The sequence below is a fragment of the Methylobacterium sp. D48H genome (assembly GCF_053345715.1).
Map to the genome: position 1 here is coordinate 56,366 of NZ_JBKFAP010000006.1, position 202,371 is coordinate 258,736.

General features: G+C 72.3%; 180 protein-coding genes, 1 tRNA gene and 1 pseudogene (1 of these 182 running past the window's edge). 96 read left to right on the forward strand and 86 right to left on the reverse strand.

The annotated features are described in order from the left end of the window. From pyrF to ACLBX8_RS13270, 4 genes are all read right to left on the reverse strand, one after another. A protein-coding gene (gene pyrF / locus ACLBX8_RS13255; protein ID WP_056523322.1) for an orotidine-5'-phosphate decarboxylase crosses the window boundary here: on the reverse strand, nt 1–415 show its 5' portion. 278 nt of this gene lie to the left of the window's left edge; only the first 415 of its 693 coding nucleotides appear in the window; the start codon lies at nt 413–415; its stop codon lies beyond the left edge, outside the window. A gap of 287 nt (nt 416–702) precedes the next feature. After that, nucleotides 703–1,320, reverse strand: coding sequence for a uracil-DNA glycosylase family protein (locus tag ACLBX8_RS13260; protein WP_056523320.1), 618 nt, complete (start codon nt 1,318–1,320; stop codon nt 703–705). Between the two features lie 137 nt (nt 1,321–1,457). Then, complete coding sequence (locus tag ACLBX8_RS13265) at nt 1,458–3,653, reverse strand: molybdopterin cofactor-binding domain-containing protein (protein ID WP_447715287.1); 2,196 nt, start codon at nt 3,651–3,653, stop codon at nt 1,458–1,460. Between the two features lie 59 nt (nt 3,654–3,712). Beyond that, nucleotides 3,713–4,168, reverse strand: a complete 456-nt coding sequence (locus tag ACLBX8_RS13270) for a (2Fe-2S)-binding protein (RefSeq protein ID WP_020093218.1) — start codon at nt 4,166–4,168, stop codon at nt 3,713–3,715. Nucleotides 4,169–4,452: 284 nt separating this feature from the next. Here ACLBX8_RS13270 and ACLBX8_RS13275 point away from each other — a divergent pair, with 284 nt between their 5' ends. Then, complete coding sequence (locus tag ACLBX8_RS13275; RefSeq protein WP_447699547.1) at nt 4,453–5,988, forward strand: sensor histidine kinase; 1,536 nt, start codon at nt 4,453–4,455, stop codon at nt 5,986–5,988. A gap of 27 nt (nt 5,989–6,015) precedes the next feature. Here ACLBX8_RS13275 and ACLBX8_RS13280 read toward each other — a convergent pair whose 3' ends face one another. Next, nucleotides 6,016–6,432 carry an EVE domain-containing protein gene (locus ACLBX8_RS13280; RefSeq protein WP_447699548.1) on the reverse strand — a complete coding sequence of 139 codons (417 nt, stop codon included), beginning with the start codon at nt 6,430–6,432 and terminating at the stop codon, nt 6,016–6,018. 224 nt (nt 6,433–6,656) lie between these two features. On the opposite strand from ACLBX8_RS13280, the gene ACLBX8_RS13285 reads away from it, so the two are divergent. Next, entirely contained in the window at nt 6,657–9,044 is a 2,388-nt protein-coding gene (locus ACLBX8_RS13285; RefSeq protein WP_447699549.1) for a bifunctional diguanylate cyclase/phosphodiesterase, read from the forward strand. A gap of 25 nt (nt 9,045–9,069) precedes the next feature. Here the strand turns inward: ACLBX8_RS13285 and ACLBX8_RS13290 are convergent, their stop codons facing one another. The 5 genes from ACLBX8_RS13290 to ACLBX8_RS13310 all read right to left on the reverse strand — a co-directional run bounded on the left by ACLBX8_RS13290 (nt 9,070) and on the right by ACLBX8_RS13310 (nt 12,759). After that, entirely contained in the window at nt 9,070–10,068 is a 999-nt protein-coding gene (locus tag ACLBX8_RS13290) for an NAD(P)H-dependent glycerol-3-phosphate dehydrogenase (RefSeq protein WP_091926355.1), read from the reverse strand. After that, a complete protein-coding gene (locus ACLBX8_RS13295) occupies nt 10,065–10,922 on the reverse strand; it encodes a GNAT family N-acetyltransferase (protein ID WP_447699550.1) in 858 nt (285 codons plus the stop codon). The genes ACLBX8_RS13290 and ACLBX8_RS13295 overlap by 4 nt, the downstream gene beginning before the upstream one ends. Then, nucleotides 10,919–11,983, reverse strand: a complete 1,065-nt coding sequence (gene tsaD, locus ACLBX8_RS13300; RefSeq protein ID WP_091978264.1) for a tRNA (adenosine(37)-N6)-threonylcarbamoyltransferase complex transferase subunit TsaD — start codon at nt 11,981–11,983, stop codon at nt 10,919–10,921. Before tsaD ends, ACLBX8_RS13295 begins: the two co-directional genes overlap by 4 nt. A 132-nt stretch (nt 11,984–12,115) precedes the next feature. Continuing rightward, nucleotides 12,116–12,325 (reverse strand): TOBE domain-containing protein, encoded by a 210-nt coding sequence (locus tag ACLBX8_RS13305; protein WP_020093225.1) that lies wholly within the window; start codon nt 12,323–12,325, stop codon nt 12,116–12,118. A gap of 95 nt (nt 12,326–12,420) precedes the next feature. Then, the gene (locus ACLBX8_RS13310; protein WP_042670839.1) at nt 12,421–12,759 is read right to left on the reverse strand and encodes a DUF2293 domain-containing protein; all 339 of its coding nucleotides are present in this window, start codon (nt 12,757–12,759) and stop codon (nt 12,421–12,423) included. A 102-nt stretch (nt 12,760–12,861) separates the two neighbouring features. Here ACLBX8_RS13310 and ACLBX8_RS13315 point away from each other — a divergent pair, with 102 nt between their 5' ends. Continuing rightward, the gene (locus ACLBX8_RS13315; protein WP_447699551.1) at nt 12,862–13,164 is read left to right on the forward strand and encodes a hypothetical protein; all 303 of its coding nucleotides are present in this window, start codon (nt 12,862–12,864) and stop codon (nt 13,162–13,164) included. 111 nt (nt 13,165–13,275) lie between these two features. Here ACLBX8_RS13315 and rpsD read toward each other — a convergent pair whose 3' ends face one another. Beyond that, nucleotides 13,276–13,893 (reverse strand): 30S ribosomal protein S4, encoded by a 618-nt coding sequence (gene rpsD, locus ACLBX8_RS13320; RefSeq protein ID WP_010686187.1) that lies wholly within the window; start codon nt 13,891–13,893, stop codon nt 13,276–13,278. Nucleotides 13,894–14,086: 193 nt separating this feature from the next. Between rpsD and ACLBX8_RS13325 the strand changes: the two genes are divergently transcribed. Then, on the forward strand, nt 14,087–14,566 hold the full coding sequence (locus ACLBX8_RS13325) for a GNAT family N-acetyltransferase (RefSeq protein ID WP_020093228.1): 480 nt from the start codon (nt 14,087–14,089) through the stop codon (nt 14,564–14,566). Nucleotides 14,567–14,692: 126 nt separating this feature from the next. Here the strand turns inward: ACLBX8_RS13325 and ACLBX8_RS13330 are convergent, their stop codons facing one another. Then, nucleotides 14,693–16,327 carry an alpha-D-glucose phosphate-specific phosphoglucomutase gene (locus tag ACLBX8_RS13330; RefSeq protein ID WP_447715288.1) on the reverse strand — a complete coding sequence of 545 codons (1,635 nt, stop codon included), beginning with the start codon at nt 16,325–16,327 and terminating at the stop codon, nt 14,693–14,695. Between the two features lie 217 nt (nt 16,328–16,544). Between ACLBX8_RS13330 and ACLBX8_RS13335 the strand changes: the two genes are divergently transcribed. Then, a complete protein-coding gene (locus tag ACLBX8_RS13335; RefSeq protein ID WP_447715289.1) occupies nt 16,545–17,657 on the forward strand; it encodes an alpha/beta hydrolase in 1,113 nt (370 codons plus the stop codon). Nucleotides 17,658–17,712: 55 nt separating this feature from the next. Here ACLBX8_RS13335 and scpA read toward each other — a convergent pair whose 3' ends face one another. The 9 genes from scpA to ACLBX8_RS13380 form a co-directional block, all read right to left on the reverse strand. Next, nucleotides 17,713–19,878, reverse strand: a complete 2,166-nt coding sequence (scpA, locus tag ACLBX8_RS13340) for a methylmalonyl-CoA mutase (RefSeq protein ID WP_447715290.1) — start codon at nt 19,876–19,878, stop codon at nt 17,713–17,715. A 117-nt stretch (nt 19,879–19,995) separates the two neighbouring features. After that, nucleotides 19,996–20,715, reverse strand: a complete 720-nt coding sequence (locus ACLBX8_RS13345) for an SURF1 family protein (RefSeq protein WP_091978267.1) — start codon at nt 20,713–20,715, stop codon at nt 19,996–19,998. Between the two features lie 74 nt (nt 20,716–20,789). Continuing rightward, nucleotides 20,790–21,185, reverse strand: a complete 396-nt coding sequence (gene cyoD / locus ACLBX8_RS13350) for a cytochrome o ubiquinol oxidase subunit IV (RefSeq protein ID WP_020093233.1) — start codon at nt 21,183–21,185, stop codon at nt 20,790–20,792. Further along, a complete protein-coding gene (gene cyoC / locus ACLBX8_RS13355; RefSeq protein WP_020093234.1) occupies nt 21,182–21,814 on the reverse strand; it encodes a cytochrome o ubiquinol oxidase subunit III in 633 nt (210 codons plus the stop codon). Before cyoC ends, cyoD begins: the two co-directional genes overlap by 4 nt. Before the next feature lie 4 nt (nt 21,815–21,818). Beyond that, nucleotides 21,819–23,819 carry a cytochrome o ubiquinol oxidase subunit I gene (cyoB, locus tag ACLBX8_RS13360; protein ID WP_020093235.1) on the reverse strand — a complete coding sequence of 667 codons (2,001 nt, stop codon included), beginning with the start codon at nt 23,817–23,819 and terminating at the stop codon, nt 21,819–21,821. A 75-nt stretch (nt 23,820–23,894) separates the two neighbouring features. Then, nucleotides 23,895–25,127: a ubiquinol oxidase subunit II gene (cyoA, locus tag ACLBX8_RS13365; protein WP_447715291.1), complete on the reverse strand. Its 1,233-nt coding sequence runs from the start codon at nt 25,125–25,127 to the stop codon at nt 23,895–23,897. A gap of 139 nt (nt 25,128–25,266) precedes the next feature. Beyond that, the gene (locus tag ACLBX8_RS13370; protein WP_020093237.1) at nt 25,267–26,598 is read right to left on the reverse strand and encodes an MFS transporter; all 1,332 of its coding nucleotides are present in this window, start codon (nt 26,596–26,598) and stop codon (nt 25,267–25,269) included. A 168-nt stretch (nt 26,599–26,766) separates the two neighbouring features. Next, nucleotides 26,767–28,953 carry a glycosyltransferase family 2 protein gene (locus ACLBX8_RS13375; protein ID WP_091978268.1) on the reverse strand — a complete coding sequence of 729 codons (2,187 nt, stop codon included), beginning with the start codon at nt 28,951–28,953 and terminating at the stop codon, nt 26,767–26,769. Next, entirely contained in the window at nt 28,953–29,996 is a 1,044-nt protein-coding gene (locus ACLBX8_RS13380) for a hypothetical protein (RefSeq protein WP_091926348.1), read from the reverse strand. The genes ACLBX8_RS13375 and ACLBX8_RS13380 overlap by 1 nt, the downstream gene beginning before the upstream one ends. Before the next feature lie 476 nt (nt 29,997–30,472). Here ACLBX8_RS13380 and ACLBX8_RS13385 point away from each other — a divergent pair. Continuing rightward, nucleotides 30,473–30,547: transfer RNA gene (locus ACLBX8_RS13385), tRNA-Val, on the forward strand. A 215-nt stretch (nt 30,548–30,762) separates the two neighbouring features. On the opposite strand, the gene ACLBX8_RS13390 is transcribed toward ACLBX8_RS13385, so the two are convergent. Both ACLBX8_RS13390 and ACLBX8_RS13395 read right to left on the reverse strand, forming a co-directional pair. Next, the gene (locus tag ACLBX8_RS13390; RefSeq protein WP_447699556.1) at nt 30,763–30,981 is read right to left on the reverse strand and encodes a hypothetical protein; all 219 of its coding nucleotides are present in this window, start codon (nt 30,979–30,981) and stop codon (nt 30,763–30,765) included. Between the two features lie 39 nt (nt 30,982–31,020). After that, nucleotides 31,021–31,350 (reverse strand): hypothetical protein, encoded by a 330-nt coding sequence (locus ACLBX8_RS13395; RefSeq protein ID WP_020093241.1) that lies wholly within the window; start codon nt 31,348–31,350, stop codon nt 31,021–31,023. A 297-nt stretch (nt 31,351–31,647) separates the two neighbouring features. On the opposite strand from ACLBX8_RS13395, the gene ACLBX8_RS13400 reads away from it, so the two are divergent. The 5 genes from ACLBX8_RS13400 (at nt 31,648) to ACLBX8_RS13420 (ending at nt 35,328) form a co-directional block, all read left to right on the forward strand. Continuing rightward, entirely contained in the window at nt 31,648–32,151 is a 504-nt protein-coding gene (locus ACLBX8_RS13400; RefSeq protein WP_020093242.1) for a hypothetical protein, read from the forward strand. Further along, nucleotides 32,148–32,645 (forward strand): hypothetical protein, encoded by a 498-nt coding sequence (locus ACLBX8_RS13405; protein ID WP_056523291.1) that lies wholly within the window; start codon nt 32,148–32,150, stop codon nt 32,643–32,645. The genes ACLBX8_RS13400 and ACLBX8_RS13405 overlap by 4 nt, the downstream gene beginning before the upstream one ends. A 247-nt stretch (nt 32,646–32,892) precedes the next feature. Beyond that, entirely contained in the window at nt 32,893–33,030 is a 138-nt protein-coding gene (locus ACLBX8_RS13410) for a hypothetical protein (RefSeq protein ID WP_020093244.1), read from the forward strand. A gap of 173 nt (nt 33,031–33,203) precedes the next feature. Continuing rightward, nucleotides 33,204–33,983, forward strand: coding sequence for an SDR family oxidoreductase (locus ACLBX8_RS13415; protein ID WP_020093245.1), 780 nt, complete (start codon nt 33,204–33,206; stop codon nt 33,981–33,983). Nucleotides 33,984–34,044: 61 nt separating this feature from the next. After that, complete coding sequence (locus ACLBX8_RS13420) at nt 34,045–35,328, forward strand: amidase (protein WP_447715292.1); 1,284 nt, start codon at nt 34,045–34,047, stop codon at nt 35,326–35,328. A gap of 24 nt (nt 35,329–35,352) precedes the next feature. On the opposite strand, the gene ACLBX8_RS13425 is transcribed toward ACLBX8_RS13420, so the two are convergent. Next, nucleotides 35,353–36,558 carry a serine hydrolase domain-containing protein gene (locus tag ACLBX8_RS13425; RefSeq protein WP_447715293.1) on the reverse strand — a complete coding sequence of 402 codons (1,206 nt, stop codon included), beginning with the start codon at nt 36,556–36,558 and terminating at the stop codon, nt 35,353–35,355. Between the two features lie 233 nt (nt 36,559–36,791). Here ACLBX8_RS13425 and ACLBX8_RS13430 point away from each other — a divergent pair, with 233 nt between their 5' ends. From ACLBX8_RS13430 to ACLBX8_RS13445, 4 genes are all read left to right on the forward strand, one after another. Next, nucleotides 36,792–37,142 carry a GCG_CRPN prefix-to-repeats domain-containing protein gene (locus ACLBX8_RS13430; RefSeq protein WP_447715343.1) on the forward strand — a complete coding sequence of 117 codons (351 nt, stop codon included), beginning with the start codon at nt 36,792–36,794 and terminating at the stop codon, nt 37,140–37,142. A gap of 124 nt (nt 37,143–37,266) precedes the next feature. Continuing rightward, nucleotides 37,267–37,521, forward strand: coding sequence for a hypothetical protein (locus tag ACLBX8_RS13435; protein ID WP_020093249.1), 255 nt, complete (start codon nt 37,267–37,269; stop codon nt 37,519–37,521). 91 nt (nt 37,522–37,612) lie between these two features. Then, complete coding sequence (locus tag ACLBX8_RS13440; RefSeq protein ID WP_447715294.1) at nt 37,613–38,215, forward strand: nucleoside deaminase; 603 nt, start codon at nt 37,613–37,615, stop codon at nt 38,213–38,215. Between the two features lie 236 nt (nt 38,216–38,451). Beyond that, nucleotides 38,452–39,255, forward strand: a complete 804-nt coding sequence (locus tag ACLBX8_RS13445) for a class II aldolase/adducin family protein (protein WP_091677564.1) — start codon at nt 38,452–38,454, stop codon at nt 39,253–39,255. A gap of 219 nt (nt 39,256–39,474) precedes the next feature. Here the strand turns inward: ACLBX8_RS13445 and ACLBX8_RS13450 are convergent, their stop codons facing one another. Continuing rightward, nucleotides 39,475–40,374, reverse strand: coding sequence for a LysR family transcriptional regulator (locus tag ACLBX8_RS13450; RefSeq protein WP_020093252.1), 900 nt, complete (start codon nt 40,372–40,374; stop codon nt 39,475–39,477). A gap of 144 nt (nt 40,375–40,518) precedes the next feature. On the opposite strand from ACLBX8_RS13450, the gene ACLBX8_RS13455 reads away from it, so the two are divergent. Continuing rightward, nucleotides 40,519–42,681, forward strand: coding sequence for a malate synthase G (locus ACLBX8_RS13455; protein WP_447715295.1), 2,163 nt, complete (start codon nt 40,519–40,521; stop codon nt 42,679–42,681). 192 nt (nt 42,682–42,873) lie between these two features. Here ACLBX8_RS13455 and flhB read toward each other — a convergent pair whose 3' ends face one another. The 6 genes from flhB to motA all read right to left on the reverse strand — a co-directional run bounded on the left by flhB (nt 42,874) and on the right by motA (nt 47,710). After that, nucleotides 42,874–43,935, reverse strand: coding sequence for a flagellar biosynthesis protein FlhB (flhB, locus tag ACLBX8_RS13460; RefSeq protein WP_447715296.1), 1,062 nt, complete (start codon nt 43,933–43,935; stop codon nt 42,874–42,876). A 104-nt stretch (nt 43,936–44,039) separates the two neighbouring features. Then, nucleotides 44,040–45,068, reverse strand: a complete 1,029-nt coding sequence (locus ACLBX8_RS13465; protein WP_082557757.1) for a flagellar motor switch protein FliG — start codon at nt 45,066–45,068, stop codon at nt 44,040–44,042. A gap of 14 nt (nt 45,069–45,082) precedes the next feature. After that, nucleotides 45,083–45,475, reverse strand: a complete 393-nt coding sequence (fliN, locus tag ACLBX8_RS13470) for a flagellar motor switch protein FliN (RefSeq protein WP_427509502.1) — start codon at nt 45,473–45,475, stop codon at nt 45,083–45,085. A 96-nt stretch (nt 45,476–45,571) separates the two neighbouring features. Beyond that, nucleotides 45,572–45,910 carry a hypothetical protein gene (locus tag ACLBX8_RS13475; protein WP_244491819.1) on the reverse strand — a complete coding sequence of 113 codons (339 nt, stop codon included), beginning with the start codon at nt 45,908–45,910 and terminating at the stop codon, nt 45,572–45,574. Continuing rightward, nucleotides 45,891–46,820, reverse strand: coding sequence for a flagellar motor switch protein FliM (locus ACLBX8_RS13480; RefSeq protein ID WP_056523274.1), 930 nt, complete (start codon nt 46,818–46,820; stop codon nt 45,891–45,893). The genes ACLBX8_RS13475 and ACLBX8_RS13480 overlap by 20 nt, the downstream gene beginning before the upstream one ends. 2 nt (nt 46,821–46,822) lie before the next feature. Then, a complete protein-coding gene (gene motA, locus ACLBX8_RS13485; RefSeq protein WP_427509501.1) occupies nt 46,823–47,710 on the reverse strand; it encodes a flagellar motor stator protein MotA in 888 nt (295 codons plus the stop codon). Nucleotides 47,711–47,964: 254 nt separating this feature from the next. On the opposite strand from motA, the gene ACLBX8_RS13490 reads away from it, so the two are divergent. The 16 genes from ACLBX8_RS13490 (at nt 47,965) to ACLBX8_RS13565 (ending at nt 61,471) form a co-directional block, all read left to right on the forward strand. Next, nucleotides 47,965–48,744 (forward strand): DUF1217 domain-containing protein, encoded by a 780-nt coding sequence (locus tag ACLBX8_RS13490; RefSeq protein WP_447715297.1) that lies wholly within the window; start codon nt 47,965–47,967, stop codon nt 48,742–48,744. A gap of 1 nt (nt 48,745) precedes the next feature. Then, the gene (gene flgF / locus ACLBX8_RS13495; protein ID WP_447715298.1) at nt 48,746–49,486 is read left to right on the forward strand and encodes a flagellar basal-body rod protein FlgF; all 741 of its coding nucleotides are present in this window, start codon (nt 48,746–48,748) and stop codon (nt 49,484–49,486) included. Between the two features lie 31 nt (nt 49,487–49,517). Further along, nucleotides 49,518–50,837: a flagellar protein export ATPase FliI gene (gene fliI / locus ACLBX8_RS13500; RefSeq protein ID WP_447715299.1), complete on the forward strand. Its 1,320-nt coding sequence runs from the start codon at nt 49,518–49,520 to the stop codon at nt 50,835–50,837. Nucleotides 50,838–50,950: 113 nt separating this feature from the next. Beyond that, nucleotides 50,951–52,174, forward strand: coding sequence for a flagellar hook protein FlgE (locus tag ACLBX8_RS13505; protein WP_447715300.1), 1,224 nt, complete (start codon nt 50,951–50,953; stop codon nt 52,172–52,174). Between the two features lie 23 nt (nt 52,175–52,197). After that, the gene (flgK, locus tag ACLBX8_RS13510) at nt 52,198–53,655 is read left to right on the forward strand and encodes a flagellar hook-associated protein FlgK (RefSeq protein WP_447715301.1); all 1,458 of its coding nucleotides are present in this window, start codon (nt 52,198–52,200) and stop codon (nt 53,653–53,655) included. A gap of 3 nt (nt 53,656–53,658) precedes the next feature. Continuing rightward, entirely contained in the window at nt 53,659–54,714 is a 1,056-nt protein-coding gene (locus ACLBX8_RS13515; protein ID WP_447715302.1) for a flagellar hook-associated family protein, read from the forward strand. Between the two features lie 88 nt (nt 54,715–54,802). Next, complete coding sequence (gene flaF / locus ACLBX8_RS13520; protein ID WP_427509495.1) at nt 54,803–55,162, forward strand: flagellar biosynthesis regulator FlaF; 360 nt, start codon at nt 54,803–54,805, stop codon at nt 55,160–55,162. Further along, on the forward strand, nt 55,159–55,581 hold the full coding sequence (gene flbT / locus ACLBX8_RS13525) for a flagellar biosynthesis repressor FlbT (protein ID WP_427509494.1): 423 nt from the start codon (nt 55,159–55,161) through the stop codon (nt 55,579–55,581). The genes flaF and flbT overlap by 4 nt, the downstream gene beginning before the upstream one ends. Nucleotides 55,582–55,617: 36 nt before the next feature. Further along, the gene (gene flgD / locus ACLBX8_RS13530) at nt 55,618–56,037 is read left to right on the forward strand and encodes a flagellar hook assembly protein FlgD (protein ID WP_427509493.1); all 420 of its coding nucleotides are present in this window, start codon (nt 55,618–55,620) and stop codon (nt 56,035–56,037) included. Between the two features lie 380 nt (nt 56,038–56,417). Continuing rightward, complete coding sequence (gene fliQ, locus ACLBX8_RS13535) at nt 56,418–56,684, forward strand: flagellar biosynthesis protein FliQ (RefSeq protein WP_427509492.1); 267 nt, start codon at nt 56,418–56,420, stop codon at nt 56,682–56,684. 131 nt (nt 56,685–56,815) lie between these two features. Next, nucleotides 56,816–58,906 carry a flagellar biosynthesis protein FlhA gene (gene flhA, locus ACLBX8_RS13540; protein ID WP_447715303.1) on the forward strand — a complete coding sequence of 697 codons (2,091 nt, stop codon included), beginning with the start codon at nt 56,816–56,818 and terminating at the stop codon, nt 58,904–58,906. Between the two features lie 6 nt (nt 58,907–58,912). Beyond that, nucleotides 58,913–59,659: a flagellar biosynthesis protein FliR gene (gene fliR, locus ACLBX8_RS13545; protein WP_447715304.1), complete on the forward strand. Its 747-nt coding sequence runs from the start codon at nt 58,913–58,915 to the stop codon at nt 59,657–59,659. 52 nt (nt 59,660–59,711) lie between these two features. Continuing rightward, nucleotides 59,712–60,173 (forward strand): hypothetical protein, encoded by a 462-nt coding sequence (locus ACLBX8_RS13550; protein ID WP_447715305.1) that lies wholly within the window; start codon nt 59,712–59,714, stop codon nt 60,171–60,173. Beyond that, nucleotides 60,170–60,646, forward strand: coding sequence for a rod-binding protein (locus ACLBX8_RS13555; protein ID WP_447715306.1), 477 nt, complete (start codon nt 60,170–60,172; stop codon nt 60,644–60,646). Before ACLBX8_RS13550 ends, ACLBX8_RS13555 begins: the two co-directional genes overlap by 4 nt. A gap of 33 nt (nt 60,647–60,679) precedes the next feature. Further along, nucleotides 60,680–61,015 carry a flagellar protein FlgN gene (locus ACLBX8_RS13560; RefSeq protein ID WP_447715307.1) on the forward strand — a complete coding sequence of 112 codons (336 nt, stop codon included), beginning with the start codon at nt 60,680–60,682 and terminating at the stop codon, nt 61,013–61,015. 6 nt (nt 61,016–61,021) lie between these two features. Then, entirely contained in the window at nt 61,022–61,471 is a 450-nt protein-coding gene (locus ACLBX8_RS13565) for a hypothetical protein (protein WP_427509486.1), read from the forward strand. A 390-nt stretch (nt 61,472–61,861) separates the two neighbouring features. On the opposite strand, the gene ACLBX8_RS13570 is transcribed toward ACLBX8_RS13565, so the two are convergent. Further along, the gene (locus ACLBX8_RS13570) at nt 61,862–64,531 is read right to left on the reverse strand and encodes a heparinase II/III domain-containing protein (RefSeq protein WP_447715308.1); all 2,670 of its coding nucleotides are present in this window, start codon (nt 64,529–64,531) and stop codon (nt 61,862–61,864) included. Nucleotides 64,532–64,846: 315 nt separating this feature from the next. Between ACLBX8_RS13570 and ACLBX8_RS13575 the strand changes: the two genes are divergently transcribed. The 18 genes from ACLBX8_RS13575 (at nt 64,847) to ACLBX8_RS13660 (ending at nt 80,520) form a co-directional block, all read left to right on the forward strand. Beyond that, nucleotides 64,847–65,530 (forward strand): response regulator transcription factor, encoded by a 684-nt coding sequence (locus ACLBX8_RS13575; protein WP_427509484.1) that lies wholly within the window; start codon nt 64,847–64,849, stop codon nt 65,528–65,530. A gap of 319 nt (nt 65,531–65,849) precedes the next feature. Continuing rightward, nucleotides 65,850–66,236 (forward strand): flagellar basal body rod protein FlgB, encoded by a 387-nt coding sequence (gene flgB, locus ACLBX8_RS13580; RefSeq protein ID WP_447715309.1) that lies wholly within the window; start codon nt 65,850–65,852, stop codon nt 66,234–66,236. Next, nucleotides 66,233–66,649, forward strand: a complete 417-nt coding sequence (gene flgC / locus ACLBX8_RS13585) for a flagellar basal body rod protein FlgC (protein ID WP_427509482.1) — start codon at nt 66,233–66,235, stop codon at nt 66,647–66,649. Before flgB ends, flgC begins: the two co-directional genes overlap by 4 nt. Then, complete coding sequence (locus ACLBX8_RS13590) at nt 66,649–66,981, forward strand: flagellar hook-basal body complex protein FliE (protein ID WP_447715310.1); 333 nt, start codon at nt 66,649–66,651, stop codon at nt 66,979–66,981. Before flgC ends, ACLBX8_RS13590 begins: the two co-directional genes overlap by 1 nt. Nucleotides 66,982–67,077: 96 nt before the next feature. Next, the gene (gene flgG, locus ACLBX8_RS13595; RefSeq protein WP_427509480.1) at nt 67,078–67,866 is read left to right on the forward strand and encodes a flagellar basal-body rod protein FlgG; all 789 of its coding nucleotides are present in this window, start codon (nt 67,078–67,080) and stop codon (nt 67,864–67,866) included. Between the two features lie 4 nt (nt 67,867–67,870). Beyond that, entirely contained in the window at nt 67,871–68,413 is a 543-nt protein-coding gene (gene flgA / locus ACLBX8_RS13600) for a flagellar basal body P-ring formation chaperone FlgA (RefSeq protein ID WP_447715311.1), read from the forward strand. Beyond that, the gene (gene flgI / locus ACLBX8_RS13605; protein ID WP_447715312.1) at nt 68,413–69,513 is read left to right on the forward strand and encodes a flagellar basal body P-ring protein FlgI; all 1,101 of its coding nucleotides are present in this window, start codon (nt 68,413–68,415) and stop codon (nt 69,511–69,513) included. Before flgA ends, flgI begins: the two co-directional genes overlap by 1 nt. After that, nucleotides 69,510–70,133, forward strand: coding sequence for a MotE family protein (locus tag ACLBX8_RS13610; RefSeq protein ID WP_447715313.1), 624 nt, complete (start codon nt 69,510–69,512; stop codon nt 70,131–70,133). The genes flgI and ACLBX8_RS13610 overlap by 4 nt, the downstream gene beginning before the upstream one ends. Continuing rightward, on the forward strand, nt 70,130–70,828 hold the full coding sequence (flgH, locus tag ACLBX8_RS13615; protein WP_447715314.1) for a flagellar basal body L-ring protein FlgH: 699 nt from the start codon (nt 70,130–70,132) through the stop codon (nt 70,826–70,828). Before ACLBX8_RS13610 ends, flgH begins: the two co-directional genes overlap by 4 nt. Before the next feature lie 14 nt (nt 70,829–70,842). Next, entirely contained in the window at nt 70,843–71,325 is a 483-nt protein-coding gene (locus ACLBX8_RS13620; protein ID WP_447715315.1) for a flagellar basal body-associated FliL family protein, read from the forward strand. A 58-nt stretch (nt 71,326–71,383) separates the two neighbouring features. Next, complete coding sequence (gene fliP / locus ACLBX8_RS13625; protein ID WP_447715316.1) at nt 71,384–72,121, forward strand: flagellar type III secretion system pore protein FliP; 738 nt, start codon at nt 71,384–71,386, stop codon at nt 72,119–72,121. Between the two features lie 267 nt (nt 72,122–72,388). Beyond that, the gene (locus tag ACLBX8_RS13630; protein ID WP_427509473.1) at nt 72,389–73,558 is read left to right on the forward strand and encodes a flagellin N-terminal helical domain-containing protein; all 1,170 of its coding nucleotides are present in this window, start codon (nt 72,389–72,391) and stop codon (nt 73,556–73,558) included. Between the two features lie 167 nt (nt 73,559–73,725). Then, on the forward strand, nt 73,726–75,366 hold the full coding sequence (gene fliF, locus ACLBX8_RS13635; RefSeq protein ID WP_447715317.1) for a flagellar basal-body MS-ring/collar protein FliF: 1,641 nt from the start codon (nt 73,726–73,728) through the stop codon (nt 75,364–75,366). Further along, nucleotides 75,363–75,998, forward strand: a complete 636-nt coding sequence (locus tag ACLBX8_RS13640) for a hypothetical protein (protein ID WP_447715318.1) — start codon at nt 75,363–75,365, stop codon at nt 75,996–75,998. The genes fliF and ACLBX8_RS13640 overlap by 4 nt, the downstream gene beginning before the upstream one ends. Nucleotides 75,999–76,000: 2 nt before the next feature. After that, entirely contained in the window at nt 76,001–77,206 is a 1,206-nt protein-coding gene (locus ACLBX8_RS13645) for a MotB family protein (protein WP_447715319.1), read from the forward strand. Beyond that, nucleotides 77,203–78,450: a chemotaxis protein gene (locus tag ACLBX8_RS13650; RefSeq protein WP_447699563.1), complete on the forward strand. Its 1,248-nt coding sequence runs from the start codon at nt 77,203–77,205 to the stop codon at nt 78,448–78,450. Before ACLBX8_RS13645 ends, ACLBX8_RS13650 begins: the two co-directional genes overlap by 4 nt. Beyond that, nucleotides 78,447–80,015 (forward strand): flagellar hook-length control protein FliK, encoded by a 1,569-nt coding sequence (locus tag ACLBX8_RS13655; RefSeq protein ID WP_447699564.1) that lies wholly within the window; start codon nt 78,447–78,449, stop codon nt 80,013–80,015. The genes ACLBX8_RS13650 and ACLBX8_RS13655 overlap by 4 nt, the downstream gene beginning before the upstream one ends. Then, nucleotides 79,975–80,520: a transglycosylase SLT domain-containing protein gene (locus ACLBX8_RS13660; protein WP_042670687.1), complete on the forward strand. Its 546-nt coding sequence runs from the start codon at nt 79,975–79,977 to the stop codon at nt 80,518–80,520. The genes ACLBX8_RS13655 and ACLBX8_RS13660 overlap by 41 nt, the downstream gene beginning before the upstream one ends. 236 nt (nt 80,521–80,756) lie before the next feature. On the opposite strand, the gene ACLBX8_RS13665 is transcribed toward ACLBX8_RS13660, so the two are convergent. Both ACLBX8_RS13665 and ACLBX8_RS13670 read right to left on the reverse strand, forming a co-directional pair. Then, nucleotides 80,757–81,164, reverse strand: coding sequence for a hypothetical protein (locus ACLBX8_RS13665; protein WP_447699565.1), 408 nt, complete (start codon nt 81,162–81,164; stop codon nt 80,757–80,759). A 198-nt stretch (nt 81,165–81,362) separates the two neighbouring features. Further along, complete coding sequence (locus ACLBX8_RS13670) at nt 81,363–81,554, reverse strand: hypothetical protein (protein ID WP_091677546.1); 192 nt, start codon at nt 81,552–81,554, stop codon at nt 81,363–81,365. Nucleotides 81,555–81,641: 87 nt separating this feature from the next. Between ACLBX8_RS13670 and ACLBX8_RS13675 the strand changes: the two genes are divergently transcribed. Further along, nucleotides 81,642–81,914 (forward strand): hypothetical protein, encoded by a 273-nt coding sequence (locus ACLBX8_RS13675; protein ID WP_447699566.1) that lies wholly within the window; start codon nt 81,642–81,644, stop codon nt 81,912–81,914. Nucleotides 81,915–81,967: 53 nt separating this feature from the next. On the opposite strand, the gene ACLBX8_RS13680 is transcribed toward ACLBX8_RS13675, so the two are convergent. Next, the gene (locus ACLBX8_RS13680; RefSeq protein ID WP_447699567.1) at nt 81,968–82,594 is read right to left on the reverse strand and encodes a cell wall hydrolase; all 627 of its coding nucleotides are present in this window, start codon (nt 82,592–82,594) and stop codon (nt 81,968–81,970) included. A 136-nt stretch (nt 82,595–82,730) separates the two neighbouring features. Then, nucleotides 82,731–83,057 carry a DMT family transporter gene (locus ACLBX8_RS13685; RefSeq protein WP_020093265.1) on the reverse strand — a complete coding sequence of 109 codons (327 nt, stop codon included), beginning with the start codon at nt 83,055–83,057 and terminating at the stop codon, nt 82,731–82,733. Nucleotides 83,058–83,393: 336 nt separating this feature from the next. Here ACLBX8_RS13685 and ACLBX8_RS13690 point away from each other — a divergent pair, with 336 nt between their 5' ends. Continuing rightward, entirely contained in the window at nt 83,394–84,623 is a 1,230-nt protein-coding gene (locus ACLBX8_RS13690) for a serine hydrolase domain-containing protein (RefSeq protein WP_020093266.1), read from the forward strand. Nucleotides 84,624–84,661: 38 nt separating this feature from the next. Here ACLBX8_RS13690 and ACLBX8_RS13695 read toward each other — a convergent pair whose 3' ends face one another. After that, nucleotides 84,662–86,083, reverse strand: a complete 1,422-nt coding sequence (locus ACLBX8_RS13695) for an HdeD family acid-resistance protein (RefSeq protein ID WP_427509466.1) — start codon at nt 86,081–86,083, stop codon at nt 84,662–84,664. 634 nt (nt 86,084–86,717) lie between these two features. Here ACLBX8_RS13695 and ACLBX8_RS13700 point away from each other — a divergent pair. After that, nucleotides 86,718–87,146 (forward strand): MucR family transcriptional regulator, encoded by a 429-nt coding sequence (locus ACLBX8_RS13700; protein WP_020093268.1) that lies wholly within the window; start codon nt 86,718–86,720, stop codon nt 87,144–87,146. A gap of 217 nt (nt 87,147–87,363) precedes the next feature. Here the strand turns inward: ACLBX8_RS13700 and ACLBX8_RS13705 are convergent, their stop codons facing one another. Next, complete coding sequence (locus ACLBX8_RS13705; RefSeq protein ID WP_244491817.1) at nt 87,364–88,317, reverse strand: PAS domain-containing protein; 954 nt, start codon at nt 88,315–88,317, stop codon at nt 87,364–87,366. A gap of 63 nt (nt 88,318–88,380) precedes the next feature. Between ACLBX8_RS13705 and ACLBX8_RS13710 the strand changes: the two genes are divergently transcribed. The 3 genes from ACLBX8_RS13710 to ACLBX8_RS13720 all read left to right on the forward strand — a co-directional run bounded on the left by ACLBX8_RS13710 (nt 88,381) and on the right by ACLBX8_RS13720 (nt 90,935). Further along, nucleotides 88,381–88,599, forward strand: coding sequence for a hypothetical protein (locus tag ACLBX8_RS13710; protein WP_139215641.1), 219 nt, complete (start codon nt 88,381–88,383; stop codon nt 88,597–88,599). Between the two features lie 496 nt (nt 88,600–89,095). Beyond that, the gene (locus tag ACLBX8_RS13715) at nt 89,096–90,031 is read left to right on the forward strand and encodes a sugar kinase (RefSeq protein WP_042672778.1); all 936 of its coding nucleotides are present in this window, start codon (nt 89,096–89,098) and stop codon (nt 90,029–90,031) included. Between the two features lie 109 nt (nt 90,032–90,140). Further along, complete coding sequence (locus ACLBX8_RS13720) at nt 90,141–90,935, forward strand: DUF502 domain-containing protein (protein WP_042672775.1); 795 nt, start codon at nt 90,141–90,143, stop codon at nt 90,933–90,935. Between the two features lie 322 nt (nt 90,936–91,257). Here the strand turns inward: ACLBX8_RS13720 and ACLBX8_RS13725 are convergent, their stop codons facing one another. Further along, complete coding sequence (locus ACLBX8_RS13725) at nt 91,258–91,581, reverse strand: hypothetical protein (protein WP_012318646.1); 324 nt, start codon at nt 91,579–91,581, stop codon at nt 91,258–91,260. Nucleotides 91,582–91,878: 297 nt separating this feature from the next. Further along, nucleotides 91,879–94,098, reverse strand: a complete 2,220-nt coding sequence (recG, locus tag ACLBX8_RS13730) for an ATP-dependent DNA helicase RecG (protein WP_447699568.1) — start codon at nt 94,096–94,098, stop codon at nt 91,879–91,881. A 98-nt stretch (nt 94,099–94,196) separates the two neighbouring features. On the opposite strand from recG, the gene ACLBX8_RS13735 reads away from it, so the two are divergent. Both ACLBX8_RS13735 and ACLBX8_RS13740 read left to right on the forward strand, forming a co-directional pair. Then, a complete protein-coding gene (locus tag ACLBX8_RS13735) occupies nt 94,197–95,081 on the forward strand; it encodes an alpha/beta fold hydrolase (protein ID WP_447699569.1) in 885 nt (294 codons plus the stop codon). Nucleotides 95,082–95,362: 281 nt separating this feature from the next. Further along, nucleotides 95,363–96,577: a UbiH/UbiF family hydroxylase gene (locus ACLBX8_RS13740; RefSeq protein ID WP_447699621.1), complete on the forward strand. Its 1,215-nt coding sequence runs from the start codon at nt 95,363–95,365 to the stop codon at nt 96,575–96,577. 177 nt (nt 96,578–96,754) lie between these two features. On the opposite strand, the gene ACLBX8_RS13745 is transcribed toward ACLBX8_RS13740, so the two are convergent. Then, the gene (locus tag ACLBX8_RS13745; RefSeq protein WP_020093275.1) at nt 96,755–97,099 is read right to left on the reverse strand and encodes a hypothetical protein; all 345 of its coding nucleotides are present in this window, start codon (nt 97,097–97,099) and stop codon (nt 96,755–96,757) included. 161 nt (nt 97,100–97,260) lie between these two features. Further along, a complete protein-coding gene (locus ACLBX8_RS13750) occupies nt 97,261–98,604 on the reverse strand; it encodes an AMP-binding protein (protein ID WP_447699570.1) in 1,344 nt (447 codons plus the stop codon). A 477-nt stretch (nt 98,605–99,081) separates the two neighbouring features. Between ACLBX8_RS13750 and ACLBX8_RS13755 the strand changes: the two genes are divergently transcribed. Further along, nucleotides 99,082–99,855 (forward strand): invasion associated locus B family protein, encoded by a 774-nt coding sequence (locus ACLBX8_RS13755; RefSeq protein WP_447699571.1) that lies wholly within the window; start codon nt 99,082–99,084, stop codon nt 99,853–99,855. Between the two features lie 89 nt (nt 99,856–99,944). Here ACLBX8_RS13755 and ACLBX8_RS13760 read toward each other — a convergent pair whose 3' ends face one another. The 4 genes from ACLBX8_RS13760 to ACLBX8_RS13775 form a co-directional block, all read right to left on the reverse strand. After that, nucleotides 99,945–100,970 (reverse strand): DUF4424 domain-containing protein, encoded by a 1,026-nt coding sequence (locus tag ACLBX8_RS13760; protein WP_447699572.1) that lies wholly within the window; start codon nt 100,968–100,970, stop codon nt 99,945–99,947. Between the two features lie 81 nt (nt 100,971–101,051). Further along, nucleotides 101,052–101,390, reverse strand: coding sequence for a heat shock protein HspQ (gene hspQ / locus ACLBX8_RS13765; RefSeq protein WP_012318638.1), 339 nt, complete (start codon nt 101,388–101,390; stop codon nt 101,052–101,054). 47 nt (nt 101,391–101,437) lie between these two features. Continuing rightward, nucleotides 101,438–101,815 carry a nuclear transport factor 2 family protein gene (locus ACLBX8_RS13770; protein WP_447699573.1) on the reverse strand — a complete coding sequence of 126 codons (378 nt, stop codon included), beginning with the start codon at nt 101,813–101,815 and terminating at the stop codon, nt 101,438–101,440. Nucleotides 101,816–101,825: 10 nt separating this feature from the next. Further along, entirely contained in the window at nt 101,826–102,548 is a 723-nt protein-coding gene (locus tag ACLBX8_RS13775) for a DJ-1/PfpI family protein (RefSeq protein ID WP_020093280.1), read from the reverse strand. A 53-nt stretch (nt 102,549–102,601) separates the two neighbouring features. Between ACLBX8_RS13775 and ACLBX8_RS13780 the strand changes: the two genes are divergently transcribed. Continuing rightward, nucleotides 102,602–103,585: a GlxA family transcriptional regulator gene (locus tag ACLBX8_RS13780; RefSeq protein ID WP_447699574.1), complete on the forward strand. Its 984-nt coding sequence runs from the start codon at nt 102,602–102,604 to the stop codon at nt 103,583–103,585. A gap of 174 nt (nt 103,586–103,759) precedes the next feature. On the opposite strand, the gene ACLBX8_RS13785 is transcribed toward ACLBX8_RS13780, so the two are convergent. From ACLBX8_RS13785 to ACLBX8_RS13810, 6 genes are all read right to left on the reverse strand, one after another. Continuing rightward, nucleotides 103,760–104,809 carry an HpcH/HpaI aldolase/citrate lyase family protein gene (locus tag ACLBX8_RS13785; protein WP_091978291.1) on the reverse strand — a complete coding sequence of 350 codons (1,050 nt, stop codon included), beginning with the start codon at nt 104,807–104,809 and terminating at the stop codon, nt 103,760–103,762. A gap of 142 nt (nt 104,810–104,951) precedes the next feature. Further along, entirely contained in the window at nt 104,952–106,331 is a 1,380-nt protein-coding gene (locus tag ACLBX8_RS13790) for a DUF2778 domain-containing protein (protein ID WP_056523015.1), read from the reverse strand. A 187-nt stretch (nt 106,332–106,518) separates the two neighbouring features. Continuing rightward, complete coding sequence (locus ACLBX8_RS13795; protein ID WP_447699575.1) at nt 106,519–107,871, reverse strand: AmpG family muropeptide MFS transporter; 1,353 nt, start codon at nt 107,869–107,871, stop codon at nt 106,519–106,521. A gap of 65 nt (nt 107,872–107,936) precedes the next feature. Further along, nucleotides 107,937–111,533 carry a transcription-repair coupling factor gene (gene mfd, locus ACLBX8_RS13800; protein WP_447699576.1) on the reverse strand — a complete coding sequence of 1,199 codons (3,597 nt, stop codon included), beginning with the start codon at nt 111,531–111,533 and terminating at the stop codon, nt 107,937–107,939. A gap of 381 nt (nt 111,534–111,914) precedes the next feature. Beyond that, nucleotides 111,915–112,145, reverse strand: a complete 231-nt coding sequence (locus ACLBX8_RS13805; protein WP_020093287.1) for a hypothetical protein — start codon at nt 112,143–112,145, stop codon at nt 111,915–111,917. A 25-nt stretch (nt 112,146–112,170) separates the two neighbouring features. Further along, nucleotides 112,171–112,467, reverse strand: coding sequence for an FAD assembly factor SdhE (locus tag ACLBX8_RS13810; RefSeq protein WP_020093288.1), 297 nt, complete (start codon nt 112,465–112,467; stop codon nt 112,171–112,173). Between the two features lie 190 nt (nt 112,468–112,657). On the opposite strand from ACLBX8_RS13810, the gene ACLBX8_RS13815 reads away from it, so the two are divergent. The 3 genes from ACLBX8_RS13815 (at nt 112,658) to ACLBX8_RS13825 (ending at nt 114,571) form a co-directional block, all read left to right on the forward strand. Next, nucleotides 112,658–113,635: a quinone oxidoreductase family protein gene (locus ACLBX8_RS13815; protein ID WP_447715320.1), complete on the forward strand. Its 978-nt coding sequence runs from the start codon at nt 112,658–112,660 to the stop codon at nt 113,633–113,635. 9 nt (nt 113,636–113,644) lie between these two features. Beyond that, a complete protein-coding gene (pncA, locus tag ACLBX8_RS13820) occupies nt 113,645–114,271 on the forward strand; it encodes a bifunctional nicotinamidase/pyrazinamidase (protein ID WP_042672749.1) in 627 nt (208 codons plus the stop codon). Nucleotides 114,272–114,370: 99 nt separating this feature from the next. Continuing rightward, the gene (locus ACLBX8_RS13825; RefSeq protein ID WP_020093291.1) at nt 114,371–114,571 is read left to right on the forward strand and encodes a hypothetical protein; all 201 of its coding nucleotides are present in this window, start codon (nt 114,371–114,373) and stop codon (nt 114,569–114,571) included. 48 nt (nt 114,572–114,619) lie between these two features. On the opposite strand, the gene ACLBX8_RS13830 is transcribed toward ACLBX8_RS13825, so the two are convergent. The 3 genes from ACLBX8_RS13830 to rimO form a co-directional block, all read right to left on the reverse strand. Next, nucleotides 114,620–114,844 (reverse strand): hypothetical protein, encoded by a 225-nt coding sequence (locus tag ACLBX8_RS13830; RefSeq protein WP_132367652.1) that lies wholly within the window; start codon nt 114,842–114,844, stop codon nt 114,620–114,622. A 284-nt stretch (nt 114,845–115,128) separates the two neighbouring features. Next, complete coding sequence (gene dinB, locus ACLBX8_RS13835) at nt 115,129–116,211, reverse strand: DNA polymerase IV (RefSeq protein ID WP_447699577.1); 1,083 nt, start codon at nt 116,209–116,211, stop codon at nt 115,129–115,131. Between the two features lie 204 nt (nt 116,212–116,415). Then, entirely contained in the window at nt 116,416–117,762 is a 1,347-nt protein-coding gene (rimO, locus tag ACLBX8_RS13840) for a 30S ribosomal protein S12 methylthiotransferase RimO (RefSeq protein WP_447699578.1), read from the reverse strand. A gap of 357 nt (nt 117,763–118,119) precedes the next feature. Here rimO and pabB point away from each other — a divergent pair, with 357 nt between their 5' ends. From pabB to ACLBX8_RS13870, 6 genes are all read left to right on the forward strand, one after another. Beyond that, nucleotides 118,120–119,493 (forward strand): aminodeoxychorismate synthase component I, encoded by a 1,374-nt coding sequence (gene pabB, locus ACLBX8_RS13845; protein WP_447699579.1) that lies wholly within the window; start codon nt 118,120–118,122, stop codon nt 119,491–119,493. Next, entirely contained in the window at nt 119,490–120,104 is a 615-nt protein-coding gene (locus ACLBX8_RS13850) for an anthranilate synthase component II (RefSeq protein WP_042672743.1), read from the forward strand. The genes pabB and ACLBX8_RS13850 overlap by 4 nt, the downstream gene beginning before the upstream one ends. Beyond that, nucleotides 120,091–120,954: an aminotransferase class IV gene (locus tag ACLBX8_RS13855; RefSeq protein WP_447715321.1), complete on the forward strand. Its 864-nt coding sequence runs from the start codon at nt 120,091–120,093 to the stop codon at nt 120,952–120,954. The genes ACLBX8_RS13850 and ACLBX8_RS13855 overlap by 14 nt, the downstream gene beginning before the upstream one ends. Then, entirely contained in the window at nt 120,951–121,481 is a 531-nt protein-coding gene (locus tag ACLBX8_RS13860; protein ID WP_447715322.1) for a DoxX family protein, read from the forward strand. The genes ACLBX8_RS13855 and ACLBX8_RS13860 overlap by 4 nt, the downstream gene beginning before the upstream one ends. Before the next feature lie 126 nt (nt 121,482–121,607). Continuing rightward, on the forward strand, nt 121,608–121,790 hold the full coding sequence (locus ACLBX8_RS13865; RefSeq protein ID WP_026604943.1) for a hypothetical protein: 183 nt from the start codon (nt 121,608–121,610) through the stop codon (nt 121,788–121,790). Nucleotides 121,791–121,906: 116 nt separating this feature from the next. After that, nucleotides 121,907–122,452, forward strand: a complete 546-nt coding sequence (locus ACLBX8_RS13870) for a YciE/YciF ferroxidase family protein (protein WP_447681766.1) — start codon at nt 121,907–121,909, stop codon at nt 122,450–122,452. Between the two features lie 69 nt (nt 122,453–122,521). Here the strand turns inward: ACLBX8_RS13870 and ACLBX8_RS13875 are convergent, their stop codons facing one another. The 6 genes from ACLBX8_RS13875 to ACLBX8_RS13900 all read right to left on the reverse strand — a co-directional run bounded on the left by ACLBX8_RS13875 (nt 122,522) and on the right by ACLBX8_RS13900 (nt 127,081). After that, nucleotides 122,522–122,851 carry a hypothetical protein gene (locus ACLBX8_RS13875; RefSeq protein WP_447681767.1) on the reverse strand — a complete coding sequence of 110 codons (330 nt, stop codon included), beginning with the start codon at nt 122,849–122,851 and terminating at the stop codon, nt 122,522–122,524. A gap of 122 nt (nt 122,852–122,973) precedes the next feature. Next, a complete protein-coding gene (locus tag ACLBX8_RS13880) occupies nt 122,974–123,351 on the reverse strand; it encodes a hypothetical protein (protein ID WP_091677477.1) in 378 nt (125 codons plus the stop codon). A 140-nt stretch (nt 123,352–123,491) separates the two neighbouring features. Beyond that, on the reverse strand, nt 123,492–124,409 hold the full coding sequence (mazG, locus tag ACLBX8_RS13885; protein WP_447715323.1) for a nucleoside triphosphate pyrophosphohydrolase: 918 nt from the start codon (nt 124,407–124,409) through the stop codon (nt 123,492–123,494). Between the two features lie 72 nt (nt 124,410–124,481). Then, nucleotides 124,482–124,718, reverse strand: a complete 237-nt coding sequence (locus tag ACLBX8_RS13890; RefSeq protein WP_056523116.1) for a hypothetical protein — start codon at nt 124,716–124,718, stop codon at nt 124,482–124,484. 103 nt (nt 124,719–124,821) lie between these two features. Continuing rightward, the gene (locus ACLBX8_RS13895) at nt 124,822–125,067 is read right to left on the reverse strand and encodes a hypothetical protein (RefSeq protein ID WP_042672728.1); all 246 of its coding nucleotides are present in this window, start codon (nt 125,065–125,067) and stop codon (nt 124,822–124,824) included. 130 nt (nt 125,068–125,197) lie between these two features. Beyond that, nucleotides 125,198–127,081 (reverse strand): glycosyltransferase family 2 protein, encoded by a 1,884-nt coding sequence (locus tag ACLBX8_RS13900; RefSeq protein WP_447715324.1) that lies wholly within the window; start codon nt 127,079–127,081, stop codon nt 125,198–125,200. 45 nt (nt 127,082–127,126) lie between these two features. On the opposite strand from ACLBX8_RS13900, the gene ACLBX8_RS13905 reads away from it, so the two are divergent. The 3 genes from ACLBX8_RS13905 to ACLBX8_RS13915 all read left to right on the forward strand — a co-directional run bounded on the left by ACLBX8_RS13905 (nt 127,127) and on the right by ACLBX8_RS13915 (nt 131,080). Beyond that, a complete protein-coding gene (locus ACLBX8_RS13905) occupies nt 127,127–128,074 on the forward strand; it encodes a transporter substrate-binding domain-containing protein (protein WP_447715325.1) in 948 nt (315 codons plus the stop codon). A gap of 683 nt (nt 128,075–128,757) precedes the next feature. Beyond that, nucleotides 128,758–130,461: a lysine--tRNA ligase gene (locus ACLBX8_RS13910; RefSeq protein ID WP_447715326.1), complete on the forward strand. Its 1,704-nt coding sequence runs from the start codon at nt 128,758–128,760 to the stop codon at nt 130,459–130,461. A gap of 7 nt (nt 130,462–130,468) precedes the next feature. Next, nucleotides 130,469–131,080, forward strand: a complete 612-nt coding sequence (locus ACLBX8_RS13915; RefSeq protein ID WP_447715327.1) for a pyridoxamine 5'-phosphate oxidase family protein — start codon at nt 130,469–130,471, stop codon at nt 131,078–131,080. A 123-nt stretch (nt 131,081–131,203) separates the two neighbouring features. Here the strand turns inward: ACLBX8_RS13915 and ACLBX8_RS13920 are convergent, their stop codons facing one another. The 3 genes from ACLBX8_RS13920 to ACLBX8_RS13930 form a co-directional block, all read right to left on the reverse strand. Continuing rightward, complete coding sequence (locus ACLBX8_RS13920) at nt 131,204–132,103, reverse strand: transglutaminase family protein (protein ID WP_447693350.1); 900 nt, start codon at nt 132,101–132,103, stop codon at nt 131,204–131,206. 115 nt (nt 132,104–132,218) lie between these two features. After that, on the reverse strand, nt 132,219–134,756 hold the full coding sequence (locus tag ACLBX8_RS13925) for a circularly permuted type 2 ATP-grasp protein (RefSeq protein ID WP_447699588.1): 2,538 nt from the start codon (nt 134,754–134,756) through the stop codon (nt 132,219–132,221). Between the two features lie 157 nt (nt 134,757–134,913). Beyond that, the gene (locus ACLBX8_RS13930) at nt 134,914–138,204 is read right to left on the reverse strand and encodes a transglutaminase family protein (protein WP_447699589.1); all 3,291 of its coding nucleotides are present in this window, start codon (nt 138,202–138,204) and stop codon (nt 134,914–134,916) included. Nucleotides 138,205–138,401: 197 nt separating this feature from the next. Between ACLBX8_RS13930 and ACLBX8_RS13935 the strand changes: the two genes are divergently transcribed. Beyond that, nucleotides 138,402–139,598: a zinc-binding metallopeptidase family protein gene (locus ACLBX8_RS13935; RefSeq protein ID WP_026604947.1), complete on the forward strand. Its 1,197-nt coding sequence runs from the start codon at nt 138,402–138,404 to the stop codon at nt 139,596–139,598. A gap of 56 nt (nt 139,599–139,654) precedes the next feature. Here the strand turns inward: ACLBX8_RS13935 and mntR are convergent, their stop codons facing one another. After that, complete coding sequence (gene mntR / locus ACLBX8_RS13940) at nt 139,655–140,116, reverse strand: manganese-binding transcriptional regulator MntR (protein WP_020093314.1); 462 nt, start codon at nt 140,114–140,116, stop codon at nt 139,655–139,657. A 187-nt stretch (nt 140,117–140,303) separates the two neighbouring features. On the opposite strand from mntR, the gene ACLBX8_RS13945 reads away from it, so the two are divergent. After that, nucleotides 140,304–141,632, forward strand: coding sequence for an Nramp family divalent metal transporter (locus ACLBX8_RS13945; protein ID WP_447699590.1), 1,329 nt, complete (start codon nt 140,304–140,306; stop codon nt 141,630–141,632). Nucleotides 141,633–141,665: 33 nt separating this feature from the next. Here the strand turns inward: ACLBX8_RS13945 and ACLBX8_RS13950 are convergent, their stop codons facing one another. After that, nucleotides 141,666–143,354: a thiamine pyrophosphate-binding protein gene (locus ACLBX8_RS13950; protein WP_447699591.1), complete on the reverse strand. Its 1,689-nt coding sequence runs from the start codon at nt 143,352–143,354 to the stop codon at nt 141,666–141,668. Nucleotides 143,355–143,559: 205 nt separating this feature from the next. Here ACLBX8_RS13950 and ACLBX8_RS13955 point away from each other — a divergent pair, with 205 nt between their 5' ends. Both ACLBX8_RS13955 and ACLBX8_RS13960 read left to right on the forward strand, forming a co-directional pair. Then, nucleotides 143,560–143,994, forward strand: coding sequence for a DUF1236 domain-containing protein (locus ACLBX8_RS13955; protein ID WP_447699592.1), 435 nt, complete (start codon nt 143,560–143,562; stop codon nt 143,992–143,994). Nucleotides 143,995–144,095: 101 nt separating this feature from the next. Next, nucleotides 144,096–144,383, forward strand: coding sequence for a hypothetical protein (locus ACLBX8_RS13960; RefSeq protein ID WP_020093318.1), 288 nt, complete (start codon nt 144,096–144,098; stop codon nt 144,381–144,383). 42 nt (nt 144,384–144,425) lie between these two features. Here ACLBX8_RS13960 and ACLBX8_RS13965 read toward each other — a convergent pair whose 3' ends face one another. Beyond that, the gene (locus tag ACLBX8_RS13965; protein WP_091677452.1) at nt 144,426–145,310 is read right to left on the reverse strand and encodes a LysR family transcriptional regulator; all 885 of its coding nucleotides are present in this window, start codon (nt 145,308–145,310) and stop codon (nt 144,426–144,428) included. A gap of 436 nt (nt 145,311–145,746) precedes the next feature. On the opposite strand from ACLBX8_RS13965, the gene ACLBX8_RS13970 reads away from it, so the two are divergent. From ACLBX8_RS13970 to ACLBX8_RS13980, 3 genes are all read left to right on the forward strand, one after another. Then, on the forward strand, nt 145,747–147,183 hold the full coding sequence (locus ACLBX8_RS13970; protein WP_447699593.1) for an HD domain-containing phosphohydrolase: 1,437 nt from the start codon (nt 145,747–145,749) through the stop codon (nt 147,181–147,183). Between the two features lie 31 nt (nt 147,184–147,214). Beyond that, nucleotides 147,215–148,240, forward strand: coding sequence for a histone deacetylase family protein (locus ACLBX8_RS13975; RefSeq protein ID WP_447699594.1), 1,026 nt, complete (start codon nt 147,215–147,217; stop codon nt 148,238–148,240). Between the two features lie 191 nt (nt 148,241–148,431). Next, nucleotides 148,432–149,790: an MFS transporter gene (locus tag ACLBX8_RS13980; RefSeq protein ID WP_447699595.1), complete on the forward strand. Its 1,359-nt coding sequence runs from the start codon at nt 148,432–148,434 to the stop codon at nt 149,788–149,790. Nucleotides 149,791–149,835: 45 nt separating this feature from the next. Here ACLBX8_RS13980 and ACLBX8_RS13985 read toward each other — a convergent pair whose 3' ends face one another. Both ACLBX8_RS13985 and ACLBX8_RS13990 read right to left on the reverse strand, forming a co-directional pair. Next, nucleotides 149,836–150,546 (reverse strand): DUF1013 domain-containing protein, encoded by a 711-nt coding sequence (locus tag ACLBX8_RS13985; protein WP_020093323.1) that lies wholly within the window; start codon nt 150,544–150,546, stop codon nt 149,836–149,838. Nucleotides 150,547–150,756: 210 nt separating this feature from the next. Continuing rightward, on the reverse strand, nt 150,757–151,431 hold the full coding sequence (locus tag ACLBX8_RS13990) for a TetR/AcrR family transcriptional regulator (RefSeq protein ID WP_091926397.1): 675 nt from the start codon (nt 151,429–151,431) through the stop codon (nt 150,757–150,759). Nucleotides 151,432–151,509: 78 nt separating this feature from the next. Here ACLBX8_RS13990 and ACLBX8_RS13995 point away from each other — a divergent pair, with 78 nt between their 5' ends. After that, a complete protein-coding gene (locus ACLBX8_RS13995) occupies nt 151,510–152,760 on the forward strand; it encodes an HlyD family secretion protein (RefSeq protein WP_447699596.1) in 1,251 nt (416 codons plus the stop codon). Further along, on the forward strand, nt 152,757–154,349 hold the full coding sequence (locus ACLBX8_RS14000) for a DHA2 family efflux MFS transporter permease subunit (protein WP_447715328.1): 1,593 nt from the start codon (nt 152,757–152,759) through the stop codon (nt 154,347–154,349). The genes ACLBX8_RS13995 and ACLBX8_RS14000 overlap by 4 nt, the downstream gene beginning before the upstream one ends. A 12-nt stretch (nt 154,350–154,361) precedes the next feature. Here ACLBX8_RS14000 and ACLBX8_RS14005 read toward each other — a convergent pair whose 3' ends face one another. After that, a complete protein-coding gene (locus ACLBX8_RS14005) occupies nt 154,362–155,402 on the reverse strand; it encodes an ABC transporter substrate-binding protein (protein ID WP_447715329.1) in 1,041 nt (346 codons plus the stop codon). Between the two features lie 176 nt (nt 155,403–155,578). On the opposite strand from ACLBX8_RS14005, the gene ACLBX8_RS14010 reads away from it, so the two are divergent. Then, the gene (locus ACLBX8_RS14010) at nt 155,579–157,255 is read left to right on the forward strand and encodes a cache domain-containing protein (protein ID WP_447715330.1); all 1,677 of its coding nucleotides are present in this window, start codon (nt 155,579–155,581) and stop codon (nt 157,253–157,255) included. Between the two features lie 43 nt (nt 157,256–157,298). Here ACLBX8_RS14010 and ACLBX8_RS14015 read toward each other — a convergent pair whose 3' ends face one another. Then, on the reverse strand, nt 157,299–157,925 hold the full coding sequence (locus ACLBX8_RS14015; RefSeq protein ID WP_026604950.1) for a TetR/AcrR family transcriptional regulator: 627 nt from the start codon (nt 157,923–157,925) through the stop codon (nt 157,299–157,301). 105 nt (nt 157,926–158,030) lie between these two features. Between ACLBX8_RS14015 and ACLBX8_RS14020 the strand changes: the two genes are divergently transcribed. Both ACLBX8_RS14020 and ACLBX8_RS14025 read left to right on the forward strand, forming a co-directional pair. Beyond that, a complete protein-coding gene (locus ACLBX8_RS14020) occupies nt 158,031–158,705 on the forward strand; it encodes a PspA/IM30 family protein (protein ID WP_447715331.1) in 675 nt (224 codons plus the stop codon). 48 nt (nt 158,706–158,753) lie between these two features. Then, nucleotides 158,754–159,029, forward strand: coding sequence for a YiaA/YiaB family inner membrane protein (locus ACLBX8_RS14025; RefSeq protein WP_020093331.1), 276 nt, complete (start codon nt 158,754–158,756; stop codon nt 159,027–159,029). Between the two features lie 90 nt (nt 159,030–159,119). Here ACLBX8_RS14025 and ACLBX8_RS14030 read toward each other — a convergent pair whose 3' ends face one another. After that, the gene (locus ACLBX8_RS14030) at nt 159,120–159,650 is read right to left on the reverse strand and encodes a hypothetical protein (protein WP_419545403.1); all 531 of its coding nucleotides are present in this window, start codon (nt 159,648–159,650) and stop codon (nt 159,120–159,122) included. A 624-nt stretch (nt 159,651–160,274) separates the two neighbouring features. Here ACLBX8_RS14030 and treZ point away from each other — a divergent pair. From treZ to glgB, 5 genes are all read left to right on the forward strand, one after another. After that, the gene (gene treZ, locus ACLBX8_RS14035) at nt 160,275–162,080 is read left to right on the forward strand and encodes a malto-oligosyltrehalose trehalohydrolase (protein WP_447699600.1); all 1,806 of its coding nucleotides are present in this window, start codon (nt 160,275–160,277) and stop codon (nt 162,078–162,080) included. Continuing rightward, nucleotides 162,077–166,978: a malto-oligosyltrehalose synthase gene (locus ACLBX8_RS14040; RefSeq protein WP_447715332.1), complete on the forward strand. Its 4,902-nt coding sequence runs from the start codon at nt 162,077–162,079 to the stop codon at nt 166,976–166,978. The genes treZ and ACLBX8_RS14040 overlap by 4 nt, the downstream gene beginning before the upstream one ends. Nucleotides 166,979–167,195: 217 nt before the next feature. Then, complete coding sequence (locus tag ACLBX8_RS14045; protein WP_447715333.1) at nt 167,196–170,591, forward strand: maltotransferase domain-containing protein; 3,396 nt, start codon at nt 167,196–167,198, stop codon at nt 170,589–170,591. 149 nt (nt 170,592–170,740) lie between these two features. Further along, the gene (gene treS, locus ACLBX8_RS14050) at nt 170,741–174,019 is read left to right on the forward strand and encodes a maltose alpha-D-glucosyltransferase (RefSeq protein ID WP_020093336.1); all 3,279 of its coding nucleotides are present in this window, start codon (nt 170,741–170,743) and stop codon (nt 174,017–174,019) included. Beyond that, a complete protein-coding gene (gene glgB / locus ACLBX8_RS14055; RefSeq protein ID WP_447715334.1) occupies nt 174,016–176,298 on the forward strand; it encodes a 1,4-alpha-glucan branching protein GlgB in 2,283 nt (760 codons plus the stop codon). The genes treS and glgB overlap by 4 nt, the downstream gene beginning before the upstream one ends. Nucleotides 176,299–176,561: 263 nt before the next feature. Here the strand turns inward: glgB and glgA are convergent, their stop codons facing one another. Then, nucleotides 176,562–178,100: a glycogen synthase GlgA gene (glgA, locus tag ACLBX8_RS14060; RefSeq protein WP_447715335.1), complete on the reverse strand. Its 1,539-nt coding sequence runs from the start codon at nt 178,098–178,100 to the stop codon at nt 176,562–176,564. 350 nt (nt 178,101–178,450) lie between these two features. Further along, nucleotides 178,451–180,037: an alpha-amylase family glycosyl hydrolase gene (locus tag ACLBX8_RS14065; protein WP_020093339.1), complete on the reverse strand. Its 1,587-nt coding sequence runs from the start codon at nt 180,035–180,037 to the stop codon at nt 178,451–178,453. A gap of 404 nt (nt 180,038–180,441) precedes the next feature. On the opposite strand from ACLBX8_RS14065, the gene ACLBX8_RS14070 reads away from it, so the two are divergent. Further along, on the forward strand, nt 180,442–182,979 hold the full coding sequence (locus tag ACLBX8_RS14070; protein WP_447699605.1) for a glycogen/starch/alpha-glucan phosphorylase: 2,538 nt from the start codon (nt 180,442–180,444) through the stop codon (nt 182,977–182,979). Between the two features lie 45 nt (nt 182,980–183,024). Here ACLBX8_RS14070 and ACLBX8_RS14075 read toward each other — a convergent pair whose 3' ends face one another. The 7 genes from ACLBX8_RS14075 to thrC form a co-directional block, all read right to left on the reverse strand. Continuing rightward, nucleotides 183,025–184,587, reverse strand: coding sequence for a methyl-accepting chemotaxis protein (locus ACLBX8_RS14075; protein WP_447715336.1), 1,563 nt, complete (start codon nt 184,585–184,587; stop codon nt 183,025–183,027). 345 nt (nt 184,588–184,932) lie between these two features. Continuing rightward, nucleotides 184,933–185,997, reverse strand: coding sequence for an SGNH/GDSL hydrolase family protein (locus ACLBX8_RS14080; RefSeq protein WP_447715337.1), 1,065 nt, complete (start codon nt 185,995–185,997; stop codon nt 184,933–184,935). Nucleotides 185,998–186,085: 88 nt separating this feature from the next. Continuing rightward, entirely contained in the window at nt 186,086–187,045 is a 960-nt protein-coding gene (locus tag ACLBX8_RS14085) for a ferredoxin--NAD(+) reductase (RefSeq protein ID WP_447715338.1), read from the reverse strand. 29 nt (nt 187,046–187,074) lie between these two features. Continuing rightward, the gene (locus ACLBX8_RS14090; protein WP_447699609.1) at nt 187,075–187,455 is read right to left on the reverse strand and encodes a hypothetical protein; all 381 of its coding nucleotides are present in this window, start codon (nt 187,453–187,455) and stop codon (nt 187,075–187,077) included. Between the two features lie 122 nt (nt 187,456–187,577). Continuing rightward, nucleotides 187,578–190,508, reverse strand: coding sequence for an EAL domain-containing protein (locus ACLBX8_RS14095; RefSeq protein WP_447699610.1), 2,931 nt, complete (start codon nt 190,506–190,508; stop codon nt 187,578–187,580). 186 nt (nt 190,509–190,694) lie between these two features. After that, nucleotides 190,695–191,990 (reverse strand): M16 family metallopeptidase, encoded by a 1,296-nt coding sequence (locus ACLBX8_RS14100; protein ID WP_447681801.1) that lies wholly within the window; start codon nt 191,988–191,990, stop codon nt 190,695–190,697. Nucleotides 191,991–192,078: 88 nt separating this feature from the next. After that, nucleotides 192,079–193,491 (reverse strand): threonine synthase, encoded by a 1,413-nt coding sequence (gene thrC, locus ACLBX8_RS14105; protein WP_020093347.1) that lies wholly within the window; start codon nt 193,489–193,491, stop codon nt 192,079–192,081. A gap of 221 nt (nt 193,492–193,712) precedes the next feature. On the opposite strand from thrC, the gene ACLBX8_RS14110 reads away from it, so the two are divergent. Next, the gene (locus tag ACLBX8_RS14110; RefSeq protein ID WP_447715339.1) at nt 193,713–194,045 is read left to right on the forward strand and encodes a hypothetical protein; all 333 of its coding nucleotides are present in this window, start codon (nt 193,713–193,715) and stop codon (nt 194,043–194,045) included. Between the two features lie 68 nt (nt 194,046–194,113). On the opposite strand, the gene ACLBX8_RS14115 is transcribed toward ACLBX8_RS14110, so the two are convergent. Further along, nucleotides 194,114–194,527, reverse strand: coding sequence for a DUF4864 domain-containing protein (locus ACLBX8_RS14115; RefSeq protein WP_447715340.1), 414 nt, complete (start codon nt 194,525–194,527; stop codon nt 194,114–194,116). Nucleotides 194,528–194,987: 460 nt separating this feature from the next. On the opposite strand from ACLBX8_RS14115, the gene rutA reads away from it, so the two are divergent. The 4 genes from rutA (at nt 194,988) to rutD (ending at nt 198,147) form a co-directional block, all read left to right on the forward strand. Continuing rightward, a complete protein-coding gene (rutA, locus tag ACLBX8_RS14120) occupies nt 194,988–196,082 on the forward strand; it encodes a pyrimidine utilization protein A (protein ID WP_026604959.1) in 1,095 nt (364 codons plus the stop codon). An 11-nt stretch (nt 196,083–196,093) separates the two neighbouring features. Continuing rightward, on the forward strand, nt 196,094–196,867 hold the full coding sequence (gene rutB, locus ACLBX8_RS14125; RefSeq protein WP_447699614.1) for a pyrimidine utilization protein B: 774 nt from the start codon (nt 196,094–196,096) through the stop codon (nt 196,865–196,867). Between the two features lie 114 nt (nt 196,868–196,981). Then, nucleotides 196,982–197,368, forward strand: a complete 387-nt coding sequence (gene rutC, locus ACLBX8_RS14130) for a pyrimidine utilization protein C (protein ID WP_056523171.1) — start codon at nt 196,982–196,984, stop codon at nt 197,366–197,368. After that, nucleotides 197,368–198,147, forward strand: coding sequence for a pyrimidine utilization protein D (rutD, locus tag ACLBX8_RS14135; protein WP_447715341.1), 780 nt, complete (start codon nt 197,368–197,370; stop codon nt 198,145–198,147). The genes rutC and rutD overlap by 1 nt, the downstream gene beginning before the upstream one ends. Before the next feature lie 7 nt (nt 198,148–198,154). Here the strand turns inward: rutD and ACLBX8_RS14140 are convergent, their stop codons facing one another. From ACLBX8_RS14140 to ACLBX8_RS14155, 4 genes are all read right to left on the reverse strand, one after another. Beyond that, nucleotides 198,155–199,081, reverse strand: coding sequence for a hypothetical protein (locus tag ACLBX8_RS14140; protein ID WP_447699616.1), 927 nt, complete (start codon nt 199,079–199,081; stop codon nt 198,155–198,157). A 76-nt stretch (nt 199,082–199,157) separates the two neighbouring features. After that, entirely contained in the window at nt 199,158–200,114 is a 957-nt protein-coding gene (locus tag ACLBX8_RS14145) for a glycosyltransferase family 2 protein (protein WP_447715342.1), read from the reverse strand. Further along, nucleotides 200,111–201,073 carry a rhamnosyltransferase gene (locus ACLBX8_RS14150; protein WP_447699618.1) on the reverse strand — a complete coding sequence of 321 codons (963 nt, stop codon included), beginning with the start codon at nt 201,071–201,073 and terminating at the stop codon, nt 200,111–200,113. Before ACLBX8_RS14150 ends, ACLBX8_RS14145 begins: the two co-directional genes overlap by 4 nt. Continuing rightward, nucleotides 201,070–201,702, reverse strand: a complete 633-nt coding sequence (locus ACLBX8_RS14155; protein ID WP_020093357.1) for a PadR family transcriptional regulator — start codon at nt 201,700–201,702, stop codon at nt 201,070–201,072. The genes ACLBX8_RS14150 and ACLBX8_RS14155 overlap by 4 nt, the downstream gene beginning before the upstream one ends. Before the next feature lie 350 nt (nt 201,703–202,052). Between ACLBX8_RS14155 and ACLBX8_RS14160 the strand changes: the two are divergent. Continuing rightward, a pseudogene (locus ACLBX8_RS14160) lies at nt 202,053–202,371 on the forward strand (hypothetical protein); the annotation flags it as partial.

A 202,371-nucleotide genomic window follows, 5' to 3' on the forward strand; every position in this document is an offset into this window, starting at 1 on the left:
CGAGCTCCGCCACCGGCAGGCCGTAGCCGGCCTCCGCGGCGTCGGCGTCGTCGTAGGAGGTGAGCACCGTCACGGCGAGGATCCTGAGTCCCGCGCCCCGGCCGCGGACCGCCGCCCGCATGGTCTGCGGGTAGGCGTGGACGGTGAGGAAGGTGGCGCCGGAGCCCGAGGCCGAGCGCACGCCCTCCTCGACGGTGTTGCCGATGTCGTGGAGCTTCAGGTCGAGGAAGACCTTGAGCCCGCGGGCCGCCAGCCGCTCGGCCAGGGCGAGGCCGCCCGCGTAGCCGAGCTGGTAGCCGATCTTGTAGAAGGTCGCGGCGTCGCCGATCCGGTCGATCAGCGCCTCGGCGGCCTGCACGCTCGGCAGGTCGAGGGCCACGATCAGGCGGTCGCGGGGGTCGGCAATCTCGGTCATCGGCGCGTCCTTCGGGGGTCGCGGCACGGATCACGCGCCGGCGATGCCTGTCAATGCGGGCGGGTCCGGGCGACGCCGTCCCCGACCCGCCGTGCGCGCCCCGACCCGCGCCGTCCTTGCGAGCGCAGCGAAGCAATCCAGGGCGGCGCGCCGGTCTCGGATTTGATGTGTCGCTGGATTGCTTCGCTGCGCTCGCAAGGACGGGCGCGCCCCTTCAGTCCCGAGCGATTTGGCACGCGCATGTCGTCGCTGTCGGGACGAGGCCCCGATGGCCCCTCACCCCGCCATCACCCCGCCATCACCCGCGCCACCTCGGCGCGCAGCACCGGCAGCAGCTCCGCCTCGAACCAGGGCTCGCGCTTCAGCCAGCCGTTGTTGCGCCAGGACGGGTGGGGCAGGGGCAGGACCCGGGGGCGGCGCGGCTCGGCCAGGATCTCCCGCCAGCGCCGCACCGTCCCGGTGAGGCCGCCCTCCATCCGCCCGAGGTGCCAGCCCTGCGCGTACTGGCCGATCACCAGGATCAGCTCCAGGTCCGGCAGGCCGGAGAAGAGTTCCGCCCGCCAGCGCTCGGCGCATTCCCGGCGGGGCGGCCGGTCGCCGCCCTTGGCGTCGAGGCCGGGGAAGCACGACCCCATCGGCACGATGGCCACCCGGGCGGGATCGTAGAACCGCGCCGCGTCGAGGCCGAGCCAGGCGCGCAGCCGCACGCCCGACGGGTCGGTGAAGGGCTGCCCGGTGCGGTGGGCGCGGGTGCCGGGGGCCTGGCTGGCGATGCAGAGGCGGGCCGTGGCCGAGCCCTGGACGATCGGCCGGGGCTCCTGGGGCAGGGGCGGCCCGTAGCGCGGCGTGTCGCGGCAGAGGCGGCAGGCGCGTAGGCGCGCGGCGGTGTCGTCGAAGGCGGGCATGGCCCGGAGATGGCGTCGCGGCGCGCGAAAAAGAAACGGCGCGGTGTCGCGCCGCGCCGTCGTCAGTCGGGTCTCTTGCCTTGGGGGGAAGGCCCACCCTTCCTACGCCGATCCGGGCCGGCGGAACGTGCGTTTCCTCACGCGCCCTTCACGCCGGAGAGGTCGAGCGGCAGCGAGCGCAGGCGCCGGCCGGTCGCGGCGAAGACCGCGTTGGCGATCGACGGCCCGAGCACGGGCACGCCCGGCTCACCGATCCCGGTGGGCGCCGCCTGGCTCGGCACGATGTGCACTTCCACCTTCGGCATCTCGCTCATCCGGGTCGGCTCGTAGGCGTCGAAATTGTGCTCCTGCACCTGCCCGTCCTTGAGGGTGATGCGGTTGCGCAGCACCGCCGACAGGGCGAAGCCCACCGCGCCCTCGACCTGCGCGCGGATCACGTCCGGGTTGACCGGAACGCCGACATCCACCGCCGCCACGATCCGGTTGACGCGGATCGCGGCGTCGTGCGCCGTGACGTCGGCCACCATGGCGACGTAGGAGCCGAAGGATTCGTGGACCGCCACCCCGAGGCCGCGGCCCTGGTCCTGCGGCTTGGCGCTCCAGCCAGCCTTCTCGGCGGCGAGCTTGAGCACGCCGGCCAGCCGCGGCGCCTGGGTCAGGAGGGAGAGCCGGTAGGCGACCGGATCGACGTTGGCGGCGTGGGCCAGCTCGTCGATCATCACCTCCATCACGTGGGCCGTGTGGGTGTGGCCGACCGAGCGCCACCACAGGACCGGCACGCCCTCGCGGCCGTTATGGACGCCGAACCGGTAGGCCGGCAGCGCGTAGGCGGTGTCGGAGGCGCCCTCCACGGTGGTGGCGTCGATGCCGTTCTTGACGATCATCGCCTCGAAGGGCGAGCCGATCATGATCGACTTGCCGACCATCACGTGGTCCCAGCCGACCACCGCGCCCTTGCCGTCGATGCCGGCCCGGACCCTGTGCAGCACGGTCGGGCGGTAATAGCCGCCGGCCATGTCGTCCTCGCGGGTCCAGACGAGGTGGAGGGGGGCCTTCTCGCCGGACGCCTTGAAGACGGTGGCGGCTTCCGCGAGGTAGTCGGCGGTGGGCGTCGCCCGGCGCCCGAACGAGCCGCCGGCCCAGTTGCTGTGCAGCCGGACCCGGTCGGCCGTCACGCCGAGGATCGCCGCCATGGTGGCCTGCTCGACGGTCTGGAACTGGAAGCCCGCGTAGACGTCGTAGCCGCCGTCGGCCCCCTTCTCGATCGTGGCGTTCAGGGGCTCCATCGCCGCGTGGGCGAGGTAGGGGAAGGTGAACTCGGCCTCGACGACCTTGGCGGCGCCCTTGAGCGCCGCCTGCGGGTCGCCGCGCTCGGAGGCCGTCAGGCCGGGACCCTTGGCGCGCTCGCGGTACTCGGCCAGGATCGCGTCGGACGAGCGGGTCTCGGCGGTGCTGTCGTCCCAGGCGACGGTCAGCGCCTCGCGGCCCTTCATGGCCGACCACGTGTCGCGGGCGATCACCGCCACGCCGGTCGGTACCTGCACCACGTCGAGGACGCCCGCGACCTTCCGGGCGGCCGCGGCGTCGAAGCTCTTCACGGTGGCGCCGAAGCGCGGGGCCCGGGCGACGAGGGCCGTGACCTGGTTCGGGCGGCGGATGTCGAGGGAGTAGACCGCCGTGCCGTTCGTCTTGGCGACGGAATCGAGGCGCGGCACCGTCTGGCCGATCAGCGTCCACTCGCTCGGGTCCTTGAGCCGCGGCTCGGACGGCACCGGCAGCGAGGCGGCCGAGGCCGCGAGCTCCCCGAACCGGGCCTGCCGGCCGGACGGGGCGTGGCGCACGAGACTGTCGGCGACCGTGATCTGGGAGACCGGCACCTTCCAGCGGAAGGCGGCCTCGGCCATCAGCATCTCGCGGGCGGCCGCGCCGGCCTTGCGCAGCTGGAACCAGGAATTGGCCACCGCGGTCGAGCCGCCGGTGCCCTGGATCGGGCCCATCAGGGTGTTGTTGTAGAGCGCCGCGTCGGCGGGCGCGAACTCGGTGCGGACGTGTCGCCAGTCGGCGCCGAGCTCGTCGGCCAGGATCGTGGCGAGCCCGGTCGTGTTCCCCTGGCCCATGTCGAGGTGCTTGATCACCACCGTGACGGTGTCGTCCGCGCCGATCCGCACGAAGGCGTTGGGCTGCGCCTTCACGTCGGCGAGGTTCGGGCCGGGCGCGGCGCGGGCGGGTTTCGGGTCGAGCCGGAACGCGACCACGAGGGCGCCGGCGCCCGCCAGCAGGCCGCGGCGGCTCGGACGGACGGGGAGGGGGTTCGGTCGACGGGCGTTCAGCATGGCGGCGAGGCTCCGGTCGGGACCGCGGGGGAGGGCGGGAAGGTGGGCGCCGGGACGGATCAGGCGAGGCTGCGCGCGGCCTCGTGAATCGCCGCGCGGATGCGCTGATAGGTGCCGCAGCGGCAGATGTTGCCGTCCATGGCACCGTCGATGTCGGCGTCGGTGGGCTTGGCGTTGCCCGAGAGCAGGCCGATCGCCGACATGATCTGGCCGGACTGGCAGTAGCCGCACTGGACCACGTCGAGCTTGCGCCAAGCCGCCTGGACGGCCTCGGCCACCCGGCCCGACACGCCCTCGATGGTCGTCACCTGCGCGGCGCCGACATCGCCCAGGCGCGTCTGGCAGGCCCGGACCGGCTGGCCGTCGAGGTGGACCGTGCAGGCGCCGCACTGCGCGATGCCGCAGCCGTACTTGGTGCCGGTGGCGTCGAGCCGGTCGCGCAGCACCCAGAGCAGGGGCATGTCGGGATCGGCGTCGATCGCGTGCGCGACGCCGTTGACGGTGAGATTCGGCATGGTCGGCGACCCTCTCTCGACGCGCGTGTCCGGGCGCCCCGGATCGCGGCGTGCGACCGCGCTCGGGCCGGCGGGCCTCCACCCGAGACTAGCGGGCGCGGACCCCGACACGATGTGCGGCACCGCACGTCGATCCGGCGGCACGACAGTCTCGATACAGCCCGCGATGCTTAAGATTGCAGGGATGTCGGCAGCCGCTTCTTAACATATCCGCCCCATCCTCACGGAGTGCTTCCCCGCCACCGCCGCCCGTCCGCGCATTCGAGCCGAGTTTGAAGACGCGCATGTCCGATCTCACCGTCGAGATGGTCCAGCGCGGTCGCGGCCCCTCGACGGAGGAGGCGGCGCGCCGCCGCGGGGTCGCCCGGGAAATCCGCTCGGCCCGGGAGAAGCTGACCTCGCGGACCGGCCTCGAACGGGCCTTCGACTACGAGCTGCTGCGCCACTACGCCCAGTACCGGGTCGGCGCGGGCATCCCGCTGGTGGGGTTCGCGGCGGTGCTGGCCACGGCGTCGACCTTCTGGATCGCGCCGCCGGTGGCGGCGATCTGGGCGCTCGGCGTGGTCCTGATGATCTCGCTCAACACGACGTTGAGCCGGCGCTTCCTCCGCGCCGACCCGGCGACGATCCCGCTCGCCCGCTGGCGCCGCCGCTTCCTGGTCGGCGAGGTGCTGCAGAGCCTGTCGTGGGCCGCGATGATCGGGCTCGGAACCACCGGCGGCTGGACCTTCGCGCTGTTCGGCCTCGTCATCGCCTCCGCGGTCACCACCATGCTGGCCGCGACGGTGCCGCTCGCCGCCGTCGCCGCCCTGGTGCCGCTGGCCCTCGCCACCGCCTCGCTCGCGGCCTTCTCCCGCGGGATGGACCTGCTGATGCTGGTGGTCATGGCCGGCGGGGCGCAGGTCTTCTTCCTCGGCCTGTCCCGCCGCCTCTACACCTCGACGGTGGGCGCCCTGCGCTCCCGCGCCGAGAAGGACGCGGTGTTCGGCGAGCTGGAGCAGGCCAAGGCCAATTCGGACGAGGCCCGCCGCCGGGCCGAGGAGGCCAACCTCGCCAAGTCGCGCTTCCTCGCCACGATGAGCCACGAGCTGCGCACGCCGCTCAACGCCATCCTGGGCTTCTCGGAGGTGATGAAGAACGAGGTGTTCGGCACCCATACGGCGCCGTCCTACCGCGAGTACTCGCACGACATCCACGACAGCGGGATGCACCTCCTGAACCTGATCAACGAGATCCTCGACCTGTCGCGGATCGAGGCGGGGCGCTACGAGCTGAACGAGGAACCTGTGCAGCTCGCCCACGTGGTCGAGGAGTGCCGCCACATGATGGGCCTGCGGGCCAAGGCGAAGAACCAGACCTTCCACGATCTCGTCGACGGCTCGCTGCCGCGGCTCTGGGCCGACGAGCGGGCTCTGCGCCAGATCGTCCTGAACCTGCTGTCGAACGCCGTGAAGTTCACGCCCCCGGGCGGCGAGATCTGGCTGAAGGTCGGCTGGACCGCCTCGGGCGGGCAGTACGTCTCGGTGAAGGACAGCGGCCCGGGCATCCCCGAGGACGAGCTCGGCACGGTCCTGTCCTCGTTCGGGCGCGGCTCGCTCGCGATCAAGACCGCCGAGCAGGGCTCCGGCCTCGGCCTTCCGATCGTGAAGGGCCTCGTGGAGCTGCACGGCGGGCAGTTCCAGCTGTCCTCCAAGCCCCGCGAGGGCACCGAGGTGGTGGTGACCCTGCCGGCCGCCCGGGTCATGGACACGCTGCCGCCGGTCGAGGTCGAGCCGGACTTCGTGGGCCCCGTGCGCGGCCCCCTCAACCGCGCCGCCTGAGCGGCCCGTCGGGCCGCGCGCCCCGGCTCAGCCGAGACCGCCGAGGGCGCAGACCCGCGCCCACTCGGCCTCGGTCACCGGCTGCACCGACAGCCGGGAATTGTTGACCAGCACCATGTCGGCGAGCGCCGCGTCGGCCTTGATCGCCTCGAGCGTGACCGGGCTCGGCAGCGCCCGCACGGCCCTGACGTCGACCATGCCGAAGCGGCCGGTCTCGTCGGTGTGGTCGGGATAGTAGGCGCGGATCACCGCCACGATGCCCACCACCGCCTTGCCCTCGTTCGAGTGGTAGAAGAAGCCCTCCTCGCCGATCTGCATGGCCATCAGCTGCTTCTTGGCGAGGTGGTTGCGCACGCCGTTCCAGTGCGTGCCGGCCTCCCCGGCCGCGACCTGCTGATCCCACGACCAGGTCGCGGGCTCGGATTTGAACAGCCAGTACGCCATCGCTGAAGTCCCAGTAGACCGCCCGGCCGGGCGGCGCGCCCCGCCATAGCCCAGCTTCGCCTCCCGGGAACAGGCCGGTCCGGCCCCGGCCGCGCGCGGGACCGGCGGTCAAGCAGAACCCGCGTAGAACGCCGCAGCTCTGCTATCGCAAGCCTTGGGCAAATATTAAATTCTGCATGCAAATAGCCGTATAGCGCGTCACGCACCAATCTTCGGTTGCATACATGATCTCAGTCATCGGTTGCTTTATCGGCGAACACAACCTGTGGCTGGTAGGCCTCGCGGCCCTGGTCTGCGCGCTGGCGAGCGGCACCGCGATCGAGCTCCTCACCCATGCCGGCCGGACCGGCGGCCGCGGCCGCTACGTCTGGGTCGCGGTGGCCGCCGCCGCCGGGGGATCGGGGATCTGGGCGACGCATTTCCTGGCGATGCTCGCCTTCGAGCCCGGGCTGCCGTCGGGCTACGGCGTCGGGCTGACGCTCCTCTCCTACGTGGACGCCGTCGCGATCACCGGGCTCGGCTTCGCCCTGGCCGTCTCCGGCCGGGCGGTCCAGGCGGGCCTCGGCGGCGCCGTGGTCGGCGGCGGCATCGCGACGATGCACTACACCGGCATGGCCGCCTATCAGGTGGCGGGGCACCTCGCCTGGACCCCCGCGCTGGTCGTGGTCTCGGTCGGCCTCGGGGCGGGGCTCGGCGCCGCCGCCCTGGTGGTCGGCCTGTCGGCCACCACGTTCCGGGGTCGGTACGGCGGCGCCGCGCTGCTGATCCTGGCGATCTGCGGCCACCACTTCGCCGGCATGGGCGCGGTGACCCTCCATCCCGACCCCACCGTGGCGATCCCCTCGGGCGCGATCCGGAGCGGGTGGCTCGCCGCGGCCGTGGCGGTGGCGAGCTGCCTGATTCTGCTGCTCGCCGGCGCCGCCCTCGTGGTCGACCTGCGCGAGCGCCGCCGCGCCGATCTCGAGCGCGAGCGCCTGCGCAGCCTCGCCAACGCGGCCGTGGAGGGCCTCGTCGTCTGCCGCGGCGGCGAGATCGTCAGCGCCAACGAGGCCTTCGCCCGGCTCGCCGGCCTGGAGGCGGCCCTCCTGACGGGCCGGAGCCTCAGCGCCTACCTGCCGGACCTCGTGCCCGGCTCAGGGACGGCCGACCAGCCCCTGGAGACCGAACTCGTCCCGGCGGCGGGCGCCCCCATTCCCGTCGAGGTGATCATGCGCCCGGTCGCCGAGTACGGGCGCCTGCCGCACCACGCCGTGGCGGTGCGCGACCTGCGCGCGCGGCGCCGGGCCGAGAGCGAGATCCACTACCTCGCCCACCACGACGCGCTCACCGGCCTCGCCAACCGCACGAGCTTCCACGCCCGGCTCGAGCGCGCGATGCGCGCCGCGGACGCCCAGGGCGGCCGGCTCGCGGTGCTGTGCCTGGACCTCGACCGCTTCAAGGAGGTCAACGACCTGTTCGGGCACGCCGCCGGCGACGCGATGCTGCGCGACCTCGCGCTGCGGGTCGGCGGTCTCCTCGATACCGAGCAGCTGATGGCGCGGCTCGGCGGCGACGAGTTCGCCATCCTGACGCCGCAGGCGGAGGGACAGGGGGAGCGGCTGGCCGAGCGGATCCTCGCCACCCTGGCGGCGGTGCCGGCCGCCTCCGGCCCGGTGATCGCCACCAGCATCGGCATCGCGGTCTATCCCGACGACGCCGCGGACCTGCGCGCGCTCCTGAGCCACGCCGACGCCGCCCTCTACCGGGCCAAGAGCGAGGGGCGCGGCACCTGCCGGCGCTACGACGCCAGCATGGGCGCCGAGATCCGCGACAGGCGCCAGCTCGAGCACGACCTCCGCCACGCGGTGGCGCGGGGCGAGCTGGAGCTCGTCTACCAGCCGCAGAGCCAGATCGAGTCCGGCACGGTCACGGGCTTCGAGGCGCTGCTGCGCTGGCACCATCCGGCCAGGGGCGGCATCTCACCGGCCGTGTTCGTCCCGATCGCCGAGGAGACCGGGGCGATCCTCGAGATCGGCGCCTGGGTTCTGCGGGAGGCCTGCCGGGCGGCGGCCGGCTGGCCGAACCCGCTGGCGATCGCCGTCAACGTCTCGGCGGTGCAGCTCCACAACCCGCACTTCGTCCCGTTCGTCCACGGGACCCTGTACGAATCCGGATTGCGGGCGGAGCGCCTGGAGATCGAGATCACCGAGACCGCGCTGATCCGGGATCCGGCCCGGGCGCTCCTCACCCTGCGCCAGCTCAAGGCCCTCGGCGTGCGGATCGCCATGGACGATTTCGGCACCGGCTACTCGTCGCTGTCGAACCTGCGCGCCTTCCCGTTCGACCGGATCAAGATCGACGGCTCGTTCATCAGGGCGGTCCACAGCAACCCGCAGGGGGCCGCGATCGTGCGCTCCGTCCTGGGGCTGGGGCGCGGCCTCGGGCTCGCCGTGGTGGCGGAGGGCGTGGAGACCGCCGAGGAGCTGTCCTTCCTGGCCGGCGAGCAGTGCCACCTCGCCCAGGGCTACCTGCTGGGTCGGCCGGCGCCGATCGCGCGCTTCGCGGCCCACACCCACGGCCACGGCCACGGCCAAGGACAAGGCCACGCTGTGCCGGCGGCCTCGGTGGCGTGACGCGGGTTGCGGGCCGGGGCCGGCGTCAGTCGGTCTCCCCGCGCAGCGGACGGGCCAGCAGGCCGGCGATCACGTCGTCGACGCTGGCGGTGCCCGCCACGATGGCGGCGACGGCCGCCGCCACCGGCATCTCGATGCCCCTGGCGGCGGCCAGCCCGGCCAGCGCCGCGGCCGTGAACGCCCCCTCGGCGAGCTTGCCGCCCGCGGCCTCGGCCGGGCTCGCCCCGGCGCCGAGGCGCTGGCCGAAGGCGAAGTTGCGCGATTGCGGCGAGGAGGCGGTGAGCACGAGGTCGCCGAGGCCGGAGAGCCCCATCAGCGTCTCGGGCCGCCCGCCGAAGGTGCGGGCGAAGCGCATCAGCTCGGCGAAGGCCCGGGCGATCAGCGCCGCCCGGGCGCTCTCGCCGAGCCCGCGCCCGGCCACGATCCCGCAGGCGATGGCGAGCACGTTCTTGCCGGCGCCGCCGATCTCGACGCCGCGCACGTCGTCGGTGTGGTAGAGGCGGAAGCTCGGTCCCGACAGCAGCGCGCTCAGGGCGGCGGCGCGGCCGGCATCGGCCGCCGCCAGGGTCACGGCCGTGGGCAGGCCGCGGGCGACGTCGATCGCGAAGCTCGGGCCGGACAGGACCGCCACGGGCGTTCCCGGCGGCAGGACCTGCTCGGCCACCGCGCTGAGGAAGCTGTCGCTGCCGCGCTCGATCCCCTTGGCGCAGAGGATGACCGGCCCGGCCGTCGCCAGGGGTCCGCGCAGGGATTCCAGCACGCCGCGCACGGTCTGGGCGGGCACGACCAGGAGCGTCGCCCGGGCACGGGCGAGGTCGGCGGCCTCGCCCGTCGCCCGGATCGCCGGGTGGAGCGGCACGCCCGGCAGGTAGCGCGGGTTCTCCCGCTGGGCCTGCAGGGCGGCGGCGGCCCCCGGGTCGCGCAGCCAGAGGGTGACGGGATGGCCGGCCCCGGCGGCGGCGTTGGCCAGCGCCGTGCCCCAGGCCCCGCCGCCGACGACGTTGATCGGGGTCTCGGCGCTCATGCCGCTTCCTCCCTGTCGGCGCAGTCCAGCCGGTAGAGCACGTGGTCGCGCAGCGGCCCCTCCGGCACCGCCGGATGCGGGAATGTCCCGGCCGCGCGCATGCCGAGGCGCTCCATCACGGCGCGGGAGCGGCCGTTGCCGGCCGCCGTGAAGGCCACGACGCTGCGGATCCCGCAGCGCCCGGCGAGATCGGCGCGGGCGAGCCGCGCGGCGCGCGTGGCGAAGCCGCGGCCCCAGGAGTCGCGCGCGAGGCGCCAGGCCAGCTCGACCGTCGAGCCGGGCCGGTCGCCGCCCGGGAAGGGCAGGGGCCGCAGGATCCGCATCGCGCCGGCGAAGCCGACGAACCGGCCCGCGTGTTCCAGGGCCCAGGGGCCGAACCCGTCCGCCACGAAGCGGCGGTCGAGGAGGCCGGCCTCGGCCTCGCTCTCCGTCGCGGTCCGGGTCCGGGGACAGTGGGCCATCACCGCCGGATCGGCGTTGAGCGCCGCGAACGGCGCCGCGTCCTCCGGGCGCCAGCGGCGCAGGGTCAGGTCGCCGTCGCGGAGAGCCGCGGGCACCGGCGCGAGGGCGATCTTGCCGCGCCACGCGAGCGAGCGGCGGTTGAGGAGGGCGAGATCCGCGCGCCCCGCGAGCACCGCCTCGCCGAGCGCGATCGCCAGCTCCAGCTGCGCGAGGGGCATGGTGGCGTGGGCGGGCGGGCGGACATGGTCGCGCCAGGCACCGCCGCAGGCGTGGTCCAGGAGGATGCGGGCGAAGCAATGGTCGAGCCGCACCGGCCAGCCCGGCCGGGCGGCCCCGGGCAGGCGGCGCTCCACCAGGTCCCGCCAGTGGGCACGCCGGTCCGCCGCGCTCATCCGGCCGGGACCGCCGCGCGGGCCGGGGCGGCCGCCAGCGGCCAGCGGGGCCGCGCCGGGGCGGTGAGGTCGTCCACCAGCCCGAGGCGCAGGCGCTCCAGCCCGGCCCAGGCGATCATCGCGCCGTTGTCGCCGCAGAGGGGCAGGGGCGGGGCCACGAAGCTCAGGCCCGCCTCGCCCGCGAGGGACGCGAGCGCCCGCCGGACGGCGCCGTTGGCCGCCACGCCCCCCGCCGCCACCAGGGCGGTCGGGCGTCCGGCGACGTCCGAGAAGGCGCGCAGGGCGACCCGGGCGCGGTCCACCACCACGTCGACCACGGCGGCCTGGAAGCTCGCGCAGAGATCGGCGACGTCGCGCTCGGCCAGCGGGGCGATCCGCTCGGCCTCGATCCGCACGGCGGTCTTGAGGCCCGAGAGGGAGAAGTCGGCCTCGCGGCGGCCGAGCATCGGCCGGGGCAGGGCGAAGCGCTCGGGATCGCCGGCCTCGGCCACGCGCTCGACCTCGGGGCCGCCGGGATAGCCGAGGCCCAGGAGCTTGGCGACCTTGTCGAAGGCCTCGCCGATGGCGTCGTCGACGGTGGAGCCGAGGCGCACGTAGTCGCCGACGCCGCGCACGGCGACGAGCTGGGTGTGGCCCCCCGAGACCAGGAGCAGCAGGTAGGGGAAGGCGATGCCGTCGGTGAGCCGCGCCGTGAGGGCGTGGGCCTCCAGGTGGTTGACGGCGAGCAGGGGCTTGCGGGTCACGAGCGCCAGGGTCTTGGCGGTGACGAGGCCGACCAGCACGCCGCCGATCAGCCCGGGCCCGGCCGCCACCGCGATGCCGTCGAGGTCCCGGAAGCCGGTCCCGGCCCGGTCGAGGGCGCGGGCGATCAGCCGGTCGAGCACCTCGACATGGGCGCGGGCGGCGATCTCCGGCACGACGCCGCCGTAGGCCGCGTGCTCGGCGATCTGACTGAGCACCTCGTTGGCGCGGATCTGAGCGCCCCCCTCCTCGTCGACCGACACCACCGCGGCGGCGGTCTCATCGCAAGTGGTCTCGATGCCGAGCACGGTCTTCTGCACGCGCGGAACTCCTTGGTCCGGGCTCATCCTATCCGGCGGCGGCGGCGGCGCGAAGGCGGCCGGCCCCCGCCCGGGCCCGGAGCGTGGTGGATGCGCGGCGCCCCTCCCCGGAGGACGCCGCGCAAGCCGTCGTCAGTCGACGGCGACCATGACGTCGGAGGCCTTGATCACCGCGTAGGCGGGACCGCCGGCGACGAGCTTGAGGGCCTCGACGGCCTCGTTGGTGATCGAGGCGGTGACCACCTGGCCGGGGCTGATCTCGATCCTCACGTGGGAGGTGGTCGCCCCCTTCTCCACCGAGACGACCGTACCCTTGAGAACGTTGCGCGCGCTAATCTTCATGGTCTTCTGCCAATCTCCACGAGCGGCACCGGAACGGGCCGCGGGTCGGCCCCGGGCCGGTCTCCTACAGCATGGCGGAGCCCGGCGCGACCGCCTCAGCGCGGATCGGCCCCGGGCGCGCCGGGCTCGTCCTCGGGGACCGGCGCGGCGCCCCAGGCGGCGAGCGCGGCGTTGAGGTCTTCGAGGACGAAGTGCCGGGCGCTGTCCCGGTCGTAGCCTTCCGCGAGGAGTTCGTCGTAATCCGTGAAGACGTGGCGCGCGTAGGCCACGAGGGCGAGGCGGGCCGCCGTCTCGGGGGCGGCCCGGCGGAGGCCGGGGCTCGCCAGCGCCCGGTCGAGGGCGGCCTCGGCCTCGAAATCCGGCAGGCGCGGGGCGAGGCGGGCCAGGGCCGCGGCGACGGCCTCCCGGCGGTTCAGGGGCGGACCGGCGCTCACCGGGGATCTGCCGTCGGCATGATTTTAAAGGTGTGATCGGGTAGGATCACCGCCAGATGAGGCGGGGCCGGCACAGGATCCTCCGCCGGGGAGATCACGTCCATGGCAATTCTTCGTCCCGCGCTGCTTCTCGGCCTCCTGCTCGGGGCGACGCCGGCGCTGGCCCAGAGCCCGGCTCCGGGCGCGGGCCCAGGCCCCGCCACCCCGGCCGGCCCCATCGTGGGCGGCCGCCGGGTCACCCCCATGAGCCAGACCAAGCCGCCGGGCAACGCCGCGGCCACCGGACTGCCGCAGCCCGTGAGCCAGGCCGAGATGATCAAGGCTCAGAAGGCCGCCGAGGCCCGCTCGAAGGCCTGGGATAGCAAGATGCGGCACACGATGGGCTCGATCTGCCACGGCTGCTGAGGCCCGCGCCCCGTCCCGGGTGCCGGAGGCCGGCCTTCGGGACGAGGGTATCGAAACGCGAAGGGGCCGCCCGAACGGGCAGCCCCTCCATCGGTCGCCGGGGCGACAGGATCAGCGGGAGTAGAACTCGATGACGAGGTTCGGCTCCATCTGCACCGGGTAGGGCACCTCGGACAAGCTGGGGATGCGGGTGACGCGGGCGGTCATCTTGGCGTGGTCGGCCTCGATGTAGTCCGGCACGTCGCGCTCGGAGAGCTGGGTCGCCACGATGACGATCTCCAGCTGGCGGGACGACTCCTTGACCTCGATGAGGTCGCCGGCCTTCACCTGGTAGCTCGGGATGTTGACGCGGACGCCGTTCACCTTGACGTGGCCGTGGTTGACGAACTGACGCGCGGCGAACGGGGTCGCGACGAACTTCGCCCGGTAGACCACGGCGTCGAGGCGGCGCTCGAGCAGGCCGACGAGGTTCTCGCCGGAATCGCCGCGCAGGCGGATCGCCTCGGCGTAGTAGCGGCGGAACTGCTTCTCGGTGATGTTGCCGTAGTAGCCCTTGAGCTTCTGCTTGGCGCGCAGCTGCGTGCCGAAGTCGCTCATCTTGCCCTTGCGGCGCTGGCCGTGCTGGCCGGGGCCGTACTCGCGGCGGTTGACGGGGCTCTTCGGGCGGCCCCAGATGTTCTGGCCCATGCGGCGGTCGAGCTTGTGCTTCGCCTGAATCCGCTTCGACATATCTTCCGCGTCCTCTCGTGACGAGAATGAGGAACGCGCCCTCCTTTTCCCGGCCCTTCTCGGTCCGGGACGACAGGGCGGGAGGATCCCGCCCACGGGTGCGCGTGAAAACGCGACGGGGCCCCGTGCGGAGCCCCATCGACGGGCGGGTCTTTAGGGGACGGACGCGCCGCGGTCAACCGTGAGAGGTCAGATGAACGAGTCAGTCGCGCTCCGGCGCGGTGCGCCCGCGGACGCGGACGCGATCCGGGCGCTGGTGGAGGCGGCCTACACGAAGTGGATCCCGGTGATCGGCCGCCTGCCGATCCCCATGCGGGCGGACTACGCGCAGGCTCTGCGGGACCACCGCTTCGACCTGCTGGTGGCCGGCCCGGATCTCGCCGGCCTGATCGAGACGCGGACCGAGGCCGATCACCTTCTGGTCGTCAACGTCGCGGTGCATCCGGCCTTCCAGGGCCGGGGCTTCGGCAGCCGGCTGATGGGACGCGCCGACGCGGTCGCGGGCGAGGCCGGGCTGACGCGACTGCGCCTCTACACCAACAAGAAGTACACGGCGAACCTGCGCCTCTACGGGGCACTCGGCTACCGGGTGGAGCGGGAGGAGCTCTACGACGGACCGGGCCGGACCCGCGACGACGACGTCACCGTGCACATGGTGAAGGACCTGGTTTGAGGAATCGGCGCCGGCCCTGCCGCCATCGCGCGCAGCGAAGCGACCCAGGGTGGCGCGCCGCCGCAGAGTCTGGCGCCGCTGGATTGCTTCGCTGCGCTCGCAAAGACGGGGCGTCGCCCCGCTTCCTCAGGTCACCACGCTCGGCTCAGGCCTTCCGGTGCGCGGCGCGATCTCGGCGATCGCGCGGGCTGCGGCGGCCACCGGGGCCAGCACCTCGGCCACGGCCAAGTCGAGCCGGTCCGGCGCGTTCTCGTAGCGCTCCAGGTAAACCCGCAGCGTCGCCCCGGCGGTGCCGGTGCCCGAGAGCCGGAACACCGCCCGCGCGTCCTCGGCGAAGCCGATCCGGATGCCCTGGCGCTCGGTGAGCGAGCCGTCGACCGGGTCGCGGTAGGCGAACTCGTCGGCCGTCGACACCGTGAGGTCGCCGATCCGCGTGCCCGGCAGCCCGGCGAGCTTCTCGCGGAGCGCGTCCATCAAGCCGTTGGCGGCGTCGGAATCGACCTCCTCGTAATCGTGGCGGGCGTAGTAGTCGCGCCCGTAAGCGCGCCAATGCGCCCGCACCAGCGCGTCGGCGCGCTCGCCGGTGGCGGCCAGGATGTTGAGCCAGAGCAGCACCGCCCAGAGCCCGTCCTTCTCGCGCACGTGGTTCGAGCCGGTGCCGGCGCTCTCCTCGCCGCACAGGGTGATGAGGCCCGCATCCAGCAGGTTTCCGAAGAACTTCCAGCCGGTGGGTGTCTCGTAGGCCTCGATGCCGAGGGCGGCGGCGACCCGGTCGGCGGCGCGGCTCGTGGGCATGGACCGCGCGACACCGGCGAGCCCGCCGGCGTAGCCCGGCGCCCGGTGGGCGTGGGCGGCGAGCAGCGCGAGGCTGTCGCTCGGCGTCACGAACAGGCCCGGGGCCACGATCATGTTGCGGTCGCCGTCGCCGTCCGAGGCGGCGCCGAAATCCGGCGCGTCCGGGCCCTGCATCAGGTCGAACAGGTCGTGGCAGTGGACCGGGTTCGGGTCCGGGTGGTGGCCGCCGAAATCCTCCTTCGGCACGGCGTTGACCACCGTGCCGGCGGGGGCGCCGAGCATCCCTTCGAGGATCGCCGTCGCGTACGGCCCCGTCACCGCGCTCATGGCGTCGAAGCGCATGCGGAAGCCGGAGGCGAACAGCCGCGACACCGCGTCGAAGTCGATCAGCGTGCGCATCAGCTCGGCGTAATCGGCCACCGGGTCGATCACCGTGACCGTCATGGCGCCGAGGCGGGTGTCGCCGAGCGTGTCGAGGTCGAGGTCCGGGGCCTCGACGACGCGGTACTCCGTCAGCGCCTTGGCCCGCGCGAAGATCGCGTCGGTGACGGTTTCCGGTGCCGGGCCGCCGTTGGCGGCGTTGAACTTGATGCCGAAATCGCCCTCCGGGCCGCCCGGGTTGTGGCTCGCCGAGAGGACGATGCCGCCGAGCGCCTTGGCCTTCCGGATCACGCAGGAGGCGGCCGGCGTCGAGAGCAGGCCGCCCTGCCCGACCAGAACCCGGCCGAAGCCGTTTCCGGCGGCCAGCCGCAGCGTCTTCTGCACCACCTCGCGGTTGAGGAACCGGCCGTCGCCGCCCAGCACCAGGGTGGCGCCCGCCCTGTCGGGCAGGGTGTCGAAGATCGCCTGGACGAAGTTCTCGACGTAGTTCGGCTGCCGGAACACCGGCACCTTCTTGCGCAGGCCGGAGGTGCCCGGCTTCTGGTCGGGGAAGGGCTTGGTCGCGACGGTCGTCGGGGTCGTCATAAGCGGGCGTCTCCCGGGCTCTCCCGCCTCAATGCCCGCGCGGAGGCGCGGCGTCACCAGCCCCGGCGACAGGGGCGGGCTTTTATCACGCGGTTTCGCCGGATCGGGCGACGGAACCCGCCGCCTGTCCGCCGCCGGCCGCCCCGGAGCGTTGCGCCCGCCGGCACCCGCCGGTTCAATCGCCCGAGCCGCCAGACAAGGCGGACCGGAGGAAACCATGGCGGACAGACCGATGCGGACAGATCCGAACGGAGCACGACCGGGCCGGGGTCTGGCCCGGCGCGAGCTGGTCGGGGCGCTCGCCGCCGGGGCGGCGGTCGCGGCCGCGGCGGCCCCTGCCGTCGCGGCTCCCGCGGCCCGGCTGGCCACGGAAGAGTTCCGCCTGCCCTGGAGCGAGCCGGGCGTCGACATCTACGTGTGCAACAAGCGCCCGGCCGGCACCGACACGTTCCCGGGCGACCGGATCCTGCTCTACGTGCACGGCTCGACCTACCCGTCCTCCACGGCCTTCGACCTGCCGCTCGGCGGGATGTCGGCCATGGACTACCTCGCGGGCCTCGGCTTCGACGTCTACTGCGTGGACCTGCCGGGCTACGGCCTGTCGGGGCGCCCGGCCGCCATGGACGCGCCGCCGGACGACAACCCGCCGCTGATGCGCACGCCCGACGCCGCCAAGGTGGTGGGGCAGGTCGTCGACTTCATCAAGAAGCGGCGCGGCGTCGAGAAGATCGACCTGATGGGCTGGTCCTGGGGGACCTCCACCATGGGGCTCTACACCAGCACCCACAACGACAGCGTCAACCGCCTCGTCCTCTACGCGCCGCAATGGCTCGCGCGCACGCCGGGCCTGATCGGCGGCGGTGGCAAGGTCGGGGCCTACCGCACCGTCAGCCGGGACAGCGCCCGGGCCCGCTGGCTGACCGGGGTGCCCGAGGACAAGAAGGCCGACCTGATCCCGGCGGGCTGGTTCGACCAGTGGGCCGACGCGACCTTCGCGACCGACGCGGCCGGCGCGAAGCGGTCGCCGCCGGTCCTGCGCGCGCCGAACGGCACGGTCGCCGACAAGGACGCCTACTGGGCGGCCGGCAAGCCGCTCTACGACCCGGGCGAGATCCGCGTGCCGGTGCTGATCATCCACGCCGAGTGGGACGCCGACCTGCCGAGCTACCAGGCCCAGGAATACTTCGCCAAGCTCACCCACGCCCCGTACAAGCGCTTCGTCGAGCTGGGGGAGGGCACCCACACGGTGATGATGGAGAAGAACCGCATGCAGTTCCTCCACGCCGTCGGGGCGTTCCTCACGGAGGCGGACCCGCAGGCGCTGAACTGAGGCGCCTCGGCACAAGGTCCGCGGCGGCCAGCCCGGCCGCCGCGGGAGGCTCGCCCTACTCCGCCGCCTGCCGGGCCGCGTAGCCCAGCCGCTCGTTCAGCGCGCGGATCAGCTTGGCGGCCGCCTCGGCGATCACCGTGCCGGGCGGGAAGATCGCCGCCGCGCCCGCCGCCGTCAGCGCCTCGTAGTCGCCCGGCGGGATGACGCCGCCGATGGCGATCATCACGTCGTCGCGGCCCTGCTCGGTGAGCGCCGCCTTCAGCTCCGGCACCAGCGTCAGGTGGCCGGCCGCCAGCGACGAGACGCCGACGACGTGGACGTCGTTCTCCACCGCCTGCCGGGCGGCCTCGGCCGGCGTGGCGAAGAGCGGCCCGATATCCACGTCGAAGCCGAGATCCGCGAAGGCCGAGGCGATCACCTTCTGGCCGCGGTCGTGACCGTCCTGGCCCATCTTGGCGACCAGGATGCGCGGCCGGCGGCCGTCGTTCTCCTCGAACGCCTCGACCAGCGCCCGGACTTCCTCGACCACTGGCGACATGCCCCCCACCTCGCGCTTGTAGACGCCGGAGATCGAGCGGATCTCGGCGCGGTGCCGGCCCCAGGCCTTCTCCAGGGCCTCGGAAATCTCGCCCACCGTCGCCTTGGCGCGGGCCGCGTCGACGGCGAGTTCGAGCAGGTTGCCGGTGCCGTCGGCGGCCTTCGTGAGCGCGTCGAGCCGGTCCGCGACCGTCGCCTCGTCGCGCTCGGCGCGCAGGCGCTTGAGCTTGTCGATCTGGAGCCGGCGGACGTTGCCGTTGTCCACCCGCAGCAGCTCGATCGCCATCTCGTCGTCGGCCCGGAACTTGTTCACGCCCACGATGGTCTGGCGGCCGGAATCGATCCGCGCCTGGGCGCGGGCGGCGGCCTCCTCGATCCGCAGCTTCGGGATGCCGGCCTCGATCGCCTTGGCCATGCCGCCGAGCCCGTCGACCTCGCGGATATGCTCCCAGGCCCGGGCGACCATGTCGGCGGTGAGCTTCTCGACGTAGTAGGAGCCGCCCCACGGATCGACGATCCGGGTGGTGCCGCTCTCCTGCTGCAGGAACAGCTGGGTGTTGCGGGCGATCCGGGCCGAGAAGTCGGTGGGCAGCGCCAGCGCCTCGTCCAGCGCGTTGGTGTGGAGCGACTGCGTGCCCCCCTGCGTCGCCGCCATCGCCTCGATGTTGGTGCGGGTGACGTTGTTGAACACGTCCTGGGCGGTGAGCGACCAGCCCGAGGTCTGCGAGTGGGTGCGCAGGGCCAGCGACTTCTCCGACTTCGGATCGAACCCCTTCACGAGCTTCGCCCAGATCAGGCGCGCGGCCCGCATCTTGGCGACCTCCATGAAGAAGTTGGTCGAGATCGCCCAGAAGAACGACAGGCGCGGGGCGAACTGGTCGATGGTCAGCCCGGCGGCGAGGCCCGCCTTGATGTACTCGACGCCGTCGGCGAGCGTGTAGGCGAGCTCCAGGTCGTTCGTGGCGCCTGCCTCCTGCATGTGGTAGCCGGAGATCGAGATCGAGTTGAACTTCGGCATATTTTTGGAAGTATACGCGAAGATATCGGAAATAATCCGCATCGATCCCTTGGGGGGATAGATGTAGGTGTTGCGGACCATGAATTCCTTGAGGATGTCGTTCTGAATCGTGCCCGCGAGCTTCTGCGGCGGCACGCCCTGCTCCTCGGCGGCCACGATGTAGAGGGCGAGGATCGGCAGCACGGCGCCGTTCATCGTCATCGACACGGTCATCTCGTCCAGCGGGATGCCGGAGAACAGCGTGCGCATGTCGTAGATCGAGTCGATCGCCACGCCCGCCATGCCGACATCGCCCGAGACGCGGGGATGGTCGGAATCGTAGCCGCGGTGGGTGGCGAGGTCGAAGGCGACCGACAGGCCCTTCTGCCCGGCCGCGAGGTTGCGGCGGTAGAAGGCGTTCGAATCCTCGGCCGTGGAGAAGCCGGCATATTGCCGGATCGTCCAGGGCTGGGTGACGTACATGGTCGGGTAGGGGCCGCGCAGGAACGGTGCGATCCCCGGATAGGTGTCGAGGAACTCGATGCCCTCCCGGTCCTCCGGCCCGTAGCGGCCCTTCACCGGGATGCCCTCCGGCGTCATCCAGGGCTCGCCGAGCGCCGGGGCCGACACCGCGAGCGATTCGCCTGAGAACGGGACTTCGGCGAAGTTCGGGATGCGGGAGGTCATGGCGTTGACTCGTTGTGGCGTTTGTCACGCCATTATAGGGACCCGCTCGGAGCGGGCTACTCCCCTATCGGTCAAGCCTCGCGCGGAGGCCGCGCGGCGCCGGCGCCCCAGCAGGCCTCAGCGCGCCTCGGCGTCCCGGTCCCCCGGGCCGCGCCGCAGCAGGTAGATCACGGCGCCGGCGAGCATCAGCGCCATCCCGTACCACGTGATCGCGTAGACGAGGTGGTTGTTGGGGAAGGCGATCACCGTCAGGCCGCCCACCGGCAGGCCGCCCGGATTGGGTGTCGCGTCCGCGTCCACGAAGTAGGGGGCGACGTCGGTCAGGTCCCGGGCGGCGGCGATCGCCGCCACGTCGCGGGAATACCAGCGGCCGTCCTTCGGATCGTTGGCGCGCAGGAACGCCCCCCCGGGCTCGGTCAGCCGCAGGAGGCCGGTCACCGCGGTCTCGCCCGCGACCTGCCCGGCCGCCCGGGTCGCCGGGTCCCGCCGGTCGCCGGGCACGAAGCCGCGATTGACCAGCACGACGGTCCCGTCCGGCCGCCGCAGGGGCGTCAGCACCCAGAAGCCGCCGCCCAGCTCGGTGACGGCCTGAACCAGGGTCTCGCGATCGTGCAGGAAAGTGCCGGAGAGCCGGACGTGCCGGTAGGCGTCGTCGGGGCCGACGCGCGGCCACGCGGCGGCGCCGGGCGCCGGCACGGGCGGCGCATGGACCCGGGCATCGACCCGGGCGATCAGGTCGAGCTTCCAGGCCCGCCGCTCCACCTGCCAGGTCCCGAGCCCCAGCAGCACCAGGAAGACGAGGCCCGCGCCGGCGCCGAACACGGCGCGCCGCAGCAACGAGAGCGGGGCCGGGGAGGGGCCCGGATCGGACCCCCCTCCCGACCCCGCGGGTCTCGAAACCGAACGCGCGCTCAGCGGGCGTTCTTCATGACGTCGTGGGCATCCATCGGCATCATGTTGTGGTTGAGGTGGTACATGACCCACACCGAGCCGGCGAGCATGATCACCACCAGCGTGATGGTGAAGATCAGCGCCATGAAGGTCCAGCCGCCCTCCGACTTCGTGCTCATGTGCAGGAAGTAGATGACGTGCACGACCATCTGGACGCCGCCGAGCGCCAGGATCACCAGGGTGGTGACGAGGCTGTTGTCGAGCACGTTGCCCATCACCAGCCAGAACGGGATCACCGTCAGGATCACCGACAGGACGAAGCCCGTCATGTAGCTCTGGAAGGTGCCGTGCCCGCCCTCGCTGTGGGCGTCGTGGTGGCCGTGCCCGGCGGCGGCGTTGTGAACGTCGGCGCTCATTCGAGCACTCCCATCAGGTAGACGACGGTGAAGACGCCGATCCAGATCAGGTCGAGGAAGTGCCAGAACATCGACAGGCACATCAGCCGGCGCTTGTTCTCGACGATCAGGCCGCGCTTGCTGACCTGCACCATCAGCACGACGAGCCACAGGATGCCCATCGAGACGTGCAGGCCGTGCGTCCCGACCAGGGTGTAGAACGAGGACAGGAACGCGCTGCGCCAGGGCGGCGCGCCCTCGTGGAACAGGTGGACGAACTCCCGGATCTCCAGGGCCACGAAGGCGACGCCGAACAGGCCGGTGATGGCGAGCCAGATCTGCGTCTGCTTCACCCGGTCCCGGTCCATCTCCAGCATGGCGAAGCCGTAGGTGATGGACGAGAACAGCAGCATGGCGGTGTTCACCGCGATGCCCGGCAGGTCGAACAGCTCCTTCGGGGTGGGGCCGGCCGCGTAGCTGCGCCCGAGCACCCCGTAGGTCGCGAACAGGGTCGCGAAGATGAGGCAGTCGCTCATCAGGTAGAGCCAGAACCCGAGCATGGTCGAGCCCTCGGAATGATGGCCCTCCTCGTCGGTCTGGTAGAAGACCGGCGCCGCGGCGCCGGGGGGTGCAGTCTCCGCGTGCATCATCGGATCACGCCATCTCCAGTTCGCGCGTCCGCTGACCTTCCGTCCGACTGACGACGTCGGCGGGAATGTAGTAGTCGCGATTGTAATTAAAGGTGTGGGCGATCGCCACGACGAAGATCGCCACGAAGCTGAGGATCGCCAGCCACCAGACGTACCAGACCATGGCGATGCCGAAGGTGAAGTTCAGCGCCGCCAGGATCGCGCCGGCCGCGGTGTTCTTGGGCATGTGGATCGGCCGGTAGCCCTTGAGCGGGCGGTCGAAGCCGCGGTTCTTCATGTCCCACCACGCGTCGGAATCGTGGACCACCGGCGTGAAGGCGAAGTTGTAGTCCGGCGGCGGCGAGGAGGTGGACCATTCCAGCGTCCGGCCGCCCCACGGGTCGCCGCTGAGGTCGCGCAGCTTGTCGCGGTTCCGGATCGAGACCACGAACATGATGATCTGCGAGGCGATGCCGCAGGCGATCAGCGCCGCGCCGAAGGCCGCGATCACGAACCAGATCTGCAGCGACGGGTCGTCGAAGTGCTGCATGCGCCGGGTCACGCCCATCAGGCCGAGCACGTAGAGCGGCATGAAGGCGACGTAGAACCCGGTCACCCAGAACACGAGGGCCATCTTCCCCCAGAACTCGTCGAGCTTGAAGCCGAAGGCCTTGGGGAACCAGAAGGTCACGCCGGCGAACATGCCGAACAGCACGCCGCCGATGATCACGTTGTGGAAGTGCGCGATCAGGAACAGCGAGTTGTGCAGGACGAAGTCCGCCGGGGGCACAGCGAGCAGGACGCCGGTCATGCCGCCGATCACGAAGGTGACGATGAACGCCACCACCCACAGCATCGGCACCTCGAACCGGATCCGGCCGCGGTACATCGTGAACATCCAGTTGAAGATCTTCGCGCCCGTCGGGATCGAGATGATCATGGTCGTGATCCCGAAGAACGAGTTCACGTCCGCGCCCGAGCCCATCGTGAAGAAGTGGTGCAGCCACACGAGGTAGGCGAGGATGGTGATCACCACCAGCGCGTAGACCATCGAGGTGTAGCCGAACAGGCGCTTGCCGCAGAAGGTCGAGGTGATCTCCGAGAACACGCCGAAGGCCGGCAGGATCAGGATGTAGACCTCCGGGTGACCCCAGATCCAGATCAGGTTGAAGTACAGCATGGCGTTGCCGCCGAGGTCGTTCGTGAAGAAGTGCGTGCCGACGTAGCGGTCGAGCGACAGCATCGCGAGAACGGCCGTGAGGATCGGGAAGGCGGCCACGATCAGGATGTTGGTGCACAGCGACGACCAGACGAAGATCGGCAGCTTCATCATGGTCATGCCGGGCGCCCGCATCTTCACGATGGTGGCGATCAGGTTGATCCCTGAGAGCAGCGTCCCGATGCCGGCGATCTGCAGGGCCCAGATGTAGTAGTCGACGCCCACGCCGGGGCTCATCGCCGCCCCCGAGAGGGGCGGGTAGGCCAGCCAGGTGGCGCGGGAGAACTCGCCGACGAAGAGCGAGACCATCACCAGCATGCCGCCGGCGACCGTCATCCAGAAACTGAAATTGTTCAGGAACGGGAAGGCGACGTCGCGGGCGCCGATCTGCAGCGGCACGGCGAAGTTCATGAGCCCCGTGACGAACGGCATCGCCACGAAGAAGATCATGATCATGCCGTGGGCGGTGAAGATCTGGTCGTAGTGGTGCGGCGGCAGGAAGCCCTGCTGGTCGCCGAACGCGACCGCCTGCTGCGAGCGCATCAGGATCGCGTCGGCGAAGCCGCGCAGCAGCATGATGCCCGCGAAGATGCAGTACATGATGCCGATCTTCTTGTGGTCGATCGACGTGATCCAGTCACGCCACATCGGCCCCCAGAAGCGGTAGTAGGTGATGACGCCGAGCACGGTGAGGCCGACGACGGCCACGCCGGCGAACGTCCCCTGCAGGATCGGCTCGTGATAGGGGATCTGCTCGATCGTGAATCGCCCGACGAGCAGCTGCTGTAGGTCCAGGTTTGCGAACATGGGATCGGCCCGTTCAGTGGGTTCGACGGCGACCGCCGGTTGTGTGTGTGGAGTCCGCTGTCAGCACGCGCGGCCTCACTGGTTCAGCTGCTTCGGGGCGATCTGGATGCCCCCGCTCCGACCCCCGCCGGAGCCCTGGCCCGTGGCGTCGGGCGGCGTCGTCTGGCCCCGGACGTCCGGGTTGCCCATGTCGGGTCGCGGCTGCATGCCCTGCGGCTGCGTCTGGCCGTGCGGCGCCGTTCCGGAGGCCGGCGCCGTCGCGCCCGGCCCCTCGACGCCGCGCTCGGCGAGCCGGTTATCGTACCGGAGACGCGCGTAGTTCTCCGCGGCCTCCGCGCCGGTGGCGCCGCCCTGCGCGTCGATCTTCGCCATCTCGCCGACGCACATCTGGTCGGGCCGGGGGCACATGCCGATGATCCGGTCGTACAGGCCCTTCATGTAGGACTTGTAGAACCGCGCCGGCTCGGCCTCGCTCGGCTCCTCCAGCTTCAGGTAGACCTCCTGGGTCAGCTCGCCGCCCTCGGCCTTGGCCTTGGCGATCCACTGGTCGAACTTGTCGGTGGTCAGGCCGTGGAACTTGAAGAACATGTTGGAGAAGCCGGCGCCGCTGTAATGCGCCGAGCGGCCCTCGTAGGCACCCTCGCGGTTGATCACCGCGTGGAGCTGGGTCTGCATGCCCGGCATCGCGTAGACCATGCCGGCGAGCGTAGGCACGTAGAACGTGTTCATCACGTCGGTGGCGGTGATCTTGAAGCGGATCGGCCGGTCCACCGGCGCGGCCAGCTCGTTGACCGTGGCGATCCCGTATTGCGGGTAGAGGAAGAGCCACTTCCAATCCATGGCCACGGCCTCGACCTCGAGCGGCACCGTCCCGGCCGGGACGTCGCGCTTCGGGTCGATCTTGCTGAGCGGCCGGAACGGATCGAGGGTGTGGGTCCCGATCCAGGTGAGGGCACCCAGGGCGATGATGATCATCAGCGGCGCCGTCCAGATCAGCACCTCGAGCTGCGTCGAGTGGTGCCATTCGGGATCGTAGACCGCGTCCTGGTTGCTGGCGCGGTAGCGCCACGCGAAGATCAGCGTGAAGGCGATCACCGGGACGATGATCAGGAGCATCAGCCCGGTCGCCGCCAGCACGAGGTTGCGCTGCTGCTCGGCGACGTAGCCGGCCGGGTGCAGGACCACGAAGTTGCAGCCGCCGAGCAGGGTCAGGAGCGGCAGGGCGAGGAGCGGCAGGAGGCGCCGAGCGCGACCGCCTCGGCGGGTCGCGGTGTCGGTCCTGTCCGGTCGATGGATCGTGGATGTCACAGCACGCGTCTCGTCATCCCAGGCCGCTGCCGCGGCACTTCTGCCATGCCGCTGCCGCGGCGCTTCTGCCGTACCGCGCGAGGCGGCGTTCCAGTCAGCTCACGGGCGGGCCGGGCGGCCTGCGCCGCCGGCCGCCGACTCACATCTGGCGCAGTTCCGACCGGTCGGTGAACAGGGCCACGAGGCTGCAGACCGCGCCGGAGAGGAGGTAGACGCCGATCATCGCCAGGCCGTAGCGCTGCGACAGGAACAGGGCCACCAGGGGCGCGAAACCGGCCCCGATCAGCCACGCGAAGTCGGAGGTCAGCGCCGCGCCGGTGTAGCGGTAGCGGTTGCCGAGGCGGGCGCTCACCGCTCCCGCGGTCTGGCCGTAGGCGAGGCCGAGCAGCATGAAGCCGATCGTGACGTAGATGGTCTGGCCGATGGCGCTCTCGCCGAACAGGAGCGGCGCGATGATGCTGCCGACGGCGAAGAAGCCGATCAGCGAGCTGCTCATGATCAGGCAGTTGCGGCGGCCGATCTGGTCGGCGATCAGCCCCGAGGCCGCCACCGCGCCGGCGCACACGATCGCGCCGGAGAACTGCACGATCAGGAACTCGCCCGGCGAGCGGGTCGTGCTGTTCAGCGCGAGCCACGCGATCGGGAAGATCGTTACGAGGTGGAACAGCGCGAAGGCGGCGAGCGGCACGAAGGCGCCGCGGACCACGTCGCCGGCGTGGTGGCGGAACAGCTCCAGGGCCGGGACCGGGCGCAGCCGGTCGAGGTCCATCATCCGGGCGAACTCGTCGGTGGCGACGAGGCGCAGCCGGGCGAACAGCGCGACCACGTTGATGGTGAAGGCGCAGTAGAACGGGAAGCGCCAGCCCCAGTCGATGAAATCGGCCTCGTCGAGATTGACGATGAAGAACGCGAACAGGGCGCTCGCCACCATGAAGCCCAAAGGCGCGCCGAGCTGCGGGATCATCGCGTACCAGCCGCGGCGCTCCCGCGGGGCGTTCATGGCGAGCAGCGAGGCGAGGCCGTCCCAGGCGCCGCCGAGGGCGAGGCCCTGCAGGATCCGCAGGCCGGCCAGGATGTAGACCGCCGAGATGCCGATGCTGTCGTAGCGCGGCAGGAAGCTCACCGCCGCCGTCGACCCGCCGAGCAGGAACAGGGCCGTGGTCAGCTTGACGCTGCGGCCGTGGCGCCGGTCGATCGCCATGAACAGCACGGTGCCGAGCGGCCGGGCGATGAAGGCGAGGGCGAAAATCGAGAAGGCGTAGAGGGTGCCCTTCAGCGGGTCGACGAAGGGGAAATACACCTTCGGGAAGACCAGCACGCAGGCGATGCCGAACACGAAGAAGTCGAAGTATTCGGACGCGCGTCCGATCACCACGCCGATGGCGATCTCGTTGGGGTGGACCTTGTGGTCTCCCATCGCCTGCTGGGCGTCGCGCTCCAGGCCCGCGACCGTAGGGGTGTTCGCACTCATCTCTGATTGTCGCCCTCGCCGCGCGCCCGTGGGGACGCCTTGGCCGGAACTGCCTCTTGCGGCATGTCCAGAGGTACCGCAACCGGCTCCGGACGCAAGTTTACCCACTGACGCATGCATAGCACCGCGCGGTCGCGACCACCGGTGTCGCCACCGGGTGAGGACCGCTCACACGCGGTAATGGGCGGAATTCCGTGACAGGTTGATGTTGTAATAGGGGTCGGCACGCAGCTCCGGGCCCCAGCGGTCGAGCATGGTCAGCACCTCGCCCTCGAAGCGCTTCTGCTTCTCCGGCGTGTCCTCGGCCCCGCGGCTCTTCGACTCGTGATGAATCAATTTCGCGAAGGGGGTCCAGACGATCCGGTAGCCGGACCGGCGGATCTTCAGGCAGAGGTCGACGTCGTTGAAGGCGACCTTCAGGGCCTGCGCGTCGAAGCCGCCGACCTCCGCGAACACGTCCGCCCGCATGGCCAGGCACGCGCCGGTGACCGCCGAGACCTCGTGGGCGATGACCATGCGGCAGAAATAGCCCGGATCCGCGTCCGCGACGCCGAGATGGCTGTGGCCGGCCACGCCCCCGATCCCGAGGACGATGCCGCCGTGCTGGATCGTGTGGTCCGGGTAGAGGAGCTTGGCCCCGACGGCCCCGATCTCCGGCCGCACGGCGTGGCGGACCAGCTCGGCCAGCCAGCCGGGCTCGAGCACCTCGATGTCGTTGTTGAGGAACAGGAGCACCGCGCCGGTGGCCGCGGCGGCGCCGCGATTCGACAGATCCGAGAAATTGAACGCCCCCGGCACCGGCACGACGCGCACCCGCGGATCGTCCCGGTAGCGGGCGAACAGGGCGGCGGTCTCCGGCTCGCGGCTGTCGTTGTCGACGATGATCACCTCGATGTCGGGGTAGTCGGTCGCGCCGAGCAGCCCGTCGAGGGTCACCGACAGGATCTCGGCCCGGTCGCGGGTCGGGATGATCGCGGAGACCCGCGGCGGCGACGCCGGCAGCGGCCGGACCAGGCGGTTGAAGCCGCCGGGACCGCGCTCCGCGCGGCCGCCCCAGGGCGCCACGACCTCCTCCAGGGCGCGCAGGCGCGCGGCCTCCGCCCGGGCGAGCGCCCGGTCCGAGAAGGTGCCGGACCCTTGGGCGGCGCGCCAGTGATAGAGCACCCGCGGGATGTGGCGGATGCGGGCGGGGTCGAGCCCGTCGGTCAGCCGCAGCAGCAGGTCGTGGTCCTGACTGCCCTCGAAGCCGGGGCGCAGGCCGCCGACGGCGCGCAGCGCCTCGGTGCGCACGACCGTGAGGTGGTTGATGTAGTTCTGGGCATAGAGCAGCTCGCGGTCGAAGCAGGACTTGAAGTGCGGGTCGAACCGCCGGCCGCGCCCGTCGATCTTGTCCTCGTCGCTGTAGATCAGCACGAGGCCCGGGTCGCGGCGCAGCGCCCGGGCGACCTCGTAGAGGGCGTCCTCGGTGAGCGCGTCGTCGTGGTCCATGAAGGCGCAGACCGCCCCCCGGGCCATGCCCAGCGCGTCGTTGGTCGCCCGGGCGATGTGGCCGTTCTCCGTCCGGGCGAGGACGCGGATGCGCGGGTCGGCCTCGGCCGCCCGGCTCAGGATCCGCGGGATCTCGGGGCGCGTGGAGGCGTCGTCGACGGCGCACAGTTCCCAGTGGGGGTAGAGCTGCGCCCGCAGCGAGGCCAGGGCCGCGCGCAGCACCTTCGGGTCCGGATCGTGGACCGGCATCAGCACGGAGATCAGGGGCGGATCGGTCCAGGCGGCGATCTCGGCGGCGATCCCGTCCCGCTCCGCGCGGCGCAGGGTGTGGGTCCCGAGCCAGGCCTCGTAGCCGCTCACGCGCCGGTGGCGCAGCGCCCGGCCGAGGAAGCCCCGCGCGCGCACCTTCTTGCCGAGGATCCGCCAGGTGAAGGCCTGCACGGTCAGGCCGGGATCGCGCAGGAGCCCGCGGGCGGCCAGGACCGGCCGGGCGAGGCGGCGCACGGCGATCCGGCGCAGCCGGACCGGGACGCGCCCGGCCGGGTCGGCGACGCGCAGCTCGACGACGTCCTCGGGCAGGCAGCCGATCCACGCGAAGGCGCCGCCGCCCCGGGCCTCCTGCGGCAGCAGCGTGCCCGCCCGTCCGTCGGGACCGACGAAGCTGATGTCGGGGAGGGTGTCGCGGGCCTCGGCCGGGTCGTTGGACAGGATGATCTCGACCCAGCGGCCCGCGAGATCCGGCAGCGCGACGCGCAACCCGTCGGAGCCCGCCCGCGCCGGGAGGGCGCGCCGCTTGCCCCAGAGCCCCGCGACCTGCGCCGTCGGGAGGCGGAGTTCGGGCACCGCCGGCCCGGTCGAACGCACCATCAACTCCAGCTCTTGTCGACCGAGGCCTTCACGGCATCCGACATGGCCACGTCGAACACGATCATGTCCTCGACCGCCTTGACGCTCTTCAGGCGCTCGGCCAGCGCCAGCGTCTCGGCCGGCACCGGCGGCAGCGCCGGGATCGGCGCGCCGATCCCGAGGCGGTCGAACAGCGTCGACGCGAAGGCGGGGAACCGGGTCTTGTGGCCGACGATCCCGACCCGGGCGAGAATCTCGATCGCCGCGATCGAGTTGCCCGGATGCAGCCGGTCGTCCGGCATGCGGGTCCCGAGCTGGCGGGTCAGGGGGTTGTAGAGCAGCCGGTAGGCGGGCTCGGGCAGCATCCGGAAGAAGCGTTTGAGGCTCTTCACGTCGGAGAAGTCGTACCCGTCCGCGAAGGCGGCGGCCTCGGCCAGCGGCCCCAGGCGCCAGCTGCGCGCCGGATCGGCCGCATCCGCGGCCCGGGCCTTCAGCCAGCGCATCCGGGCCGCCATCTCGATCTGCGGCTCCTGGAGCAGGATGGCCGTGACCATCAGGTCCGGCGTCATGAAGTTCTCGTAGCGCGGGATGGTCACGGCGCCCGACAGGAAGGCCGACGGGGCGGCCGGGCCGGCCAGGACGCAGCTCAGGATCTCGTCCGGCAGCTTGTGGATGCCGAAGTAGCAGTGCTGGAAATACGGGAAGAGCGCCGTCTGGAGGACGGTCTCGGGCTCGATGCCGGTGTTGATCAGCATGGTCCGCAGCCGGATCTGACCCTCGACCGGCATGCGGCGGTAGACCAGCACGTTGGTGTCGGCATCGTAGAGTTCGAGCCGCGGGATCTCGGACAGGCCCGGCACCTCGGCCTCGCTGACCACGAAGGTGCATTGCCCGGTGGCGTGCCAGCCGTTGCGCTTGAACGCCTCGTCGATGACGCTGGCCGGGACCTCGGCCACGCGTCGGCCGTCGACCGCGACCACGACCCGGCTGATGGCGAGGGGATTGTCCGGCACGATCCAGCCGCGGATCGAGTCGCCCTGATCGTGGTCGATGAAGTAGCGCATGTCCTGAAGCGTGAGGCGGCGGCATGCCGGCGCCGAGTGTCCGCCATGTGTCGCGGCGCGGCCGGATGCCGAGCGGCAGGGCCATAGCGCATTTTCCCGTCGGCGTGCACCATGGCGCGTTCGGCCCGGAGACGGATCCCGGCGGGTTGCCCCCGCCGGCTCGTTCTCCCCGTCTCTAAGCCATTGACGCAGAATGCGCTATCCGCGCGCGGCGCGGGGCGATCGGGTCGGCGCGCGCCGCGGCCGGACCATTGAGGGACGCGATCGATCGGCCTGGTCACGCAGGTTCCGCTTGCGCCCTCGCCGGGCAGCCGCTATAGGCCCCGCCCACCGGAGCCCGAACGGCGCCGGCCCGGACGCGCAGCTCGGCGGGAGAGCACTACCTTGACACGGTAGTCGGCACTCTCATAAGTTACTGAGCAGTCTGGACTATTTCGATGGCTTGCAGGTTCGTCGAACCTGATCGCGGTCGATATGGAGACGTAGCACAGCGGTAGTGCATTCCCTTGACATGGGAAAGGTCACAGGTTCGATCCCTGTCGTCTCCACCATTCGGCGCCGTGACTCCCGGCCCGTCTCCAGATTGAACGCCCCAGACTGACGTCACGGCAGGATCGCCCACCGAGGGGTTCTCCGAACCCGTCGCGGCCTACGGCATCGCGCCTGCCCGTTCCTCCCTCACGGCGTCGCTCGTGCCTCCTCTCGCGTGGCGAGACGACGAGGCTCGAGCAGAACCGATGCCCGACCCGGCGGCGGGACCGGGATCCTACGGGATCGCGGTGCGGGCGAGGGCCGCGCGGCGCAGCCGACAGGCGGCCTCCGTGACACGGCGCGAGCGGTCCCGTCCCGCGTCCGGCCGCGCGCGGTCGCAGGTCTTCGCGACCGCGTCCAGCACGGCCGAGGCCGCCGCCATGAGGGCCAGCGTCGTCGCCGAACCGACCGAGACCAGGAAGAAGATCGTTGCGATGACTTGCGGAGCGGTCATGACGCACCTCCTCGGGTGCTTCGCGGTGATGCGGGAGACTTATGGCCGGTGCGGCGGGAACAGCGTGCGGCCGAGCACGGGCCGCGTCGCGTCGGGCGCACCGCCCGCGGGCTCCGGACGGGGGGAGAACCTCAGCTCGATCGTCCGGCCCTCGCGCGCGACGACCTCGCAGGCCTGGTTCAGCAGCAGGGCGATCGAGACGAGCCGGACGGCCTGCGGTGGCACCGCCTCCGGCTGGACCTCGATCCGCGCCCCGGATGTCCTGAGCTCCCAGATCAGGCAGTCACAGCATTCCTGCGGGTGCCCGAAGAAGATCTGTCCGGTCTTGAAGGCCGGCCTCCAGGCCTCTTCCATGCGGTTCCCGGCCATCGCGATCTCCTGCAGAACAACCATTTCAGCCCGTACCGATGAGCTGAATACGCGGTCATTCCGGGCGCGAATTCCGTATCAAACAGCACATCCGGCGAGCGCACCGGCAATCCTGCCGCCGGCTTCGATCCGGCGATCCGGGGCCCGGCGCGAGGCCCGCCCGGCCGTGGCCGCCGCGCGGGGATCGGCCGCCGTCATTAATTGTCCAATACCCGATCGCCCGTCGTTTAATCCTTCGTTAACCATTCTAAACAGCTTAGTCGGATCAGAATCGCGTACACAGGGAGCAGGGGATCCGTGAGCGAGCTGCAGAGGCTTCTGAGCGATCCTCGGTTCCGGCCCGCAGACAAGGCCAAGCGCGGCGCCGCGTCCGAACCCGACCTCGGCAACGTCCTGCGCGCCGTCGCGTCGCTGCACGCGCGGGCCGAGTCCCCGACACCGCCGGCCGCGCCGCGGGACTGGGACGCGCTGATCCACCGGGTGCAGACCGCCGCCCGCCAAGCGCGCGTGATCGAGGCCCAGGCGCGCGAGCGGGAGGCGCGGATCGAGCAGGTGCTGGATCAGGTCCGCGAGGAGGTCCACGCCTCCAACGAGCGCGCCCGGATGGCCGAGATGCAGGCGCGCGAGGCCCAGCTGCGCGCCGAGGCGCAGGTCGTCGCCGCCGAGGAGCGCGCCAAGGCGGCGGAGGCCCGCGCCCGCGCCGCCGAGGATCGGGCCCGGCAGGCCGAGGACTGGCTGGACCGTGTCCAACAGGCGATCCTGTCCGAGTTCTCGGACCTCACCGAGCAGGCTGCGGCATGAGCGCCGCCCGCGCGTGGGCCGAGCCGACGGCGCCCCATCCCCTGTCCGACCCGGCCCTGCCGCGCGACGGCCACGCCGACCCGATCGACCGGGTCGTGGCGCTGTTCTCCGGCGCCGCGGCCGCATCCCCCGCGCCCGCCTCCCCGGCGGCCGAGGATGACTGGTCGACCTCCCTGACCGCCGTGCGCGGCGCCGCGGCGCGGGTCCGCGCCCTGCAGGCGAGCGCCCGCGACTCCGTCCGGGAGGCTCAGAGTTCCGTGCGGGCGGCCGAGACGGCGCTCCGCGCGGCCGAGGAGCGGGCCCGCCACGCCGAGGCGCTCCTGCAGGCGGCGCTCGCCCGGGCCGAGCGGGCCGAGGCGCAGGCCCGTGCGTCGGACGAGCGGGCCGAACGGGCGGAGGCCCAGCGGGCCGAGGCGCGGGCGTGGCTGCGCCGGATGCACGAGTGCATGGTCAACGAGTTCGGCGCCCTGTCCGGAGCGGCGGATCAGCCCTGAGCCGGCGCGCGCCGGCCCCGGTCGCCCGGACATCCGGCCGGGATCGCGCGGACCCGCGATGCGTCGGCCTCGGCCGAGCGTCCGACGCCACCATGACGCGCGATGGCCGCCGCGACGCGGGCCGGCCGCGCAGATCTCCTCCGGGGTCCCGCAATTACGAGCACTCGCCTTAAGTCGTCGAAAACAATTCTCAGGATATGGAATTCTGATCTCGTCGCCTCGACACCGTCCGCCTGGCAGGATCGCCGTGACCCTCAGCCTCGTCCTCAGCACGTCCCTTCCGCTCCTCACCGGGGCGGTGGCCCTGCTGTGGGCGGGCTTCGTCGCTCCGGAGCGGGAGGAGCGTCCGGACGTGCCCGGCGCCCGCGACCTGCGCACGTGGTGAGCGCCGGATCCCGGTTCCGGCCGTGAGGCGCCCGCCGCCGAACCGGCCCTCCGGAGGCGGAGAGACCCCGAGAGGCCCCGCGCCCCGTCCCGGGCCGCTTCCGGGGACGGCACCCGGCGCGCTATGACGCGCCGGACGCCCTCGCGGCGAGGGCCGGCTCACGGAGGCTTCCCATGGATCTCGGCTTGAGCGGACGCCGGGCGCTCGTCTGCGCGGCGAGCAAGGGACTGGGCAAGGGCTGCGCCCTGGCGCTCGCCCGGGAGGGCGTCGCGGTGACGATCACGGCCCGCACCGCGGAGACGCTGGAGCGGACCGCGGACGAGATCCGCGCCGCGACGGGCGTCACCGTCACCGCCGTCGCGGGCGACATCGCCACCGAGGCCGGCCGGGCGGCCGCGCTCGCCGCCTGCCCCGAGCCCGACATCCTGGTCAACAATGCCGGCGGCCCGCCCCCCGGCGATTTCCGCGAGTGGGACCGCGACGCCTGGATCCGGGCGCTCGACGCCAACATGCTGGCGCCGATCGCGCTCATCAAGGCGACGGTCGACGGGATGATCGACCGCGGGTTCGGCCGGATCGTCAACATCACCTCCGGCGCCGTGAAGGCGCCGATCGAGCATCTCGGCCTGTCGAACGGCGCCCGCTCGGGGCTGACGGGCTTCGTGGCCGGCCTGGCGCGCAAGACCGTGCGGCACGGCGTGACGATCAACAACCTGCTGCCTGGCCCCTTCGACACCGACCGGATCCGCGGCAACGCCGCCGCGGGGGCCGCCAAGGCCGGCACCTCCGTGGAGGCGTTCCTGGAGGCGCGGGCCCGCGACAACCCCGCCGGCCGCTTCGGCCACCCCGACGAGTTCGGCGCCGCCTGCGCGTTCCTGTGCAGCCAGCAGGCGGGCTTCATCACCGGGCAGAACCTGCTGATGGATGGCGGCGCCTATCCCGGCACGTTCTGACGCGGACCGGCCCGACCGGCCCTCCGCTTGCAGGGCCGGATCAGATCATGCGGTGAGGACCATGAGCGTACGCGAGACCCTCGAGGCCCGGCTGGCCCGGATCGCCGCGGGGGACCCGGCGGTCTTCACCCGCCTCTACCCGGAGCAGGCCCGCGCGGCGGCGGACGCCGCCGATGCGCGCCGCCAGGACGGGATCTCCCTCGGCCCCCTCGACGGCGCGATGGTCTCGATCAAGGACCTGTTCGACGTGGCGGGCGAGACGACGCGCGCCGGCTCGGTCCTCTTGGCCGACGCGGCGCCGGCGCGGTCCGACGCCCCGGTGGTCGCCCGCCTGCGCCGCGCCGGCGCGGTGATCCTGGGCAAGACCAACATGTCCGAGTTCGCCTTCTCGGGGCTCGGCCTCAACCCGCATTACGGCACCCCCGGCAACGCCGCCGATCCGGCGCGCATCCCGGGGGGCTCGTCCTCCGGCGCCGGGGTCTCGGTGGGGCAGGGGACGAGCGACATCGCGATCGGGTCCGACACGGGCGGCTCCGTCCGGATCCCGGCCTCGCTGAACGGCGTCGTCGGCTTCAAGCCGACCGCAAGCCGCGTGCCGCTGGAGGGGGCGTTCCCGCTGTCCTACGCCCTCGATTCCCTGGGGCCGCTCGCCCGGACGGTCGCGGATTGCGCGGCCGCCGACGCCGTGATGGCGGGCGAGGAGCCCGCGCCGCTGGAGGCGCTCGCCGTCGCCGGCCTGCGCATCGGCGTGCCGCGGGGCCTGCTGTTCACCGAGACGGAGGCGCCGGTCGCCGAGGCCTTCGAGCGGGTGCTGTCCCGCCTGTCCCGGGCCGGCGCCCGGATCGCCGATCACCCGATCGACGACCACCTCGCCGCCATGGACGCGGCGCTCCCGGACGGCTCCCTCGCGGCGATCGAGGCCGCGGCGATCCACGCTGACTGGCTGGACAGCGCGGCCGGCCGCTACGACCCGCGGGTGCATCGCCGCATCGTGGCCGGCCGGAATGCGACGGCCGCAGGCTACATCCGGACGATGCGCCGGCGGGCCGCGCTGATCGCCGCCTTCGACCGGCACCTCGCCCCGCTCGACGTGCTGGCGCTCCCGGCGACCGCCGCGACGGCGCCGCTCACCGCCCCGCTGGCGGCGGACGACGCGGCCTTCCTGGCGGCCAATCGCCTGATGCTGCGCAACACCGCCTTCGGCAACTTCTTCGATCTCACCGGCCTGTCCCTGCCGATGCCGGGCCTGCCCCGGCCGGCGGGCCTGATGCTGCTGGCCCGGCACGGACAGGACCGCCGGCTCCTGGCGATCGGGGCCGGGATCGAGGCCGCGCTGGCGGGGTGAGCGCCCCGCGCGGCCCGGGCCCGCTCAGCGGATCTGGCGGGACAGCGCCACGCCGAGGCGCTCCGCGCCGATCTTCGGCTGGCCGCCGGCCACGAAGACGACGAGATCCTTGCCCGGATTGACGACGACCACGCTGTTGAAGCCGTCGGTCCCCCCGACCTTCAGGAAGACCGGCCGCTGGCCCGCGTCCGGGTCGCCGATCTCCTCGATCCAGGCCATGCCCTGCCGGAAGGTCTGTCCCTCCGGCTGGTAGAGCGGCGTCATCGCCTCGCGCAGCGCCCGGGTGAGCGCTGGCGGCACGGGCGCGCCGTTCACCGCCTCGTGCCCGAGCGCCGCCTCGCCGAAGGCGAGCATGTCGGTGGCGGTCGAGCGGAGCGCTCCCGCGGCGTACCACGCGAAGACCGGCCAGGGCATGACCGGCTGGCCCTCCATCCCGTAGCCCTGCGCGAGACGCGCGCGGTCGGCCGGCTTCACGGTGACCGCCGTGCTGGTCATCCCGAGCGGCCCGGTGATCCGCTCGTGCACGAGGCTCTCCCACGGCGCGCCGAGACGTTCGGAGAGAACGTAGCCGAGCAGGCCGATGCCGGCATTCGAGTACCGGTAGGGGGCGGGCAGGGCGCAGCCGCCCGCCTCGGATCCCTCCGGGCTCCAGCGCGACACCCAGGCCAGGAACGCCTCCGGCGGGTAGGTCCGGACGCTGCGCTCCGCCAGGGCACGCGGCAGGTCGCCCGGCAGCGTCGGCATCCCCGAGGTGAAGTCGGCGAGCTGCAGCGGCGTGATCTGGGCCGTGCAGGGCCGGAGCCGCAGGTTCGGCAACAGCTCCTGCAGCGGCGTGTCGGGACGCAGGCGGCCCGCATCGACGGCCTCGGCGAACAGTGCGGTCGTGAACACCTTGGTGATCGAGCCGATCTCCACGATCGTGTCGGACCGGTAGGGCGCGCCGCCGGCCCCGTTGAACCCGAAATAGCTGCGCCGCCCCCGGTGGCTCACGCCCACGATCAGGCCCGGGATCGCCCCGCGCGCGACCCAGGCGCCGGCCAAGCGCTCGACGACCGGCCGCAGCGCGTCCACCTCCGCGCCGGCCGCGAGGTCAGCCGGGCGCCCGGCCCCCTCACCGAAGCCGTCCTGCGCGCCGCCGGGACCGGCGGCGAGCGCGAGGACGAGGGCGGCGAGGCCGGCCGTCACGATGGGTCGAGACCGTCCGCCGGCCCGACGATCCGCGCTGTTCATGGTCCTCCTCCCGATCCGTCACCGGCGCGCCGGGTGCGTCAGATTGGAACGGATGCATTGACAAACACTGAATACAGAACGGAAATCGCGCGGCTCATAAATGATGATGCGTAGTTGATACAGGTATTGACTGAATGCGGGCCATTGACATTAATCTTGGCTCGCAAGCAGCATGATGCACGATCCGGACGCGGACAGCGCGCCGGTCGCGGGAGGATCACGCCGTGCATTTCATGCGGATGATGGGGCTCGTGGCCCTTGTGTTGAGCGGCCTGGGCCTGACGGGCCCGGCGTCGGCGGCCCCGCTCTCACCGGCTCCGCTGGCCGGCGACGCGAGCGGGCTGACCCGGGTCGGCTACTGGTGCGGGCCCGGATTCCACCTCAACCCGTGGGGCCGGTGCGTCCCGAACGCCCGCCGGTTCTACGGCCCGGGCCCGGCCTTCTACGGAGCCCGCTACTACGGAGGCCGGCGCTTCTACCGGACCTACAACTATCGCTGGCACCGCAATTACCGCTGGCATCGCAACTATCGCTGGCACCGCAACTATCATTGGCATCGCAGCTACCACTGGCGTCGCCGCTGACGAACGCGCCGGCGGCGCTCCGGACGGTCTCGCCCGGAGCGCCGCCGGCCCCACATACCGCTTCCCAGATCCGCGGCCGGCCGGACAGCGGCCACCGCGGCGCCGTATTCGGAGACCTGTGACGATGCGCCTCCCGCTGATTGCCTTCGCGACCGCGATTGCCCTGACCACGGGGGCGGCGGCGCAATCCGTGCCGGAGCCACCCATCCAGAGCCCGCAGGACGCCGCCTGCCGCGAGCAGGCGCGGGCCCAGATCTTCAGCTACCCCAACCCGAACAACCTCAGCCTCTACGACCTCGGTTCGCAGATCTGGCACCTGTGCATGGCGTCCTATCACGGCCGCGGCCCCAACCCCGGCCGCACGGAGCAGCGCTTCTAGGCAGCGCTTCCAGGCAGCGCTTCCAGGACGGCCCCGGGCCGCGGTCGCGGCCGCCGGGACGGCCCCTCGAGACAGCTCAGCGGAACCGATCATGACGAGCAAGCTCCGCGGCACCGGGCCGCACGGCCACGCACCGCCCGTCGCGCCCGATGCGGGCCGGCGCGCGTTCCTCGGGGCCGCGGCGCTCGGCGTGGCGCTGTCGACGGGCGCGCGCCCCGCGTCGGCGACCACCGCCGCGCCGGCCACGGCCGCGGACGAGACCTTCATGCGGGCGGCCATCGCCGAGGCGCGCCGCGCCGACTTCCCGTTCGGCGCCGTCATCGTCGCGGAGGGCGAGATCCGCGCCCGGGGCCTGAATCTCGGGAAGCAGCAGCGCGATCCCACGGCGCACGGCGAGATGGTGGCGATCCGCCGCTTCCTCGCGGAGCACGGGCCGGAGGCGCTGCGGGGGACGACCCTCTACACGTCCGGCGAACCCTGCGCGATGTGCATGGGCGCGATCGTCTGGTGCGGGATCTCGCGCGTCGTCTTCGCCGCCTCGCTGCAGCAGCTCGCCACGAAGATCGACCAGATCATGATCAGCTGCACGGAGGTCGCGGACCGGTCGGCGTTCCGCCCGATCGCGATCACGGGCGGTGTCCTGGCGGAGGAGGCGCTCGCGCTCTTTCCGCCCGGCGACCGCCCGTCCAAGTAAGGGACTGGAAGACGGCTCGGGCGACCGCCCGCGCGGCCCGGCAATCCGGTGGGACGCGGCCGTCGCTCCCCCGGAGGTCCCGCCGCATTGCCGGGCCGCCCGCCCTGGTGCACCCTGCCGACGATTCCCGGACCTCGCCCCGAGCCCCCGCCTCGGGCGCCCGGGGATCGCGGGACCGCCTGCGCCGGGCGGCGATCCCGGAGGGCCGACAGGGCCGACCGGCAGGGAGCCGTCGCATGAGCGCAGCCACACCGTCGACCGTCGCGGACCGGGATACGGACCCCGCCGATCGCGCCGCGATCCGCGCGATGCGCGTCGACCTCGCGGCCGCCTACCGGCTGATCCATCGGCTGGGCCTCGACGACAGCATCTACACCCACATCTCGGCGCGGCTGCCGGGCGCCGGGCACCGGTTCCTGATCAACCCCTACGGGATGCGCTTCGAGGAGGTGTCGCCGGAGAACCTCGTCACCGTCGACATCGACGGGAAAGTGCTCGAGGATCCGATGGGGCTCGGCATCAACCCGGCCGGGTTCACGATCCACAGCGCCATCCACGCCGCGCGCCACGACGCGATCTGCGTGCTGCACACCCACACGGTCGCGGGCGTGGCGGTCTCCTGCCAGGAGGAGGGGCTCCTGCCCCTGAACCAGTGGTCGATGCAGTTCACGGGGCGCGTCGCCTACCACGCCTACGAGGGCATCGCCCTCGACCTCGACGAGCGGGAGCGGCTGGTGGCCGATCTCGGCGACAAGCCCGTGATGGTGCTGCGCAATCACGGCCTGCTGACCTGCGGCCGCACGGTCGGCGAGGCGTTCCGGCTGATGCACAACATGGAGCGCTCGTGCCGGGCGCAGCTGGCGATCCAGGCGGCGGGCGCGCCGGTGATCCGGCCCTCCTCCGCCATCGCCACCAAGACCGCCGGGCAGTACGCCGCCGGCTACGACCGCGTCGTGGTCCAGGGGGCGCCCGACAACGAGTGGGCGGCGTTCAAGCGGATGCTGGCGCGGACGGATCCGGATTTCTTCGCGAACGGCTGAGGGCGGCACGGCCGCCGGCTGAGCCGTTCGGTCGATGCGCCGCTCTCCGTCATCGCGAACGCGGCGAAGCGACCCAGGGCAGCGCGACGTCCGACCTCGTCACGCCGACCGGACTGCTTCGCTCCACCCGCAACGACGGCGGTGCCGCGATCGGCGACGGCGTGAGACGTCGAGCGGGCGCCTCCCGCTCAGCAGGAGCGAGACGCCGCAGCACGCACCTCACCCGTCTGCCCAGGCCCCGCTCGACCGGTAGGTCTGCTTGAGGAACGCGATGAAGGCCCGGGTCTTGGCCGGCACGAAGGCCCGGCTCGGGTAGACCGCGAAGATGCCGGCCGAGGCCGCCGCCGCGTAGGCCGGCAGCACCACCTCCAGCAGGCCGTCGCGCAGCTCCGCGTGCACGTCCCAGGTGGAGCGCAGCGCGATCCCGAGGCCGCCGATCACGGCCTCGCGCACCACCTCGTTGGAATGGGTGCGCAGCGGCCCCGAGGCGCCGACCGTGCAGGGGCCCTCCGGCCCGACCAGCCGCCAGGGATTCTGGTTCTCGGTGGCGAGGCAGACATGGCCGCGCAGGTCGTCGAGGCTCTGCGGCCGCCCGGCCGCGTCGAGGTAGCTCGGCCGCGCGCAGAGGACCCGCTGCACTGGCGCGAGGCGCACCGCCGTCAGCCCGGAACTCTCCAGCGCGCCGACCCGGATCGCGAGGTCGTAGCCGCGCTCGACGATCGACTCGAAATCGTCGCTCAGCTCCAAGTTGAGCACGATGCCGGGATGGAGGGCGAAGAAGGCCCGCAGGTGCGGGACGATGTGCAGGCGCCCGAAGGAGCTCGGCGCCGTGACCCGGAGCGTCCCCCGCGCCCGCGTCGCCGTCTGCGACACGAGGCTCTCGGCCTCCGCGATGGCGTCGACGATCGGCGCGATCCGCTCGAAGAAGGCCGCGCCGACATCCGTGGGCGCCACCCGCCGCGTGGTGCGATGCAGCAGGCGCACGGCGAGCCGTTCCTCCAGCCTTTTCAGCCGCTTCGACACCACCGCGACCGACAGGCCGAGCTCCGACCCGGCCTGGGTGAGGCTGCCGGTGCGGACCACCCGGGCGAAGATCTCCAAGTCGCTCTGGTCGTGCATTGTCAACGCTGCGGAAAAAATCAAATCCCTTTTGCCGCCTTTCTCGCGGATGCCAAGCGATCTATCGAGGAGACGTCAAAAATTTTTCACGGCGCGTTCGATTTTTTTTCTGACGCGCGTCGCCACGCATCCCCGAGGATCGCCATGTCGAAGCTCGTCGTCGCCGAGGATCTCCGCACCTTCGTCTCCGAGGAAGCGCTGCCCGGGACCGGTCTCTCGGCCGACCGGTTCTGGTCGGGCTTCGCCGCGATCGTCCGCGATCTCGCACCGCACAACCGGACGCTGCTCGACCGGCGCGACGGCCTCCAGGCCGACATCGATTCCTGGCACCGCGACCATCGCGGAGCGCCGCACGACCCGGCGGCCTACGCGGCCTACCTGACGCGGATCGGCTACCTGCAGCCGGAGCCCGAGACCGTGCGGGTGACCACCGAGAACGTGGACGCGGAGATCGCCGCCATCGCCGGGCCGCAGCTCGTGGTGCCGATCTCCAACGCCCGCTACGCGCTGAACGCCGCCAATGCCCGCTGGGGCAGCCTCTACGACGCCCTCTACGGCACCGACGCGATCCCGCAGGACGGCGAGCTCGCGCCCGGCGCCGGGTTCAACCCGGCCCGCGGCGCCGCGGTGGTGGCCAGGACCAAGGCGTTCCTCGACGCGACCGCGCCGCTCAGCGTCGGCTCCTGGGCGGATGCCGTGGGCTTCTCGGTGACGGACGGCCGCCTCGCCGCCGATCTCGGCGCCGGCCGCAGCGCCGGCCTGACCGGATCGTCCGCCTTCGCGGGCTACACCGGCGACGCCGCGGCGCCGACCGCGCTCCTGCTGCGCCACAACGGCCTGCACATCGAGGTCGTCATCGACCGCGCGAGCCCGATCGGCCGCACCGACCCGGCCGGCATCGCCGACGTGGTGCTGGAGGCCGCCCTCTCGACCATCATGGACATGGAGGATTCGGTGGCGGCCGTGGACTCGGCCGACAAGGTCGCGGTCTACCGGAGCTGGCTCGGCCTGATGCGCGGTGATCTGACCGCCACCCTGTCCAAGGGCGGCCGCACGGTCGAGCGGCGGCTCGCCGAGGACCGGACCTTCACGGCCCCCGACGGCGGGCGCCTGACCCTGCCGGGCCGGTCGCTGATGCTGGTCCGGCATGTCGGCCACCACATGTACACCGACGCCGTGACCCTCGACGGCGCCGAGATCCCGGAGACGTTCCTCGACGCGGCCGTCACCGCGCTGATCGCCCTGCACGACCTGAAGGGCACCGGTCCGCTCCGCAACAGCCGGACCGGCTCGGTCTACATGGTCAAGCCCAAGCTGCACGGTCCCGACGAGGTCGCCTTCGCGGTGGCGCTGTTCGGGCGGGTCGAGGCGCTGGTCGGCCTCGCGCCGCGGACGCTCAAGATCGGCGTCATGGACGAGGAGCGGCGCACGACGCTCAACCTCAAGGCGGCGATCGCCGCGGCGTCGGACCGGCTGTTCTTCATCAACACCGGCTTCCTCGACCGGACCGGCGACGAGATCCACACCTCGCTGGAGGCCGGCCCCGTGGTCCGCAAGGATGCCATGAAGGCGACCGCCTGGATCCAGGCCTACGAGGACGGCAACGTCGATGCCGGCCTCGCCTGCGGTCTGCCCGGCCACGCGCAGATCGGCAAGGGCATGTGGGCCGCCCCCGACCGGATGGCGGCGATGCTCGACGCCAAGGGCGCCCACCCGGAGGCGGGCGCCAACACCGCCTGGGTGCCGTCGCCGACCGCCGCGACGCTCCACGCGCTCCACTACCATCAGGTGGATGTCCGCGCCCGCCAGGCGGCGCTCGCCGGCCGGGCGCCCGCGACCCGCGCCGCCATGCTGACCCTGCCCCTCGCCGAGGGCGCGTTCGCGCCGGAGGCGGTGCGGGAGGAGCTCGACAACAATTGCCAGGGGATCCTGGGCTACGTGGTCCGCTGGGTCGACCAGGGCGTCGGCTGCTCCAAGGTGCCGGACATCCACGAGGTCGGGCTGATGGAGGACCGCGCCACCCTGCGGATCTCCAGCCAGCACATCGCCAACTGGCTGCGCCACGGGATCGTGGATCGCGACGAGGTCGCCGCGGCCCTGCGGCGCATGGCCGAGGTCGTCGATCGCCAGAACGCCGGCGACCCGGCCTACCGGCCGATGGCCCCGGGCTTCGACGGGCCGGCCTTCCGCGCCGCCGCGGCCCTGGTCTTCGAGGGCGCCGGCCAGCCGAACGGCTACACCGAGTTCGTGCTGCACCGGTTCCGCCGGGAGGCGAAGCGGCTGGACGCCCGCGTTCGGGCGGCCTGAGGCCGCTCCCGGATCCCGGACGCGCAGCGCCCCGAGACTGCCCCAAGACTGCCCCAAGACCGCCCCGGGCCCGCCGACGGCCTGCGCGGCCTGAAACGCCGCGCCGCGGATCTGCCAGGGTCCGCGGCCTCTGCCGGTCGGGACGGGCCGACCGGTCAACGCCGCTGCCACGCCGCGGCCACGCCGCGCCGGTCAGCGGCGCTTGCGCGTCATCACGTAGACCAGCAGGTTCGCCACCGCCCGGTAGAATTCCGCCGGGATCGCCTGGTTGACCTCGACATGGTCGTACATCGCCCGGGTGAGCGCCTTGTCGACGACGACCTCGATCCGGTGCTTCTCGGCGATCTCGCGGATGCGGAGGGCGATCAGGTCCGCGCCCTTGGCCAGAACCGTCGGGGCGTCGTTCTCGCTCTGGTCGTAGCGCAGCGCGATCGCGTAGTGCGTCGGGTTCGCCAGGATCATGGTGGCGCGGGGCACCGCCGCCATCATCTGCTTGCGCAGCCGGTCCTGCGCCAGCGAGCGCATCTTCGCCTTCACGAGCGGGTCGCCCTCGAGCTGCTTGAACTCGTCCTTCACCTCCTGCCGCGACATCCGCAGGTCGCGCTGCCAGCGCACGCGGGTCCAGACCAGGTCGCCGGCGACCAGCGCGATCGTCGCGACGCTCACGGCCGAGACGAGGCGCACCGAGAGGGTCAGCAGGAATTCTGGCAACCCGACTGGATCCACGAACATGACATTGACGATCTCGTGGCGATCCGCGTGCAGGACCATGTAGGACATGCCGCCGATCGCGAAGAACTTGAACAGATTTTTCCCGAACTCGACGAACCCCTGCAGACTGAAGAGCCGATTCCAGCCGGCGACGGGGGAGATGCGGGACCATTTCGGCTGGATCCGATCGAACACCACGCGCGGCGCGTTCTGGAAGATCGAGGCGGCGATGCCGGCCACGAGCAGGATGACCAGGACCGGCAGCAGGAAGCGGCCCATCTCCAGGGCGAGGGCGTGGATGAGGCGCATCGCGTCGTGGCTCGTCTCCACGCTGAAGTTGCGCGGCTGCTCCAAGACCAGCGCGAGCCTCTGCACCAGCGGCAGCCCCTGATCCCGCGCCACGAAGACCAGGAAGATCAGCAGTCCCAGGATGGAGGCGAAGACGGGCGCTTCCCGCGAGAACGGCGTGTTTCCTTCCGCGATCGCGTCGCTGATCTTCTTCTCGCTCGCCGCCTCGGTCTTGCTCTCCCTGTCCTCAGACATCGCGGTGCCCCGAACTCGGGCCGCCGACGGCACCGCGCCGGTCGGCCCGGCGGGACGCGTCCGCCGGAGCGGCGCCCCGGAGCCGTCCCCGACCGGGGACGGTGCTAGCGGAAGTAGGTCTCATCCGAGTCGGCCGGAGTGAGTTCGATCTCGCCGCGCGACGCCATCTCGAGCGCCTGGTCGGTGATCGCGCGGCGCGCGTCGAGCACGTCCCGCTGGGCGGCGGGCTCGCCTCCCTCCAGCTCGTGCTCGACGAGGCGCCGGGCGCGGGCGGTCAGCGCGCTGAGCACGACGTTCCGCAACGGCCCGTTCGTGCCCTTCAGGGCGAGGATGACCTTCTCGTGCGGGACTTGATCGAAGAGCGTCGTCCGCGCCCGCGGCGTCATGTGGATGATGTCGTCGAAGGTGAAGAGCAGGCTCTTCAGGATCTCGGCCGATTTCGGGCGCGTCTGCGTGAGGTTGTCCAGGACCTCCTCCATGCTCTGGCGCTCCATCTTGTTGACGATGTCGGCCATGCGCGAGTGGGTATCCGCCGCGGCATTGCGCGCCAGGTTGATCATGAAATCCTCGTGGATGGTCTGCTCGATCATCTTCATGGTCGCGTCGACGATCGGCTTGAACGTCAGCATCCGCCGCATGACGCCGTTGCGCAGCGGCGCCGGCAATTGCGCCATCACCTTGGCGGCGCAGGCCGGCTTGACCTTAGACAGCACGAGCGCCGCGGTCTGAGGGTGCTCCTTGATCAGGTAGCCCGCCAGGGCGGTCTCGGACCCGTTGGAGATGCGGTCCCAGATCGAGCGCTCCCCCCCGCCGAGCACGTCGGCCATGATGTCGGCGATCTGCTCGGGGGGAAGCACGCCCTCGAGCAGCTTCTCCATCTCGCGGGCGGTGCCGATCAGGTTCGCGCCGTCGGCGAAGAACGCCGCCAGTTGCTCGACGATGACCTCGAGCTGCGGCCTCGGCACGGGCCCGAGCTGCGAGACCGCGCGGGTGATCTGCTTCAGCTCACCGGTGTCGAAGTACTTGACCAGTCGGCTCGCCGAGCCCTTGTTCATCGCGATGAGGACGGCCGCGACTTCCTCGGCGGGCGTGAGAACCTTCCGACCAACCTTGGTCATGGAGCCTGCGGCCATGGTGATCCGCCCCGTCAGCCGTTGGCGTCGGCCGCGGCGGGGCCGACGATCTCGGTCAGGGAGACGCCGAAGCGCGAGTTGTCGTCCTCGACGACGACGACCTCGCCGCGGGCGATGACGCGGCCGTTGACCACGACGTCGACCGGCTCGCCGACGCGGTGATCCAGGGGTACGATCGCGCCGCGCCCCAGCTTCATCAGGTTGGAGACCGGCATCGTCGCGGAGCCGAGGACCACCTGCATCAGGACCGGGATCCGCAGGATCGAGTCGAGGTTCCGGCCGCTGCCCAGCCGCTCGTCATGCACCCGCTGGCCTTCGGCCTGCGCCTCGATCCGCGTGAACAGGCTCTCGCTGTGACCGCCTCCCTGGCCGGACTCGCTATTCGGTTGTTCTGAGGGGGATGACATCAGGCGCTCCTCGGGGAAGGGAAAGGCCCACCGCGCGGGATCGCCGGGTCCGGCGATCGCGGGGGGCAACGGGTGTCGCGCCGCCGACGGAAGGCGTCAGGCGCTCGTGAGGCGGCTTCCGACCGCGGCCTCCGACGGGGCGGCCGCGTGCGCGGGGGCCGTCAGCCGGTCCCGCTCCGCCCGCAACTCGGCCAGGGCCGCCTTGGCGAGCTCGATCTCGCGGCCGAGGTCCTCGAGGACGACGCGGCCGTCCTGGGCGAAGGACTGGACGGCGTTGCTCGCGCCGACCAGGGCCGAGGCGCTCCAGTCGACCATGTCCCGGTACTGCGCGTGATAGCGGTCCAGCCGCTTCAGCCGCATGTACATCGGAACGAGGCAGGCGGTCGTCGCGACGAGAGCGGCGAACAACAGGGCCTCAGCGAGCGAGAACATCATCGATAAACTCCTGGTCCTGATCGATGAAGTGGTCCACGCGCAGGACGATGGCGCCATCCTCCTGCCCGACATCGCACCAGAACAGCTCGCGGTCGTTCCCGACGAGCTTGACGCGGCTCCGCGGCGTGGCCCGCAGTTCCAGCACCTGCCCGACCGCGAGACCGGCGATCTCGCTCAGCGTGAGAGGCTTCTCCTCCAGGATCGCCTTCAGGGTGACAGGGGTCTTCTGCACCTCGCCGGCGATCTGCCGGGTCCACCGGGAATCCCTGGCCGAGGTCTCGCCCACCAGGATCCGGGCCAGGCTCTGGCGCATCGGGTTGAGGACGGATTGCGGGATGACGATGAACATCTCGCCGCCGCGATTGAGCGCCTGGAGCAGGAATTTCGCCGCGACCGCCTGGTTGTTGCGGCGGCCGATCACCGCGAAGTCCATCCGCAGCTCGGTCCGCTCGAGCTTGAACGGCGTGTCCGCCACCAGCGCGAAGGCGGACTGCATCGCCCGGCCGATCTGGTCGAACAGGCGCTGGGCGATCCGCATCTCGATGTTGGAGAAGGATCGCTCCTCGTCGAGGGGTGGCTCGGACCCGTCGGATCCGAGCAGGACCTCGACCATCGTGAAGATGAAGTCGCGGTCGAACCCGACCAGGATGTGACTGTCCCATTCCGGCGCCTGGAAGATGCCGGCGATCGCGTTCGACTCGTAGGGTTCGAGAATGTCGCCGAAGCGCTGGCTCTCGACGTTGCTCAGCGAGAAGTAGACCGGGGAGGCGGCGAAATGCCGGAGCTGATCCGCGCAGAAGGTCGCGACCCTGTCGAGGATCACGTGCAGCATCGGCAGCCGCTCGAGGGACAGGCCCGCCGCATCCAGCAGCCGGTCCCGGATGTCGTTGACGACTTGTTGCCGGTCCATCGTCACGCCGCCTCGCGCAGGACGGTCTCGCCGCGGGGCGAGGCCGTCATCGTCGCGTCCTCGACCTCGTCGATGGTCGGCCGGTTGGCGGAGGTGATCGCCTTGCGCCCGTACTCGACCGCGATCTGCGGCAGGGCCCCGTTCATGTAGGCCAGCAGGGTCTGCTTCACGATGATGTAGAGCCGCGCCTGCGACTCGCGGGTCGCCTTGATCTTGTTGGCGATCGGCGCGACCACCGTGTACGAGACGAAGATGCCCGTGAACGTGCCGACCAGCGCCGCGCCGATCAGGCTTCCCAGGAGCGCGGGCGACTGATCGAGCGCGCCCATCGCCTTCACGATCCCCAGGATCGCCGCGACGATGCCGAGGGCGGGCAGGCCGTCCGCCATGATCATCAGCGCGTTGTACACCTTCAGCTTGTCGCGCCGGTGCGTGGCGATCTCCTCCTCCATCAGCGCCTCGACGTCGTAGGGGCGCGCGTTGCCGATGATGATGAGGCGGACGTAGTCGCAGATGAACAGGGTCAGCGCCGGGTCCCGTGCGGCCCGCGGATAGGCCTTGAAGATCTCGGACTCGCCGGGACGCTCCAGGTGGTTCTCGACCTCGTTGCGGGGCTTCGAGCGCACCTCCCGCGTCAGCGCGAAGAGCAGGCCGAGAAGCTCCAGGTAATCCTCCCGCTTGGGAACCCGCGCGAGAACCGCGTCCTTCAGCGCGCTGCCGGTGTCCAGCACCACGCCGGCCGGGTTGGCGACGACGAAGGCGCCGATCGCGGCCCCGCCGACGATGATGAACTCGAAGGGCTGCCACACCACGGTCAGGTGGCCGCCGATGGCCCAGAAGCCGCCGCCCACGCTGGCCGCGGCGATCAGTAAGCCGATGATTACACCCACGCGGCGCCTCGACGTCGTAACGATTGATCCGTCAGGCCGTAGACCGCCATGCTTGCGCAGGGCTGGAGCCGCGGGGACGTCCCGCCGGGTCGCGGGCCCGATGCCGGCCCGGCAAGGCTCGGACAAGCTCCGAGAGCCATAACCGGACGCGCGGATTTCCAAGATCCCGACCCGCTTCGCCCCGCCTCGTCGGGGACGGCCGGGAGCCCCGCCGAAGGGTTCGCGCAGGGTCGGGCGCGCTGAGGGTCGCCGACATGACATCGACCTACACGGATTACCAGATCATTGCCCGGGATGTCCCGAAAGCACTGAGCAGAAAAGCCGCGGAAGCGCAGGTCGCGCGGGACTTGAAATACTTCACTGACCATATCGGCGGGATCAAGACGGTCGACGACTTCCTCGGCAACACCCGCCTCTTCGACTTCGCCATGCAGGCCTTCGGGCTGGCCGACATGGCCTACGCGAAGGGATTCATGAGGAAGATCCTCGCCGGCGAGCCCGATGCGAACGGGCAGCTCTTGGTCGACCGCATCCAGGACGAGCGGTTCCGCGCCTTCGCCAAGGCGTTCGATTTCCGCACCCTCGGCGCGGAGACCACGCAGCGCTCCGAAGCCAGCACGGCCGTCGTGGACGCGTACGTCCGGCAGAAGCTCGAGAGCGACGCCGGCGATCAGGACGAGGGCGTCCGGCTCGCCCTCTACTTCAAGCGGCAGGCGGGAACCATCACGTCGGCCTACGGGATCCTGGCCGACAAGGCGCTGGGGGAGGTCGTCCGCACGACCCTCGGCTTGGCGGACGAGACGGCCAGGGGCAGCCTCGACGCGCAGGCCGCTCTCATCACCAGCAAGGTCGATCTCGCGAGCTTTCGGGATCCCGACAAGCTCGATCGCTTCATCAAGCGCTTCACGCTCAGGTGGGACATGAAGAACAACGCGACGTCGGCGCCGCTCCTGTCCCTGTTCGGCGGAGCCGACGGCGGCTTCGACACCGGTGTCCTGCTCAAGCTGCAATCCATCCGGCTCGGGGGCCACTGACATGCAGTCGTCGCTCTACGTCACGCTGTCCGCCCAGATGGCGCTCGAGCAGCGCCTGAACACGGTGGCCGCCAACGTCGCCAATCTCGGGACGGCCGGCTACCGGGCGGAAGAGGTGAAGTTCGAGACGATCCTGTCCCAGGCGGGCCAGCGCGACGTCGCCTTCGCGACCCCGGGCGAGACGTTCCTGTCGCGCAAGGCCGGCCCGCTGATCAAGACGGATTCCCCGCTCGATGTCGGCCTTCAGGGCGACGGCTGGCTGGCCGTGCGGGGGCCGCGGGGGACGGTCTACACACGGGACGGCCGCATGCAGGTCACGGCGGCCGGCGACCTTCAGGATCTCAACGGGCGCGCGATCCTGGATCCCGGCGGGTCGCCGCTGACCGTCGACCCGGAAGGGCCGCCGCTCACGATCGGCCAGGACGGGATCGTCTCCCAGGGCGCCAACCAGATCGGGGCGCTCGGCGTGTTCCGGCTGGACCCCGCCGCGAAGCTGACGCGCGTCGCCGGCGGCGCGGTGGCGTCCGACAGTCCGGGCCGACCGATCCTCGACTTCAACCAGCGCGACGAGACGACGGTCCGGGTCCAGCAGGGCTTCCAGGAGGGCGCCAACGTCAATCCGGTCATGGAGATGTCGCGGCTCATCGAGATCACGCGCACCTTCCAGAGCGCGGCGGCCGCGGTGGCGGAATCGGAATCGTCGCTGCAGGACGCCATCCGTGGCCTCGGCCCGACCACGTGAGCCGCTCCCGCTCCGGCCCCCGGGAAACAGCATGAACGCCCTCGACCGCGTCGCCGACATGCTGGGGCGTCGGGACGATCACCCCCTCATCCGGATCGGCGGGTCGGTCAGGGAGATCGGCGCGGGCCATTGCCGGATCCGCGTCGCCGTACCGCTCCTGAGACTCGGCGACCGCATGCGGATCGAGGCCGAGGGTCGGCAGATCGAGGGCGAGGTTGTTCGGATCGACGAGGACGGCGTGATCCTCAAGCCGTTCGAGGGCCGGATCGAGGCCGGCCTGGGATCGCCGGCCTACCGGGTGCCGACCTCCGGACCTCGGCCCTGCGAGGCGTGGAAGGACCGGGTCGTCAACGCCCTCGGGAGGCCGATCGACGGGAAGGGCGACCTGCCGACGGGCCCGCGGGCGATGCCGCTGGACGCGGACCCGCCGCCCGCGATGGCGCGGTCGCGGGTGGACAGCCCCCTCCGGACCGGCGTGCGGGCGATGGACCTGTTCACGCCGCTCTGCGCGGCCCAGCGGATCGGCATCTTCGCCGGCTCGGGGGTCGGGAAGACGACGCTGCTCTCCATGCTCGCCCGCTGCTCCGGGTTCGACGCCGTCGTGGTCGCCCTGGTGGGCGAGCGCGGACGCGAGGTGCGGGAATTCCTCGAGGGCCCGATGCGGGAGAGCCGGTCGCGCGCGGTCGTCGTCGTCGCCACGGGCGACGAGAGCCCGATGATGCGGCGGCAGGCCCCGAAGCTCGCCTTCGCGGTCGCGGAGTCCTTCCGGGACCAGGGCCAGTCCGTGCTGCTCGTGCTCGATTCGGTGACGCGCTTCGCCCATGCCGCCCGCGAGGTGGCGCTGGCCGCCGGCGAGCCGCCCGTGGCGCGGGGCTACCCGCCGAGCGTGTTCGGCGATCTGCCGCGCCTGCTGGAGCGGGCCGGCCCCGGCCTGGACGGGGGCGGGGCGATCACCGGGCTCTTCTCGGTGCTGGTCGACGGGGACGACCACAACGATCCCGTGGCGGACAGCATCCGCGGAACCCTCGACGGCCACATCGTCCTCGACCGGGCCATCGCCGACCAGGGCCGCTACCCGGCGATCGACGTGCTCGGCTCGATCTCGCGGCTCGCCGACCGCGTGTGGACCGAGCAGCAGCGCCAACTCGTGCGCATGCTCAAGAACCTGATCGCGCGCTACGAGGATTCTCGGGATCTGCGCCTGATGGGCGGCTACCATGTCGGGGCCGACCCCGAGCTGGATCAGGCGGTCGCCCTGGTCCCGAAGATCTACGGCGCCCTGCGGCAGGAGCCGACCGATCCGGAGAGCCTCGACGCCTTCCTGGATCTCGCGACCGCGCTGCGGAGCTGATCGGGAGCCGGGCTCCGGATGACCGCGGCGGGCCGGAATCCGGTGCCGAAAGCTTCGGGCAAGCGAGCCCTGCTCTGAGTAACGCGACGGTTTCGGATGAGAGGATCCTCGCCATGGGCCTGTATGGTGTGCTGCACGCCGGCGTCTCCGGCATGAACGCGCAGTCCAACAGACTGGGAACAGTTGCCGACAACATCCAGAATCAGAACACGACCGGGTACAAGCGCGCGTCGACGGAATTCTCATCGCTCCTGATCGATCCCAGCCCCGGATCGTACGATGCGGGATCCGTCGACACGGTGGTCCGGCACAGGATCAGCGAAGAGGGTACCGGGACCGCGACGAACTCGCCGACGGATCTCACCATCAAGGGCAACGGGTTCTTCGTGGTGAAGGACGGCTCCGGACGATCCTATCTGACCCGGGCCGGGAACTTCGTAGTGGACGGGCAGACGGGCGACCTCGTGAACGCCGCCGGCATGCGCCTCCAGGGCTACAGCCTGGCGAATGGCCAGCCGAGCGTGTCGCTGAACAGCTTCGACGGGATGACGAACGTCAACGTGGCGAAGCTGGCGATGAAGACGAGCCCGTCCACGGCCGGTACGCTCGAAGGCAACCTCTACAGCGACACCCCGAACGCGACCACCCCGCCGGGCTACTCGCTGAAGAGTTCGATCACGACCTATGACAATCTCGGCCATCCCTTCAAAGCCGATCTCTACTTTGCCAAGACGGCCAACAATACGTGGCAGGTCTCCGCCTACGATGCCAGCCTGCCGGGGAACTACCCCGGTACGCCGCTCGGGGGGCCGACGACGCTGACCTTCGACGCGTTCGGCCAGATCGTGGGCGCGCCGAAGCTGAACTTCACCGTCCCGAACGGCCAGCCCTTCACCCTCGACCTGTCGCCGCTGTCGCAGGTGGCGGACGTCGCGAAAGTCAGCGACATCAAAGCCCGGTCCGTCAACGGAAACGCGGCCAGCGCGGTCGAGGGCGCCGACATCGACACGGACGGCACGGTCTACGCGATCTACAGGGACGGGTCGCGGCGCGCGGCCTTCCGGATCCCGGTGGCGAGCGTCGGAAGTCCGGACAATCTGACGCCCCGCGCCGGCAACGTCTTCGATCCCAACCCCGAATCGGGGCCGGCGCAGATCGGCTTCGCCAATGTCGGCGGCCGCGGCTACATCCAGTCGAAGATGCTCGAGAACTCGACCGTCGATCTCGGCAACGAGCTGGCGACGATGATCGAGGCGCAGACGACCTACGGCGCCAACTCGAAAGTCTTCCAGACCGGCTCCGAGATGCTCGAGCTCCTCGTCAACCTGAAGCGCTGAAGCCGGACTAGGGAACGATCGAGATGGGCCTCTCCGTTGCACTCAACGCCGCGCGCGGCGCCCTACAGGCGAACGCGACCCAGACGGACGTGGTCTCGCGCAACGTCGCGGGCGCCTACGATCCATCCTACTCGCGAAAGGTCACGTCGCTGGTCACGACGGACGGCCCGATCCGGGTCGTCATCAATCGCGCCAGCAGCACGGCCCTGTTCGACCGGATGATGGGCAGCACCGCGGAACTCGCCGGCTATCAGGCGGTTCTGGACGGCCTCACGAGCCTGGAGGACACGGTCGGCGACACGGATGCGGGCCGGTCCATCGCCGCGAAGGTGGGCGCCCTGAACATCGCCCTGGGCGATGCCGCCGGCGAGCCCAACGATATCAATCTGGCGAAGGCCGCCGTGGCGGCCGCCAGAGACCTGGCGCGCTCCCTGAACCAGGCGAGCGGCAAGATCCAGGCGGTGCGCCTGAATGCCGATCACGAGATTCAGAATTCCGTCACGACCATCAACGACCTGCTCCGGAAGTTCGACGCCGCCAACAGTGCCGTCGTCCTCGGGACCGTGCGGGGCGAGGATATCAGCGACGCCCTGGACAATCGCGACAAGATCCTCGCGCAGCTCTCGCAGGAGATCGGCATCAGCACGATCGTCCGCGAGAACAACGACATGGCGATCTATGCCGATAACGGGTCGCCCCTCTTCGAGCGCGGCCCCCGGACCGTCGCGTTCGAGCCGACGCCGGCCTTCGTCCCGGGAACGGCCGGCAAGGCGGTCTTCATCGACGGCGTGAGGGTGACCGGTCCCGGCTCCGTCATGCCCCTGCAGACCGGGCGCGTCGTGGGCCAGATGACCGTCCGCGACGACCTCACGGTCACGTACCAGAAGCAGCTGGACGCGATCGCCGGCGGATTGATCGCCGCCTTGGCGGAGATCGACAGGACGTCGGCGAGCGGCACCCCGCTGGCGGGGCTGCTCACCTATCCCGGGGGGCCCGCCCTTCCCGCCGCGGGGACGGTGGGACTGGCCGGCACGATCCGCGTCAACCCGGCCGCCGATCCCGAGCAGGGCGGCAACCCGTTCACCCTGCGCGACGGCGGCATGAACGCGGGCCCGCAATACGCCTACAACACCACGAGCGCGGCGGCCTTCGCCGAGCACCTGAAGGCTCTCCGCGGCGCCCTGGGCGCGGAGCGGACGTTCCTGCCGGATTCGGAACTGCCGCAGGCGGCCACGCTGCAGGTGGCCGCGGAGAGTTCCGCGAGCTGGCTCGAGGCCACGCGGCAGCGCGCGTCGAAGCAGGTGGACCGGGAATCCGCGCTCCTGGACAGCGCGTCGACGGCGCTCTCGAACGCCACCGGCGTGAATCGCGACGACGAGGTGGCGATGATGCTCCAGCTCGAGAAGTCGTACGCGGCGTCCGCGAAGCTGATCGCGACGGTCAACGCGATGCTCCAATCCCTTCTCGATGCCGTGAGATAAGCCATGAAGACCAGCTACATCTCAACTGCGACGCTCTGGAACTCGCCCCGCTCGCATTCTGCGCGATTGCAGGCCGAGATCGCGAAGGCCAACGTCGAGATGGACAGCGGTGGCCGGTTCGCCGATGTCGGCCTGGAACTCGGCCACAAGACCGGCATCGATCTCGACCTCCGCCAGGCGGTCGACGACCTGAAGGCCCAGCAGCACCGCAACAAGCTGACCACCCTGCGGCTCACGGCGACGCAGGAAGCGCTCAATCAGATCCGCGCGGACGGCGAGTCCTTCCTGGCGCTGGTCGCACCCGGGAAGCCATTCGCCAGCAGCGGCGCCGAACTCGCGCAGGGCGCCGCGGCGCGGCTCTCCGCCCTGACCGGGCATCTCAACACGTCGGTGGCGGGGCAGGCCCTGTTCGCCGGGATCAACACCGATCACCGTCCGATCGCGGACTCGCAGACCGGCCTGCCTCCGGCCGCGAAGCTGGCGTTCGACACCGCGTTCCAGACCGCCTTCGGCTTCTTGCCGGGGACGTCGCCGGACGCCCTCACCATCACCGCCGCGCAGATGCAGGCCTTCCTCGGCGGTCCCGCCGCCGCCCTGTTCGCCGACCCACAGTGGGGCGCAACGTGGTCGTCCGCCTCCAACGTCAACATCCGCAGCGAGCTCGGCGGCACCGAGACGGCGGAGACTTCCGTGAACGCCAATGCCCAAGCCGTCCGGCAGCTCGCTCAGCTGTACACGATCGGGTCCCAGATCGGCCTCTCCAGCCTCGCACCCGAGACCCAGTCCGCCGTCATCGACAACCTTCGCAACCTGGCCGGCGTCGCGACCTTCGGCCTGACGCAGATCCAGGCCGATCTCGGCACCGTCCAGGCGAGGATGAAAGGCATCGACTCCCAGCTCGATGCCAAGATCAAGGGCCTGACGCTGGGCTACCAGTCGTTCGAGGAAATCGATCCCGTCGAACTGAAGACACGACAGACAAATCTGCAGACCCAGCTCCAGATATCCTACAGCCTCACCAACGAGCTCCGGAAGATGAACCTGATCGATTACGTCTGATACGCGGATAAGGCGCGCACGTACCCGTCATTCCCGGGTGCGTCGGCGCATCTCGGTTCATGGCAGGAAACAGAGGGCTAGGTCGGCAATGTACGGGGCGTCTTACGCGGAAGCCTACCGCGAAACCATGGGTGATTCCCCGACCATCGGCCGCGAGCGCGAGCGCGAGGCGTTCGATCGCGCGATCGACCTGATGAAGCGGGCAGACGCTGCAGAGGCCTCGGCGGAACTGCGCTGGGAGGCCACGAGCTTCCTGCAGCGCCTCTGGAGCATGCTCATCGACGATCTCGCCAACCCCGCGAACAGCCTCCCTCCGCAGTTGCGCGCGGACCTGATCTCCATCGGTCTCTGGAACATGAGCCGGAGCGACCAGATCCTCCGCGGCGACGCGTCGGGCTTCGAGCCCCTGATCTACGTCAACACCCTGATCCGCGATGGTCTCCGATGAGCCGCTCCATCAATCTCAGCCTGCGGGGCCGCGAGCGCATCTTCATCAACGGCGCCGTCCTGAGGGTCGACCGCAAGGTCACGATCGAGTTGCTCAACGACGCCACGTTCCTGCTCGAGGCCCACGTCTTGCAGGCGGAGCAGGCGACGACACCGATCCGCCAGCTCTACTTCATCGCGCAGGCCATGCTGATCGATCCGCGCAACGCGGACCGCGTCCGTCAGGCCTACGACAGGGTCGACAGCGCGATTCTCGATCAGGCCCGCGACGACGATGTCGTGACCGGACTGGCAGCGGCGCGAACCTTCCTCGACACGGGCCGACCCTTCGAGGTGCTGCGGATCCTGCGCGGCCTGTTCGAGCCCGACCCTTCGCGAGTCCCTGATCGGGCGGCCGCCCTCGCGCATCGCGTCGCGTGAGGGCGGCCCGGAACGTATCCCGCACGGAGAGCAACCATGTCCCTGCCCATTGCCAGCACCACGAATCCGGACGCGTCGACGAAGGCAGCGGCCCGCACGACAGCCGCGCCGGCCGCCAAGACGGCGACGCTCAACTACGACAATTTCCTGAAGCTTCTGCTCGCGCAGATGAAGAACCAGAATCCGACCGACCCGATGAAATCGACGGATTACATGGCTCAGCTGGCGACGTTCTCGCAGGTCGAGCAGAGCGTCAACATGAACAGCAAGCTCGACGCGCTGCTCACCTCCTCGACCCTGTCGCAGGCAAGCGGCCTCGTGGGCCACACCGTCGTCTCGGCCGACCGGACACTGGCCGGCACCGTCGTGTCGGTGGAGGTGGCCAGCGACGGCCTGCTGGCGCATCTCGATAATGGCAAAGACGTCCGCTATGAGCCGGGTATGACGGTTTACTAGCCGGCTCTCCCCACCGCGGCGGCCCGGTCGAGCGGGCCGCCCGCCGGAACGCGGCGCGCGGCCCGACGCGCGGCTGGCGTCGACGACGGTCGCACATCGTCGACACGGCTCCGGGACGGATCGGCGCACGGCCCGCCTCGGAGAGACGAGGTTCGCTTCCCGTCCGCGCCGTCGCGTCGTGCATCGGTCCCCACAACGGGCGGACACGAATGACAGTGTCCGCGGTCGCCGCGCGACGAGCGCCACCGCCGCTGCGGCCTTCCCTCCGGTGAGGGCGGGATCGCTCGCGCGCCGCCGGCAGCCCCGCTCCGACGGGCGTGCGGCCTCCTTGTGACCGCCGATCCCGGCACACGAATCATCGCCCTCCTTCGATCGGCCCCATGAACGAGATCGACGCCCTCGAGCTGGTCCGCTCCGCGATCTGGACCATCATCGTCGCCTCCGGGCCGGCCGTCGGGGCGGCCATGGTGGTGGGCATCCTGATCGCCCTGTTCCAGGCACTCACCCAGATCCAGGAAGTCACCCTGACCTTCGTCCCGAAGATCGTGGTGGTCCTGATCGTGATGATCGTGACCGGCTCCTTCGTGGGCGGCCAGATCTACGCCTTCACCGAGACGGTCTACGGCCGGATCGTCTCAGGGTTCTGAGCGGCCACCCGGTCGCGCGGCGGTCCACGAACCGAGCCGCTGGAGCCCGACGGCCGGCGCCCGTCGCGGGCGCAATCCAGGCGCAAGCTTGGTGATCCAGAAGCACGGACGATACGGAGAGGGGTGAGAGCGTGGCAGCGGCCGTACAAGCGCTCGCGCCGGAGGGCAGAGTCCGGCGGGATGTCTGGTTCGCGGTCGGGATCATCGCGATCCTCGCGGTCCTGTTCCTGCCTGTCCCGGCGGTGCTGATCGACATCGGACTGGCGCTGTCCATCGCGCTGTCCGTGCTGATCCTGATGGTGGCGCTCTGGATCCAGAAGCCGCTCGAGTTCTCGTCGTTCCCGACGATCCTGCTGATCGCGACCCTGCTGCGCCTGGCGCTGGGGATCGCGACGACCCGGCTGATCCTGTCGAACGGGGACGCGGGCATCGACGCCGCCGGCCACGTCATCCAGGGCTTCTCGCAGTTCGTCATGAGCGGCGACTTCGTGATCGGCCTGGTGGTCTTCGCCATCCTGATCACCGTGAACTTCCTGGTGATCACCAAGGGCGCGACCCGCATCGCCGAGGTCGGGGCCCGCTTCACCCTGGACGCGATCCCGGGCAAGCAGATGGCGATCGACGCGGATCTCTCGGCCGGCCTCGTCGACGACAAGGAGGCGCAGCGGCGACGGCGCGAGCTCGAGGAGGAGAGCGCGTTCTTCGGCTCCATGGACGGCGCCTCGAAGTTCGTGCGCGGCGAGGCGATCGCGAGCCTGATCGTCATCGCGGTCAACATCTTCGGCGGCATCATCATCGGCGTCACCCGCCACGGCCTGCCGCTGGCCAAGGCGGCCGACGTCTTCACCAAGCTCTCGGTGGGCGACGGCCTCGTCTCGCAGATCCCCGCGCTGATCGTGTCGCTCGCCGCGGGCCTGCTGGTCTCGAAGGGTGGGACCCGCGGCACGGCCGAGCAGGCGGTCCTGGGGCAGCTCGGCGCCTATCCGCGGGCGCTGTTCGTGGCCGCCGGGCTGATGCTGGTCTTCGCGATCCTGCCCGGGATGCCGTTCGTGCCCTTCGCGGTCCTGAGCGTCCTGATGGGCACGATCGCCTACCTGATCCCCCGACGCCTCGCCGAGGTGCAGTCGAAGGCCGATGCCGAGACGCGGGCGAAGGAGCGGCAGCTCCTCCTGGAGCGCCAGGACAGCGAGGCCGTGAAGGAATCGCTGAAGACCGCCGAGATCGAGCTTCGCCTCGGCAAGCATCTGGCGGTGCAGATGCAGCCCGCGCAGCAGGAACTCGCCCACCGGGTCGGCCGGATGCGGCGGAAATTCGCCCAGCAATACGGATTCGTGGTTCCGGAGATCAGGCTCGTCGAGTCGGCCACCGTCCCGAGCAAGAGCTACGAGATCGCGATCCACGGGACCGTCATCGCCGCGCAGCAGGTCCGCCCCGGCGAGATGATGATCGTCGTGGGCGACGGGCCGCTCCCCACCGTGACCGGCGAGGAGGTCCGCGAGCCGGCCTTCGGCATGCGCGCCGTGTGGGTGCCGGACGCCTACGCCCCGGAGGCCCGGCGCGAGGGTTTCAGCCCGATCGACTGGCACGCCGTCATGCTGACCCATGTCAGCGAGGTCATCCGCAACAACCTGCCGCAGCTCCTCTCCTACAAGGATATGCGGATGCTCATCGACCGCCTGGATGCCGAGTACAAGCGTCTGGTCGACGAGATCTGCCCGTCACAGATCTCGTATTCGGGCCTGCAGGCCGTGCTCAAGCTGCTGCTCGCCGAGCGGGTCTCGATCCGGAACCTGCACCTGATCATCGAGGCCGTCGCCGAGATCGTCCCCCACGCGCGGCGGGCGGAGCAGATCGCCGAGCATGTCCGCCTGCGGATCGCGCAGCAGATCTGCGGCGATCTCGCCGAGAACGGGGTCCTCCACGTCCTGCGGCTCGGCAGCCGCTGGGATCTGACCTTCCATCAGGGCCTCAAGCGGGATGCCAAGGGCGACGTGGTCGAGGTGGATATCGACCCGCGCCTGATCGAGCAGTTCGGCGTCGAGGCCTCGGAGGCGATCCGCGCCCACATGAAGACGGCGCACCGATTCGCCCTGGTCACCGCGCCGGAGGTCCGCAGCTACGTGCGGATGATCATCGAGCGGCTGTTCCCGACGGTCGCGGTGCTCTCGCACGTGGAGATCGCGCGCGGGGTCGAGATCAAGTCGCTCGGCACGATCTCCTGACAGCCGATGAGCCCCGACACGATCCTGGGCGTCTTCGTCATCTTCTGCCGTGTCGGCGGCTGCCTTCTGGTCGCCCCGGGACTCTCCAGCGCGCGGGTGGCACCGCGCATCCGCCTGTTCATCGCCCTGACCGTGACCCTCGCGGTGGCGCCGCTGCTGCTGCCGAAGTTCGGCGCCGGGCTGCGCGACGCCGCGCCGGCCGACACCCTGTGGTGGATCGGATGCGAGACGCTCACGGGCCTCGCGATCGGCTTCTTCGGCCGGTCCTTCTATTTCGCCCTCGAGACGATGGCGAGCGGCGTGGCGACGATGATCGGCCTCGGGGGCATTCCGGGGAATCCGGTGGCCGATACCGAGGCCGCCTCCCTCGCCGGGTCGCTGATCATGATGGCCGCGACGATCCTGGTCTTCACCCTGGATCTGCACTGGGAACTCTTCCGCGGGCTGATCGCCTCGTACGACCGGATCCCGCCCGGAAATCCCTTCGGATCGCGGCTCATGCTGGCCGGCTTGGTCGATCGGACCGGGGCGGCCTTCGCCATGGCGCTGCGCGTGACGAGCCCGTTCATCATCTATTCCGTGATCGTGAATCTCGCCCTCGGCCTCGCCAACAAGCTCACGCCGCAGATCCCGGTCTTCTTCATCGCCACACCCTTCATCCTCTTCGGCGGCCTGCTGCTGCTGCTGTTCCTCTCGGGCGACCTGCTCGGGCAGTTCATCCTCGACTACGAACACTGGCTCAGACGAGGCTGACATGCAGGCACGGCTCCGCCGGGCGAGGCGCCTCGTCCGCCTGCAGGATCGGATGCACAGGCTCGCCGAGCGGGAACTGGCCGTCGCGGAGCACCGGGTTCGCGCGGCCGACACGGCCCAGGAAGACCTGATCCGCGCGTTGAACGAGGCCTCGAACTTTCACGAGCCGATCCGGGCCACCGCGGTGGGTCGCCTGAAGGCCCTGGCGGTGGCGGCCCAGGATCTGCGCGCGGAGCGGGACGCGTCCGCGCAGCAGCTTCGCGAACGCGCCACCCAGCACAGGCGCACGGCGCTGTGGGTCGAGCGCCTCGAGTCCGCGCACCGGCTCCACGCGGAGCGGCGGGACTGGGCCGAGCGGCTCGACCGGCTCACCGCGCCGGAGGCAAGCTTCCGACCAGCCACGCCGGTTAGCTTGGCGGACGAACCCAGTCCCCGCGCAACCGCGACGAGTTCGGCCGCGTCCGAACATCGGGTCCGTCGCGGTGCCGCCACACCGGATACGAGCGCGCCGTGAGCGTCCAGCCCCCCTCGGATATCGTCCTCGACGTCGCGCGCGCCGCCGATCCGACCCGCTACCAGTCCGCCATCACCAAGCTGACGCAGGCTACGCCCGGAACCTTCGCGGATGCCCTAGGGGCTGCCCGGGGCCCCGGTGTGGGGATCCCGATCGCGCCGCAGCCGAGCGCCGACACCGTGCTGACACGCTTCCGGACGGCCGCGACGCTTCCCGCTCCGCGGGCGAAGGGCAGTCCCGCCGAGCAATTCGAGGCCTTCGTCCTGCAGAGCTTCGTCGAATCCATGCTGCCTCAAGGTGCTTCTGCCGTCTTCGGCAAAGGCAATGCCGGGTCGATCTGGAAGTCGATGCTGGCCGAGCAGCTCGGCGCTCAGCTCGCGAGGGCCGGCGGGATCGGCATCGCCCGGATGATCGATGCCGCGCATCCCCAGGCGGCCGGAGCGCCCGCCGCCACGCGGAAACCGGTTGCCTAGGCCGGTCCCTCCGGCCCGTTCAAGGACAGGATCATGCTGCTGTCGTCTCTCAACCGCCTCGAGGCCACGATCGACGCCGAGACCACCGCGCTCACGGTGCACGATCTGCGGGACCAGGATGAGTTCAACCGCCGCAAGAGCCAGAGCCTGGTGGAGTTCGCGCGCCTCGGTCGGGCCGTCGACGCGGCGAACCTCAGTGCCGCGGAGATCGACGGCCTGGAACGCATCCGCGCCAAGCTCCGGCGCAATCACGAGCTCCTGGGCATCCACCTGCGCGCCATGCAGGAAGTGTCGGAAATCGTGGCGACGATGATCCGGAGCGCCGAATCCGACGGCACCTACTCCGCCGCCCTGCGCTACCAGGAGTGACCGCGGGTGACCCGTATCGTCTTCACCGGTCTCTGGATCTGCGCGATCACGGTCCTGTCCAGCTTCGCGGTCATTGCCTGGATGCCGGACCTGCCGAAGCCGAAGGCCGAGGAGTACCTTGAGGGCTTGACCTATCAGAAGCTGCGTCCCCTCAATATCCCGATCATCGCCGACGGCTCGGTCCAGGGCTACATCCTCGCCACGATCATCTTCACGGCCGAGGCACAGCTGATCAAAGGTGCGGGCGTGACGCCGGCACCGTTCGTGATGGACGAGTCCTTTCGTCAGATCTACGAGGACAAGGATCTCGATTTTCGCAACCTCAAGAAATACAATATCAACAGACGCCTGGACGAGATCAAGCGCCGGGTCAACGAGCGCCTGGGCTCCGAGGTCGTGAAGGACGTGATGGTCGAGAACTTCAATTTCGTGACCAAGAAGGATATCCGCAGCTAGACCGCCTTCCGTCGGCACGGACACTCCGCCGGCAGCCCCGCGCGCGCGGCCCTGCCGACACGGAGCGCGGCGCGACGCGCACGTCTCACCGGCCTTCGGCCGCGCGCGGAAGTGCCGTCCGGGCCGCGGACGGCGCGCCCAGGCATTCGAGGGTCGACGCGGGGCTTCGGCAGCGCTGGGTTTCGGATCGCCGTGACCGGTCGAGCGCGCACTGGCCCCCGAGGCGCGCCGGATCTTCGTCGAACGACCGCGCTCAGGAGCCTCGGCACGAGCCCCGCTCCGGGAGCATCCAGGCGCGGCAGGACTCCCGGAGGGCTCGCAAGTCCGGGATTTCCCCAGCGACGGCCCGCGAACCCGGACATCGGGACAGACACGCGCCGCGCACCCGACTCACGACGCGCGAGCGCGCCGGAACGCCGGACCCTCGACCGTCGCCGTGAGCCGGTCGATGCTGCCCGCGGAGGCGGCGATCAGCAGGCCACCTTCGACGGTCCCCGTGCCCGACAGGCCGTAGCGGAGGACGGCGCCGCCCCGCGCCCCGTGTACCGATCGCGAAGCGCGGTTGTGGCGGCTCACGGCGAGATCATCGAAGCGGCCGATGAGCGGGCAGGGCAGGATGTGCAGCCGCCGCCCGCCGGACAGGCCGAACACCCGGCACGACGCGTCGAGGGCGACCGTCACCGCGGGATCGAGATGCAGGAAGCCTTCGACCGCGAGGGGGCGCTCCTCCGTCAGGAACCGGTCGAACACCGCGATGCCGGAGAGGTCCTCCAGCAGCACGAAGGTCCGGACGTGCCGATAGTCGGGCCCGTGCACGCTGGTCTCGACACGGTAGGCGGTGGCGTCACCCAGGCGGAGGGCCTCGTGAGCGCGGCCCGCGCCGGCCCCCGGCTCTCGACCGTCCGGGAGGGCGACGTTGTGCGCCCGTGCCGTCGCCGCGTGCAGGCCCTCGCCCTCGGTAATCCAGCGCAGGCCGCCGGTGGCGAAGGTGAAGGCGGTGCAGTCCCGGTGATCCTGCGGGTCGACCTGGGCGGAGAAATCCGCCGTGAAGGCGGCCCAGCCCGCGCCGTCGTCCGGCCGGCGCACGATGAGGGTCCCGGGACGGCTCGCACCGGCGGCGGCGCCCCCTCCGCCGGCGGCCTGTCCCGGCACGGGGAGGGCCATCCCGGGCCGCGCATGCGCGGCTGCCAGCCGCTCCAGCCAGCGGTATCGGTCCGCGTGGTCGGGCCTGGCGTCGAACGGGGGCAGGCCCCCGTCCGGCTCGAACAGGGCGATCATCCCGGCCCAGGCCGCCGGCAGACGCTGGTCGAGGCGTTCGGCGAGCGGCGCCAGCTCCGGCCGGTCACCCAGGACGGGTACGAGAATCAGGGCCAGCGTGAGGAGCTCGAGGCTGCGGTGATAGGACGGCTCCGCGACGCCGCCGCCGGGATCGATCATCGTCTCGAAGCCGCTCCGCAGGGCGAGCGCCGCGAGATGCGTCCAGTGCCGCGACATCGGGAAGGTGGGGAGCGCGAGCCCGGCCGCCAGCAGGGCGGCCGCGACCTGGAGTTCCAGAAGAGACCCCGCCACCGTGCCCTGCGCGAGGATCTCGGCCAGGGCCGCGGCGTGCCGCACGACCTCGCCGCCCAGGATCTCGACGGCGACCTCGCGCGCCTCGCCCGGGTCCCGCGCCGCGGCCTCGAGCAGGCCCAGCATCGCCTCCAGACGCAGCGCCGCGCAGGCGGGGTGCAGGCTCAGCATATCGGCCGGCTGACCCCAGGGATTCGCCCGGGACCAAGAGAGGGCGGCCGCGACCGCGCGGTCCCGGATACCGCGCTCCGGACTCTCCGCGGCAGCCCAGGTCCATGCCAGGGACTGGAACGCCAGGCGCCAGGCCTGCGACCGGAACGGGTCGGCCGCCCAGTCCGGCGCCTCCGGCAGCCTCCAGGCGGGCCGGGTCGCGAGACGGATCGCGCCCTCTGCCCAGACATAGGCGTCGGGCCCGTCCCGCAGGCGCGCGAAGCTGCGCAGCGGCGACGGCCGCTCGGCCAGGCGGTCGAGATCCAGGAAAGGCCGGATCGATCCCGCACGAGCGCCGTCGCCCGGGAGAGCGAGGCGATCGAGCAGTCGCGCCAGGACTGCCTCGACCCCCGGATCGGCGTCGTCCGTCAGATTCGCGAGGCGCAGGTCGTCGTCGAGGAGCACGTCCGGCGCGGCGGCCAGCGCGAGGTCCGCGCCGCCCTCCCAGGTCGCGAAGCCGATATCGAGCGTCGCGGCCTCCGGAGGCGGGCAGACCTTCACGGTGAACCGGTAGGCTTGCCGATGGACCGGGATGTCGAGGAAGGCCGGGACCGACAGCGTGGCCAAGGTGTCGGGGTAGGGGGGCGGTATCGGATCGCCGCCGGCGTCGCGGAAGCGGATCTGGGCCAGCGCCCCCTCGGACGGGCCCTGCGCGACGACCTGCCCCCTGAACACCAGCGCGCGTCCCGGAACGAGGCCGTGCCGGAACCAGACAGGTTCAGGGCCGAGGCCGATCCGACCGTCCCGGAAGAGGCGGCCCTGCGGCGGCCCCGCGGCCGTGTCACGCGCGGCGGGCGCGCGGCGGCCGGCCGGCCGGATCTCGGGATCGACGACCCGGAACGGCCGGGTGTTGCGCCAGCTCCTGATGAGGATCGCCACCTCAACCGCGGGAGCCGGCAGGTAGAATCGCAGCCGCACGGGGAGGCTGCGCGCATCCGCGCCGCCTCCCGCCGAGCGCGGGCCGGCCAGCCAAGCGCCGTGCGCGTCCATCGATGTCCGAATCAGCCCCGGCACGCGCGCGAAATCGATCTCGGACCGGTCCCCTGTCAGGAACGCGACGCCGATCGCCGCGAAATCCCGGGCCTCGAGCGCGCCCTCGACGCTGTCGCAGACGACGTATGCGTTGAACTCATACCACTCGCCCGATGACAGGCCGTCGAACGCGTAGACGGCCCGCGACCAGCGATTCTTGTGGCCGACGATCTGATCCGCGTCGCGCAGGTTCGCGGAGGCCGCGACGTGCCGCACCGCGGCCGGTTTGAACACAGAACGATCGCTCATCTGACCTGAGGAGATCTCGCAACATCCGAGCGAAACACGATCGTGTCGCTCATCCCGGGTGATCCTGATTTCGCACGAGCATCGACGCTGACCGTCCGAAATTTGAGAACAATGTCCGTAAAATCGAACATAATTCCGCGTCAGTCTCGAAAATTTGCGCCATCACATCAAATTTAATGCGACAGGCTGCGTGCAATCCGGACTGTTGACCTGATCTCATGCTTGCGCCATGGGATGGAAGCCAGGCAAAACAACTTCGATCCAGAGCTTATAGCATATCTGGAGCACCACTAATCCCAACGGAGTCTTGTGGCAATGTACGTCATTGTCGATGAGCGGCCGATTGTAACCGATGGATACGTGGCCAACTTCAATAGAGAAGGCATAACATCGGTCGGATTGCTGGCGGACGATTTCGAGGACTGGCTGCAGACGGCTCCCACGACCGATCTCGAGGCTGTCCAGGGCTTCCTGCTCGGCGATTGCGCGCAGCGATCGGACCTGCCGGAGCTGATCCAGAAGCGGTCGCGCGCGCCGATCATCGCGATGATCGAGACGCGCTGCCTGAGCGAGACCCTGAACCTGTTCGGGGCCGGTATCGACGACGTCGTCCGCAAGCCCGTCCACGTCCGGGAGATCCTCGCGCGAACCGAGGCGGTGTGGCGCCGCTCGCAGCGCGAGACCGCGAAGGATCTGACGGTGGTCGACCGGTCCGCACGGCTGAAAGTGTACTTCGACGGGCGCGACCCCGACATCGACGGGGAGAAGATGACGCTGCCCCGCCGCGAACGTCAGATCCTCGAGTTCCTGGTCCGCAACCGCGGGCGACGGATGACGAAGGAGCAGGTGTTCAACGCAGTCTACGGTGCGTTCACGAGCGACGTGGACGAGAGCGTGATCGAGGGGCACATCAGCAAGCTGCGCAAGAAGCTCCGCCAGAAGCTGAGCTTCGATCCGATCGAGGTCCGGCGCTACCTCGGCTACGCCTTCGTGAACTGAGCGGCCGCGCAGGCCGGTGCCGATACGGACGCGGCGCCCGGCAGCGCGGCCGCGTCCGGGCCGGAAGCCGCGTCACCGGCGGCGCTCCCGGGCCGCGCTCTCGGGCCGCGCTCTCGGGCGGCACGACGGGCCCGCGAGCCCTCCTTCGACCGGGATCACCCACCGCAAGCTTCGGACAAGACAGGACGCGCAAAGATCCGCCGGCAGGAAATTGTCCCGCCGGAAACGGCGACGAGATCGACGCGCGGCGCGGCGAGATGCTCCCGAGGCCCGGATCGTTCCTGCCGACGACTTTGCCTAGCCGGGAAACCGACGGATCATGAATCCAATCTTCCTGTTCAATCTCGCGTCCCGGCAGTTGCAGCACCTGACTGCGCGGCAGGCGGTCATCTCGGGCAACATCGCGAACGCCAACACACCGGGGTACCGCGCGCGCGACCTGGCGCCGTTCCGGGACGTGCTGAACAAGACCGCGCTGACGATGGCGGCCACGCGGGCCGGGCACCTGGAGCTCGACGGGCCCGGCGCGCGGCCGGCGCGGGCGAGCGCCTCGGGCGGATGGGATGTCGTCCATTCCGGCAACTCGGTCAGCCTCGAGGAACAGCTGATGAAGTCCGGCGAGGTGAGCCGCGATCAGGCGCTCAACGGCAGCGTGGTCAAGGCGTTCAACCGCATGCTGGCCCTGAGCACGAAGGCCGGCCAGTGATCGATCCCCTGGCCGCCTCCTCGCGGATCGCGGGCTCCGGCATGGAGGCGCAATCCGAGCGTCTGCGGGTCATCGCGGAGAACATCGCGAACGCGCAGTCGACGGGACAGACCGCCGGCTCGGATCCCTATACCCGCAAGACCATCACGTTCCGCACGGCCCTCGACCGCGCCTCCGGGACCGCGGCCGTCGCGGTCCGCCAGATCGGCGCGGACACGGCGCCGTTCCGGGTCGCGTACGATCCCGGGAACCCGGCCGCGGACGCCGACGGCAACGTCAAGCTGCCAAACGTGAACATGCTGATCGAGATGGCCGACATGCGGGAGGCCAACCGGTCGTACGAGGCCAACCTGCAGATGATCAAGCAGACCCGCGCGATGGTCGCCAGCATCATCGAACTCCTGAGGCCGTGATGATCCAGTCCCTCGCCGCCCTCGCAAGCACGTCCGACACGAACACCGTGTTCGGCGCGTCGGAATTCGGCCTAACCATGCCGGGGATCCGGCAGACGTCGCCCGCGGCCGCGGCTTCCAATTTCGGCGACCTCCTGACGCAGATCGCCGGACAGATGCGCGACACGGTGAAGACCGGCGAGGCGGCGGCGATCTCCGGGATCCAGGGCAAGGCGTCGACCCAGGCCGTGGTCGAGGCGGTGATGTCGGCCGAGCAGAGCCTCCAGACCGCGGTCGCCATCCGCGACAAGGTCGTCGCCGCCTACCTGGAAATCGTCCGCATGGCGATCTGAGGCGCCCCCCACGTCACCGGCGAAGCCCCGGCCTCCGGGGCGACGCGCCGGCACGTCCCGATCCGATCCCATCCCCTCCGGCGCAAGGACCCGATCATGAGAGCGCTCGCCATCGCGGCCACGGGCATGAATGCCCAGCAACTGAACGTCGAAGTCATCGCCAACAACATCTCGAACCTGAACACGACGGCGTTCAAGGCGGCCCGCGCGGAATTCAAGGACCTGATCTACCAGGCCGAGCGCCCCGCGGGCGTGCCGATCCAGGCCGGCGAGTCGGCCATTCCGGAGGGCGCGATGCTCGGGCTCGGCGTGCGCAACACGGCGATCCGGAACCTGCACCGGCAGGGCCCGCTGAACAACACGACGAATCCGCTGGACCTCGCGATCAACGGCCGCGGCTGGTTCCAGGTGACGATGCCCAACGGCGAGATCAACTACACGCGCGCCGGCTCCTTCAACAAGAACGCCGACGGACGCCTCGTCACGGCCGAAGGCTACAGCGTCGATCCGGCGATCATCATTCCGCAGAACGCGATCGACGTGGTGATCAACGAGACCGGCCAGGTGATGGTCAAGGTCGACGGGCAGCAGCTGCCGCAGACGATCGGCCAGCTGCAGCTCGCCAACTTCACCAACGATGCCGGTCTCGAGCCGCTGGGCAACGGCCTCTACCGGGAGACCGCGGCCTCGGGCCTCCCGGTGACCGGCTTCGCCGCCGACCCGGGCTTCGGCAAGATCCACCAGGGCTATCTCGAGACGTCGAACGTCGACCCGGTCCGGGAGATCACGAACCTGATCTCGGCCCAGCGGGCCTTCGAGATGAACTCGAAGGTGATCCAGGCCGCGGACGAGATGGCCGGCACGATCTCGAAGGGCATCCGATAAGATCATGACCCGAGTTGATCGCCCCGGGAGGATCGCGGCGCGGAGGGTGCGGGCGCTCGGCGCGGCCGGCCTGGCGGCGCGCGCGGCGGCCGCCCTCGCGACCGTCACGGCAACCGCCACGGCAGCCGCCCTGACGGCCGGGCCCGCCGTCGCGGGGGAGCAGATGCTGCCGGTGCCGGTCGCGACGATCTACGCGGGCGACGTCATCAAGCCGACGATGCTGCGCGAGCAGGCGTTTCCGGAGAGCTACCGGCCGCGCCTGCCCGTGGCCGACACGGCGGCCCGCGCGGTCGGCCGCATCGCGCGGCGGACGCTCCTGCCGGGCGAGACGATCCCGTCGATCGCCCTGGAGGAAGCGAAGCTCGTGACCCGCGGCGCGCCGGCCGTGATCGTCTTCGAGGAGCACGGCGTCACGATCTCGACCGTGGGCACGGCCCTGGCGAACGCGGCCGTGAACGAGGCGGTGAACGTGCGGAACGCCGCCACCGGGCGGGTCGTCCAGGGCATCGTCCAGCCGGACGGCCGCGTGCGGACGGGACAGCCGTGATGCGCCCGCTGATCCTCCTGCTCCTCGCCGGCCTCGCGCTCTGGCCGGCGGCCGCGTCGGCGACGCGCATCAAGGACATCGCCACGCTGCAGGGCGTGCGCGACAACCAGATCGTCGGCTACGGGCTCGTCACGGGCCTGCAGAGCACCGGCGACACCCTGCGCAACGCGCAGTTCACGGAACAGTCGCTGCAATCGATGCTCGATCGCCTCGGCATCAACGTGCGCGACCAGCGGCTGCGGACCCGCAACGTGGCGGCCGTGATGGTGACGGCCAACCTGCCGGCCTATGTCGAGCCGGGGTCGCGCGTCGACGTCTCCGTGAACTCCATGGGCGACGCGACTTCCCTGCGCGGCGGCACGCTGCTGATGACGCCGCTCTCGGGCGGCGACGGGCAGGTCTACGCGGTCGCCCAGGGGGCGCTCGTCGTCTCCGGCTTCAGCGTCACCGGGCAGGCGGAATCGCTGGTCTCGGGCGTGGCGACGGCCGCCCGGATCCCCAACGGGGCCCTGGTGGAGCGCGCGGTCGCCGGCACGTTCAGCGAATTGCCCGGCATGGCGCTCGAGCTGAAGAACCCGGACTTCCACACCGCCGTCCTGATCTCGGACGCGATCAACGCCTACACGCTCCAGAAATACGGGCGGCGCGCGGCGAGCCCGCGCGACTACCGCACGGTGGTCCTGTCCCGCCCCGGCCACGTGGGCCGGACCCGGTTCATGGCCGAGATCGGCGAGTTACAGGTCCAGCCCGACATCCCCGCGAAGGTGGTGATCGATCAGCGGACCGGGACCGTGGTCATCGGCCGGAACGTCCAAGTCTCCACCGTGGCGGTCAGCCACGGCGACCTGACGGTGCGCATCACCGAGACGCCGCAGGTCTCCCAGCCCGCCCCGTTCTCCGACGGGCAGACCACCGTCGTGCCCCGGACCGACATCGAGGCCGGCGAGCGGGCGGCGCGCCTCGCCATCGTGGCGGGCCCCGATCTGCAGACCCTGATCCGCGGCCTGAACAATGTCGGGATGAAGCCGACGGACGTCATCGCCATCCTCCAGGCGGTGAAGACGGCCGGCGCCCTCCAGGCAGAGCTGGTGATCCAATGATCCGTCCGGTCCGCAAGCAACGCCCCGCTGCCGGCGGCTGGCGCGGCCCGCGTGGCCTCGCCCTCGCGGCGGCGGCCGTCCTGGTCGCGTCCCCGGTCTCGGCGCAGCCGAAGCCGGCGGAGCCGGCCAGGGCGGAGGATGGCCGCCCGGCCTCGTACTGCGCCGGCATCGCCGATGCCGCGGCCGACGCCCGCTTCACGTGGCAGAAGGAGACGCTGACCGCGCTCGCCAAGGACGTCGAGGTGCGGATCGGTCAGCTGGAGGCCAAGCGCGCGGAGTACGAGGCGTGGCTGAAGCGCCGGCAGGCCTTCCTCGCCAAGGCGGACGAGAGTGTCACGGCCATCTACGCGAGGATGCGGCCCGAGGCCGCCTCGCAGCAGCTGACCGCCATGGACAGCGAGGCCGCCGCCGCGATCCTGACGCGCCTCGACGCCCGCATCGCCAGCGCCATCCTGAACGAGATGGAGCCCGGCCGGGCCGCGCGCCTCGCCAACGTCATCACCAACACGCCCCCGAAGACGCTGGTCCTTCCCCGGCCCGACGACGCCTCCCGGGCGCCGCCCGAGCCGTCCTCGGACGACGGCGGGCGCCGCGCGCAGGACAACGGGAAATCAGGATGAAGCGGCTGGCTGCCATCGCGGCGCTCACGACCCTCGGGGCCTGCGCGACCCCCGTACAGGAGATCGGCCGGGCGCCGGCCCTGAGCCCCGTCGGCCTCGGCATCGATCCGAACCACGACGCCGTGCCGCCGCTCGCCGTCGCGTCGCAGGCGCAGGGTTACCACTCGACCTGGGCCCAGCAGAGCGCGGACCTGTTCCAGGACCCGCGCGCCAAGAACGTCGGCGACGTGCTGACCGTGCTCATCGCGATGAACGACAAGGCCCAGTTCGACAACGCCACCGACCGGTCGCGCGACTCGCGGGCCAAGACGAGCGTCGACCTCCAGTTCGACCTGTTCGGCCTCACCCCGGAATCGAAGAACCACTACGAGGTCAACGGCAACTCGTCGACCAAGGGCCAGGGCACCATCGACCGCAAGGAGCAGCTGCGGCTCTCCGTGGCCGCCGTCGTCACCCACGTCTTCCCGAACGGCAACATGCTGATCAGCGGCTCGCAGGAGGTGCGGGTCAACTTCGAGGTCCGCGTCCTCAACATCGCCGGCATCGTCCGGCCGCGCGACATCTCGCGCCGGAACACGATCGACTATGACAAGATCGCCGAGGCGCGGGTCTCCTACGGTGGTCGCGGGCGGCTCATGGAGGTGCAGCAGCCCGCCGTCGCTCAGCAGGTCTACGACCTGGTCACGCCGTTCTGATCCGGACACGCACCATGGCCTCCGACACCGTCACGCGCCGCGCGCGGCTCCGCTGGCTGCTGCTCCTCACGCTGCTCACGGTCCTGGCGGTCGGCGTCGGGGGGGCGAGCGGTCTCCACATGATCGCACGGGTCGAGAAGGCCCTGGACGAGCGGAGAAAGGCCCAGGACGAGCAGGTGCGGCCGGTGACGGCCTACGCCGAGAACGAGACCCTGACGAGTCTCGGCACGGTGGTGACCAACCTCGCGGGCCCCGGCGACGTCTGGGTCCGGCTCGAATCCTCCGTGATCGTCAGGAAAGGGACCTTCGCCAATCCCCAGGCCGTGGTCGCGGAGATCCGGCAGGACATCATGGGCTATCTGCGCACGCTCTCGGTCGCGCAGATCGAGGGCCCGAGCGGCCTGAGCCATCTGCGGGAGGATCTCACGGAGCGCGTGCAGATCCGGAGCAACGGCCAGATCCGCGCCCTCTTCATCGAAACGCTCGTCGTCCAGTAGGGCGCCCGGTCGGCTGCCCGCGCGCGTGGCCGACGCATATCAGGATCGGTCACACGCCATGCTGCGTCGCGTCTCTCTGGCGAGCCCGCTGCTCCTCGTCGCCACGGCCGCAACCGCCCAGGGCTTCAGCCTCGACCAGGTGCTGCCCCCGGGCAACGGCTCGGTCAGCGGGCGCATGATCCAGATCATCGCGCTGATGACGGTGCTGTCGATCGCGCCGGGCCTGCTCGTCATGGTGACGAGCTTCACCCGATTCGTCGTCGCGCTCTCGTTCCTGCGCTCGGGCCTCGGTCTCCAGAGCGCGCCGGCGAATCTCGTGCTCATCAGCCTGTCGCTGTTCATGACATTCTACGTCATGGGGCCGACCTTCGACCGCGCGTGGCAGGACGGCGTCCGCCCGCTCACCGAGAACCGGATCACCGAGGAGGAGGCCTTCGCCAAGGTGACCGCGCCGTTCCGCGACTTCATGCTGGCCCATGTCCGCCCCAAGGATCTCGACACCTTCGCGGAGATCGCCGCCGCCAACCTGTCCAAGGCGCCGGATGGCGGCCGGACGGACCTCAGGATCCTGATCCCGGCCTTCATGATCTCGGAACTGCGCCGGGGCTTCGAGATCGGCTTCCTGATCGCGCTGCCCTTCCTGGTCATCGACATGGTCATCGCCGTGCTGGTCATGTCCATGGGCATGATGATGCTGCCGCCGACCGTGATTTCGCTACCGTTCAAGATCCTCTTTTTTGTCTTGATCGACGGCTGGAACATGCTCGTCAGCGGTCTTGTGAAATCGTATTTCTAGCGATCCGAATATCTCCACAGAGAGATCCGGCAAGAAACGTCTCCACCATCGATTTTTCGGAGTTGACTTCCGTCGTTCGCTGCTCCATCTACGCTTCGACTGCGGCGCGAACAGTCAATCCGGAAGCGAGATTGTCCTTCGGCGCAGGATCGATAACAGGTTGAGGTCTTGAGCCGGATCGGCGACCTCGAAGGCATGATGCCGCCCTGTTATGCCGGTGAAAGTCCGGCATGTCCCGTTCGTATTTTCCTCTCTCAGGGACATCCCATGTCGAGCCTGTTCACCAACAACGCCGCGATGACGGCGCAGCTGACGCTGAAGCTCATCGGCCAGAACCTGGACAAGACCAACGACGTCATCTCGACGGGTCTGAAGATCAACGGCGCCTCCGACAACGCCGCCTACTGGGCCATCGCCACGCAGATCCGCCAGGACAACGCCTCGCTCGGCGCCGTGAAGGACTCGATCGGCCAGGGCCTGGGCGTCGTCAACATCACCTACCAGGCCCTCAACACGATGGTCGGCGAGCTCGCCGAGGTGAAGCGGAAGCTGACCACGGCCTCCGGCGTCGGCGTCGACCGCATGCTGATCCAGAACGACCTCAACGCGACGATCTCGCGGTTCCGCGCCTACGCGGCCGACGCGTCGCAGGCCGGCGAGAGCTGGCTGTCGGTCGATTCCAGCCAGCCGACCTACGCGGCGATCCGGAAGGTCGTCTCGGGCTTCACCCGCGTCCTGGGCAAGCCCACCCTGACGACCACCGATGTCGATACGGCTCAGCTCAAGCTGTACGACGTCCGGACCACCGCGGGCACCAACGGCACCAGCGCCAACGTGGGGTCGGTCCAGACCACCTACGACACCGCCAAGGCGTCCTACGACGCGGCCCTCGCCGCCTACAACAGCAGCGGCAAGGACACCGCCGCTGTCACGGCCTACACCGCGGCCAAGGCTTCCTTCGACACGGCCACAACGACCTACAACAACGCGAGGAACACGGCGAACGCCGCGGCCCGAGTGGGCAATGACGGCAAGGGCGGCATCCTGAACAAGGATTACGGCGTCCTCGGCGCGGACAACAACGGCTTCCTCAAGGCCTACACGCTCAACTTCGACACGATGGACATCTCGACGGTCCTGCCGAACGACCTGTCGAAGGTGAACGCCTACGTCGCCATGGTCGAGCGCATCTCCACGGCCCTGACCGCGGTGGCGTCCAACCTCGGCTCGCTCAAGGCCCAGATGCAGTCGTTCCTGAACTACACCGACACCCTGTCGAAGGCCAACGACACCTCGATCGGCATCCTGGTCGACGGCAACATGGAAGAGGAGTCGACCAAGCTGAAGGCCCTGCAGGTCCAGCAGCAGCTCGGCATCCAGTCGCTCACGATCGCCAACCAGAACACGCAGCAGATCCTGAGCCTGTTCCGCAACTGATCCGGGCCCCCTGATCGTCCTCAAGGTCCGTCTATCGGGCTGACGGGGCCGCGCATCTTCGGGTGCGCGGCCCTTTTATTTTCCGCCCCTCACAGGAGACCACCTTCGCGCAAGGTTGATCCGCCATGCGGGAGCGGAGCCACTGCGGTGGATATCGAGTCCTGCTGATGCCCGGTCGCGAACATCTCCAGAAGCTCTGGAGCAACATCCTGGACCTCGGCCCCCGGCGCCTCATCGCCCTCGGGCTGGTGGGCCTGACCGTGTTCCTGGCGGTCGGCCTGGGCGCCTACTACCTGAGCCGGCCGCTGCGCGAGACGCTCTATTCCGGCCTCAGCCGCGACGACGTGAGCCGCATGGGCGCCGCGCTCAAGGATGCCGGCATCCCCTTCGATATCAGCGCGGACGGGACGTCGGTCCTGGTCAGCTACGGGCAGACGGCCCAGGCGCGCATGCTCCTGGCCGAGAAGGGCCTGCCGCAGAGCGGCAAGGCGGGCTACGAGCTGTTCAACGACCTGGGCTCCCTGGGCCTGACCTCGTTCATGCAGGACATCACGCGGGTCCGCGCCCTGGAGGGCGAGATCGCCCGCACGATCCAGACCCTCAAGAGCGTCAAGGCGGCCCGGGTCCACATCGTCATGCCCGATCCCGGCTCGTTCCGCCGGGAGCAGCAGCCCGCCTCGGCCTCGGTGGTGGTGCGCACGGAACCGGCCAACGATGCCACGGTCGCCCCCGCGATCCGCCAGCTGGTCGCGGCCGCCATTCCCGGGATGAAGCCCGACAAGGTGACGGTGCTGAACACCGACGGGACGGTGCTGCTCGCCGGAGACGACGCCACGACGGCGCCGGCCGGGCGCCTGACGAATCTCGAGCAGAGCGTCAACCGGGAGATCCAGGACAACATCCGCCGGACGCTCACGCCCTATCTCGGACCGAACAACTTCGAGGTCAGCGTCGTCGCCCGCCTGAACACCGACAAGACCAAGACCGACGAGACGATCTTCAACCCGGACCAGAAGGTCGAGCGCTCGCTGCGGACGATCAAGGAATCGGACAGCTCGCAGAACCGGGCCCCGCAGAAGCCCACCACCGCGCAGCAGAACCTGCCCGATCAGCGCGTCAGGTCCGAGGGCGCCGAGAACTCGAGCGCGGAGAGCCAGCGCCGGGAGGAACTGACCAACTTCGAGATCTCGTCGAAGACGGTCCAGACCGTCAGCGACGGCTACTCGATCAAGACCCTGTCGGTGGCCGTGCTGGTCAACCGGTCCCGCCTCGAGGCGCTCGCCGGCGGCGCGAAGGACGGGACCGCGCCGCCCCTCGATCCGCAGGTCGCCGAGATCGAGCAGCTGGTGACCTCGGCGGCCGGCGTGAACAGGGCGCGGGGCGACCAGCTCAAGGTCGCGGCGGTGAGCTTCATCGACGAGGGTCAGCCCCTCGCGCCGGCGCCGGCGCTCGGGTTCACCGACGTGCTGATGCGGCAATCCGGGACCCTGATCAACGCGGCCACGATCCTGATCGTCGGGTGCCTGCTCATCTGGTTCGGCCTGCGGCCGGCCGTCAACGCCATCCTGGCCCGCCCGGCCGAGACCGGAACCGAACTCGCCCTGGCGACAGCGGATTCCGGGACCGGGCCGGACGGCGCGTCGGCGGAGCCGGGCGGGCTCTCCCCGGAGCCCAGCCTCATCGAGGACCTGACGGAGCACATGGCGCGCTCACCGATCCGGAAGCTGGAGCAGCTGGTCGAACTCGACGAGGAACAGGTCGCCAACATCCTGAAGCAGTGGCTGACCCGTGAGGAGGCCGCGCGATGAATGACGCACCTCCGGCCTGGGCCATCTTCTCGGGGACGAGCCGGCGCTCCTCGTCCACGCTCTCGGCCCTGGCCACCAAGCGCCTGGAACCGGCCGCCCCCGCCCAGCCGGCGCCGCCGGATCTCGACGCGATCGCGGCGGCGGCGCGGGACGAGGGGCGCCGGGAAGGGGAGGCCCTGGCCGCGCGCGCCGCGCAGGCCGCGCTGGCGGCCGAGCGGGAGGCCGCGGCGGCGGCGCTGGCCGAGACGCGGAGAAGCTGGGTCGCCGCGGAGGCGGCCGTCCTGGCCAGCGCCCTCACCGAGCAGATCCAGACCGCGGAGGCGCGCCTCGCCGACAGCCTGGCACGGGTGCTCCGGCCGTTCCTGACGGAAGCGCTGCGGCAGGACGCGGTTCGCGAGGTGCGCGCGCTGCTCACGTCCCTGGCGGCGGAAGACCGGGCGGGAACCGTCACGATCGCCGGCCCCGCGGACCTCACGGAGGCGCTCGCGCGGCACCTCGACCTGCCGCCCGGCCGGCTCACCGTCGTCGGCGACGGCCGCCCCGATCTCCGCATCCGGATGAACGGAACCCTGATCGAGACGCGGCTCCAGGCCTGGGGCGAGCGCCTCGCCGCGCTGGTCGAGGATCTCTGAGCATGGCCAACAACCCGCCCGAGATCATCATCGTCCGCCGAGCCTCCGACGAGGATGACGGGCACCACGGCGGTGTCTGGAAGATCGCGTTCGCCGATTTCATGACGACCCTGATGGCGCTCTTCCTGGTCCTGTGGCTGATCAAGGCCACGAACGACGAGACGAAGACCAGCATCGCGAACTACTTCAACCCGATCAGTCTCTCTGAGCCCCTGCCACTCCGGAAGGGCGTGAACGATCCCCAGCCGGCCGCGAACGATCCGAAGGCCGGCAGCCAGGCAGGTGAGCCGGGGAGGACCGCGGACGGGCGCGACGTGGGTACGGCCCTGCCGCCGGGATCGGTGCCCCGGGAACGGGAGCTGTTCCAAGACCCCTATTCCGTGCTGGCCAAGCTCGCGGCGGAGGTCGAGCCCGGCAAGCCGCAGAGCGCCGCGATCGGCGATCTCGGCGCGGCGGGACGGCGCGGCGGGGACGCGGCGCGCGATCCGTTCGACCCGCTGTACTGGGCGGTGGACGTCCTCGCACCGGCGAAGTCGGAGCGACCCGCGCCGGACGGGATCACCCCACCACCGCGCCAGGCAAAGCCCGACGCGCGCGGCGCCGAGGCCGCGGGCCGGGAGGGCGACGCGACGCCGGCCGGACCGACGCCCGCGGATGCCGGACCGCCGTCGGGCAAGGCCGCGGAGGCCCGGGCCGCCGGGGCGTCGGTGAGCGGTCAGCCCCCGGCCGCCGCGCAGAGCCCGGCGAGCGAGGCGATGCTGAAGGCGGAGATCGCCGAGATCTTCCCGCCCCCGGCCCCCGGCACGCCCGGCCCCCGCGTCGAGGTGCAGGGGACGCCCGAGGGACTCCTGATCAACGTCACGGACGATCTCAACTTCAGCATGTTCGCGGTGGGCTCGGCCGAACCCCGGCCGGAGATGGTCCGCGCGATGGAGCGCCTCGCCAAGGCACTCGCCGCGCGGCCGGGCCGGATCGTCGTCCGCGGCCATACCGACAGCCGCCCCTTCCGCTCGGAGGTCTACGACAATTGGCGCCTCTCCACCGCGCGCGCCCACATGGCTGCGTACATGCTCACCCGGGCCGGGATCGACGAAGGGCGGATCTGGCGCGTCGAGGGCGCCGCGGACCGGACGCCGCGCAACGCCGCGGATCCGAAGGCTCCGGAGAACCGGCGGATCGAGATTCTCCTGCAGGGATCTCCAGGATGAAGGTGTCCCGGACCGGGCGGATCGTGGCGGCCGCCCTCGGCCTGCTCATCGCGGGGAGGGCCGCCCCCGTCGCCGCGGAACCGGCGGGCGGCCCTCCCGCCGCCCCGGCCGCCGAGCCGCAGGCACCGACGGGCGATCCGGTGCAGTGGGTGCGCACGCTCCAGTTGCTGCAGGATCGGGTCGCCGCCGGCTCCCGGGCCGCCCACGAGAGCCAGCCGCTGCTGATCGCCCGGATCAACGCGGATCTCCTGGCCGCCCCGCCCGAGATCTGGGGCCGCCGGAGCAATCTCCGGGCCGCGATCACCTTCGCCCTCAGCGGCGGCGGTCCTTCCGTCCTGCGCCGGCTGACGGCGCAGGACGGCCTCGGCGAGCCCGAAGCGACGCTCGCGCGCGGCGCGCTCGCCTATGTCGAGGGGCGGGAGGCCGAGGCGCGGCGCCTGCTCCAGGACGTCGACACGACAGATCTGCCGCCGACGCTCGCGGGCGCCATCGGCCTGACGCAGGCGTCGCTCGCCGTGCCCGACCAACCGATCCGGGCGATCGCCCTGCTCGACCGCGTCCGGGTGCTGCTGCCGGGCACTCTGACCGAGGAGGGCGCCCTGCGCCGCGAGATCTTCACCCTCGGTCAGATCGGCGACCTGAAGACGTTCGAGGCGCTGGCGATCCAGTACCTGCGCCGCTTCCCGCACTCGATCTACGCGGGCAACTTCCGGCAGCGACTGGCCTATCAGCTGACGCAGTTCGATATCGGCCACGACGCGGAGCGCTTCGCGACCCTCAACAGGATCCTGGACGAGCTCGGTCCCGAGAGCCGGCGCGACCTGTATCTGGTGGTCGCCCAGACGGCGATCCAGGCGGGTCAGACGGCCGCGGCGCTCCGCGCCAGCGAGAAGGCCCTCGCGCTGTGCGCGCCCGGAAGCGCGGAGGCGACCCGGGGCCAGCTCTACCGGGCTGCCGCCGAGATCGTGAGCCTGGCGACGTTCCAGTCCGGGTCGCGGACGCTGAGATCGCTCGACAGGGCCAAACTCACGGCCCGCGACCTGCGCCTCCTCGAGACGGCCCTGTCGACCGCCGAGGCGATCGGACGCGGGCTCGCCGGCCGGCCCGGCCTGCCGGAGGCCGACGCCGCCGCGAAGCCGGCGCGGGGGGCGCCGGATCCCGCCGACGGGCCCGCGAGCCTGATCCCGAAGGCGCAGGCCACGATCGACCGGATCGATCTGATGCTCAGCGAGGCGACCCCGTGAACACGATCTCCACCGCGGTCCAGAAACCCGTCCCCAAACCCGATCGGGATGTCGCACCGTCCCCGCATCCGGCGGGCGACCTTCAGGCGCTGCCGGATGCGGCGGTGCGGGGCGCCTTCGACCTGGTCCTGCGCGCGGTCTCGGGGGGAACTCCCGCGGCCCGACCCGAGACCGACGGGAGTGAGATGGACGAACCGGAGGGCGCGACCGGGGAGGATCGGCGGCCCGAAGCCGGCGCATCGCCCGCGCCGCCGCCGTCACCGGGCGATCCCGGCAGCGCCGCCGCGGCGCTCGCCGAGATCCTGAGCGCCGCCGTCCTGTCGGCCCGTCCGGAAATGCCCGCGGGCCACGGGACCGGTGCTCCGGGACCGGCCCCATCCGCCGCATCCCCGGCGGGCCCCGACGCGGCCCCGGAGACCAGCCTCGTGGGAAATCTCGAGGCGGCCCGCGCGGACGCGTCGCCGCGCGCCGGGCCGAGCCCGGGCACCCTGCTGCAGGGCGGCCCCCCGCAGGTCGAGGTCCTCGACCGGGCGGTTCACTTCAAGCCCGTCCTGCCCGAGGCGGCCCGGCACGCCCTCCCGGCCGCCGCAGCGGCAACGTCCCCGTTGCCGGCCGTCCCGAACGCGGCGGACGCTCAGCCTCGACCCATCCGCCCCGGACCGGTGGCTCCGGCCGTCACCGGGCCCGATCCCGCTCCGATCGCGCCGGCCGGCCAGATCGCCGCCCAGATTGCCGCGCAAGTCGCCACCCAGATCGCCGGGACGGTCGCCGGGAAGGTGAACGCAGTGCCGCCGAAGGCGACGGTCGCCCTCGCGACCGATCCCGAGCCTCGAGCCGGCGATGCGTCGGCCCGCGCCGATGCGTCGGCCCCCACCGCGACGGGGATCGATGGGCCGGGGGGGCTCACGGCACGCGAGGACAACCGTCCCCGCTCCGGCATCGCCGGACTCCTCCTCGCCCCCACCGGCCGGCAGGGGCCGCCGGGCGTCCCCATCCCGGGTCCCGGCAACGGATCCGGGACCGAGCCGGCCCGACTCGCCGCCGTCCTGCCGACGATCGCGGCGGCCATCACGGAGGAGATCGAGCGCGCGACCGCGGCCGGACCGGAGCGTCGCGTCGGCGCCGATCCGGCGATCCCCGCGGCTCAGGACGGGCCGCTCCGGGTGCTCAAGATCCAGCTCCGGCCGGAGAGCCTCGGGATCGTCACGGTGGAATTGCGGCTCGTCGACGGTCAGCTCGAGACCCATCTGCGCGCCGCGCGTCCCGAGACGGCGGCGATGCTGCAGCGCGATTCGGCGATCCTCACCGAACTGCTCAAGCACGCGCATTACCGGCCCGAGATCATTGTCGAGCCGGTTCGCCCCGGCGACGCCGGGTTCTCCGCGGGCGGATCACCGTCCCAGGGCCAATCCGGGCTCACCGACGGCGGCGCCCAGCCGGGTCACGGTGGGGACGGGCAGCGGCAGGCAGACCAGCGCGCGGCGCAGCGGCCGACGCTCGGCAGGCGCGACGGGGAGCGGACAGATGAGACGGTACGTCCTCGCGACGGCGGCGTTTATCTGTAGCGCCGCCCCGGTCGCCGGGACCGTGTGCGAGGCCGAGATGGGCCGTGCCGCGGCCCGTTACGGCGTGCCCCTCGGCGTGCTCTACGCGGTCGGCCTCACGGAGACGGGCAAGCGCGGCTCGCTCCAGCCCTACGCCATGAACATCGAAGGGGCGGCCTATTTCGCGACCGGGCCCCAGGACGTGCTGGCCCACTTCGCCGCGGCGCGCCGCCGGGGCGCGCGCCTGATCGATCTCGGCTGCATGCAGATCAACCACCACTATCACGGCGAGAAGTTCGCCTCGGTCGAGGCCATGATCGACCCGCGCGCGAACGTGGACTACGCGACGCAATTTCTCCGGGATCTGAAGCGGCGGGAGGGCAGCTGGACGATGGCCGTGGCGCGCTATCATGCCGGCCCGCACAACAACGCCGCGCAGAAGATCTACATCTGCCGGGTCGTGGCCAACATGGTCGCCACGGGCTTCGGCCAGTGGACGCCGGCCGCGGCGCATTTCTGCCGGTGATCGTCCCGGCCGGGGCGGAAGAATGCGGACCGGGCCCGGCCAGGGAACCAACCGAAGGACCGGGCCCTTTCGGCAGAGGCCCCGTCACCGGCCCGGAGGAGCCGCATGACCGACGCCCCAGACCCGCCGGAAGGACCGCCCGGGAAAACGGCGCTGCTGGTGGTCCTCACCCTCACGGCCGTTGCCGCCGCCGCGTACGTCCTGATCCACATGGACTAGGTTGCCCGGCGACGCCCCTACAGGGTCCGACAATTCCCGTAGCTGACCTTGACGTCGTTGCGCTCCTCGGGATTGAGCTGCGCCTCGACGAAGTTCATCTTGTTGAGGTCGATCAGAAGGAAGTAGACGCCGTTCTGACACTTGATCGCGTTGCGCGGCGTGCGCTCGTTCAGCCGCGGTGAGGCCGTCTGGCACTCGTAATAGTCGGAGCGCCCGGCCGAGATCACGGTCAGCAGGCCGCCGCTGGAGACCAGCGAGAATGTCCGGACCTTCTGGGATTGCGGTTTGGCGCCTTCGGGTGCGGCGACATCGAGACTGGTCGACGCCTCCACCGTACACGTCATCGGACGGCGCAGCTGGGGGACCGCGGGCGTGATGCTCAGCAGGAGGAGCGCACCAGCGAGCGCTACCCGTTCGGCGATCATCGGCGAGGGATCCGTGATTCGTGGGTAGTTTCTACCCAGAAGCTAGACCGTTATCCATCCTTGTAAATGCCGCCTGCTCGGATCGATGGGCCGATCAACAGATTTGCCGCCCGCTCCATTGCATCGCGTCAAGGATTACGGGCCAGGCCGGTTCTTCCGCCCGGACCCGATCCGACCGGAATGCCGGCGAAGCGCGCTCTAATCCTCTAGGGCGTCCGGATTGTCGTTGGCGGCCGGATCGGGATCGCGCCGCGCCGCGATCTCCGTACCGATCTCCATGAGCAGCAATCGGGACAGGAGCTGCATCGTCGCCGTGCCGTGCGCGGCCACGAGTTGATGGGCCAGGATCGTCGCCTCCACCATGCGGTCAAAACCGTCGTCGTCGGACATGGCGGTGCAGTAACCTGGTTGAATGCCGAGCATACAACTTAAAGGTAAGGATCCGGTTCGACCGCCCGCGCAGAAACAGGATTTCCCATGATCCCGACCGTCCAGGCCGACGCGCTCCTGGGGAGACTGGCCGAGGCCCTGGGGAGCCCGGTCGAGATCTTCTTCGCCGAATGCGCGCCCGCGGCCGAGCGCGCGTCCGGGGACGCGTCGCCGGATTGCGACGCGCTGCCGACGCTGGAACTGCTCCGTCTGTGGGAATCGCTGCGGGAGCCGGTGAGCCGGCAGCGGGTGCTGACCGCCGCCCGGCAGGAGGCCCGAACCCTGCGGGCGAGCCGCGCCGAGGACGCGGCGGCCGGCTGACCGGAACTCGGCGCGCAGATCCGGGACGCGGCTGTCGGATCGGGCCGTCTCGATCAGGGGCCCGCGGCGGGCGGCGCGGGTACGGCCGCGAAGGTCAGGGCCGTCGCGGGCAGGGCGGGCGTGGCCGGCTTGTCCTGCTGAGCCGGCTTCTCCGGCTTCTCCAGCTTGGCCGTGCGCCTGTCGCGCTTCTCGTAGAAGGCGTTGCCGCCGGCGACGGCCACGTAGTGCATGTTCGTGTAGGGGAAGCGGTGGCCCGCGGTGTGGAAGAACATCGCCTTCCCGACCTTCGGGTGCCGCTCGCCGGCCAGGACGGCGTCGGCGGCGTCGGCGACCTTCTGCAGGTCCTTCTCCTGCATCGGCTTGGTGAGGACGCCCGGCGCGAACTGGCCCGGCTGCCCGACCACCGCGCAGATGCCGCCCGGGAAGATCGCGTTCTCGAGCCGGTTCATCACGACCGTGCCGACGGCGACCAGCCCGTCGCTGTCGCTCCTGTTCGACTCGAAGTACATGGCGCGGCCCAGACAATCGCGCTCGGCGTCGCTGACGACCATCGGCGGCTTGCGGTCGGGGATCGATCCCGTCGTGAGCACCGGCGACGCGGTATTGCAGGCCCCCAGGCCGCCGGCCGCCGCCAGAACGATCAGTGCAGGACCGACCTTCGTCCTCTCGCTACCCCGCATGCATCCGCGCTCCGTGCTCCTCCAGCCTGACCAGCCGGGCGGTGTTCCGCTCCGACCGGACGAAGGCCAAGCTTGACGGCACGTTCGCGGCGAGGATGTGGCGAGGCTGTCCCGTTTCGGGACCGGACCGGGAGCCTCAGTGCTGGCCCTGACCCGCGGCCAGGACGGTCACGCCCAGCGCGATCACCCCGATGCCCACCAGCATCGTCGGGTTGAGCGCCTCGCCGTACAGCCACGCGCCGCCGAGCGCCGCGCCGATCATGCCGATCCCCGACCAGATCGCGTAGACCACGCCGATCGGCAGCATGTCCATGCTGGTCGACATCAGCCACAGGGCGGTGCCGTAACCGAGCGCCACGATCACCGTCGGCCCCGGGCGGGTGAGGCCGTCGGCGGCCTTCAGCGCCAGGGTGGCGGTTACCTCCGCGCCGATGGCGAGCCCGAGGATCAGGTACGGATTCATGGCACGGCGGACTTTCGGGCTGCGCGGGCTGGGTGAGTCGGGCGGTCGAGGCGTGTAGAACCAGGTTCGAATCGGACGACCGCGCGGACGGGGCGGCGCTGGGCCGGCCCGGATCCGCGTCGAAACGGCCGCGGACGTCGGCGGTCGCCGGACACAAGGCCACAGATCCGTGAACATTTCCGAACCGGCGGCTCGCCGCTTCGCGGGCGACGGACCGGCCCGGCGCCGGGGCCGATTGGGGCTTTCGTTAAGGCCTGCTGATCATGGTGACCGCGCGCCGTCCCACCCCGGGGCCGGCCGCGCGACAGCGACGATCCAGAGCGACACAGATCCAGCATGACCGCGTCCTTGGCGATCCCGGATTCCCCGGCCCGCGCGCGCCGGGGCCGCCGCTGGGGCGCGATCGCCGCGGCGGGCGGCGCCGCGATCGCGGGCTGCGCCTGGACCGCGGCCGCGCTGATCAACGTCCCCGATCCCGTCACCCTGACGGCGCTCGCGGTCATCGAGCCGTCGTCGGTGGGCACGTGGTTCCCGAGCCGGATCGTCCAGGCCCCGGCCCGGGCGAGCGACCTGCCGGCGCGGCCGCGCCCGATCCTCGACCGCGTCCCCTGGAAGGGGAAGACGGTCCCGCTGATGACGGTGCTGGAGGCGACCCACACCAACGCGTTCCTGGTGCTGCAGGACGGCGTCCTGATCCACGAGTGGCAGCGCGCGGGCACCGGACCGGAGACGCTGTTCCCCTCGTGGTCGGTGGCGAAGTCCATCGTCTCGCTGCTGGTCGGCGCCGCGGTGGCGCGGGGTCAGCTCGCCGAGACCGACCGGGTCTCCACCCTCCTGCCCGAGCTGCGGAACGGCGCGGTCTTCGGCCAGATCACCGTGCGCAACCTCCTCGACATGGCGAGCGGCATCGCCGTGCCGGAGAACTACGACCCCCGGCATCCCCTGACCGGCACCGCCGGCATGTACCTGACGCGCGATCTCACGGCGTTCGTGCGCGACAACGCCCACCTGGCGTTCAAGCCCGGCACCAAGGGCCGCTACCGCAGCATCGACACCGAGCTGCTCGGCCTGATCCTCGCCCGGGTCGAGGGCAAGCCGCTGGCCGACATCCTCTCGGAGCGGATCTGGAAGCCGATGGGCGCCCAGGCCGACGCCACCTGGAACCTCGACCGGCCCGGCGGCATCGAGAAGGCGTTCTGCTGCATCAACGCGACGGCCCGCGACTTCGCCCGCCTCGGCCTTCTGGTGGCCGACCAGGGCCGGTCGGGCGATCACCGCATCATCCCGGGCCGCTGGATCGAGCGGATCATGACGCCGGCCCGGCGCGACGTCGACGGCTGGCAGTACTCGGCCCAGTGGTGGCACGCCCCGGGCGGCGAGGACGACGACATCTCGGCGATCGGCGTCTACGGCCAGTACATCTACGTGAACCGCGCGACCGGCACGGTGATCGTGAAGCTCAGCGACCACGGCGCCGAGCAGGACGAGGTCGACACGCTGGCGGTGATGCAGGCCATCGCGGGCGACCTCGCTGCCGGCCGCCCCGCCGCCCGCAAGGATCCCTGAGCGGGCGACCGCGGTCCCGAGTCCCGATCGGGCCGGGATCAGGCTTCTGTCGGGCCGGCTCCCGGCACGGAGGGCTGCCGGGCGATCGGGCTCAGGGGCGCGAGGTCCCGCGCCCGCCAGTTGCGCAGGAGCCGCCAGCCGACCCGCTTCCAGGCGATCGACGGCACCGGCGAGGCCGGATCCACGAGGGCGCTCAGCGCCCGCGTGTAATCGAGCACGAGGCCCGGGGTCCAGGTCATGGACCGCGCCCCGTTGCGCAGGAAGGCCGCCGCCCAGAATTCCGGCGTGGTCAGCGCCGCCGCGAGCCGCCGCCAGGGATGCCCGCCGCGGCTGAACGCGCCCTCCACGGCGATGTCCAGCGCCCGCGCCACCGTGGTGGAGCAGTTGCGGCTGATGAAGTTGTAGGTGGTGTCGCGGCTGTACTGCGCCCAGAACGCCCGCAGCCGGGCGGCGTCGATGCCGTTCAGCGTCACCGCCACCGTCGCGGGGCACCAGTCCGCCACCTCCGCGGCGTGCGAGGGCAGGAAGCGCCCGGGCACGTCGTTCTCCGGGCCCGCGCGCAGGCTCGAGCGCAGGTTGGCGGGGGAGCGGTCGATCTCCACCGCGGGGTAGTGGCTGACGTAGAGGTCGTCGCCCTGCTGCAGGGCCGCGTGGCCGGTGGAGAAGCGCCCGGCCTTGTCGACGGAGGCGACGTAGCGCCGGATCAGCCGCTGGCCGGCGGGCGTGGTCGCCTGCCCGGTGGGCGTCCAGACATAGACCGTCAGGCTGCCGGGCTCGTCGCCGCCGACCGACACGACCGACACGGCCGGCTCGGCGGTGCCCAGGCGCCGGGTGCGCAGCCCGACCAGCGCGAGGTTGGCGCCGTTCAGGATCAGGAACATGCCGATGCAGTAGCCGACCGTGCCGGCGTACCAGGTCGGCCAGGGCTGGAGATGGAACAGGCCGAAGGCGATGCTGAGGCCGCCGAGGGCGACCGACATCCGCCAGCCAGCGAATTTCAGCAGGCCGGCGATCGTGATCCGGACGAGGCCGTCGACCACGAAGGCGACGCCGAAGATCATGGCGAGCAGGAAGGTGCTGTGCTTCGTGGCCATCATGATCAGCACGGCCATGACCGACAGCAGCGCGCCCTTGGCGAGGCGCAGGCGGCGCGCGGCACCGATCGCGGACGCGCCGACGAGGAGGGAACTCACGCCCTCGGCCAGGAGGATCAGGCCGAACCACCGGTCCGGGACGTGGAGCGCACCGTCGAGGGAATCGATCACCACCAGGAGGCCGAGCGACGACCACAGCAGGCCGGTGGCGGCGATGAGGTGCCAGTGACGGCGGACCGCGGCCCGGCCGACGAGCAGCATCCAGAGGGGCGCCATCCGGCCGCCGACCGCGTCCGCGGCGCCCGGTCCGGGCGCTTCGAGCGCGGAGAGCGCGCGCGGGATAGTGGTCGCACAGGGTCCGGACATAGGGGTCGCCCTCGATAGCGCGCGTCGACGGGCCTCTCGCACGGATGCCGCCGTGCCGTCACGGCCGGAACGAGGCTCCCGACGCGCGAGCGTTTCGCGACGCGCCCGGCGCGCACGATCCACGCCTTGCCTGAGAACTTTGTTAATCGCGGCCCGGTCGCGGCGCCAGCGCCCGCGGAGAGGCCGTGGAGAAGCGCCACGGACCCCGGAATCCCGTCGCGCGCCGCCCGACCGATGGTCAGCAGGGACGCGGGACGCGGTCCGATCGACCCGTAACCGCCCGGCATCCGCGATCCGTCCCTGTCTCCGCCGCTGATTCGCGCCCCTGCAGCCCGTCATCGCGCGGCCGTTCGCAGTCATCGCGGACAGCCTCACGGACCGGAGGCCGAAACTGCGCACTGTTTGCGAGACGCCGCCGGCCTGGCAACCTCATGTTGCCTCGCAAGAACAGAAAATGTTCAAAGAACATCCTAAGATAAAGTATAGACAAAATAGACAGTTTTTGTATAGTTACGCGCCAATCTTGGCACACTCGAAGCAATTCGGCGCATGCTTGGGCGGTAAAAGCTGATCCTAGCCTCAGCTTTATCGATGCGCCGGTTCTCATGCCTCGAATTTCGGTACTGGGGGATTCATGAACACCATCGATCTGAACGAAAAGACCTCGGACCTGAACACAGACCTGATCAAGTGCACGGCATCACTGGTCGCGGCCTACGTGTCTCGGAATGCGGTGGGCGTGGGCGACCTGCCGGTTCTGATCGACCAGGTGCACACGGCCATATCGGTGCTGCAGGGCGGCGGCTCGGGATCCGGTCCCGGCTGGACCGGCCCGACGGCGGCGCAGATCGAGGCTTCGATCCAGCAGGACGGCCTGATCAGCTTCATCGACGGCCGGTCCTACAAGACCCTGAAGCGTCACCTCACGGCGCACGGCCTCACGCCGGAGCGTTACCGGGCGAAGTACGGCCTGCCGGCCGACTACCCGATGGTGGCCCCGGGCTACGCCGCCAAGCGCTCGGAGATCGCCAAGGCGATCCAGCTCGGACACAAGGCAGCCTGAGGCGGCCAGGCCCGCACCGCCCTGGATCGGCGGCCCCGTCCGGGCCGCCGCGGGACACGGGCGCGGGAATGCCTGACGGCGGATCGCCCGATCCGCCCGTCCCGGTCTCCGCGCTGGGGTCGGGGCCCCCGGGGGGCCAGCGCGGAGACCGACCCCGATGACCCGGTGGGGCGGGGCAGGGCGGATCCCGCGAGCGCCCGCCGGTCGCGGGATCCGCTCAGACCCGGGCGACCGCCAGGGTCCCGTCATCGATGGGGACGAACCGGACGCCCGCCCGGCGCAGCGCCTCGACCGCGTGCAGGCGGGACCGGCTTCCCCGATGCTCGCTGTCCTCTTCCAGACGCCGCACGGTGGAATGCGACAGGCCGCTCGCCTGAGCGAGCTCCATCATCGACCAGTCGAGGAGCGCCCGCGCGGCCCGCAGGTGGTGGCCGCTCACGGAATGCTCCAGCCCCTCGTGCAGGCCGCCGGGGGGCGGGGCGTGGTTGCGGACGGGGTATTTGAGCCCGCAGCGCCCGAGATAGGTCCCGTCCGGATCCCAGACCGGCATCGTGAGGATCCGGAAGTGCCAGAGCTCGCCGTTGGCGAGGCGCTCGTGGGCGCCCCCCTGGAAGAACGCCCGCCGCTCGATCTGCTCCAGGGCCGCTGCCCGGAAGCCCGCGCGCTCCTCGGGAACGATCAGGATATACGGCTCGGCGCAGATCTCCTCCAGCGGGAGCCCGTGGACCTGGGCGACGGCGAACGGGATGTCCCGGACGCGGTCGAGCCCCATCGAGAAGGTCGTGATGTGCTCCGTGAGGTAGAGCGCGCTCTGCCGGCGGCGCTCTTCCTGCCGCAGGCGCGCCAACTGCTCGCGGTCGCTCACGTCGAGCGCCGTGCCGCTGAGGGCGACGGGCCGCCCCTCCGCCGAGACGCGCACCTCCATCGTCAGCGAGAGCGTGCGCACCGTGCCGTTCGTCCGGATCACCCGGACGATGACCTCGCGGGGCACGTGCCCCTGCCGGATGTCCGCCAGCGCCGGCATGAGAGGCCGGTCCTCGGGATGGATCAGGCTCAGCAACAGGTCGTAGCGCGCCTTCGCGGCGTTCGGAACGAGCCCGAGCAGCCGGTAGAACCCGGGCGACCAGACCTGCTCCTCGCCCGCGAAGATCCAGCTCCAGGCCCCACTCACGCCCCGACTTTCCGTGAGAGTCAGGAACTCTCCCGACGAGAAAGTCAGAGCGCTTAAAGCAGTATGGAACATCTCAGCACCGTTCGAACCGTATCACCGTTCCCGCCGTTCGGCCACGAGAATTTTTCCGGCACAACACTTCACCATTCATCCGGAATTTCTTCAGATCCGGCACGTATCTCCATCGAGATGGCGCCCGCGATCGACAAACATCTTGCATCGACATTCCAGCCCGAGGCGGTTTGTTCCCGATCGAACGGATTCGTTCCTGCCGCGCTGTGAACGGAGGTTTCCGGGATCCTCGACCGCATCCCGCCCCTCCGCGCGTTCGGCACACACCGTCACGACAGCAACGCGACCGGATCTCGCTCGACAATGACCCCTGTCGCGAAGGAGCTTCTCTGACCTTCGGTGTTTAAGAATGGTGATTTTCCGCTCCGGCATTGAATCGAACTTCAGAAAAGCACGACGCCGAGGTTCTATGACGAGTCATGCACGCATATTACAGATTTTATTGTGAATTCTATTGATTATATATGATACATAATCGGTCATTGTGCGAATATTACAATACCTTTGCCAAATTATCGATATGCAAATCCCACGAAATCGAGCGACTGGCGCGCCGATTCTTGGATCGTCGAGGCTCCTCAGACGGGCGCGCGACGGGGCCACGCGAGCGCGGCCGGCGCGGCGAGGTCGGGACCGGGACCGGTGGCGATTGACAGGCCGGGCCGTACAATGCGGGGACACGGGGTCGCGCACCGGGAGGAACCGCATGAGGGTCGCCTGCATCGGCGAGTGCATGGTCGAACTGTCCGAACGCCCGGACGGGAATCTGGTCCGGGGCTTCGGCGGCGACACGCTGAACACCGCGCTCTACCTCGCGCGCCTCGGCGTCGCGGTGGACTACGTGACAGCGCTGGGCGACGACATCTGGAGCGACGAGATGGCGGCGGCCTGGGGCCGCGAGGGCATCGGCCTCGACCGGGTCCGGCGCCTGCAGGGCCGGATGCCGGGCCTCTACATCATCCGCACGGATGCCGACGGCGAGCGCAGCTTCCACTACTGGCGCGACCGGGCCGCGGCCCGGGACCTCTTCACCGAGCCGGGCGCCGCCGAGACGGAGGCGGAGCTGGAGCGCTACGACCTCGTCTACCTGTCCGGCATCAGCCTCTCGCTCTACGGCGAGACCGGGCGCGCCGCCCTGTTCGAGACGCTGTCGCGCCTGCGGGAGCGGGGCGGGCAGGTCGCCTTCGACACCAATTACCGTCCCCGCGGCTGGCCCGACCGGGACGAGGCCTGGGCCGCCTTCCGCGCGGCCCTGGACCTGGCCGACGTGATCTTCGCCTCGGCCGAGGATCTGGACTGGCTGTTCGGCGCGGCGGGCGAGGACGAGGTGCTGCGCCACCGCGGCCGGGCCGAGATCGTGCTCAAGACCTCGGACGGATCCGGCCCCGTCGCCCGGGTGCTGCACGGCCGGGCCGACACCGCGGTGCCGGCCGGGCGCGCCGCGCGGGTCGTCGACACGACGGCGGCGGGCGACAGTTTCGCGGCGGGCTACCTCGCGGCGCGCATCGCCGGGCTGGCACCGGAAGCCGCCGCCGCCGAGGCGCACCGCCTGGCCGGGGCGGTGATCGGGCATCGCGGCGCCGTGATTCCCCGGGACGCGATGCCGGTCCCCGCCGCCCGACCGCCGGGTGCGGACGCCTGAGGGAGGCGGGGCCGCCCTTGAGGCGGACAAGCGCAACCGCTACCTCTCTGCCAGCGGGGGACGGCCCCGCAGCGTCATCGCCGCGCGTGGTGCGGCCGAGAGGGCACCCGTGGCGCCGATTCCCCCGCCGATCCAGGTTCCCGAGCCCGACGCCGCGGCGGGCGGCGGCACCCCGAAGACACGGGTCAGCGCGCGCGGCCGGCTGCGCACCTATTTCCTCACCGGCATCATCGTCGCCGGCCCGCTCGCCATCACGGCCTACATCACGTGGTGGTTCATCGCGCTGATCGATTCGTTCGTGAAGCCGCTGGTCCCGGCGAGCTACCTGCCGGACCACTACCTGCCCTTCTCGATCCCGGGCCTCGGCCTCGTGATCGCGTTCCTGGCGGTGACCCTGCTGGGCTTCCTCACGGCGAACCTCGTCGGACGCTCGGTGATCGAGTTCGGCGAGGTCCTGCTGGCGCGGACCCCCGTGATCTCCGGCCTCTACAAGGGCCTGCGGCAGATCTTCGAGACGCTGTTCTCGGCCAACGGCACCTCGTTCCGCACGGTGGGGCTCGTGGAGTTCCCCGTGAAGGGCACGTGGTCGGTGGTGTTCCTGTCCGCCCCGGCGGCCCACGAGGTCGAGGGGGCGCTGCGGGCCCGGGGGGCGCCGGCGGACGACCTCGTCGGCGTCTTCCTGCCCTGCGCGCCCAATCCGACCACGGGCTTCTTCTTCTACCTGCCGCGCGCGGAGGTGGTGGAGCTCGCCATCAGCGTCGACGACGCCGCCAAGCTGGTGATGTCGGCCGGGGTGATCCAGCCGGAGGACCCGCAGGGCCGCCTCAACGCCATGGCGGCCACCCTGCGGACGGCCCAGCAGGCCGGCGGACCGCTGCCCCGCCGGGAGCCGCAGGACGCGTGATGCGGCGCCCGGTCGCCGGCTTCGTCGCCGTCTCGGCGGCCGGAGCCACCCCGTGTCGCGCCACGGTGCAGGACGTCCCGCTGCCCCGGGTCGCTTCGCTGCGCCCGCGATGACGGCAGCGTCGACCGGAACCGTCGAAGCGGGGACGACCTCCGGTCCGCTCAAGGGGCCTTCCCGAGGCGCCGGCGCGCGATCCAGGCCTCCTGCGCGCCGAGCTCACCGCTCCTCGGCGTGAGGGAGACCGTGGGATTGGCGGCCATCGCCCACGAGAAAGGCCGCCCCGCGCGCGGGACGGCCCTGAAATGATCAGACTGCTATCGGCTCAGCGCTGCAGCGAGGCGGTCTGCGGCGCGATGGTCGGCGGCGTCGCCTGCGCGACCGTCACGGCGCTGCGGGGCGCCGTCGGACCCCAGCCGGAGGCGCATTGCAGGGTGAGGGCGAGGCCCAGCGCGATGCAGAGCCCGTTGGCGGCCAGCCAGAAGGGCCGGGACGCCCGACGCACGGCGGCCTGCAGCTCGTCCGCGGTCTTGCCCGCCGCCTCGGCGGCGCGATCCGAGATCGGCAGGAGCCAGGGCTCGGTCGGCAGGGCGTGGGCACCGGCCATCTCGTGGGAGCCCGGCAGGCCTTGGAACAGTCCGTTCGACATGTCCGTCCTCCAGATTCGTCCGTGATGTCCCGGCTTACCGGGCCATTCGTTCATCTCCAGTTAAGGGAAGAATATGGCTGATGCAAGGTCACGAGGCCTGTCCGGAGCCTCCCGGACCGCCCGTACGGCGCCGCCAAGCTTCCGCGCGATCCCGTCAAACCTTTGAAACGAAACACTTTTTCAGAGAGCCTGTGACATCGGCGCATCGGAGTACCGATCCGGTCGCGCGGCGGCGATTCCGGATCCGGCCGTTCAGGAAGGCCGGACTTTCCTGAACGAATCCGTTCAGGAAACCGTTCATCCGGCCCCGATCAGCCGGATCGCGGCCTCCCGCTCGAACAGGTAGAGCAGCACCCGCAGCGCCTGCCCCCGCGGGCTCTTGAGGCCGGGATCGCGCTCCACGATCATCCGCGCGTCGTCGCGGGCGGCCTCCAGCAGGGCGGCGTCGCTCTCCAGCCGCGCCAGCCGGAACGCCGCCATGCCGGATTGGCGGGTGCCGAGCACCTCGCCCTCGCCGCGCAGCTTCAGGTCGGCCTCGGCGATGCGGAAGCCGTCCTCGCTCGCGCGCATCATCTCCAGCCGGGCCCGGGACACCTGCCCGAGGGGCCCCCGGTAGAGCAGCAGGCACGAGGAAGCCTTCGAGCCGCGCCCGACCCGGCCGCGGAGCTGGTGCAGCTGCGCCAGCCCGAAGCGCTCCGCGTGCTCGATCACCATGATGGTGGCCTCGGGCACGTCGACCCCGACCTCCACCACCGTGGTCGAGACCAGGAGCTTGGTCTCCCCGGCGGCGAACCGCGCCATGGCGGCGTCCTTCTCGGGGCCGGGCATCTTGCCGTGGATCAGCCCGACCGCGTCGCCGAAGTGCTTCCGCAGGTCGTCGAAGCGCTCGGCCGCGGCGGCGAGGTCGACGAACTCCGATTCCTCTACAAGGGGGCAGATCCAGTAGACCCGCTCGCCCCCGGCGATCGCCCGGGCGAGGCCGGCCACGACCTCGTCGATCCGCTCGGTCGGCAGCGTGATCGTCCGGATCGGCTGGCGGCCGGCGGGCTTCTCGTCGAGGATCGAGACGTCCATGTCGCCGAAGAAGGTCAGCGCCAGGGTGCGGGGGATTGGCGTCGCGGTCATGACCAGGAAGTCCACCGCCTCGCCCTTGGCGCCGAGCGCGAGGCGCTGGTGGACGCCGAACCGGTGCTGCTCGTCCACCACCGCGAGGCCGAGGTCGCGGAACGTCACCGCCTCCTGGAACAGGGCGTGGGTGCCGACGAGGATATCGATCTCGCCCGCGGCGAGGTCGGCGAGCGTGCTTTTCCGCTCCGCGGCCCGGTCGCGGCCGGTCATCAGGCGCAGGCGCAGGGGGCCGGCCAGCGGCCTCAGCCGCTCGAAATGCTGCCGCGCCAGGATCTCGGTGGGCGCCATCAGGGCGGCCTGACGCCCGGCCTCGACCGCCGAGGCCATGGCGAGCAGGGCCACCGCGGTCTTGCCCGAGCCGACATCGCCCTGGAGCAGGCGCAGCATCCGCCGGGGCGCCGCGAGGTCGGCGCGGATCTCCGCCACCGCCCGGCCTTGCGCGCCGGTCAGCGCGAAGGGGAGGGCGGCCTCGAGGCGCCCGCTCAGGGCGCCGTCGCCGGCATTGACCCGGCCGGCCTTGCGCCGCTGGCGGGCGCGCAGGAGCGCCAGCGCCAGCTGCGAGGCGAGGAGCTCGTCGTAGGCGAGCCGCTTCCGGGACGGCGTCGCGGGCGGCGGCTGGAGCGGGTCCTCGGCCTTCGGGGGCGCCTCCTCGGGGCGATGCTCGAGGCGGAGCGCGTCCGCGAAGGCGGGCAGGCGGTTCCGCTCCAGCCAGGCCGGGTCCTGCCATTCCGGCAGGACCGGCAGCCGGTCGAGGGCCGCGACCGCGAGCTTGTTGATCGCCCGGGAGGTCAGCCCCTCGGTGGCGCCGTAGACCGGCTCGACGGCGGGGAGTTCAGCGAGGCCCGCCTCGTCCACGATCCGCGACGGGTGGACCATCTGGCGGGTGCCGTCCCAGAGGTCGATCCGGCCGGTGATGTAGCGGTGCGACCCGAGCGGCAGCATCTTCTCCACCCGGGCGCGGGGCATGCCGAAGAAGACCAGGGAGATGTCGCCGGAGGCATCCTCCACCAGCACCCGGTGCGGGCGCCGGCCGGGCCCGGCCTGGGCCGGGCGGTGCGCCACCACGGTGACGCCGATCGTCACCGGCTCGCCGGTGGGGGCCTCGCTGATCGAGCCCATGAGCTTCCGCGCCACGCCGCCCTGGGGCAGGTGGAACAGCAGGTCCACGACCCGGGCCTCGCGCTCGGGGGTGCCGAGCAGCTTCTCGATGAGCGGCGCCATCTTCGGCCCGATCCCCGGCAGGGCGCGGGCCGGCGCGAAGAGCGGGTCGAGGATGCTCGGCCGCAGGGGCGGGGCGACGGCAGGCGCGGGGGCGGCCTCCGCCGCCGGCGCCTCGGCCGCGTCGGAATCCTTCAAGGCCGGGTCCTGAGTCGCGCGTGCATCTGTCATGGCGGTTCGGCGGACATGGTGCCGGAGGCGCCTTATCATCCGGTGCATCCCGGCGCGCCAGTGCGGCCGAGTGAAGACCGACCCCGGAGACCGAATCCATGGCCCGCGACTTCCTGCCGGGTTTCGACCGGCACCGGATCGAGACCGCGCCCGGCGTGACGATCAACGCCCGCTCGGCCGGGTCCGGGCCGCCGGTGCTGCTCCTGCACGGCCATCCGCAGACCCTGTCGACCTGGCTCCACGTCGCGCCGCGCCTCGCCGAGCGGCACGCCGTGGTGGCGATGGACCTGCGCGGCTACGGCGATTCGGCCAAGCCCCCGGGGGGCGAGCGCCACGCCAGGTACGCCAAGCGCGCCATGGCGGCCGACGCGGTGGCGGTGATGCGGGCGCTCGGCCACGAAAGGTTCGCGGTGGTCGGCCACGACCGGGGCGGCCGGGTCGCCCACCGCCTCGCCCTCGACCACAGCCGGGCGGTGGAGCGGATCGCCGTGTTCGACATCGCGCCGACCGCGACCATGTACGCGCGCACCGACAAGGATTTCGCCACCCGCTATTTCTGGTGGTTCTTCTTCATCCAGCCCTATCCCCTCCCGGAGACGCTGATCGGGGCCGATCCGGAATACTTCCTGCGCCACCACGTCGAGGGCCAGTCGAAGACCCCCGGCTCGACCCCGCCGGAGCTCTTCGCCGAGTACCTGCGCTGCTATTCCGACCCGGCGTGCCGCCACGCGATCTGCGAGGATTACCGGGCGGCCGCCGGGATCGACCTGGAGCACGACGCGGCCGATGCCGAGGCCCGGATCACCGCGCCGCTGCTGGCGCTCTGGGGCGCGAAGGGCGTGGTCGGCCGGACCTACGACGTGCTGGAGACGTGGCGCGAGAAGGCGACCGACGTCTCGGGCCGGGCGCTGGATTGCGGTCACACCCTCCAGGAGGAGCGGCCGGACGCGGTTCTCTCGGAGCTTGCGGCGTTCCTGGGTTGACGGGCTGCGGCGCCGTGGCCCCGCGTCGCCGGTCTTGGCAGATCCGCTGAAATGCGCAGATACGAGACGTGCCGGGCTCGCGAACAGCGTCCCCGGTTGATGACTTCGACACCGCCGTCATCGCGAGCGGAGCGAAGCGACCCAGGGTGGCACCACGCTTCCTGACGTCCCGCTGCCCCGGGTCACTCCGCTCGCGATGACGGGGCCGCGCATCAACCGGAACCTTGGGAAGCCCGACGCCACACTGTCCCGAGTGGGACGCGTCGATCGTGCAGGACACCATGCCGGAGGACACCAACACCGTCTTCGAGGTCGCCGTGGTCGGGGCCGGTGCCGCGGGGCTCGCCGCCGCCCTGGCGGTCGCCCGCGAAGGGATCCCCACGGCGCTGGTCGGGCGCCACGCCCCGGTGGCGGACGGACGGACCGTCGCGCTCCTCGACGGGTCGGTGCGCTTCCTGGACGCGCTCGGCGCCTGGGAGGCGGCGGCGCCGCACGCGAGCCCGCTCTGCACGCTGCAGATCGTCGACGACACCGGCAGCCTGTTCCGGCCGCCGCCGGCGCGGTTCCGCGCCGCCGAGATCGGCCTCGACGCCTTCGGGTGGAACGTCGAGAGCGCCCGCTTGGTCGAGAGCCTGCGCGCCCGCGCCCGGGCGCAGGACAACCTCACCCTGGTCGAGGCGGACGCCGCCGGCGCCGTGCCCGGCGAGGCGGCGGCCCGCGTCGCGCTGGCGGACGGGCGTGCCGTCGAGGCCCGGCTCGTGGTGGGGGCCGACGGGGCCCGCTCGCCGCTGCGGGCCGCCAGCGGCGTCCGCGTGCGCGACTGGACCTACCCGCAGAGCGCCATCACCACGATCCTGGCCCACGCGCGCCCGCACCGCGACGTCTCCACCGAGTTCCACACCCGGTCGGGACCCTTCACCCTGGTGCCGCTGCCCGGCGGCCACCGGTCCAGCCTCGTCTGGGTGACCGGGGAGGGGGCGGCCCGGCGGCTCGCCGCCCTCGACGACGCGGCGCTGGGGCAGGCGGTGGAGCGGCAGGCCCGTGCGATGCTCGGCGCCATGCGGGTCGACGGCCCCCGCGGCCTCGTGCCGATGCGCGGCCTCGCGGTGGCGACCCCCGTGGCCCCGCGGCTGGCGCTGATCGGGGAGGCGGCCCACGTCTTCCCGCCGATCGGCGCGCAGGGGCTCAATCTCGGCCTGCGCGACGCCGCGACCCTGCGCGACGCGGTGCTGGCCGCCGTCCGCGACCGCCGCGATCCCGGCGCGCGCGCCGTGCTCGACGGCTACGCGCGGGCGCGCCGCGTCGACACGGCCGCGCGCACCGCCGCGGTCGATCTCCTCAACCGCAGCCTGCTCACCGACCTGCTGCCGGTCGACGCGCTGCGCGGTCTCGGCCTGCTGGCGATGACGCAGCTCGGACCGCTGCGGCGCCTGGTGATGCGGGAGGGCGTGCTGCCCCGGATCGGCGCGCCGGAGCTGATGCGCGCGGCGCGCTAGGACCGTTCCCGATCGTCTCGCGCCAGCGGCGCCCCCTTTCCCGCGCGGGAGAGGGGACCCGCGCCTCGTGCGACACCGGCAGTGACAGGGAGCGGTCGGACGGCGCTTCCCGGAGGCGGCCTCAGTCCCGGCGCGAGCGCCCGGACGCCGCGACCTCGGCGCGCGCCGGAGGGGGCCTCAGAGATCCGGCTGGGCGGCGACATAGGCGCCGAGCCGGGTCGCGAGATCGACCGGGCCGCCGCCTCGGGCCTCGCCCGAATCACCGATGAGGATCACCGGGATGCCGCGCTCGCGCAGCTGGCCGCGGAGGCGGGCCGCGCGGCGGGCGTAGGCGGGATTCCGGCGGGTGGGCGCCTGGAGCAGCACGGCCGCCGGACGGGCGATCACGGTCAGGACGTCGTCGGCCGCCTCCATCGAGGCGGTCACGCTCGCGTATCCGAGGCTGGCCAGCTCGCCCGAGAGGGACCGGTCCACGGCGCGGACGCCGTCGTCGACCACGAGCACTTGTTGCAGCGCACCCATAAGCTTGAGCGGTACTCCATCCCGGACGGCTTGGAAAGATAGCCGTCACGACAATCCGATGCAGAACCCGCGAAGAGGCGGATCGGATCCGTCGGTTCGTGTGCAGATGCGAGATTATCCGCGCCGCCTGAGTGCCGGATGAACCGGCGATCGTCCGCCGTTCAGGCGGAGGGGACGGTCGCGACGGTGGCGGCGATCGCCGCGACTGCCCCGTTCGCGCGCCCGTCCACGCGCCCGTCCGCGCGGAGCGGGCGGAAGCCCGTGCTTCGCCACGCCAGGGGGTCCGTCGCCGGGATCGCGCCGCGGGTGAGCGGGGAGGCCGCGCAGGCCGCCCCCCGGCAGGCGAGGTCGCCGTCGGCGCCGGCGGCGAGGTCCAGGAGGTCGCGGGGCAGGAAGGCCTGCCCGGGCTCGGCCAGGGTCGCGGCGAGGTCGTCCGGGCCGGGGCGGGTCAGCACGAGCGCCTCACCCAGGACCAGCGAATCGAGGCGCTGCGGGCCCGCGGGCCCGGCGCCCCGCGGGGTCAGCCGGGCGGGCGCGCGGTGGACCACGTCGAGGACCCGGACGGTCCAGGGCAGCGGCAGGGCGGCGAGAGCCGATTCGACCCGCGCCGGGACCACCAGCCGGGTCGGAACCGGCCGCAGCAGGGCGGCGCGGAACCCGGTCTCGTCGAAGGGCAGCACGGTCTCCAGGCCGGCGCCGGCCGCCAGGGCGGTGCCCAGGCCGGTCACGAGGCCGCGCAGGTCGTGGCCGGGCAGGAGCGTCAGGACCCGCTCGTCCGCGGTCAGGGGCAGCGCGTCGAGATGGGCGGCGACCGCCGCCGCCAGCGCCGCGGCGGTGCGGTAGACCGGCCGGCCGGGATCGCCGCCCGCGAAGGTGACGAGGCCGCGGCCCGGCGCCGGCTCGACCACGCCCCGCTCCAGGGCCATCGCGTCGAGGCTGATCACGCCGTCCGGCACGCTCGGGCCGAAGGCCGCGAGGTAGCGCAGAGCGAAATGGCGCATGGCCGCGCGGGTGAGGTCCTCGGCGGGCCGGCGCGCGCCGCGGCGGCCCTCCGTCAGCACGGCCACGAGGCCCGCGGCCTCGATCCCGGCGGAGAGCTCCGCCTCGTCCCAGAGGGCGGGCATCGCGCAGGGCAGGTGGCCGGCCGCCTCGACGGCGAGGTGGGCGAGGGCCGATTCGGCACCGCCCGAATACCACAGCCCGATCCGGCTGCCGGCCGGGAGCCGCCACGCGGCGATCCCGCGGGCGAGCCGCCCGACGATCTCAGCGGCGGCCGCGTAGGTCCAGGTGATGGACGGGCGCCCGCACCACGCGACCCGGTCCCCCGAATCACGCAGGAGGGTGCGCTGCGGGCCCGCCAGGGCGGCGGCGAACAGGCGGGTTGCGAGACCGTCGGACAGGCGTCCGGACAGGACTCCGGACAGGCCGTCGGGCGCGTCCTCGGATCGCGCGGACGCGTCCGGTGCGGCGTCTTCCGCCCACTCCGCCACCGCCAACGCGCTCAAACCCGCCGCCCCCGCCGATCCTGCAGAACGCCTATCATCTCGGCCCGACAGGGTTAACCGACCGCTAAGAGCGGCCGCGCCGCCGATCGCTGCCGGAGGGCGTCCGGAAGGCCTTCGGCGGCGTCCGGCGGCGCGGCCCGATCACGCGCTCGTGCCTCGCGGCCGCGCAACGTCGCGCTTGCGGCCGGGCGGATGGGAGCCTATCGGGGGCCGGGCGCGGTCGGGACGGTTCCGACAGCTTCCCCGGCCGCGGTGTCATGCCTTCGCCTCATTCGAGGGGAAAGGCAGGCCGCCCGGTCGCCGGGGAGAGGGATGCGCGCAGACGGCGCCCGTCCCGCCCGATGGCCGGACCGATTCATCCGGAGTTCCGGGCGGCGCGCCAACGCGGCGGGCAGCCGGACGCTCCGGCGGACCTGCCGCCAGGCCGGCTCCGCATCCTGCCAGCCACACCACGTCTCTTCCAAGGGGTCAGAGCCGATGTCCTTCACCCGCACCGCGACGCTCGCCCGCGCCGCCCTCCTCGGCCTCGCGGGCCTCGGTCTCGCGGCCGCGCCGGCCCTGGCGCAGCCGAAGAAGCCCGCCGCGCCCGCGCCGGCCGCCCCGGCGCCGACCGCCCCGGGCACCCCCGCGGCCAACACCCCGGCCGCCCAGACGGGCCCGCAGATCGTCGCGGTGAAGTCCGAGCCGAGCCAGGCCGACTGGACCAAGGTCTGCGGCAAGGACCAGGGTTCGGGCACCGACATCTGCTACACGACCCGCGACTTCGTGTCCGACCAGGGCCAGCCGGTGCTGGCCGTGGCGGTCTACGAGATGAAGAACGCCGCCCAGAAGCAGGAGGTGCGCGTGGTGCGCTACCTGCTGCCGCTCGGCCTGCTGCTGCAGCCGGGCATCCGCTTCAGCGTCGACGGCCAGGCGGCGACCGCCGGCCGCTTCGCGGTCTGCTTCCCGAACGGCTGCTTCGCCGAGGCCGGCGGCGTCGATGCCGGCGTGATCGCCGCGATGAAGAAGGGCACGACCCTGAACGTCTCGGTTCAGAACCAGACCCAGCGCGAGGTCACCTTCGCGGTGCCGCTGGCCGGCTTCGGCAAGGCCTTCGACGGCCCGGCCATCGACCCGAAGGTCCTCGAGGAACAGCAGAAGAAGCTCCAGGCGGAGCTGGAGAAGCGCTCCGAGGATATGCGCAAGAAGCTCGAGCAGCAGCAGGGCGCCGCCCCGGCCGCCGGCGCGGCTCCGGCCCCGGCCGCCAAGTAAGCGCCATCGACCCGCCGCGCGGCGGGTCCGTACCGGGGGCCGGGCCGCGAGGTCCGGCCCTTCGCGTTCGAGCCGCCCGGCGACGGGACCTAACGCGTCCCCGGGGCCGCCGAAGCCGGCTGGACGATCAGCACGCGCAGGTCCTGGTCGGGCACGTAGTCCCGGGCCTCCCAGCGGAACGTGGTCGGCCCGCTCTTCCGGATGTCCGTGCGGCAGAAGCTGACGACCGCCTCCGGGCTGCCCTTGTCGACCGTCAGGGTGAAGCGCCCGATCGGCGCGGCCCAGTTGCGCGCCGTGGTGACGATGTAGGGCACCACGGTCGCCCGCAGGGTGCCGCCGGGATCCGGCGCCTTCGCGTGCAGGCGCCGGATCGCCGCGAGCCCCGCCTCGTCCAGGCAGTAGGTCGCCCGGTAGGCCGCCCGGGACGCCGCCTTCGGGTCGAGCAGGTGGAAACCGGTCACCGGCGCGTAGCTGTGCGCGATGCGGACCTCCTGCCCGGGCGGGAAGGTCTGGAGCCAGTGGAACTTGGCCTCGCCGCGCCACAGCCCCTCGGTCATCCGGTCCGGCGTGTCGGGGACGTCGGGGAAGAGCCCGGCCTTGACCAGCGCGGCCCATTCGGGCGCGCCGATCCGCTTGGCCGCCGCGCTGATCGCCTCGAAGCGCAGCGGGTTCAGCGGCAGGCCGTGACGGCGCAGCAGGTCCGTCACCTCGCGCTCGCCCACGAAGGCGCGCTCCTCCAGCTCGGGCTCGAGGGGCTTGCCGTCCACCGTGACGGTGAAGCCGACGAAGTTCGGGCTGTCGGGCCGGGGCAGCGCCAGGGCCGAGAAGCTGAGTTCCCGCCCGTCGATCGGCGGCAGCGGGAAGGCGATCCGGACCGTGCGCGCCTCCTGAACCTGATTGCGGAACAGGTAGGACACGTCGATCCGGTCGCGGGCGATCGACAGGTCCTCGCTCACCAGCGCGATCCCGGGCTCGCGCCGCAGGACGAGGCCGCCGGCATCGAGTTCGGCCGCGCTGTCGTTGGCGCGCGCCGTGCCCGTGAGCAGGCCAGCGAACAGGCCAGCGCGCAGGCCAGCGCGCAGGAACGCGGCGGCGAAGCGGGGTTTGGCGACCATCGGGCGGGCTCGTCCGACGGCACGGGCCGTCGCGGCAGACGAGCGCCCGCCGCTTGCCAGGACCTTCACGGACCGGGCGCCTCAGTTCGTGGCGCGGTCGCGCATCCGGTACGCGCCGGCGGCGTCGCGCTCGAACATCTCGGCGATGCCGGCATGGCGCAGGGCCTCGCCCGACGTGTCGGGCAGGAGGTTCTGTTCCGACACGTAGGCCACGTACTCGGTCTCGGCGTTCTCGGCGAGCAGGTGGTAGAACGGCTGGTCCTTGCGCGGCCGGACCTCCTCGGGGATCGACAGCCACCACTCCTCGGTGTTGTCGAACACCGGGTCGACGTCGAACACGACGCCCCGGAACGGGTAGATCCGGTGGCGCACCACGGCGCCGATCGCGAATTTCGCGGTTCTCAGTGTTACGTCCGACATGGTTCAACCCGTCCAGATCGGACAGATAGGTCCGATGACGGATCGTGTCACCCGGTCGCCGCGGAAGTCGGCGTTTCCGCGGCGCGGGCCAAGCGGTCCCGGACGGCGATCGCCTCCGGCAGCGGCCGCCACGGGACGGTCATCTCGGCGATGCGCCCGGCCGCGTCGAGGCGCCACTCATCCATCCCGTCGAGCCGGTGCGGGCCGGCCGCCGCGCCGACGAAGGCGGCGGCGTGCGCGGGGCCTTCCAGGATCGCGCGGCTCTCGAAGGCGTCGACCACCGGCCGGATCGCCGCCGTCCCGCGCACGGGCTCGGCGGCGAGCGGGGTGTTGAGCACGCCCCCCTCGGCCATCTGCGCCAGCACGGCGTCCCGGTCCTTCGCCGCCAGGACGGCCGCGAAGGCGCGAACGCGGGTCAGGTCCATCGGAGGTCTCCTACGGGATCCGGATGCCGAGCTCGGTCGCGATCGCCCGGGCCGTGGCCTCGCGCCGGGCCGTGATGTCGGCCGCCGCCGCCCGCACCCGCGCCACGGTGTCCGGGGAGGCCGTGTGGGGCGTGCCGCTGTCGAAAGGGGGCTCGGGGGCGTACTGGATGCCGAGCTGGATGGTCCGGGCGGCCTCCTCGCCGCGCAGCGCGGCGGCGAGCTGCAGCGCCCCGTCGATGCCCGCGGTGACGCCGGCCGCGAACACCCAGGTGCGCCCGTCCGCGTCGCGGTCGATCACCACGCGCGCGTCCACCGGCTCGGCGCCGAAGAACGGCAGCAGGTGCACGGCGTTCCAGTAGGTCGTGGCCCGCCGCCCGACCAGCAGGCCGGCCGCGCCGAGGATCAGGGCGCCGGTGCAGACCGAGAGGACGTGGCCGGCCCCGGCCGCCTGATCGCGGATCCAGCCGAGCACGGCCGGGTCCCGCATCAGGGCCTCCTGGCCCGTGCCGCCCGGGACGTGCAGCACGTCGAGCCGCGGGGCTTCCGCGAGCGTGGCATCCGGCAGCATCCGGAGGCCGCGGACGTCGCGGACGGGCTCCGGGCCCGGCGCGTAGACCCGGTAGGTGCTGTTGGGCACCCGGGACAGGACCTCGAACGGGCCGGTGAGGTCGATCTGGTCCAGCCCCTCGAACAGGAGCGAGCCGATCTGCAGGTGGGTGTCGGGCGGGATCATGCCGGGCCTCCGTGGTGGACAGGGTGATCCTAGCGCGTCAGGATCTGGCCGAAATGCCAAAGAGCCCTCGTTTCTCGCCAGATCCGCCGCGCCCGGTCGAGGTGCTGGCCTTCCCGTCGGTGCAGCTCCTCGACGTGGCCGGGCCGCTCCAGGTCTTCGCCACCGCCAACGAGCACGGCGGCGCCGGGATGCCCTACGCGCCGCGGGTGATCGCGGCCGGCGACCCGGGGCTCACCGCCTCGGCGGGCCTGCGGCTGGTGGCCGACCCATTGCCGGATCCCGACGCGCCGGTGGACACGCTGGTGATCGCGGGCGGCCCCGGCGTCGTCGCGGCCTGCGACGACGCCGCCCTGGTGGCCTGGGTGCGGGCCCGGGCCGGCCGGGCCCGCCGGGTCGCTTCGGTCTGCACCGGCGCGTTCCTGCTCGGGGCGGCGGGGCTCCTCGACGGGCGGCGGGCCGTGACCCACTGGAAGCATTGCGGGGCGCTCGCCGCCCGCTACCGACGCGCCCGGATCGAGCCCGACCCGATCTTCGTGCGCGACGGCCCGGTCTGGTCCTCGGCGGGGGTGACGGCGGGGATCGACCTGGCCCTGGCGCTGGTCGAGGAGGATCTCGGCCGCGCGACCGCGCTGACGGTGGCGCGCCACCTCGTGATGTTCCTCAAGCGCCCCGGCGGGCAGGCGCAGTTCAGCGCGGCGCTGGCGCTGCAGGCGGGCGAGGAGCGGTTCGGGCGGCTCCACGCCTACATCGCCGACAACCTGTCCGGCGACCTGTCGCTGCCGGCGCTGGCCGCGGCGGCCGGGATGAGCGCGCGCAGCCTGAGCCGGCACTATCTGGAGGCGACCGGCCTCACCCCCGCCAGGGCCGTGGAGCGCCTGCGGGTCGAGGCGGCCCGGCGGGCGCTCGCCGAGACGGCGCAGCCGGTGAAGCGCGTCGCCCGGACCTGCGGCTTCGGCTCCGAGGAGACGATGCGGCGCAGCTTCCTGCGGCACGTCGCGGCGACGCCGCAGGAGTACCGGGCGCGGTTCGGCGGGTGAGGGGGGACTAGAGCCGTATCCGACCATGTTGCAACGGTCGGGAAGGACGGCGAGCCCGGTCTCGCCAGTCGCTCCAGGCCCCCTCTCCCGCACGGGAGAGGGGACCCGCGCCTCGTCCCGTCGCCGCGGCGCCGCGCACGACGCCCGAGTCCGGGAGCCCGAACGGCAACCCGCTCACCCCAGCTTGTACACCGCCGCCAGCTCGGGGTCCTTCGCGGCCACGAGCTTCGCCAGGTCCACGATGACCTTGGCCTGCTTCCAGGTGGCGTCGTCCTGCATCTTGCCGTCGAGCATCACGGCGCCGGTGCCGTCCGGCATGGCCTCGACGATCCGGGCCGCGAAGGCGACCTCGGCCGGGTCCGGCGCGAAGACCCGCTTGGCGATCGCCACCTGGCTCGGGTGCAGCGTCCAGGCGCCGGCGCAGCCCATCAGGAAGGCGTTGCGGAACTGCGCCTCGCAGGCGTCGCCGTCGGAGAAGTCGCCGAACGGGCCGTAGAAGGCCTTGATGCCGTTGGCCATGCAGGCGTCGACCATCCTGGCGATGGTGTAGTGCCAGAGATCCTGCTGGGCGGTGGCGCGGGGGGCATCGCCGGAGGGATCGCTGAGCACCCGGTAATCCGGGTGGCCGCCACCGACCCGGGTGGTCTTCATGCCGCGCGACGCCGCGAGGTCCGCCGGCCCGAGGCTCATGCCGTGCATCCGCGGCGAGGCCGACGCGATCGCGTCGACGTTGGCGACGCCCTCGGCGGTCTCCAGGATCGCGTGGACCAGGATCGGCTTCGTCACCCCGTGGCGCGCCTCGAGCTGGGCGAGCAGCTGGTCGATGTAGTGGATGTCCCACGGTCCCTCGACCTTGGGCACCATCACGACGTCGAGCTTGTCGCCGACCTCGGCCACGATCGTGAACAGGTCGTCCAAGATCCAGGGCGAGTTGAGGGCGTTGATCCGGGTCCAGAGGCCGGTGCCGGTGGCGGCGAAATCGGTGGCCTGGGCCATGGCGACGAAGCCCTTGCGGGCCGCCTCCTTCTGGTCGGCCGGGACCGCGTCCTCGAGGTTGCCCAGCACCACGTCGACGGTCCCGGCGAGCTCCGGCACGCGGGCCCGGACCTTGTCGTTGTGGGGCGGCACGAAGTGGATCATCCGCTCCAGCCGCACCGGCAGTTCGCGGAACGGGGCCGGCGCGCCGGTGGCGAGGGGCTGGAAGAAGCGGCGGGGCAGTTTCATCGGGTGCCTCTTGTCAGGGCTGGCGTCTGAGCCCCGTTAAGGCAGCTTGGGCGGGCGCGTAAAGCCGCGCCGCGCGGAAGTGATCTCGGACTTTCGTGACGCTCGGGCTTCCGGCCCGACGCGCCGCAGGGCCCGCGGAGCCTCAGCCCCGGCCGCCCCGGCGCCCGGCGAGGCCGATCCGGTTGAGGATGCCGCCGCCGTCGCCGCTGCCGGCCACCACCACGAGGCGCCGGACCTCGCCCCGCAGGAAGGCCTGCAGGAAGCGGTTGTAGTCGCGGAACGAGACGCAGCCGTTCGAGGCGCCGGGCTGCCGCAGCATGTAGGTGTGGGCCAGCAGGCCGTCGCGGCCGTGGATCGCGGCGCTGCCGCCCACCGGGTTGAGCCGGATCGCCCGGACCCCGTGGAACAGGCGCTCGCGCTCGGTCAGCGTGTAGGTGCCGGGCGGGGTCGAGCCGCGCATGCGCAGGTGGACGTAGCGCGGGTTGTCCATGTGCTCGCCGAGGCCGGAATGGGCCTCCAGCACCTCGCCGGAGGGCAGCGTCACCGTGCGGGCGGTGATGTCGTAGACGGCCGTTCCGGCCACCGAATCGGGCTCCGGGCTGATCCGGGTGCGCGGCGCCTCCTGCGGCAGGGCGTCCGGGCTGGCATAGGCCAGTGCCTGACGGGGCTCCTGGCGGCTGTCCTGGCGGCTGTCCTGAGACGGCGCCGCGGCGCCGACGCCGAACAGCTTCTCGAAGAAGGACGGCTCCTCGGCCATCGCAGCGCGGAACACGTCGCGGGTCCGGGGCAGGGCGCGGCTCGCCACCCGCGCGGGCGGCGCCGGTGCGCGCCGCAGCTCGGGCGGGCGGGCCACCGGCAGCGGCACGAGGGCGGGAACAGGGGCGGGTGCGAGGGCGGCGGGCGTGGGCTCGGCCGCGGCCATCCGGACCGGCGCCCCCGTCCCCTTCTCGCCGGTCCTCTCGCCGGTCCTGTCCGCGACTCTCTCGGCGACTTTCTCTGCAGCTTTGGCCTGGGCCATCCGGACCTGGGCGGCCCGCGCCCGCTCCGCCTGCGCGACCTGCCGGGCGATCTCCCGGACCGCCGGGGACGGGGCGGCGGCGGCGACCTGGAAGCCGGCGACCGGCGGTGTTTCGCCCCCGAAGGCCGTGGCGGTGCCGGCGCCCAGCGCCGGGCTCCGGTCGAGCATCCAGGCGAGGCTCGGCCGCGGCGCCGCCGCGGCCTGCGGGACCGGGACGGCGGCCGGCCCGGCCGCCGCGACGGACTCCGCCTCGGGGCGGGCCGGCCCCTGCGGGTGGCTGAACACGGCCCAGCCGGCGAGGCTCACGCCGGTGAGAGCGATGAGCGTCGTCAGCCGGGCGCGGCGACGGGCGCGCCGCATGGCGCTCGGGTAGGGCGCCCGGGTGCGGACGACCGGGTCGTAGGCGGTCTCGACGTAGCTGGGGCGCGGGGGCGCCGGTCGCCGGGGTTCCGCGCTCGGATACGCGGTCTGGAACGCGGCGAGGGACAACGCAGCCTGGGCCATTCGGGAACTCGCGTACGCGCTTCCCCTGGGCAGCCGCCGCCGTTCGCCCGCGAGAGCCGTTCTCGCGCACGTGGCCCGGGTCACCCGTCTGGGGAGGACATCAACCGTCCACCCCATTAAGCCGTGCTGTGGTTAATCCCCGCTAAAGAGACAGTTTCCGCGGGCGTTCCCGTGTTGGGACACAGCCTCAGGTGGCCCGATTCGGCGCGTCCCCGGCCGCGTCGGCCGCTGGCTCCATCGGCCCGTGCCGGCGCGCGACCAGCAGGCAGAGCAGGGCCACCGGCACGCCGATGAGGGACGTGCCGACGAAGAACCACGCGAACCCGGTCCACTCGATCACGAAGCCCGAGAACCCCGCGAGCAGGCTGCCGGGCAGGGCGCAGAGCGAGGTCAGCAGGGCGTACTGGCTCGCCGCGTGGGCGGTGGCCGAGAGGCGCGACATGTAGGTGATCAGCACGATCGACGCGAAGGCGTAGGCGAAGCCGTCGATCCCGACGGTCAGCGCGAAGGTCCAGAACGCCGCGCCGCCGTGGCCGCCGTGCCAGGCGAGGTAGGCCAGCGCGAGGTGCGAGGCCGAGGCCGTCACGGTGCCGATGAGCAGGCTCGCCATCATGCCGATCCGCGGGATGATGGCGCTCGCTAGGAAGGTGCCCCCGAGCGCGATCCAGAAGCCGAACAGCTTCGTCACCGTCGCGATGTCGGTGTTGGTGTAGCCGAGCGTCTTGAACAGCGGGATCGCCATGGCGTTCGAGACGTAGCCGGGCATCCGGAAGCCCGCGACCAGCGCCAGCACCGGCAGGGCGAGCGGCCCGAGCCGGGCGAGGAGGTCGCGGATCGGCGCCCAGACGGTCTCGACGAAGCCGCCGGTGGCGGGGGTCTCGGGGGCCGGGGGTTCGGGCGCCAGCAGGGCCGCGACCGTGCCGGGCGCCATGAGCGCGGCCATGCACAGGTAGGCCACGCGCCAGCCATACGCGTCGGACAGGTAGAGCGCGCCGGCGCCGGCCGCGAGGTTGCCGATCCGGAAGCCGATCTCGGCCCAGGACGACATCAGCGCCTGCTGCTCGGGCGGCGCGGCGGTGATGCGCCAGCCGTCGATCACCACGTCCTGGGTGGCGCCCGCGACGCCGAGCGCCAGGGAGAACGCCACCGTCCAGGCGAGCCAGTGGGCCGGGTCGCCGAAGGCGACGCCCGCCAGCGCCAGGGCGACGAGGATCTGCGTGGCGACGATCCAGCCGCGGCGCCGCCCGAGCCAGCGGCCGATGAGCGGCGCGTCGTGGCGGTCGAGGAAGGGGGCCCAGAGGAACTTGAGCTTGTAGGCGATGGTGAGCTCGCTCATCAGCCCGATCGTGGCGAGCGGCACCTTCGCCTGGACGAGCCACGCCGACTGCGTCGCGTAGACGAGCAGGAACGGGATACCCTGCGCGAAGCCGAGCCCCAGCACCGCGGCGACGCGCCGGTCGGTGAACAGGGGCGTGAGGAAGGCGCCCGGCGCGGCCTTCACCGGCTCGGGCGCGCCGGTGATCGGCGCCGGGTCTGCCATCCACGCGTCTCCTCAAGCCGCCCCGCAGGATGAGGGGGCTCGCCGGGGCGCGACGCCCCCGCCCCTCACGCCGCCTTCTTCCCCCGCTCGGCGATCTTCACGAGGCTGCGCAGCACCTCGGTGGCGGTCTTGAGCCGCGCCGGGACCGTGTTCAGCTCGCGCACGAACACGACGCTCATGTCGGGCCGCACCTTCGCGAACGAGGCCTGCTCGGCGACGAAGGCCACGAGCCCCTGCGGGTTGGCGTAGGAGCGGTCGCGGAAATGAACCACCACGCCCTTCGGCCCGGCCTCGACCTTCTCGACGTTCGCCTTGAGGCACAGGATCTTGATCGTGCCGATCTTGAGGAGCTGCTCCACCTCCGGCGGCAGCGGCCCGAACCGGTCGATGAGTTCCGCCCCGAAACTCTCCATCTCGGCATCGTCCTGGATGGTGGCGAGCCGCCGGTAGAGGGCGAGCCGCACACCCAGATCCTCGACGTAGTCCTCCGGGATCGTGACGGGTGCGCCGAGCGCGATGGTCGGCGACCACGCCTCCTCGGGCACGTCCTCGATGCCGGCCTTCAGCGCGGTGACCGCGTCCTCCAGCATCTGCTGGTAGAGCTCGTAGCCGACCTCCTTGATGTGGCCCGACTGGGCGTCGCCCAGGAGATTGCCGGCGCCGCGGATGTCGAGGTCGTGGGAGGCGAGCTGGAAGCCCGCGCCCAACGTGTCGAGGCTCTGGAGCACCTTGAGGCGCTGCTCGGCCTGGGCGGTGAGCTGGCGGTTCGCCGGGGTCGTGAACAGCGCGTAGGCCCGGGCCTTCGAGCGCCCGACGCGGCCGCGCAGCTGGTAGAGCTGGGCCAGCCCGAACATGTCGGCGCGGTGGACGATCAGCGTGTTGGCGGTGGGGATGTCGAGGCCCGATTCCACGATCGTGGTCGAGAGCAGGACGTCGAACTTGCCCTCGTAAAAGGCCGTCATCACGTCCTCGAGCTGGCCGGCCGCCATCTGGCCGTGGGCGACCGCGACCTTGATCTCGGGCATCTCGGCGTCGAGGAATTTCTTGACCTCGGCCAGATCCTCGATCCGCGGCACGACGTAGAAGGACTGGCCGCCGCGGTAGCGCTCGCGCAGCAGGGCCTCGCGGATGGTCAGCGGGTCGAACGGCGTCACGAAGGTGCGCACCACCAGCCGGTCGACCGGCGGGGTGGCGATGATCGAGAGCTCGCGAACCCCCGTCATGGCGAGCTGGAGCGTGCGCGGGATCGGCGTCGCCGAGAGCGTCAGCACGTGGACGTCCGCCTGGAGCGCCTTCAGCCGCTCCTTGTGGGCGACGCCGAAATGCTGCTCCTCGTCCACGATGATCAGGCCGAGATCCTTGAAGGCGATGTTCTTCGCCAAGAGGGCGTGGGTGCCGACCACGATGTCGACCGTGCCGGCGATGAGCCCGGCGCGGGTCTGCTTCATCTCCCCCGCCGAGACGAAGCGGGAGAGCTGCGCCACCTGGACCGGCAGCCCTTTGAAGCGCTCGGCGAAGGTCCGGTAGTGCTGGCGGGCCAGCAGCGTGGTCGGAACGATCACCGCCACCTGCTTGCCGGAGATCGCCGCCGCGAAGGCGGCGCGGAGCGCCACCTCGGTCTTGCCGAAGCCGACATCGCCGCAGACCAGCCGGTCCATCGGACGCCCGGCATTGAGGTCGTCCAGCACCGCGTCGATGGCGTTGGCCTGGTCCTCGGTCTCCTCGAACGGGAAGCGGGCGGCGAACTCGCCGTAGAGCCCCTCGGGCGCCTGCAGGGACGGGGCCTTCCGGACGAAGCGCTGGGCCGCGACCTTGATCAGCTCGCCCGCCATCTCGAGGATGCGGCGCTTCATCTTGGCCTTGCGGGCCTGCCACGCGCCGCCGCCGAGCCGGTCGAGGGCGACCTCGGAATCCTCCGAGCCGTAGCGGGTCAGGAGCTCGATATTCTCCACCGGCAGGAGCAGCAGGCCGCCGGTGTATTGCAGTTCCAGGCAATCGTGCGGGGCGCCGGCGGCGTGGATCGTCTTGAGGCCGACGAAGCGGCCGATGCCGTGGTCGGCGTGGACCACGAGGTCGCCGGGCTGGAGCGCCTGCACCTCCAGGATCACGTCCTGGGGCCGCTTGGCCTTGCGCTTCTGGCGGACCAGCCGGTCGCCCAGGATGTCGCCCTCGGAGACGACGGCGAGCTCGCCCGCGGTGAAGCCCGCCTCCAGGCCCCAGACCGCCACGGCCGCGTCGGTGCCGCGCTTCAGCGCGTAGACGTCGGTGAGCCGGGTGATCGCCACCGGCTTCTTCAGGCCGTGGTCGGTGAGCACGCCGCAGAGCCGGTCGCGGGAGCCGTCGGACCAGGCTCCCAGGATCACGTGATGACCGGATCCCTGGAGGTCGCGGATATGCGCCACCGCGGCGTCGAACACGCTGGCGTTCTCGTCGGCCCGCTCCGGCGCGAAGCTCCGTCCGGCCTTGGCGCCGCAATCGATCACCGCGCGCTCGGACGATTCGGGCTGCGCGAACGGGGTCAGCCGCGCCACGGTGGCGGTGCCGATCCGCTCCTTCAGCTCGTTCGGCGTCAGATAGAGGGCGCGGGGCGGCAGGGGCTTGTAGGGGGCGACGCCGGGCTGCGGCGTCTTCATCGCGCCCTCGCGGGCCTGGTAATAGTCCTGGACGAGCGCGATCCGCTCGGCGGCGGCGTCCTCCACCTGCGGGTCGAAGACCAGCGGCACGCCGCCGAGGTAGTCGAACAGCGTGTCGAGGTGGTCGTAGAACAGCGGCATCCAGTGCTCGAGGCCGGCATAGCGCCGCCCCTCGCTCACCGTCTCGTAGAGCCGGTCGTCCCGGGTCGCCGCCCCGAAGCTCTGGATGTAGTTCTGGCGGAAGCGGCGGATGGTCTCCGTGGTGAGCTGGACCTCGCTCATCGGCATCAGGTCGAGGGAGCGGAGCTGCCCGGTGGTGCGCTGCGTCTCCGGGTCGAAGGCGCGGATCGATTCCAGCGTGTCGCCGAAGAAGTCGAGGCGGATCGGGGCCGGCAGGCCGGGGGGCGACAGGTCGAGGATGCCGCCGCGAACCGCGTACTCGCCGGTATCGCGCACCGTCCCGGTGCGCAGGAAGCCGTTGGCCTCGACCCAGGCCACCACGTCGTCCATCGACACGACGTTGCCGATCGCCGCCGAGAACGCCTCCTTGGCGATGTGGGCGCGGGGCGGCACCCGCTGCACCAGGGCGTTGACCGTGGTGCAGAGGATGCGCGGGCGGTCCTCGGCCGAGCGGGTGCGGGCGAGGCGAGCGAGCGCCGTCATCCGGGCGGCGGCGACCGCCGTCGTCGGCGAGACCCGGTCGTAGGGCTGGCAGTCCCAGGCCGGCAGGCTCATCACGTCCATCTCGGGCGCGACGAAGCCCAGGGCCGCCTGGAAGGCCGCCGAGCGCCCGGAATCGCGCGCCACGTGGACCAGCACCGCCGGCGCGTCGACGGTGGGCGCCAGGGCGCGGGCGAGGTCGGCGAGCGCCAGCGCGTCGAAGCCCTCCGGGGCGTTCGCCAGGACCGGGCTGTCGCCGCGCTTCAGGGCGTCGATCGCCCGGGCGAGCGCGGAGGATTTCGGCAGCGCGAAGCGCGCGACCTGCGGCTTGGCGGCGGGGGCGGGGGGCTTCGGCTGAGGCTTGGCCATCGGGTCTTTCGCGGGAAATCCCGCCGGGCGCGTCAGGGGAGGAGGTCGGGTGGCGTTAGCCGATCGGGCCGCCGCGATAAAGCGTCCCCGCGGTCACGGCTGAACGCATCCTATATGGCGGTTCTGCCGCGGCATGGAACGGCTGTTCGGCCGCGCTTCGGGGACACCCATGGCCCGGCCCAGAGCACCTTGCGGATCGCCTCTCCCAGGGGGGAAGAGACGGTCCCATCGTCTTTGCGAGCGCAGCGAAGCAATCCAGCAGCACCGCACCTTCGGACGTCGCGCTGCCCTGGGTCACGTCGCTACGCTCGTGATGACGGAGCGGGCCGTATCGGCCGAGCGCTTCGATCGGATGCGACGGAAGTCCGCGACTTACGCCCCTCAGGCGTCCGGCCCGACGATCTCCGCCAGCGCCGCCTCGACCCGGCCGCGGAAGAAGTCCGCGTTGGGCATGTGCTCGGTCATCGCGGCGGCGCGCGCCGTCGCCTGCCGCAGGATCTCGGCGCGGAGCGCCGGATCGGAGCGCTCCATCATCTCCAGCATGATGCGCACCACCAGCTCGGTGGCGATCGACCGGGCCGGGTGATCGTAGTTGGGCTTCGGTTCGTCCATCGCGGGCACTCTCGACCGGTCGCTCTCAGGAGTGGATCGGCGCGTCGTGCCGGTGGAACGCCCGCACCCGCCGCCAGACCGACGTGTCGTAGTTCGTGGGCGTCTCGACCTCGCCGGTCAGCCACTTGAACAGGTCGCGGTCCGGCACCTCGATCAGCGCCTCGAACTGGTCGAGCTCCGCTTCCGAGAGGTCGCCGATCTCGGCATCGGCGAAGCGGCCCATGATCAGGTCCATCTCGCGGATGCCCCGGTGCCAGGCGCGGTAGAGGAGGCGGCGGCGGCGCGGATCGAGGTCGGCGCTCGTGCGGGTGGTGCCGGACATGGATGTCGGACCTCGGCTCAGGGACTGGCAGGGCCTAGATAGGCGTCTGGGTCCGGCGGATCCAGAACGGGACCGCGGCCGGGCGGGTTACAACCGGGGCGCGAGAGGCCAAAAACGAATTGCCTCCGGCGGGCGGTCCGTTATCTCGGGCTGCAACGCCCCGGACGGGGCGGCGAGCGGGAGTCCAACGATGCCGAAGGCGATCCGGGTCTACGAGTACGGCGGTCCCGAGGTGATGCGCTTCGAGGACGTGCCCCTGGCCGAGCCGGGCCCCGGGCAGATCCGAGTCAGGCAGGCCGCCATCGGCGTCAACTTCATCGACATCTACTTCCGCACCGGCGCCTACAAGTCCCCGCACATGCCCTACACCCCCGGCAAGGAGGGCGCCGGCACCGTCACGGCGGTGGGCGAGGGCGTGACCCAGTTCAAGGCCGGCGACCGGGTCGCCTACGGCTCGGTCGCGGACGGCTGCTACGCCGAGGAGCCGGTGATCCCGGCCTCGGCGGCCGTGCCGATCCCCGACGGCGTCGACGAGAAGACCGCCGCCGCCATGATGCTCAAGGGCCTGACCGTCGAGTACCTGCTGCACCGGACCTACGCGGTGAAGCCCGGCGACACGATCCTGTGGCAGGCCGCCGCCGGCGGCGTCGGCCTGATCGCGTGCCAGTGGGCCAAGCACCTCGGCGCCACCGTGATCGGCACCGCCGGCAGCCCCGAGAAGGCGGAGCTCGCCAAGCAGAACGGCTGCGACCACGTCATCCTCTACCGCGAGGAGGACGTGGCCAAGCGCGTGCGCGAGATCACCGGCGGCAAGGGCGTGTCGGTGGTCTACGACGGCGTCGGGCAGGCGACCCTGATGGGCTCCCTGGACAGCCTCGCGCCGCTCGGCCTGCTGGCGAGCTTCGGCTCGGCCTCCGGGGCGATCACCGGGCTCGACCTCGGCCTGCTGGCCCCGCGCGGCTCGCTCTACGTGACGCGCCCGACGCTCGCGACCTTCTCGTCGAACCGTGCCACCCTCGAGGAGGCGGCCGCCCGCCTGTTCAAGGTGGTCCGCGACGGCGCGGTGAAGATCGCCGTCAACGCCACCTACCCGCTGGCCGAGGCGCAGCAGGTGCACCGCGACCTCGCGGGCCGGGAGACCACCGGCTCGATCGTGATGCTGCCGTAGGGACCGACCGTGACGCCCGGCAACGCCGACCTGCTCCTCGTCGTCGACGTGCAGGTCGACTTCCTGCCGGGCGGGGCGCTCCCCGTCCCGGGGGGCGACGCGGTGATCGGCCCGATCAACGACCTCCAGCACCGCTTCCGGCACGTGGTGCTGATGCAGGACTGGCATCCGGCCGATCACGTCTCCTTCGCCGAGACCCATCCGGGGCGGGCCCCGTTCGAGACCGTGACGCTGCCCTACGGGCCGCAGGTGCTGTGGCCGCGCCACTGCGTCCAGGGCAGCCCCGGGGCCGCCTTCGCGCCGGACCTCGCCACCGACCGGGCGAGCCTGGTGGTGCGCAAGGGGCTGGATCCGCGGGTCGACAGCTACTCGGCCTTCCTGGAAGCCGACCGGGCCACGCGCACCGGCCTCGCCGGGGCGCTCCGGGAGCGCGGCATCACCCGCGTTGCCGTGTGCGGCCTCGCCACCGATTTCTGCGTCGCCTGGAGCGCGCTCGACGCGCGCGACGCGGGGTTCGACGTCCTCGTGGTGGCGGACGCGGTGCGCGGGATCGACGTGGACGGGTCGCTCGCGCGGGCCTGGGCGCGGATGGAGGCGGCGGGCGTCCGCCGGATCGCGGCGGCGGAGATCGGCTGAGGGCGTGCGGGGACCGGGAGGCGAACCGCCGCACGCCGCGCGGGAGACCGGCCCCGCGCCGACGCGTTGGCCCGACATCAGCATCCGACAGGAGCCTGCATGTCATCCAAGCACCCGAAGACCGACACGCCCACGGACGCCGACCTGAAGGGCAATCCCGGGATCGGCACCTCGAAGGGGATGAGCGGCGCCGACCCGGCGGATCTGCAGGCGGATTCGACCTTCGAGGGCGACGTCGACAACGAGACGAAGCTCGATGGCGGCATCGACCCCGACCACCGGCCGCGCAAGAACGCGTGACCGAGAACGCGTGATCGGATGCCCGGGCCGGCGCGGCCCGGGTCGATCTCAGCGACTGCGCGCCGGCGCCTTCGGCCGCTGCGGTGCGGGGGCCGCGGGCCTGGCGCTCGGGCCGCCTGCCGGAACGTAGACCTGGGCCGGGCTCGCGGTGTAGCCCCGGAGCTGGGCCGCGTTGGCGGCCCCGAAAGCGGATGTGCCGTCCGCGCGGGCGGCGCCCGCCGCGAAGGCCGATAGAAGCGCGGCGGCCAGGGCCAGGCGGGCGTGCTTCGGCATCGACAGGGTCCTTGTGTTCGCGCGGGCTCGAGAAACCCTGATCCGGACCGGATCGCTCCGCTCTGCGATCGACCCGGCCTTCCCGACGTGCGGAACCGCACAGGCGCCGTGTCGTGCATGACGGCGGCGGCTCCATCGCTTTCCGGTTGATGCTCCCCCACCGTCGTCGTTGCGAGTGGAGCGAGGCGATCCAGGGCCAGAGCCACGCTGACCGATGTCCTGCTGCCCTGGGTCACTTCGCTGCGCCCGTGATGACGGAGCGTGGGCCTGCCCCGGAGGCCGTGTCAGAGCGCCAGCCCGAGCTGGAGCGGCGCCTCCGGCGCGTCCTGCGCGAAGCCCGACAGCGACACCCCGATCAGCCGCGCGCTGCGGCGCAGCGGGAACAGGCCGGCGAGCAGGTCGAGGCCGATCCGCTCCAGGGCGGCCCGGTCGGCCACCGGCACGGCGAGGGACTTCGCCCGGGTGACCTGCGCGAAATCCGAGAACTTGAGCTTCAGGGTCACGGTCCGGGCGCGCATGCCCTTGGCGTCGGCGCCCGCCCAGACCTTGTCGAACAGCGGCGCCAGCCGGGCGGCCAGGACCTCGAAGGCGGCCGTGTCGTCCGAGAAGGTGGTCTCGGCGCCGATCGACTTGCGCACCCGGTGGGCGCGCACCGGCCGCGCGTCGATGCCCCGGGCGACCGCGTGGTAGTAGGCGCCCGCGGAGCCGAAGGTCTCGCGCAGGCGCTCCGGCGTCCAGGCGCGCAGATCCGCCCCGGTCTCGATCCCGAGCCGCTTCATCTTCGCCTCGGTGACCGGGCCGACGCCGTGGAACCGGCCGATCGGCAGCGCGGCCACGAAGTCCGGCCCCATGGCGGGGGTGATGACGAACAGGGCGTCGGGCTTGCGGTGGTCGGACGCCACCTTGGCGAGGAACTTGTTGTACGAGACCCCGGCCGAGGCGATGAGTCCGGTCCGTTCCAGGATCTCGGCCCGGATCGCCTTCGCCACGGCCGTCGCCGTCGGGAGGCCCTGGAGGTTCTCGGTGACGTCGAGATAGGCCTCGTCGAGGGCCACCGGCTCGATGATGGCCGTGTGCCGGGCGAAGACCGCCCGGATCTCCTCGGAGACCGCCCGGTAGACCTCGAAGCGCGGCTTCACGAACAGCAGGTCCGGGCACAGCCGCCGCGCGGTGGCCGACGGCATGGCGGAGCGGACACCGAATTCTCGGGCCTCGTAGCTCGCAGCGGCCACCACCCCGCGCTCCCGGGAGCCGCCGACCGCCAGCGGCCGGCCGCGCAGCGACGGGTCGTCGCGCTGCTCCACGGAGGCGTAGAACGCGTCCATGTCGATGTGGATGATCTTTCGGAGCGCGACCTCCGGATCCATCGCCGCCTCGGGTCCCGACCAAGTTCCTGATCTGTTCCGAAAGACCGCGCGGGGCGGGCGGGGTCAAGCCGCGCCGGACGCGGCGTCAACAGGAGTCCGCCCGTCGTCGCGAGCGCAGCGAAGCGACGAGAGGGCAGCGCGACGTCCTCGAGCGCAGCGCATCCCTGGATTGCTTCGCTGCGCTCGCAAAGACGGGGTCTGCCGTCAGGCGACGCTGCCGTAGAGGTCGTAGGCCTCGGCCCGGTCGATCTTCACCGTGACAATGTCGCCGACCCGCACCGGGCGCCGGAACGCGGCGTGGACGGTCCCGTCGATCTCCGGCGCGTCGGCCTTGGACCGGCCCCGCGCCACCCCGCCCTCGACGGAATCGACGATGACGGGCAGCCGCTTGCCGACCTTGGCCCGCTGCAGCCGGAGCGCGATGCCGTTCTGGGTCTCCATGAACCGGCGCTTGCGCTCGGCCTTCACCGCCGGCGGCACGAGGTCGCCCAGCGCGTTGGCGGTGGCGCCGGCCACCGGCTCGTACTCGAAGCAGCCGACCCGATCGAGCTTGGCCTCCTGCAACCAGGCCAGCAGCTCCTCGAACTCGGCCTCGGTCTCGCCGGGGAAGCCGACGATGAAGGTCGAGCGGATCGCGAGATCCGGGCAGGTCTGCCGCCAGCTGCGGATCCGGTCGAGCTGGCGCTCCTGGTTGCCGGGGCGGCGCATGCGCTTGAGCACGGAGGGGCTCGCGTGCTGGAGCGGCATGTCGAGGTAGGGCAGCACCTTGCCCTCGGCCATCAGCGGGATGACCTCGTCCACGTGCGGGTAGGGGTAGACGTAGTGCAGCCGCACCCAGGCGCCGAGCTCGCCGAGTTCCCGGGTCAGGTCGTAGAACTTGGCGCGGACCTGGCGGTCGCGCCACGGGCTCTCACTGTAGCGGATATCGACGCCGTAGGCGCTGGTGTCCTGGCTGACGACCAGCAGCTCCTTCACGCCGGCCTTCACCAGCTTCTCGGCCTCGCGCAGCACGTCGGCGGCGGAGCGGCTGACGAGGTTCCCGCGCAAGCTCGGGATGATGCAGAAGCTGCAGCGGTTGCTGCACCCCTCCGAGATCTTCAGGTAGGCGTAGTGGCGCGGGGTGAGCTTGATCCCCTGCGGCGGCACGAGGTCGAGGAACGGGTCGTGGGCCGGCGGCACCGCCTCGTGGACGGCCGCCACCACCGACTCGTAGGCCTGGGGCCCGGTCACCGCCAGGAGGTCGGGGTATTTCTCGCGGATCTCCTCCGGCTGCGCGCCCATGCAGCCGGTGACGATGACGCGGCCGTTCTCCGCCATGGCCTCGCCGATGGCCGAGAGCGACTCCGCCTTGGCGGAATCGAGGAAGCCGCAGGTGTTGACGATCACCACGTCGGCGCCGTCGTGCCGCCGGGCCAGCTCGTACCCCTCGGCGCGCAGGTGGGTGAGGATCCGCTCGGAATCGACCAGCGCCTTCGGGCAGCCCAGCGAGACGAACGAGATTTTCGGGGCGGCGCCGGGAGCGGGGCCGCGGGGAGCGGGCGTGGCGGTCATGGCATTCGGGTCGGACAGTCCGGCGGGGCGATCGGCCGCCCGGCGCGCGGGACCAGGAATTCGGGGTCGGGACCCTATACAGGCTCCCGCGCCTCCGCGCGAGGCCGGCCGCCGCAGAGGTGCCCGGCCCTGCGCGCGAGCCTGAGCCCGGGCGCGGATCCTATCGTAACGGCAGAGCTTTGCGGCAGGCTCCTCAGACCCCACATCAGGCCTGGGCGGCGCGGCCCTGCGCCCCGGACACGGCCCGCCCGCGCGCGGCGGCGGGGCCTGCGTGGAACTGCCGCTTCCCCCGCGGCATCGCCTGTGCGACGGCAGCGGATGACGCACAGCCCGAGGATAACGGCCCCGAACCCGGTCATGTGGACCCGAGAGATCCCCTTCATCGATCCCGTCGCGGCGGCGGCCCGGCTGCGCGCCCTGCCGGGGCTCGCCTTCCTCGACAGCGCCATGCGGCACGACCCGCTGGGGCGGCACTCGATCGTGGCCGCCGACCCGTTCGCGCGGTTCCGCTACCGCGACGGGCGCGCGACCCTCGACGGGAGGCCGGTGGCGGGCGGCCCGATGGCCGCGCTCCGGGCCTGCCTCGAACCCTACCGGCTCGAGGCCGGGCCGGAGCCGTTCCCCGGCGGGGCGATCGGGTACCTCGCCTACGATCTCGGCGCGGCGCTGGAGCGGGTGGCGCCGCCCGCCCGGCGGGCGGGGCTCACCGACGACATCGCGCTGAACCTCTACGACACCGCGCTGGTCGTCGACCACGCCGCCGGCACGGGCCGGCTCGTCGCCACGGGTTTCCCCGAGACCGCGCCGGACGCGCGGCGGGCCCGCGCGGAGGCGCGGCTCGCCCGCTTCGCCGACCTGCTCGGCGGCGCGGAGCCGCCGGTCCCGGCCCCCGCCCGGCCGGCCCAGCCGCTCGCGTGGCGCTCGAACTTCGACCGCCAAAGCTATGAAGAAGCAGTCGAAAAGGTCCGCGCCTATATCCGGGCCGGCGACATCTACCAGGCTAACATCGCCCAGCGCTTCGTCGCCGACCTGCCGGCCGGCTTCGACCCGTTCGCCCTCTACCGGCGGCTGCGCGAGACCAACCCGGCGACCTTCGGGGCCTACCTGGAACAGGAGGGCCTGACCGTCGCCTCGTCCTCGCCGGAGCGGTTCATCCGCCTCGACGGGCGGCACGTGGAGACGCGCCCGATCAAGGGCACCGCCCGCCGCCTCGACGACCCGGCGGCCGACCGGGCGGCGGCCGAGGCGCTCCAGGCCAGCGTCAAGGAGCGGGCTGAGAACGTCATGATCGTCGACCTGCTGCGCAACGACCTGTCGCGGGTCTGCGCGCCGGGCAGCGTCGCCGTGCCGACCCTGTGCGGCCTGGAGACCTACGCCAACGTCCACCATCTGGTGTCGGTGGTGACCGGCGACCTCCGCGACGGGCTCGACGCCCTCGACCTCCTGGAAGGGACCTTCCCGGGCGGCTCGATCACGGGCGCGCCGAAGATCCGCGCCATGGACATCATCACGGAGATCGAGGGCGACGCGCGGGAACTCTACTGCGGCGCCATCGGCCGGATCGGCTTCGACGGGGCGCTCGACACGTCGATCGCGATCCGCACCGTGTTCATGGACGACCGGCAGGCGGTCCTGCAGGCCGGGGGCGGGGTGACGCTGCTGTCGGAGCCCGGCCCGGAATACGACGAGACCCTGGCCAAGGCCGCCCGCGTGTTCGAGGCCTTCGCATGATCCTCGTCCTCGACAATTACGACTCGTTCGTCTTCAACGTCGTCCGTTACCTAGAGGAGCTCGGCGAGACGGTCCGGGTCGTGCGCAACGACGCGCTGGACGTCCCCGGCATCCGGGCGCTGGAGCCGGAGGCCCTGGTGGTCTCGCCCGGGCCCTGCACCCCCGCGGAGGCCGGGATCTCCCTGCCGGCGATCCGCGACCTGTCGGGCGCGGTGCCGATCCTCGGCGTCTGCCTCGGCCATCAGGCGATCGGCGCGGCCTTCGGCGGCACGGTCGCGCGGGCACAGCGCCCCCTCCACGGGCAGATGACGCCGATCGCCCATACCGGCGAGCGCCTGTTTTCCGGAATCCCGGCGCCGATGCCGGTCGGGCGCTACCACTCGCTGGTCGTGAATCCCGGCCCCGACATGGAAAGACACCTCTCGGTCGACGCGGTCTCGCAGGAGGGGGAGGTGATGGCGCTGTCGCACCGGACTCACCCGACCTACGGCATCCAGTTCCACCCGGAATCGGTCCTGACCGAGGGCGGCCACGCCCTGTTCGCCAATTTCCTAGATCTCGCCCGCGCGTGGCGGGAGAGGCCGGAGGGGCGCCGCGATGCTGTGGCGTGACGGGGCGCCTCTGCCCGGAACCACGGCTCCGCTCGACCACACCGACCGCGGCCTGACGCTCGGCGACGGCCTGTTCGACACCGCACTGGCGCTCGGCGGCCGCGTCGCCTTCGAGGACGCCCATATCGCCCGGCTCGTGGCCTCCGCGGAGACGCTGGGGATCCCGGCCGAACCCGAGCGGATCCGTGCGGCCATGCGGGACCTCGCGGGGCAGGGGGAGCGGCTCGCGATCCGGACCACGCTGACGCGCGGCTCCGGCCCGCGCGGCCTGAGGCCGCCGGACGCGCCGAACCCGACCCTGTTCGCCACCGCGGCCGCGAGCGCCAGGGCCGCGTCCTTCGCGCCCCTGCGCCTGTGGCCGACGGCCATCGCCCGCAACGACACCTCCCCCGCCGCCCGCCTGAAGACGCTGGGCTATCTCGACGCGGTGCTGGCCGCCCGCGAGGCCGCCGCCGCGGGGTTCGACGAGGCGCTGTTCCGCAACACCCGGGGCCGCGTCGCCTGCGCGGGCACCGGCAATCTCTTCGCCCTGTTCGGCGCCAATCTGGTGACGCCCCCGCTCGGGGACGGCGTGCTCGCCGGCATCGTGCGGGCGGAGGTGCTGGGTCTCGCCGCCGGATGCGGGCTGCGGGCCGAGGAACGGTCGCTCGGCCTGCCCGATCTCCTCGGCGCGGAGGCCGTGTTCCTGACCAACTCCCTGCGGCTCCTGGCCCCCGTGACGGCCGTCGGCGACACGGCCTTCCCGAGCGCCGGCCCGGGCGCCGGCCATCCGGCGGTGACCCGCCTCGTGGCGGCCCTGCGCGCCCGCGTGGCGCAGGCCTGCGGCGTCACGGAGGACGCGGTCGCGTGACCGAGGGAGCGATCGAGGGGGCAATCGAGGGGTCAATCGAGACTTGGCGGCGCCGGCTGCGCTACGCGCTCGCGGCGATCTACGGGTTCATCGGCGTGGTCCACCTCGTGGCGACCGACGCGATGCTGCCGCTCATGCCCGACTGGGTGCCGCAGCCGCGGCTCGTCATCCTGGCGACCGGCCTGTGCGAGATCGCCGGCGCGGTCGGCCTCCTCACCGGGCGGGTCCGCCGGGCGGCCGCGCTCGGCCTCGCCCTCTACGCGGTCTGCGTCTACCCGGCGAACCTCAAGCACGCGTTCGAGCACGTCCACGTCGAGGGCATCCCGGATTCCTGGTGGTACCACGGGCCGCGGCTCGCGTTTCAGCCGGTCTTCGTCTGGGCGGCGCTCTGGGCCGGCGGCCTGATCGACTGGCCGTTCGGCGGCCGCCGCAGATCCGCCGAGGCCGCGACCGGGATCTCCGGTGATCCGGCACGGCCGCCGAAAGGTCCGGCTCCCGACGCGCCGGCAACCATCCGCGAACCTTGATCACAGGATCCCGGGATCCCCGGATCCCGGCAGGCTTTGATCCCAGGATCCTGGCCGATCGACCGGCCGGAAGCCGCCGCGCGGGCCGGAAGACCGGTCGGCCCGGCGGCGATACGGGCGGACGACATGCCGAAGCGCCGCGACCCGGGCCGATCGCCCCCGCCTCCGCCGGACGCGGTGCCGGAGACCGTGCCGGACCGCGACGCGGTGGAGCGCGCCCTGGAAACGGTCCTCGACCGCCTGCGCCCGAAGCCGGGCGGCGCGCCGCGGGGCAGCCGGAAGCCGCGCCCGGACGGGGCGGGCGGCTGAGCCCCGAAAGGTTCCTCCACAGGGCGAAGATATCGCCCGGATACGGCCGGCCGGACCGGAGTTCCCCGGAGGACGCCGCCGAACCCGGCGCGCGGACCCCAGCGGAGACAGACCGAATGGCCAAGCAGAAGACGCTGCAGGACGCCTTCTACGAGACCCTGAAGGACGTCTACTACGCCGAGAAGCAGTCGGTGAAAGCCCTCAAGAAATCCGCCAAGGCGGCGGAGCACGACGAGCTGCGCCAGGCCTTCGAGACCCATGCCGAGGAGAGCGCCCAGCAGGTGGAGCGCCTGACGCAGGTCTTCGAGATCATCGGGAAGCCGGCCCGGGCCAAGACCTGCGAGGCGATGCAGGGCATCGTCTCGGAGATGGAGGAGGATCTCGACGACTTCGCCGACAGCCCGGCCGCCGACGCGGTGCTGGCCGCCTGCGCCCAGGCGGTGGAGCATTACGAGATCGCCCGCTACGGCACCCTGAAGACCTGGGCGGCCCAGCTCGGCTACGCGGACGCCGCCGAGCTCTTGGACGAGACCCTGCAGGAGGAGAAGCGGACCGACGCGCTGCTCTCGAAGATCGCGGAGTCGATCAACGCCGCGGGCGAGCCCGGCGGAGCGGAGCCGGACGCGGAGGCGTCGAAGGGCAGGGGCAGGAAGGCCGCCTGACCGCGTTCCGGCCGCGCGGGCGGGCCGGCGCCCCCGGGCGCCGGTTCGCCGCGGCCCGGGCCGGCGGCGTCAGTTCGCCTTCTCGATGGCGCTCAGCGGCGTCCAGTAGCAGCGATCCTGGGTGTCCTTCAGGGCGAGGCAGCCGTAGCTCATCGTCCGGGACTCGAGCCGTACCTCCTCGCCGGGCTTGAACGACCGGCACTCGCCGCTGGCGAGGCTGCCCTGCAGCAGCTGGCCGAACCCGGACTCGTCGCCCGCCATGACCAGCTTGAACAGGCGGTCCGTGACCTCCTGGGTGTGGCACCCGAACCGCTCCTGGAGGATGGTCTCGGCCGCGGCCGGCCGGGACAGGGCGGCGGTGACGGCGAGGACGGCGAGGGCGGGCAGGGCGAAGCGCATGCGCGGAACATATCCGCGCGCCGCGACGTGTCGAGCCCTCGCCGCGCGGGGGAGCCGCGGAGGATCGCCGCGAAGGCAGCCAGCCCGGTCGGGCGGCGCGTCCGGGCGAGGGCCGATCCGCGCTACCCGGCGACGGGCCTGACCACGACGTCCTCGGCGTAGACGAGGGTTGCCATGACGCCGGACCGGATCCGATCGAAGACCGCGTCGAGATCCCCGACGCTCTGCATCAGCACGGCGCACGAGAGGGCGACGATCTGCGGGGTGCGCTCCGTCCCTTCGGCGAGGAACTCGCGGATCGCGTCGACGAGGGACGCGGTGGCGTCCGCCTCCGCGGAGACGTCGAGGACGTGCAGGCAATCCTGCCGCAGGGACACGAGATCGCCGTCCACGACCGAGACCCATTGCCGGTTGTGATCGTAGATGAGCCAGCGCACCGACCCCGCCGCCACGGGGGCCAGTCCCGCGAGGTAGCGCCGAGCGGCCGCGTCGTCGAACATGGCACGGGTTTAACGCCCGCCCGCCGGAACGCCAACGCGTCGGATCACCGTTTCGGAGCCCGACGGATCCGCCGCGACGAGCCGGCATCTCGGGCCGCGAGCGAGCGGGCAGGGCGGGGCGGGGCGGCCTGACAGCGCCGCTACGCCTGTCCCGCCGCCTCGTCGCGCTTGGCCGCCTGCCACGCCGCCTCCATGGCGGCGAGGTCGGAGCGGCCGAGGGCGCCCCCGGACGCCGCGAGATGGCGCGCCATGGCGGCGAAGCGGCGCTCGAACTTGGCGGTGCCGTCGCGCAGGGCCGTCTCCGGGTCGATCCCGGCGTGCCGCGCGAGGTTCGCCACCGAGAACAGGAGGTCGCCGATCTCCTCGGACAGGGCCTCCGGGTCGCCCGCCGCCAGGGCCTCGGCGACCTCGTCGGTCTCCTCGCGGACCTTGTCGACGACCTGGGCGGCGTCGTCCCAGTCGAAGCCGTAGGCGGCCGCCCGCCGGGAGATCTTCTCCGCCCGGGCGAGGGCCGGCAGCGCCCGCGCGACGCCGCCGAGGGGGTCGGGCGCCGGGTCCGGCGCGAGCCCCGCGTCCCGCCGCTCCGCCTGCCGGGCCGCCCGCTCCTGCGCCTTGATCGCCGCCCACTGGGCCTCGACCGCCGCGGGGTCGCGCAGGGGCGAGCCGGCGGGCAGGGGCGCGCCGTCCGGGGTGAAGACGTGGGGATGGCGCCGGATCAGCTTGTCGCCGATGGCGCGGGCCACGTCGTCGAACGCGAAGGCGCCCCGCTCCTCGGCCATGCGGGCGTGGAACACCACCTGGAGCAGCAGGTCGCCGAGCTCGTCGCGCAGGTCGCGGAGGTCGCCCCGCGCCACCGCGTCGGCGACCTCGTAGGCCTCCTCGATCGTGTAGGGCACGATGGTGGCGAAGCTCTGCGCCACGTCCCAGGGGCAGCCGGCGACGGGATCGCGCAGGGTCGCCATCAGGCGCAGGAGCCGGCCCAGGGGCGCCTCCGTGGCGGGATCGGCGTCCCGCCCCGCCTTCGCCCCGGACCGGTCCGCGTCGCGTGTCTCGCTCATGCGGACGGGGTTAGAGCATGGCGCGGCGCAGGGAAATGCGTCTCGCGGATCGCCGGTCCTCAGCGCAGGGCCTCAGACCCGGCTCGGGTCGCGCTCGCGCACCTGCTCGGCCTGCAGGCCGTTCAGGTAGCCGGTGAGGCGGCCGCTGACCGCCGGGTCGGCGCACTGCACCCAGAGCGGCGCCGGGAGGGCGCGGACGGGCAGGCGCAGCAGGAAGGCCTCGGCCGAGAGGGCCGCCTCCCGCTCGGAGGCGGCGGCCAGGAGGCGCGCCCCCGCCTTCGTGCCGATCAGGATCGCGATCGTGCTCATGGCAGCTCTCCCGGCAGCGCTCTCGGCCTCTCCGGGCCGCGCCCGTGCGGGACAACGGCGCGCGGGCCGCGGGCGTTGCACGGCGCGCCAATCTGCGTGGCCCTCAGCTCGTCGGCCGGACGCAGAGCGGCTCCCGGGCCAGCGCCAGGGTGAACGACCACAGGATCCGGCCGAGGGAATCGGTCAGCACCGCCCCGGTCAGGAGCATGTTGGCGGCGGTCCGGCACAGGTCGCGGGCGCGGCGGATCGCCGCCTCCGCGTCGTCCGCCTCCAGGCGGTCGCTGGCGAAGGCGAGGCCGCAGCGGCCGTCCGCGTGCTCGAGGGTGCGTCGGAGGTGATAGGCCGGCATCGCTTGGACCCACGCGAGGCGAATCACCGGCCGCCCGCGGCGCGGGCGGGAGCCGGCTGGCCAAGCTAGCGGCCCGGCGCGGGCCCGCGACTGATCCAGATCAAGCCGACGCGCATCCGCCGCCGTCCGGTCACGTCCCGGTGTCGCAGGCTGTCGCAGGGTACGCCCGCCGCCGGCGGCCGCTGCGGGAGGTCCGCGCGAGACCGTGCCGGGTCTTGTTCCAGCGCAGCGGCGCCCGGACCAGCTCGATCAGCGCCAGCCACGCGGCGAGGCTGACCAGCAGGAAGTAGACCGGCATCCACGGGACCGACCGGGCGAGGTCCCCCCAGCCGCGCCGGGCGCAGCCGACGAGGGCGGGCAGGACCAGGGCGGCGAGCCCCGTCCCGAACAGCGTGATGGCGAGCCCCGTGGAGAGGTTGTCCAGGAAGACGGGGGCAACCGGGATGTCCCGGACCAGGAAGGACCACGCCGCCGCGGCGAGGCAGGCCGGGTAGGCGAGCGCCGAGACCACCGTCCCGGGGACCAGGGCGGCGGCGCAGAGCGTCTCCAGGCCGCCGAGCCTGCGGGCGTTGGCCAGCGGGTGCCGCCCGTGGGTGAGGCTCGTCTGGACCAGGCCCTTCAGCCAGCGGGTGCGCTGGCCGAGCCAGGGCCCGAGGCGGGCCGGCGCCTCCTCGAAGGTGGGGCTGGGAAGGTCGCCGACGGTGTAGCCCGCCAGCGCGAGGCGCAGGCCGAGATCCGCGTCCTCGGTGACGTTGTGGGCGTCCCAGCCGTGCAGCGCCCGCACCACGTCGGTGCGCAGGTGCATCGAGGTGCCGCCCAGCGGGACCGGCAGGCCGCAGCGGGCGAAGGCCGGGTTCAGCACGTCGAACAGCCCGGCATATTCGAGGGCGAAGGCACGGGCGAGGCGCGAATCGCCGGCATTGTCGATCACGAGCCGCCCCTGGAGGCAGGCGGTCCGCGCGGGTAGGCGCGCGAACAGGGCGGCCGCCAGCCGCAGTTGCCCGGGATCGGGCACGTCCTCGGCGTCGTAGACCGTGATCAGGGTGCCGCGGGCCAGCGGCAGCGCGGCGTTGAGCGCCCGCGGCTTGGTGCGCGGGCTGCCCGGCGGCACCGTGATCACCTCGAACCGGGCCGGGAGGGTGTCGCGGGGGAGAGCCGCGGCGGTCTCCGCGTCGTCCGCCTCGAGCAGCAGCTTGATGTCGAGCTTGGCGGCCGGATAGTCGAGGGCGGAGAGCGCCCTGAGCAGGTCCGGCACCACCGCCGCCTCGCGGTGGAGGGGGACGAGGATCGTGTAGACCGGCAGGTCGGCCTCGGCGAGGGGCACCACCGCCTCCGCGGCGACCGGAGCCGCGATGGCGAGGGCCGCGATCCGCAGGGTCGCCATGGCCAGGAACAGGACCTGCCCGGCCGTCATCACCGCGCGCGCCAGCGGGGCCGGCAGCGCCGCGCACAGGCAGAGCGCGGCGGTCCCGCCGAGGGCGAGGACCAGCAGCCAGCGGAAGGCCGGCTCGGGGGCGGCCGCCCACTCGGGGCCGTGCCGCCGCAGGTCGTGCGCCGCGTGATCCGCCACCTGCCCGGGCACGGACGCGAACACGGCCTCGCGCAGGCGGGTGGGGCTGGTGATCGCCGGCACGGCGGCGTGGCCAGCGGCGCGGCCGGCGGCGTCGAGGAGGTCCGCGATCGCCCGCCCGCGGGGCGCCAGGACCCAGGGCGCCACCGCGCCCGGCGCCAGCGGCGCGAGGCCGGCCACGAGGCTGTCGGGGAAGCGCAGGCCCAGGCCGAACGGGATCGGGCCGTCGAGGTAGGGGGCGCCGAGCGCCCGGGCCAGGGCCGCGTAGTAGGCCGATTCCGCGATCAGGCCGGCATTCATCAGCGCGGTCGCCGCGTCGGTCCCGGCCGCGGTCGCCGCGGCGGCGGCCCGGGCCAGCAGCCGCGCGTCGACGCCCTCGTCCAGCAGGAAGGCGATCTCCGGCGGCAGGCCCTCCGGCCCCGCGGGCGGGCGCTGGAACGACACGCCGCGCGCTCCCCCGGCGGCCCGAGGACGTGGTAGAGGAGGGGGGTGAGCCAGTCCCCGCCCCCGCGCTCCGAGAGGAGCACCGCCCCGTCCCCGTCGTCAAGAGGCGATAGGACAGCCATCCCATCCCGGATCGCGGCGGCCGCGGTCGCGGCGCTCCTCGCGGGGCCGGCCGCCGCCGCGGCGCCCCCGGCCGCGCCGGCCACGGGCGTCACCGCCACCCCCGCCGTCACGATCCCGGATTTCTGGAACCCGCGCAGCCGGGGCGAGCGTGTGGAGGCGCCGCAGACCGGCCGGGCGGTCCGCTTCCTCACGGACGACGAGTTCCCGCCGCTGCACTTCGCCGGCCCCGACGGCAACCCGACGGGCTTCGTGGTCGAGCTCGCCCGGGCGGTCTGCGAGAAGCTGACGATCACCTGCACGGTGCAGGCGCGCCGCTTCGACACCCTGCTCGACGCCCTCGACGGCAAGCAGGGCGACGTGGTCGCGGCCGCCATCCCGCTGACCGCGTCCCTGCGGTCGCGATTCCTGGCGACGCGGCCGTATTTCCGCTGGCCGGCGCGCTTCGCGGCCCGGACCGACAAGGGCCTGCCGGTCCCCTCCGCGGCGGCGCTCGCCGGCCATAGCGTCGGGGTCATCGCCGGCAGCGCCCACGCGGCCTACCTCAAGGCGTTCTTCCCGAAGGCCGTACCGAAGGACTTCACCGATCTCACGGCGGCCGAGAGCGCGCTCAAGCGCGGCGAGATCGACTACCTGTTCGCCGACGGCCTCAACCTCGCCCTGTTCGTCGGCGGCCAGGACGCGGAGAGTTGCTGCGCGCTCACCGGCGGCGACTACCTCGAGAACCGCTATTTCGGGGAGGGGATCGGCCTGATCACCCGCCAGGAGGACGCCGCCCTCTCCCGGGCGCTGGACGACGCGCTCCAGCGGGTCTGGGACGACGGCAAGTACACCGAGCTGTACCTGCGGTTCTTCCCCGTCAGCCCGTTCTGAGGGCTTTCGTCGCCACCAGGAATGGGGATCCTGCTGCCGGGCTTCGGTTGTCGGACGGCACGCGGACGGCACCGTGGCGGATCTGCTCGAGCAGGCGGTGGCGAAGGCGCGACCCGTCCCCGGACCTCCAGGACGAGAGCGCCCGGCTCATGCTGGCCTTCGCGGGGGACGAGGCCCCGGTTTACCGGTTCAACCCGGAGGAAGAGGCGGAACTCGACGAATCCGGGGCCGCCGAGGCGCGCGGCGATCGCGCCACCGATGCGGAGATCCGCGCCATCTGGGCCAAGGTTCGGCGCCGAGAGCCTGTTCGACGCGGGACTTCCCCTCCTCGCCCTCATCCTGAGGTGCCGCGCAGCGGCCTCGAAGGAGAGCTCCAGCCAGCGCAGCGGTCACTGGAGGGCTCCTTCGAGGCCTCCGCTGCGCTGCGGCACCTCAGGATGAGGGCGAGATTCGGAGATCCGGGATTCGCGACTCGGCCTGGCACGCGCAGGAAGCCGAGCGGATCGGGCGTGCGTCTGCCAAGCCGAAACCGGCCCACGCTGTCATAGGCCGCACGCACAGGCCTCACGCGCGAGCCCGCGATGGAACCCCGCATTGCACCTCCGGGCGTTCCGCTCCGATGCGAACCGCTCTAGGGTGCGCGCTCCCCAACGCGTTCAGCCCTGAAGATCGTCTCCAACGACATGCCCGCCGCTCCCCCAGCCCTGACCCTCGACGCCGACGTGATCGAGGCCGCCGCCAACGCCGCCGCCTGGCCCTTCGAGGAGGCGCGCAAGCTCGTGGCGCGGCTGGAGAAATCCGGCAAGACCGAGGTGCTGTTCGAGACCGGCTACGGCCCGTCGGGCCTGCCGCATATCGGCACGTTCGGCGAGGTCGCCCGCACCTCCATGGTGCGCCACGCCTTCCGGGTGCTCACCCGCGACGCGGTGCCGACCCGGCTGATCGCCTTCTCGGACGACATGGACGGGCTGCGCAAGGTTCCCGACAACGTCCCGAACCGGGAGATGCTGGCCGCGCACCTCAACCAGCCGCTCACCCGCGTGCCGGACCCGTTCGGCACCCATGACAGCTTCGGGGCGCACAACAACGCCGAGCTGCGCCGCTTCCTCGACGCCTTCGGCTTCAGTTACGAGTTCCGCTCGGCGACCGAGTGCTACCGCGCGGGCGTGTTCGACGCGACGCTGCTGCGCGTGCTGGAGCGCTACGATTCCGTGATGGAGATCATGCTGCCGTCGCTGCGGGCCGAGCGCTCGGCGAGCTACTCGCCGTTCCTGCCGCTCCACCCGGTCACCGGCCACGTGATGCAGGTGCCGATCGACGAGGTGAGGGCGGAGAGCGGCACGATCGTGTGGCGCGATCCCGCCACGGGCGAGCGCTACGAGACTCCGGTGACCGGCGGCCACGCCAAGCTGCAGTGGAAGCCCGACTGGGCGATGCGCTGGGTGGCGCTCGGCGTCGATTACGAGATGGCCGGCAAGGACCTGATCGACTCGGTCAAGCTCTCGGCCAAGATCGCCCGGGCGCTCGGCGGCGAGCCGCCGGAGGGCTTCAACTACGAGCTGTTCCTCGACGAGAAGGGCCAGAAGATCTCGAAGTCGAAGGGCAACGGCCTGACCATCGACGCGTGGCTCACCTACGGCACGCCGGAATCGCTCGCCCTGTTCATGTACAACAAGCCGCGCGAGGCCAAGCGCCTGTTCTTCGACGTGATCCCCCGGCACGTCGACGAGTATATCGGCTTCCTCGACCGCTACGCCGGCCAGGACGCGAAGCTGCGGCTGGGCAACCCGGTCTGGCACCTCCACGCCGGCAACCCGCCGGAGCCCGAGAAGGTCGAGGGCGCGAGCCTGACCCTCGCGATGCTGCTCAACCTCGCGGCGGTCGCCAACACCGAGGATCCGGCGGTGCTGTGGGGCTTCATCCGCCGCTACGCGCCGCGGACCGGGCCGGAGACCCATCCGGGCCTCGACCGGCTGGTGAAGCACGCCCTGAAGTACTTCTCGGACTTCGTGCGGCCGGCCAAGACCTACCGGGCGCCGACGCCCGAGGAGCGGGCGGCCCTGGAGGACCTGTCGGAGACGCTGGCCGAGCATGCCGGCTCCACCGATCCCGAGGCCCTGCAGGCGGCGGTCTACGAGGTCGGCCGGCGCCACTTCCCCGACACGTCCGGCAAGGCCAAGAGCCCGGACGGCCGGCCCGGCGTGTCGCAGGCGTGGTTCACGAGCCTCTACAACGTGCTGTTCGGCGAGGCGCGCGGACCCCGGTTCGGCTCCTTCGTGGCGCTCTACGGCGTCGACGAGACCCGCGGCCTGATCGCCGCGGCGCTGTCGGGGGCGCTGGTGGCCGAGCACGCAGCCTTCGCGGCCGGCAAGGCTCCGGTCGCGTGAGCGCGCGATGATCGTCGACGATCTCGCCGCGCTGGAGGCGATCTACAGCGCGCCCCTGGCGCCCGCCTCCACGGTGAAGGTGGCGGCCGCGATCACGCCGGACTACGCGGCGCTGATCGCGGCCTCGCCCTTCGCGGTGCTGGCGACCGCCGGCCCGGAAGGGCTCGATTGCAGCCCGCGCGGGGACCGGCCGGGCTTCGTGCGGGTCGCCGACCCGCGCACGCTGATCCTGCCGGACCGGCGCGGCAACAACCGGATCGACTCGCTCCGCAACGTCGTGCGCGACCCGCGGGTGGCGCTGCTGTTCCTGATCCCGGGCTCGGGCACGACGCTGCGTGTGAACGGCCGGGCGGTGATCTCGGCCGACCCGGACCTGCTCGCCTCGTTCCGGGTCGACGGCCACGCGCCGCGCACCGCCCTCGTGATCACCGTCGCGGAGGTGTACTTCCAGTGCGCCCGGGCGATCATCCGGGCCGGGCTGTGGGATCCGGAAGCCCGCGTCGACCCGGGAAGCCTGCCGACGCCGGGGGCGATCCTGGCGGCGCTGACCGCGGGCGAGGTCGGCGGCCAGCGCTACGACGCGGAATGGCCGGAGCGGGCGGCCAAGTCGATGTGGTGAGGGTGGCGTCCGCGACATCCCCGTCCTTGCGGGCGGAGCGGAGCGATCCGGTGTCGCGCCACCTTCGGGGATGTCGCGCCGCCCTGGGTCGCTTCGCTGCGCTCGCGATGCCGGAGCGTCACCTCATCCCACCAGCGCGAGATCCCGCGTCTCGGTGTCGGGGATGACGTCGACCTCGACCTTGAGGCGCTGCTTGCCCGAGCCGCTGACGATGCCGTCGACCGGCGCCACGTCGCCGTAATCGCGGCCGCGGGCCACCACGATGTGGTCGTCCCGCACCGCGACGCCGTTGGTCGGGTCGAGGCCGAGCCAGCCGGCGCCGCACCAGACCGCCACCCAGGCGTGGCTCGCATCCGCCCCGCGCAGGCGCGGCCGGCCGGGCGGCGGCACCGTGCGCAGGTAGCCGCTGACATAGGCCGCGGGCAGGCCCATGCCGCGCAGGGCCGCGATCATCACGTGGGCGAAGTCCTGGCAGACCCCGGCCCGGAGCGCGAAGGAGTCGGCGAGCGGCGTCGAGACGGTGGTGGCCTTGGAATCGAAGCGGAAATCCCGGCCGATCCGCAGCATCAGGTCGTGGGCCGCCCCGTAGGCGCTGCGGCCTGCGGCGAAGCTCGGCCGCGCGTAGTCGGTGATCGCGGGCAGCAGCGGCACCCGGCTGCTCGGGAACAGGAAGTGCACCGGCGCCCGGCCGCCGAGGTCGCGCCCGGCGAGAACGGCGTCGCGGACCCGCTCCCAGGGCATCCCGGATTCGGGCGGCGGCGGGGCCGGGCGCTCGACCCGCACGGTGGAGAGCGCCTCGACGCTGAAGGTGGTGTGGGGCGTCTCCAGGGTGATCGCCACCGCGTCGATCCCGAGATAGTCGCGCCGCATCACCGCGCGGGCGGGGCTCGGGTCGATCGTGACGGCGCTCGCCAGCACGCTCTGGCCCTCGCAATCCTGCGGCTTGAGCCGCAGGGTGCAGCGGGCGAAGTGCACCGGCCGGCCGTAGCGGTAGGCGGTGCGGTGGCGCAGCGTGTAGATCATCCCGGCCACCGCCCATCGCGACGTCCGTCGCCTGCGGTCGCCGGCAAGCGCGAAGGCGCGCCGCAGCCCGTGCTGCGGATCGTCCTTGAGGCGGCAGCGTCAAGGACACACAGCATCAAGCCAGCCCCGTCAGCTTCTCGGGGCGCAGCGCGTTCGGCCCGGTGGGGAAGTAGCGGGCCGCGATGCCGTCGGCGAGGCGCTCGAGGTCGGTCGCGAGCGCGGTCAGGCGCACGGCGTCGAAATCCGCGGCCTCGCCGCTGCGCAACTCCGCCAGGATCCGCGTCGCGAGGCGGCAATGGGGCTCGGGGATCCCGTCCGCGGCGAGCGCCGGCAGGTCGGCGAGGTGCCGGGTGATCGCCTCCGCCTGGAAGGCGATCGAGCGCGGGTTGTAGGGGTCGAGCAGCACCATGTCGCGCACGGGGTCGAGGGCCGCCCCCTGCAGGTAGCGCCGCCCGTAGCTGATCTGCGAATCGCACAGGGACAGCATCACCCCGAGGCAGCCGGGGGTCGCCTCGTCGTTGGCGAAGGCCAGCGCGAAGGCGCCGGTGTTGATCGCCCGCTCGATCCGCCGCCCGAGCTCGATGAAGTGCCAGCCCTCGGCGCGGCTCATGTTCTCGTGGGTGAGGCCGGCGAGCGCCGCGAGCTGGCTCAGGGCCCGCTCGGCCCGGCCCGCGAGCTGCGACTCGGTGAAGGCCCGCTCGGTGTTGAGGGACAGGAACTCGTTCAGGTCGGCGAGCACCCGCCACGCCTCGCCCGACAGGCGGGCGCGGAGCGCGGCGGCGTTGCGGCGGGCCGCGATGACGTGGGACCGGGCCGAGCCCGGCCGGTCGCGCCCGGCCAGCGCCTCCTGGGCGAGGCGGGCGGTCGGCAGGTCGGCGGCCGCGATGGCGCCCCACTCGTGCAGCAGCGCCCGGAGCGCCAGGGCCGCCGGCGTGTCGAGGGCGCCCGAGATGTCGGTCCCGACGGCGTCGCCGACGCTGCGCAGGTGGGCGAGCACCAGCCGGATCACCGCCTCGCCGCGCTCCAGGTAGCGGCCGAGCCAGAACAGGCCGTCGGCGGCCCGGGCGGGGAGGTGCCCGCCGACCCGCCGCACCCGCGGCGCCGCCTGCGTGCCGATCAGGGGCGCGGCGACCGGCTCCTCGGACAGGACCCAGACGTCGGCGGAGCGGATGCCGAGCCGCAGCTCGATCGGGTCGACGTCCTCGCGCTCCGAGACCCGGCAGAAGCCGCCGGGCATGACCTGCCAGCCGAGGGGCGTCCGCGCGGCGAAGACGCGGACCACGAAGGGGCGGGGCGTCAGGAACAGGCCGTCCGGGCCGCGCTCCCAGCCCGGCATCGTCGAGAGCGGCGCCGCCTCCTGGGCGACGTAGTCGAAGGGCCGGTCGCGCAGGGCCGCCACGACCCGCTCGCGCTCGGCTGCCAGGACCGGGCCGGCCAGGATCGCGTCGCGCCCCGCCCCGCGCTGGGGCGTGGCGGCCGGGCGCAGGGTCAGGCTGTCGAGGTTGGCCCGCGCGTGCGCCAGGCCCTCGAGGTCGCCGCACCACCACGTGCGCGGATGGCCGAGCCGCAGGGGCTCGCCGAGGACGCGCCGGGCGATGCCGTCGAGGTAGGGGGCGAGGGCGGCCGACTCGACGAGCCCCGCGCCCGGCATGTTGGCCATCACCAGGGAGCCGTTGCGCAGGGCGTCGAGGATGCCGGGCACGCCGAGGCGCGAGGCCGGGTTCAGCTCCAGGGGGTCGAGGAAGTCGGCGTCGATCCGCCGCCACAGGGCGTCGGCCCGCTTCAGGCCCGAGACGGTGCGCACGTGCAGGCGCCCGTCGCGCATGACGAGGTCGTCGCCCTCCACCAGCATCAGGCCGAGGTAGCGGGCGAGCGCCGCCTGCTCGACGTAGGTGCTGCTGTAGGGGCCGGAGGTCAGCAGGCAGATCCGCGGGTCGGCGCGCTCCGCCCCCAGCGCCAGCCCGTCGCGGAACGCCTGGAAGAAGGCCGGCAGGCGCTCGACGTGGAGGTCCTGGAAGAAGTCCGGGAAGGTCCGGGCCAGGACCATGCGGTTCTCCAGCGCCCAGCCGAGGCCCGAGGGCGCCTGGGTCCGGTCGGCGAGCACCTGCCAGCGCCCGTCCGGTCCCCGGCCGAGATCGGCCGCGTAGAGCTTGAGGTAGTGGCCGCCGGGGGGCGCGACCCCGTGGAGCGGGTGCAGGAACTCGGGCGTGCCGGCCACGATCGCGGCGGGGAGGAGCCCCTCGGCGACCAGCCGGCCCTCGCCGTAGGCGTCGGTGAGGATCGCCTCCATCAGCTCCGCGCGCTGGACGATGCCGGCGCTGAGCGCCGCCCATTCCGGCCCCTCGATCACCAGGGGCAGGCAGCCCAGCGGCCAGGGGTGCTCGCGCTGGTCGCCGGCGATGCGGAACGAGATGCCCGCGTCCCGGATGTGCCGCTCCGCCGCGACGAACCGGGCCATGATCTCCGGCTCGGTGAGGCCGCCGAGACGGTCGAGCAGGCGCGGCCACGCCCCGCGGGGCGCGCCGTCGGGGCCCAGGAACTCGTCCGGCCGGCCGGGGGCGGGGCGGTAGCCCGCGCTCCAGCGGGCGACGCGCTCGCGCGCGCCCTCCGGCCGCTCGGCCCGGCCGCGGCTGCCCGCGAGCGCCGCCTCCATCACGGATCCCGGGTCATCGCGGCTCGCGGATCCACGCAGCGTGGACGACGTCGCGGCCGCAGAGCGGAGCGCGGGTCCCTCTCCCGCACGGGAGCGGGGGCGCGTCGCGCTCTGCCGCCCGCGCCGGTGTCCGCCCCGGATGTCCGAACATCGCGGGTCATTGCGAGGCCGGCGTCCGCAGGTCGAGGGTCAGCGGGAACTCGGCGCTCGATTCCGGGCGGGGCATCTCCAGCCGGCCGGGCGTGTGGCCGTTCGGCTGGAACCGGGCGAGGCGCCGCCCCTCCGCCTCGTAGGCATTGACCGGGTGGGTCTCGTAGTTGCGCCCGCCCGGATGGGCGACGTGGTAGCGGCAGCCGCCGAGGGAGCGCCCGCTCCAGGCGTCGAGGATGTCGAAGGTCAGCGGCGAGTGCGCGGGGATCGTCGGGTGCAGGGAGGAGGCCGGCTGCCACGCCTTGAAGCGCAGGCCCGCCACGGCCTCGCCGCCGCGGCCGGTGGAGGTCATGGGCAGGCGGCGGCCGTTGCAGGCGATGACGTGCCGCTCGGGCACGAAGCCCTCGACCCTGACCTGCAGCCGCTCGACCGAGCTGTCCACGAAGCGCACGGTGCCCCCGCTGGTCCCTTCCTCGCCCATCACGTGCCAGGGCTCCAGCGCCTGGCGGAGTTCCATCCGGACCCCGCCCTGCTCGACCGTGCCGAAGACCGGGAACCGGAACAGGGCCTGCGCCTCGAAGGCGACCGGATCGAAATCGTACCCCGCCGCCCGGAGATCCTCCAGCACCGCGAGGAAGTCGGACCAGAGGAAATGCGGCAGCATGAACCGATCGTGGAGGTTCGTGCCCCAGCGGACACAGCCGCCGGTCTGCGGCTCGCGCCACAGCCACGCCACGAGGGCGCGGAGCAGGAGCTGCTGCGCGAGGCTCATCCGCGCGTCCGGCGGCATCTCGAAGGCGCGGAACTCCAGGAGGCCGAGGCGCCCGGTCGGCCCGTCCGGCGAGTAGAGCTTGTCGATGCAGATCTCGGCCCGGTGGGTGTTGCCGGTGACGTCGACGAGGATGTTGCGGAAGATCCGGTCGACGAGCCAGCGCGGGATGTTGGGCGCGTCCGGGGCCGGCACCTGGGCGAGCGCGATCTCCAGCTCGTAGAGCCCGTCGTGGCGGGCCTCGTCCATGCGCGGCGCCTGGCTCGTGGGCCCGATATAGAGGCCCGAGAACAGGTACGAGAGCGACGGGTGGCGCTGCCAGTAGAGCACGAGGCTCTTGAGCAGGTCCGGCCGGCGCAGGAACGGGGAATCGTCCGGCGTGACGCCGCCCATGACCACGTGGTTGCCGCCGCCGGTGCCGGTATGGCGCCCGTCGGTCATGAATTTCTCCGCGCCGAGCCGGGTCTGGCGGGCCTCGGCGTAGAGGTCGGTGGTGATGGCGACCGCCTCCCGCCACGAGGCGGCCGGGTGGACGTTCACCTCGATCACGCCGGGATCGGGCGTCACCTTGATGACGCCGATCCGCGGGTCGTAGGGCGGCTCGTAGCCCTCGAGGTGGATCGGCAGCTTCAGCGCGGCGGCGGCCGCCTCCAGGTGGCCGGCGAGCTCCAGATACTCGTCGGCGCGCTGCACCGGCGGCATGAACACCCGCACCACCCCGTCCCGGGGCTCGAACGACAGGGCCGTGCGCACCGCCACGCCGGTGATGCCGGCGCCGTTGACCACAGCGGCGCCGGGATGGCCCTCGGGGTGCCCGTCGGGGAGGGCGGCGCGGGGCTCCAGCGGGTCCTGCGGCTGGTAATAGGGATAGTGCTCCGGCGGCACGTAGGGCAGGGACGACAGCGGCAGGCGGAAGCCCACGGGCGAGTCGCCCGGGACCAGGAAGGCGGCGCCGCGCCGGAAGTCCCACGTCTCCGAGATCCAGACGCGGTCGGCCTCGCCGCCCTTGCCGGTGGGCAGGCTCGCCAGCGGCAGGACGTAGCCCGCCGCCTCCCCGAGGCCCCGCGCGTAGACCCGCCTGATCCGGGCGTCGAACTCCACCGAGCCCGACTTGGCGTCGCCCGGCGTGACGTTGACCGGCAGCTCCGCGGTCTTCCGCTCCCAGAGCTCCCCGTCCTCGAAGGCCGGGAAGACGTAGTCGGCGAGGCCGAGGCGGCGGGCCAGCGCGTCGGCGAGCGCCTCGGCCTGCGCGATGGTGGCGTGCCCCGCCTCCCCGGCGGCCACCTCCGGCGCGATCAGGTCCGGGTCGCGCCAGATCGGCTTGCCGTCCTTGCGCCAGTAGAGCGCGAAGGCCCAGCGGGGCAGGCTCTCGCCGGGATACCACTTGCCCTGACCGTAATGGAGCAGCCCCCCCGGGCCGAACCGGTCGCGCAGGCGCCGGATCAGCTGGTCGGCGAGCCCGCGCTTGGTCGGGCCGACGGCCGCGATGTTCCACTCGGGCGATTCGAAATCGTCCACCGACACGAAGGTCGGCTCGCCGCCCATGGTCAGCCGCACGTCCTGCGCGGCGAGGTCGGCGTCGACCCGCTCGCCCAGCGCGTCCATGGCGGCCCAGACGTCCTCCGAGAACGGCTTGGTGATCCGCGGCGTCTCGGCGACGCGGGTGATCGTCATCGCGAAGTCGAACTCGGTCTCGGCCGGCTCCATCGCCCCCGAGATCGGCGCGGCGGAGTGGTAGTGCGGCGTCGCGGCGAGCGGGATGTGGCCCTCGCCGGTGAGCAGGCCCGACGTGGCGTCCATGCCGACCCAGCCGGCGCCCGGCAGGTAGACCTCGGCCCAGGCGTGCAGGTCGGTGAAGTCCGCCGACGCGCCGGTCGGCCCGTCGACCGCGGTCGTGTCGGGCACGAGCTGGATCAGGTAGCCGGAGACGAACCGGGCGGCGAGGCCGATCCGGCGCAGCACCTGCACGAGCAGCCACGCCGAGTCGCGGCAGGAGCCGCTCTTCAGCCGCAGGGTCTCGGCGGGGGTCTGCACGCCCGGCTCCATGCGGACGCCGTAGGCGGTCTCCCGGGCGATCAGGCCGTTCAGCGCCACCAGGAACTGGACCGTGCTGGTCTCCTCCGGGAGACGGGCCAGCAGCGCCTCCATCTCGGGACAATCCGCGTCGACGGGCGTGAGATACGGGGCCAGCTCCCCGGCGAGGGCGGGGTCGTACGCGAAGGGCCGGACCTGGACGTAGTCCTCCACGAAGAAGTCGAACGGGTTGATCACCGCCATGTCGGCCGTGAGGTCGACCTCGATCCTCAGCTCGTCGGTCTTCTCGGGGAAGACCAGGCGGGCGAGCCAGTTGCCGCTCGGATCCTGCTGCCAGTTCAGGAAGTGGTTGGCGGGCGTCACCGTGAGCGCGTAGGCCGGGACCTTGGTACGGGCGTGGGGGGCCGGGCGCAGGCGGATCACCTGGGGCCCCAGGCTGATCGGCCGGTCGTAGCGGTAATGCGTGACGTGGTGCAGGGCGGCTCTGATCGACACGATGGCTCCGTCGGAAGGATCGAACGCGGTCGCGCTGCCGGTCCCTGGCGCCGGCGCCCACCGCACGGTTATGCGACACGGATCGCGCAACAAGCAATTTCCGTGCGTCGCCCGTCCGTCCGGGGCGCTGGCAGGAACTTTGCCGCCCGGCCCCGCTTGACCGGCAGGTGGGCCGGCCGCCGGCCCGGGACCGCGCGATGAAGATCTTCCAGTGCCAGGCCTGCGACCAGCCGGTCACCTTCGAGGCGACCGCCTGCGAGAGCTGCGCGCGGCCGCTGGGCTACGCCTGCGCGGTCCACGAGGTCTCGGCGCTGGAGCCGCAGGGGCTCTCGGCCCACCCGCTGATGGGCGGCGCGCAGATCTTCCACGCCTACGCGGATCCCGGCCGGCGCTACCGGCTGTGCAACAACGCCCTCGCGCAGGCCTGCAACTGGCTGGTGCCGGAGGACAGCCCCGACATCTACTGCACCGCCTGCCGCCACAACCGCGTGGTGCCGGACCTGTCGCAGCCCTGGAACCTCGCCCGCTGGCGCCAGATCGAGGCGGCCAAGCACCGGCTGTTCTACTCGCTGCTGCGCCTGGAACTGCCGCTCGCCACCCGCGCCCAGTACACGGACGGGCTGGCCTTCGACTTCCTGGTCGACCCTTCCGAGAGCGTCTCCGGCGGGCCGCCGGTGCTGACGGGCCACATCAACGGCCTGATCACCATGAACATCGCCGAGGCCGACGACGTCGAGCGGGAGCGCCGCCGGATCCTGTTCGGAGAGCATTACCGCACGCTGCTCGGCCATTTCCGGCACGAGATCGGGCATTACTTCTGGTACCTGCTGGTGCTGAACAGCCCCGACTGGGACGCCTTCCGGGCGCTGTTCGGCGATGAGCGCCGCGACTACGTCCAGGCGCTGCAGGACCACTACGCGAGGGGCGCCCCCGCCGACTGGGACGAGGCCTACGTCTCGGCCTACGCCACGGCCCATCCGTGGGAGGATTTCGCCGAGACCTTCGCGCACTACCTGCACATCGTCGACACGGTGGAGACCGCCTCGACCTTCGAGCTGCACGTGCGCCCGCGCCTGCGCCAGCGGGGGCCTTCCGGGCCGCAGGCACCGACCGTGATCGACTTCGACCCGTACAACACGGCCGACCTCGACCGGCTGATCGCCGCGTGGCTGCCGCTCACCTACGCGATCAACTCGCTGTCCCACAGCATGGGCCAGCCGGCGCTCTACCCGTTCAAGCTGACACCCGCGGTGATCGCCAAGCTCGCCTTCGTGCACGAGCGGGTCTACGCCTCCCGCACCGGCACCCTGCCGGATGCCGGCGCGGCGGGCGCCGAGATGCTCCGCGCGGTGATCCTGGGCCTGCGCCAGAAGGTGGCGGCGCCGACGGCGTGAGGGTGGTGGTCGCGGCAGACACGCCGTCTCGACGCGATGACGGTCGGAGGAGCGCCTCACGCCCCCCCGTGCCGCTCCGCGAAGGCGCGGAACGCCGCGAGCGTCTCGGCGCTGACGTGGTGCTCGATCCCCTCGGCGTCCCGCCGCGCGGTCTCGGGGCTCACGCCCAGCGCGCACAGGAAGCGCTCGACGATGCGGTGGCGCTCCCGGGCCTGGGCGGCGAGCCGGCGGCCGGCCTCGGTCAGGAACACGCCGCGATAGGGCCGCTGCTGGACGAACCCGTCCTCGCACAGGCGCTTCAGCATCTTGGCGACGGTCGGCTGCGCCACGCCGAGCCGGGCCGCGATGTCCACCTGCCGCGCCTCGCCGCCGTCGCCGATCAGGTCGTCGATCAGCTCGACGTAATCCTCCACGAGTTCCGAGCGCCGGGCCTCGCGGGCCTGGCGGAAGCTCTCCACGTGGCGCTCGGGATCGACCAGCGCGGTCTCGGGCGAGCCCGGCTCGGACGGTTCCTGCATCGGCTCTCCCCCACCGCGGTCCGCGCGGGCCGCCCCGACCCCTGTCTAGCAAACACCGCCACCTTGAGGGGAGTCCCGCGGGGCCGATACCGGCGGCCGCTGCCGGCCCCTTGAATCCAACCCCTTGAATCCTGGCCGCGAACCCTGAATATAGCCTCCGCTATATCTTTGAGGAGAGGGTTCGAGCATGGTGGCGCCGAACGCCGCGACGGCCCCCGGGCGCGCCGCGCCCGGGGCGATGAGCCGGCGGACCGAGGGCGCGATCCGCGACGTCCTCGACGGCCGTCCCGGCGGCCGGGCCCGGTTCCTGCTGTTCGCCGGCCCCGCCGTGACGGCGTCGATCGCCTACATGGACCCCGGCAATTTCGCGACCAACATCCAGGCCGGCGCCCGCTACGGCTACGGCCTGCTCTGGGTGGTGCTGCTTGCCAACCTGACGGCGATGCTGTTCCAGGCCCTGTCGGCCAAGCTCGGCATCGTGACGGGCAAGAACCTCGCCGAGCACTGCCGGGACGCGACGACGCGGCCGGTGCGCCTCGCCCTGTGGGGCATCAGCGAGGTCGCCGCCATGGCGACCGACCTCGCGGAGTTCCTCGGCGGCGCGATCGGCCTGTCGCTGCTCACCGGCATGCCGCTCATGGCCGGCATGGCGATCACCGCGGTGGTCACCTACGCGATCCTGCTCCTGGAGCACGAGGGCTTCCGGCCGCTGGAGATCGCCATCGGCGCGATGGTCGGCACGATCGGCCTCTGCTACGCGGTCGAGCTCCTGATCGCGCCCGTGGCCTGGGGCGAGGCCGCCAAGGGCCTCGTCACCCCACGGATCCCGGACGCGCAGGCGCTCACCATCGCGGTCGGGATCATCGGCGCCACCGTGATGCCGCACGCGCTGTTCCTGCATTCGGGCCTGACCCAGGGCCGGGGCAATCCCCGCACCGAGGCCGACCGGCGCCTGCTGGTCCGCTACTCGAACCGCGAGGTGGTGGTGGCGCTGCTGCTGGCGGGCCTCGTCAACATGGCGATGGTGATCATGGCGGCGGCGGCCTTCCACGTCGGCCACAGCGAGGTGGCGGAGATCGGCGAGGCCTACCGCACCCTGACGCCGCTCCTCGGGCCCGCCGCGGGGGCGGCCTTCCTGGTGTCGCTGCTCGCCTCCGGGATCTCCTCCTCGGTGGTGGGCACGCTCGCCGGGCAATTGGTGATGCAGGGCTTCACCGGCTGGCGCATCCCGCTCCTCGTCCGCCGGCTCGTGACCATGCTGCCGGCCTTCGCGGTGGTGGCGATCGGCGTCGACCCGACGCAGGCGCTGGTCCTGTCGCAGGTGGTGCTGTCGCTCGCCCTGCCGGTGCCGATGGTGGCCCTGGTGGTGTTCACCCGGCGCCGCAGCGTGATGGGCCCCTTCGCCAACGGGCCCATCACCCAGGCCGCGGCCGTGGCGGGGGCCGCCCTGGTGCTGGCCCTCAACATGGTGCTGCTGGCGGTCGCCTTCGGGGTGCCGGTGCCGGGGCTGGAGTGAGAGCCCCGCCGGCAGCCCTGACGACGGCCCCGCTCAGGTCGCCCGCACCACCACCTCCACGAGGTTGGCGCCCCCCGAGCGGATCCCGGCCTCGATCGCCGGGGCGATGTCGGCCGCCCGGGTCACCCGCCGGGCGGGCACGCCCATCGAGGCGGCCAGCGCCGGGAAGTCGATCCGCGGGTCGGTGAGGTCCATGGCGATGAAGCGGTTGGCGCGCACCGAGGCGTAGTGCGCCTGGCCCTTCATGAAGGTCTTGAGGATGTTGTACTCGGCGTTGTTGATCACCACGAAGGTGACCGGCAGCTTCTCGTGCGCGGCGGTCCACAGGGCCTGCGGCGAGTATAGCGCGGCGCCGTCGCCCACGACACAAACGACAGGCGCACGATCAAGTCCCAAAGAGAAACCCACCGCGGCCGGCATGCCCCAGCCGAGCACGCCGCCGCGCATCGCCGCGTACTGGTGCGCGGAGGGGCTGTCGAGGAAGGTGCGCAGATGGGTGAGCGTCGCGGGCGCCTCGTCCACGATGGTGGTCTCGGCCCCGACCGCGCGGGCGACCTCCCGGGCGGCGACCAGCGGCGCGATCACCGGATCCTCGAAGGCCGCGTCGGCGGCGGCGGCGAGCTTCGCCCGGCGCTCGGCCCGGGCGGTCACCGCCTGGGCGCGCAGGCCCGCGAAGGCGTCGGCCCGGTCGGCGAGGCGGGGCGCGAGCAGCGGCAGCAGGGCGTCGAGGGAGGCGCGGATGTCGCCCACCGTCGACAGGCAGGTGGCGTAGGTGCGCCCGAGGTCGCGCACGTCCGCCGAGAGCTGGAACACCTGCACCCCCGGCGGCACCGCCGAGACCTCCGAGTAGAGCACGGTGATCAGCGACTTGCCGCCGAGCGCGAACACCGCGTCGTAGCGCCCGAGGATCTCGGCGATGGCGTCGGCCCGGGTCGGCAGGTTCCCGGCCCAGAGCGGGTGCGCGGTGGGGAAGGGGATGTGGGCCGGCCAGGACGAGCCGTAGACCGGCGCCGCCAGCAGGTCGGCGAGCGCCACCATCTGCGCCGAGGCGTCCGAGGCGTCGATCTCGTCGCCCGCGATCAGCGCGAGGCGGCCCGGCGCGATGGCGGCGAGCTTCTCCGCGAGGCGGTCGAGGGAACCCGCCACGGCCCGCTGGTCGATGGTCGAGGTCTCGCCGGCCGGCACCGCCGACAGCGCCTCCATCACGTCCATGGGCAGGGACAGGAAGACCGGCCCGGAGGGGGCGGCCCCCGCGTCGTGGAAGGCCCGGCGCAGCAGGATCGGGATCTGGTCCGGGCTCGTCACCTCGCGGGCCCACTTCATCACCGGGTCGGCGATGGCGACGAGGTCGCCCATCAGCAGCGGGTCGGTCAGGGCGTGGCGGAGATCCTGCTGCCCGGCGGTGACCACCAGCGGCGTGCCGGAGACCTGGGAATTCACCAGCCCGCCCATGGCGTGGCCGAGGCCGCCCGCCGTGTGCAGGTTGAGGAAGGCGGGCCGGCGGGCGCCCTGCGCGTAGCCGTCCGCCATCGCCACGGCGGTCGCCTCCTGCAGGGCGAGGATGTAGGCGATGTCCGGCGCCTCGGTGAGCGCGTCGATGAGCGGCAACTCGGTGGTGCCGGGATTGCCGAAGATGTAGCGCACGCCCTCCGAGCGCAGCACCTCCACCAGGAGGTCGGCGCCCCGGCGGCGGCCGGCGGTCTCCACGGTCTCGATCGGCATGCCCTGTCCTCTCCGACGGAATCAGCCGGAGGCTACCCCATGGGCGGACCGGGGCAATGCCGGCGCCGCCCCGCGCCGCCCCGCGCCGGGCGGCAACTGACCGGCAACCGATCGGCAGCCTTTTCGGCGTAGCCTCCGGCCGGGACGCGCCCGCGCCCCCGGGCGCAGGCCCGCCGATCCACGCCACCGACCAGGACGACACATCATGCGGATCGCGGCGCCCCTCGCGCTCCTCGCCACCCTGGTGGCTCCCCCGACAGCCCTCCTGGGCCTCGCCGCGGACGCGCGGGCGCAGGGGCTCGAGCGCGGGGCCCAGGAGGGCGCCTCGCGCGGCGAGGAGATGGCGGGTCCCCTCGGGGCGATCGTCGGCGGCGCGATCGGTGCGGCCGTGGGCACCGCCAACGGCATCCTCGGCGTCGACCGGCGGGAGCGGTTCCGCATCTACGCCCGCGGCGAGCGCCGCCCCTCCATCGCGCTCGCGGGACCCGTGCGGGTCGGCACGGTGCTCCCGGAGGACGGCATCGTGTACTACGATGTCCCGCGGGAGTTCGCCCTGCCGGATTACAGCTACACGATCGTCAACGACCACCCGGTCCTCGTCGACCCGCGGTCGCGCCGGATCGTGGAGGTGATCGACTGACGGCCTGGGCGGCCGGGGATCCGGCGCGAGGGAGAGGGGGAGCCGATGCCGAGAAGGGTGGGGATCCGGGCGGCGCTCCCGGTAACGGGCCTGGTGACGGGATGAGCGCGCGCGACGCCGCGGATGCCGGACGGCGGCACTGGTTCTACGACAGCCGGATCCTGGTCTGCACCTTCTGCCTGCTCGCGGTCATGGTCATCTTCTGGCAGGTGAGCCGGTTCGAGGGTTTCCAGCCGATCTTCACCTGCGCGCGCAATCAGGACGTCGATCGCGACCTGCTCTCCGTCGGGATGCGCGCCTGCATGGGCGACGCGCCCTCGCAGGCCGCCCAGGCGCGCTGCATGCACGTCGTCTACCTGCTGGCCTGCACGGACGAGCGGTGGCGCTGACGCCGCCGCGCGCGGGCCCGTCCGCGGCGGGGCGGGTTCCGCTCAGGCGCGCAGCTCCGCCACGAAGGCCCGGATGAACGGCGGCAACCCGTCGAGGTCGCGCAGGCACAGGGTCAGGTCGCGCCGCGCCCAGGCGTCGGCGAGGGGCACCACCGCGAGGGCGAGGCCCTGCGCGGCGCGGGCGGCGGCGCTCTCGGGCAGGATCGCCAGCCCGACCCGCGCCTCGACGAGACGGCAGACAGCGTCGAAGTCCCGGAGTTGGACACGCAGGCGCATCGGCCGCCCCTCGCGCACCGCCTGGGCGACGAGGAAGCGGCTGATGGCGCTGCGCCGGTCGAGGCCGACGAGGTCGTGGCCGAGCACCTCGGCGAACGGGATCGTCCCGCGCGCGGCCAGGGGATGGTCCCGGGCCGCCACCAGCACGAACCGGTCCTCCCGGAACGGGAAGGTCTGCAGCGAGCCGGTATCCACCGTGCCGGACAGGATGCCGAGATCGGCCGCCCCCTCGGCCACCAGCCCGACGATCTCCTCGGAGGTGCGCTCGTCGATCTCGACGCCGATCCCGGGGTGATCGGCCAGGAAGGCCGAGAGCGCCTCCGGCAGGAATTCGGTGAGCGCGTTGGTGTTGGCCAGCACCCGGATCTGCCCGAAGGCGCTCCCCGAGAAGGCCGCCATCTCCTCGCGCAGGCGCTCCACCCCGGCCAGGACCTCCCGGGCATGGACGAGGAGCGCGCGCCCGGCCGGGGTCGGGCTGACGCCCTGCCGGCCCCGGGTCAGCAGGGCGGCGCCGAGGGATTCCTCCATCAGCCGGATCCGCGTCGAGGCGGCCGCCAGGGCGAGGTTCGCCCGCGCGGCCCCGTGGGTGATCGAGCCGGCCTCGACCACGTGCCGGAACAGGCCGAGATCGACGAGATCGAACCGCATCATCGCGAAGGCGCCTCCCGCCGCGCCGTCCGGCCGGCGCGCTCCGGGCCGCCTGGGACCCGTCCCGGTCCCCGTCGGGGGGCCGCGCGGCCGCGTCAACCCTTCGTCCCGGAGCCGGGCCGCGGCGGCCGCGGCGATCCCCGTTACAGACGCGCCGATCCTTCAGGCGCCCCGGAGCGGATGAGGCCGGCTCTCCGCCCGTCGATCGCCGCGGCCTCACCTGTCTCCGACAGACGAGGACAGGAATTCACGCGCACTACGCCCCTGATTAAAATAAAACTTCCAAATATAGCCCAGAGCGAAGATTTACCACCCGTTAATGCCGCATCCTTCAATGCTGCTCGACAGTCTTGCGAGGCGTCGCGGCGATGGTTCCTGTGTCGACATACCCGGTCCGGCGGCCGCCCCGGGATCGCCTGCGCCGGCCCGGGAGCCGCTGATGGACGCGCTCCTCGTCGACGACAGCGCCACCATGCGGATGCGGCTGCGCCTGCTGCTGGAGGCCAAGCCCGACGTGTCCGTCACCGATCACGGCGACCCGGTCGCCGCCATGGTCGAGGCGCGGACGCGGGCCTTCGACCTCGTCCTGGTCGACTGCCACATGCCCGACATCGACGGGATCGCCTTCATCCGGCAGATGCGGACCATCCCGCACTACGCGCAGGTGCCCATCGTGATGGTCACCAGCGACATCTCGGACGCGGTGCGGCTCGCCGCCCTGGAGGCCGGAGCGACCGATTTCCTCGACAAATCCATGCAGGGCGTCGAACTCACCGTCCGCCTGCGCAACCTGATCCGGCTCGCCCGGGCGGTGCGGCGGCTGGCCGAGCAGGCCGCCTGGCTCGACGGCGAGGTGGAGGCCGCCCTGCGCCACATGCGCGAGCGCGAGGAGGAGATCATCTTCCGGCTCGCGCTGGCGGTGGAGTACCGCGACAACGACACCGGCGACCACACGTGGCGGGTGGCCCGCTACAGCCAGATCGTGGCCGAGGGGCTCGGGCTGGCGCCGGAGACCTGCCGCAACCTCTACCTCGCGGCGCCGCTGCACGATGTCGGCAAGGTCGGCATCCCGGACGCCGTCCTGCTGAAGCCCGGCCGGCTCGACCGGGACGAGTTCGACCTCGTCAAGACGCACCCGGCGATCGGCCGGCGCATCCTGGGCGGGAGCGCCTCCGAGCTGATCCGGCTGGCCGCGGAGATCGCCGAGTTCCACCACGAGCGGTGGGACGGTGGCGGCTACCCGCACGGGCTCGCCGGCGCCGCCATCCCCCTCTCGGCCCGGATCGTCGCGGTGGCGGACGTGTTCGACGCCCTGACCACGGCGCGGCCCTACAAGGACGCGATGCCCTTCGAGGCGGCCCTGGACTGCGTCCGCGCCGAGAGCGGTCGCCATTTCGACCCGGACTGCGTGGCGGCGTTCTGCGCGCGCTTCCCGGACATCCGCGTCGCCGGCGGGCGGACCCGGGCGGGCATGCGGCCGAGCGCCGGGCCGGTCACGGAACCCTGGGCTCGGGTCCCGACCCTGCTGCGCGAGGTCGCCCCCGCGGCGCCCGGCCCGGCGGAGTGGCGCGCCGACACCCTCGACAGGATCCTGGAGCCGTCATCGGCCCTGTCGGCGAACCCGGAGGCGTTTGCGCCGTTGATCCCCGACCCGCACGGATCACGGACGGAGCCGGACCATGACCCCGACTTGGAAGACGCTGCCGGAGATCGCCCTGGCGCACGGGATCTCCCTGGAGGATGCCCAGCGCCTCGTGGACGGGGCGAACTGCCCGAAGGTCTTCCGCGCGGACGGCACCGTCTACCTCATCTGAGCCCGTCCCATCCGGGTGCATCCCATGCGGGCGCGCCCCGCGAGGCCGTCCCGGGCGGATGACGCGCGGCCCGGCGGGCCCTAACCTGCCGGCATGCGCATCGTCCACACGCCCGATTCGAGCCGGCACGATCCCGAGCGCTACATGCGCCGCGGCGCGCCGATCCCGCATCCCGAGCAGGCGGCCCGCTACGCGATCCTGCGGGACGCGGCCGTCCGGGGCGGCCACGACCTCGCCGAGCCGGCCGATCACGGCCTCGACCCGATCCGGGCGGTGCACGATCCCGACTACGTGGCGTTCCTGGCCGAGGCCTGGGCGCGCCGGGACGCGATCTCCGGCATCGGCGACGAGATCCTGACCGGGGCCTTCGCCCGGCCGCAGATGCACCGGAAGCCCGCCGGCCTCCTCGGGCGCCTGGGCCTCTACACCGCCGACACCTCGACGCCGATCCGCGCCGGCACCTGGGCGGCGGTCTACGGATCGGCGCAGTGCGCGGTCGCGGCCGCCGACGCTGCGCTGGCGGCGGGGCACGCCTACGCCCTGTGCCGCCCGCCCGGCCACCACGCCTACGCGGACTCCGCCGGCGGCTTCTGCTTCCTCAACAACAGCGCCATCGCGGCCGAGCGGATGCGCGCCGCGACCGGCGGCCCGGTGGCGATCCTCGACATCGACGTCCATCACGGCAACGGCACGCAGGGGATCTTCTACGCCCGCGCCGACGTGCTGACCGTCTCGGTCCACGCCGACCCGTCCGACTACTTCCCGTTCTTCGCCGGCTACGCCGACGAGACCGGCGCCGGGGCGGGGGCGGGGTTCAACCGCAACCTGCCGCTGCCGCCGGGCTCGGGGGACGCGCCCTGGCTCGAGGCCGTCGAGGCGGGCCTCGCGGCGATCACCGCGCACCGGCCCCGGGCGCTCGTGGTGGCGCTCGGCCTCGACGCCGCCGCGGACGACCCGATCGGCGCCCTCGCGGTCTCCCGGGGGGGCTTCGTCGGGGCGGCGGAGCGGATCGCCCGGTCCGGGCTGCCCACGGCGCTGGTCCAAGAGGGCGGCTACCTCTGCGCGGCCCTGCCGGACAACCTCGCGGCCTTCCTCGCCGCCTTCGACGCCGCGCGCTAGGCCGAACGCCGCGGGCGCGCAGAAGGTGCCCAGTGCAAGGTGCGCAGTGAAGCTGCGCAGTGAAGGCGTGATGCGATCGTGATCGCCGGGGCGCCGGATCGGCCGCCCGGATATGGTCGACCCGATGCCACAACCGACCTATCAGGGCGGGGCGGGCGCCGCAGACGCGTCCCGGGCGGGAGGAACGGGCGATGGACGCGGGCGACGTGGGCATGCGCGAGGCGGCCGGCGCTCCGTGGCACGCGGGTCTCACCCGGCGCCACTGGCGGATCCTGTGGGGCAGCTATCTCGGCTGGATCTTCGACGGCTACGAGGCGGTGGCCCTGGTCTACGCCCTGCGCCCGGCTTTGGCCTCGATCCTCACCCCCGAGCAGGCCCAGGCGCCGGCCTTCTACGTGGGCCTCGCCATCGGCATCACGCTGCTCGGCTGGGGGATCGGCGGCCTGATCGGCGGGATCGCGGCCGACTACATCGGCCGCAAGCGCATGATGATGGTGTCGATCCTGGGCTACGCGCTGTTCACGGGGCTCACCGCCTTCGCGGAGAGCTTCACGCAGCTCGCCGTCCTGCGCTTCATCACCGGGCTCGCCATCGGCTCGGAATGGTCCACCGGCATCGCCCTCGTGGCCGAGACCTGGCCGAACCGGGCCCGCCCGAAGGGCTGCGGCTTCCTGCAATCGGGCTTCGGCGGCGGCGCGGTGCTCGCCGCCATCGTGTGGGCCGTGCTCGCCGCCACCGAGCCCCTGGGCGCGGAATCCTGGCGGATCCTGTTCGCGCTGGGCGCGCTGCCGGCCTTCGTGTGCCTGTACCTGCGCCGGGCGCTGGAGGAATCCGAGCAGTGGATGCGGGCGCTCAAGGCGCAGCGCTGGGCGGCCACCGCCGAGGATGCGGAGGACGCGGACCGGGCCCCGCGGAGCGCGCGGCGCCCGTTCTCCCTGACGGAGATCTTCCGCGAGCCCGAGAGCCGTCGGCGGGTCCTGCTCGCCACGCTCCTGTCCTTCGCCACCACGGTGGGCTGGTGGGCGGTCTCGTCCTGGCTGCCAGCCTACACCGAGGGGCTCGCCAAGGCCGCGGGCGCGCCGGCCAATGTCTGGGGCCCGCGCATGGGCATCGTCTACAATATCGGGGCGATCACCGCCTACGTGATCTCGGGCTTCGTGGCCGACGCGATCGGGCGCCGCGCCTTCCTGCTCGTGACCTATGCCGGCTGCATCGCCACGTCGCTCGCCTGCTACCTCTGGACCGGCGGGCTGGTGCCGTTCATGGCGCTCGCCTTCCTGAACGGGTTCTTCACCCTGGGCTTCGCCTTCTCATGGATGGCGATCTACCTCGCGGAGCTGTTCACCCCGGCGGTCCGGGCGACGGCGTCGAGCGCGGTCTTCAACGGCGCGCGGCTGATCGCCTGGATCTTCCCGATCCTGGCCGGGCAGATCGTGACCGCCTTCGGGGGCGTCGCCGCGGCGGCGCTGACCCTGTCGAGCGTCTACGTGATCGGCCTCGTGGTGCCGTGGTTCATGCCGGAGACGCGGGGCCGGCCGCTGCCGGAATAGGTCGGTCCGGCCCCCGCTCGGTCGGAGCGGGGGCCGGTCCTGGTCCTAGTCCTCGTCGTCCTCGTCCTGGTGCCGGCCCTTGAGCTTGGCGAAGACCGAATCGGCGTCGAGCCGCTCCTCGCGGCCGCCGTGATCGTCCTCGTGGTCCCGCTCGTCGGCGTCGCGGGCCGTGGAGACCTCGGTCGGCAGCAGCGAGGCGCCGGACTCGGCCGCCACCGCGGCCGGGCGGTCGGCCGCCGCGCGCTGGACCTCGAAATCGAGGTTGATCTGGGTGGTCAGGCCGAGGGTGACCGGGTCCATCGGCTGGAGCGAGCCCGAGTTCCAGTGGGTGCGCTCGCGGATCTGCTGGATCGTCGACTTGGTGGTGCCCACGAGCCGGATGATCTGCGAATCCTTCAGCTCGGGGTGGTTGCGCAGCAGCCACAGGATGGCGTTCGGCCGGTCCTGGCGGCGGGAGAGCGGGGTGTAGCGCGGGCCCTTGGTGGTGCGCTTCACCTCCGGCAGCTTCACCTTCGAGACGGCGGGCTTGAGCTTGTAGTGCGGCGCCTTCTGGGCCTTCTCGATCTCGTCGCGGGTCAGCTGGCCGGTGGAGACCGGGTCGAGCCCCTTGATGCCGGCTGCGACCTCGCCGTCGGCGATGCCCTTCACCTCCAGCGGGTGCAGCTTGCAGAAATCGGCGATCTGCTCGAAGGCGAGCGAGGTGTTCTCGACCAGCCAGACGGCGGTCGCCTTCGGCATCAGCGGACCCTGGGACATGCTTCTCGTGCTCCGGCCTGGCGGGACGGGGGCCGGGCATCGGGCCGCGGGCTCCGGATGACCGATCCGGATGTCCCGTCTCACGCTGTCGAATGGGGATGACGCACTATAGGCCCGGGCGGGGAGGGGCGCAATCGCGGGTTGGACCCGTTCGGAGCCCGGCGTGCCGATTCTACCGGCGGCCGGATCACCGGCGCCGACTGGTCGCCCTCAGCGCGGGCGCACCCCGTCGAGGAACAGCCGCACCGCCGCCTGCCGCCGCCGCTCCTGCGCCTCCGGGTCGGTGGCGATGCCGTAGAGGGTCGCCTGGGACGACCGGCCGAGGACGAGGCTGAGGAACAGGTCGGCCGCGATCTCCGGATCCGCCACGGCGATCCGCCCGCGCCGCGCGAAGGCGTCGAGCAGTTGCGCCACCGCGCGCACGCCGCGCAGCCAGCCCTCCTCGTGGGCGAGGCGGGCGAGTTCGGGAAACTGCAGCGCCTGGGCCACGAGGTTGCGCTTGAGCATCGCCGCGCCCGGCGACTGCCCGTGGGCCAGCAGGGTGCGGCTGAGATCCTCCAGGGCGGTCTCGACGTCGTCGCTCCCGCCCTGCGCGGCCTGGGCCTCGGCCGCGGCGGAGAGCGGCGCCAGCCACGCGGCGATCCGCTCGCGCAGGACCGCCTCGAACAGGGCCCGCTTGTCGCGGTAGCGCGCGTAGACCGTCGGCTTGCTCATCCCGGCGGCCTCGGCCACCGCGTCGATGGAGGTGGCGTCGAAGCCGCGCTCCAGGAACAGAGTCGTGGCGACGGCGATCAGGTGCGCCTCGCGCCGGGCCGCCTCCGCGCGGGTCGGCCGGCCGCCGCGCCGCGGGCCCGCCTCCGCCCGCTCGATCTCCGTGACCGTCACCCCGCGATCCTCCTTGCTCACCACCGCCGTTCGTCCTATTAAAACGATACCGTACCGTTTTGATTCTGGCCAGACCCGATGGACGCACGTCGCAGCGACAGCTTCAAGAGCGCCGACCCGGTCGCGGGTGCGCCGCTCACGACCCCGGTCACCGCCCCGACCACCGCGGCTGTCACGCCCCCGGTCTCCGCGCCGGTCCCGGCCACCGTCTCCGCACCGGCGCCGCGCCGCCGCCGCGCGCGGATCGTGCTGCCCTTCCTCGGCCTGCTCGCGCTGGGCGGGGCCGGGACCTACGGCTGGCACTGGTGGAGTGTCGGGCGCTTCCTCGAGGTGACCGACGACGCCTATCTCCAGTCCGACAAGGTCACGGTAGCGCCGCGCATCGCCGGCACCGTCGCGGCGGTGCTGGTCGGCGACAACCAGCCGGTGAAGGCCGGGGACGTCATCGCCCGCCTGGACGACCGGTCCTACCGGGTCCAGCTCAGGCAGGCCGAGGCCGAGGTCGAGAAGGACCGGGCGCAGATCCTGGGCGTCGCCTCGGCGATCGTCCAGCAGCGGGCGCAGGTCGCCTCGTCGCGGGCCGACCTCGCCAACGCCGAGGCCGCCCTCACCTTCGCGCAGCAGGAATACACCCGCTACCAGAACCTGCTGCAGACCGGGTCCGGCACGGTGCAGCGCCAGCAGCAGGCGGAGTCCGACCTGCGCCAGCGCCACGCCGCCCGCGACAAGGCCGCCGCCTCGCTCGACGCCGCGCAGAAGCAGATCGACAGCCTGCAGGCGCTCGAGGCCAGCACCCGCGCGAGCCTGGAGGGCGCGCAGGCCAAGGTCGAGGGGGTGAGGCTCGACCTGAGCTACACCACCATCGTGGCGCCGATCGACGGCGTGGCCGGCGACCGGGCGCTGCGGATCGGGCAGGTCGTCTCGGCCGGCACCGGGCTCCTGACCCTCGTGCCGATGGGCCGCGACATCTACCTCGTGGCGAACTTCAAGGAGACCCAGACCGGCCGCATGGTCGAGGGCCAGCGCGTCACCTTCACGGTCGACGCCTTCGGCGACCACGCGTTCCGGGGCCGGATCGAGAGCTTCTCCCCGGGCACCGGCTCGCAATTCGCGCTGCTGCCGCCGGAGAACGCCACCGGCAACTTCACCAAGGTGGTGCAGCGCGTGCCGGTGCGCGTCGCCCTCGACCCGTCGGATCCGCTCATCGCCCGCCTGCGCCCGGGCCTGTCGGTGGAGGCCACGGTCCACACCCAGGATCCGGTCGAGCCGGTGCGGCCCGCCCGGCCGAAGCCCGCTCCGGCCCTCGTCAGCGAGGCCCTGCCCCGATGAGTCCGGCCCCGACGAGCCCCGTGCCGGCCGTGGCCGTACCCGAGGCGAAGGCGAGCGCCCGGGACTGGCTCGCCGTGTTCGGCGCGATCCTCGGCGCCTTCACGGCGATCCTCGACATCCAGATCACCAACGCGTCGCTCGCCGACATCCAGGGGGCGCTCGGCGCCTCCACCGAGGAGGGGAGCTGGATCTCCACCGCCTACCTGATGGCCGAGATCATCGTGATCCCGCTCACCGGCTGGCTGTCCTCGGTGATCGGCCTGCGCCGCTACCTCGCGGTGAACACCATGCTGTTCACCGCCTTCTCGCTGGCCTGCGCGCTGTCGACGACCTTGGGCCAGATGATCCTGTTCCGGGCCGGCCAGGGTTTTACCGGCGGCGTGCTGATCCCCACCGCCATCGTGATCGTGCGCACCCGGCTCTCGAAGGCGCAGCAGCCCATCGGCATCGCGCTGTTCGGGCTGACCGCGACCTTCGCGCCCGCGATCGGCCCGACGGTCGGCGGCTGGCTCACCGACAACCTGTCGTGGCACTACATCTTCTACCTGAACCTGATCTTCGGACCCGTGGCGGCGGCGATCCAGCTCGGCGCCTTCGACAGCGTGCCGGCGCGCTGGGGCGAGCTGCTCAAGGGCGACTGGATCGGCATCGGCCTGATGGCGATCGGCCTGCCGGCCCTGACCTACGTGCTGGAGGAGGGCCAGCGCAAGGACTGGTTCGGCTCGCAGGTCATCGTGAACATGTCGCTGCTGGCGGTGGCCGGCATCGCCGGCTTCATCGTCCGCGAGCTCACGACCGAGCGCCCGTTCATCAACCTGCGGGTCCTGGCCAACCGCTCGGTCGGCGGCGCCTGCGTGCTGATGACCGTGCTGGGCGCGGTCTCGTTCGGGTCGATCTACATCATCCCGGTCTACTGCGCGCAGATCCAGGGCTACAACGCCCAGCAGATCGGCTACGTGGTGATGTGGTCGGGCCTGCCGCAGCTCGTCCTCTTCCCGATGATGCCGCTGCTGATGCGGACCTTCGACGCCCGGGTGCTGGTGGTCACCGGCACGCTGTTCTTCATCGCGAGCTGCTGGATCAACGTCGGCCTGACCCACGATGTCGGCGCCGGCCAGCTGATCCTGCCGCAGCTGATGCGGGCCGTCGGCCAGCCGCTCTTCACCATCCCGCTGTCGCAGCTCTCCACCGTCGGCCTCGCCCCGCGCGACACCGCGGACGCCTCCGCCCTGTCGAACATGATGCGCAACCTCGGCGGCTCGATCGGCATCGCCATGCTGTCGACGATGATCGACCGGCGGGAGCACTTCCACTTCTCGATGCTGGCCGAGGCGATCACCGTCAACGCCACCCGCACCCAGGACCGGCTCGCGGCGCTCGCCGCCGGGATGCACACCCGCATCGCCGACCCGCTGGCCGCCAAGGGCGTCGCGCTGGGCCAGCTCGCCGCCCAGGTCCGCCGCGAGGCCTACGTGATGGCCTACGCGGACGGGTTCTGGCTGGTGGGCGTGAGCCTCGTGGCGAGCCTCGCCGTGGTGGCCATCCTCAAGAAGCCGCAGCGCGCCGCCGGGCCCGTGGAGGCGCACTGAGCGGCCGGGGTCCTACCGCCCCGGCAGGTTGTGGACGATCGGGAAGAACGTGTCCTTCCAGTCCTTGGGCTCGGTCTTGATGGTCTTCATCGCGTAGAAGTGCCGGGCCTGGAGCATGATGCCGTAGGGCGTGGTGGAGAAGTTCGTCCCGGGCTCCTTCATGATCTCGACCAGGGTCTCGGGGGGCGTCTTCTCGTTGGTGGCCGCGACGTAGTCCTTGGCGGCCTTCAGCGGATCCCGGGCGATCTCGGCATTGGCCTCGTCGATGGCGGCCACGATAGCGGCGGCGAGCTTCGGGTTGCGGTTGTACCAGCCGGTCCGGGCGTAGAAGATCGCGTTGCTCACCGGCTCGCCGACCATCTCGTAGGAATTGAGCACCTTGTGGATCGCCGGGTCCTGCAGCTCGCGCTGCTGGAACGGCGGCAGCGAGAAGTGGCTGTTGACCTCGTTGTGCGGGCTCGCCAGCGCCGCCACGGCGTCGGGATGGCCGAGCTGGACGGTGAGCGGGTCGAGCTTGGTGGCGTTCTCGGGCCCGAACGCCTTCTTGGCGGCGATCTGCAGCAGCACAGCCTGGGACGAGACCTTCACGGAGGGCAGGGCGATCTTGTCCTTGGACGAGAAGTCCTTGAGTTCCTTCACGTCCGGATTGCGGGTGAGCAGCATCATCGGCGTGGTGCCGACCCCGCACAGGCCCTTCACGTCGCCCTTGGTGCGGTCGTTGAGCAGCAGCATGTTGGTCGAGCCGCTGTCGACGATGTCGATGTTGCCCGAGAGCAGCGCGTCGTTGCCGGCGGCGCCGCTCGTCAGGTTGACCCACTCCACCGTGACGTCCCCGAGGCCCGCGGCCTTGGCGTGCTTCTCGATCAGCTTGTGCTGCTCGGCCAGCACCGCGGGCAGGTAGACGAAGCCCGGCTGCCGGCTGATCCGGACCTTGGCATCGTCGGCCCGGACGGGGGTGGCGAGCGCCAGCCCGGCCAGCAGGAGGACCGATCCCGCCCGCAGGAGCCGACGGCGGCCCGGCAGCAGCGAGCCCGTCCGAGACGTACGCACCATGACGCTTCTCCCTGTGGCCCGGCGCGATCCTGAGCGGCGCCGGGCTTTCGTTGGACGGGGAGTGGACAGGCTCGGGCCGGCGCGCGCAAGGCCGTCTTCACGCTCCGCTAACGCAGAAGCTGCAAAATACCGCACGTTGAAATCATCTTCTTGCAATCATCATCGCGGGGGCGTGGGTGAAGATCGGGCTCGGAGCGAAGCTCCACACCATCACGGCCACCGCGCTGGTCGGCATCGTCGCGGTCTCGGGCATCGGGCTCGTCAGCCTGAAATCCCAGGTCGAGCAGGACCGGATGGCCAAGACGCGGAACCTCACGGACGTCGCCTACGGGGTCGCGGCCTATTTCGAGGGCGAGGAGCGGGCCGGGCGCCTGTCCCGGGCGGACGCGCAAGGCGCCGCGATCCGGGCCCTCAAGGCCCTGCGCTACGACGACAAGGAGTACTTCTGGGTCAACGACATGCAGCCCCGCATGGTCGCCCACCCGATCAAGCCTGAGCTGGAGGGCAAGGATCTCGCCGCCGTGCAGGATCCCACCGGCAAGCGCCTGTTCGTCGACTTCGTCGAGACGGTGAAGCGGAAGGGGCAGGGCTTCGTCGACTATTACTGGCCGAAGCCCGGCGCCGACGCCCCCGTGCCGAAGCTCTCCTACGTGCGCGGCTTCGCCCCCTGGGGCTGGGTGATCGGCACCGGCATCTACGCCGACGACACCGCGGCGATCCTGCGGGACGCGGCCTGGAAGGCGGCGGCCGGCATGCTCGTGGTGGTGGCGCTGATCGGCCTGCTCGCGGCGCTGATCGGCCGGCGGCTGACGCGGCCGCTGCGCGCGCTGAACGGCGCCATGCACCGCCTCGCGGCCGGCGAGACCGCCGTGCCGGTGCCGGCACGGGAGCGCCGGGACGAGATCGGCGCCATGGCGGGCGCCGTGCAGGTGTTCAAGGACGCGCTGATCGCCAAGGCCGAGACCGACGCCCGCGCCGCCGCCAGCGCCGACGGGGATGCCCGGCGGGCCGCCGCCCTCGACCGGCTGACCCGGTCCTTCGAGACCCGGGCCGGGACCCTGAGCCGCGGCCTCGCGACGGCGGCCGCCGACCTCGAGGCGACGGCGCGGACGCTGACCGTCACGGCCGCCCACACCACCGAGCGCACCGGCGCGGTGGCCGCGCAGGCGGCCGGCACCTCCGCCGACGTCCAGACCGCCGCGGCGGCCACCGAGGAGATGTCGGCCTCGGTCCAGGAGATCGCCGGGCAGGTGAACCGCGCCTCGGAGATCGCCGGGCAGGCCGCGATCAGCACCCGCCAGGGCGAGGCGACCGTGCGGGCGCTCGCCGCCGGCACCGAGAAGATCGGCGACGTGGTCGGGCTGATCGCCTCGATCGCCGGCCAGACCAACCTGCTGGCGCTCAACGCCACGATCGAGGCGGCCCGCGCGGGCGCGGCCGGGCGCGGCTTCGCGGTCGTCGCCTCCGAGGTGAAGGCGCTGGCCGAGCAGACCGCCAAGGCGACCGAGGAGATCTCCGGCCAGATCGGCCGGATCCAGGGCGAGACCCGGGACGCGGTCGCGGCGATCGGCGCGGTCGGCCGGACCATCGAGGAGATGCGCGGCATCGCGGTCGGGGTCGCGGCCGCCATGGAGGAGCAGAACGCCGCCATCCAGGAGATCGTCCGCGGCGTGGCGAGCGCCGCCACCGGGGCGCAGGGCGTGTCCGAGAACGTCGTCGACCTGCGCCGCGGCGCCGACGAGACCGGCAGCGCCTCCGAGCAGGTGCTGGCGGCCGCACGCGACCTCACCCGCGGCTCGGACGAGCTCGACCACGCCGTGAAGGCCTTCCTGGCGGAGGTCCAGGCTGCCTGAGGGCGCGGCCTGAGGGTGGCCTGAGGGGCGGGCAGGGCGGCGCTCAGCCCGCGGAGAAGCCCCGGACCGCGGCCCGCACCAGCGCGTCGATCATCGGCCGCACGTCGCTGACCCCGAGGGGACCCAGGCTGCCGAGATCGGCGAGATAGGTCATGCCGTGGACGCTGGACCACAGCGCCCGCGCCATCACGGGGATCGCCGCCTCGCCGAGGCGGCCACCGTCGCGCAACACCCCCTCCAGGATCCCGAACAGGGCCGCGATGTCGGCCTGCACCGAGTCCGGCGCCGCCACCGTGCGCCGCTCGAAGATCGCCGCCCAGGCGGCGTGGTGCTCGGCCGCGAAGGCGAGATACGCGTCGGCCAGGCACAGGAGCCGCGCCTCCGTCTCCCGCGACGGACAGGCTGCCAGCGCCCCCGCGAGGGTGTCCCGGAGCCGGCGCATGGTGACGGCGTTCGCCTCCAGGCGCAGCACTTCCAGGCTGTCGAACTGCGTGTAGACCGAGCCGACCGCCGTGCCGGCCCGCTCCGCGACGCCGCGGGCGGTCAGCGCCGCCGCGCCGCCCGCGTTCAGGATCGCCACCGCGGCCGCGATCAGGGCCTGGCGATCGGCCGCCCGATCGCCGGGCTCCTTCCGCGGCCGCCCCCTCACTTTTTTATGAACCTCGTTCATTTTATCCCTTGCGGCCCGGCACGTCCCGTGTTTACTTGTTTCATGAACGACGTTCAATCAAATCCGGACGCGGTCCGGCCCGTCGTTCCCGCGAGGTGAACCGTGATGAGGACCCTCTCCTTCCTGATGCGCGGCGTGATCGCCGACAACGCCCAGGCGATCCACGACGCCCATGCCGTGACGATCCTGCGCCAGCAGATCCGGGACGCCGCCGGCGCCCTGGCGACCGCCCGGCGGGAACTCGCCGTCGCCATGGCCTACCACGCCGCCGAGGCGCGCGCCCTCGACGCCATCGGCACCCGCATCGACACCCTGTCGGACGGGGCGCGGCGGGCGCTCAGCGACGGGCGCGAGGATCTCGGGACCGAGGCGGCGATCCACATCGCCGCCCTGGAGGACGAGCGGGCCGACCGCCGGGCCGCCGCCGAGCGCTTCGCCGCGGAGGTCGAGCGGCTGAAGCGCCTGGTCGCGCAGGGCGGCGAACGCCTGCGGGACCTCGACCGCGGGCTCCAGACCGCCCGCACCACCGAGGCGCTGCGGCGGGCCGGACTGGAGGGCCGCCGGGTGACGACCCTGTCGGCGGGGGCGCTCGGGGAGGCGGAGCGGACGCTGGCGCGCCTGCGCGAGCGGCAGGCGGCCGAGGCGGACGTCGCCGCCGCGCTGACCGCGCTCGAGGCCGAGGCCGCGGGCGGGATGGAGGCCGACCTCGAGGCGGCGGGCTACGGCCGCCCCCGCACCGACCCGCGGGCCGTGCTCGACCGCCTCAGGGCCGGCGCCTGACCGGCGCCGCACCGCTTCCCCTTCGATCATTCCTCAGGAGACCGCACCATGACACCGCAGATGCCCCATACCGGCGCCTGGAAGACCTTCACGCTGGTCAGCTTCGCCGTCGCCGCCGCCATGCTGACGTTCGGCATCTTCTTCCTGCCCGCCGACATCTGGATCAAGGGCTACCTCGCCATGGCGTCGCTGTTCCTCACGGGCACGACCTTCACCCTGGCCAAGACCCTGCGCGACGAGCACGAGGCGAAGCGGCTGATCAACAAGATCGAGGACGCCGCCACGGAGCGCGTCCTGCGCGAGGTGGTGCCGGGCCGGCTCTGAGGCCCGGCAGGCCCGCGCCCCGACCCGGGCGGCGCGCGTCCGGGGTCGGGGAGGCGGCGCGCGGCGGAGCGCGGCACCTCCCCGGATCGCTCACGCCGCGGCGTCCAGGAACCCGGCCACGACCCGGGCGAATTCCGGGGTCCGCAGGTAGCCGTAGGATTTGTGCCGGTTCTCGGCGCCGTCCGGCCTCCGGTAGGCGTTGATCACCGGTACGTCCCGCACCCGCACCCCGGCGGCGTTCGGCGCGTAGAGGGCCGCGAGGTCGTCGCCCACCGTGGCGATGTCCTGGCGATCCATCAGGTTGGTCCAGGCGGCGAGCGCCGCAGGCACCCGGAGGTCCCCGTGCTCGTCGGCGAGCTTCAGCTTCAATTCGGCGAGCCCGAGGGGCGCGCCGAGGGTGACGAGGTCGCAGCGGGGCATCGGCGTCCCGTCCGCCTCGGCGGCGCGCAGCACGTCGTAGGCGATCAGGCCGCCCATCGAGTGCGCGGCGATCAGCACGCGGTCCGCCGCGGCCGCCGCCAGGGCGTCGCGCAGGCGCGCCCGCGCCGCCGCCCGGAAGTCCGCGTCCTCGTAGTAGCCCCAGAGGTCGTCGAGGCGGTATTCCAGGATCAGGTCGTCCACCGGCGTCAGCCCGGCGGCCTCCTGCAGGTGCGACAGGCCGCGGTAGATCCGGTCGGTGAGGGTCGGCTCGGCGCGCTCCGGCTCCCCCGCCGGGGAGGGGAACGGCCCGAGGCCGTGATCGGGGCGGTAGGGCTCGCGGTTGCGGTCGCCCGCGAGCGGCTGCGGGTAGCGCAGGTCGGCCCAGTAGACGAAGGTGAAGGGCAGGTCGGGCTCCGCGACCCGGAGCCCGAGATTGCGGTCGAGCCCCTCGCGGATCGCGGCGCGCCACCAGGCGGCCTTCTCGTCCCGGGGCGGCTTGTTGGCGAGCCCGTGGATGCCGATGATGTGCGTCCGACCCAGTGTCCGCTCCCAGACCGAAGAGAGTGCCGGCCGGGCAAGATAGGGCCGCCCCGCGCGGACGGAACTGCGGCTTAGTTTCCGCGCGGCCCGCCGTCACGCCGCTGCCCTCCGCCGTCACCTGGCCGTCACCTCGCCGTCACGCCCGCCGATACCCCATTGCCACGCGGCCGCTCCGCCATAGCTGCGCTGCGGGAACCGGATCGGGCCCGGGGCCTTCTCCCACGACAGATGATCCTGCCGCGCTTGCGTCCCGGTCGCGCGGCCAATGACGAGGACGGTGGCCCGATGCGGCGCGCCCACAGCATGGATTTCGGGGCCGAGATGGTCGGGGGCGGCGTCCGCTTCGCCCTCTGGGCGCCCACCGCCCGGAGCGTCGACCTCGTCGTCGACGGCGTCGACCACCCGCTGCCCGAATCCGGCGGCGGCTGGCGCCGCACGGCCCTGCCGGGGGTGAAGCCCGGCGCCCGCTACGGCTTCCGCGTCGACGGCGACCTCGTCGTGCCCGATCCCGCCTCCCGCTTCCAGCCGGACGACGTCTCGGGCCTCAGCGAGGTGATCGACCCGCGGAGCTTCGAGTGGTCCGACGCGGGCTGGACCGGGCGGCCCTTCGAGGAGGCGGTGATCTACGAGTGCCATGTCGGCACCGCGACGCCGGAGGGCACCTATGCCGGCCTGCAGGCCCGGCTTCCCGACCTCAAGGCGCTCGGCGTCACCGCCCTCGAGCTGCTGCCGCTCGCCGACTTCAAGGGCTCGCGCAACTGGGGCTACGACGGCGTCCAGCCCTACGCGCCGGACGGCGCCTACGGTCGACCGGACGACCTCAAGCGCCTGATCGACGCCGCCCACGGGCTGGGCCTGATGGTCTATCTCGACGCGGTCTACAACCACTTCGGGCCGGCCGGGAACTACCTCCACGCCTATGCCGGGACGTTCTTCACCGAGCGCCACCAGACCCCCTGGGGCGCGGGCATCAACTTCGACGGCAAGGAGAGCGGCGCCACGGTGCGGCAGTTCTTCATCCAGAACGCCCTGTACTGGCTGGAGGAGTACCATTTCGACGGCCTGCGCTTCGACGCCGTCCACGCCATCCTCGACGATTCGCCCCGCCACTTCCTGGCCGAGCTCGGCGAGACGGTCCGGAGGATCTTCCCGAACCGGCAGATCCACCTGATGCTGGAGAACGAGGCCAACCAGGCCCGCTGGCTGGAGCGCGACGCCGCCGGGCGCCCGAAGATGCACGACGCCCAGTGGGCCGACGACCTGCACCATTGCTGGCACGTCCTGCTGACGGGCGAGGACGCCGGCTACTATAAAAGCTTTGCCGACAAACCGGTCGCCCACCTGGCCCGCTGCCTCGCCGAGGGCTTCGCCTACCAGGGCGAGCCCTTCCCGACGCTCGACAACCACCCGCGCGGCGAGCCCTCCGGGCACCTGCCGCCCTCCGCCTTCGTGACCTTCCTGCAGAACCACGATCAGGTCGGCAACCGGGCGCTCGGCGAGCGGCTCAACCACCTCGCGGATCCCAAGAAACTCGACCTCGCCCGGGCCGGGCTCCTCCTGGCACCGCAGATCCCGATGCTCTGGATGGGCGAGGAATGGTCGGCCTCCGCGCCGTTCCTGTTCTTCGTCGACTTCGCGCCCGACGCGGAACTGAACAAGGCGGTGCGCGACGGACGCCGCCGGGAGTTCAAGAGCTTCGCGGCCTTCGCGGACGACACCTCCAAGATCCCGGACCCGACCGAGGCCGAGACCTTCGCGGCCTCGAAGCTCGACTGGTCCGAGCGGGAGCGCTCGCCCCACCGCGAGGTGCTGGCCGAGACGACGCGGCTCCTGGGGCTGCGCCGCGACTTGGTCGTGCCCCTGGCGAAGTCCGGCTACGACGGCGCCGCCGCCGCGATGCCGCGCCCGGACGTGGTCGACTGCACGTGGCGCTTCGGCGCCGGCACCCTGCGCTTCGTCGCCAATGTCGGGACCGAACCCTTCGCGCTGGATCCGGGCGGTGCCCGGCTGGTCTGGACCAACGCCCCGGACGGGGCCGGACGCGATCTCCCGTCCTGGACGGGCGTGTTCCTGACGGAGTCCCGCGCGTGAGCCGCCTCGAGACACTCGCCGACCTCGTCGGCGTCGCCCCCGGCTACACCGACGCCTTCGGCCAGCCCGTCGAGACGTCGCTGGAGGTGCGCCGCGGCCTGCTGGCGGCCCTCGGCTTCGCGGTGGAGGACGAGGCGGCGATCGCCGCGAGCCTCGCGGAGGTCGAGCGCCTGCGCCGCGGCCTGATCCCGCCGCTCCTGCCGGTGGAGGCCCGCCGGGCCGCCCGGGTGCCGGTGCGCCCGCAGGACGGCGCGCCCCACACCCTGGTGTGGCGCCTCGTCGACGAGCGCGGCGCCGCTCGCGAGGGCCGGGCCAACCCGCAGGGGTCGGAGCCCGGCTTCGAGCTGCCGCCGCTGACCCCGGGCTACCACCGCCTCACCGTCCAGGCCGGGCAGACCCGCACCGAATCCTGGGTGATCGCCGCGCCGCAGCGCTGCTGGCGCCCGCGGCCCTACACGGAGGAGGGCGCCTCCGACTGGGGCATGGCCGCCCAGCTCTACGGCCTGCGCTCGGCCACCAATATCGGCATCGGCACCTACGCGGATGCCGGCGAGGCCGCCCGCGAGGCCGCCCTGCGCGGGGCGGCGTTCCTGGGGCTCAGCCCGGTCCACGCCCTGTTCGGCTCCGACCGGACCAAGATCTCGCCCTACTCGCCGTCCTCGCGGCTGTTCCTGGAGACCCTGTTCATCGCCCCGCGCAGCCTGCCGGGGCTCGCGGGCTCCCGGGCCGAGGCGCTGCTCGCCGAGCGCGCGGACGCGATCACGGCTTTGCGCGAGGCCGCCCTCGTCGACCACCAGGGCGTCCACGACGTGCTCGACCCGGTGCTCCGGGCGCTCTGGGCCGAGTCGCCGGCCCGGGCCGGCACCGATGCGGGCTTCGAGCAGTTCCGCCAGGAGGGCGGGGAGGATCTCGAAGCGCACGCCCTGTTCGAGGCGCTGTCCGAGCATTTCCGGGGGCAGGGGGCGCACTGGCTGGGCGACTGGCCGGAGGCGTATCGCCGCGCCGGCACGGAGGCGGTCCGAGCCTTCGCGGCGGAGAACGCGGACCTCGTCGGCTACCACGCGTGGCTGCAGTACCTCGCCGACCGGCAGCTCGCCGAGGCCTCCGCGGCGGCGCTCGGGGCCGGAATGCGGGTCGGGCTCTACCGCGACCTCGCGGTCGGCGCCGACCGGGGCGGCTCCGAGATCTGGTCGCATCCCGAGCGCTTCGCCGACAAGGTGTCGATCGGCGCGCCGCCGGACCTGCTCGCACCGAAGGGTCAGAACTGGGGCCTGCCGGCCTTCGATCCGCTGGCGATGGAGCGCGACGGGCTCGCGGCCTTCCGGGCCCTGGTCCAGGCCAACATGCGCCACGCCGGCGCGATCCGGATCGACCACGCCTTCCAGCTCGCCCGCCTGTTCCTGATCCCGCTGGGGGCGGGGGCCCAGGCCGGAGCCTACGTGGCCATGCCGTTCGAGCCGATGCTGGCGGTGCTGCGGCTGGAGAGCCACCGCAACAAGTGCCTCGTCATCGCGGAGGATCTCGGCACGGCGCCGGAAGGCTTCTCCGACGCGCTGATGCGGGCCGGGGTGCTGAGCTACCGGATCCTCGCCTTCGAGCGCGAGGCCGACGGACGCTTCAAGCCGCCCTCGGCCTACCCGCGGGACGCGCTCACCGCCATCACCACCCACGACCTGCCGACCTTCGTCGGCTGGTGGCGCGGGGTCGACACCGACACCCGCCAGTCGCTCGGCCTCTACGATCAGGAGCGGGCCGAGGTCGAGCGGGGCGAGCGCGTCGTCGAGCGCCGCCGCCTCGCCGAGGCGCTGGCGGCCGAGCAGCTGCTGCCCTCCGCCGAGCCGCCGGATTCCGCGCCCTTCGAGGCCGCCGCCCGCTACCTCGCCCGCGCGCCCGCGATGCTCACCGCCGTCCAGTACGAGGACGTGGTCTCGGAACTCGCCCAGGCCAACGTGCCCGGCTCGACCGAGGGCTACCCGAACTGGCGGCGCAAGCTCGACCGGGATCTCGTGGACATCGCCGCCCCCGGCGGGCCGCTGGCGAAGCTCGCGGCGTCCCTCTCGGCCGAGGCGCGGGGCCCGCGCTCGGGCGCCGCGCGGCTCGCCGCGCCGCCGCCGCGCGCGACCTACCGGCTGCAGTTCCACAAGGACTTCACCTTCGCGGATGCGGGCCGGATCGTCCCCTACCTGCACCGGCTCGGGATCAGCCACGTCTACGCCTCGCCGCTCCAGAAGGCGCGGCCCGGCTCGACCCACGGCTACGACATCGTCGATCACGGCGCGATCAACCCGGAGCTCGGCGGCGAGGAGGGCTTCATCGCGCTCTCCGAGACGCTCCACGCCCACGGGATCAAGCTCCTGCTCGACATCGTCCCGAACCACATGGGCGTCGGCGGCTCCGACAATCCGTGGTGGCTCTCGGTGCTGGAATGGGGCTCCCTGTCGCCCTTCGCCGACGCCTTCGACATCGACTGGCAGCGGCTCGGGGCCGGGCGCAACCTCGTGATCCCATTCCTCGGCGACCGCTACGGTGAGGCCCTGGAGAAGGGCACGCTAGAATTGAAGTTCGACCCCGAGACCGGCGCCTTCAGCGTCTGGCACTACGAGCACCAGCTGCCGATCCGCCCCTTGAGCTACCCGACCATCCTCAACCGGGTGATCGCCGCGATCGGGGCGGTGGACGACGACACCACCGCGGAACTGCTCGCCATCTCCGAGCGGCTGCGGGCGATGTCGATCGATACCGACGAGACCCGCCGCAAAGGCTTCCCCGAGGAGGCCGAGGGGCTGAAGCGCCGGCTCGCCGAGATCTACGGCGTGTCGCCGCTGATCCAGGAGGCCACCGCCAGCACGCTGGCGCTGCTCAACGGCTTCAAAGGCCGCCCGGACAGTTTCGGGCCGTTGCACCGGCTGCTGGAGGCGCAGGCCTACCGGCTGGCCCACTGGCGGGTGGCGTCGAGCGACATCAACTACCGCCGCTTCTTCGACGTGAACTCGCTCGCCGGCCTGCGGGTCGAGCTGTCCGACATCTTCCACCGCTCGCACGAGACCGTGTTCCGGCACGTCCGCGAGGGCCGGATCGACGGCCTGCGCATCGACCATATCGACGGCCTCGCCGACCCGCTGGGCTACGCAAGGGCGCTCCAGGCGGCTGTCGGACCGGGCTTCTACGTCGTCGTCGAGAAGATCCTGGAGCCGGGCGAGCGGCTGCGGCCCTGGCCGGTGGCCGGGACCACGGGCTACGACGTGCTCAACCAGCTCGACGGGATCCTGGTCGACAAGAGCCGGCGCGGGAAAATCGAGCGGCTCTACACCTGGGCCACGGGGTTCGACGAGCCCTACGGCTTCCAGCTCCGCGCCGCCAAGGCCGAGATCCTCGAGATCAGCTTCGCGAGCGAGCTGGAGGTGCTGACCACCGACCTCAAGGAAGTCGCCGACGCCGACCGGCGCACCCGCGACTTCACCGTCAACGCGCTCCGCCGGGCGCTGATCGAGATCATCGCGCGCTTCCCGACCTACCGGAGCTACCTGCCGTCGGATCTGGAGGAGGGCGAGGTCGAGCCGGAGGATGTCCGCCTGATCGAGGGGGCCGTCGCCAAGGCCAAGCGCTGGTCGAGCCTGCCGGACCGCTCGGTCCACGACTTCGCCGCCGCGGTCCTGCTCGGGCGGATCGAGACGGCCGGGCCGGGCCGGCCGGACCCGCGGGTGGTTCTGCGCTTCCGCCGCCGGTTCCAGCAGCTCACCGGCCCGGTCATGGCCAAGAGCCTGGAGGACACGCTGTTCTACCGCTACGCCTGTCTCCTCGGCCTCAACGAGGTCGGCGGCGATCCGGGCGAGTACGGGATCGACGCGGAGCACTTCCACGACCTGCAGACCGCCCGCGCCCGCGACTGGCCGAGCGCCATGATCACCACGGCGACCCACGACACCAAGCGCGGCGAGGATGCCCGCACGCGGCTGCTCGCCCTCTCGGAGATCCCCGAGGAATGGGCCAGGGCCTGGGACCTGTGGCAGCGGGTCGCCGGCCCGCACCTCGCCCGGATCGACGGCGAGCCGGCCCCCGACGCCAACGACCAGTGGATGTTCTTCCAGGCGATCCTGGGCGCCTGGCCGCTGGAGCTTCTGGAGCGGGACGAGTCCGGGGCGATCGCGGAGTTCCGCGACCGGCTGATCGCCTACGGCGAGAAGGCTATGCGGGAGGGCAAGCGCCGGTCGAGCTGGGTCAACGTCGACGAGGTCTACGAGGGCGCGGTCAAGCGGCTGTTCACGGCGCTGATCACCCCGGGCTCGGATTTCCTGAGCGCGCTCCGGCCCTTCGCCCGGCGTCTCGCCCATCTCGGCATGCTGGCGAGCCTCGGCCGGACGGTCCTGAAATGCACCCTGCCGGGCCTGCCCGACACCTACCAGGGCACCGAGATCTGGGACTTCTCCTTCGTCGACCCCGACAACCGCCGCCCGGTGGACTACCCGGCCCTGGAACGGATGCTGGAGGAGGGCGGGGCGCCCGCCGACCTGCTGGGCCACTGGCCGGACGGGCGGGTCAAGCAGGCGACGCTCACGCGGCTCCTCGCCGAGCGGGCCGAGCGCCCGGACTTCTACGCCAGCGCCGCCTACGAGCCCGTCGCGGCCACCGGCGCCCGGGCCGACCACGTCATCGCCTACCGGCGGACCGACCCCGTCCAAGAGGGCGGCGACCTGTTCGTGGCGGTGCCGCGGCTGGTGGCGGGCTTCGTCGGGGACGCCGTCTGGTCGGGCGAGGCCTTTGCCGGCACCCGGGTCGATCTCGGGGCGGGGACGCGCTGGCGGGACCTCGCCTCGGGGCGGGTGGTGGAGGGGGAGGGGGCCGATCTCGGCGCTCTCCTGCGCGACCTCCCCTACGCGGTGCTGCGGCGGGAACCGTGACCGCGCCGTCATCGCGAGCGGAGCGAGGCGACCCAGGGCAGCGCGACCTGGATCAGCGTGGCGCCGCTCGCAGAGACGGCGGCGGTCCGGGCGCGTCTTCCGGTGGCCCCTCCGCAGCCCTGTCACGCGACTCTGCTGAGACACGTCGGACCGGATCGCGCGGCACAGCCCGGCGGTTCGGGCGTTACGACACTGGGAACGGGAGCCGAGAGGCAGCATGAACGCACCGACCAAAGCCGCTGCGACGTCCGGGGCCGCGGCCGTCCTGCCGGCCGCGCTGGCCCCCCGGGCCGAGGGGCCGCGGATCTACAACCTGTTCCCGCTCCTGGTCGGGCGCGTCTCGGACTGGACGGCCGAGCTGCCGCGGATCGCCGCCCTCGGCTTCGACTGGGTCTACCTCAACCCGTTCCACCAGACCGGCGGCTCGCGGAGCCTCTACGCGGTCGCCGATCCCGAGCGCCTGGACGAGCGGTTCCGCGACCCCGACGGCACGCCCGACGACGAGCAGATCCGCCGCTTCTGCACCGCCGCCGCGGCTCTGGGCCTGTCGGTGATGACCGACCTCGTGATCAACCACACCGCCGACAACGCCCGGCTCGCCACCGAGCGGCCCGACCTGTTCATGAAGGAGCCCGACGGCTCGATCATGCACCCGGCCGCCGTCGACCCGGACGACCCGTCGATCCGCACCGTCTGGGGCGACTTGGCCGAGCTCGACTACCACACCCCCTCGGCCCGGGACGAACTCACCCGGATCTGGGGCGCCTACGTGGCGCATCTTCAGGGCCTCGGCGTGAAGGGCTTCCGGTGCGACGCCGCCTACAAGGTGCCGCCGGAGATCTGGCGGGTGCTGATCGGGCAGGCCAAGAGCCAAGACCCCGCCTGCCTGTTCGCCGCCGAGACCCTGGGCTGCACCTTCGAGGAGGCCCGGGCCACGGCCGGCGCCGGCTTCGACTATCTGTTCAACTCCTTCGCGTGGTGGGACCTGAGGAAGCCCTGGGCGCTCGAGCAGTACGAGCGCCTGCGGGTGCTGGCCCCCTCGATCGCCTTCCCCGAGAACCACGACATGACGCGGCTCGCCGCCGAGATCGGCGGCGGCCCGGAGGCGGTGGCGGCGCATCTGCGCACCCGCTACGCGCTCGCGGCCTTCTTCTCGGCCGGCGTGCTCATGCCGATCGGCTACGAGTGGGGCTACCGGCGGGCGCTGCACGTGGTCGAGACCACCCCGCGCGACCGCGAGAACGAGACCGGCATCGACATCTCCGGCTCCATTCGGGCGATCAACGCCCTGCGGGCGGAGCTGCCGGCCGCCAATGTCGAGGGCGCGCAGATCCGGATCTCGGCCCCCGACAGCGATCTGGTGGCGCTCGCCCGCTTCGACACCGGCCACCCGGCCTCGGCGCGGCACGGGTTGATCGTGCTCTTCAACCCGACTGACCGGCCGGTGCCGGTCGAGGCCGGCGCGCTCGTCGCCCGCACCGGCGGGATGCTCGGCGCCTTCGTCGACCGGACCCCGGAGGCCGAGCCGATCGCGTTCCATCCCGGAAGCGCCATCGACCTGATGCCGGGCGAGTTGCGCATCCTCGCGGCCAGCGCCCAGGAGGTCGCCCGGCAGCCGGCGCGCGGCACCCCGGACGGGGAGGGAAGGGTGGTGATCGAGGCGGTCAGCCCCGAGATCGACGGCGGTCGCTCGGCGGTGAAGCGGATCGTCGGCGAGTCCCTGCGGGTCGAGGCCGACATCTTCTCCGACGGCCACGAGATCATCGACGCCGCGATCCTGTCGCGGGTCACCGGCCCCGAGGCGTCTGGAGGCGAGACTTGGCGCGAGGACCCGATGGTCTTCGTCGACAACGACCGCTGGGCCGGGCACTTCCCCCTGGAGCGGAACGCCCGCTACGAGTTCACCCTGATCGCGTGGCGCGACGCCTTCTCGTCCTGGGTGCGCGACACCCTGAAGAAGCGCGCCGCCGGCGTCGACGTGCGGCTCGAGACGATCGAGGGCGTGGCGCTCGTCGGGACCGCGGCCTCGCTCGCCCGGACCCGCGGCGGCCGCGACGCCGAGCGCCTCGCCGCGCTCGTGGCCGCGCTCGCCGCCGAGGAGACCGGCTCGGCCGCCCAGCTCGACCGGATCCTCGCCCCCGACGCGTCGAGCCTCGTGCGCCGGAACGCCGAGCGGGTGAACCTGACCCGCTATCCCGTGACCCTGCCGGTGATCGCCGACCGCCTCGCGGCCCGGTTCTCCGCTTGGTACGAGATCTTCCCGCGCTCCCAGTCGATGGACGTGAACCGCCACGGCACCTTCGACGACGTCATCCGGCGCCTGCCCGAGATCCGCGAGCTCGGCTTCGACGTTCTCTACTTCACGCCGATCCACCCCGTGGGTCGGACCAACCGCAAGGGGAAGAACAACACCCTCAAGGCCGAGCCCGGCGATGTCGGCTCGGTCTACGCGGTGGGCTCGGAGGAGGGCGGGCACGAGGCCGTGCATCCCGACCTCGGCACGCTCGCGGATTTCGAGCGGCTGGTCGCGGCGAGCCACGCCTACGGCATGGAGATCGCCCTCGACTTCGCGATCCAGTGCTCGCCGGACCATCCCTGGATCAAGAACCACCCGGAATGGTTCGAGTGGCGCCCCGACGGCACCCTGAAATTCGCCGAGAACCCGCCGAAGAAGTACGAGGACATCTCGAACGTCCACTTCTACGGGGGCGCCCTGCCCTCGCTCTGGATCGAGCTGCGCGACATCCTGCTCGGCTGGTGCGCGCGCGGTGTGCGCATCTTCCGGGTCGACAACCCGCACACCAAGCCGATCCCGTTCTGGGAATGGGTGATCGGCGAGGTCAACGGCCGCTACCCGGACGCGATCTTCCTCGCCGAGGCCTTCACCCGGCCGAAGATGATGAAGAAGCTCGCCAAGGCCGGCTACCAGCAGAGCTACACCTACTTCACGTGGCGCAATACGAAGCAGGAACTCACCGACTACGCCCTGGAGCTGGCCGGCGAGATGGGCGAGTACTACCGCCCGAACTTCTTCGCCAACACGCCCGACATCAACCCGTACTTCCTCCAGACCAGCGGGCGGGCGGGGTTCGTCATCCGCGGCACGCTCGCCGCGACCCTGTCGTCGGTCTACGGCATCTACAACGGCTTCGAGCTGTGCGAGGCCGCGCCGTACCCGGGCAAGGAGGAGTATCTCAACTCCGAGAAATACGAGCTGAAGGCCTGGGACTACGACCGGCCGGGCAACATCCGCGAGCACATCGTCAAGCTCAACAGGATCCGGCGCGAGAACCCCGCCCTCTGGGACTTCCGCAACGTGACCTTCACGGGTGCCTGGAACGACAACATCATCGCCTACGCCAAGGCGACGCCGGAGCGCGACAACTGCGTCTTCACCATGGTCAACCTCGACCCGAAGAACCGCCAGGAATGCACCTACGAGGTGCCGCTCTGGCTGTTCGGCCTGCCCGACGACGGCGCCGTCGAGGTCGAGGACCTGCTGCAGGGCTACACGTTCGAGTTGCGCGGCAAGACCCACCGCATCGCCCTCGATCCGGCCGAGCGATCCTGCGTGATCTGGCGCCTCCGGGCGCCGCGGCGGGTTGCGGGCTGAGGCCGCGCGTGGCACTCGGCCATGGCCCTTGAATGCGGCGGCGGGAATTCCCGTCGCCGACCCTCGCACCCGCGCGGCGGCCCACCGCCCGCGCCCCGGCCGGGTCCCCCGCCGGTCCCGTCAGACTCGACCGATGAGGCAGCGACGCGATGATCGATCGCAGCGACCCGCAATGGTACCGTGACGCCATCATCTACCAGATCCACGTCAAGTCGTTCTTCGACTCGAACAACGACGGGATCGGGGATTTCGAGGGCCTGACCCAGCGCCTCGACTACGTGCGCGATCTCGGCGTGACGGCGATCTGGCTGATGCCGTTCTATCCCTCGCCGCTGCGCGACGACGGCTACGACATCGCCGATTACCGGGACATCAACCCGTCCTACGGGACCATGGAGGACTTCAAGGCCTTCGTGGAGGCGGCGCACGAGCGCGGTCTGCGGGTCATCACCGAGCTCGTCATCAACCACACCTCGGACCAGCACCCCTGGTTCCAAGCCGCCCGCGAGGCCCCTCCCGGCTCGCCCGAGCGCGACTTCTACGTCTGGTCGGACACCGACGAGCCGTACAAGGACACGCGGATCATCTTCCTCGACACCGAGGCGTCGAACTGGACCTGGGACCCGGTCGCCAAGCAGTATTTCTGGCACCGGTTCTACAGTCACCAGCCGGATCTCAACTTCGACAACCCGAAGGTGCTGGAAGCGGTCATCGACGTGATGCGCTACTGGCTCGACATGGGCGTCGACGGCCTGCGGCTCGACGCGATCCCCTACCTGATCGAGCGCGACGGCACGAACTGCGAGAACCTCGCCGAGACCCACGACGTCATCAAGGCGATCCGCGCCGCGCTGGACGCGAGCTACCCCGACCGGATGCTGCTCGCCGAGGCCAACCAGTGGCCCGAGGAGACCGCGCAGTATTTCGGCGACGGCGACGAGTGCCACATGGCCTTCCACTTCCCGCTGATGCCGCGGATGTACATGGCGATCGCCCGGGAGGACCGGCACCCGATCACCGACATCATGCGCCAGACCCCGGAGATCCCGGAGGGCTGCCAGTGGGCGATCTTCCTGCGCAACCACGACGAGCTGACGCTCGAGATGGTCACGGCCGAGGAGCGTGACTACCTCTGGTCGTTCTACGCCGCCGAGCGGCGCGCCCGGATCAACCTCGGCATCCGCCGACGCCTCGCGCCGCTCCTCGAGAACGACCGGCGCAAGATCGAGCTGATGAAGTCCCTCGTCCTGTCGATGCCCGGCACGCCGGTGCTCTACTACGGCGACGAGGTCGGCATGGGCGACAACATCTACCTCGGCGACCGCGACGGCGTGCGCACGCCGATGCAGTGGTCGCCCGACCGCAACGGCGGCTTCTCGCGGGCGAACCCGCAGAAGCTGTTCCTGCCGGCGATCCAGGACCCGATCTACGGGTTCGACGCGATCAACGTCGAGGCGCAGACCCAGGCCCAGACGAGCCTGCTGAACTGGACGCGGCGCATGATCGCGATCCGCAACAACAGCGTCGCGCTGGGGCGCGGCACCATCCAGTTCCTGTACCCGTCGAACCGGAAGGTGCTCGCCTGGATCCGCGAGCACGAGGACGAGCGGATCCTGTGCGTGGCGAACCTGTCGCGCGCGCCGCAGGCGGTGCAGCTCGACCTGTCGGAGCTGCGCACCGCGGTGCCGATCGAGCTGACCGGCGGCACCGAGTTCCCGCCGATCGGCGACCTGCCCTACCTGCTGACCCTGCCGTCCTACGGCTTCTACTGGTTCTCCTTGAGCGCCGCCCGGTCGGGGGTGATCGGCCCGCAGCAGGAGCCGCCCGAGCTGTTCACCCTCGTGCTCACCGGCGGGATCGAGACCCTGATGAGCGGGCGCGAGCGCGTCGCCTTCGAGCGCACCGTGGTGCCGCCGTTCCTGACGAGCCGGCGCTGGTTCGGCGCCAAGGGCTCGCGGATCAAGGCCACGAAGGTCGTCGACTGCGCCGCCCTGAAGGACGTCGACGGCAGCGCGCGCTTCCTGCTGCCGCGGCTGCAGGTGCAGCTCGCCAGCGGCGAGACCCAGGAATACTTCGTGCCCGTGGGCGTCGAGGAGGGCCGCGAGGACGAGACCCTCATGCCCTTCGCGGTGGCGCGGGTGCGCCGGGGGCCGCGCACCGGCCTGCTCTACGGGGCGGCCGGCTCCAACGACTTCGCCGCCTGCCTGATCGACGACATGCGGCAGGCCCGCGAGATCCCCACGGAGACCGGGCGGCTCGTCTTCGCCGTCACCTCGGCCTTCGACCCGGACGTCACGGTCGACGTGGCCGACATCCGCCGGCTCTCGGGCGAGCAGAGCAACACCTCGATCGCCATCGGCTCGAAGATGATGCTCAAGCTGCTGCGCCGCCTGCAGCCGGGCCTGCATCCCGAGATCGAGGTCGGGCGCTTCCTCACCGAGAAGGCGGGGTTCTCGAACACCCCCGCCCTGCTCGGCACCCTGGAGCACGTCGCCGAGGACGGCACCCGGACCGCCCTGGCGGTCCTGCAGAAGTTCGTGATGAACCAGGGCGACGCCTGGACCCTGATGCTGGAGGGCCTGCGCCGGGACTTCGAGACCGTGGTGCTCACGCCCGAGAGCGAGGCCGCGACCCCCGAGGAGGCGTTCCAGGCCCACCGGCCCTGGGCCGACCTGCTCGGCCGGCGCACCGCCGAGCTGCACGCGGCGCTCGCCATCGAGACCGACGACCCGGCCTTCGCGGCCGAGCCGTTCACCGGGGACGACCTCGCCGTGCTGGCGCGTGACGCCCGCCACCAGGCCGAGCGCGCCTTCCGGGCGCTCAAGGGCCTCGCCGACCGCGGCCTCGACGCCGGCAAGCCGGCCTGCGCGGAGCTCGGCCAGCGCCGGGGCGAGGTCGAGGCGCTGATCGCCGCGCTCACCGAAGCGCCGGTCCGGGGCGCCCACAAGACCCGCATCCACGGCGACTACCATCTGGGCCAGGTGCTGGTCGCCGAGAACGACCTGATCATCGTCGACTTCGAGGGCGAGCCCTCGCGCCCGGCCGACGAGCGCCGGGCCAAGTCGATGCCCCTGCGGGACGTCGCCGGGCTGATGCGCTCCTTCGCGTACGGCGCCGAGACGGTGATCCGGGAGATCACCGCGCGGTTCGCCGATTCGGAGGAGCGGGCGCGGGACGCGGCGACCGCGTGGCGCGGCATGATCGAGGCGGCGTTCCTCGCCGGCTACGAGACCGCGGTCGAGGGCTCCCGGGCGGCGGTGACCGATTCGGAGAGCCGGACCCGGCTGCTGCGGCTCTGCCTGCTGACCAAGGCGCTCTACGAGGTCGACTACGAGGCCAACAACCGGCCGGACTGGATCGAAATCCCCGCCCGTGGGGTTCTCACCATTCTGGACACGGACGGACACGAGCCCGGAGCAACTGTATGACGGCGATCGACGAGACCTTCGCAACGCGGGTCGACCCGGAGGGGGCGACGGCGCGGTCCGCGGATGTCCCGGGCGCCGGCGCCGCGCAGCCGCCGAGCGTCCACCCGGACGCGGTCGCCGCGCTGATGGCCGCCAACCACGGCGACCCCTTCGCGGTGCTCGGCCCCCACCGGGTCGGGCCGAAGGCCTGGGAGGTGCGCGCCGTGCTGCCCGAGGCGCGGGCCGCCACCCTGGTGATGGACGGCCGCACCGCGCCCTTCGAGAAGCGCCACCCGGACGGGTTCTGGGTCGCGAAGGCCGAGGGCGAGCACCGGCCCCTCTACGAGATCGAGGTCGAGTCCTGGGACGGGACGAAGCGCCGCCGCTACGACCCCTACGGCTTCGGCTCCTCGATCGAGCAGTACGACGTGGCGGCGCTCCGCGAGGTCGGCACCAACCTCGTCTACCGGATGCTCGGCGCCCAGTCGGGGCAGCTCGACGGGATCGACGGGTTCCGCTTCGCCGTCTGGGCGCCCAACGCCCGCAAGGTCAGCGTCGTCGGCGACTTCAACGACTGGGACGGGCGGCGCCACCCGATGCGCCTCTGGCAGGACGGCGGCATCTGGGAGCTGTTCGTGCCGGGCCTCAAGGCCGGCGTGCGCTACAAGTTCGAGATCCGCGGCCCCGACGGATCCCTGGTCCCGCTCAAGGCCGACCCGGTCGCCTTCGCGGCCCAGCACCCGCCGGAGACCGCCTCGGTCACCCACGGGACGGGCGACTTCGACTGGCGCGATTCCGGCTGGATGAGCACCCGCGGCGCCAAGGACCCGCGCCACGCGGCGATCTCGATCTACGAGGTCCATCTCGGCTCCTGGGCGCGGGTGCCCGAGGAGGGCAACCGCTACCTCACCTACAAGGAACTCGGCGACCGGCTGATCCCCTACGTCAAGGATCTGGGCTTCACCCATATCGAGATGCTGCCGATCACCGAGTTCCCGTTCGACGGCTCCTGGGGCTACCAGCCGGTCTCGCTCTTCGCGCCGACGAGCCGCTTCGGAAGCCCTGAGGATTTCGCCGCCTTCGTGGACGCCGCCCACGAGGCCGGCATCGGCGTGCTGCTCGACTGGGTGCCGGGCCACTTCCCGCTCGACGCCCACGGGCTCGGCCTGTTCGACGGCACGCACCTCTACGAGCACGCCGATCCGCGCCAGGGCTTCCACCAGGACTGGGGCACCTACATCTACAATTTCGGGCGGACCGAGGTCGCGACGTTCCTCGCCGCCAACGCCCGGTTCTGGCTGGAGCACTACCACCTCGACGGCCTGCGCGTGGATGCCGTGGCGTCGATGCTCTACCTCGACTACTCGCGCCGCCAGGGCGAGTGGATCCCGAACCGCTACGGCGGCAACGAGAACCTCGACGCCATCGACTTCCTGCGCAAGACCAACGAGGCGACCTACAGCCACGCCCCCGGCACGATCACGGTGGCGGAGGAATCGACCTCCTGGCCGGGCGTCTCGCACCCGACCTACACGGGCGGCCTGGGCTTCGGCTTCAAGTGGAACATGGGCTGGATGCACGACACCCTGCATTTCATGCAGGAGGATCCGATCCACCGCCGCTACCACCACCACAACCTGACCTTCGGGCTGCTCTACGCCTTCTCGGAGAATTTCATCCTGCCACTCTCCCACGACGAGGTCGTGCACGGGAAGGGCTCGCTGCTCGGCAAGATGCCGGGCGACCGCTGGCAGAAATTCGCGAATCTCCGGGCCTATTACGGCTTCATGTGGGGGCATCCCGGCAAGAAGCTGCTGTTCATGGGCGGCGAGTTCGGCCAAGAGCGGGAGTGGAACCACGACAGCAGCCTGGACTGGCACCTCCTGGACGATCCCCTGCACAAGGGCGTCCAGAGCGTGATCCGCGACCTGAACCGGCTCTACGTCTCGACCCCGGCCCTCTACGGCCGCGACGTCGAGCATACCGGCTTCCAGTGGCTGGTGGCGGACGACCAGGACAACAGCGTCATCGCCTGGGCCCGCAAGGGTGCCAAGCCCGGCGAGGTGGCGATCGTGGTGTCGAACTTCACGCCGGTGCCGCGCGAGGGCTACCGGATCGGCGTGCCGCAGGCGGGTTTCTATCGCGAGGCGTTCAACTCGGATGCCGGGGTCTACGGTGGGTCCAACCTGGGCAACCAGGGCGGCCGCCACACCGACGATCAGGCGAGCCACGGCCAGGGGCAGAGCCTGTCGCTCACCCTGCCGCCGCTCGCCACGATGATCTTCCTGCTGGAGGGGTGAGGAGACTTTCGCCTTCGCCCAGGCGTCACCGCGTCGTCCCGGGGCCGCGCAGCGGAGCCCGGGATCCAGGCCCGCCGGCGGTCAAGGTCCGCACCGACGGCGGTCCGGGTCGCCCCCCTCCGGCATATCCGTCCGGGTCCGGCTGCGACGCCCCGGGACGACGGGCGCGGTGAAGCGGTGCGAGGGGAAGCGCCCGCGCCGTTGGTAGAGATGATCTGACCCGACCGGACCTACCCGCCCCGCAGGGGGCCCGCGAGAAATCCCTACGCCGCCCGCCAGCGCAGCCCGACGCTGTTGCCGATGGCCCGGCCGTAGAGCCCGGCATAGTCCTCGGCGGCCCGGTCCCAGCCGAAATGGGCCGCCATGGCCCGCCGCCGCATGGCGTTGAGGCGCTTCTTCTGGCCGAAGGCCTCCAGCGCCCGCCGCACCGCCGCCCCGAAGGAGGCGGCCGAAGCCTCCCCGAAGGTGAAGCCCGTCACGCCGTCCTCGACCGTGTCGGCGAGGCCGCCGGTCCGGCGCACGATCGGCAGGGAGCCGAAGCGCTGCGCGTACATCTGGGCGAGGCCGCAGGGCTCGAAGCGCGAGGGCATCAGCAGGAAGTCGCTGCCGGCGAACATCCGCCGGGCCTGCGCCTCCTCGAAGCCGACATGCACGCCGACCGCGTCGGGATGACGCTTGGCCAACCCCTGCAGCGCCTGCTCGAACCGGCCCTCGCCCTGGCCGATCACCACGAGCTGGCCGCCCCCGGCCACGATGGTCTCGGCCGCCTGCAGGCTCAGGTCGATGCCCTTCTGGTGCACGAGGCGCGACACGATGGCGAAGAGCGGCCCGCGGGAGACCGCGAGGCCGAATTGCTGGCGCACCGCCTCGGTGTTGGCGCGCTTGCCCTTCCAGTCGTCGATCTCGAACCGCGTGGCGAGGTGCGGGTCGGTGGTCGGATCCCAGCTCTCGTCGATGCCGTTCAGGATGCCGGCGAGCCGGCCCTGGCCGGCGCGGGTGCGCAGCAGCCCGTCGAGGCCACAGCCCAGCTCGGGCGTCTGGATCTCCCGCGCGTAGGTCTCGCTCACCGTGGTGACCTGCGAGGCGTAGAAGATGCCGGCCTTGAGGAAGGAGAGCTGTCCGTAGAACTCGGCGCCGTCGACCTGGAAGGCCGAGTCCGGCACGCCGAGCCGGGGCAGGGCGTCCCGGGGGAACAGGCCCTGGTAGGCGAGGTTGTGGATGGTCAGCACGCTCGGGACCCGCCGGCCGCGCCACGCGAGATAGGCCGGCGCCAGGGCCGCCTGCCAGTCGTTGAGGTGCAGGAGGTCGGCCGCCCAGTCGGGATCGGCGCCGGCGGCGAGGTCCGCCGCCGCGAGGCTGAGGCGGGCGAAGCGCAGGTCGTTGTCGCCGAAATCGCCGTGCTGGTCGCCGTAGGGCGTGCCGTCGCGCTCGTAGAGGTCGGGGCTGACCAGGACGTAGATCCGCAGGCCGTCGGCCGCCTCGACCAGGCCGAGGTCGCAGGCCGGGATGCCGGCGAACCCCTCGAGGCGGGCGACGACCGGGATTTCCGGGAAGGCGGCCCGGACCTGCCGGTAGCCCGGGATCAGGACGCGGATGTCGTAGTGCGGGACCAGGGCCCGGGGCAGGGCGGCCGAGACCTCGCCGAGGCCGCCGGTCTTCACGAAATCCGCCATCTCGGGCGTCGCGTAGAGGATGCGGCGGCGCAGCGAGGCCGGCCGGGCCGGAACCGGTACGGGACCGACGCCGTTCTCCTTGCCGGACGACCACTCGGCGAAGGGACCACCACGGCGCGCATCGAGCATCAGCATTGATCCTGGCCGGGCGGAATGCCCCGGTCTGGCAGTCGACCGGGCAGGCACGGCTGTCACGATCTCAACCACGGCCAATGCTCCTTCGCCGCGACGGTTCCGTTGCGACGCACAAAATAGGCCACCGTGGTGATTAAGCGTCACTTACCTATGTGGCATCGCAGCGAGAAATCGCGCCGCCACGGCGGATTTCGGCCTCTGGATACAGATCTTCGGCCCGGAACGACGGCGCCCGGCGTAACCGGACGGGTCCCGCATGTCCGTCTTCGCCCGATCGGCGGTGCCCGCCGAGCCCCTGATTCGGTCCCCGGCCTGACGGGTGCCGGAGCCGGGGCGGCCTCGCGTCACCCGGCGCGGCGCAGAATCACCCCCTCGGCGGGCTCCAGCGCGAGGGTGAGGCCGGCCGGCTCGCCCGCGCGCCCCGGACGGGTCGAGAGCAGCACGGTCCAGGCCCCCTCGGGGAGCGGCAGGTCCTGCGACGCCGCGCCGAAATTCAGGAGCACGCGCAGGACGTCCCCGTCGGCGAAGCGCTCGTAGGCGAACACCTCGGCGATCCCGAGCGGCACCTCGCGGTAGCCGCCCACGGCGAGCGCCGCGTGGTCGCGGCGCAGGGCGAGCAGCCGCCGGTGCAGGGTGAGCATCGAGCCCGGATCCGAGCGCTGGCTCTCGACGTTGCAGGCGGCCCAATCCGCCGCCAGCGGCAGCCAGGGTTCGGCCGTGGAGAAGCCGGCCTGGGGACTGTCGTCCCACTGCATCGGCGTGCGCTCCGGGTCGCGGCCGTGCCCGGGCTCGTTGTGCTCCCAGGGATCCCGGGCGCGGTCGGGCGGGATCGGCACGTGGCCGAGGCCGATCTCGTCGCCGTAGTAGAGGGTCGGCGTGCCCCGAAGGGTCAGCAGCAGCATCGCGGCGATGCGGGCCTGCGCCGGCCCGACCCGCGCGGCGATGCGCGGCTGGTCGTGGTTGCCCAGCACCCAGTTCGGCCAGCCGCCCTCGGGCAGGGCCGCCTCGTACTGCGCCACGAGGTCGGCCACCGCGTCGGCCCGCCACGGGGTCTGGATCAGCTGGAAATTGAACGGCAGGTCGGCCCCGGTCAGGTCCGGGCCGTAATAGGCGACCAGCCGCTCCACCGGCAGGTAGATCTCGCCGATCAGCACGCGCTCGCCGTACTGGCGCAGCACCGCCCGCATCCCGGCGATCACGTCGAAGATCTCGGGCCGGTCGGCGGAGTAGACCTGGGTGAAGCGGTTGATCTCGGGCGAGCCCGGCGCGTAGTCGGGATTGGCCGGGTTGTCGCGGAATCCCGCATCCTTCATCAGGTGCCAGATCACGTCGACCCGGAACCCGTCGACTCCGCGCTCCAGCCAGAAGCGGAGCACGTCGTGCATGGCCGCCCGCACCGCGGGGTTGCGCCAGTTCAGGTCCGGCTGCTCCGCCAGGAAGGCGTGGTAGTAGTACTGGCCTGTGGTCTCATCCAGCGTCCAGGCCGGGCCGCCGAAATTCGACAGCCAGTTGTTGGGCGGGCCGCCGCCGGGCGCCGGGTCGCGCCAGATGTACCAGTCCCGCTTCGGGCTCGCGCGCGACGACCGGCTCTCGGAGAACCAGGGATGCGCGATCGAGGAGTGGTTCGGCACGAAGTCGAGGATCACCTTCAGCCGACGCCGATGTGCCTCCGCCACGAGGGCGTCGAAATCGGCCAGCGTGCCGAACAGCGGGTCGATCCCGCAGTAATCGGCCACGTCGTAGCCGAAATCGGCCATGGGCGAGGGGTAGACCGGCGAGATCCACACGGCGTCGACCCCTAGCCATGCGAGGTAGTCCAGCCGCGCCGTGATGCCCGGCAGGTCGCCGACCCCGTCGCCGTTCGTGTCCTGAAAGGAGCGCGGATAGACTTGGTAGACGGTCCCGCGCTTCCACCAGACGGTGTCGGTCATGCTGCGCCCCTCGCATCGGCGGCCCACGCTTAACCGCTGACCCGCGCGCTGGCGACCGGCGATGGATGCGCTCAGAGCGCGCGCCGCGCGCGAAACGCCCCGACGCGGCGTCGCCCAGGGAATGGCTGCGCCCCCCAAAACCTGTGCGCATGCCCCTCACGCAGGGCGACGCCGCGCGGCTGTGCCTGGAATGTCACGCCGCCCTGCCATATCTCTTCCGCCGTGCCCGTGCGCTCCGCCGGAGCGGCGCTGCCACGACTTCGCCGGAAGCCGACCGCATCGTCGGACGCTTCGGGGCACGGATCGCCCGTCCGTTCATGCGGCGGCAATCCATCAAAAGAGATAATCCGCCCACGATACCCCCGGCGCTAGAATCCGGGGCGACGACTTTGGGGGACCCGCACGTGTTGAACGATGTTCTGACCCGGCCTGTGCCACAAGATGTCTCGCGCGACGAGCGCGCAACCGAGGCGCCCGCCCCGGCCGCCTGGACCGCCCCGGCTCTGTCCGGGAGCGGCGACGCGGTGGTGGACCTGCGCGAGGCGATCCGCGCCAAGCTCACCTTCACGCTCGGCCGCACGCCCGAGACCGCCCGCCCGCGCGACTGGTTCGCCGCGACGGCGCTGGCCCTGCGCGAGCGGATCGTGGCCGCCGCGCTGACCTCCGAGCGGAGCGTGCCGAACAAGCGCGTCTACTACCTGTCGCTGGAATTCCTGATCGGCCGGCTGATGTCGGACGCGCTGAACAATCTCGGCCTCACCGAGACGACCCGCGGCGCGCTCCGGGAGCTCGGGATCGATCTCGACGCCGTGCAGGACGCCGAGCCCGACGCGGCCCTGGGCAATGGCGGCCTCGGGCGGCTCGCCGCCTGCTTCATGGAGAGCATGGCCAGCATCGGCATCCCGGCCATGGGCTACGGCATCCGCTACGACCACGGCCTGTTCCGGCAGTCCTTCGAGGACGGCTGGCAGCGCGAGGCGCCGGAGACCTGGCTGGCCGAGGGCAACCCCTGGGAATTCGTCCGGCCCGAGGCGACCTACGCGATCGGGTTCGGCGGCACCGTCACGCTGTCCTCGCCGGAGGAGGGGGTGATCCGGCGCCACTGGCAGCCGGCCGAGACCGTGCGGGCGGTGGCCCACGACGTGCCGGTGGTCGGCTGGCGCGGCCGCCACGTCAACGGCCTGCGCCTGTGGAAGGCCGAGGCCGGCGAGCCCGTCGACCTCGCCCGCTTCAACGGCGGCGACCATGTCGGCGCAGTCGCGGCGCGGATGCGCGCCGAGGCGATCTCGCGAGTGCTCTACCCGAGCGATTCCTCGGCCGAGGGCCAGGAGCTGCGCCTGCGCCAGGAATACTTCTTCACCGCGGCCTCGATCCAGGATCTCGTGGCCCGCCACGTGGCCGAGCGCGGCGACGTCCGGTCCCTGCCGGACCACGCGGCGATCCAGCTCAACGACACGCACCCGGCCATCGCGGTGCCGGAGCTGATGCGCGTCCTCCTCGACGTCTACGGCCTCTCCTGGGAGGATGCGTGGCACGTCACCACGCACACGCTGCACTACACGAACCACACCCTCCTGCCCGAGGCCCTGGAGACCTGGCCGGTGGAGCTGATGGAGCGGCTGCTGCCGCGCCACATGCAGATCATCTACCTGATCAACTGGATGCACTTGGAGGAGCAGGCCAAGCACGGCCGCCAGGGATCGGCGGATGCCGCGGCCTACCTCGCGTCGATCTCGCTGATCGACGAGTCGCACGGGCGGCGGGTGCGGATGGGGCACCTCGCCTTCCACGGCGCGCGCCGGGTCAACGGCGTCTCGGCCCTGCACACGGACCTGATGCGCTCGACGGTCTTCTCCGACCTGCACGCGCTGGATCCGGACAAGATCGTCAACAAGACCAACGGCATCACCTTCCGCCGCTGGTTCCACAACGCCAATCCCGGCCTCACCCGGCTCGCCGTGGAGACGGTGGGCGCCGGCGTGCTGGACAATCCCGAGCTGCTCCGGGGCCTCGAGGCCCATGCCGAGGACCCGGCCTTCGTGGCGCGCTACGCGGCCGTGCGCCGGGAGCGCAAGGAGGCCCTGGCGGCGATCATCGCCGAGCGCACCGGCATCGACGTCGATCCGGCCGCTTTGTTCGACATCCAGGTCAAGCGCATCCACGAGTACAAGCGCCAGCTCCTCAACGTGGTCGAGACCGTGGCGCTCTACCAGGCAATCAAGGCCGAGCCGCACCGGGACTGGACGCCCCGGGTGAAGATCTTCGCCGGCAAGGCGGCGCCGAGCTACGTCCAGGCCAAGCTGATCATCAAGCTCGCCTGCGACGTCGCCAAGGCGGTGAACGACGATCCCGAGGTCGCGGACCGGCTGAAGGTGGTGTTCCTGCCGAACTACTCGGTGAGCCTCGCCGAATCGATCATCCCGGCCGCCGACCTGTCCGAGCAGATCTCCACCGCCGGCATGGAGGCCTCGGGCACCGGCAACATGAAGTTCGCCCTCAACGGCGCGCTCACGGTGGGGACCCTCGACGGCGCCAACATCGAGATCCGCGACCATGTCGGGGCGGACAACATCTTCATCTTCGGCCTGGAGGCCGACGGCGTCCGCGCCCGGCAGGCCGAGCCGGACTACGCGGCCCGGGCGATCCAGGCCTCGCCGCGGCTGGCCGCCGCCCTCGACATGATCGCCTCGGGACGGTTCTCGCCGGAGGAGCCGGGCCGGTTCCGGCCGCTCACCGACGACCTGCGCCGGCGCGACCAGTACCTGCTCACCGCCGATTTCGACGATTACTGGCGGGTGCAGCGGTCGATCGACGCCGCGTGGCGCGATCCCCGCGGCTGGTGGGCGAAGGCGATCCGCAACACCGCCCGCATGGCGTGGTTCTCCTCCGATCGCGCCATGCGCGAGTACGCCGAGGAGATCTGGCGGGTACGCCTGGGCTGAGTCGCCACCGGCCCGCTCCCGCGCGGGAGCGGGCCTGCGCCGCCCTCAGGCCGCGCGCACGTTGGCCAGGAACCGCCCGACCTCCGCCGAGAGCCCCTCGGACTGACGGGACAGGGCGGTGGCGGCCGTGAGCACGTGGTCGGCCGCGACCCCCGTCCGATCGGAGGCCTCGGCCACCCCGGCGATGGTGCCGGTGACCTCCGCGGCGCCCCGCGTCGCCTCGGCGACGGTGCGCACGATCTCCCGGGTCGCGGCGCCCTGCTCCTCCACGGCCGCGGCGATCGCGATCGCCACCCCGTTGATCTCGCGGATCCGGTCGATGATCGCGCCGATGGCGCCGACCGCGGATCCGGTCACGCCCTGGATCCGGCCGATCTGCGCGGCGATCCCGTCGGTCGCCCGCGCGGTCTTCTCGGCCAGGGCCTTCACCTCACCCGCCACGATCGCGAAGCCGCGGCCGGCCTCGCCGGCCCGCGCCGCCTCGATGGTGGCGTTGAGGGCCAGCAGGTTGGTCTGCTCGGCGATGGACGCGATCAGCCGCACCACCTCGCCGATCTCGGAGGCCGCCTGCCGCAGCTCGGCCACGAGCCCGGCGGTCTGGTCGGCCTCGCCGACCGCCTGCTGGGCGAGTTCGGACGAGCCGCCCGCCTGACGGCCGATCGCCTGGATGGCGCTGCCGAGCCGCTCGGTCGCGGCCGCCACCGCGCCGATGTTGACCGCCGCCGCCTCGGCCGCCAGCGCCACCGCGCCGGACTGGCTGGCCGTCTCCTGGGCGGTCACGGTCATCTGGTGGGCGGTGCCCTCGAGTTCGCCCGCGGCGGTCGAGACCCGATCCACGATCCTGGCCACCGCCGCCTCGAAGGTCCGGGCGAGGCCCATCGTGGCCTCCTTGCGGGCCGCGGCCGCGGCGGCGTCCGCGCGCCGCCGGCCCTCGGCTTCCGCCTCGGCGTTGCGGATGATCAAGCTCCGGATCGCCTCGACCGCCCGGCCCACCGCTCCGATCTCGTCGCCGCGCCGCGCCTCCGCGATCGTGGCCGCGCCGTCGCCCTGCGCCACGCGCCGCAGCGCGGCCACGAGGCGGTGGAGCGGCCGCGTGACACCGACCACGACGATGGCCGCGGAGAGTCCCAGGGCGACGAGCAGGCCCGCCACCGTGGCGCCGATCAGGACCGACCGGGCCTGCTCGGCCCCCTGCTGCGTGGCGATCTTCGCCTCGCCGAGGCGGGCCGCCGCCGCCGCCTCGTACGCCTGGGCCGCCCGGTCGAACTGCGCCCGGACCTCGCGGCTGGCAACCACGCCGACCTGGATCGCTGCCGGCCGGTCATTCCGGAGCGCGAGGTAGTTGGAGCGGTCGAGCAGGTCGAAATAGTCCCGGGCGACCGTGCCGATCTGGCGCTGCAGCGCCGCGATCTCCGCGCGCCGCGAGCCCTGTTCCAGCGTCTCGATGCCGTCGGCCACGGCCTTGACGGAGGCGTCGTAGCGCTTGCGGAAGAGGGGGATGTCGCCTTTCGGCTCGCCGATGATGAGGTTGCGGTTCATGAGCGCCGCATCGACGAATTTTTCGCGGACACGTGAGAAGATCTCGAGCCTCGCGAAATAGTAATCCACCAAAAATCTATTTCTCTCCTCGATCGCTCTGAGTTCTCTGAGCGAGTACGCGGCAGAGGCGGCGCACACGATCACCATGAACAAGAGCGGCGCGGACATTTTCACATGCAGGTTCGCATCGCGCAGGATCCGCATTCCGTTCGATCTCCGCCGGCGTCACCGGCACAGCTTATCACACGCCACGAACAGGAAGCCACGATCGATCACATCACTCTTCGCGCGCACGAGTACACGAACCGATACAGAGACTGAATTGATAATTACAGAGATCGATAGATCGAATGCCATAAAGGTGCGTTATTCAAACGCTCGTGCCTGCATGACTATGCCTGACCGGGGCCGGGGTCAGGCGCCTCGGACGAGCCCGAGCCGCAATCCGACGCGGCGCAGGCCGCGCCGCAGCCGGTGAAGCTGGCGCGCGGCGCGCGGGGCGAGGCCCAGTCTGCGCCGGCAGACGACGTGCGACACGCGCCCGACCCGCGGGCCCGGATCCGGCGCGCCCTTGCGCAGGGCGATGTCCGGGCGCTCCGCCGACTGCGCGATCGTCAGCGCGCGCGCCGCCGGGAGGGTCACGCTGCGGAACATCGCGCGCGTGTAGTAGGAGAACGCGTCGTAGGCGACGAGGGTCCGCGCGCGCCCGGTCGCCGGATCCTCGACCGTCAGCGTGCCCGCCCGCGGCCCGTAGGTCACGAGGAGCCCGATCACGTCGCGGGGGCGCCCCAGGGGAACGGCGACGCGCGTGCCCTCCGGGATCTCCAGGAAGTCCAGCGGGATGCCGTTGCGGCGCAGGGCGAACCCGCAGGTCAGGCCGGGGAGGGCGCGCAGCGGCAGGGCCTCGAACCGGCCCGGCAGGGTCCGGAACCGGTCGATATAGGCCCGCCCCGGCGGCGGCGCGCGCAGGAAGCTGTAGACCAGGGTGCCGTAGAGGTCGGCGCCCGCCGGCGTGACGTGGGTCGCGTCCTTCAGCAGGTAGGTGATGTCGCCCGCGCCCGCGGCCGCCACCGGGGCGGCGATGTCGAGATAGGGGATCCCGTAGAGGGCGCGATACTCCGCCAGCAGGCCGGCGACGGGCTCGGCCGCGTAGTCGACGCCGCCCTGGTGGAGGTTGAGGAAGGCGACGGGCAGGTCCCGCCGGGCGGTCGCCGCGAGGATGTCGTCGAGATAGGCCCGCATCGTCGCGCCGTCGAAGTAGCGGACGTTGCCGGTGAACAGCTCGAGGAGGACGCGGTCGCAGGGGAGCGCGTCGAGGATCTCGTCGATCAGGGCGGCAATGGAGGGCAGGGAATGGCCGCCCCAGCCGCTGCGGAGGAAGGTGACCAGGCGCCCCTCGGCCTCGGCCAGGGCGTTGGCCCGCTCGACGTAGCCCGGCAGCTCCGTGACGCTGTAGCCGAGGCAGAGGACGCGGATCATCGGGGCTCGGATCGGGCTCAGGATCGGCCCCGTGCGGCCGCTCCGGCGCCGGTAGCAGCCGGGCGCCGCCGCGTCGAGGCGACGCCGGTCAGTCGATCACGATCGGGTAGCAGCGGGCGCCCACTGCGGCAGCGAGCACCTGCACGGCGCCGACCGTCGAGTGGTCGCCCGCCACGTGGACCACGTCGGTGGCGCGCAGGCTCGGCAGGTGGGCGCTGAGCGGGCCGGAGCGCACGTCCGGCGGCCGCTGGCGGCCGCGATCGGCGCAGAGCACGATCCGGCCGACGCCGGTGCGGCGCAGCCAGTCCAGGCTCTCGCGCATGTAGAGGTCCAGGGCGTCGCGGGCGCCGACGGCCAGGGCCATCTCGCGGGCGGGCTCGACGTAGCGGGCCGCCCGGGCGATCGCCCAGATCGCGCCGAAGCCGGCGCCGGCCGCCACCAGCACGAGCCGGCCGCCCCCGGGGCGGTACTGCCCCCGGCCGACGGGGCCCTTGAGACGCACCGGCTGGTCGAGGCGGAGCCCGTCGAGGGGATCGCCCTCGGGGTCGCGGGCGACGTGGAACACCACGTCGTTGATCTCGGTCGTGCCGTCGAGCCGCAGGGTCGGGGACAGCGTCCGCGTCGGCAGACCCGCGAAGGTCACCAGTGCCTGGTGGCCGGGCTCGCCGGTCGGGCGCCGGGTCAGGGTCGCGACGATCTCGAGGATGCCGGGACTGAGTCGGCGGATCTCCGTGACCGTGCCCTTGCGGACGGCGACCGGCGGCGGCGGCGCCTCCTCCTGGCCCTGGATCGGGGCGCCGGGCAGGGCCGGGCGCAGGGCCTCGGCCCGGGCCCGCCGGGCCGGGTGCCGGCGGCCGGACGGCGCCGCGCTGCCCTGAGCGATCCCCTGAGCGATCCCCTGAGCGATCCCCTGGCCGGCGAGCAGGTTGCCGGACTGCGCCTGCAGCGGCGCGATCATGCCCTCGGCCAGCGCCGCCTCCAGCGGCGTGTCGCCGGTCGAGACGCGGACCGACCGACCGTTGACGACGAGCGAGCAGCGCGCCCCCATGGCTCTCCCCCGCATGCCCTGGTGACGGATCAGCGGGCGCGGATCAGGAGCGAGTCGACCAGGGCCGCCCAGCGCTCGCGGGTCGCGCGGACATCGTCGGTCGGGGCCGATTCGGTCAGGAGCTGACGCTGCGCCCGCAGCGACTCGACCTCCTGCCGCTGGGCCCGGAGCACCGCCTTCATCACCTGCAACTCGGTCTCGAGGCGGACGATCGTGTCGGCCTCGGCCAGCGCCTCCGCGTCGTCCGCGGCCTCGTCGGCATAGGCGTCGGCGAACGCGTCGACGCGGCGCGGGTCGCGGAGGGGCATCCGGGTCCGGACCTGCTGCTCCAGCCGGACCGGCCGGGCCATCAGGCGGCGCACAAGGTCCGAGCCGCCCGCCTGCTGGTAACGCCGTGCCGCCTCGGCCATCCGACCCATCCCCATCGCGGGCGCTGGAGGGCCCGCCTATCAACAGGAGCTTGATCGGACATGGTTAAGGCGAACTTAAACCGATCCGCGACTTTCGCCGGATCGGGTCCCGGGAGCAGCCCTCAGGCCGCTTCCGGGGCGGCCCCGACGATCTGGCGGGCCTGCAGCATGGTCATCGGCTCGCCGAAGGCCGGGCCGAGGGCGTACTCGCAGCCGAGACCGGCGAGCGCCTGGGCGTCGGCCTCGGACTCGCAGCCCTCCGCCACGATGGCGAGGTTCAGCTCGCTCGCCATGCGCACGATGGAGCGCAGGATCGCGGTCTGCCCGGTGCCGATCTGGCGCACGAAGGTCGCGTCGACCTTGATCGTGTCGAACGGGAAGCGCTGGAGATAGGAGAGGGCCGAGTAGCCGGTGCCGAAATCCGATAGGCACAGGCCGGCGCCGAGGTCGTGGATCCGCGCCAGCATCTGGGCGGCGTATTCCGGGTTCTCCATCACGAGGCTCTCGCTGAACTCCAGCTTGAGCGAGCCGGGCAGGGCCCCGGAGCGGGCCAGCACGGTCTTCACGTCGTGCAGGAGGTCGTGGCGCAGGAGCTGGCGCGAGGACAGGTTGCAGGCCGCGAAGATCGGCGGCTCGACCTCCAGGGAGCGCTGCCACGCCGCGAGTTCGAGAGCCGTGCGCTCCAGGGCGAAGATGCCGAGATTGACCACGAAGCCGCTCTCCTCGGCGAGCGGCAGAAAGGTCGAGGCGGGGATGCGCCCGAGCTTCGGGTGGTCCCAGCGCAGCACGGTCTCGAACCCCGCCACGGTGCGGTCCTCGAGCCGCACCACCGGCAGGAACAGCACCCGCATCTCGTTGCGCTCGATCGCCTTGCGCAGGTCGCTCTCCAGCATCAGCCGGTCCGAGCGGTCGGTGCGCATGTGGGCGCGGAACACCTCGATCCGGTCGCCGCCGTTGCGCTTGGCCTGGATCATGGCGATCTCGGCGCTCTTGAACACCTCGTCGCGCTTCAGGTTGGCGCCGGCCTCGTAGAGGGCGAGGCCGATCGAGACGGTCAGGAAGATCTCGCGGTCGGCGTAGGTGATCGGCGTGGCGATCGCCCGGCGGATCATCTCGGCGAAGGCCAGGATCCGGTCCGGGTCGCGCTCGGAGAGGAGGATCACCGCGAACTCGTCGCCGGCGACCCGGGCCAGCGTGTCCTGCGGGCGCAGCAGGCGGCCGAGGCGGCGCGACAGGGTCAGCAGGATCGAGTCGCCCGCCGACAGGCCGATCGCGTCGTTGATGCCCTTGAACCGGTCGACGTCGAGGACGATCACGGTGGGCTTGAGGCGCTGGTCCTGGCCGGCGAAGGCCAGAGCCGCGTCGAGGCGGTCGCCGAACAATTCGCGGTTCGGCAGGCCGGTGAGGCTGTCGTGCACGGCGTCGTGGAGCAGGCGCTCCTCGGCGGTCTTGATCTCGGTGACGTCCGCGATGGTGCCGACCACCCGGATCACCTCGCCGTCGGCGCCGATCACCGGCCGCGCCTTCAGCCGGTACCAGAAGAACGTGCCGGCCTCCGAGCGCAGGCGGAAATCGTGGACGATGCGGCCGCGCCGCTCCTCGATCACCGTGTCGAGGGCCGCCGAGTAGCGCTCCACGTCGAAGGGGTGGAGCGCGCCCAGCCAGTTGGTGGCCGGCCCCTCCAGGGTGCCGCGGGCGAGGCCGAGCTGGCCCTCGATCTCCGGGCCGACGAAGACCCGGTCGGCGGGCACGTCCCAGTCGAACACCACGTCGCCGGCGCCGGTCAGCGCCAGCGCCCGCCGCTCCGTGTCGGAGACCAGGGTGTGGCTGAGGCCGCCCCCCGCGAAGGCGTGCTGGAGCACCGTGAAGCCGATCAGCATCACGATCAGCACGAGGCCGCCGATCAGGGCCGGCTGCACGAGGTCGCTGCCGATCTGGCCGGTGACCGCGAAGCCCGCCGCCGTCACCCAGACGACGAGCAGGAGCCAGGTCGGCACCAGCAGGATCGCCCGGTCATAGCCGTTATGGGCTGCGAGGTAGACGATCAGCAGCAGGCCGATCCCGGCCACCGCGGCGATCGAGATCCGCGCCACACCCGCCGCCACCGGCGGGTCGAACACCGCGAGCCCGACGAGGCCCGCCAGGAAGGCGAGCCAGAAGAACGCCACGTGGCTGTAGCGCACGTGCCAGCGGGCGAGGTTGAGATAGGCGAACAGGAAGACCAGCAGCGTCGCCCCGAGCACCGCCTCCGCGGAGGCCCGGTAGACCCGCTCGGCGAGCTCGGTGACCGGGAACACCCGCTGCAGGAAGCCGAAATCGATGCAGGCATAGGCCAGCACCGACCACGCGAGCGCGGCGGCGGCCGGGAAGATGATCGCGCCCTTGACCACGAACACGATGGTCAGGAAAAGGGCCAGCAGGCCGCTGATCCCGATGATGATGCCCTTGTAGAGGGTCAGGCCGGCAGTCTTGCGGCGGTAGGCGTCCTGGTCCCAGAGGCGCAGCTGGGGGACGTTGGAGCCGCGCAGCTCGGCCACGTAAGTGACGGTGGCGCCGGGATCGAGCGTGATGGTGAACTGGTCGGCCTCCGGGTTCTCGTCCCGCTCGGGCCGGATGCCCTGGCTCGCCGTGATGGCGGCGATGCGCGAGCCGCCGAGATCGGGCCAGATCACCCCGGAATCGACCAGCCGGAAATGCGGGGCGACCAGGATGCGGTCGATCTGCTCGTCGGTGTCGTTGGTGAGCGCGAACACGATCCAGTCGGGCCGGGCGCCGGCGTCGCGCGCCTTCACGACGATGCGCCGGACGATGCCGTCCTTGCCGGGCGCCGTGGAGATCTGGATCAGGTCGCCGTCGGAGCGGTAGCGCTCGATCGCGGTGGTCAGGTCGATCACCGGCGCGTCGAGGGTGACGCGGACCGCCTCCACGGCCTGGGCGGGCGCGCTCGCGGCGAGCGTGAGCGCGAGGGCACCGACGAGACCGCCGACCAGGGTCAGGAGGAGGGCGAGGATGCGCAAGGGTGTCTTGACTTCCGGCCGTGCGAGCTTCGGCATCGGCCGCCCGGGCGGCCTCGATCGATAGGCGCGGACCTGACCTGGGGCAAGGTCGCCCCGGGGCCGGTCCACCGCCCGCGGATCGCGCCCCTTTGCGGCCAAATCAAGTTGGGCGGGGCGGGGGCCGGCCGTTGCGGGGGGTCTCCGCTCGCAAAGACGGTGGCGCGGCGACCGACCGAATCTGCCCTACGCTCCCCGGAGCGCGCCCGCGATCCTGTCGAGGGCGGGCAGCTTGCGGATCGGGCCGATCGCCGCCAGCGTCGGCGTGCCCCGCAGCATCGCGGCCGCCGCGGCGCGGACGTCCTCGACCGTGACGGCGTCGACCTTGTCGATCACCTCCCCGGCGGGAATCACCCGGCCCCAGGCCAGGATCTGGCGGGCGTTGCGCTCGATGCGCCCGCCCGGCGTCTCCAGGGCCGAGAGCAGCGAGACCTTCAGCTGCGCCTTGGCGCGGGCGATCTCGGTGGCGTCGAGGTCGCGGGCCGCCCGGGCGGTGGCCGCCAGGGTCACGTCGACGAGTTCGGGCAGGTCCGCCCCGGCGGTGCCGGCGCCGATTCCGAACAGGCCGCAATCGGAGAAGGGCCAGTGGAAGGCCTGGATCTCGTAGGCGAGGCCGCGGGTCTCGCGCACCTCCTGCCAGAGCCGCGAGGTCAGGCCGCCGCCCAGCACCTGCGCGAACATGTGGAGCGCGTAGTAGCGGTCGTCCCGGAAGGAGAGGCCCGGCAGGCCGATCACCACGTTGGCCTGCTCGAGCTTGCGCGGCATCCGCCGCTCGCCGCCGCCGTAGATTCCCGGCACCGAGGCGGGGGCGGTCTTGGCCGGCAGAGCGCCGAAATGGCGCTCGGCCGCCGCCACGATCGCCTCGTGGGTCACGGCCCCGGCGCCGGCCACGACGATGCGGTCCGGCGTGTATTCCCGGTCGAGATAGGCGCGGATCCCGGCCTCGTCGAAGCTCCGGATCGTCTCGGGCCGCCCGAGGATCGGCCGGCCGACCGGCTGGTCCGGGAAGGCCGCCTCCGTGAAGGCGTCGTAGACCACGTCGTCCGGCGTGTCCTCGACGGCGGCGTATTCCTGCAGGATGACGCCTTTCTCCCGGGCGAGCTCGCCCGCGTCGAACACCGAGTCGGTGAGGATGTCGCCGATCACGTCGAGGGCGAGGCCGGCATCCTCGCCGAGCACCCGGGCGGTGTAGCTGGTGCCCTCCGTGGAGGTGGCGGCGTTGATCTCGCCGCCGACATTCTCGATCTCTTCCGCGATCTTCTGCGCCGACCGGGTGCGGGTGCCCTTGAAGGCCATGTGCTCGATGAGGTGGGACAGGCCCGCCTCGTCGGCGCGCTCGTTGCGCGAGCCGGCGCCGACCCAGACGCCGAGGCTCGCGGTGGCGACCCCGGGCATCGGCTCGGTCACCACCGTGACGCCGTTCGGAAGCCGCGTGGTGCGCAGGGACGGCGAGGCGGCGTGGGTGGAGAAATGCTGGTTCATCGACGGCTCGTCGCGGAGGGGGCCGGATGCGGCGCGGGTCCCCGCTCCCGCACGGGAGAGGGGGCGCGTCGCGTGACGCGCGCCGGGCTCACGCACCCCTCGTGATGCGGGCGCGCTCGCGGATGAGCGCCTCCAGGGCGGCCTGGTCGTTGGCGACCCGGGTCAGGCGCTCGGGCCGGTCCATCAGGTCGGCGAGGTGCGGGGGCAGGGCGGGGCGCAGGCCGCCGGTCGCCCGGGCGACCGCGTCCGGGAACTTCGCGGGATGCGCGGTGGCGAGCGCCACCACGGGGGTCGCCGGGTCCCGCTCCAGGAGCCGCCGCCCGGCCCGGACGCCGATGGCGCTGTGGGGATCGAGCACCACGCCGGTGGCGGCCTGGGTCAGGGCGATCTCCGCCATGACGTCGGGCTCCGGCACCGCCACGGCGTCGAACTCCGCCCGCACCGTCGCCAGCACCTCGGGGTTCAGCGAGAACCCGCCGGACTGCTTCAGACCGGCCATCAGCCGCGACAGGGACGCGGCGTCGCGCCCCAGCGCCTCGAACAGCAGCCGCTCGAAGTTCGACGAGATCTGGATGTCCATGGAGGGCGAGGTGGTGGGGACCACACCGCGCAGCTCGTAGGCGCCGTGCTCCAGGGTCCGCACCAGGATGTCGTTGGCGTTGGTGCCGATCATCAGCCGCTCGACCGGCAGACCCATCTGCTTGGCGACCCAGCCGGCGAGCACGTCGCCGAAATTGCCGGTCGGCACCGCGAAGGAGACCGGGCGGTGGGGGGAGCCCAGCGCCACGGCGCTGGTGAAGTAGTAGACCGCCTGCGCCGCGACCCGGGCCCAGTTGATCGAGTTGACGCCGGACAGCCGCACCGCGTCGGCGAAATCGGCGTGCTGGAACAGGGCTTTGACGAGGTTCTGGCAATCGTCGAACGTGCCGTCGACGGCCAGCGCGTGGACGTTCTGCGCCGGCACCGAGGTCATCTGCCGCCGCTGCACCTCCGAGACCCGCCCGTGCGGGTAGAGGATGAACACGTCGACCCGGTCGAGGCCGCCGAAGGCCTCCACGGCGGCCGAGCCCGTGTCGCCCGAGGTCGCGCCCACGATGGTGGCGCGGGCGCCGCGCTCGGCCAGGACGTGGTCCATCAGCCGCCCGAGCAGCTGCATCGCCACGTCCTTGAAGGCGAGCGTCGGCCCGTGGAAGAGCTCCAGCAGGAACAGGTTGTCGTCGAGCTGGGTCAGCGGGCAGACCGCCGGGTGGCGGAACGTCGCGTAGGCCGCGTCGATCATCCGGTCGAGGTCCGGCCCGGCGACGTCGCCGTCGATCAGCGGGCGCAGCACCCTTTTGGCGGCCTCCGCGTAGGGCCGGCCCGCCAGGGCGGCGATCTCCGAACGGCCGATCTGCGGCCAGGTCTGCGGCACGTAGAGCCCGCCGTCGCGGGCGAGGCCCGCCAGGAGCGCGTCCGAGAACGAGAGCGGCGCGGCCGCGCCGCGAGTCGAGACGTGGAGCACGGGGTCCTCCGAGGGAAGGCGCCCCCTCTACACGATGCCGGCGGACCTGTCGAAAGCCGAGCGCCGCCGCTCTGGCTGCCGGGCGCGCACGGGACCGGGCCGGCGGTTTAACCGGGGCTGAACGGGCCGGTTCAGGGCCGGTTGCCCGGCCGCGTCCTAGAGCCGGACCGCCCCGCGGCCCCCGAGCCGCCGGGGCGGATCCCGTCTCGGAGAGAGCCGACATGACCCGAATCATCGCCCTCGCGGGCGTCGCGGCACTGCTGTCCGGCACCGTCGCCTTCGCGCAGGCCCCGCCGCCGCCCGGCGGCCCGAGGCCCGGCCCCGAGGCCGGCGCGCCACCCCCGCCCCCCGGCGACCCGCACCGCGGTCCCGGCCCGGACGGCCCCCCGCCGCCTCCGCCTCCGCCCCCACCTCCGCCGTCGCGGGCCGCCCACATCGTGCTGGAGCGCGGCGACGCGCGGGTCGACGTGAAGTGCGCCGACGACGACACGACCAAGGCCTGCGCCGACGTCACCCTGCAGATGCTCGAGAAGCTCGGGACGTTCCGGCCCTGAGCTCGGCCTCCGCGCCCGCCGTGCCGGCGGCGGGCGCCCCTCGGGGGCGCGCTCTCCTGCGCGCGTCCTCAGGCGCGCGTGCCGGGCGCCTTGATGAGGCGGCAGCCGGTGATGCGCCACTGCCCGTCCGCGTCGCGGGCGAGGCTGTACTCGGCCGTCCAGTCGTCGCCGTACTCGTCCTGGATCGCCACCGACTGGACCACGCCCGCCGCGTCCGTGTCCCGCGCCTCGCCGAACACGAAGCTGCGGTGGCGGTAGACCGGACGGTACTGGTTCCGGACCATGCCGATGAACAGGTCGGCATTCGGGAACAGCTCCCGGATCCCGGGCGCGGCCTGCTCGTAGGCGGTCTGCGCGTCGTCGCGGCCGAGCGCCTGCTCCTGCTTGGCGATGACCGCCCGGGCCGCCGCGCGCCCCGCCTCGTCGGCCGCCACCGGCCCCGCGAGGCCGAGGACGAGGAGCAGGGCGGGCCACGCGCGCATCGCTGTCACTCCGGCAAGGTCCGGCAAGGTCCGGCAAGGTCCGGCAAGGTCCGGCAAGGTCCGGCAAGGTCCGGCAGGGTCGGACCGAGATCCGTCATCGTCACGGGAAGATGGTCTTCGCCACGCCCACGACAATGTTTGTGACCCTGCCGACAGTGATCGCCGCACCGTCACCGCATCGTGACCGATCATCGCGCCGCGCGGAAGCGCGGACCGGCGGGAAGGCGCGGCCGGACGGGAAGCGCGCATGGGTTGGGCAGGCATCGCGCCCTGGTTGTGCAAGTCGCTGGAAAGATAGGCATTTTCGCGCCCGACGGGCGCCGCGGGTTTGACCCTCCGCGGCGGTTTTGCGAGCCTCCGCTTGTCGACTCGGTTCCGGCGGGGAACCGACCGGGCGGAGCGCGGGACGACGATGCAGAGCCACGCGGACGACAGCGCCGATGCCCGTCCGGCACCGGCGATGAGTGTCGGGGTGTTCATCCCCATCGGCAACAACGGCTGGCTGCTGTCGGAGAACGCCCCGCAGTACCGCCCGAGCTTCGCGCTCAACAAGGCGATCACCCTGAAGGCGGAGGGCTACGGGCTCGACTTCGCCCTGTCGATGATCAAGCTCCGCGGCTTCGGCGGCAAGACCGAGTTCTGGGACCACAACCTCGAATCCTTCACCCTGATGGCGGGGCTCGCCGCCGTCACCACCCGGATCCGGCTGTTCGCCACCGCGGCGACCCTGTGCCTGCCGCCCGCCATCGTGGCCCGCATGGCCGCGACCATCGACTCGATCTCCGACGGGCGCTTCGGCCTGAACCTCGTCACCGGCTGGCAGAAGCCGGAATACGACCAGATGGGCCTGTGGCCCGGGGATGAGTATTTTGCCAGGCGCTACGACTACCTGGCCGAGTACGCCCAGATCCTGCGCGACCTGTGGGAGACGGGCGCCAGCGACCGCAAGGGCACGTATTTCCAGATGAACGATTGCCGGCTGAGCCCCCGGCCGCAGGCGCCGGTGAAGATCATCTGCGCCGGTCAGAGCGGCGCCGGACTGGCCTTCACGGCCCAGTACGCCGACTACAATTTCTGTCTGGGCAAGGGGCTCAACACGCCGACCGCCTTCGCGCCCGTGGTGGAGACGCTCGCCGAGGCCAGCGCGCGGACCGGGCGGCGGGTGACCGCCTTCGCCCTGTTCATGATCATCGCCGACGAGACCGACGACGCCGCGATGGCGACCTGGGCGCACTACAAGGCGGGCGCGGATGCCGAGGCGATCGCGTGGCTCGGCGTCCAGGGCGCGGCCGACACCAAGTCCGGCAGCGACACCAACGTGCGCCAGCTCGCCGACCCGACCTCGGCGGTGAACCTCAACATGGGCACCCTGGTGGGCAGCTACGCCAGCGTGGCCGCGATGCTCGACGCCGTCATGACCATCGACGGCGTCGAGGGCGTGCTGCTCGTCTTCGACGATTTCCTCAAGGGCCTCGACGATTTCGGGACCCGGATCCAGCCCCTGATGCGGTCGCGCCGGCACGTGACGGCGGCGGCACTGCCCGAGGTCGCCTGATGGAGCGCCCGATGGACCAGCCAGCCGGATTCCGCGACGCCCAGGGCCGGCACGGCGGCGTCGTCCTGCCGGCCCGCCCGGAGCCGATCGCCCTCGATCCCGCGACCACGGTCCTCATCGTGGTGGACGTCCAGAACGCCTACGCGAGCCCGGGCGGCTACCTCGACCGGGCCGGCTTCGACGTCTCGGGCACCGGCCCGGTGATCGCCCGGATCGCCCGGGCTGTGGCGGCGGCGCGATCCGCCGGCATCCCGGTCCTGTGGTTCCAGAACGGCTGGGACCCGGCCTATGTCGAGGCCGGTGGCCCGGGCTCGCCGAACTGGCACAAATCCAACGCCCTCAAGACGATGCGGCGGAATCCTGAAGCGAACGCGCAGCTGCTCGCCAAGGGATCCTGGGACTACGCGCTGGTGGACGCCCTGAGGCCGGAGCCCGGCGACATCGTGATGGGCAAGCCGCGCTACAGCGGCTTCTACAACACGCCCCTCGACAGCACCCTGCGGTCCCGGGGCGTGACCACGCTGGTCTTCACCGGCATCGCCACCAACGTCTGCGTCGAGTCGACGCTGCGGGACGGGTTCCACCGGGAGTATTTCGGGATCGTGCTGGCCGACGCCACGCACCAGGCGGGGCCGGAGAGCCTGCAGCACGCGGCGCTCGCCAACATCGAGACCTTCTTCGGCTGGGTCTCGGACGTCGCCGCCTTCGAGGCCGCCCTCGGGGCGTCCTCACACGCCGGGATCGATACATATGGCGGTACATCCGGCGGCGATCTGGCCGGATAAGTGCATCGCGCGCCCGGCCGGTGACCGGCAGGGTGCGCGAAGACCGCCGCGACGCGGCCTCCCGCGCGGCCTGCCCGGCCCGGCCGACAGGTCGCGCGCGGGAGGCGCAGGGGAATGCCCAAGCAGGTCGTGATACCGCCGGGGACCGGCAAGCCGCTGGCCCCCTACGTGCCGGGCACCCTGGCCGACGGGATCCTGTACGTCTCGGGCACGCTGCCACTCGATGCGGAGGCCAACGTGGTCCATGTCGGCGACGCGGCGGCCCAGACCCGCCACGTGCTGGAGACCGTCCGGGGCGTGGTCGAGGCCGCGGGCGGCACCATGGACGACGTCACCTTCAACCACGTCTTCCTGGCGGACTGGGCCGACTACGCCGCGATCAACGCCGTCTACGCCGAGTATTTCCCGGGCGAGAAGCCCGCGCGCTACTGCATCCAGTGCGGCCTCGTGAAGCCCGAGGCCCGCGTGGAGATCGCCGCGATCGCCCATATCGGCCGCTGATGGGCCCGCTCCCCCACGCGGTGGCCGGCCCGGCGGGCGGGCGGCCGGTGCTGCTCTCGCCGGGCCTCGGCGGCGCGGCGAGCTACTTCGCGCCGCAGATGGCGGCCCTGACCGCGCGGTTCCGGGTCGTCACCTACGACCACCGCGGCACCGGGCGCTCGCCCGGCCGGCTCGCGCCGGACCACGACGTCCCCGCCATGGCGCGGGACGCGCTCGGGGTGCTGGACGCGGCCGGGATCGACCGGGCCGACGTGGTCGGCCACGCGCTCGGCGGCCTGATCGCCCTCCAGATGGCGCTGGACGCCCCCGGGCGGGTCGGGCGCCTCGTCGTGATCAACGGCTGGGACGCGATGGACCCGGCCACGCGCCGCTGCTTCGCGGCCCGCCGGGCGATCCTGGCCGGGGGCGGGCCGGAGGCCTACGTGCGGGCCCAGGCGATCTTCCTGTACCCGGCCCCCTGGCTCTCCGCGCAGGCCGAGCGGGTCGAAGCCGACGCGGCGCAGGCCCTGGCGCATTTCCCCGGCGCCGAGACCGTGCTGACCCGCATCGCCGCCCTGGAGCGCTTCACCATCGCGGACCATCTCGGGGCGATCGGCCACGAGACCCTGGTCATGGCCGCCCGGGACGACGTGCTGGTGCCCTACACCCGGTCCGAGCGGCTGGCGGCGGCGCTGCCCAAGGCCCGGCTCGCCCTCGCCCCGGAGGGCGGCCACGCCCACAGCGTCACCCGGCCCGAGGCCTTCAACCGGGCGCTCCTGGAGTTCCTGGACCGGGACTGAGCGCCCGCTACGCCCGCAGCGCGATCATCGGCAGCACCGCCGCGTCGAGGGCGGCGGCCAGCACCGGGAGCAGGGCCGGCCAGCGCAGGGCCGCCGCGGTGCCGATCCGCCCCCGGGCGAAGGCCAGGATCAGCATCGGCGCCAGCGGCAGCAGGTCCCGGGCCTGCAACCCGCCGAGGCCGCCCGCCGAGGCGAGGGCCTGCGGCAGCACCGCCAGCCAGAGGCCGAGGAGCGCGCAGCCCGAGAGCCACAGCCGCTCCGCGCGCGGGGGCAGGGGGCCGCGCCGCAGCGCGACGGGCGGCACCAGCAGCGCGGCGGCCCAGACCCCGGTGAGGAACCCGGGCAGCGGGACGGGCAGGGACACCAATCCGCCCCCCGCCGCGCCGGGGGGCGGAAGCCCGGGGCTCGCGGCCGGCAGGAGCGCCGGCAGGAGCGCCGGCAGCAGGGCGAGCGCGGCGAGCGGCAGCCGCTCCCGCCAGGCGCGGACGCGTCGCCCCGGGGGCGGGAACGGCACCAGCAGCATCCCCACGAGGGGCGCGCAGGCCGGCCGCGCCAGCACCACCAGGGCGATCGCCAGCGCCGCGCCGGCGCGGCGCGCCGATCCGTGCCGGCCCGTCATCGGCCGGGGGCTGAGCAGCGCGGCCGCGAGCGCCGCCAGCGCCAGGACGGGCCCGTCCGGTCCCGGGGCGGCCGCGAGCGAGGCCGGGAAGCACAGCAGCGCGAACAGCGCGGCCCGGCCCCGGGTCGCCAGGGCCAGGGCGGCGAGCCCCAGGCCCAGGAACGCCGCGATGCCGGCGAGCCGGCCGCAGACGGCGAGGGCGGACGGGGACTCGCCGGTGAGACCGATCCAGGCCAGCGCGAGGCAGGCCGGGAAGCCGAGGCCCAGGAAGGCAAGGGCCCAGAACCGGCCGCCCCCGGTGATCGGCAGGCTCACGGCCCCGTCCGGGTCGCGCGGGCGGCCGGCCCCTGCGCGGCGGGCGCGCGGACAGGGCGCGGCATCGCCGGCCCGCTCAAGCGGCGGGCCGCGCGCGCGCGGCCCGCAGGAGGTCCGGCACGAGCCCCGGCAGCGCCGCGGCCAGGAGGCCCGCCGCCCGCAGGACCTCCGCGGCCTCCCGGGGGGAGCGGCGGGCGAGGGCCAGGGCGAGCCGCAGGGGCACCTGCGCGCCGAAGCTCGCCGCCGCCAGGGCGAGGGCCGTCGCGGCGCCGTGGTGCTTGCCGGCGTAGAGGATCTGGCTGCGCAGGAAGTAGAACAGCCGCCGCGCCCGCACCTGCCGGGTCGTGCCCTGGCCGACATGGCGGGCGACCGCCCCGGCCACGTGCCGCACCGCGAAGCCCGCCGCCCGGGCCCGTTCGCAGAGGTCGGCATCCTCCCAGTAGACGAAGAAGCGCGGGTCGAACCCGCCGAGGCTCCGGAACAGGTCGCGGCGGATCATCAGGAAGGCGCCCATCACCTGGTCGACGGCGCGGTCCTCCGCGTGGTCCCACTCCAGCAGGAAGTGCGGCCGCACGAGGCCGAGGCGGTCGAGCGCCAGGGCGCGGCCGAGGAGGCCCAGCGCCGAGGGCGCCCGGGCGCAGGAGCGCGCGGTCCGCCCGTCCGGGTCGACGAGCCGCGCGCCCACGATCCCGGTCCGCGGGTCGGCCGCCAGGGCGGCCAGGGCCACGCCGAGCGCGTCGGGCGCGACCTGCGTGTCCGGGTTCAGGAACAGGATCGCGGGGGCGTCGCCGGCGGCGGCGCCCTGGTCGCAGGCCCGGCCGAAGCCGAGATTCGCGGTGTTCTGGATCAGCCGGAGCGGGCGGGGCAGGGCGGGCAGGGTCTCGGTGGAGCCGTCCGTCGAGGCGTTGTCCACCACGGTGACCTGCACGGCCGAGGCGTCCCGCGCGGCCGCGAGGCTCGCGAGGCAGGCGCGCAGCAGGCCGCCGCCGTTCCAGTTGACGATCACGACGTCGAGGGCAGGGCGGTCGGTCACGGCAGGTCCCGGGGCAGGTCCCGGGGCGGCCCGAGGCGCCCGAGGGCGCCGTCGCGCGCGGCCGCGAGGAGCCTGAGCAGCACGGCGGGCCGGAAGCCCGAATCCGCCCAGTACAGCCCGGCCTGGAGCGGCAGGTAGGCGGCCTGGGCGAGTTTCCAGCGCGGCGGCACGTGCGGCAGCCGCCACGCGTAGATCGCGTTGCGCAGGTAGGTCGCCATGCGGAACAGGGGCTGGCGCGGCATCGTGATCCCGAAGGCCCGGATCGTCCCGCCGCCGACGCGGTGCGGGATCGCGACGGCGTCGGCTCGGTAGCAGCCGTAGCCGAGGCTCCAGGCACGGAAGCACCATTCGAGCTCGACCCCGTCGATGAAGAAGTCGCCGCGGAACGGCCCGACCCGCGCGAAGGCGTCGAGGTCGAGGAGCGAGCCCGAGGTCGCCAGGAACTGCACCGGGGCGAGGCCGTCGCGTGCCGGCGCGCCGGGACGGGGCGGGTAGGCCGGCGCCTTGTGGCCCGGTGCCGGCGCGGGCACCGGGCCCACCACCGCCGCCGGGATCCCGGCCTCCCGCAGCCGGTCCCGCGCCGCCAGCAGCGCGGCGGCGAGATCCGCGGGCGGCTCGGCGTCCTGGTCGAGGAGGAGGAGGGTCCCGCCCCCCGCGGCGCGGGCGGCCGCCGCGATCCGGTTGAGCGCCTCGGCGATGCCGAGATTCGTGCCCGCCGACAGCAGGGTCACGCCGGCCCGGGCGAGCTGGTCGGCCGTCCCGGCCGGGAGGCCGCCATTGTCGAAGGCGATCACCGCGGCGTCGCCGGCCGAGGCCAGGGCCCGGACGCGCGCCACCTGGTCCGGCCGCGGCCGGAACAGGGTGATCCCGAGGACGAGGCTGCCGAGCCGCGTCCCGGTGACGGGTCCGGTGACGGGTCCGGTGACGGGTCCGGTGACGGGCGCGGGACGGCCCGTCACGCCCGCTCCACCGCGGCGGTCGCCGCCTCCAGGGCCGCCGTGATGGCGGCGGCCTGCTCGGCGCTGAGCGGACCGCGGGCGAGCCGCATCTGCAGGGCGAGCTTCAGCCCCTCCTTGGCGCGCACGACCGAGGGCGGGGGACCGTCGCCCCGGGCGGCCTCGGCCTCGGCCATCCGGGCGAGGATCGCCTCGAGGGTCGGGCGGTTGCCGTCCAGGAAGGCCTGCCCCTCGGGCGTGATCGCGTGCAGCCGCTTGGTGCCCTCCCCGGGGGTCACCGTGACGTGGCCGAGTTCCTCCAGGAGGGTCAGCGTCGGGTAGACGGTCCCGGGGCTCGGGCTGTAGGCGCCGCCGACCCGCTCCTCGATCGCCTTGATGATCTCGTAGCCGTGGCGCGGCTTCTCGGCGATCAGGTGGAGGATGACGAGGCGCAGGTCGCCGTGGGCGAAGAAGCGCGCGAGGTCGCCGCGGCCGCCGCGGCCGAACATCCGGCGGTCGCCGGGACCGCGACCCGGGTGGCCGTGGGGCCCGTGCCGTCCGCGGGGGTCGCCGCCCATCGGCCCGCGATGGGCGCGGACGCGGAAGGCGTCGAAGGGATCGGCGTGCAGGCCGTCCGAGACATAGGGATGCATGGAGACGACTCGATTTCGATATGACGAATTTTCAGATATATCGAAATACGGTCGGCAGCAAGGCCCTCCGCCGGTCCGCGGCATGACCCGCGGCATGACCCGCGGCATGGCCCGCGGCGCGGATGCCGGCGGCGCCCCGCGGTTTACGGATTCGGCCGGTTCCGCTAGTGCGACTTGTGTCCGACAGGACGATCGCTCCCGCGCCGCCTCGCGCCTCCGACGCTGCCCGCCAGCTGCCGCCCATGACCCGATCAGAGCCCCGCGCCTCGACGGCGCCCGCCCGGCGGGCGGCCGATGGATCCCGCGCCCCGTGACGGCCCGCGGCGAACGCCCCTCCGCAGAGTCCTGAGATGCGCCGCGACTCCGACGGGACCGGCCGGATCTCGGCCCTGACGCGGATGCGACGCCGCCTCGGCCGGCTGCGCGACCCGCTGGCCACGCCGGCGGCGCTGCACCGACGCTGGGCGGGCGCGGCGACCGGCGCGGATCTCGAGGCGCGCCTGATCGCCGCCCTGGCTCCGCACTTTGACACGGCGTTCTACGCGAGCTGGTACGGGATCGCGGCCGACCCGGTGCGCGACTACCTCGTCCACGGCTGGCGCGCGGGCCGCGACCCGCGCCCCGACTTCGACTCCGCCGCCTACCTCGCCGCCCATCCCCACCTCGCCC

Excerpts from the sequence above, each read along its gene's own strand:
- ACLBX8_RS13260 (WP_056523320.1), bottom strand. The coding sequence starts at position 1,320 with ATGCCCGCCTTCGACGACACCGCCGCGCGCCTACGCGCCTGCCGCCTC.
- ACLBX8_RS13265 (WP_447715287.1), bottom strand. The coding sequence starts at position 3,653 with ATGCTGAACGCCCGTCGACCGAACCCCCTCCCCGTCCGTCCGAGCCGC.
- ACLBX8_RS13270 (WP_020093218.1), bottom strand. The coding sequence starts at position 4,168 with ATGCCGAATCTCACCGTCAACGGCGTCGCGCACGCGATCGACGCCGAT.
- ACLBX8_RS13275 (WP_447699547.1), top strand. The coding sequence starts at position 4,453 with ATGTCCGATCTCACCGTCGAGATGGTCCAGCGCGGTCGCGGCCCCTCG.
- ACLBX8_RS13280 (WP_447699548.1), bottom strand. The coding sequence starts at position 6,432 with ATGGCGTACTGGCTGTTCAAATCCGAGCCCGCGACCTGGTCGTGGGAT.
- ACLBX8_RS13285 (WP_447699549.1), top strand. The coding sequence starts at position 6,657 with ATGATCTCAGTCATCGGTTGCTTTATCGGCGAACACAACCTGTGGCTG.
- ACLBX8_RS13290 (WP_091926355.1), bottom strand. The coding sequence starts at position 10,068 with ATGAGCGCCGAGACCCCGATCAACGTCGTCGGCGGCGGGGCCTGGGGC.
- ACLBX8_RS13295 (WP_447699550.1), bottom strand. The coding sequence starts at position 10,922 with ATGAGCGCGGCGGACCGGCGTGCCCACTGGCGGGACCTGGTGGAGCGC.
- ACLBX8_RS13305 (WP_020093225.1), bottom strand. The coding sequence starts at position 12,325 with ATGAAGATTAGCGCGCGCAACGTTCTCAAGGGTACGGTCGTCTCGGTG.
- ACLBX8_RS13315 (WP_447699551.1), top strand. The coding sequence starts at position 12,862 with ATGGCAATTCTTCGTCCCGCGCTGCTTCTCGGCCTCCTGCTCGGGGCG.
- rpsD (WP_010686187.1), bottom strand. The coding sequence starts at position 13,893 with ATGTCGAAGCGGATTCAGGCGAAGCACAAGCTCGACCGCCGCATGGGC.
- ACLBX8_RS13325 (WP_020093228.1), top strand. The coding sequence starts at position 14,087 with ATGAACGAGTCAGTCGCGCTCCGGCGCGGTGCGCCCGCGGACGCGGAC.
- ACLBX8_RS13330 (WP_447715288.1), bottom strand. The coding sequence starts at position 16,327 with ATGACGACCCCGACGACCGTCGCGACCAAGCCCTTCCCCGACCAGAAG.
- ACLBX8_RS13335 (WP_447715289.1), top strand. The coding sequence starts at position 16,545 with ATGGCGGACAGACCGATGCGGACAGATCCGAACGGAGCACGACCGGGC.
- scpA (WP_447715290.1), bottom strand. The coding sequence starts at position 19,878 with ATGACCTCCCGCATCCCGAACTTCGCCGAAGTCCCGTTCTCAGGCGAA.
- cyoD (WP_020093233.1), bottom strand. The coding sequence starts at position 21,185 with ATGAGCGCCGACGTTCACAACGCCGCCGCCGGGCACGGCCACCACGAC.
- cyoC (WP_020093234.1), bottom strand. The coding sequence starts at position 21,814 with ATGATGCACGCGGAGACTGCACCCCCCGGCGCCGCGGCGCCGGTCTTC.
- cyoB (WP_020093235.1), bottom strand. The coding sequence starts at position 23,819 with ATGTTCGCAAACCTGGACCTACAGCAGCTGCTCGTCGGGCGATTCACG.
- ACLBX8_RS13370 (WP_020093237.1), bottom strand. The coding sequence starts at position 26,598 with ATGAGTGCGAACACCCCTACGGTCGCGGGCCTGGAGCGCGACGCCCAG.
- ACLBX8_RS13375 (WP_091978268.1), bottom strand. The coding sequence starts at position 28,953 with ATGGTGCGTTCGACCGGGCCGGCGGTGCCCGAACTCCGCCTCCCGACG.
- ACLBX8_RS13380 (WP_091926348.1), bottom strand. The coding sequence starts at position 29,996 with ATGCGCTACTTCATCGACCACGATCAGGGCGACTCGATCCGCGGCTGG.
- ACLBX8_RS13390 (WP_447699556.1), bottom strand. The coding sequence starts at position 30,981 with ATGACCGCTCCGCAAGTCATCGCAACGATCTTCTTCCTGGTCTCGGTC.
- ACLBX8_RS13395 (WP_020093241.1), bottom strand. The coding sequence starts at position 31,350 with ATGGCCGGGAACCGCATGGAAGAGGCCTGGAGGCCGGCCTTCAAGACC.
- ACLBX8_RS13405 (WP_056523291.1), top strand. The coding sequence starts at position 32,148 with ATGAGCGCCGCCCGCGCGTGGGCCGAGCCGACGGCGCCCCATCCCCTG.
- ACLBX8_RS13415 (WP_020093245.1), top strand. The coding sequence starts at position 33,204 with ATGGATCTCGGCTTGAGCGGACGCCGGGCGCTCGTCTGCGCGGCGAGC.
- ACLBX8_RS13420 (WP_447715292.1), top strand. The coding sequence starts at position 34,045 with ATGAGCGTACGCGAGACCCTCGAGGCCCGGCTGGCCCGGATCGCCGCG.
- ACLBX8_RS13425 (WP_447715293.1), bottom strand. The coding sequence starts at position 36,558 with ATGAACAGCGCGGATCGTCGGGCCGGCGGACGGTCTCGACCCATCGTG.
- ACLBX8_RS13430 (WP_447715343.1), top strand. The coding sequence starts at position 36,792 with ATGCGGATGATGGGGCTCGTGGCCCTTGTGTTGAGCGGCCTGGGCCTG.
- ACLBX8_RS13435 (WP_020093249.1), top strand. The coding sequence starts at position 37,267 with ATGCGCCTCCCGCTGATTGCCTTCGCGACCGCGATTGCCCTGACCACG.
- ACLBX8_RS13440 (WP_447715294.1), top strand. The coding sequence starts at position 37,613 with ATGACGAGCAAGCTCCGCGGCACCGGGCCGCACGGCCACGCACCGCCC.
- ACLBX8_RS13445 (WP_091677564.1), top strand. The coding sequence starts at position 38,452 with ATGAGCGCAGCCACACCGTCGACCGTCGCGGACCGGGATACGGACCCC.
- ACLBX8_RS13450 (WP_020093252.1), bottom strand. The coding sequence starts at position 40,374 with ATGCACGACCAGAGCGACTTGGAGATCTTCGCCCGGGTGGTCCGCACC.
- ACLBX8_RS13455 (WP_447715295.1), top strand. The coding sequence starts at position 40,519 with ATGTCGAAGCTCGTCGTCGCCGAGGATCTCCGCACCTTCGTCTCCGAG.
- flhB (WP_447715296.1), bottom strand. The coding sequence starts at position 43,935 with ATGTCTGAGGACAGGGAGAGCAAGACCGAGGCGGCGAGCGAGAAGAAG.
- ACLBX8_RS13465 (WP_082557757.1), bottom strand. The coding sequence starts at position 45,068 with ATGGCCGCAGGCTCCATGACCAAGGTTGGTCGGAAGGTTCTCACGCCC.
- fliN (WP_427509502.1), bottom strand. The coding sequence starts at position 45,475 with ATGTCATCCCCCTCAGAACAACCGAATAGCGAGTCCGGCCAGGGAGGC.
- ACLBX8_RS13475 (WP_244491819.1), bottom strand. The coding sequence starts at position 45,910 with ATGATGTTCTCGCTCGCTGAGGCCCTGTTGTTCGCCGCTCTCGTCGCG.
- ACLBX8_RS13480 (WP_056523274.1), bottom strand. The coding sequence starts at position 46,820 with ATGGACCGGCAACAAGTCGTCAACGACATCCGGGACCGGCTGCTGGAT.
- ACLBX8_RS13490 (WP_447715297.1), top strand. The coding sequence starts at position 47,965 with ATGACATCGACCTACACGGATTACCAGATCATTGCCCGGGATGTCCCG.
- flgF (WP_447715298.1), top strand. The coding sequence starts at position 48,746 with ATGCAGTCGTCGCTCTACGTCACGCTGTCCGCCCAGATGGCGCTCGAG.
- fliI (WP_447715299.1), top strand. The coding sequence starts at position 49,518 with ATGAACGCCCTCGACCGCGTCGCCGACATGCTGGGGCGTCGGGACGAT.
- ACLBX8_RS13505 (WP_447715300.1), top strand. The coding sequence starts at position 50,951 with ATGGGCCTGTATGGTGTGCTGCACGCCGGCGTCTCCGGCATGAACGCG.
- flgK (WP_447715301.1), top strand. The coding sequence starts at position 52,198 with ATGGGCCTCTCCGTTGCACTCAACGCCGCGCGCGGCGCCCTACAGGCG.
- ACLBX8_RS13515 (WP_447715302.1), top strand. The coding sequence starts at position 53,659 with ATGAAGACCAGCTACATCTCAACTGCGACGCTCTGGAACTCGCCCCGC.
- flaF (WP_427509495.1), top strand. The coding sequence starts at position 54,803 with ATGTACGGGGCGTCTTACGCGGAAGCCTACCGCGAAACCATGGGTGAT.
- flbT (WP_427509494.1), top strand. The coding sequence starts at position 55,159 with ATGAGCCGCTCCATCAATCTCAGCCTGCGGGGCCGCGAGCGCATCTTC.
- flgD (WP_427509493.1), top strand. The coding sequence starts at position 55,618 with ATGTCCCTGCCCATTGCCAGCACCACGAATCCGGACGCGTCGACGAAG.
- fliQ (WP_427509492.1), top strand. The coding sequence starts at position 56,418 with ATGAACGAGATCGACGCCCTCGAGCTGGTCCGCTCCGCGATCTGGACC.
- fliR (WP_447715304.1), top strand. The coding sequence starts at position 58,913 with ATGAGCCCCGACACGATCCTGGGCGTCTTCGTCATCTTCTGCCGTGTC.
- ACLBX8_RS13550 (WP_447715305.1), top strand. The coding sequence starts at position 59,712 with ATGCACAGGCTCGCCGAGCGGGAACTGGCCGTCGCGGAGCACCGGGTT.
- ACLBX8_RS13560 (WP_447715307.1), top strand. The coding sequence starts at position 60,680 with ATGCTGCTGTCGTCTCTCAACCGCCTCGAGGCCACGATCGACGCCGAG.
- ACLBX8_RS13570 (WP_447715308.1), bottom strand. The coding sequence starts at position 64,531 with ATGAGCGATCGTTCTGTGTTCAAACCGGCCGCGGTGCGGCACGTCGCG.
- ACLBX8_RS13575 (WP_427509484.1), top strand. The coding sequence starts at position 64,847 with ATGTACGTCATTGTCGATGAGCGGCCGATTGTAACCGATGGATACGTG.
- flgB (WP_447715309.1), top strand. The coding sequence starts at position 65,850 with ATGAATCCAATCTTCCTGTTCAATCTCGCGTCCCGGCAGTTGCAGCAC.
- ACLBX8_RS13590 (WP_447715310.1), top strand. The coding sequence starts at position 66,649 with ATGATCCAGTCCCTCGCCGCCCTCGCAAGCACGTCCGACACGAACACC.
- flgG (WP_427509480.1), top strand. The coding sequence starts at position 67,078 with ATGAGAGCGCTCGCCATCGCGGCCACGGGCATGAATGCCCAGCAACTG.
- flgA (WP_447715311.1), top strand. The coding sequence starts at position 67,871 with ATGACCCGAGTTGATCGCCCCGGGAGGATCGCGGCGCGGAGGGTGCGG.
- flgI (WP_447715312.1), top strand. The coding sequence starts at position 68,413 with ATGCGCCCGCTGATCCTCCTGCTCCTCGCCGGCCTCGCGCTCTGGCCG.
- ACLBX8_RS13610 (WP_447715313.1), top strand. The coding sequence starts at position 69,510 with ATGATCCGTCCGGTCCGCAAGCAACGCCCCGCTGCCGGCGGCTGGCGC.
- flgH (WP_447715314.1), top strand. The coding sequence starts at position 70,130 with ATGAAGCGGCTGGCTGCCATCGCGGCGCTCACGACCCTCGGGGCCTGC.
- ACLBX8_RS13620 (WP_447715315.1), top strand. The coding sequence starts at position 70,843 with ATGGCCTCCGACACCGTCACGCGCCGCGCGCGGCTCCGCTGGCTGCTG.
- fliP (WP_447715316.1), top strand. The coding sequence starts at position 71,384 with ATGCTGCGTCGCGTCTCTCTGGCGAGCCCGCTGCTCCTCGTCGCCACG.
- ACLBX8_RS13630 (WP_427509473.1), top strand. The coding sequence starts at position 72,389 with ATGTCGAGCCTGTTCACCAACAACGCCGCGATGACGGCGCAGCTGACG.
- fliF (WP_447715317.1), top strand. The coding sequence starts at position 73,726 with ATGCCCGGTCGCGAACATCTCCAGAAGCTCTGGAGCAACATCCTGGAC.
- ACLBX8_RS13640 (WP_447715318.1), top strand. The coding sequence starts at position 75,363 with ATGAATGACGCACCTCCGGCCTGGGCCATCTTCTCGGGGACGAGCCGG.
- ACLBX8_RS13645 (WP_447715319.1), top strand. The coding sequence starts at position 76,001 with ATGGCCAACAACCCGCCCGAGATCATCATCGTCCGCCGAGCCTCCGAC.
- ACLBX8_RS13650 (WP_447699563.1), top strand. The coding sequence starts at position 77,203 with ATGAAGGTGTCCCGGACCGGGCGGATCGTGGCGGCCGCCCTCGGCCTG.
- ACLBX8_RS13660 (WP_042670687.1), top strand. The coding sequence starts at position 79,975 with ATGAGACGGTACGTCCTCGCGACGGCGGCGTTTATCTGTAGCGCCGCC.
- ACLBX8_RS13665 (WP_447699565.1), bottom strand. The coding sequence starts at position 81,164 with ATGATCGCCGAACGGGTAGCGCTCGCTGGTGCGCTCCTCCTGCTGAGC.
- ACLBX8_RS13670 (WP_091677546.1), bottom strand. The coding sequence starts at position 81,554 with ATGTCCGACGACGACGGTTTTGACCGCATGGTGGAGGCGACGATCCTG.
- ACLBX8_RS13675 (WP_447699566.1), top strand. The coding sequence starts at position 81,642 with ATGATCCCGACCGTCCAGGCCGACGCGCTCCTGGGGAGACTGGCCGAG.
- ACLBX8_RS13680 (WP_447699567.1), bottom strand. The coding sequence starts at position 82,594 with ATGCGGGGTAGCGAGAGGACGAAGGTCGGTCCTGCACTGATCGTTCTG.
- ACLBX8_RS13685 (WP_020093265.1), bottom strand. The coding sequence starts at position 83,057 with ATGAATCCGTACCTGATCCTCGGGCTCGCCATCGGCGCGGAGGTAACC.
- ACLBX8_RS13690 (WP_020093266.1), top strand. The coding sequence starts at position 83,394 with ATGACCGCGTCCTTGGCGATCCCGGATTCCCCGGCCCGCGCGCGCCGG.
- ACLBX8_RS13695 (WP_427509466.1), bottom strand. The coding sequence starts at position 86,083 with ATGTCCGGACCCTGTGCGACCACTATCCCGCGCGCGCTCTCCGCGCTC.
- ACLBX8_RS13700 (WP_020093268.1), top strand. The coding sequence starts at position 86,718 with ATGAACACCATCGATCTGAACGAAAAGACCTCGGACCTGAACACAGAC.
- ACLBX8_RS13710 (WP_139215641.1), top strand. The coding sequence starts at position 88,381 with ATGGAACATCTCAGCACCGTTCGAACCGTATCACCGTTCCCGCCGTTC.
- ACLBX8_RS13715 (WP_042672778.1), top strand. The coding sequence starts at position 89,096 with ATGAGGGTCGCCTGCATCGGCGAGTGCATGGTCGAACTGTCCGAACGC.
- ACLBX8_RS13725 (WP_012318646.1), bottom strand. The coding sequence starts at position 91,581 with ATGTCGAACGGACTGTTCCAAGGCCTGCCGGGCTCCCACGAGATGGCC.
- recG (WP_447699568.1), bottom strand. The coding sequence starts at position 94,098 with ATGACAGATGCACGCGCGACTCAGGACCCGGCCTTGAAGGATTCCGAC.
- ACLBX8_RS13735 (WP_447699569.1), top strand. The coding sequence starts at position 94,197 with ATGGCCCGCGACTTCCTGCCGGGTTTCGACCGGCACCGGATCGAGACC.
- ACLBX8_RS13740 (WP_447699621.1), top strand. The coding sequence starts at position 95,363 with ATGCCGGAGGACACCAACACCGTCTTCGAGGTCGCCGTGGTCGGGGCC.
- ACLBX8_RS13745 (WP_020093275.1), bottom strand. The coding sequence starts at position 97,099 with ATGGGTGCGCTGCAACAAGTGCTCGTGGTCGACGACGGCGTCCGCGCC.
- ACLBX8_RS13755 (WP_447699571.1), top strand. The coding sequence starts at position 99,082 with ATGTCCTTCACCCGCACCGCGACGCTCGCCCGCGCCGCCCTCCTCGGC.
- ACLBX8_RS13760 (WP_447699572.1), bottom strand. The coding sequence starts at position 100,970 with ATGGTCGCCAAACCCCGCTTCGCCGCCGCGTTCCTGCGCGCTGGCCTG.
- hspQ (WP_012318638.1), bottom strand. The coding sequence starts at position 101,390 with ATGTCGGACGTAACACTGAGAACCGCGAAATTCGCGATCGGCGCCGTG.
- ACLBX8_RS13770 (WP_447699573.1), bottom strand. The coding sequence starts at position 101,815 with ATGGACCTGACCCGCGTTCGCGCCTTCGCGGCCGTCCTGGCGGCGAAG.
- ACLBX8_RS13775 (WP_020093280.1), bottom strand. The coding sequence starts at position 102,548 with ATGATCCCGCCCGACACCCACCTGCAGATCGGCTCGCTCCTGTTCGAG.
- ACLBX8_RS13780 (WP_447699574.1), top strand. The coding sequence starts at position 102,602 with ATGCCAAAGAGCCCTCGTTTCTCGCCAGATCCGCCGCGCCCGGTCGAG.
- ACLBX8_RS13785 (WP_091978291.1), bottom strand. The coding sequence starts at position 104,809 with ATGAAACTGCCCCGCCGCTTCTTCCAGCCCCTCGCCACCGGCGCGCCG.
- ACLBX8_RS13790 (WP_056523015.1), bottom strand. The coding sequence starts at position 106,331 with ATGGCCCAGGCTGCGTTGTCCCTCGCCGCGTTCCAGACCGCGTATCCG.
- ACLBX8_RS13795 (WP_447699575.1), bottom strand. The coding sequence starts at position 107,871 with ATGGCAGACCCGGCGCCGATCACCGGCGCGCCCGAGCCGGTGAAGGCC.
- mfd (WP_447699576.1), bottom strand. The coding sequence starts at position 111,533 with ATGGCCAAGCCTCAGCCGAAGCCCCCCGCCCCCGCCGCCAAGCCGCAG.
- ACLBX8_RS13805 (WP_020093287.1), bottom strand. The coding sequence starts at position 112,145 with ATGGACGAACCGAAGCCCAACTACGATCACCCGGCCCGGTCGATCGCC.
- ACLBX8_RS13810 (WP_020093288.1), bottom strand. The coding sequence starts at position 112,467 with ATGTCCGGCACCACCCGCACGAGCGCCGACCTCGATCCGCGCCGCCGC.
- ACLBX8_RS13815 (WP_447715320.1), top strand. The coding sequence starts at position 112,658 with ATGCCGAAGGCGATCCGGGTCTACGAGTACGGCGGTCCCGAGGTGATG.
- ACLBX8_RS13825 (WP_020093291.1), top strand. The coding sequence starts at position 114,371 with ATGTCATCCAAGCACCCGAAGACCGACACGCCCACGGACGCCGACCTG.
- ACLBX8_RS13830 (WP_132367652.1), bottom strand. The coding sequence starts at position 114,844 with ATGCCGAAGCACGCCCGCCTGGCCCTGGCCGCCGCGCTTCTATCGGCC.
- dinB (WP_447699577.1), bottom strand. The coding sequence starts at position 116,211 with ATGGATCCGGAGGTCGCGCTCCGAAAGATCATCCACATCGACATGGAC.
- rimO (WP_447699578.1), bottom strand. The coding sequence starts at position 117,762 with ATGACCGCCACGCCCGCTCCCCGCGGCCCCGCTCCCGGCGCCGCCCCG.
- pabB (WP_447699579.1), top strand. The coding sequence starts at position 118,120 with ATGTGGACCCGAGAGATCCCCTTCATCGATCCCGTCGCGGCGGCGGCC.
- ACLBX8_RS13850 (WP_042672743.1), top strand. The coding sequence starts at position 119,490 with ATGATCCTCGTCCTCGACAATTACGACTCGTTCGTCTTCAACGTCGTC.
- ACLBX8_RS13855 (WP_447715321.1), top strand. The coding sequence starts at position 120,091 with ATGCTGTGGCGTGACGGGGCGCCTCTGCCCGGAACCACGGCTCCGCTC.
- ACLBX8_RS13865 (WP_026604943.1), top strand. The coding sequence starts at position 121,608 with ATGCCGAAGCGCCGCGACCCGGGCCGATCGCCCCCGCCTCCGCCGGAC.
- ACLBX8_RS13870 (WP_447681766.1), top strand. The coding sequence starts at position 121,907 with ATGGCCAAGCAGAAGACGCTGCAGGACGCCTTCTACGAGACCCTGAAG.
- ACLBX8_RS13875 (WP_447681767.1), bottom strand. The coding sequence starts at position 122,851 with ATGCGCTTCGCCCTGCCCGCCCTCGCCGTCCTCGCCGTCACCGCCGCC.
- ACLBX8_RS13880 (WP_091677477.1), bottom strand. The coding sequence starts at position 123,351 with ATGTTCGACGACGCGGCCGCTCGGCGCTACCTCGCGGGACTGGCCCCC.
- mazG (WP_447715323.1), bottom strand. The coding sequence starts at position 124,409 with ATGAGCGAGACACGCGACGCGGACCGGTCCGGGGCGAAGGCGGGGCGG.
- ACLBX8_RS13890 (WP_056523116.1), bottom strand. The coding sequence starts at position 124,718 with ATGAGCACGATCGCGATCCTGATCGGCACGAAGGCGGGGGCGCGCCTC.
- ACLBX8_RS13895 (WP_042672728.1), bottom strand. The coding sequence starts at position 125,067 with ATGCCGGCCTATCACCTCCGACGCACCCTCGAGCACGCGGACGGCCGC.
- ACLBX8_RS13910 (WP_447715326.1), top strand. The coding sequence starts at position 128,758 with ATGCCCGCCGCTCCCCCAGCCCTGACCCTCGACGCCGACGTGATCGAG.
- ACLBX8_RS13915 (WP_447715327.1), top strand. The coding sequence starts at position 130,469 with ATGATCGTCGACGATCTCGCCGCGCTGGAGGCGATCTACAGCGCGCCC.
- ACLBX8_RS13920 (WP_447693350.1), bottom strand. The coding sequence starts at position 132,103 with ATGATCTACACGCTGCGCCACCGCACCGCCTACCGCTACGGCCGGCCG.
- ACLBX8_RS13925 (WP_447699588.1), bottom strand. The coding sequence starts at position 134,756 with ATGGAGGCGGCGCTCGCGGGCAGCCGCGGCCGGGCCGAGCGGCCGGAG.
- ACLBX8_RS13935 (WP_026604947.1), top strand. The coding sequence starts at position 138,402 with ATGAAGATCTTCCAGTGCCAGGCCTGCGACCAGCCGGTCACCTTCGAG.
- mntR (WP_020093314.1), bottom strand. The coding sequence starts at position 140,116 with ATGCAGGAACCGTCCGAGCCGGGCTCGCCCGAGACCGCGCTGGTCGAT.
- ACLBX8_RS13945 (WP_447699590.1), top strand. The coding sequence starts at position 140,304 with ATGGTGGCGCCGAACGCCGCGACGGCCCCCGGGCGCGCCGCGCCCGGG.
- ACLBX8_RS13950 (WP_447699591.1), bottom strand. The coding sequence starts at position 143,354 with ATGCCGATCGAGACCGTGGAGACCGCCGGCCGCCGCCGGGGCGCCGAC.
- ACLBX8_RS13955 (WP_447699592.1), top strand. The coding sequence starts at position 143,560 with ATGCGGATCGCGGCGCCCCTCGCGCTCCTCGCCACCCTGGTGGCTCCC.
- ACLBX8_RS13960 (WP_020093318.1), top strand. The coding sequence starts at position 144,096 with ATGAGCGCGCGCGACGCCGCGGATGCCGGACGGCGGCACTGGTTCTAC.
- ACLBX8_RS13965 (WP_091677452.1), bottom strand. The coding sequence starts at position 145,310 with ATGATGCGGTTCGATCTCGTCGATCTCGGCCTGTTCCGGCACGTGGTC.
- ACLBX8_RS13970 (WP_447699593.1), top strand. The coding sequence starts at position 145,747 with ATGGACGCGCTCCTCGTCGACGACAGCGCCACCATGCGGATGCGGCTG.
- ACLBX8_RS13975 (WP_447699594.1), top strand. The coding sequence starts at position 147,215 with ATGCGCATCGTCCACACGCCCGATTCGAGCCGGCACGATCCCGAGCGC.
- ACLBX8_RS13980 (WP_447699595.1), top strand. The coding sequence starts at position 148,432 with ATGGACGCGGGCGACGTGGGCATGCGCGAGGCGGCCGGCGCTCCGTGG.
- ACLBX8_RS13985 (WP_020093323.1), bottom strand. The coding sequence starts at position 150,546 with ATGTCCCAGGGTCCGCTGATGCCGAAGGCGACCGCCGTCTGGCTGGTC.
- ACLBX8_RS13995 (WP_447699596.1), top strand. The coding sequence starts at position 151,510 with ATGGACGCACGTCGCAGCGACAGCTTCAAGAGCGCCGACCCGGTCGCG.
- ACLBX8_RS14000 (WP_447715328.1), top strand. The coding sequence starts at position 152,757 with ATGAGTCCGGCCCCGACGAGCCCCGTGCCGGCCGTGGCCGTACCCGAG.
- ACLBX8_RS14005 (WP_447715329.1), bottom strand. The coding sequence starts at position 155,402 with ATGGTGCGTACGTCTCGGACGGGCTCGCTGCTGCCGGGCCGCCGTCGG.
- ACLBX8_RS14015 (WP_026604950.1), bottom strand. The coding sequence starts at position 157,925 with ATGAACGAGGTTCATAAAAAAGTGAGGGGGCGGCCGCGGAAGGAGCCC.
- ACLBX8_RS14020 (WP_447715331.1), top strand. The coding sequence starts at position 158,031 with ATGAGGACCCTCTCCTTCCTGATGCGCGGCGTGATCGCCGACAACGCC.
- ACLBX8_RS14025 (WP_020093331.1), top strand. The coding sequence starts at position 158,754 with ATGACACCGCAGATGCCCCATACCGGCGCCTGGAAGACCTTCACGCTG.
- treZ (WP_447699600.1), top strand. The coding sequence starts at position 160,275 with ATGCGGCGCGCCCACAGCATGGATTTCGGGGCCGAGATGGTCGGGGGC.
- ACLBX8_RS14045 (WP_447715333.1), top strand. The coding sequence starts at position 167,196 with ATGAACGCACCGACCAAAGCCGCTGCGACGTCCGGGGCCGCGGCCGTC.
- treS (WP_020093336.1), top strand. The coding sequence starts at position 170,741 with ATGATCGATCGCAGCGACCCGCAATGGTACCGTGACGCCATCATCTAC.
- glgB (WP_447715334.1), top strand. The coding sequence starts at position 174,016 with ATGACGGCGATCGACGAGACCTTCGCAACGCGGGTCGACCCGGAGGGG.
- glgA (WP_447715335.1), bottom strand. The coding sequence starts at position 178,100 with ATGCTCGATGCGCGCCGTGGTGGTCCCTTCGCCGAGTGGTCGTCCGGC.
- ACLBX8_RS14065 (WP_020093339.1), bottom strand. The coding sequence starts at position 180,037 with ATGACCGACACCGTCTGGTGGAAGCGCGGGACCGTCTACCAAGTCTAT.
- ACLBX8_RS14080 (WP_447715337.1), bottom strand. The coding sequence starts at position 185,997 with ATGATCCGCGTCCTCTGCCTCGGCTACAGCGTCACGGAGCTGCCGGGC.
- ACLBX8_RS14085 (WP_447715338.1), bottom strand. The coding sequence starts at position 187,045 with ATGGGGGCGCGCTGCTCGCTCGTCGTCAACGGTCGGTCGGTCCGCGTC.
- ACLBX8_RS14090 (WP_447699609.1), bottom strand. The coding sequence starts at position 187,455 with ATGGCCGAGGCGGCACGGCGTTACCAGCAGGCGGGCGGCTCGGACCTT.
- ACLBX8_RS14095 (WP_447699610.1), bottom strand. The coding sequence starts at position 190,508 with ATGCCGAAGCTCGCACGGCCGGAAGTCAAGACACCCTTGCGCATCCTC.
- ACLBX8_RS14100 (WP_447681801.1), bottom strand. The coding sequence starts at position 191,990 with ATGAACCAGCATTTCTCCACCCACGCCGCCTCGCCGTCCCTGCGCACC.
- ACLBX8_RS14110 (WP_447715339.1), top strand. The coding sequence starts at position 193,713 with ATGACCCGAATCATCGCCCTCGCGGGCGTCGCGGCACTGCTGTCCGGC.
- ACLBX8_RS14115 (WP_447715340.1), bottom strand. The coding sequence starts at position 194,527 with ATGCGCGCGTGGCCCGCCCTGCTCCTCGTCCTCGGCCTCGCGGGGCCG.
- rutA (WP_026604959.1), top strand. The coding sequence starts at position 194,988 with ATGAGTGTCGGGGTGTTCATCCCCATCGGCAACAACGGCTGGCTGCTG.
- rutB (WP_447699614.1), top strand. The coding sequence starts at position 196,094 with ATGGACCAGCCAGCCGGATTCCGCGACGCCCAGGGCCGGCACGGCGGC.
- rutC (WP_056523171.1), top strand. The coding sequence starts at position 196,982 with ATGCCCAAGCAGGTCGTGATACCGCCGGGGACCGGCAAGCCGCTGGCC.
- rutD (WP_447715341.1), top strand. The coding sequence starts at position 197,368 with ATGGGCCCGCTCCCCCACGCGGTGGCCGGCCCGGCGGGCGGGCGGCCG.
- ACLBX8_RS14155 (WP_020093357.1), bottom strand. The coding sequence starts at position 201,702 with ATGCATCCCTATGTCTCGGACGGCCTGCACGCCGATCCCTTCGACGCC.